The organism is Pantoea sp. IMH (assembly GCF_000599885.1).
In the GTDB taxonomy this organism is placed as follows: domain Bacteria; phylum Pseudomonadota; class Gammaproteobacteria; order Enterobacterales; family Enterobacteriaceae; genus Erwinia.
Window position 1 is genome coordinate 286,718 of sequence record NZ_JFGT01000006.1, and the last position, 230,686, is coordinate 517,403.

Annotated in this window: 213 protein-coding genes, 3 tRNA genes, 1 other RNA gene, 8 pseudogenes and 1 other annotated feature (2 of these 226 cut by a window edge); of the genes and pseudogenes, 132 read left to right on the forward strand and 93 right to left on the reverse strand. The window is 54.7% G+C overall.

Translation table 11 applies throughout. The features are described from left to right. From pabC to EA20_RS0115815, 18 genes are all read left to right on the forward strand, one after another. A protein-coding gene (pabC, locus tag EA20_RS0115730; RefSeq protein WP_024967737.1) for an aminodeoxychorismate lyase crosses the window boundary here: on the forward strand, window positions 1-557 show its 3' portion. The gene continues 253 nt to the left of window position 1, outside the view; the window shows 557 of its 810 coding nt (coding positions 254-810); the start codon falls outside the window, past its left edge; the stop codon is at window positions 555-557. A gap of 3 nt (window positions 558-560) precedes the next feature. Continuing rightward, the gene (gene mltG / locus EA20_RS0115735) at window positions 561-1,580 is read left to right on the forward strand and encodes an endolytic transglycosylase MltG (RefSeq protein ID WP_024967738.1); all 1,020 of its coding nucleotides are present in this window, start codon (window positions 561-563) and stop codon (window positions 1,578-1,580) included. Then, complete coding sequence (tmk, locus tag EA20_RS0115740) at window positions 1,570-2,202, forward strand: dTMP kinase (protein WP_024967739.1); 633 nt, start codon at window positions 1,570-1,572, stop codon at window positions 2,200-2,202. Before mltG ends, tmk begins: the two co-directional genes overlap by 11 nt. Next, a complete protein-coding gene (gene holB, locus EA20_RS0115745) occupies window positions 2,199-3,188 on the forward strand; it encodes a DNA polymerase III subunit delta' (protein ID WP_024967740.1) in 990 nt (329 codons plus the stop codon). The genes tmk and holB overlap by 4 nt, the downstream gene beginning before the upstream one ends. A gap of 14 nt (window positions 3,189-3,202) precedes the next feature. Further along, the gene (locus EA20_RS0115750) at window positions 3,203-3,997 is read left to right on the forward strand and encodes a metal-dependent hydrolase (RefSeq protein WP_024967741.1); all 795 of its coding nucleotides are present in this window, start codon (window positions 3,203-3,205) and stop codon (window positions 3,995-3,997) included. 288 nt (window positions 3,998-4,285) lie between these two features. Further along, window positions 4,286-5,719 (forward strand): PTS glucose transporter subunit IIBC, encoded by a 1,434-nt coding sequence (ptsG, locus tag EA20_RS0115755; protein ID WP_024967742.1) that lies wholly within the window; start codon window positions 4,286-4,288, stop codon window positions 5,717-5,719. A gap of 171 nt (window positions 5,720-5,890) precedes the next feature. Continuing rightward, complete coding sequence (hinT, locus tag EA20_RS0115760; RefSeq protein WP_024967743.1) at window positions 5,891-6,241, forward strand: purine nucleoside phosphoramidase; 351 nt, start codon at window positions 5,891-5,893, stop codon at window positions 6,239-6,241. Between the two features lie 31 nt (window positions 6,242-6,272). Further along, window positions 6,273-6,641 carry a YcfL family protein gene (locus EA20_RS0115765; RefSeq protein WP_024967744.1) on the forward strand — a complete coding sequence of 123 codons (369 nt, stop codon included), beginning with the start codon at window positions 6,273-6,275 and terminating at the stop codon, window positions 6,639-6,641. Between the two features lie 11 nt (window positions 6,642-6,652). Beyond that, window positions 6,653-7,249 carry a penicillin-binding protein activator LpoB gene (gene lpoB, locus EA20_RS0115770; protein WP_024967745.1) on the forward strand — a complete coding sequence of 199 codons (597 nt, stop codon included), beginning with the start codon at window positions 6,653-6,655 and terminating at the stop codon, window positions 7,247-7,249. After that, the gene (thiK, locus tag EA20_RS0115775; RefSeq protein ID WP_051516384.1) at window positions 7,209-8,078 is read left to right on the forward strand and encodes a thiamine kinase; all 870 of its coding nucleotides are present in this window, start codon (window positions 7,209-7,211) and stop codon (window positions 8,076-8,078) included. Before lpoB ends, thiK begins: the two co-directional genes overlap by 41 nt. 10 nt (window positions 8,079-8,088) lie before the next feature. After that, window positions 8,089-9,111, forward strand: a complete 1,023-nt coding sequence (gene nagZ, locus EA20_RS0115780) for a beta-N-acetylhexosaminidase (RefSeq protein ID WP_024967747.1) — start codon at window positions 8,089-8,091, stop codon at window positions 9,109-9,111. A gap of 28 nt (window positions 9,112-9,139) precedes the next feature. Then, window positions 9,140-9,682: an alpha/beta hydrolase YcfP gene (ycfP, locus tag EA20_RS0115785; protein ID WP_024967748.1), complete on the forward strand. Its 543-nt coding sequence runs from the start codon at window positions 9,140-9,142 to the stop codon at window positions 9,680-9,682. Window positions 9,683-9,903: 221 nt separating this feature from the next. After that, window positions 9,904-11,208: an NAD(P)/FAD-dependent oxidoreductase gene (locus EA20_RS0115790; protein ID WP_024967749.1), complete on the forward strand. Its 1,305-nt coding sequence runs from the start codon at window positions 9,904-9,906 to the stop codon at window positions 11,206-11,208. Between the two features lie 301 nt (window positions 11,209-11,509). Further along, a complete protein-coding gene (locus tag EA20_RS0115795) occupies window positions 11,510-12,049 on the forward strand; it encodes a glycine zipper 2TM domain-containing protein (protein ID WP_024967750.1) in 540 nt (179 codons plus the stop codon). A 769-nt stretch (window positions 12,050-12,818) separates the two neighbouring features. Continuing rightward, on the forward strand, window positions 12,819-14,501 hold the full coding sequence (locus tag EA20_RS0115800) for a ShlB/FhaC/HecB family hemolysin secretion/activation protein (RefSeq protein WP_235192672.1): 1,683 nt from the start codon (window positions 12,819-12,821) through the stop codon (window positions 14,499-14,501). 45 nt (window positions 14,502-14,546) lie between these two features. Continuing rightward, window positions 14,547-24,065, forward strand: coding sequence for a hemagglutinin repeat-containing protein (locus tag EA20_RS20825; RefSeq protein WP_024967752.1), 9,519 nt, complete (start codon window positions 14,547-14,549; stop codon window positions 24,063-24,065). 1 nt (window position 24,066) lies between these two features. Further along, a complete protein-coding gene (locus tag EA20_RS0115810; RefSeq protein WP_024967753.1) occupies window positions 24,067-24,450 on the forward strand; it encodes a hypothetical protein in 384 nt (127 codons plus the stop codon). An 8-nt stretch (window positions 24,451-24,458) separates the two neighbouring features. Next, window positions 24,459-24,785, forward strand: a complete 327-nt coding sequence (locus tag EA20_RS0115815) for a VENN motif pre-toxin domain-containing protein (protein ID WP_081772589.1) — start codon at window positions 24,459-24,461, stop codon at window positions 24,783-24,785. 127 nt (window positions 24,786-24,912) lie between these two features. Here EA20_RS0115815 and EA20_RS20835 read toward each other — a convergent pair whose 3' ends face one another. Then, a complete protein-coding gene (locus tag EA20_RS20835) occupies window positions 24,913-25,179 on the reverse strand; it encodes a hypothetical protein (RefSeq protein ID WP_152540244.1) in 267 nt (88 codons plus the stop codon). Between the two features lie 806 nt (window positions 25,180-25,985). Between EA20_RS20835 and EA20_RS0115830 the strand changes: the two genes are divergently transcribed. The 4 genes from EA20_RS0115830 (at window position 25,986) to EA20_RS20840 (ending at window position 29,038) form a co-directional block, all read left to right on the forward strand. Next, window positions 25,986-27,716: a VENN motif pre-toxin domain-containing protein gene (locus tag EA20_RS0115830; RefSeq protein ID WP_235192656.1), complete on the forward strand. Its 1,731-nt coding sequence runs from the start codon at window positions 25,986-25,988 to the stop codon at window positions 27,714-27,716. Continuing rightward, window positions 27,700-27,963 (forward strand): hypothetical protein, encoded by a 264-nt coding sequence (locus tag EA20_RS0115835; protein WP_024967757.1) that lies wholly within the window; start codon window positions 27,700-27,702, stop codon window positions 27,961-27,963. The genes EA20_RS0115830 and EA20_RS0115835 overlap by 17 nt, the downstream gene beginning before the upstream one ends. Before the next feature lie 63 nt (window positions 27,964-28,026). Next, window positions 28,027-28,725, forward strand: coding sequence for a VENN motif pre-toxin domain-containing protein (locus EA20_RS20645; protein ID WP_152540245.1), 699 nt, complete (start codon window positions 28,027-28,029; stop codon window positions 28,723-28,725). Between the two features lie 61 nt (window positions 28,726-28,786). Continuing rightward, entirely contained in the window at window positions 28,787-29,038 is a 252-nt protein-coding gene (locus EA20_RS20840) for a hypothetical protein (protein WP_152540246.1), read from the forward strand. A 52-nt stretch (window positions 29,039-29,090) separates the two neighbouring features. Here EA20_RS20840 and EA20_RS21135 read toward each other — a convergent pair whose 3' ends face one another. Beyond that, complete coding sequence (locus EA20_RS21135; RefSeq protein ID WP_071995450.1) at window positions 29,091-29,207, reverse strand: SymE family type I addiction module toxin; 117 nt, start codon at window positions 29,205-29,207, stop codon at window positions 29,091-29,093. A 167-nt stretch (window positions 29,208-29,374) separates the two neighbouring features. Between EA20_RS21135 and EA20_RS21140 the strand changes: the two genes are divergently transcribed. The 4 genes from EA20_RS21140 (at window position 29,375) to EA20_RS0115860 (ending at window position 31,396) form a co-directional block, all read left to right on the forward strand. Next, complete coding sequence (locus EA20_RS21140; RefSeq protein ID WP_071995437.1) at window positions 29,375-29,482, forward strand: VENN motif pre-toxin domain-containing protein; 108 nt, start codon at window positions 29,375-29,377, stop codon at window positions 29,480-29,482. 33 nt (window positions 29,483-29,515) lie between these two features. Next, the gene (locus EA20_RS19990; protein ID WP_235192657.1) at window positions 29,516-30,244 is read left to right on the forward strand and encodes an HNH/endonuclease VII fold putative polymorphic toxin; all 729 of its coding nucleotides are present in this window, start codon (window positions 29,516-29,518) and stop codon (window positions 30,242-30,244) included. Further along, a complete protein-coding gene (locus tag EA20_RS0115855; RefSeq protein WP_024967760.1) occupies window positions 30,234-30,854 on the forward strand; it encodes a hypothetical protein in 621 nt (206 codons plus the stop codon). Before EA20_RS19990 ends, EA20_RS0115855 begins: the two co-directional genes overlap by 11 nt. Before the next feature lie 143 nt (window positions 30,855-30,997). After that, the gene (locus EA20_RS0115860) at window positions 30,998-31,396 is read left to right on the forward strand and encodes a hypothetical protein (RefSeq protein WP_235192658.1); all 399 of its coding nucleotides are present in this window, start codon (window positions 30,998-31,000) and stop codon (window positions 31,394-31,396) included. Between the two features lie 291 nt (window positions 31,397-31,687). Here the strand turns inward: EA20_RS0115860 and EA20_RS20855 are convergent. Further along, a pseudogene (locus EA20_RS20855) lies at window positions 31,688-31,777 on the reverse strand (type I toxin-antitoxin system SymE family toxin); the annotation flags it as partial. Window positions 31,778-32,420: 643 nt separating this feature from the next. On the opposite strand from EA20_RS20855, the gene EA20_RS0115870 reads away from it, so the two are divergent. Further along, window positions 32,421-32,984 carry an Ail/Lom family outer membrane beta-barrel protein gene (locus EA20_RS0115870; protein WP_038381702.1) on the forward strand — a complete coding sequence of 188 codons (564 nt, stop codon included), beginning with the start codon at window positions 32,421-32,423 and terminating at the stop codon, window positions 32,982-32,984. A gap of 366 nt (window positions 32,985-33,350) precedes the next feature. Here the strand turns inward: EA20_RS0115870 and mfd are convergent, their stop codons facing one another. Then, on the reverse strand, window positions 33,351-36,794 hold the full coding sequence (gene mfd / locus EA20_RS0115875; RefSeq protein WP_024967763.1) for a transcription-repair coupling factor: 3,444 nt from the start codon (window positions 36,792-36,794) through the stop codon (window positions 33,351-33,353). 77 nt (window positions 36,795-36,871) lie between these two features. Then, window positions 36,872-37,081: a hypothetical protein gene (locus EA20_RS0115880; protein ID WP_024967764.1), complete on the reverse strand. Its 210-nt coding sequence runs from the start codon at window positions 37,079-37,081 to the stop codon at window positions 36,872-36,874. Between the two features lie 270 nt (window positions 37,082-37,351). Here EA20_RS0115880 and lolC point away from each other — a divergent pair, with 270 nt between their 5' ends. The 5 genes from lolC to cobB are packed head-to-tail and all read left to right on the forward strand — an operon-like array spanning window position 37,352 to window position 42,247. Then, complete coding sequence (lolC, locus tag EA20_RS0115885; protein ID WP_024967765.1) at window positions 37,352-38,551, forward strand: lipoprotein-releasing ABC transporter permease subunit LolC; 1,200 nt, start codon at window positions 37,352-37,354, stop codon at window positions 38,549-38,551. Beyond that, complete coding sequence (gene lolD / locus EA20_RS0115890) at window positions 38,544-39,248, forward strand: lipoprotein-releasing ABC transporter ATP-binding protein LolD (RefSeq protein WP_024967766.1); 705 nt, start codon at window positions 38,544-38,546, stop codon at window positions 39,246-39,248. The genes lolC and lolD overlap by 8 nt, the downstream gene beginning before the upstream one ends. Beyond that, a complete protein-coding gene (lolE, locus tag EA20_RS0115895; RefSeq protein WP_024967767.1) occupies window positions 39,248-40,489 on the forward strand; it encodes a lipoprotein-releasing ABC transporter permease subunit LolE in 1,242 nt (413 codons plus the stop codon). The genes lolD and lolE overlap by 1 nt, the downstream gene beginning before the upstream one ends. Before the next feature lie 3 nt (window positions 40,490-40,492). Next, the gene (gene nagK, locus EA20_RS0115900) at window positions 40,493-41,407 is read left to right on the forward strand and encodes an N-acetylglucosamine kinase (protein WP_024967768.1); all 915 of its coding nucleotides are present in this window, start codon (window positions 40,493-40,495) and stop codon (window positions 41,405-41,407) included. A gap of 3 nt (window positions 41,408-41,410) precedes the next feature. Further along, the gene (cobB, locus tag EA20_RS0115905) at window positions 41,411-42,247 is read left to right on the forward strand and encodes a Sir2 family NAD+-dependent deacetylase (RefSeq protein WP_038381730.1); all 837 of its coding nucleotides are present in this window, start codon (window positions 41,411-41,413) and stop codon (window positions 42,245-42,247) included. A 229-nt stretch (window positions 42,248-42,476) separates the two neighbouring features. Here the strand turns inward: cobB and EA20_RS0115910 are convergent, their stop codons facing one another. Then, complete coding sequence (locus tag EA20_RS0115910; RefSeq protein ID WP_024967770.1) at window positions 42,477-43,670, reverse strand: benzoate/H(+) symporter BenE family transporter; 1,194 nt, start codon at window positions 43,668-43,670, stop codon at window positions 42,477-42,479. A gap of 90 nt (window positions 43,671-43,760) precedes the next feature. Here EA20_RS0115910 and EA20_RS0115915 point away from each other — a divergent pair, with 90 nt between their 5' ends. After that, window positions 43,761-44,342 (forward strand): helix-turn-helix domain-containing protein, encoded by a 582-nt coding sequence (locus tag EA20_RS0115915; RefSeq protein ID WP_024967771.1) that lies wholly within the window; start codon window positions 43,761-43,763, stop codon window positions 44,340-44,342. A gap of 174 nt (window positions 44,343-44,516) precedes the next feature. Further along, window positions 44,517-45,749, forward strand: coding sequence for a peptidase T (gene pepT / locus EA20_RS0115920; RefSeq protein WP_024967772.1), 1,233 nt, complete (start codon window positions 44,517-44,519; stop codon window positions 45,747-45,749). A 116-nt stretch (window positions 45,750-45,865) separates the two neighbouring features. Here the strand turns inward: pepT and EA20_RS0115925 are convergent, their stop codons facing one another. From EA20_RS0115925 to rluE, 10 genes are all read right to left on the reverse strand, one after another. Further along, window positions 45,866-46,993, reverse strand: a complete 1,128-nt coding sequence (locus tag EA20_RS0115925) for a cupin domain-containing protein (protein WP_024967773.1) — start codon at window positions 46,991-46,993, stop codon at window positions 45,866-45,868. A gap of 87 nt (window positions 46,994-47,080) precedes the next feature. Then, window positions 47,081-47,611 (reverse strand): DUF421 domain-containing protein, encoded by a 531-nt coding sequence (locus tag EA20_RS0115930; RefSeq protein ID WP_024967774.1) that lies wholly within the window; start codon window positions 47,609-47,611, stop codon window positions 47,081-47,083. Between the two features lie 120 nt (window positions 47,612-47,731). Continuing rightward, complete coding sequence (locus EA20_RS0115935) at window positions 47,732-48,970, reverse strand: sodium:proton antiporter (RefSeq protein WP_024967775.1); 1,239 nt, start codon at window positions 48,968-48,970, stop codon at window positions 47,732-47,734. A 295-nt stretch (window positions 48,971-49,265) separates the two neighbouring features. Continuing rightward, window positions 49,266-50,726: a two-component system sensor histidine kinase PhoQ gene (phoQ, locus tag EA20_RS0115940; RefSeq protein ID WP_024967776.1), complete on the reverse strand. Its 1,461-nt coding sequence runs from the start codon at window positions 50,724-50,726 to the stop codon at window positions 49,266-49,268. Window positions 50,727-50,729: 3 nt separating this feature from the next. Further along, entirely contained in the window at window positions 50,730-51,398 is a 669-nt protein-coding gene (gene phoP, locus EA20_RS0115945) for a two-component system response regulator PhoP (protein ID WP_024967777.1), read from the reverse strand. A 125-nt stretch (window positions 51,399-51,523) separates the two neighbouring features. Further along, window positions 51,524-52,894, reverse strand: coding sequence for an adenylosuccinate lyase (gene purB, locus EA20_RS0115950; RefSeq protein WP_024967778.1), 1,371 nt, complete (start codon window positions 52,892-52,894; stop codon window positions 51,524-51,526). A gap of 28 nt (window positions 52,895-52,922) precedes the next feature. Further along, window positions 52,923-53,567, reverse strand: coding sequence for a high frequency lysogenization protein HflD (gene hflD, locus EA20_RS0115955; RefSeq protein ID WP_024967779.1), 645 nt, complete (start codon window positions 53,565-53,567; stop codon window positions 52,923-52,925). A gap of 68 nt (window positions 53,568-53,635) precedes the next feature. Beyond that, the gene (gene mnmA, locus EA20_RS0115960) at window positions 53,636-54,739 is read right to left on the reverse strand and encodes a tRNA 2-thiouridine(34) synthase MnmA (protein ID WP_024967780.1); all 1,104 of its coding nucleotides are present in this window, start codon (window positions 54,737-54,739) and stop codon (window positions 53,636-53,638) included. A 57-nt stretch (window positions 54,740-54,796) separates the two neighbouring features. Next, window positions 54,797-55,273 carry an NUDIX domain-containing protein gene (locus EA20_RS0115965; RefSeq protein ID WP_024967781.1) on the reverse strand — a complete coding sequence of 159 codons (477 nt, stop codon included), beginning with the start codon at window positions 55,271-55,273 and terminating at the stop codon, window positions 54,797-54,799. A 26-nt stretch (window positions 55,274-55,299) separates the two neighbouring features. Then, entirely contained in the window at window positions 55,300-55,962 is a 663-nt protein-coding gene (gene rluE / locus EA20_RS0115970; protein ID WP_024967782.1) for a 23S rRNA pseudouridine(2457) synthase RluE, read from the reverse strand. A 102-nt stretch (window positions 55,963-56,064) separates the two neighbouring features. Between rluE and icd the strand changes: the two genes are divergently transcribed. After that, window positions 56,065-57,315, forward strand: a complete 1,251-nt coding sequence (gene icd / locus EA20_RS0115975) for an NADP-dependent isocitrate dehydrogenase (RefSeq protein WP_024967783.1) — start codon at window positions 56,065-56,067, stop codon at window positions 57,313-57,315. 122 nt (window positions 57,316-57,437) lie between these two features. Here icd and EA20_RS20410 read toward each other — a convergent pair. Beyond that, window positions 57,438-58,009: pseudogene (locus tag EA20_RS20410) on the reverse strand (tyrosine-type recombinase/integrase); the annotation flags it as partial. Between EA20_RS20410 and EA20_RS20860 the strand changes: the two are divergent. The 7 genes and pseudogenes from EA20_RS20860 to EA20_RS21145 all read left to right on the forward strand — a co-directional run bounded on the left by EA20_RS20860 (window position 57,941) and on the right by EA20_RS21145 (window position 60,773). Next, window positions 57,941-58,261, forward strand: a complete 321-nt coding sequence (locus EA20_RS20860) for a hypothetical protein (RefSeq protein WP_235192660.1) — start codon at window positions 57,941-57,943, stop codon at window positions 58,259-58,261. The pseudogene EA20_RS20410 and the gene EA20_RS20860 sit on opposite strands and share 69 nt — an antisense overlap. 329 nt (window positions 58,262-58,590) lie before the next feature. Continuing rightward, entirely contained in the window at window positions 58,591-59,049 is a 459-nt protein-coding gene (locus EA20_RS0115990) for an STM2901 family protein (protein ID WP_024967786.1), read from the forward strand. Next, complete coding sequence (locus EA20_RS0115995; protein WP_024967787.1) at window positions 59,043-59,372, forward strand: DUF1493 family protein; 330 nt, start codon at window positions 59,043-59,045, stop codon at window positions 59,370-59,372. Before EA20_RS0115990 ends, EA20_RS0115995 begins: the two co-directional genes overlap by 7 nt. Before the next feature lie 22 nt (window positions 59,373-59,394). Beyond that, a pseudogene (locus EA20_RS20420) lies at window positions 59,395-59,619 on the forward strand (type VI secretion system tube protein Hcp); the annotation flags it as partial. A 201-nt stretch (window positions 59,620-59,820) separates the two neighbouring features. Beyond that, window positions 59,821-60,162 carry a DUF1971 domain-containing protein gene (locus tag EA20_RS0116000; protein WP_024967788.1) on the forward strand — a complete coding sequence of 114 codons (342 nt, stop codon included), beginning with the start codon at window positions 59,821-59,823 and terminating at the stop codon, window positions 60,160-60,162. A 52-nt stretch (window positions 60,163-60,214) separates the two neighbouring features. Next, window positions 60,215-60,394 (forward strand): hypothetical protein, encoded by a 180-nt coding sequence (locus EA20_RS0116005; RefSeq protein WP_024967789.1) that lies wholly within the window; start codon window positions 60,215-60,217, stop codon window positions 60,392-60,394. Between the two features lie 241 nt (window positions 60,395-60,635). Then, window positions 60,636-60,773 (forward strand): hypothetical protein, encoded by a 138-nt coding sequence (locus EA20_RS21145; RefSeq protein WP_235192661.1) that lies wholly within the window; start codon window positions 60,636-60,638, stop codon window positions 60,771-60,773. 621 nt (window positions 60,774-61,394) lie between these two features. On the opposite strand, the gene EA20_RS0116020 is transcribed toward EA20_RS21145, so the two are convergent. Further along, window positions 61,395-61,943 (reverse strand): serine acetyltransferase, encoded by a 549-nt coding sequence (locus EA20_RS0116020; RefSeq protein ID WP_024967790.1) that lies wholly within the window; start codon window positions 61,941-61,943, stop codon window positions 61,395-61,397. 365 nt (window positions 61,944-62,308) lie between these two features. Between EA20_RS0116020 and EA20_RS21150 the strand changes: the two genes are divergently transcribed. From EA20_RS21150 to EA20_RS0116060, 5 genes are all read left to right on the forward strand, one after another. Beyond that, entirely contained in the window at window positions 62,309-62,440 is a 132-nt protein-coding gene (locus tag EA20_RS21150) for a hypothetical protein (RefSeq protein WP_235192662.1), read from the forward strand. Between the two features lie 367 nt (window positions 62,441-62,807). Continuing rightward, entirely contained in the window at window positions 62,808-63,155 is a 348-nt protein-coding gene (locus EA20_RS0116040) for a TonB family protein (RefSeq protein WP_024967791.1), read from the forward strand. Between the two features lie 254 nt (window positions 63,156-63,409). After that, the gene (locus EA20_RS0116045) at window positions 63,410-63,793 is read left to right on the forward strand and encodes a putative holin (protein WP_024967792.1); all 384 of its coding nucleotides are present in this window, start codon (window positions 63,410-63,412) and stop codon (window positions 63,791-63,793) included. Next, window positions 63,780-64,061, forward strand: a complete 282-nt coding sequence (locus tag EA20_RS0116050; protein ID WP_024967793.1) for a phage holin family protein — start codon at window positions 63,780-63,782, stop codon at window positions 64,059-64,061. Before EA20_RS0116045 ends, EA20_RS0116050 begins: the two co-directional genes overlap by 14 nt. A 573-nt stretch (window positions 64,062-64,634) precedes the next feature. Beyond that, window positions 64,635-64,835: a hypothetical protein gene (locus EA20_RS0116060; RefSeq protein ID WP_024967795.1), complete on the forward strand. Its 201-nt coding sequence runs from the start codon at window positions 64,635-64,637 to the stop codon at window positions 64,833-64,835. Here the strand turns inward: EA20_RS0116060 and EA20_RS0116065 are convergent. Continuing rightward, window positions 64,832-65,080 carry a hypothetical protein gene (locus tag EA20_RS0116065; protein WP_024967796.1) on the reverse strand — a complete coding sequence of 83 codons (249 nt, stop codon included), beginning with the start codon at window positions 65,078-65,080 and terminating at the stop codon, window positions 64,832-64,834. The genes EA20_RS0116060 and EA20_RS0116065 overlap by 4 nt on opposite strands. Window positions 65,081-65,197: 117 nt before the next feature. Then, entirely contained in the window at window positions 65,198-65,443 is a 246-nt protein-coding gene (locus EA20_RS0116070) for a DinI-like family protein (protein WP_024967797.1), read from the reverse strand. 237 nt (window positions 65,444-65,680) lie between these two features. On the opposite strand from EA20_RS0116070, the gene EA20_RS0116075 reads away from it, so the two are divergent. The 3 genes from EA20_RS0116075 (at window position 65,681) to EA20_RS0116085 (ending at window position 66,837) form a co-directional block, all read left to right on the forward strand. After that, the gene (locus EA20_RS0116075) at window positions 65,681-65,899 is read left to right on the forward strand and encodes a YgdI/YgdR family lipoprotein (RefSeq protein WP_024967798.1); all 219 of its coding nucleotides are present in this window, start codon (window positions 65,681-65,683) and stop codon (window positions 65,897-65,899) included. A gap of 111 nt (window positions 65,900-66,010) precedes the next feature. After that, window positions 66,011-66,409, forward strand: a complete 399-nt coding sequence (locus tag EA20_RS0116080; RefSeq protein WP_024967799.1) for a hypothetical protein — start codon at window positions 66,011-66,013, stop codon at window positions 66,407-66,409. 14 nt (window positions 66,410-66,423) lie between these two features. Beyond that, window positions 66,424-66,837 (forward strand): N-acetyltransferase, encoded by a 414-nt coding sequence (locus tag EA20_RS0116085; RefSeq protein ID WP_024967800.1) that lies wholly within the window; start codon window positions 66,424-66,426, stop codon window positions 66,835-66,837. Here EA20_RS0116085 and EA20_RS0116090 read toward each other — a convergent pair whose 3' ends face one another. Then, window positions 66,838-67,497 (reverse strand): MBL fold metallo-hydrolase, encoded by a 660-nt coding sequence (locus EA20_RS0116090; RefSeq protein WP_024967801.1) that lies wholly within the window; start codon window positions 67,495-67,497, stop codon window positions 66,838-66,840. Between the two features lie 15 nt (window positions 67,498-67,512). Next, on the reverse strand, window positions 67,513-68,433 hold the full coding sequence (ldcA, locus tag EA20_RS0116095) for a muramoyltetrapeptide carboxypeptidase (RefSeq protein WP_024967802.1): 921 nt from the start codon (window positions 68,431-68,433) through the stop codon (window positions 67,513-67,515). 294 nt (window positions 68,434-68,727) lie between these two features. Between ldcA and emtA the strand changes: the two genes are divergently transcribed. Continuing rightward, window positions 68,728-69,330, forward strand: a complete 603-nt coding sequence (gene emtA, locus EA20_RS0116105) for a membrane-bound lytic murein transglycosylase EmtA (RefSeq protein ID WP_081772593.1) — start codon at window positions 68,728-68,730, stop codon at window positions 69,328-69,330. A 36-nt stretch (window positions 69,331-69,366) separates the two neighbouring features. Here the strand turns inward: emtA and EA20_RS0116110 are convergent, their stop codons facing one another. Together EA20_RS0116110 and EA20_RS0116115 are read right to left on the reverse strand one after the other, a co-directional pair. Next, window positions 69,367-70,530 (reverse strand): mechanosensitive ion channel family protein, encoded by a 1,164-nt coding sequence (locus EA20_RS0116110; protein WP_024967804.1) that lies wholly within the window; start codon window positions 70,528-70,530, stop codon window positions 69,367-69,369. Between the two features lie 168 nt (window positions 70,531-70,698). Next, complete coding sequence (locus EA20_RS0116115) at window positions 70,699-71,436, reverse strand: flagellar brake protein (protein WP_024967805.1); 738 nt, start codon at window positions 71,434-71,436, stop codon at window positions 70,699-70,701. 188 nt (window positions 71,437-71,624) lie between these two features. On the opposite strand from EA20_RS0116115, the gene EA20_RS0116120 reads away from it, so the two are divergent. Next, the gene (locus tag EA20_RS0116120) at window positions 71,625-71,873 is read left to right on the forward strand and encodes a GlsB/YeaQ/YmgE family stress response membrane protein (RefSeq protein WP_024967806.1); all 249 of its coding nucleotides are present in this window, start codon (window positions 71,625-71,627) and stop codon (window positions 71,871-71,873) included. 61 nt (window positions 71,874-71,934) lie between these two features. Here EA20_RS0116120 and EA20_RS0116125 read toward each other — a convergent pair whose 3' ends face one another. Beyond that, entirely contained in the window at window positions 71,935-74,052 is a 2,118-nt protein-coding gene (locus EA20_RS0116125; RefSeq protein ID WP_024967807.1) for a TonB-dependent siderophore receptor, read from the reverse strand. A 225-nt stretch (window positions 74,053-74,277) separates the two neighbouring features. Beyond that, complete coding sequence (gene treA, locus EA20_RS0116130) at window positions 74,278-75,948, reverse strand: alpha,alpha-trehalase TreA (protein WP_024967808.1); 1,671 nt, start codon at window positions 75,946-75,948, stop codon at window positions 74,278-74,280. 452 nt (window positions 75,949-76,400) lie between these two features. Here treA and EA20_RS19815 point away from each other — a divergent pair, with 452 nt between their 5' ends. Then, the gene (locus EA20_RS19815; protein WP_235192663.1) at window positions 76,401-76,646 is read left to right on the forward strand and encodes a DUF2534 family protein; all 246 of its coding nucleotides are present in this window, start codon (window positions 76,401-76,403) and stop codon (window positions 76,644-76,646) included. Window positions 76,647-76,833: 187 nt separating this feature from the next. On the opposite strand, the gene EA20_RS0116140 is transcribed toward EA20_RS19815, so the two are convergent. The 5 genes from EA20_RS0116140 to EA20_RS0116160 all read right to left on the reverse strand — a co-directional run bounded on the left by EA20_RS0116140 (window position 76,834) and on the right by EA20_RS0116160 (window position 81,743). Next, window positions 76,834-78,213, reverse strand: a complete 1,380-nt coding sequence (locus EA20_RS0116140) for a carbohydrate porin (protein WP_024967809.1) — start codon at window positions 78,211-78,213, stop codon at window positions 76,834-76,836. 159 nt (window positions 78,214-78,372) lie between these two features. Further along, entirely contained in the window at window positions 78,373-78,675 is a 303-nt protein-coding gene (locus EA20_RS0116145) for a PTS lactose/cellobiose transporter subunit IIA (RefSeq protein WP_024967810.1), read from the reverse strand. Continuing rightward, on the reverse strand, window positions 78,668-80,068 hold the full coding sequence (locus tag EA20_RS0116150) for a glycoside hydrolase family 1 protein (RefSeq protein ID WP_024967811.1): 1,401 nt from the start codon (window positions 80,066-80,068) through the stop codon (window positions 78,668-78,670). Before EA20_RS0116150 ends, EA20_RS0116145 begins: the two co-directional genes overlap by 8 nt. Window positions 80,069-80,088: 20 nt before the next feature. After that, window positions 80,089-81,417: a PTS sugar transporter subunit IIC gene (locus tag EA20_RS0116155; RefSeq protein WP_024967812.1), complete on the reverse strand. Its 1,329-nt coding sequence runs from the start codon at window positions 81,415-81,417 to the stop codon at window positions 80,089-80,091. Between the two features lie 11 nt (window positions 81,418-81,428). Next, window positions 81,429-81,743 (reverse strand): PTS sugar transporter subunit IIB, encoded by a 315-nt coding sequence (locus EA20_RS0116160; protein ID WP_024967813.1) that lies wholly within the window; start codon window positions 81,741-81,743, stop codon window positions 81,429-81,431. A 287-nt stretch (window positions 81,744-82,030) separates the two neighbouring features. Between EA20_RS0116160 and EA20_RS0116165 the strand changes: the two genes are divergently transcribed. Then, window positions 82,031-82,984 carry a LacI family DNA-binding transcriptional regulator gene (locus EA20_RS0116165; protein ID WP_024967814.1) on the forward strand — a complete coding sequence of 318 codons (954 nt, stop codon included), beginning with the start codon at window positions 82,031-82,033 and terminating at the stop codon, window positions 82,982-82,984. A gap of 155 nt (window positions 82,985-83,139) precedes the next feature. Here EA20_RS0116165 and EA20_RS0116170 read toward each other — a convergent pair whose 3' ends face one another. From EA20_RS0116170 to EA20_RS0116190, 6 genes and pseudogenes are all read right to left on the reverse strand, one after another. Next, the gene (locus EA20_RS0116170; protein WP_024967815.1) at window positions 83,140-83,604 is read right to left on the reverse strand and encodes a hypothetical protein; all 465 of its coding nucleotides are present in this window, start codon (window positions 83,602-83,604) and stop codon (window positions 83,140-83,142) included. A 30-nt stretch (window positions 83,605-83,634) separates the two neighbouring features. Then, complete coding sequence (locus tag EA20_RS0116175; RefSeq protein WP_024967816.1) at window positions 83,635-84,582, reverse strand: HpcH/HpaI aldolase/citrate lyase family protein; 948 nt, start codon at window positions 84,580-84,582, stop codon at window positions 83,635-83,637. A gap of 1 nt (window position 84,583) precedes the next feature. Further along, window positions 84,584-85,618 (reverse strand): cysteine protease StiP family protein, encoded by a 1,035-nt coding sequence (locus EA20_RS20875; protein ID WP_235192673.1) that lies wholly within the window; start codon window positions 85,616-85,618, stop codon window positions 84,584-84,586. A gap of 57 nt (window positions 85,619-85,675) precedes the next feature. After that, window positions 85,676-86,437, reverse strand: a pseudogene (locus tag EA20_RS21155) (hypothetical protein); the annotation flags it as partial. Next, window positions 86,430-87,563, reverse strand: coding sequence for a phosphoribosyltransferase domain-containing protein (locus tag EA20_RS0116185; RefSeq protein ID WP_024967818.1), 1,134 nt, complete (start codon window positions 87,561-87,563; stop codon window positions 86,430-86,432). The gene EA20_RS0116185 and the pseudogene EA20_RS21155, both read right to left, overlap by 8 nt. A 1-nt stretch (window position 87,564) precedes the next feature. Next, complete coding sequence (locus EA20_RS0116190; protein ID WP_024967819.1) at window positions 87,565-88,671, reverse strand: ATP-grasp domain-containing protein; 1,107 nt, start codon at window positions 88,669-88,671, stop codon at window positions 87,565-87,567. Between the two features lie 308 nt (window positions 88,672-88,979). On the opposite strand from EA20_RS0116190, the gene EA20_RS0116195 reads away from it, so the two are divergent. The 6 genes from EA20_RS0116195 (at window position 88,980) to EA20_RS0116220 (ending at window position 93,535) form a co-directional block, all read left to right on the forward strand. Beyond that, window positions 88,980-89,570 (forward strand): TerD family protein, encoded by a 591-nt coding sequence (locus tag EA20_RS0116195; protein WP_024967820.1) that lies wholly within the window; start codon window positions 88,980-88,982, stop codon window positions 89,568-89,570. After that, window positions 89,567-90,709, forward strand: a complete 1,143-nt coding sequence (locus EA20_RS0116200) for a TerD family protein (RefSeq protein WP_024967821.1) — start codon at window positions 89,567-89,569, stop codon at window positions 90,707-90,709. Before EA20_RS0116195 ends, EA20_RS0116200 begins: the two co-directional genes overlap by 4 nt. 14 nt (window positions 90,710-90,723) lie before the next feature. Continuing rightward, a complete protein-coding gene (locus EA20_RS0116205; RefSeq protein ID WP_024967822.1) occupies window positions 90,724-91,179 on the forward strand; it encodes a tellurite resistance TerB family protein in 456 nt (151 codons plus the stop codon). A gap of 41 nt (window positions 91,180-91,220) precedes the next feature. Then, on the forward strand, window positions 91,221-92,249 hold the full coding sequence (locus EA20_RS0116210) for a TerC/Alx family metal homeostasis membrane protein (RefSeq protein ID WP_024967823.1): 1,029 nt from the start codon (window positions 91,221-91,223) through the stop codon (window positions 92,247-92,249). 55 nt (window positions 92,250-92,304) lie between these two features. Further along, window positions 92,305-92,883, forward strand: a complete 579-nt coding sequence (locus EA20_RS0116215) for a TerD family protein (protein WP_024967824.1) — start codon at window positions 92,305-92,307, stop codon at window positions 92,881-92,883. Between the two features lie 76 nt (window positions 92,884-92,959). After that, window positions 92,960-93,535 carry a TerD family protein gene (locus tag EA20_RS0116220; protein WP_024967825.1) on the forward strand — a complete coding sequence of 192 codons (576 nt, stop codon included), beginning with the start codon at window positions 92,960-92,962 and terminating at the stop codon, window positions 93,533-93,535. A 134-nt stretch (window positions 93,536-93,669) separates the two neighbouring features. Here the strand turns inward: EA20_RS0116220 and EA20_RS0116225 are convergent, their stop codons facing one another. Then, window positions 93,670-94,695, reverse strand: a complete 1,026-nt coding sequence (locus tag EA20_RS0116225) for a DUF3472 domain-containing protein (protein WP_024967826.1) — start codon at window positions 94,693-94,695, stop codon at window positions 93,670-93,672. Window positions 94,696-95,160: 465 nt separating this feature from the next. Between EA20_RS0116225 and EA20_RS0116230 the strand changes: the two genes are divergently transcribed. Beyond that, window positions 95,161-95,907 (forward strand): SDR family NAD(P)-dependent oxidoreductase, encoded by a 747-nt coding sequence (locus EA20_RS0116230; protein ID WP_024967827.1) that lies wholly within the window; start codon window positions 95,161-95,163, stop codon window positions 95,905-95,907. 113 nt (window positions 95,908-96,020) lie between these two features. Here EA20_RS0116230 and EA20_RS0116235 read toward each other — a convergent pair whose 3' ends face one another. From EA20_RS0116235 to EA20_RS0116250, 4 genes are all read right to left on the reverse strand, one after another. Continuing rightward, on the reverse strand, window positions 96,021-96,266 hold the full coding sequence (locus EA20_RS0116235; RefSeq protein WP_024967828.1) for a hypothetical protein: 246 nt from the start codon (window positions 96,264-96,266) through the stop codon (window positions 96,021-96,023). A 577-nt stretch (window positions 96,267-96,843) separates the two neighbouring features. Next, window positions 96,844-98,133: a 4-aminobutyrate transaminase gene (gene puuE / locus EA20_RS0116240; protein WP_024967829.1), complete on the reverse strand. Its 1,290-nt coding sequence runs from the start codon at window positions 98,131-98,133 to the stop codon at window positions 96,844-96,846. A gap of 430 nt (window positions 98,134-98,563) precedes the next feature. After that, entirely contained in the window at window positions 98,564-99,961 is a 1,398-nt protein-coding gene (locus tag EA20_RS0116245; protein ID WP_024967830.1) for a cytosine permease, read from the reverse strand. Window positions 99,962-100,430: 469 nt separating this feature from the next. Further along, the gene (locus tag EA20_RS0116250) at window positions 100,431-100,925 is read right to left on the reverse strand and encodes a cold-shock protein (RefSeq protein WP_200868328.1); all 495 of its coding nucleotides are present in this window, start codon (window positions 100,923-100,925) and stop codon (window positions 100,431-100,433) included. Between the two features lie 211 nt (window positions 100,926-101,136). On the opposite strand from EA20_RS0116250, the gene EA20_RS0116255 reads away from it, so the two are divergent. Next, window positions 101,137-101,835, forward strand: coding sequence for an RluA family pseudouridine synthase (locus tag EA20_RS0116255; RefSeq protein ID WP_024967832.1), 699 nt, complete (start codon window positions 101,137-101,139; stop codon window positions 101,833-101,835). Between the two features lie 104 nt (window positions 101,836-101,939). On the opposite strand, the gene EA20_RS0116260 is transcribed toward EA20_RS0116255, so the two are convergent. From EA20_RS0116260 to EA20_RS0116270, 3 genes are all read right to left on the reverse strand, one after another. After that, the gene (locus tag EA20_RS0116260; protein ID WP_024967833.1) at window positions 101,940-102,476 is read right to left on the reverse strand and encodes a DUF2058 domain-containing protein; all 537 of its coding nucleotides are present in this window, start codon (window positions 102,474-102,476) and stop codon (window positions 101,940-101,942) included. Between the two features lie 216 nt (window positions 102,477-102,692). Beyond that, window positions 102,693-103,013, reverse strand: coding sequence for an AzlD domain-containing protein (locus EA20_RS0116265; protein WP_024967834.1), 321 nt, complete (start codon window positions 103,011-103,013; stop codon window positions 102,693-102,695). Beyond that, window positions 103,010-103,744 carry an AzlC family ABC transporter permease gene (locus tag EA20_RS0116270; RefSeq protein WP_024967835.1) on the reverse strand — a complete coding sequence of 245 codons (735 nt, stop codon included), beginning with the start codon at window positions 103,742-103,744 and terminating at the stop codon, window positions 103,010-103,012. Before EA20_RS0116270 ends, EA20_RS0116265 begins: the two co-directional genes overlap by 4 nt. A gap of 456 nt (window positions 103,745-104,200) precedes the next feature. On the opposite strand from EA20_RS0116270, the gene proX reads away from it, so the two are divergent. Together proX and EA20_RS19825 are read left to right on the forward strand one after the other, a co-directional pair. Further along, entirely contained in the window at window positions 104,201-105,202 is a 1,002-nt protein-coding gene (gene proX, locus EA20_RS0116275; RefSeq protein ID WP_024967836.1) for a glycine betaine/L-proline ABC transporter substrate-binding protein ProX, read from the forward strand. Between the two features lie 210 nt (window positions 105,203-105,412). After that, window positions 105,413-106,347: pseudogene (locus EA20_RS19825) on the forward strand (type VI secretion system baseplate subunit TssF); the annotation flags it as partial. Here EA20_RS19825 and EA20_RS20880 read toward each other — a convergent pair. The 9 genes and pseudogenes from EA20_RS20880 to ychF form a co-directional block, all read right to left on the reverse strand. Continuing rightward, window positions 106,290-106,412 (reverse strand): annotated as a pseudogene (locus EA20_RS20880) (IS3 family transposase); the annotation flags it as partial. The pseudogenes EA20_RS19825 and EA20_RS20880 sit on opposite strands and share 58 nt — an antisense overlap. Window positions 106,413-106,479: 67 nt before the next feature. Beyond that, window positions 106,480-108,639 carry a peptidase domain-containing ABC transporter gene (locus EA20_RS0116285; protein ID WP_024967837.1) on the reverse strand — a complete coding sequence of 720 codons (2,160 nt, stop codon included), beginning with the start codon at window positions 108,637-108,639 and terminating at the stop codon, window positions 106,480-106,482. Then, complete coding sequence (locus EA20_RS0116290; protein ID WP_024967838.1) at window positions 108,639-109,892, reverse strand: HlyD family secretion protein; 1,254 nt, start codon at window positions 109,890-109,892, stop codon at window positions 108,639-108,641. Before EA20_RS0116290 ends, EA20_RS0116285 begins: the two co-directional genes overlap by 1 nt. Window position 109,893: 1 nt before the next feature. Continuing rightward, the gene (locus EA20_RS21320; protein WP_024967839.1) at window positions 109,894-110,481 is read right to left on the reverse strand and encodes a type II CAAX endopeptidase family protein; all 588 of its coding nucleotides are present in this window, start codon (window positions 110,479-110,481) and stop codon (window positions 109,894-109,896) included. 472 nt (window positions 110,482-110,953) lie between these two features. Continuing rightward, entirely contained in the window at window positions 110,954-111,301 is a 348-nt protein-coding gene (locus tag EA20_RS20430) for a hypothetical protein (RefSeq protein ID WP_071995440.1), read from the reverse strand. A 416-nt stretch (window positions 111,302-111,717) separates the two neighbouring features. After that, window positions 111,718-112,119: pseudogene (locus tag EA20_RS21160) on the reverse strand (transposase); the annotation flags it as partial. A gap of 41 nt (window positions 112,120-112,160) precedes the next feature. Beyond that, window positions 112,161-112,726: pseudogene (locus EA20_RS21165) on the reverse strand (IS3 family transposase); the annotation flags it as partial. Window positions 112,727-112,866: 140 nt separating this feature from the next. Beyond that, window positions 112,867-113,331, reverse strand: coding sequence for a hypothetical protein (locus tag EA20_RS0116315; RefSeq protein WP_024967841.1), 465 nt, complete (start codon window positions 113,329-113,331; stop codon window positions 112,867-112,869). 322 nt (window positions 113,332-113,653) lie between these two features. Continuing rightward, window positions 113,654-114,745, reverse strand: coding sequence for a redox-regulated ATPase YchF (gene ychF, locus EA20_RS0116320; protein WP_024967842.1), 1,092 nt, complete (start codon window positions 114,743-114,745; stop codon window positions 113,654-113,656). A 354-nt stretch (window positions 114,746-115,099) separates the two neighbouring features. On the opposite strand from ychF, the gene EA20_RS0116325 reads away from it, so the two are divergent. Further along, window positions 115,100-116,581: a SulP family inorganic anion transporter gene (locus tag EA20_RS0116325; protein ID WP_024967843.1), complete on the forward strand. Its 1,482-nt coding sequence runs from the start codon at window positions 115,100-115,102 to the stop codon at window positions 116,579-116,581. A 139-nt stretch (window positions 116,582-116,720) separates the two neighbouring features. Then, a complete protein-coding gene (locus EA20_RS0116330; RefSeq protein ID WP_024967844.1) occupies window positions 116,721-117,362 on the forward strand; it encodes an EAL domain-containing protein in 642 nt (213 codons plus the stop codon). A 146-nt stretch (window positions 117,363-117,508) separates the two neighbouring features. Here EA20_RS0116330 and pth read toward each other — a convergent pair whose 3' ends face one another. Further along, entirely contained in the window at window positions 117,509-118,096 is a 588-nt protein-coding gene (gene pth, locus EA20_RS0116335; protein ID WP_024967845.1) for an aminoacyl-tRNA hydrolase, read from the reverse strand. 272 nt (window positions 118,097-118,368) lie between these two features. Here pth and ychH point away from each other — a divergent pair, with 272 nt between their 5' ends. Then, window positions 118,369-118,650, forward strand: a complete 282-nt coding sequence (ychH, locus tag EA20_RS0116340; protein ID WP_024967846.1) for a stress-induced protein YchH — start codon at window positions 118,369-118,371, stop codon at window positions 118,648-118,650. 521 nt (window positions 118,651-119,171) lie between these two features. Here ychH and prs read toward each other — a convergent pair. From prs to lolB, 3 genes are all read right to left on the reverse strand, one after another. Beyond that, entirely contained in the window at window positions 119,172-120,119 is a 948-nt protein-coding gene (prs, locus tag EA20_RS0116345) for a ribose-phosphate diphosphokinase (protein WP_124232585.1), read from the reverse strand. A 128-nt stretch (window positions 120,120-120,247) separates the two neighbouring features. Beyond that, the gene (ispE, locus tag EA20_RS0116350; protein WP_024967848.1) at window positions 120,248-121,150 is read right to left on the reverse strand and encodes a 4-(cytidine 5'-diphospho)-2-C-methyl-D-erythritol kinase; all 903 of its coding nucleotides are present in this window, start codon (window positions 121,148-121,150) and stop codon (window positions 120,248-120,250) included. Next, on the reverse strand, window positions 121,147-121,770 hold the full coding sequence (gene lolB / locus EA20_RS0116355) for a lipoprotein insertase outer membrane protein LolB (protein WP_024967849.1): 624 nt from the start codon (window positions 121,768-121,770) through the stop codon (window positions 121,147-121,149). The genes ispE and lolB overlap by 4 nt, the downstream gene beginning before the upstream one ends. Before the next feature lie 227 nt (window positions 121,771-121,997). Here lolB and hemA point away from each other — a divergent pair, with 227 nt between their 5' ends. The 7 genes from hemA (at window position 121,998) to EA20_RS0116390 (ending at window position 127,830) form a co-directional block, all read left to right on the forward strand. Next, window positions 121,998-123,251 (forward strand): glutamyl-tRNA reductase, encoded by a 1,254-nt coding sequence (gene hemA / locus EA20_RS0116360; RefSeq protein ID WP_024967850.1) that lies wholly within the window; start codon window positions 121,998-122,000, stop codon window positions 123,249-123,251. Between the two features lie 39 nt (window positions 123,252-123,290). Then, window positions 123,291-124,373, forward strand: a complete 1,083-nt coding sequence (prfA, locus tag EA20_RS0116365) for a peptide chain release factor 1 (RefSeq protein WP_024967851.1) — start codon at window positions 123,291-123,293, stop codon at window positions 124,371-124,373. Continuing rightward, window positions 124,373-125,206 (forward strand): peptide chain release factor N(5)-glutamine methyltransferase, encoded by an 834-nt coding sequence (gene prmC / locus EA20_RS0116370; RefSeq protein ID WP_024967852.1) that lies wholly within the window; start codon window positions 124,373-124,375, stop codon window positions 125,204-125,206. The genes prfA and prmC overlap by 1 nt, the downstream gene beginning before the upstream one ends. An 11-nt stretch (window positions 125,207-125,217) precedes the next feature. Further along, the gene (locus tag EA20_RS0116375) at window positions 125,218-125,616 is read left to right on the forward strand and encodes a SirB2 family protein (RefSeq protein WP_024967853.1); all 399 of its coding nucleotides are present in this window, start codon (window positions 125,218-125,220) and stop codon (window positions 125,614-125,616) included. Continuing rightward, on the forward strand, window positions 125,613-126,422 hold the full coding sequence (gene sirB1, locus EA20_RS0116380; RefSeq protein ID WP_024967854.1) for an invasion regulator SirB1: 810 nt from the start codon (window positions 125,613-125,615) through the stop codon (window positions 126,420-126,422). The genes EA20_RS0116375 and sirB1 overlap by 4 nt, the downstream gene beginning before the upstream one ends. A gap of 29 nt (window positions 126,423-126,451) precedes the next feature. Next, window positions 126,452-127,306: a 3-deoxy-8-phosphooctulonate synthase gene (gene kdsA, locus EA20_RS0116385; RefSeq protein WP_024967855.1), complete on the forward strand. Its 855-nt coding sequence runs from the start codon at window positions 126,452-126,454 to the stop codon at window positions 127,304-127,306. 107 nt (window positions 127,307-127,413) lie between these two features. Next, complete coding sequence (locus EA20_RS0116390) at window positions 127,414-127,830, forward strand: META domain-containing protein (RefSeq protein WP_024967856.1); 417 nt, start codon at window positions 127,414-127,416, stop codon at window positions 127,828-127,830. A 142-nt stretch (window positions 127,831-127,972) separates the two neighbouring features. Here the strand turns inward: EA20_RS0116390 and chaA are convergent, their stop codons facing one another. Continuing rightward, window positions 127,973-129,064 carry a sodium-potassium/proton antiporter ChaA gene (chaA, locus tag EA20_RS0116395; RefSeq protein WP_024967857.1) on the reverse strand — a complete coding sequence of 364 codons (1,092 nt, stop codon included), beginning with the start codon at window positions 129,062-129,064 and terminating at the stop codon, window positions 127,973-127,975. A gap of 394 nt (window positions 129,065-129,458) precedes the next feature. Here chaA and chaB point away from each other — a divergent pair, with 394 nt between their 5' ends. Together chaB and EA20_RS0116405 are read left to right on the forward strand one after the other, a co-directional pair. Beyond that, complete coding sequence (chaB, locus tag EA20_RS0116400) at window positions 129,459-129,689, forward strand: putative cation transport regulator ChaB (RefSeq protein ID WP_024967858.1); 231 nt, start codon at window positions 129,459-129,461, stop codon at window positions 129,687-129,689. Between the two features lie 271 nt (window positions 129,690-129,960). Further along, on the forward strand, window positions 129,961-130,638 hold the full coding sequence (locus EA20_RS0116405; RefSeq protein WP_024967859.1) for a gamma-glutamylcyclotransferase: 678 nt from the start codon (window positions 129,961-129,963) through the stop codon (window positions 130,636-130,638). Window positions 130,639-130,647: 9 nt separating this feature from the next. Here EA20_RS0116405 and EA20_RS0116410 read toward each other — a convergent pair whose 3' ends face one another. From EA20_RS0116410 to EA20_RS0116445, 8 genes are all read right to left on the reverse strand, one after another. Beyond that, complete coding sequence (locus tag EA20_RS0116410; protein WP_024967860.1) at window positions 130,648-132,117, reverse strand: serine/threonine-protein kinase; 1,470 nt, start codon at window positions 132,115-132,117, stop codon at window positions 130,648-130,650. A 40-nt stretch (window positions 132,118-132,157) separates the two neighbouring features. Continuing rightward, entirely contained in the window at window positions 132,158-133,108 is a 951-nt protein-coding gene (locus EA20_RS0116415) for a hypothetical protein (protein WP_024967861.1), read from the reverse strand. Window positions 133,109-133,122: 14 nt separating this feature from the next. Beyond that, a complete protein-coding gene (locus EA20_RS0116420) occupies window positions 133,123-133,899 on the reverse strand; it encodes a PP2C family serine/threonine-protein phosphatase (protein ID WP_024967862.1) in 777 nt (258 codons plus the stop codon). Further along, window positions 133,896-135,062: a type VI secretion system-associated FHA domain protein TagH gene (gene tagH / locus EA20_RS0116425; RefSeq protein WP_024967863.1), complete on the reverse strand. Its 1,167-nt coding sequence runs from the start codon at window positions 135,060-135,062 to the stop codon at window positions 133,896-133,898. The genes EA20_RS0116420 and tagH overlap by 4 nt, the downstream gene beginning before the upstream one ends. 39 nt (window positions 135,063-135,101) lie before the next feature. Beyond that, window positions 135,102-135,800, reverse strand: coding sequence for a type VI secretion system-associated protein TagF (tagF, locus tag EA20_RS0116430; RefSeq protein ID WP_024967864.1), 699 nt, complete (start codon window positions 135,798-135,800; stop codon window positions 135,102-135,104). A gap of 16 nt (window positions 135,801-135,816) precedes the next feature. Continuing rightward, window positions 135,817-137,928, reverse strand: a complete 2,112-nt coding sequence (tssM, locus tag EA20_RS0116435; protein WP_024967865.1) for a type VI secretion system membrane subunit TssM — start codon at window positions 137,926-137,928, stop codon at window positions 135,817-135,819. Beyond that, on the reverse strand, window positions 137,928-139,157 hold the full coding sequence (icmH, locus tag EA20_RS0116440) for a type IVB secretion system protein IcmH/DotU (protein ID WP_024967866.1): 1,230 nt from the start codon (window positions 139,155-139,157) through the stop codon (window positions 137,928-137,930). The genes tssM and icmH overlap by 1 nt, the downstream gene beginning before the upstream one ends. Window positions 139,158-139,353: 196 nt before the next feature. After that, window positions 139,354-139,866 carry an SH3 domain-containing protein gene (locus EA20_RS0116445; RefSeq protein ID WP_038381706.1) on the reverse strand — a complete coding sequence of 171 codons (513 nt, stop codon included), beginning with the start codon at window positions 139,864-139,866 and terminating at the stop codon, window positions 139,354-139,356. 448 nt (window positions 139,867-140,314) lie between these two features. Here EA20_RS0116445 and EA20_RS0116455 point away from each other — a divergent pair, with 448 nt between their 5' ends. The 10 genes from EA20_RS0116455 (at window position 140,315) to EA20_RS0116510 (ending at window position 153,939) form a co-directional block, all read left to right on the forward strand. After that, window positions 140,315-141,601 (forward strand): nitrate regulatory protein, encoded by a 1,287-nt coding sequence (locus EA20_RS0116455; RefSeq protein WP_024967868.1) that lies wholly within the window; start codon window positions 140,315-140,317, stop codon window positions 141,599-141,601. Window positions 141,602-141,933: 332 nt separating this feature from the next. Then, entirely contained in the window at window positions 141,934-143,196 is a 1,263-nt protein-coding gene (locus EA20_RS0116465) for a CmpA/NrtA family ABC transporter substrate-binding protein (RefSeq protein WP_024967869.1), read from the forward strand. Further along, the gene (gene ntrB, locus EA20_RS0116470) at window positions 143,193-144,092 is read left to right on the forward strand and encodes a nitrate ABC transporter permease (RefSeq protein ID WP_024967870.1); all 900 of its coding nucleotides are present in this window, start codon (window positions 143,193-143,195) and stop codon (window positions 144,090-144,092) included. Before EA20_RS0116465 ends, ntrB begins: the two co-directional genes overlap by 4 nt. After that, the gene (locus EA20_RS0116475; RefSeq protein ID WP_024967871.1) at window positions 144,092-144,877 is read left to right on the forward strand and encodes an ABC transporter ATP-binding protein; all 786 of its coding nucleotides are present in this window, start codon (window positions 144,092-144,094) and stop codon (window positions 144,875-144,877) included. Before ntrB ends, EA20_RS0116475 begins: the two co-directional genes overlap by 1 nt. A gap of 10 nt (window positions 144,878-144,887) precedes the next feature. Then, window positions 144,888-148,964, forward strand: coding sequence for a nitrite reductase large subunit NirB (gene nirB / locus EA20_RS0116480; protein WP_081772594.1), 4,077 nt, complete (start codon window positions 144,888-144,890; stop codon window positions 148,962-148,964). Next, a complete protein-coding gene (locus tag EA20_RS0116485) occupies window positions 148,961-151,582 on the forward strand; it encodes a nitrate reductase (protein WP_024967873.1) in 2,622 nt (873 codons plus the stop codon). The genes nirB and EA20_RS0116485 overlap by 4 nt, the downstream gene beginning before the upstream one ends. A gap of 12 nt (window positions 151,583-151,594) precedes the next feature. Beyond that, complete coding sequence (gene cobA, locus EA20_RS0116490; protein ID WP_024967874.1) at window positions 151,595-152,434, forward strand: uroporphyrinogen-III C-methyltransferase; 840 nt, start codon at window positions 151,595-151,597, stop codon at window positions 152,432-152,434. 209 nt (window positions 152,435-152,643) lie between these two features. Beyond that, window positions 152,644-153,162: a type VI secretion system tube protein TssD gene (gene tssD / locus EA20_RS0116500; protein WP_024967875.1), complete on the forward strand. Its 519-nt coding sequence runs from the start codon at window positions 152,644-152,646 to the stop codon at window positions 153,160-153,162. After that, entirely contained in the window at window positions 153,146-153,502 is a 357-nt protein-coding gene (locus EA20_RS0116505) for a tlde1 domain-containing protein (protein WP_024967876.1), read from the forward strand. Before tssD ends, EA20_RS0116505 begins: the two co-directional genes overlap by 17 nt. Beyond that, the gene (locus EA20_RS0116510) at window positions 153,499-153,939 is read left to right on the forward strand and encodes a hypothetical protein (RefSeq protein WP_024967877.1); all 441 of its coding nucleotides are present in this window, start codon (window positions 153,499-153,501) and stop codon (window positions 153,937-153,939) included. The genes EA20_RS0116505 and EA20_RS0116510 overlap by 4 nt, the downstream gene beginning before the upstream one ends. A 216-nt stretch (window positions 153,940-154,155) precedes the next feature. Here EA20_RS0116510 and EA20_RS0116515 read toward each other — a convergent pair whose 3' ends face one another. After that, window positions 154,156-154,947 carry a DeoR/GlpR family DNA-binding transcription regulator gene (locus EA20_RS0116515; RefSeq protein ID WP_024967878.1) on the reverse strand — a complete coding sequence of 264 codons (792 nt, stop codon included), beginning with the start codon at window positions 154,945-154,947 and terminating at the stop codon, window positions 154,156-154,158. Between the two features lie 371 nt (window positions 154,948-155,318). On the opposite strand from EA20_RS0116515, the gene EA20_RS0116520 reads away from it, so the two are divergent. The 9 genes from EA20_RS0116520 to EA20_RS0116560 all read left to right on the forward strand — a co-directional run bounded on the left by EA20_RS0116520 (window position 155,319) and on the right by EA20_RS0116560 (window position 164,509). Further along, window positions 155,319-156,125: a transketolase gene (locus tag EA20_RS0116520; protein WP_024967879.1), complete on the forward strand. Its 807-nt coding sequence runs from the start codon at window positions 155,319-155,321 to the stop codon at window positions 156,123-156,125. Next, a complete protein-coding gene (locus EA20_RS0116525; RefSeq protein ID WP_024967880.1) occupies window positions 156,125-157,039 on the forward strand; it encodes a transketolase family protein in 915 nt (304 codons plus the stop codon). The genes EA20_RS0116520 and EA20_RS0116525 overlap by 1 nt, the downstream gene beginning before the upstream one ends. 10 nt (window positions 157,040-157,049) lie before the next feature. After that, window positions 157,050-157,847, forward strand: a complete 798-nt coding sequence (locus tag EA20_RS0116530; protein WP_024967881.1) for a GolD/DthD family dehydrogenase — start codon at window positions 157,050-157,052, stop codon at window positions 157,845-157,847. Window positions 157,848-157,918: 71 nt separating this feature from the next. After that, window positions 157,919-158,854 carry a D-ribose ABC transporter substrate-binding protein gene (locus tag EA20_RS0116535; protein ID WP_024967882.1) on the forward strand — a complete coding sequence of 312 codons (936 nt, stop codon included), beginning with the start codon at window positions 157,919-157,921 and terminating at the stop codon, window positions 158,852-158,854. Between the two features lie 55 nt (window positions 158,855-158,909). Then, window positions 158,910-159,545 (forward strand): DUF2291 family protein, encoded by a 636-nt coding sequence (locus EA20_RS0116540; protein WP_024967883.1) that lies wholly within the window; start codon window positions 158,910-158,912, stop codon window positions 159,543-159,545. Further along, entirely contained in the window at window positions 159,532-161,082 is a 1,551-nt protein-coding gene (locus EA20_RS0116545; RefSeq protein WP_024967884.1) for a sugar ABC transporter ATP-binding protein, read from the forward strand. The genes EA20_RS0116540 and EA20_RS0116545 overlap by 14 nt, the downstream gene beginning before the upstream one ends. A gap of 44 nt (window positions 161,083-161,126) precedes the next feature. Then, on the forward strand, window positions 161,127-162,194 hold the full coding sequence (locus tag EA20_RS0116550) for an ABC transporter permease (protein WP_024967885.1): 1,068 nt from the start codon (window positions 161,127-161,129) through the stop codon (window positions 162,192-162,194). Continuing rightward, on the forward strand, window positions 162,187-163,722 hold the full coding sequence (locus EA20_RS0116555) for an FGGY family carbohydrate kinase (protein WP_024967886.1): 1,536 nt from the start codon (window positions 162,187-162,189) through the stop codon (window positions 163,720-163,722). The genes EA20_RS0116550 and EA20_RS0116555 overlap by 8 nt, the downstream gene beginning before the upstream one ends. Further along, window positions 163,712-164,509 (forward strand): glucose 1-dehydrogenase, encoded by a 798-nt coding sequence (locus tag EA20_RS0116560; protein ID WP_024967887.1) that lies wholly within the window; start codon window positions 163,712-163,714, stop codon window positions 164,507-164,509. The genes EA20_RS0116555 and EA20_RS0116560 overlap by 11 nt, the downstream gene beginning before the upstream one ends. A 3-nt stretch (window positions 164,510-164,512) precedes the next feature. On the opposite strand, the gene EA20_RS0116565 is transcribed toward EA20_RS0116560, so the two are convergent. Next, the gene (locus tag EA20_RS0116565; protein ID WP_024967888.1) at window positions 164,513-165,067 is read right to left on the reverse strand and encodes a YbhB/YbcL family Raf kinase inhibitor-like protein; all 555 of its coding nucleotides are present in this window, start codon (window positions 165,065-165,067) and stop codon (window positions 164,513-164,515) included. A gap of 395 nt (window positions 165,068-165,462) precedes the next feature. On the opposite strand from EA20_RS0116565, the gene EA20_RS0116570 reads away from it, so the two are divergent. From EA20_RS0116570 to spy, 8 genes are all read left to right on the forward strand, one after another. After that, window positions 165,463-166,923 (forward strand): YchO/YchP family invasin, encoded by a 1,461-nt coding sequence (locus tag EA20_RS0116570; RefSeq protein ID WP_024967889.1) that lies wholly within the window; start codon window positions 165,463-165,465, stop codon window positions 166,921-166,923. Between the two features lie 117 nt (window positions 166,924-167,040). Further along, a complete protein-coding gene (locus EA20_RS0116575; RefSeq protein WP_024967890.1) occupies window positions 167,041-167,946 on the forward strand; it encodes a bestrophin family protein in 906 nt (301 codons plus the stop codon). Between the two features lie 594 nt (window positions 167,947-168,540). After that, window positions 168,541-169,761 (forward strand): aspartate aminotransferase family protein, encoded by a 1,221-nt coding sequence (locus tag EA20_RS0116580; RefSeq protein WP_024967891.1) that lies wholly within the window; start codon window positions 168,541-168,543, stop codon window positions 169,759-169,761. Then, window positions 169,758-170,792 carry an arginine N-succinyltransferase gene (gene astA / locus EA20_RS0116585; RefSeq protein ID WP_024967892.1) on the forward strand — a complete coding sequence of 345 codons (1,035 nt, stop codon included), beginning with the start codon at window positions 169,758-169,760 and terminating at the stop codon, window positions 170,790-170,792. The genes EA20_RS0116580 and astA overlap by 4 nt, the downstream gene beginning before the upstream one ends. Then, complete coding sequence (gene astD, locus EA20_RS0116590) at window positions 170,789-172,258, forward strand: succinylglutamate-semialdehyde dehydrogenase (RefSeq protein WP_024967893.1); 1,470 nt, start codon at window positions 170,789-170,791, stop codon at window positions 172,256-172,258. Before astA ends, astD begins: the two co-directional genes overlap by 4 nt. Further along, window positions 172,255-173,583 (forward strand): N-succinylarginine dihydrolase, encoded by a 1,329-nt coding sequence (gene astB / locus EA20_RS0116595; RefSeq protein WP_024967894.1) that lies wholly within the window; start codon window positions 172,255-172,257, stop codon window positions 173,581-173,583. Before astD ends, astB begins: the two co-directional genes overlap by 4 nt. Window positions 173,584-173,664: 81 nt before the next feature. Further along, window positions 173,665-174,657, forward strand: a complete 993-nt coding sequence (gene astE / locus EA20_RS0116600; protein WP_024967895.1) for a succinylglutamate desuccinylase — start codon at window positions 173,665-173,667, stop codon at window positions 174,655-174,657. Window positions 174,658-174,963: 306 nt separating this feature from the next. Further along, window positions 174,964-175,452, forward strand: a complete 489-nt coding sequence (spy, locus tag EA20_RS0116605) for an ATP-independent periplasmic protein-refolding chaperone Spy (RefSeq protein WP_024967896.1) — start codon at window positions 174,964-174,966, stop codon at window positions 175,450-175,452. 75 nt (window positions 175,453-175,527) lie between these two features. On the opposite strand, the gene cho is transcribed toward spy, so the two are convergent. The 4 genes from cho to EA20_RS0116625 form a co-directional block, all read right to left on the reverse strand. After that, window positions 175,528-176,391 (reverse strand): excinuclease Cho, encoded by an 864-nt coding sequence (cho, locus tag EA20_RS0116610; protein WP_024967897.1) that lies wholly within the window; start codon window positions 176,389-176,391, stop codon window positions 175,528-175,530. Window positions 176,392-176,513: 122 nt separating this feature from the next. Continuing rightward, on the reverse strand, window positions 176,514-177,341 hold the full coding sequence (gene nadE, locus EA20_RS0116615; protein WP_024967898.1) for an ammonia-dependent NAD(+) synthetase: 828 nt from the start codon (window positions 177,339-177,341) through the stop codon (window positions 176,514-176,516). A 122-nt stretch (window positions 177,342-177,463) separates the two neighbouring features. Continuing rightward, a complete protein-coding gene (locus EA20_RS0116620; protein WP_024967899.1) occupies window positions 177,464-178,657 on the reverse strand; it encodes a multidrug effflux MFS transporter in 1,194 nt (397 codons plus the stop codon). Further along, window positions 178,654-179,232, reverse strand: coding sequence for a TetR/AcrR family transcriptional regulator (locus EA20_RS0116625; RefSeq protein ID WP_024967900.1), 579 nt, complete (start codon window positions 179,230-179,232; stop codon window positions 178,654-178,656). The genes EA20_RS0116620 and EA20_RS0116625 overlap by 4 nt, the downstream gene beginning before the upstream one ends. A gap of 288 nt (window positions 179,233-179,520) precedes the next feature. Between EA20_RS0116625 and osmE the strand changes: the two genes are divergently transcribed. Further along, on the forward strand, window positions 179,521-179,856 hold the full coding sequence (gene osmE / locus EA20_RS0116630; RefSeq protein WP_024967901.1) for an osmotically-inducible lipoprotein OsmE: 336 nt from the start codon (window positions 179,521-179,523) through the stop codon (window positions 179,854-179,856). Between the two features lie 271 nt (window positions 179,857-180,127). On the opposite strand, the gene katE is transcribed toward osmE, so the two are convergent. The 4 genes from katE to hxpB form a co-directional block, all read right to left on the reverse strand. Then, entirely contained in the window at window positions 180,128-182,392 is a 2,265-nt protein-coding gene (gene katE, locus EA20_RS0116635) for a catalase HPII (protein ID WP_024967902.1), read from the reverse strand. A gap of 167 nt (window positions 182,393-182,559) precedes the next feature. Beyond that, window positions 182,560-183,957, reverse strand: coding sequence for an L-cystine transporter (locus EA20_RS0116640; protein WP_024967903.1), 1,398 nt, complete (start codon window positions 183,955-183,957; stop codon window positions 182,560-182,562). A gap of 164 nt (window positions 183,958-184,121) precedes the next feature. Then, window positions 184,122-184,712 carry a metal-dependent hydrolase gene (locus EA20_RS0116645; RefSeq protein ID WP_024967904.1) on the reverse strand — a complete coding sequence of 197 codons (591 nt, stop codon included), beginning with the start codon at window positions 184,710-184,712 and terminating at the stop codon, window positions 184,122-184,124. Between the two features lie 260 nt (window positions 184,713-184,972). Beyond that, on the reverse strand, window positions 184,973-185,641 hold the full coding sequence (gene hxpB, locus EA20_RS0116650) for a hexitol phosphatase HxpB (RefSeq protein WP_024967905.1): 669 nt from the start codon (window positions 185,639-185,641) through the stop codon (window positions 184,973-184,975). A gap of 207 nt (window positions 185,642-185,848) precedes the next feature. Here hxpB and EA20_RS0116655 point away from each other — a divergent pair, with 207 nt between their 5' ends. Beyond that, window positions 185,849-186,388: a YniB family protein gene (locus EA20_RS0116655; RefSeq protein WP_024967906.1), complete on the forward strand. Its 540-nt coding sequence runs from the start codon at window positions 185,849-185,851 to the stop codon at window positions 186,386-186,388. Window positions 186,389-186,406: 18 nt separating this feature from the next. On the opposite strand, the gene EA20_RS0116660 is transcribed toward EA20_RS0116655, so the two are convergent. Then, window positions 186,407-187,300, reverse strand: coding sequence for a fructosamine kinase family protein (locus EA20_RS0116660; RefSeq protein ID WP_024967907.1), 894 nt, complete (start codon window positions 187,298-187,300; stop codon window positions 186,407-186,409). Between the two features lie 106 nt (window positions 187,301-187,406). Then, window positions 187,407-187,700, reverse strand: coding sequence for a type V toxin-antitoxin system endoribonuclease antitoxin GhoS (gene ghoS / locus EA20_RS0116665; RefSeq protein ID WP_024967908.1), 294 nt, complete (start codon window positions 187,698-187,700; stop codon window positions 187,407-187,409). A 241-nt stretch (window positions 187,701-187,941) separates the two neighbouring features. On the opposite strand from ghoS, the gene EA20_RS0116670 reads away from it, so the two are divergent. The 15 genes from EA20_RS0116670 to EA20_RS0116740 all read left to right on the forward strand — a co-directional run bounded on the left by EA20_RS0116670 (window position 187,942) and on the right by EA20_RS0116740 (window position 203,530). Then, window positions 187,942-189,072 (forward strand): ABC transporter substrate-binding protein, encoded by a 1,131-nt coding sequence (locus EA20_RS0116670; RefSeq protein WP_369699800.1) that lies wholly within the window; start codon window positions 187,942-187,944, stop codon window positions 189,070-189,072. Window positions 189,073-189,436: 364 nt separating this feature from the next. After that, window positions 189,437-190,192, forward strand: coding sequence for a YdiY family protein (locus EA20_RS0116675; RefSeq protein WP_024967910.1), 756 nt, complete (start codon window positions 189,437-189,439; stop codon window positions 190,190-190,192). Window positions 190,193-190,577: 385 nt separating this feature from the next. Beyond that, the gene (gene thrS / locus EA20_RS0116680) at window positions 190,578-192,506 is read left to right on the forward strand and encodes a threonine--tRNA ligase (protein WP_024967911.1); all 1,929 of its coding nucleotides are present in this window, start codon (window positions 190,578-190,580) and stop codon (window positions 192,504-192,506) included. Window positions 192,507-192,509: 3 nt separating this feature from the next. Beyond that, a complete protein-coding gene (gene infC / locus EA20_RS0116685) occupies window positions 192,510-193,061 on the forward strand; it encodes a translation initiation factor IF-3 (protein WP_071995442.1) in 552 nt (183 codons plus the stop codon). A 96-nt stretch (window positions 193,062-193,157) separates the two neighbouring features. Continuing rightward, window positions 193,158-193,355 (forward strand): 50S ribosomal protein L35, encoded by a 198-nt coding sequence (gene rpmI / locus EA20_RS0116690; RefSeq protein WP_004157374.1) that lies wholly within the window; start codon window positions 193,158-193,160, stop codon window positions 193,353-193,355. Between the two features lie 96 nt (window positions 193,356-193,451). Next, the gene (gene rplT / locus EA20_RS0116695) at window positions 193,452-193,808 is read left to right on the forward strand and encodes a 50S ribosomal protein L20 (RefSeq protein ID WP_024967913.1); all 357 of its coding nucleotides are present in this window, start codon (window positions 193,452-193,454) and stop codon (window positions 193,806-193,808) included. Window positions 193,809-193,932: 124 nt separating this feature from the next. Then, window positions 193,933-194,057 (forward strand) — a sequence feature (Phe leader region). Between the two features lie 80 nt (window positions 194,058-194,137). Further along, window positions 194,138-195,121 carry a phenylalanine--tRNA ligase subunit alpha gene (pheS, locus tag EA20_RS0116700; protein WP_024967914.1) on the forward strand — a complete coding sequence of 328 codons (984 nt, stop codon included), beginning with the start codon at window positions 194,138-194,140 and terminating at the stop codon, window positions 195,119-195,121. Between the two features lie 14 nt (window positions 195,122-195,135). Then, window positions 195,136-197,523 (forward strand): phenylalanine--tRNA ligase subunit beta, encoded by a 2,388-nt coding sequence (gene pheT, locus EA20_RS0116705; RefSeq protein WP_024967915.1) that lies wholly within the window; start codon window positions 195,136-195,138, stop codon window positions 197,521-197,523. Between the two features lie 4 nt (window positions 197,524-197,527). Beyond that, the gene (ihfA, locus tag EA20_RS0116710) at window positions 197,528-197,827 is read left to right on the forward strand and encodes an integration host factor subunit alpha (RefSeq protein WP_017802142.1); all 300 of its coding nucleotides are present in this window, start codon (window positions 197,528-197,530) and stop codon (window positions 197,825-197,827) included. Window positions 197,828-197,937: 110 nt separating this feature from the next. Further along, the gene (gene btuC / locus EA20_RS0116715; protein WP_038381710.1) at window positions 197,938-198,921 is read left to right on the forward strand and encodes a vitamin B12 ABC transporter permease BtuC; all 984 of its coding nucleotides are present in this window, start codon (window positions 197,938-197,940) and stop codon (window positions 198,919-198,921) included. A gap of 36 nt (window positions 198,922-198,957) precedes the next feature. Then, window positions 198,958-199,503, forward strand: coding sequence for a glutathione peroxidase (locus tag EA20_RS0116720; RefSeq protein WP_369699796.1), 546 nt, complete (start codon window positions 198,958-198,960; stop codon window positions 199,501-199,503). Beyond that, window positions 199,504-200,244: a vitamin B12 ABC transporter ATP-binding protein BtuD gene (btuD, locus tag EA20_RS0116725; RefSeq protein ID WP_024967918.1), complete on the forward strand. Its 741-nt coding sequence runs from the start codon at window positions 199,504-199,506 to the stop codon at window positions 200,242-200,244. Window positions 200,245-200,312: 68 nt separating this feature from the next. Further along, on the forward strand, window positions 200,313-200,783 hold the full coding sequence (locus EA20_RS0116730; protein WP_024967919.1) for an NlpC/P60 family protein: 471 nt from the start codon (window positions 200,313-200,315) through the stop codon (window positions 200,781-200,783). A gap of 459 nt (window positions 200,784-201,242) precedes the next feature. Further along, complete coding sequence (locus EA20_RS0116735; RefSeq protein ID WP_024967920.1) at window positions 201,243-201,983, forward strand: EAL domain-containing protein; 741 nt, start codon at window positions 201,243-201,245, stop codon at window positions 201,981-201,983. Window positions 201,984-202,090: 107 nt separating this feature from the next. After that, window positions 202,091-203,530, forward strand: coding sequence for a protein adenylyltransferase SelO (locus tag EA20_RS0116740; protein WP_024967921.1), 1,440 nt, complete (start codon window positions 202,091-202,093; stop codon window positions 203,528-203,530). Between the two features lie 52 nt (window positions 203,531-203,582). On the opposite strand, the gene EA20_RS0116745 is transcribed toward EA20_RS0116740, so the two are convergent. Beyond that, window positions 203,583-204,629, reverse strand: a complete 1,047-nt coding sequence (locus EA20_RS0116745; RefSeq protein ID WP_024967922.1) for a 3-deoxy-7-phosphoheptulonate synthase — start codon at window positions 204,627-204,629, stop codon at window positions 203,583-203,585. A 154-nt stretch (window positions 204,630-204,783) separates the two neighbouring features. Beyond that, complete coding sequence (locus EA20_RS0116750; protein WP_038381711.1) at window positions 204,784-205,617, reverse strand: pyruvate, water dikinase regulatory protein; 834 nt, start codon at window positions 205,615-205,617, stop codon at window positions 204,784-204,786. A gap of 468 nt (window positions 205,618-206,085) precedes the next feature. On the opposite strand from EA20_RS0116750, the gene ppsA reads away from it, so the two are divergent. After that, window positions 206,086-208,467 (forward strand): phosphoenolpyruvate synthase, encoded by a 2,382-nt coding sequence (ppsA, locus tag EA20_RS0116755; protein WP_024967924.1) that lies wholly within the window; start codon window positions 206,086-206,088, stop codon window positions 208,465-208,467. Between the two features lie 61 nt (window positions 208,468-208,528). On the opposite strand, the gene rprA is transcribed toward ppsA, so the two are convergent. Further along, window positions 208,529-208,639: antisense sRNA RprA (rprA, locus tag EA20_RS20445), an RNA gene on the reverse strand. 258 nt (window positions 208,640-208,897) lie between these two features. Further along, window positions 208,898-210,016: an AI-2E family transporter YdiK gene (gene ydiK / locus EA20_RS0116760; protein WP_024967925.1), complete on the reverse strand. Its 1,119-nt coding sequence runs from the start codon at window positions 210,014-210,016 to the stop codon at window positions 208,898-208,900. Between the two features lie 224 nt (window positions 210,017-210,240). Between ydiK and EA20_RS0116765 the strand changes: the two genes are divergently transcribed. Together EA20_RS0116765 and EA20_RS0116770 are read left to right on the forward strand one after the other, a co-directional pair. Further along, the gene (locus EA20_RS0116765) at window positions 210,241-213,294 is read left to right on the forward strand and encodes an FAD-binding and (Fe-S)-binding domain-containing protein (RefSeq protein WP_024967926.1); all 3,054 of its coding nucleotides are present in this window, start codon (window positions 210,241-210,243) and stop codon (window positions 213,292-213,294) included. Continuing rightward, window positions 213,294-213,728, forward strand: coding sequence for a hotdog fold thioesterase (locus EA20_RS0116770; RefSeq protein ID WP_024967927.1), 435 nt, complete (start codon window positions 213,294-213,296; stop codon window positions 213,726-213,728). Before EA20_RS0116765 ends, EA20_RS0116770 begins: the two co-directional genes overlap by 1 nt. Before the next feature lie 25 nt (window positions 213,729-213,753). Here EA20_RS0116770 and EA20_RS0116775 read toward each other — a convergent pair whose 3' ends face one another. After that, window positions 213,754-214,158 (reverse strand): hypothetical protein, encoded by a 405-nt coding sequence (locus EA20_RS0116775; protein ID WP_024967928.1) that lies wholly within the window; start codon window positions 214,156-214,158, stop codon window positions 213,754-213,756. Window positions 214,159-214,549: 391 nt separating this feature from the next. Here EA20_RS0116775 and sufA point away from each other — a divergent pair, with 391 nt between their 5' ends. The 7 genes from sufA (at window position 214,550) to EA20_RS0116810 (ending at window position 221,235) form a co-directional block, all read left to right on the forward strand. Further along, a complete protein-coding gene (gene sufA / locus EA20_RS0116780; RefSeq protein WP_024967929.1) occupies window positions 214,550-214,924 on the forward strand; it encodes a Fe-S cluster assembly scaffold SufA in 375 nt (124 codons plus the stop codon). A 5-nt stretch (window positions 214,925-214,929) separates the two neighbouring features. Then, window positions 214,930-216,423 (forward strand): Fe-S cluster assembly protein SufB, encoded by a 1,494-nt coding sequence (gene sufB, locus EA20_RS0116785; RefSeq protein WP_024967930.1) that lies wholly within the window; start codon window positions 214,930-214,932, stop codon window positions 216,421-216,423. 57 nt (window positions 216,424-216,480) lie between these two features. Continuing rightward, window positions 216,481-217,227: a Fe-S cluster assembly ATPase SufC gene (gene sufC / locus EA20_RS0116790; RefSeq protein WP_024967931.1), complete on the forward strand. Its 747-nt coding sequence runs from the start codon at window positions 216,481-216,483 to the stop codon at window positions 217,225-217,227. Beyond that, on the forward strand, window positions 217,202-218,485 hold the full coding sequence (sufD, locus tag EA20_RS0116795; protein WP_024967932.1) for a Fe-S cluster assembly protein SufD: 1,284 nt from the start codon (window positions 217,202-217,204) through the stop codon (window positions 218,483-218,485). The genes sufC and sufD overlap by 26 nt, the downstream gene beginning before the upstream one ends. After that, entirely contained in the window at window positions 218,482-219,705 is a 1,224-nt protein-coding gene (sufS, locus tag EA20_RS0116800) for a cysteine desulfurase SufS (RefSeq protein WP_024967933.1), read from the forward strand. Before sufD ends, sufS begins: the two co-directional genes overlap by 4 nt. 27 nt (window positions 219,706-219,732) lie before the next feature. Then, complete coding sequence (gene sufE / locus EA20_RS0116805; RefSeq protein WP_024967934.1) at window positions 219,733-220,155, forward strand: cysteine desulfuration protein SufE; 423 nt, start codon at window positions 219,733-219,735, stop codon at window positions 220,153-220,155. Between the two features lie 75 nt (window positions 220,156-220,230). Further along, complete coding sequence (locus EA20_RS0116810) at window positions 220,231-221,235, forward strand: L,D-transpeptidase family protein (protein ID WP_024967935.1); 1,005 nt, start codon at window positions 220,231-220,233, stop codon at window positions 221,233-221,235. Window positions 221,236-221,412: 177 nt separating this feature from the next. Here the strand turns inward: EA20_RS0116810 and EA20_RS0116820 are convergent, their stop codons facing one another. The 6 genes from EA20_RS0116820 to EA20_RS0116845 form a co-directional block, all read right to left on the reverse strand. Further along, on the reverse strand, window positions 221,413-221,649 hold the full coding sequence (locus EA20_RS0116820; protein WP_013201929.1) for a major outer membrane lipoprotein: 237 nt from the start codon (window positions 221,647-221,649) through the stop codon (window positions 221,413-221,415). Between the two features lie 306 nt (window positions 221,650-221,955). Further along, complete coding sequence (gene pykF / locus EA20_RS0116825) at window positions 221,956-223,368, reverse strand: pyruvate kinase PykF (RefSeq protein WP_024967936.1); 1,413 nt, start codon at window positions 223,366-223,368, stop codon at window positions 221,956-221,958. Between the two features lie 619 nt (window positions 223,369-223,987). After that, window positions 223,988-224,064 (reverse strand) — tRNA-Val (locus EA20_RS0116830). 7 nt (window positions 224,065-224,071) lie between these two features. Continuing rightward, a tRNA-Val gene (locus EA20_RS0116835) sits at window positions 224,072-224,148 on the reverse strand. Window positions 224,149-224,152: 4 nt separating this feature from the next. Continuing rightward, window positions 224,153-224,229, reverse strand: a tRNA-Val gene (locus EA20_RS0116840). Between the two features lie 149 nt (window positions 224,230-224,378). Further along, window positions 224,379-225,752, reverse strand: coding sequence for an MATE family efflux transporter (locus EA20_RS0116845; protein ID WP_024967937.1), 1,374 nt, complete (start codon window positions 225,750-225,752; stop codon window positions 224,379-224,381). A 227-nt stretch (window positions 225,753-225,979) separates the two neighbouring features. Here EA20_RS0116845 and EA20_RS0116850 point away from each other — a divergent pair, with 227 nt between their 5' ends. After that, window positions 225,980-226,615, forward strand: a complete 636-nt coding sequence (locus tag EA20_RS0116850) for a riboflavin synthase (RefSeq protein WP_024967938.1) — start codon at window positions 225,980-225,982, stop codon at window positions 226,613-226,615. 52 nt (window positions 226,616-226,667) lie between these two features. Here EA20_RS0116850 and cfa read toward each other — a convergent pair whose 3' ends face one another. After that, window positions 226,668-227,816 (reverse strand): cyclopropane fatty acyl phospholipid synthase, encoded by a 1,149-nt coding sequence (gene cfa, locus EA20_RS0116855; RefSeq protein WP_024967939.1) that lies wholly within the window; start codon window positions 227,814-227,816, stop codon window positions 226,668-226,670. A gap of 289 nt (window positions 227,817-228,105) precedes the next feature. Beyond that, window positions 228,106-229,290 carry a purine nucleoside transporter PunC gene (gene punC, locus EA20_RS0116860; RefSeq protein WP_024967940.1) on the reverse strand — a complete coding sequence of 395 codons (1,185 nt, stop codon included), beginning with the start codon at window positions 229,288-229,290 and terminating at the stop codon, window positions 228,106-228,108. A 114-nt stretch (window positions 229,291-229,404) separates the two neighbouring features. Between punC and punR the strand changes: the two genes are divergently transcribed. Next, a complete protein-coding gene (gene punR / locus EA20_RS0116865; protein ID WP_024967941.1) occupies window positions 229,405-230,316 on the forward strand; it encodes a DNA-binding transcriptional activator PunR in 912 nt (303 codons plus the stop codon). Window positions 230,317-230,371: 55 nt separating this feature from the next. Here punR and purR read toward each other — a convergent pair whose 3' ends face one another. Next, on the reverse strand, window positions 230,372-230,686 hold the 3' portion of the coding sequence (gene purR / locus EA20_RS0116870; RefSeq protein WP_024967942.1) for an HTH-type transcriptional repressor PurR. 711 nt of this gene lie beyond the right edge of the window; 315 of the gene's 1,026 nt are visible here — the last part of the coding sequence; the start codon falls outside the window, past its right edge; it ends in the stop codon at window positions 230,372-230,374.

The following is a 230,686-nucleotide window of genomic DNA, read 5'->3' on the forward strand; positions in this document are numbered from 1 at the left end:
GAGGGACCGGAGGGCGAGGATACAGCGCGAAGGGCTGCGAGCAGCCGACCCGTATATTGTCCGTTTCTCCCTATCCGGCGCATTACCATCAGCTTCGTCAGCGGGGCGCCCGTCTGGCGCTCAGTACGGTGCGCCTGAGCCGTAATCCTCTGCTGGCGGGGATTAAGCACCTTAACCGGCTTGAGCAGGTGCTTATTCGCACAGAGCTTGAGCAGACCGGCGCAGATGAAGCACTGGTGCTTGACACTGAAGGTCTGCTGGTGGAATGCTGTGCGGCCAATTTATTCTGGCGCCGGGGGGAGAAGGTCTTCACGCCCGATCTGAGTCATGCCGGGGTGAAGGGTATCCAGCGTCAGCACGTCATAAGAGTGCTTTGCGAGCGGGGCATCACCGTAGAAGAAGTTCGGACGCTGCCTGAAATCCTGGCCAGCGTGGACGAAGTGGTGATAACGAACGCCCTGATGCCGGTTCTGCCGGTATACCAGATTGAAAACTGGCGCTGGAACTCCCGCCAGCTGTTTGAGCTGATAAGCCACCACGATAATCAACATGGATAATTCATGACAGCAAAGCGAAAACTTTTTACCGGGGTTATTATTCTTCTTGTTGCGGCTGTCGCCTTCAGCTACTGGCAAATCCGCCAGTTTGCCGCTTCAGCGCTGACGATCAATCAGGAAACTATTTTTACGCTGCCAGCAGGCTCCGGACGAATCGCGCTGGAAGCGCGTCTGAATCAGCAGCATATTGTGCCAGAAAGTCCCTGGTTCGGCTGGCTGTTAAAGCTGGAACCTGAGCTGGCTAACTTCAAAGCGGGCACTTATCGCCTGACCAGCGGCATGAGCGTGCGTGAGATGCTGGCGCTGCTTTCTGCAGGGACTGAAGCCCAGTTCCCGGTCCGCTTTGTTGAAGGTACGCGCTTGCAGGAGTGGCTCGCAGCATTACGTGCAGCACCCTATATCAGGCATACGATCCCGGATGATAAACTCGCGACCGTCGCCGCCGCGCTGAAGCTTAACGAGCAGGAGCTGGAAGGCTGGTTTTATCCCAATACTTATCTCTATACCGCCAACACGACGGACGTGGAACTGCTTAAGCGAGCCCATGAGAAGATGACCAGCTTGGTTGATACGATCTGGGAAGGGCGAATGGCAGATCTTCCTTATAAAAATAAGAACGATCTGGTGACCATGGCGTCCATCATTGAGAAAGAAACGGCTGTCAGCGGTGAACGCAGCAAAGTCGCGTCAGTTTTCATTAACCGTCTCCGGCTGGGGATGCGTTTGCAAACCGATCCGACGGTCATTTATGGCATGGGTGACGGCTATAAAGGGAACCTGACAAGAAAGGATCTCGAAACGCCAACCCCATGGAATACCTATGTGATAAGCGGGATGCCGCCAGGCCCCATCGCTATGCCGGGCAAAGCCTCGCTTGAAGCCGCCGCACATCCGCTGAAGACGAATTTCCTCTACTTTGTCGCGGATGGTAAGGGGGGCCACACCTTTACCACTAATCTGGCAAGCCATAACCGGGCAGTTCAGGAGTGGCGCAGGATCGTTAAGGAACAGAATGAACGGTAAATTTATCGTGATTGAAGGGCTGGAAGGTGCAGGCAAAACCACCGCCCGGGATCGGGTTGTGGCGGAGCTTCAGCGTCAGGGCATTCAGGAGATCGTCTTTACCCGTGAGCCAGGCGGTACGCCGCTGGCGGAGAAGCTTCGCGAGTTAATCAAACAGGGTGTGGAAGGCGAGCAGGTGACTGATAAAGCCGAGCTGCTGATGCTGTACGCGGCCAGAGTGCAGCTTGTTGAAAACGTTATTAAACCGGCGCTGGCTCGCGGCGCCTGGGTGGTAGGAGATCGCCACGATCTCTCTTCGCAGGCTTATCAGGGCGGCGGACGCGGTATGGATACCGGGCTGATGGCGCAGCTGAAAAACAGCGTGCTGGGTGAATTTGCACCTGACCTGACGCTCTATCTCGATGTAACACCGGAAATCGGGCTTCAGCGCGCTCGCGCACGCGGTGAACTTGACCGTATCGAGCAGGAATCGCTGAATTTCTTTAGCCGCACCCGCGAGCGTTATCTGACGCTGGCCGCCAGCGATGCCCGAATTAAAACCATTGACGCCACTCAGCCTCTCGCTGACGTTTCTGAGGCCATTCGTGCAGTAGTGGCCGACTGGCTACAGGCACAGCCATGATCTGGTATCCGTGGCTGAATCAGCCCTATCGCCAGCTTATCGGCCAGCACCAGGCAGGGCGTGGGCACCATGCATTGCTGATTCAGGCGCTGCCGGGCATGGGCGACGATGCGCTGGTCTGGGGGATCAGCCGCTGGCTGATGTGTCAGCGGCGGGAAGGACTGAAAAGCTGCGGAAACTGTCATGCCTGTCAGCTTATGCAGGCGAATACCCATCCTGACTGGTATAAGCTGGAGCCGGAAAAAGGCAAAAACTCGCTGGGCATTGATGCTGTCCGCAGCGTAACGGAAAAACTCTATCATCACGCCCAGCAGGGGGGGGCAAAGGTCGTCTGGCTGCCAGATGCCGCACTGCTGACCGAAGCGGCAGCCAATGCCCTGCTGAAAACGCTGGAAGAGCCGCCAGCGAATACCTGGTTCCTGTTAAGCAGTCAGGCGCCGGCAAAGCTGCTCGCGACCCTGCGCAGCCGCTGCTTTAATTTCCATCTTGCCCCACCTGACGAAAGACAAAGCCTGAGCTGGCTGCAAAAGCAAAGCTCTGCTTCAGAAAATGAGATCCTCACCGCGCTGCGTCTGAGCGGTGGCGCGCCCGCTGCGGCGCTCTCGCTGCTGGAAGAAAAAAGCTGGGCCGCCCGTCAGACATTATGCCGTTCTCTGCCGGGCGCGGTAGAGGGCGATATGCTCACTCTGTTGCCCGCATTAAATCACGAAGATGCCGCCCGTCGTCTGGGCTGGCTCTGTGCGTTGCTGGTTGACGCGCTGAAATGGCAGCAGGGAGGCGGGGCGTTTATTGCGAATGTCGATCAGCAGCCGCTGATCGCCTCACTGGCAATGCAGTTACCGGGCAGCGCTCTGGACCAAAGCGTGCGCGACTGGATGCATTGCCGCGATCGTTTACTGAATGTGGTAGCGGTTAATCGTGAACTGCTGCTAACCGACCGTCTGCTGGGCTGGGAGCAGATGCTCCATGCCAGGCAGGCTAACTGAATCAGAGAGTATTTATGTTTTTAGTGGATTCACACTGCCATCTTGATGGCCTGGATTACGAGAACCTTCATCAGGATATCACCGACGTGCTGGCCAAAGCCGCCGCGCGCGACGTTAAGTTTATGCTGGCTGTGGCGACCACGCTGCCGGGCTACAAAGCCATGACCCAGCTTATTGGCGATCGTCCCGAAGTGGCCTACAGCTGCGGCGTACATCCGCTTAATCAGGATGAGCCGTATGATTTTGCCGAACTTCGCCAGCTTGCCGCCGATCCGCGTGTTGTGGCGATGGGCGAGACGGGCCTGGACTATTATTATCAGCAGGAAACCAAAGCGCAGCAGCAGGCCTCTTTCCGCGAACATATCCGCGTTGGCCGTGATTTGAACAAGCCTGTAATTGTCCATACACGCGACGCACGTGAAGATACGCTTGCGATTCTGAAAGAAGAAAGCGTCGAAGAGTGCGGTGGCGTACTACACTGTTTCACAGAAGATCGCGAAACCGCAGAGAAGCTGCTTGATATGGGTTTTTATATCTCCTTCTCCGGCATCGTGACTTTCCGCAACGCGGAAACGATCCGTGAGGCAGCACGTTATGTCCCACTGGACAGAATGCTGGTGGAAACGGACTCTCCTTATCTGGCGCCCGTGCCGCATCGGGGTAAAGAGAACCAGCCTGCCTACACCCGCGACGTCGCGGAGTATATGGCAGTGCTGAAAGGGGTGAGCGTTGAAGAGATGGCCGCCGCGACAACGCAAAACTTTTCACGGCTATTCCATGTGCCGCTTTCCCGCCTCGGCGGCAGTTGAGCATAATTTTATAGCTCGTAATTAATTGCCTGCGATCGTAGAGTGCATCGCCTGGAACGGGCGATGCGCTTTTTTTAGTCGCAAAAATGGGGTTTAATCCTAAAAAAAAGCCGCCACTTTACGGGTTGTTGAGTGAAACGTGATAGCCATCAAATTAATTTTTACTGATTTATTTTAGAGTTCTAAATAAATACCGGGCGCGCCAAGACGCCCTCCCGACGACGGATCCTCCCCCTGTCGTCACGCGCAGTGCGCGTAAAAAGCATCCATACTCAGGAGTTCCACAATATGTTTAAGAATGCATTTGCAAACCTGCAAAAGGTCGGTAAATCGCTGATGCTACCGGTCTCGGTTCTGCCGATTGCCGGTATTCTGCTGGGCGTCGGCTCGGCTAACTTCAGCTGGTTGCCAGCGGTAGTTTCTCACGTCATGGCTGAAGCGGGCGGGTCCGTCTTTGCCAACATGCCGCTGATCTTTGCGATCGGTGTGGCGCTGGGCTTCACCAATAACGATGGTGTTTCCGCGCTGGCAGCCGTGGTTGCTTACGGCATCATGGTGAAAACCATGGCCGTTGTGGCACCCCTGGTTCTGCATATGCCAGCGGGCGAAATAGAAGCGAAGCATCTGGCGGATACCGGCGTGTTGGGCGGGATTATCGCGGGTTCCATCGCCGCTTATATGTTTAACCGCTTCTACCGCATCAAGCTGCCAGAATATCTGGGCTTCTTTGCCGGTAAACGCTTTGTGCCGATTATCTCTGGCCTTGCGGCAATCTTCCTGGGCATCGTGCTCTCCTTTATCTGGCCTCCGATCGGGACGGCGATCCAGACCTTCTCGCAGTGGGCAGCCTATCAGAACCCAGTGGTAGCCTTCGGCATTTACGGTCTGGTGGAACGTTCTCTGGTGCCTTTCGGTCTGCACCACATCTGGAACGTCCCATTCCAGATGCAGATTGGTGAATTCACCAACGCAGCGGGCCAGGTTTTCCATGGCGATATTCCTCGTTACATGGCGGGCGACCCGACGGCAGGTAAACTCTCTGGCGGCTTCCTGTTTAAAATGTATGGCCTGCCAGCAGCAGCCATTGCCATCTGGCATTCTGCGAAACCGGAAAACCGTGCCAAAGTGGGCGGCATCATGATCTCCGCCGCACTGACTTCATTCCTGACAGGTATCACTGAACCGATCGAATTCTCGTTCATGTTCGTTGCGCCAGTGCTGTATGCGATCCATGCCATCCTGGCGGGCCTGGCGTTCCCAATCTGTATCCTGTTGGGCATGCGTGACGGTACCAGCTTCTCACACGGCCTGATCGACTTTGTGGTTCTGAGCGGCAACAGCAGCAATATCTGGCTGTTCCCTATCGTCGGGGTCATCTACGGTCTGATCTACTACACCGTGTTCCGCGTGATGATTGCTAAATTCAATCTGAAAACGCCGGGCCGCGAAGAGACAACCAGCGAACAGAGTACCGGTACGGCCAATGAAATGGCGGGTAACCTGGTTGCGGCGTTCGGCGGTAAAGAGAACATTACCAACCTTGACGCTTGTATCACTCGTCTGCGTGTAAGCGTGGCGGATGTATCCAAAGTGGATCAGTCCGGTCTGAAGCGTTTAGGTGCAGCGGGCGTGGTGGTTGCAGGCTCTGGTGTCCAGGCCATCTTTGGCACCAAGTCTGATAACCTGAAAACTGAGATGGACGATTATATCCGTAACAGTTAATGATCTGACGACAGAAAAGGGGCGCTTTAGCGCCCCTTTTTTTATGCCTGAAAGCCGCGACTGGGTTGATTACAACCAACCGCAGAAAGAAAAGTGACGGGAAGGTTGAAAGAAAACAAATTTCTCGCTCATACTGCCATAACTTAACTACGCCGCTTAAGGATATGCACTATGGCTGAAGAAACTCTGTTCAGTAAAATCATCCGCCGTGAAATTCCGGCTGACATCGTTTATCAGGATGAACTCGTTACCGCCTTTCGGGATATCTCACCCAAAGCGCCCACCCATATTCTAGTGGTGCCGAATATCATTATTCCTACCGCTAATGATGCCGTTGCCGGCCATGAAGCTGCGCTGGGCCGCATGATCACCGTGGCGGCGAAAATTGCCAAAGATGAAGGCATTGCCGAAGACGGCTACCGGCTGATCATCAACTGCAACCGTCACGGCGGACAGGAGGTCTACCATATTCATCTGCACCTTGTAGGCGGGCGTCCGCTGGGGCCGATGCTGGCGCAGTAAGGCGACATTGATGACGGATAAACACTCTATGATGCGGACTGTCGCAACCTGTGTGACCCTGCTCGCCTTACTGACCGGGTGTAGCAGCGAGCAAAGCACGATAAATACTTCACAGTCACTGATCATGGAATCGTCGGTGCTCTCCGCTGGGATCACCACTAACCAGCCGGTAATCGCCGAACGCGACGGACAGCAGCGGGCTTCATCCGTGCTTTATAACCAGCAGGAAAAAGCGGTAACGCTGCATTATCGCTTCTACTGGTACGACGATAAAGGACTGGAAATCCTGCCCTTTGAGCGTCCGGGAACGGCGGTGGTCGCCCCGCATGAGGAAGTTGAAATATCTTCGCAAACCGGTAATCTGACGGCCAGTAAAGTCCGGCTCTACCTGTATCTGTAAGAGGTTAACGCGTGAAAAAAAATATAAAACTGTCTGGCGTGCTCTGTCTGGCATTCATTCTCAGCGGCTGTATCAGTGAACAGCGTACGCAACCCCCGGCGCCCGTTGAGCCGGTCCAGCCCCAGCCCACGCAACCTGTCCCGCCACCCGCGCAGCCTGCGCCGGGCGAGACCGTGCCTCAGCCGCCAAAGATGCAGACCATTAACTGGGATGCCACCGTCACACCACTGGTGGCACAGATGTTAAAAGCGGACGGTATCACCGCAGGTAACATTCTGCTGGTGGACAGCGTTAAAAACAGCACCAACGGCAGGCTGCAGACGGCAAAAGCGACCGCTGCGCTGCAGAGCGCGCTGGAGAATAATACGCAGTTTACGCTGGTTGCGCCGGAACAGCTGGCGCAGGCCAAACAGACGCTTGGCCTTTCGGCGGAAGACAGCCTGGGCTCACGCAGTAAAGCCGTTGGGCTGGCGCGATATGTCGGGGCGCAATATGTGCTTTACAGCAACGCGCAGGGGGATGTGAAAGCGCCAAAAATTCAGATGCAGCTGATGCTGGTGCAGACAGGTGAAATTATCTGGTCAGGCAACGGTGACGCACAGTATTGATCCCTCGCTCAGCAAATTACTCGCACAAAAGTTTCCGGCGGCGCAATCCGCCGGTTCTTTTTTTCCGCTGGCAGGGCTGACCGGACAGACGGGAAAGGTCGAGCTGGACGGACGTACGCTGCTGGCGCGCAGGCAGCAGAGCGAGTATCCCATCCCCGGTGTTAACCGTCGTCGTGAATACCATATTCTGCGCCATCTGGGGGGAAGCGGTCTGGCGCCGGCGGTGCTGGGCATCAACCGTGAATGGCTGCTACTGTCATGGCTGCCCGGAGAAACCCTTGCTAGCGGCAGCCTTTCAGACTGTATCGCGCCGCTCACCGGGCTGGTCATCAGGCTCCACCGGCAGCCGCTCAGCGGTTACCGGCTTGATATGCTCAGACTGCTTGAAAGCTACTGGCTGCAAAGCCGCCCGTCACGCCGGCATTCTGGCTGGCTGAAGGCGCTGAAAGTGTGCCAGAGGCGCGGCGAACCCAGGCCGCTGCGGCTGGCCTTGCTGCATATGGATATTCACGCCGGCAATATCATTGTTGATCGGGATGGATTGCATCTGATCGACTGGGAATACGCCAGCGATGGTGATGTGGCGCTGGAGCTGGCGGCCACGATCGCTGGCAACGGGCTGGATAAGCAGAGCCAGTCGGACCTTACAGAGCGCTATGCTGAGCAGCAACGGCTCGATGTCAGGCAGCTGAACCATCAGATCCGCCTGTGGCAACCCTGGCTGAGATTGCTGATGGCCAGCTGGTATGAGCTGCGCTGGCAGCAGAGCGGCGACGCAATTTTTGACACGCTGGCGGCAGAGGCCTGGCAGCGTGTGGTAAACGATTAAGAGGTGAAGTGTGGGACCGGTAATGTTAGACGTGCTCGGCTACGAGCTGGATGCGGAAGAGCGTGAAATTTTACAACACCCGCTGGTGGGTGGACTTATCCTCTTTACCCGTAATTATCACGATCCCGCACAGTTAAGGGAACTGGTGAGGCAGATCCGGGCAGCGTCACGTCATCGTCTGGTGGTGGCCGTGGATCAGGAAGGCGGACGCGTACAGCGATTCCGTGAAGGCTTTACCCAGCTTCCTGCGATGCAGGCGTTTGCCGCACTGAATGAACAGAGCGAGGCGGCAACGCTCGCGGAGCAGGCAGGCTGGCTGATGGCCTGCGAAATGATCGCGATGGATATTGATATCAGCTTTGCGCCGGTGCTGGATATTGGTCATGTCAGCGCCGCTATCGGCGAGCGTAGTTTTCATGAAGATCCCGCCATTGCACTGAAAATGGCCCGACACTTTATCGACGGCATGCACAGCGCAGGCATGAAAACCACGGGTAAACACTTTCCGGGCCACGGCGCGGTCAGCGCCGATTCGCACAAAGAGACGCCCCGCGACAGCCGGAGCGAGGCGGAAATCCGCCGTCATGATATGCAAATCTTCCGGGAACTGATCGCCGGACAGAAGCTGGATGCCGTCATGCCGGCCCACGTTATCTATACTGAGGTGGATCCTCTCCCGGCCAGCGGCTCACCGCACTGGCTCAAAACGATTCTTCGCGGTGAACTGGGCTTTGAGGGCGTGATTTTCTCCGACGATTTGTCGATGGAAGGCGCAGCGATTATGGGCAGCTATGCCGAGCGTGGACAGGCCTCGCTGGACGCGGGCTGCGATATGATCCTGGTCTGTAATAACCGCAGCGGCGCGGTCAGCATTCTTGATAATCTGTCACCGATCAAGGCTGAACGCGTCACAACGCTTTATCATCAGGGCACATTTACCCGCCAGCAGCTGCTCAGTTCTTCTCGCTGGAAAGCGGCGAACCAGGCACTGAGCGCCCTGCATGCGCGCTGGCAGGCGCATAAAGAGAGCTGAATGGCTTAAGCAAAGAGGATGACGAGCAATGATCATTTATCTGCACGGCTATGACTCCACCAGCCCGGGCAACCATGAAAAAGTGCTTCAGCTGCAGTTTATCGATCCTGACGTGCGGCTGCTGAGCTACAGCACCCAGCATCCGAAGCATGACATGCGTTTTTTGCTGAACGAAACGGACAAACTTTTGCAGAGCAGTGAAGACGAACGTCCTTTGATTTGCGGCGTGGGGCTGGGCGGCTTCTGGGCGGAGCGGATCGGCTTCCTGAGCGATATCCGCCAGGTGATCTTCAATCCAAACCTGTGGCCGGCAGAAAATATGACTGGCAAAATCAACCGGCCAGAAGAATATGTGGATATTGCGACCAAGTGCGTCAGCAACTTCCGTGAAAAAAACCGCGATCGCTGCCTCGCTATTCTTTCCCGTCAGGATGAGGCGCTGGACGTGCAGCGCTCGGCTGACGCGCTGCACGCCTGTTATGAAATCATCTGGGATGAGGTTCAGACCCATAAATTTAGCAATATCGCCCCACATCTTCAACGCATCAAGGCTTTCAAAAGCCTCGGCTGAGCCGCCCGCGATAAGAGCCCGCAGCGTTGCGGCTGCGGGCCATCACCGCTTTCTTTACGTCCCTTTCCTAAAATTTGATATGAATCAATTTTACCAGGACGGGTGATTTTCCCCGTGCTATTCTGCCTTCAGATAGCGAATTAACATCGCCAACCCCATGTTAATTAAGGATATTATTTTAACTTTTAATTAACTATTGGTTCACATTTTGAGGGGGTCGTTTGACTACACCAATGAAGAAGATTGTTATTGTCGGCGGGGGAGCCGGAGGCCTTGAACTTGCCACCCAGCTGGGCCACAAGCTGGGCCGGAAAAAGAAGGCAGAAATCACCCTGGTCGATCGTAATCACAGCCATTTATGGAAGCCGCTGCTGCATGAAGTGGCCACCGGCTCGCTGGACGAAGGTATCGACGCGCTGAGCTACCTGGCGCATGCGCGCAACCATCACTTTCATTTTCAGCTGGGGACGCTCACCGGGCTGGACCGGGAAAATAAGCGTCTTCATCTCTCGGAAATCCGTAATGAACAGGGTGAGTTGCTGGTGCCTGAACGCGAACTGGCTTACGACACGCTGGTGATGGCGCTGGGCAGCACCTCAAACGACTTCGGTACGCCTGGCGTGAAAGATAACTGCATTTTCCTGGATAACCCGCATCAGGCGCGACGTTTCCATAATGAGATGCTTAACCTGTTCCTTAAGTTCTCCTCAGCCGCAGGCGATCAGGGCAAGGTGAATATCGCCATCGTTGGCGGTGGAGCGACCGGCGTTGAGCTTTCAGCCGAGCTGCATAATGCGGTCAAACAGCTGCACAGCTACGGCTACAAAGGGCTGGATAACCAGGCACTGAACGTCACGCTGGTCGAAGCAGGCGAACGCATCCTGCCTGCGCTGCCGCCGCGTATCTCTGCCGCCGCGCACCAGGAGCTGACTAAGCTGGGCGTTCGCGTACTGACGCAGACCATGGTAACCAGCGCGGACGCCAAAGGGCTTAACACCAAATCAGGCGAGTTTATCGAAGCGGATCTGATGGTCTGGGCTGCCGGCATCAAAGCGCCAGACTTTATGAAGGAGATCGGCGGGCTGGAGACCAACCGTATCAATCAACTGGTCGTGGAACCTACGTTGCAGACTACGCTTGATGCCGATATCTACGCCATTGGCGACTGCGCCTCCTGTGCGCTGCCTTCCGGCGGTTTCGTGCCGCCGCGAGCGCAGTCTGCACACCAGATGGCTTCCCGTGTGCTAAGTAATATTCTGGCGCAGATGAAAGGGCAGCCCCAGAAACCTTATGTTTATAAAGATCACGGTTCGCTGGTGTCGCTGTCGCGCTTCAGTACGGTCGGCAGCCTGATGGGCAATCTGATGCGCGGATCGATGATGGTGGAAGGGCGTATTGCGCGTTTCGTCTATATCTCGCTTTACCGCATGCATCAGGTCGCGCTGCATGGCTATTTCAAAACCGGGCTGATGATGCTGGTGGGCAGCATCAACCGGGTAATCCGCCCAAGGCTGAAACTGCACTAAATCGATTCACCACCAATAGTACCGCGTAAATTTGAGTTAAAAGGCTGACCGGTATCACATTTATGGTCAGCCTTATGCCTTCCTGGCCCCGCACAGTCGTGGCTCGGAAGACTCTTAAAAGCATCCCTGCAAGACCCATCACCCCAATTTTCTCCTGTTATCTTATTGTCACATTTGGTCCTGATGCGCAAAATTCAACACATAAGATACGGCGCATCGCGCACGCCGGATGCACGTTTCTGCTGCAGGAACGCGGCAGTCAATGCAGTAATGCGCGGTAACACTTTCAGGAGGATGTCCTGTGAATAAATCAATGTTGGCAGGTATTGGAATTGGCGTAGCGGCTGCGCTGGGCGTTGCAGCGGTTGCAGGCATGAACGTTTTTGATCGTGGGCCGCAGTATGCGCAGGTGCTTTCGGCCACGCCGATCAAAGAGACCACCCGAAATCCGCGGCAGGAGTGCCGTAACGTAACGCTGACGCATCGCCGCGCCGTGCAGGATGAACACCGTATAGCGGGTTCCGTACTGGGCGCTGTTGCGGGTGGCGTACTGGGTCATCAGTTTGGTGGCGGGCGGGGCAAAGATGTGGCGACCGTCGCCGGTGCGCTTGCAGGCGGTTATGGCGGTAATCAGGTTCAGGGCGCGATGCAGGATCGTGACACTTACACCACTACCGAGCAGCGCTGCAAAACGGTTTACGATAAGCAGGAAAAAACGATGGGTTACGACGTGACCTATAAAATCGGTGACCGGCAGGGCAAAATCCGTATGGATAACGAGCCTGGTACCCGTATCCCGCTGAACAGCGATGGACAGCTAATCCTTAACGACCGGGCGTAAATGCAAAGCCTGCCGCAGGCAGCGGATGGACCGCGTCGCCAGAGTTGATGAACTGAATATGAAATAATCAGCCTCACTTCCCCGTGAGGCTTTTTTTTGCCTGAGACTTGAGTAATAGACTGTTCGCTATCCTCAGCTATCCCAGTCATCCTCCTCTCCTGATTAACAAGACCAACATATTTTACAGTTCGCCCTGTTTTTTCAGCACAACAGCATAAATAACGAAGAATCCGCAGTAAAGAAGGTGAATAATTATTCATTTATTTGCTTTATTTTGCATGGGTAAAGTTTTATTTTCATGGTATCTGTTGACCCGGTGAGATTTAACAGTTGGTAAAATTAATGACCAATAATTTACCTTTAGTTTAGTTATTGTGTTCTTTCATCCAGGGCCATACCGTTAAGATATTCTAATAATCTTTATAAAGGCTTCGTGCAGTTGCGCCCATAAAAGTAAGCATCGACCTCTTTATAAACAAATCCTAAACAAAAGATTAAATAAAGTGATTTTTAATTTTTTGCTTTTCCTCGCTCCTTAAATCCCCTTACAGCCTTACTGAGCAGGTTACGTAAACATGTTACGTATAAAATTAATTTCACAGTCACAGGCAGAATAAATCACATGCTTTGTAAGCACTCTGTAAATTTTTATTAGTTTTTTATTTGAACTTTCTGTTTCCAGGTGCATAATATGCGCATAAAAACAAACTTAAACATTTTGTTACATTGCGCCGCCGGATGAGATATGCAGGGAAAACAAAAGTTATGGATGGTACCGCGTTCCGTTGCGGCGTTCGTTGCGCTCTTTGCCGCAACCGCGCAGGCTGCACCGGGTGATGAACAGCTTAAGCATCAGCAGGAGCAGCAAAATGCCCGTCAGGAACAGCTGATGCCGCCGGTTCCCGATGTCCGCTTATCAGAGGCCGTTCCGGCGCCGTCACCTCTTATCTTCCCTGAAGAGACGCCCTGTTTTGTCATTCATCACGTTACGCTCTCCGGCACGGAGGCGTTACCGCACTGGGTGCCGTTACAGCGGCTTGCCCGCCAGGCAGTGGGCCATTGCCTGGGCGTGAAAGGGATCAATCAGGTGATGAGTACGCTGCAAAACCGGCTGATAAACCATGGCTGGGTGACAACACGGGTGCTGGCACCACCGCAGGACCTGCGTGAAGGCGAGCTGAAGCTGTTGCTCATCCCGGGTAAAATACGCAATGTGGCATTCACCCCTTCCTCTTCGCACTATGCCAGCCTCTATCCAACCCTGCCGGCCCACGGCGGTGAGCTGCTGGATCTGCGTGACATTGAGCAGGGACTGGAAAATATGCAGCGCCTGCCGGGTGTGGAAGCGCATATGGCCTTACGGCCCGGCGACAAACCGGGCGAAAGCGACATCATCATTGAGCGCACTCAGCGGCGCTTCTGGCGGATCGGCGCGTGGCTGGACGATTCCGGCACCGAAAGTACCGGGCGCTACCAGAGCGGCGTCATGCTGGCGCTGGATAATCCAACTTCGTTAAGCGACCTGTTCTATATAACCGCCAGTCGCGATCTCAGGTTCGCCGGCAGGAAAAGCAGCAAAAGCCTGGCCGGACACTATTCAGTGCCGATCGGATACTGGCAGTTTGGCGTCACCGCGAGCGATTACGATTACCATCAGACGGTAGCCGGGTATAGCCAGGATTTTCTCTATGCCGGCAAAAGCCGCTCGCTGGATCTGCAAATCAGCCGGGTTCTGCACCGTAACGCTGCCTCAAAAACCACCGCAACCTACGATGTGCTGGTGAAGGCGTCACGAAATTACATTAATGATACGGAGATCGTCAGCCAGCAGCGACGCACGAGCGCATGGCGGCTGGGGCTGTCGCACCGGCACTTTATCGGCCCGGCCACGCTGGATGCGGGTGTCAGCTATCAACGCGGCACTCGCTGGTTTGGCGCGCTTCCTGCCTGGGAGGAATCCTACGAGGATGAAACCTATGCCACCGCGCTCTCGAAAATTCTGACCTGGCAGGCGGCACTGACGCTACCCTTTGCGCTGGGCAGCCAGCATTTCAGTTACAACACGCAGTTCCGTCGTCAGATGAGCAACACCCCGCTGACCCCGCAGGATGAGTTTGCTATCGGCAACCGCTGGACGGTACGAGGGTTCGACGGCGAGCGAACCCTGAGCGCCAGCGAGGGCTGGACGCTGCAAAATACGCTGGCCTGGCAGACACCGATCCCGGCACAGGAGTTTTACCTGGGTGCCGACTACGGTGAAGTACGCGGCAACAGAGCGACGCAGGGAGGATTACCGGGCAGTCACCTGGCGGGCGGCGTGGCTGGCCTGCGCGGCGCGATCGCTCCCGCTGATATCAGCTATGACTTTTTTGCCGGGACTCCCTTCTCTAAACCAGCAGGCTTTAAAACCGATCCGGTGACGTTCGGCTTCAGCCTGAACTGGAATTACTGACCCTTTTTCACCAGTTATGCTGACTGACAATGGACTGTGCGCATTATGAACAAACTTTGCTATCGCGTTATCTTTAATAAAGTTCGTGGCATGTTGATGGTGGTGCCCGATATCGCCCGTAGCAGCTGTGGCTGCATCTCCCGCCGCCGTCAGCGCAGCGCTTCTGCGGAGGTGCAGGTACGCGTCAGGCCACTCTGCTACGCCTTGTGGCTGGCAGCAGGGATAGTAAGCCTGCCCTCGCAGGCAAATATCGTCGCAGATAAGCAGGCACCCGGCGGTCAGCAGCCCACAGTGATGGCAACGGCCAACGGTCTGCCGCAGGTTAACATTCAGACACCCAACAGCCATGGCGTTTCGCGCAATCAGTACAGCCAATTTGACGTTGACCGGCGCGGGGCGATCCTTAATAACAGCCATAAAAACATCCGGACCGGGCTGGGCGGTATGGTCGCGGCCAACCCCTGGCTGTCAAAGCAGGAAGCGAGCGTCATTCTCAACGAGGTGAAAAGCCGCAATCCCAGCCAGCTGAACGGCTTTATTGAAGTAGCCGGTAAACGCGCGGCGGTGGTCATTGCCAACCCCGCCGGGATCACCTGTAACGGCTGCGGATTTATCAATGCCAGCCGTAATACCCTCACCACCGGCCAGCCGGTGATGGAAAATGGTCAGCTGAAGGGCTTCAGGGTGAATGGGGGCCGCGTCAATATTGAAGGGGAAGGCTTAAATGATACCGGCGCTGACTACACCCAGATTATCGCGCAGTCGGTAACGGTAAATGCCAGGTTGCATGCCGGTGAGCTGAAAGTGGTGACCGGGCGAAATCAGGTCTCGGCGGAAGGGGATGTAACCAAAGCCAACGCAACGGAGAGGGCCAGCAAGCCTGCTTATGCGCTCGACGTGGCGGCACTTGGCGGCATGTATGCCAATAAAATCACCCTGACCGGTACCGAAAAGGGAGTGGGCGTGCGCAACGCCGGTGAGCTGGGGGCTGGCGTGGGCGAACTTCGTCTGAGCCTGGACGGCAGGCTGGAAAACAGCGGCACGCTGCAAAGCCACGGGGCGCTGCGCATCGCCAGCCAGGGGGACCAGAAGAATAGCGGGAAAATTGTCTCGCAGCAGGACGTCGCGCTCACCTCGGAAGGTGCGCTGCACAATAGCGGGACGATCGTCGCTGGCGGAAATAACACGCTGACGGCACGTCATATTGAAAGTACAGGCAAAGGGACGATCGCGGCAGGTGTGGACAACCACAGCGCGCTGACGCAGGCCGGAACGCTGGTAATGACCAGTCAGGGCGAGCTGAAAGCGCAGGGGCAAAACCTGGCCCGCGATGGTATCCAGGCCAGCGGCACCCGGATTGATCTGACCGGGAGTCAGACAGCGGCGGATGCTGTTGCGCTGACCGCCACGCAGGGGGATATCACCACCTCGGACGCCACGGTGGCGGGAAAAACCATCCGTGCGCAGGCCGCCAGCCAGTTGATTAATAAAAAAGGTCAGATCGCCTCCGGCAGCCTGATCCTTAATGCCAAAGCGATTGATAATGAAGGCGGCCTGCTGCGCCAGCAAAACCGCGAGGCGCTGACCCTGAATACCGGATCGCTTCTCAACAACCAGGGAACAATAGTCAACGAAGGGGATACGCACCTTAAGGCCCAGGAGATTGAAAACCGCAATGGACTGATTGCCGGCAATGGTCATGCCCTCACGCTTGACGCAGGGCGGCTGGCTAACCAGCAGGGCGCCGTGCAGCTGGCGGGTGAGGGCACTCTGACGCTGAATGCCGCACAGCTGGATGGTCATCAGGGGACGTTGCTGTCTGCCGGGGCGATGACGCTGAAAGGTGACCGGCTCGATCTCTCCCAGGCGCAGACGCAGGCTCAGACACTGACGCTGGAGGCAGATACGCTGAATCACCAACAGGGATTGCTTAGCCAGCGCGGATCGGGCGACATGAATCTCTCGCTTTCCGGCGCGCTGGATAATCAGAAGGGGCAGATCGTCAGCGGGGGAAACCTCAGCATCGCTTCTGGTCGCCTGGAGAATACCGCAGGGCGGATCCAGTCGGTTCAGGATCTGGCGATCGATACCCACGGGCAGACGCTGACCAATACAGAGAGCGGCAAGGCAGGTATTCTGAGCGGCGGTACACTTTCCCTGACCAGTGGCGTTATCAATAACCGTAGCGGTACTCTCGCCGCAGCGGCAGAGGCACACCTCATCAGCACTGCGCTTACCAATACCGATGGCACGCTGATCTCCGATGGGCCACTGACGCTTGCCAGCGATACCATCGATAACCAGCGGGGCCTGCTACAGTCGGGCGATACCCTCACCCTTGATACCCGTGGTGGCAGGCTGGTGAACACCGACAGCGGCAGCGACGGCGGCATCCTTGCCGGGGGCGATCTTCAATTGCTGACTGGCGAACTCAACAGCGGTAACGGGGCGATCTTTGGACGCAATATCACGGTCAATACGCATCAGCAGGCTTTTGACAACCAGCAGGGACGCCTGGGTGCCCAGGGCACATTGCAGATAGAGAGCGGTACGCTGAATAACCGTGCCGGACAGATTGAATCCGCTCAGGATCTTCAGCTGAATACCCACGACGATTTGCTGGTTAACCGGGATGGTCAGTTGATCGGCGGTGAAACGCTGAGGCTGTACACCGGGGATATTGATAATCAACATGGTCTGCTTACCGGGATGAACGCTGCAGGTATAACTGCCGGGGACGTTAATAATCAGGCGGGAACGCTGAGCGGCGGTAAAGGCGTCCTGACGCTGAAGACGGACGAGTTGCAAAACCGGGGCGGACTGGTGCAGGCGGGAAGCGATCTGACGCTGGATACGCAGGGCCATGCGCTGATCAACAGCGACAGCGGCGACCGGAACGGTATTGTCGCCATGCACAACCTGGATCTGCGCAGCGGCGGGATAACTAACCAGACCGGCTTTATCGCTGCCGGCAATCAGGCCACGCTGATTGCTGGTGAACTCAATAATGTGCAGGGGCAGGTGGCGGGGAACGGCGGCCTGACCTTTACGGGCCGGTCAGTGGATAATAGCGAGGGAAAACTTCAGTCGGCGGGCGATATCGCCATTGACACCGCAGGCCAGACGCTGATTAACCGGCAAGGGGTGATTGCAGGAACGGGGAGTAGCCGCATCGACAGCGGCGCGCTGGACAATCAGCAGGGACAGATTCAGGGAGGAGAAGATCTGACGCTGAATTCTGGACAGAACGCGCTACAGAACCAGAAAGGCAGTCTGCTTTCAGCGGGGACGCTGACGCTGACGGCGGGTCAGCTTGATAACCAGTCCGGAGAGGTGCAGAACGTCGGAACCGGACGGCTGATTCTTGCCCGTGAGCTTGATAACACCGGCGGATTTATCCATGGCGGAGAAGGGCTGGATATTACCGCACCGCGCCTGGTAAACCGCGATACCGGCCTGAGCGGTAAGGGGATTGAGGCCGCCGCGCTGTCGCTACAGTCGGATACGCTGGATAACGGGCAGGGAGCGCTGCGGGCAGCCGACAGTCTGGAAATGACCGTGCGTCAGACCCTGGAAAACCTCAGCGGACTCGTCTCCTCCGCCGGTGCGCTGACCGTCCGGGATGCGGCGCAAGGCCAGGCGCTGGCAATTAATAACCGCCAGGGAACGCTGATTGCTGACAAAGAGGGGCAAATTGGTGCAGCTTCCCTGAGCGGTGACGGGCAGGTGCTTTCCCAGGGTAACCTGGCCATTACCCTCAGCGGCGATTTCCATAATGAGGCAGACGTCAAAGCCAGGGGAACGCTGCGGCTTACGGCGAAAGGTGACGTGACCAACGACGGGACCATCGCCACCCAGCAAGCGCTTTTCCTTACTGCGCAGAACGTCGATAACCGCGAGGCGGGTGAACTCAGCGCGCAGGAGACGCACGTCACCGCTGCGGATACGCTGAATAACAGCGGGCTGATCGATGGCGGGCTGACGCGCCTGGTGGCCGATGTGCTGACTAACACCGGCACGGGACGTATATTTGGCGATCGTATCGCCCTTGCGGCAGCGGTGATCAACAACCTCAGCGACGGAAGTAAAGCGGCAGTGATTGCCGCGCGGGAGCGGCTTGATGCGGCGGCTAATACAATCAATAACCGCGATCACGGCCTGATTTATAGCACAGGCGATCTGTATATCGCCGGTCAGCTGGATGCGAATAGCCAGGCCACAGGGGAGGGCGGCCAGCTTAACAACGATGGCGCCACCATTGAGGCTGGCAAGAATGCCACTATCGCGATGGCGGAAGTCAACAATACCAACCGCCATCTGACGACGCAGACGGTAATCACAGAAAACAAGCAGCATCATGAGGCGGTGCTGAAAGGCCACACTGACCGGTTCGACTGGAAAGACGTGGTGGTTGGTCATAAAAATAAATACAAAGTAAAACGTGCCGACATGCCGGATGGCACCAGCGGCAGAGAATTCTATGAATACAGCTATCAGCGGGTGGTGAAGGAAACGCAGATCAAGGAGAGCGATCCCGGGAAAATCCTGTCGGGGGGAGATCTGATCTTTACGACCAACCGCCTGGCTAACCACGACAGTCAGATTGTGGCGGGAGCTGCGCTGGGCGGTCAGATTGGCGAGCTGGATAACCAGGCCACCAGAGGTACCCGCGTCACCACGGACAGCGGTACCGTAAAACGCTGGTATGCCAAAAAAAAGAAAAGGAAAGGACGCGGAACGAAAACCTCACAGGGCAAGGACACCAGCGACTATCGGCCAGCGCCAGTCACCCAGACGATCGATCTTAAAACGCTCTCATGGCAGGCGAACAGCGATCCCCGGGGGCAGGGCTATCAGACTGGTAACCGGCAGCAGCGGGCTGTAACCTATCAGGCTGATAAAACTGCCGAGATGAAGGGGCAGCTGTTGCAAACCGCTGTTGCGCTGAACACGGCTGGGGGCGGCGACAGCGAAGCGCCGGGAAGTGCTCAGGACCGCCCGCTGGTATTACCGGCCGGACAGCAATTTTCCCTGACGCTGCCCGCCACGGTGGCGGATGGACAAACCATCACGCCGGTGATTCGCGCGGTCTCTCCGGAGACGCGCCTGCCGGATAACAGCCTGTTCACGTTACAGCCCGCCAGCGACAGTCACTATCTGGTGGAAACCGATCCGCGCTTCGTGAACCAGAAGCAGTGGCTGGGCAGCGACTATATGCAGAACGCGCTCTCCTCGGACGGCAGCCAGACCCTGAAACGATTAGGCGATGGCTATTATGAGCAGCGCCTGGTGCGGGATCAGATCACCCAGATGACCGGGAGTCGCTATCTCAGTGGCTATCACAGCGATGAGGATCAGTTCCGGGGGCTGATGAATAACGGCGTGGCCTTCGGTGAAACATATCAGCTTGAGCTGGGCGTGGCGCTGACGCCAGCCCAGATGGCGCTGCTGACCAGCGACATTGTCTGGCTGGTTAATCAGCAGGTAACGCTGCCGGATGGCACCCAGCAGACCGTACTGGTGCCGCAGGTGTATGCGAAGGTCAAAGCAGAGGATTTAACCGGCGACGGCGCGTTGCTCGGTGGCGGTAGCGTGGCAATTACCGCGCAGAAAGATATTACCAACAGCGGCACCATCCACGGGCGTGAAGCGACGCAGCTGACGGCGCAGACGCTGACCAACAGCGGCTACATTGACGGTAATCAGGTCAGCCTCACGGCCCGTCAGGATATCACTAACGCCGGTGGCACCCTGCGTGGCGGCAACAGCGTCTCGCTGCTGGCCGGACGCGATATTACCAGCCAGTCGACGCTGCGCGGCGATGGTCGCGACCGCTGGGTCGACCGTCCTGCGGGGATCTACGTGCAGGGCAGCGACGGCGCGATGACGCTGAGCGCACTGAACAATATCACGCTCAGGGGCAGTGACACCGGTAACGCCGGGGATAACAGCCTCACCCGGATTCAGGCGGGCAGGGATCTGACGCTGGACACCCTCACCACGCAGCACAGTGAGAACGACAGCTGGGGCAGCAACAATTACCGCCGCCTTTCACAGCAGACGGATGTGGGGACGCGGATCACCACCGGCGGCGATCTGCAACTGAGCGCCGGACAGGACATCAAAACCCGCGCGGCCGACGTCACGGCAGGCGGCGCGCTCACCGCCAGCGCCGGGCGCGATATCGCCTTAAGCACCGGCAACAGCCGCACCGACCTGACCGAACACAGCAAACAGACCAGCCGGGGCTTCCTCTCCGCCAGCAGCCTGGAAACCCACGATGAGCTGCATGACCGCCAGGGGATCAGCAGTACCCTTAGCGGCGACAGCGTTATGCTTGAGGCGGGCCGCGATATCGCCGTCACGGGCAGCAACGTGGCGGCCACGCAGGATGTCACCCTGCTGGCCGGACGTGATCTGACCGTGACCACTGCCAGTGAATCCCGGGTGGAAAACCATCAGCGCGAGGAGAAAAAATCGGGCCTGATGGGCACAGGCGGCATCGGCTTCACCGTAGGGAAAATGTCACAGAAAAGCACCACGGACGCCACCGGTGCGCTGAACAGAGGCAGCACAGTGGGCAGCAGCGATGGCAGCGTCACGCTCAGCGCGGACAGGACGCTCAATGTGCACGGCAGTGACGTCATTGCCGGAAAAGACCTCACGCTGGGCGGCAGCGATGTGACCATCAGTGCGGCTGAGAACAGCCACACCTCGCTGACCAAAACCGAACAGAAGCAGAGCGGACTGACGCTGGCGCTCTCCGGTACCGTGGGCGCTGCGCTGAACACGGCAGTCAGCGTGGCGCAGACGGCGCAGGATACCGGCGACGGCCGCCTGAAAGCGTTGCAGAACACCAAAGCGGCGCTGAGCGTCGCCCAGGCGGAGCAGGCGTATGAACTGGATGGCGCGCAGACCGCTGCGGCAACCGCACATAATGATGCGCTGGGCCTGAAGCCGGGCGATGAGGGCTATCAGGAAGGCGCGACCAACACCGTAGGCGTTAACCTCTCTTACGGCAGCCAGTCGTCGAAAAGCGAAACTCGCACGGAGAGCCATCAGGCGCAGGGCAGCTCGCTGGGCGCGGGCGGCAACGTGCAGGTAACCGCCACCGGCGCGCAGCCGGGCAGCCGGGGCGATATCACCGTGCAGGGCAGCCAGCTGCAGGCGGGCGGCGACCTCGGGCTGACGGCGAAAAACGACATCAGCCTGCTTTCAGCGCAGAACATCGAGCGCACCGACAGTAAAAACAGCAGCCAGGGCGGCAGCGTCGGCGTGGGGATCACGGCAGGCTCCGGCGGGTATGGCATCAGCGTGTCGGCAAGCGTGAACGCCGCGAAAGGCCGCGAGAACGGCAACGGCCTGACCCACACCGACACCATGCTGGAAGCGGGCCACGCGCTGAGCCTGAACGCGGGACGCGACACCACGCTGACGGGCGCGCAGGTGCGTGGCGACAGCGTGAAGCTGGCCACCGGCCGCAACCTGACGCTGACCAGCGAGCAGGACAGCGACCGCTACGACAGTAAGCAGCAGAGCGCCAGCGCGGGGGGCAGCTTTGTCTTCGGCAGCGGCGGGTCAGCGAACGTGAGCCTGAGCCAGGATAAGATGCGCAGCAACTGGCAGAGCGTGACAGAGCAGACGGGGCTGTTTGCCGGAAAAGGCGGCTTTGATATCCGCACCGGTGAGCACACGCAGCTGGACGGCGCGGTTATCGCCTCCACCGCGGACAGCAGCCTGAACAGACTGGATACGGGAACCCTGGGCTTCAGTGATATCCATAACCGTGCGGACTATAAGGCGGAGCATCAGGGTGCGGGCTTCAGCACCGGCGGCAGCATCGCGGGCCAGTTTAAGGGCAACGCGGCAAACGCGCTGCTGGCGGGGATGAACAACAGCGGCAGCGCGGACTCCACGACGAAGGCGGCGGTCAGCGACGGCACGATAGTCATCCGTGACCAGACAGGGCAGCAGCAGGATGTGGCCGGGCTGAGCCGGGACGTGGAGAATGCAAATCCGGGCCTGGATAAAATTTTTAACAGAGAGAAGGAGCAGCGCCGCCAGCAGCAGGCACAGCTGATAGCGGAGATAGGGAGCCAGGCGGCAGATATTGCGAGGACGCAGGGCGAGCTGACTGCGATGAAAAAAGCCACGGAGAGCATGAAGGCGGTCACGCCGGCGCAGCGTGCGGCAGCGGAAAAGGAATGGAAAGAGGCCAACCCGGGCCTTGAGCCGGCGAAGATGGATATCACGCAGCAGATGTACCAGACGCTGTATGACCAGGCGCTTAAAGATACAGGACTGGGCACCGGCGGTGCGTGGCAGCAGGGTATCAGCGCGGCGACGGCGGCGGTGCAGGGTCTGGCGGGCGGCAACGTGAAGGCGGCACTGGCAGGCGGTTCAGCGCCATATCTGGCGGAAGTTATACACCATCAGACCATGACCAGGGATGCGAAGGGTAAGGATGTGGTGAACGTTCAGGCCAACCTGATAGCGCATGCGGTACTGGGTGCGGTGGTGGCGCAGGCGTCAGGGAATAACGCGCTGTCGGGTGCGTCCGGCGCGGTGGCGGGCGAATATATCGCGCAGCAGCTCTATCCGGGTGTTGACCGTGCAGACCTGAGCGAGGAGGAGCGTCAGACCATCAGCGCGCTGGGGACGCTGGCGGCGGGGCTGGCGGGCGGCGTGGCCGGAGACAGCACGGGCGGTGCGGTGGCGGGCGCGCAGGCGGGTAAAAATGCGGTTGAGAATAATGCGCTGAGTGCGTTGGTTCAGGGCGGAAAGCTTGCCGCACAAGGCTGTTCTAAGATTGCAGCCTGCCGGAATGCGCTGGTTGAGAAAGGACTGGGGGCGTTGCTGGGCATAGGTGCAGCGAATACCGTGCTGGACAATCTCTCTGTTTCAGAGCAGGAATATGTCTTTAACGTTGCCATGACGGGCAAGGCTGATCTGATAGAGAAGTTAGCGCCAGAGCAGCGTGAAGCTTACGATTATATGGTAGGCCAGGATCAGAAAGGTCTAATCACTATCTTTCCGCAGCCGGACAGGGATCTTACGGGCGGTAAGCTGGTTAATCCGGTACAGGATCAGAATAAAGGAACGACGCTCATCAGCCCGGAGCAATCCGGTCAGCAGGGCGCGACAAATACCGGAAACACAGAAGGAAACACCGTTACAAGTGGGAATACTACGGTATCACCGATCTCTGACGGGCCGAATAAAGATGATTTGGCTTATTTATCAGATAACCATAACAATACCGACAAAACTTTCAGTAAGAATGTTGATCCAAAGACGTTAATTAGCAGACAAGATAAGAATGAAATGTCAGGCTCACAAGTAAAACGTCTTGTGAAAGATATGAAAGAAAACGGATTTGACGCGAATAATCCTGTTGATGCTGCTTTTGTAAACGGAAAAATGATTATCATTGACGGACATCATCGAGCTCAAGCAGCTGCAAAAGCTGGGCTCAAAGACATACCAGTTAGAATACATGAAGTGACTAAAGAGCAAGGTGAGCAGCTTTTGCGAGAAGCGGCTGAAGCAAGGGTGAGGTACTAATATGATTAATCAAATAGAAGTCATTCATTTCATAGAGTTACAGATAACTTTGATGAAGTCATTTTTCATTCATTATCCTTTAGTAAAGGATTTTAAATGGTTACTAGATTTTCCTAGTAAGGGGGTTATTTTGGTTGGCAATGAATCATGGGATTTTAAAAAACATGGGAAAGGGATTAGGTTTTTTAAAAATAACTCAAGCGCAGCAGTAGTGGTTGATATAATAGATAATGTTAACAATGCGAAAATAATTGACGTATGGCGATTGTCACAATATTTTTCGAATCATACTGATGATGAAATAAAAAGCACTTTAGATGAAATGGCTTCATCTGGGTTTTTACAAAAAATATCAGAACGGCAATACGAGTTTATTACGAGTTAAAATAAAGAATTTTAACAAACACCCCGGGCGGTGCGGTGGCGGGCGCGCAGGCCGGGAAGAATGCGGTTGAGAATAACTTCCTCAGCTCGAAAGAAGCCCGCCAGCTTGATAAAGAAATGCAGGACTGCAAAGCATCAGGCGGTGACTGCAATAAGGTCGTGGAAAAGTACATCGATATCAGTAATAAAAACAGTAAGGAGCTTCAGGAAGCCTGTTCCGGCGGTGGGGTGGCCTGTGTGACCTGGCAGGATTATGCAGGGTACTTACAGGGCGGCATTAGGGGCTTGGGCAGGAGGGATGTTCGGAAAGTTAGCACCTTTCCCTGGAGAAGTTAATGACCTATTTGGTGGCTTCGGAGGAGAAATAATAAGTAATAAACTCAAGGATAAAGTTAATGAAAAATAAAAATAAAAAGAAACAGAAGGGGGCAACTTTTACCATTTTCCTGTTGAGTACGATTTATTATGGGTGTTGTTTTTTTGCGTTTATTTTCTTGGTTAATAACGTAATCCTTGAGTTAATTACATCAGGAGAAATTGATTTATCCAAAAGATCTTTAAGCCACCTATCTGTTGTTAGTTTGATTATTGGAATAGCCTCAGGCTCCAGAATATGGATCTTCGCCAAAATAGACGAACGTAAAGCCCGAAAATCTCCCCCATCAGATCCACAATAAACAGGGATCCCGGCCCAATCAGGCTGGGATATTTTTACCTGCCGATCACTCATCAGCCAGCCGGATAATCAGCTGTCCGCATTCCACCACAACCTGAACCGGTTGCCCGGTCCCAACCCCGGCTTCTCTGAAAATCAGCAGAAAACATGAGATTACTGGGGGAGCGCCTCTGCGGCTGTGACTGGTGCATTAGCCCCTGGCCGTGGTGTCTGGCAGAATGTGGGAATAGCGGCAAGTGGCGCAGTGTTTACGGATGGAGCTGATGCCGGTGCTGTTGGTGGGGCGGCATTAGGGGCTTGGGCAGGAGGGATGTTCGGGGAGTATGCACCGGGGATAGTAAATTCATTAACTGGTAAAGAAGTACCTGGATTTATATTTAACGCGACAGGTTCCTTTGGTAGTGAAATTTTAGGTGGATAAGTAAAAGATGCAGTAAATAGCCCACAACCATCTTTAGAAAGAAACAAGGAAGGGGGAGAATGATTGCTTATATTAAGTTGCTTATATATTCATGTGTTTTTTGCATTGTGCTGGGTTTCCTCCTTATAGGTGGGGGGGCATTGTTTATCTATCTAACAAAACGATACTTTTTTTTTCCTGTCTATCATGTGGAAAGGATTTTTGTGTTTGGGTGTATAGCTGGTTTTGCGATTACACTGGCCACAATAGTATTTAATCTAATAGATAAATTTAACGTCCGTAAAAAGCCACCTTCGGCCCCTGACTGAGATTAACAACAATTCCAGCCTTTGCGGCTGGGAGTGTTGTTGAGAATAACTCTCTGGGTGATATTGCGCAGGCGCAGTCTGAAGGCAAGACTCTGGAGCAGAAGGCCGGTGAGCAGGTTGAAGCTGAGATTTTGATATCACTGTGGATAACCACACGCAGCTCAACGGCGCGGTCATCGGTTCCACCGCCACCGCTGGTAACAAACCGGCTGGATACGGGCACGCTGGGCTTCAGCAGTATTGAAAACCGCGCGGACTATAAGGTCGAACACCAGAGCGTGGGCATGAGCAGCGGCGGCCCTATTGGCAGCCAGATGCTCGGCAACCTGGCCAGCACGATGCTGGCGGGCATCAACGGCGGCGGCAGCGCAAGTTCAACAACAAAGTCGGCGGTGAGCGAGGGCATCATTACCGTTCGCAACGGTGAGAAGCAGCAGCAGAGCGTGAACGACCTGAGCCGCGACGTGGCGAACGCCAACCCGGGTCTGGATAAAATCTTCGACAGGGAGAAAGAGCAGCGGCGGGTGGAGACGGTGCAGGCGGTGGTGGACATCGGCCTGCAGGCCAGCGATATCGTGAGGACGCAGGGCCAGATAGCGGCGACGAAGAAGGCCACGGACGCGCTGAATAAGGCCGGTCCGGAAGAGCTCAAAGCAGCACAGAAAGCGTGGCAGAAGGCGAACCCGAACAAAACGCCGACGCAGGGCGATATCGTTCAGCAGCTGTACCAGACATCCTATAACAAAGCGATGCTGGACAGCGGTAAAGGAACGGGCGGGGCGCTCCAGCAGGGCATCAGCGCGGCGACGGCGGCGGCCTCGGCGCTGGCGGGCGGCAACGTGGCGGGAGCCGTTGCGGGCGGTGCGGCGCCGTACCTGGCGGAGCTGATACATAAAGCGACCACCGCCACGGATGCAAACGGCAAAGAGGTGGTGAACGTCGAGGCAAACCTGATAGCGCACGCGGTGCTGGGCGCGGCGGTGGCGCAGGCGTCGGGCGGTTCGGCGCTGGCGGGATCGTCAGGCGGCGCGGCGGGCGAGTATATCGCGCAGCAGCTCTATCCGGGCGTTGACCGTGCAGACCTGAGCGAGGAGCAGCGTCAGACCATCAGCGCGCTGGGGACGCTGGCGGCGGGTCTGGCGGGCGGGCTTGCCGGGGACAGTGCGGGTGCTGCGGTGACGGGCGCGCAGGCCGGGAAGAATGCGGTTGAGAATAATGAATTGTTTAATTTGCCATCAGGATTCAACAGCTACGGTAATGCAGCAGTAACCTTGGGAGAATCAATGATGAATTCAGGAGCTTCAGCAGAAAAGGTCAGTGCAGCACTGAGTAAAAATGCAAAAGGTGACTTGCCAGAAAGTGCGAATATTACAAAAGTTATCGTGAATGGTTATAAGGATGGTGTGCTGATTGCAGGAGCGGCTTACTTAGGCCCTGCTGCAAGTGTCGGAAAAGTCGTGACCGGTGCAACGATAGCTGAAATAGCTAATGGTACTTATCAATGGTTTGATATCAATAGCAAGAAGAATCAGAGCCTGCCTGAATATCAGCGAAAAACATGGGATTACTGGGGAAGTGCTTCTGCAGCTGTTACCGGGGCGCTGGCTCCAGGGCGTGGAATAGGAGCCAACTTAGGGATCTCACTGGGAGGAACTGTGTTTACTGATGGACCTGATGAGGGTGCCTTAACTGGCACAAGCGCTGGATGGGCGTTTGGTACAGCAGTTGGCCTGATTGCACCACCGTTATTTAACCCTGTTTTAGGCTCAGGTTCTGCCCCTGTCGGTGATATTATAGGTGCAGTAGGAGGAGAATTTATTAGTAATGCTACAAAGGATGGGATCAATGAAAAGAAAAAATAAGCCAACTATAATTTTACTATTTTTAAGCATCGTATACATGATTTTCTGCTGTTTAATTTTCTTTTCTTTGGCTATGATAATTATACAACTACTCATTGACCATAAATTGAGTATTGATCAATCAGATATTGAACATGTTTTGGCTGCAAGTATCATTGCGGGAACAGCTGCGGCTCTGAGAGCGTGGATTTTCGCGAAGATAGACGAGAAAAAGGGCCGAAAATCTCCTCCATCTGATCCTCAGTAATTAGCGATCCCGACCACCAAGTTGGGATCTTTTTTACCGCTCTACTTTTTCTGAGCAGCAACGCTGGGCACGCCGGTCGGAGGGTTGGCGGAAGAAGGCGCGGACAGCGCGGTGACGGGGGCGCAGGCCGGGCAGAATGCGGTTGAGAATAATGCGCTATCCGGCCTGGACGGCTTTGGCACCGGCTTCCAAAATAATATTCAGGCTCAGGGATCGCTGGTAAATAATACCAACCTCACAGACGAGGCGGGCAACGTACTTAATCCGGCAACACCAGAAGAAATCAAATATGCCTCTAATAAGCTGGTGACGGGTGATATGCCAGCCGGACAAAATGCGGCAACAGGCTTATTAACGGCGTGGGGAACAGGCATGACTACAGTTTTGGCACCTGTTCTTTTGCCAGCTACAGCAACAGCGGGAAGTGTCATCGGTGCAGGCGCTATCGGTGGTGCGGCTAATGTGTTTAATCAGCTAAATAGTGGGGAACCGTTCAGTACAACTGATGCACTTATCGCTACAGGTATCAGCGGAGTAACTGAGGGTAAAGGATTCAGGTTTACGGAAGTAGCGAGTATTACCGGAGCGTATGTGGGAGCTAGCTTGCAGGGGAAAGATGCCGCAGCGCCGATGATCGGAGCAGGCTTAGGAACCCTTGGGGGCGCAACTATAGGTAAAGGTATAGATAAACTGCAAACCATAATTCCTCAATTTACTATACCTAAAATAACAGGAGCAGTAGCTGAATCTGCTGGTTCTTAATATCTTGGAAGTTCCGCACAGAACCTGGCTGAAAAATTTCAGCAGAAACTGGAGAAAAAGAGTGATGCAAAATAAGAAAATTAAACTCTTAATATTATTGATTTCTTCATGGGTAGTGGGCCTTTTCATTATTCTTGTAGGTGGTCGAATGCTTATATCTCTAGCATCCTATTTTTTATTAGGTGATTTTGATTTTCATCGAAATGACTTAATTAGAGGAGCTGAAATATCAATCGGATGTGGGGTTATTATTGGCATAGGACAATGTCTCATGTCGAAAGAGAAACCGGCCTCACCTCCAGATCCTAAGTGATATACGCAAATCCCGGCTTTATTGCCGGGGTTTTACATTATTGGTTAACCAGTTACCCTTCAGTCGCCAGCCGGGTGAGCAACTGTCCTGGTCCGGTGATCACCTCGATCTTCTGTCCAGTGGTAAAGCCCAGCGCTTCCAGCCAGTGTCCCCTCCAGCCAGGCGGCAGATATTGCGAGGACGCAGGGCGAGCTGACTGCGATGAAGAAAGCCACGGAGAGCATAAGGCGGTCACGCCGGCGCAGCGTGCGGCAGCGGAAAAGGAATGGAAAGAGGCCAACCCGGGCCTTGAGCCGGCGAAGATGGATATCACGCAGCAGGTGTACCAGAGGCTGTATGACCAGGCGCTTAAAGGTCGCGCTGGGTACGGTTGCGGCGGGCCTTGCGGGCGGCCTGACCGGAAACGGCACGGCGGACGCAGTAGCCGGAGCGCAGGCGGGCTAGAACGAAGTCAGTAATAATATGGTCAGTATGGGCATGTTGCAGCAAATGCTGGCGCACGAAACGCTGAATTCGGCGGCGATGGCTGAAGCAGGCAAAGGCGGAGCTAATGAGCAGGCGGCCCTGGCACTGACAAAAGCAGTTAAGGAAGGCCTTGATTCGACCTGCCGGGCAAATCCCAACTGCGTGCTGATGGCAATCGCTTCGGCGCAGAGCAAGCAGCATACAAATGGGGCAGGCAGCAAAACGGAAACCGTGCCGGTTGATGATGACCTGACGGGGGGTAAGCTGGTAAATCCGGCGCAGGATGAAAAGAAAGGAGCGATACTGACCACGCCGGATTGGTCTGGTGAGCAGGGATCCAGCAATACAGGGAATACGGAAGGTCTGCCCGATACGGCTGGTAATACCACGGTCACGCCGATTCCTGCTCAGAATAAGGATGATTTAGCTTATCTGGCTGAAGGGGATAAACCTGCAAATCTTTCTCCTGAAGGGGCTGGTCGCTCAGGTGCTTTTAATGAAGCGAAGAGACAGCCTGGTATACCAGTGAGTCAAAGCCCCAATAAGGTATCCCCTAATATAGACAAGCGTGGTAATCCTCAACCGGGTTATATATATGAATTTATAGTTCAAAAACCGGGAGGAGGTACGCAAAAAGTTTATATAAGAGATGATGCTGGAGGCCATTTCTTTGGAGTCGATGATCCTCAAAATCGAGGCTCACATTTTAACGATCCTGCAGGTAACCACTATGACTACTGATGTTGTTATTAGATATGCTGAAGATATAAATGAAAAAAATGAGATTACAGATTTTAACTTATTTTCAATAAGCGGCAAGGGTATCTCTGCAGTGAGCTGGGAATTACCCAATGCGCCACTAAAAAATTTCGGTGAGGATTTATTGAAAAAAATGGTAAAGAATTATTCTGCAGGTGTTAGCGATGAAGATATATACACATTTGTCGTTTTATCAGCGGAGCAACCTGATAGCGCAATTGTTAACCACAGAAAAACCTGGGGGTTACTTAATGTTAGAGGTGTTAAAGTTAATGGGGTTGGGGAAAAAAAAGATTTGATAGTTAAAGGAAGTGAAGGGTTGATTCTTTCCGGCTTAGGTTCTGTTAAATCAAATAGCTTGGGAGTAATCGAAAGCTTAATTAATAGCGGCGAGAGGGTGTTTTTTTCAACCATCCCATCAACTAATGTAAATATGACTTCTTCCATACCGAGGCAGATAACAGAATGGATGAGTAATATCTGGATAAATAATGGTGTCGTTTTTTTTGCATTGGGGCGTTATGACGAACCTGATTGTGAAATTGTTGCTTTAGGCCAAAAAAGAAACCTGCAAAAACTTAAGTACACCTGACGTTAAGGCGGTAGACATCGCCAGGACACAGGGGCAGATTGCGGCGACGAAAACAGCCACTGATAAGCTGAAGATGATAACGCCAGAGCAGAAGAAGGATGCAGAGGTGTAGTGGCAGCACGCTGGGCCTTACTGTGAAAGGAATGGCAACGAATGCGGCAATCGGTGTTGGAGTTAATGCTGGCGTTCAGCTTGCAGGAAAAGATCCGTTAAGCTATGTGGATGCGATTATGGCGGGAGTTACAGCGGCAGCGACGACAGGAAAAGGCATTATAGCTTCGACTCCGATTAATATGGGGGGAGCGTCGATTGGAAGCAGTATTAAAGGGGAAGTTCCAGCTAACTCTGCTATTGCAGCCGGAGCCGGTTCAATATTTGGCGGCGCTGTTGGTAAAGTTGCTACAGAGCAGTTAAAGCCCGCTATTAAAGAAGGTAGTGCTGAATTAATAGGAGTGATAACAGGCGGTACCGTAAGCGAGGTAACTGGTAAAAATGTACAAGATGCTCTGAATAATGCGGGTGAAAAAAATGGGGATAATTAACGTATGGGGTTTATTAATATTAATTTTTTATTGCATCTGCATTATTTGTTGCGCTGTAGTAATAGGCTATCTGTTGGCTTCTGTTATCGTTTATTTTAAAATAGGAATATTTAATTTTGATTGGGAAATGGTTCTTCTTGATTCCTTAAAAAGAGGCACAGCCGGAGGGATAATTCTAGGCTTAGGCATCTGGATTAAAGGAAAACTGAAAGAGTGTAAAGTTAATAAGAAGCCTACTAAATAAACTCACCAATCCCGCCCTTTCAGCGGGATTTTACTTAAATCCGTCAGCTACTTCTCCCCCGCCAGCCGGATGATTAGCTGCCCCGGCCCGGCGATCACTTCGATCTTCTGTCCCGTCTCAAACCCCAGCACCGCCAGCAGCAGGCACAGCTGATAGCGCAAATCTCCAGCCAGGTGGCAGATATTGCGAGGACGCAGGGTTCCCCGAAAAGATATGACGCACAGGAAGGTGGCAATGCGCTAAGGGCAAAATGGGTCACATACCTGTCGCCACCCAAATCCATAAGTTATCACGACTAATGTAAAGTGCGCGCATGAGCAAGCGCTGAAAAGTCAGCGAAGTACATGCGGGCATTCATGATAAAAAGTGTGCTTGCCTTAACCCTAGGAATTTGTTTACTATTATCACCGCAAAAAGAACGATACGGTAATCTGCAGTGAGATTGAGTGCTCTAACTCTGCCCCTTGTCGCTCAACAAGGTTCTTCCGTTCTACCCCGAAGGTAAAGATAAGCTAAATTATTTTCTGGCCTGACACTCAGCCAGACGCAAGGAATCCTTCCCAGGAGTGGATTTGAAATGGCATAGAAAGTTATATGCCGGTTCAAACAGGCCCCTCATTCCGGTAATTAGCTGGGACAGGACGCCTGTCAAAAAACCTGTTCAGTATACGCTGAGAAACCATTCATTGTGTTGAACTGGGGTTTACTGATAAATCAGGGAGCATAACCCTGCAACAGGACGTAGGGATTTAATTAACTACGGAAAAAAGGGAATAAATAATGAAATTCAACATCACAGCAGCGGCCTTATTTTGTGGTGGATTAATGATAGCTACCGGCGCACTGGCTGACAACCACACGCTATCGCTTGGCTATGCACAGAGCAAGGTGCAGGACTTTAAAAATATCCGTGGCGTGAATGCTCAATATCGCTACGAATGGGATTCACCTGTCAGCATTATTGGCTCTTTCACCTATATGAAAGGCGATGACAGCTATTCCGAGCGGGTTGAAGCTTTCGGTGATATCGGCGGTTATGACGGAAAAACGGATGTGAAATACTATTCACTGATGGCAGGCCCGGCGTATCGCATTAATGAGTACTTCAGCCTTTATGCGCTTGCGGGTATGGCGCACACAAAAGTCAATGATAAAACAACTTACCTTACGACTTACTCAGAAGAGTATAACGAAAGCAAAACCTCGTTCGCTTATGGCGCAGGTGTGGTTGTCAATCCGACAGAAAATCTCTCCGTTAATATTGGGTACGAAGGCACCCGCGTTAAATATAATGATAACGTAACGGTAAATGGTTTTAACGTAGGCCTCGGCTACCGTTTCTGATGCTGATGCCCCCGGCCAGGCGGTCGGGGGTTAACGTGTTTAAGGATCCGGATTAACAGGCTCTCTATCCGGCCCGACTCATTACTATTGCGTAAGGCTTACAGCGATCACGATGAACAGGCAACAACCTGATCTGCCTGAAACACCCTCCCAGGAACCGTAAATAACGCTCACTCCTGGTAAAAAAACCGTTGTTCCTCTTTTTCTCTTAATGCGACAGCCTGCCCCAGCCAGCCAGCTAATCAGCCAGCCTCAGTAGAGTCATTCTGCCCTTTAGCGCGCAAGTTCTCCCGCCTGCGACCTGTAACGTTATGCGTGCAGCGCACGCTTTCATCTACAGGTGGAAGGCAGAGAAAGGAGATGGCGTCAGGCGGCATTCGCCAGAATCTGATCCATAAACTCCCGCACCCACTTGATCCGCAGCTTACGCTCGCCGAGATCGCGAATAAATTTCAGCTTAGCCGGACCGTCAAGCCGCCAGTGCTGCGGTTCTTTCTGCATCAGTCCAATCAGCCAGCCAGGATCGGCCTTGTTCTTCTCGGCAAATTCGATAAAACCGCCTTTATCGCTCGCTTCAACGCGACGGATACCGATCTGTTTCGCCACCAGACGGAGCGCGGCCACATCCAGCAGATTACGCGCGGCGTCGGGAAGCTTGCCGAATCTGTCTATCAGCTCCACTTTCAGATCTTCCAGCTCACCATCTTCCTGGGCGCTGGCGATACGCTTATAGAAGGAAAGGCGCGTATTCACGTCGGGGATATAATCGTCCGGCAGCAGCGAAGGAATGCGCAGCTCAATGTCTGTCTGGTTGCTGGTCAGATCTTCCAGCGACGGTTCACGCCCTTCCTTCAGGGCATCCACGGCATTTTCCAGCAGCTCCATATAGAGCGAGAAGCCGATGGTTTCCATCTGTCCGCTCTGATCCTCGCCAAGCAGTTCACCGGCACCGCGAATTTCCAGATCGTGCGTCGCCAGCGCAAAGCCCGCACCCAGATCTTCCAGCGAGGCGATAGCTTCCAGCCGTTTCCTGGCATCGGTGGTCATCGCTTTCGGATGCGGCGTCAGCAGCCAGGCATAGGCCTGATGGTGTGAACGACCGACGCGGCCACGCAGCTGATGAAGCTGGGCCAGACCAAAGTGATCGGCACGTTCAATGACGATGGTATTGGCCGTGGGAATATCGATACCGGTTTCGATGATGGTGGTACAGACCAGCACGTTGAACCGCTGATGATGGAAATCGTTCATCACCCGTTCCAGATCGCGCTCGCGCATCTGGCCGTGACCAATCGCCACGCGCGCTTCGGGCACCAGCTCTGAGAGACGGTTCGCCGCTTTCTCGATATTTTCAACATCGTTATAGAGGTAGTAAACCTGGCCGCCACGCAGGATCTCACGCAGGATCGCTTCACGGACCACCAGATCGTCATATTGCCGCACGAAGGTTTTGACCGCCAGGCGACGCGCGGGCGGGGTGGCGATAATCGACAGATCGCGCATACCGCTCATCGCCATATTCAGGGTACGGGGGATCGGGGTGGCGGTCAGCGTCAGGATATCGACGTCGGCACGCATCGCCTTGATCCGCTCCTTGTGGCGGACGCCAAACCGGTGCTCTTCATCCACGATCAGCAGTCCCAGATCGCGCCACTTCAGATCGTTTGCCAGCAGTTTGTGCGTGCCGATCAGGATATCTATTTTTCCTTCCTGCGCTTCCGTCAGGATCTGCGCCTGCTCTTTGGCGCTGCGGAAGCGGGAAAGCATCTCGATGCGGACAGGCCAGTTGGCGAAGCGATCGCGGAAGTTATCGTAATGCTGCTGAGCCAGCAGGGTGGTCGGCACCAGCACTGCGACCTGCTTGTGGTTTTCCACCGCGAGGAAGGCGGCGCGCATCGCCACTTCGGTCTTACCGAAGCCCACATCGCCACAAACCAGTCGGTCCATCGCCAGCGGCTGGCACATATCGCTCAGAACCGCGTTAATAGCCTGTGCCTGATCGGGTGTGGTTTCAAACGGAAAGCTCTCACAGAAAAGCTGATACTGTTCGCGATCGTGCTTGAAGGCGAATCCCGCCTTGGCGGCGCGCAGCGCATAGATATCGAGCAGTTCAGCCGCCACATCGCGCACTTTCTCCGCCGCTTTTTGCCGGGCGCGGGGCCAGGCATCGCTGCCGAGTTTGTGCAGCGGCGCATTCTCATCAGCGCCGCCTGCATAGCGGCTAATCAGATGCAGCGAGGAAACCGGCACATAGAGTTTGGCGTCGCCCGCATAGGTCAGCATCAGATATTCGGCAGTGATCCCGCCCGTTTCCAGCGTGGTCAGCCCCATATAACGTCCGACACCGTGCTCCAGATGTACTACCGGCTGGCCGGGATGCAGTTCGGCCAGATTGCGAATCAGCACATCCGGGTTAATGGTACGGCGGCTGTCCTGACGGCGACGGCTGACGCGTTCACCCAGCAGATCGCTTTCACAAATCAGCGCGCGCTGGCGCAGGCTGTCGATAAAACCATGCTCGCTGGCCCCGATAATCAGGTAATAACCGGGTTCAGCGGCTTCGTTAAGCTCGCTAATGGCTTTCGGAGTAACTTTGATGCGCGCCAGCAATTCCTGTAATGCTTCACGGCGTCCTTCGCTCTCAACTGAAAAGATAACCGGCCCGTCAAAGGATTCGATAAAACGGCGCAGGGCGTCCAGCGGCGCTTTAGCCTGAGCCTGCACGGCGAGATCGGGCAGCCCCTGGTAGCCCAGGTTGGTGTTAGCTGCTTTTTCAGGCAGATGATCGCCGGAAAGCTGGATGCGTGGCCACTTTTTCAATTCGCTGAACAGCTGGTCGGTGCGCAGCCAGAGCGACTCTGGCGGCAGCAGCGGACGCATCGGATCAACACGGCGGTTTTCATAGCGGGAGGTCACATCCAGCCAGAAGCGATCGGCGCTGCTTTCCAGATTGCCTGTATTCACCAGCAGCGTGTTAGCGGGCAGATAGCTGAACAGCGGTGGCAGAGATTGTTCAAAAAAGAGCGGTTGCCAGTACTCGATCCCGGCGGGCAGGGTACCTTTACTGACCTGCTGGTAAACGTGCTCAGCCTCGCGACGCACGTCAAAATGCTCGCGCCACTGGCTGCGGAACAGCTCAATAGCCGCTTTGTCCGTCGGGAATTCATGGGCTGGCAACAGATTGATCGCCGCAACCTCTTCCAGCGTACGCTGGCTGTCAGCGTCAAACAGCCGCAGGCTGTCAATCTCATCATCAAAGAAGTCAATGCGATAGGGACGGTCGCTGCCCATCGGGTAGAGATCCAGCAGCGCGCCACGAGTAGCATACTCGCCATGCTCCATCACCTGATCGACGTGGCGGTAGCCAGCCTGCTCAAGCTGCTCCCGCAATTTATCACGGGAGAGCCGCTGCCCCTTCTGCATAACCAGCGCATGACCGTGCAGGAATTCGTGTGGGCAGACCCGCTGCATCAGCGTATTCACCGGCAGGATCAGCACGCCTCTTGCCATCATTGGCAGGCCGTAGAGCGTGGAGAGACGCGAAGAGATGATATCCTGATGGGGAGAAAAACTGTCGAAAGGCAGCGTTTCCCAGTCGGCCAGGCTGAAGACCGGTTCGTGCGTAAACTGTTTGATTTCGTCATACAGGCGCAGCGCATTTTGCATATCCGGCGCGATCAGCATCACCGGTCCGCTATGGCGCTCAATAATTTCCGCGCATTCAACCGCACAGGCAGCCCCGGTCAGTTGACCCAGTTGCCGCTGATCGCCAGCCTTCGCTGGCAGAGTGTATCGGGTAGTTTCAGGCATAATCAGTCAGAAAGTCTCTTCGCAAAAGGGAGAGCGGGACGCCGCAGCGCGCCCGATTCAGCTAACCGAGTATACCTCTATTTCGGCGATTGTTGGGTGTAGTGCATTCTGGGTCGGTCAATGTTTGCCCAAACCAGCTCATTTTCGCCGTGATAGCTATGGTTACCATCATCCCATTTCACGTAATAACCCGCCGGGGCAGCGCCCTGTTCGAAGACATTGACGATCATTCCCTTAATCTCACCCGTTTTGTGTCTGACGATACTGCCTTTAGGATATTTAGACATCTTTACCACTCCCGCACTTACGTTACCGCGTTGTCCCCTTTAAAGTATGTCCACCTTCTCTGAGAGGTTAATAGAGTTTAGATCGAACGAGCGGGATCAAATGCGCAATAAACCGGCAAATCTTACTTATCGATACAAAGTTCTGCGTATTTCACAGCAAAGAAACAAACTAACCCGAAGAGTCAGCGGCTTAGAGGTTCCATAACGGCGGGCTAACCTTTATTATCTTCGATCACTTTTTGCCAACGCTATCGCCAGAAGACGGAATACATGTATCAACCTGTCGCGTTATTTATCGGTCTGCGCTATATGCGTGGACGAGCTTCCGACCGTTTCGGCCGGTTTGTGTCCTGGCTCTCCGCCATCGGCATTACCCTTGGCGTTATGGCGCTGGTCACCGTGCTGTCGGTGATGAACGGCTTTGAGCGCGAGCTTGAGCAAAACACCCTCAGCCTGATGCCCCAGGCGTTAGTGACCAGTGAAAAAGGGTCAGTCAATCCGAAAGAAACGCCAGCCTCTTCACTCCAGTTACAGGGAGTCAGCCAGATTACGCCGCTGACGACAGGCGATGTGGTGCTGCAAAGCGCCCGCAGCGTGGGCGTCGGCGTTATGCTGGGCGTAAATCCGGATGAGCCGGACCCGCTGACGCCGTTCCTGGTCAACGTGAAGCAAAGCGATCTTCAGCCCGGTCGTTATAACGTGATCATTGGTGAGCAGCTGGCGGGCCAGCTCGGCGTGCAGCGCGGTGAGCAGATCCGCCTGATGGTGCCTTCTGCAAGCCAGTTTACCCCGATGGGCCGTCTGCCCAGCCAGCGCCTGTTTACCGTCATCGGTACCTTCGCCGCCAACAGCGAAGTGGATGGCTATCAGATCCTGACTAACCAGCAGGATGCTTCTCGTCTGATGCGCTATCCGTCAGGCAACATTACCGGCTGGCGACTCTGGCTGGATAAACCGCTGGCGGTTGATGCGCTCAGCCAGCAAGCGCTGCCGGCCGGCCTGGTCTGGAAAGACTGGCGGGAGCGTAAGGGCGAGCTGTTCCAGGCCGTCAGAATGGAAAAAAATATGATGGGGCTGCTGCTCAGCCTGATCGTTGCCGTGGCCGCCTTCAATATCGTTACGTCGCTGGGGCTGCTGATTATGGAGAAACAGGGCGAGGTCGCTATCCTGCAAACCCAGGGGCTGACCCGCCGGCAAATTATGCTGCTCTTTATGGTGCAGGGTGCCACGGCAGGCATCGTCGGAGCAGTGCTGGGAGCCTTGCTCGGCGTTTTACTTGCCAGCCAGCTTAACAACCTGATGCCGTTGATTGGCGCGTTCCTGGATGGCGCCGCGCTACCGGTGGTGATCTCCGTGCCGCAGGTGGTGACCATTGTTATTATCGCCATGATCGTGGCGCTGGTTTCCACGCTCTATCCTTCCTGGCGCGCCGCCGCCGTTCAACCCGCTGAGGCTTTACGTTATGAGTAACCCGATTTTGTTGCAGTGCGACAACCTGTGCAAACGCTATCAGGAAGGCAGCGTCGAAACTGATGTCCTGCGCAACGTCTCTTTCAGCGTGGCGCCGGGTGAAATGATGGCGATTGTCGGCAGTTCCGGCTCCGGTAAAAGTACGCTGATGCATCTGCTGGGGGGGCTGGATACGCCGACTTCCGGCGATGTGATTTTTAACGGCCGTTCGCTGAACGGTATGTCCTCCTCAGCGAAAGCAGGGTTGCGTAACCGCGAGCTGGGGTTTATCTATCAGTTTCACCATCTCCTGCCCGATTTCAGCGCCCTGGAAAATGTGGCGATGCCGCTGCTGATTGGCAAAACGGCCAAAGGCGAAGCGGAAGCGAAAGCGCGCGAGTTGCTGGCTGCCGTCGGCCTTGAGAAGCGGGCGGCGCATCGCCCGTCGGAACTCTCCGGCGGCGAACGGCAGCGCGTGGCGATAGCGCGCGCGCTGGTTAATAACCCGCGCCTGGTGCTGGCCGATGAGCCAACCGGTAACCTGGATGCCCGCAATGCGGATGCCATCTTCGATCTGCTGGGCGAGCTTAACGTCCGCCAGGGAACTGCGTTTCTGGTCGTGACACACGATCTGCATCTGGCGAAGCGGCTTAACCGCCAGATGGAAATGCGCGATGGGCAGCTGACCGGCGACGTCACCCTGGCGGGTACGCTGTAATGGGCTCGCTCTCTCTTCTGCTCGGCTTGCGCTTCAGCCGCGGCCGCCGCCGCAGCGGTATGGTTTCACTGATTTCTGTGATCTCCACACTTGGCATCGCGCTGGGCGTGGCGGTGCTGATTGTGGGCTTAAGCGCGATGAACGGCTTCGAACGTGAGCTGAATAACCGTATCCTTGCGGTGGTTCCTCATGGTGAGATCGAGCCGGTCAGTCAGCCTTTTACCGGCTGGCAGGCGCTGTTACCAAAAGTCGCCGCGGTGAAAGGTATTGCCGCCGCTGCGCCCTACATCAACTTTACCGGGCTGATTGAAAGTGGCGCAAAGCTGCAGGCTGTACAGGTTAAAGGCGTCGATCCGCAGCGGGAAACCCAGCTCAGCGCACTGCCTGCCTATGTTCAGGATAATGCCTGGCAGCGCTTCCAGGCGGGTGAGCAGCAGATTATCCTCGGGCAGGGCGTGGCAAACAGCCTGAAGGTGAAGCAGGGCGACTGGCTGACTATCCTCATTCCTAACAGCGATCCGCAGCATAAACTGCTGCAGCCGAAGCGTGTACGTCTTAAAGTGAGTGGTATTCTGGCGCTCAGCGGGATGCTCGATCACAGCCTCGCGCTGGTGCCGCTGGCGGATGCGCAGCAATATCTTGGAATGGGCGATAACGTAACCGGCATTGCGATGAAGATGTCCGATCCTTTTGCGGCCCAAAAGCTGGTGCGCGACGCGGGGGAAGTGACGCACTCTTATGTCTACATTCGCAGTTGGATCGGTACCTATGGCTATATGTACCGGGATATTCAGATGATCCGCGCCATCATGTATCTGGCAATGGTGCTGGTTATCGGCGTCGCCTGCTTTAATATCGTTTCCACGCTGGTGATGGCGGTGAAAGATAAAAGTGGTGACATTGCGGTACTGCGCACGCTTGGCGCAGGCGATGGCCTGATCCGTGCGATCTTTGTCTGGTATGGACTGATGGCCGGGCTGGTGGGCAGCGTCAGCGGCGTGGTTGTGGGCGTGCTGGCTGCCTTTAATCTCACGCCGATCATTCGCGGCATTGAAACAGTGACCGGCTACCATTTCCTTTCCGGAGATATCTATTTTATCGATTTCCTGCCATCGGAGCTGCACTGGATGGACGTGGCGATCGTGCTGGTCACTTCGCTGATCCTGAGTCTGATCGCCAGCTGGTATCCGGCCCGCCGGGCCAGCCGTATCGATCCGGCGCGCGTGCTGAGCGGTCAGTAAGCCATGGCCAGCTATTACGGCTTTGACGTCGGCGGCAGCAAAATCGCCCTTGGCGTTTATAACCACCGGCGTGAGCAGGTATGGAGTAAGCGAGTGCCGACGCCGCAGGATTATGAGGAACTGCTGACGGTACTCTGTACGCTCACCGCTGAAGCGGATGCGCTGTGTGACGAGCGGGGCAGCGTGGGCATCGGCGTGCCGGGCCTGCCGGTGCCTGACGACGGCACGCTGTTTACGGCCAATATTCCTGCCGCGCGAGGCAGAACGCTGCGGGCCGATCTCAGCCAGCGTCTGGGCCGGGAAGTGCGTATCGACAATGATGCCAATTGCTTTACGCTCTCTGAAGCCTGGGATGAAGCGTTCCGGGAATATCCGGTGGTGATGGGGCTGATCCTCGGTACCGGCGTTGGCGGCGGGCTTATTGTGGATGGCCGTCCGGTGACGGGGCGCAATTATGTCACCGGTGAATTCGGCCATATGCGCCTGCCGATAGATGCGCTGGCGGTGCTGGGACGCGACGTGCAGCAGCCGCTCTGTGGCTGCGGTAAGCGGGGATGCATTGAAAGCTGGCTATCCGGGCCGGGCTTTTCCCGTCTCTGGCAGCAACATTATCATCACGCGCTCAGTGCGCCAGAAATCATCACCCGCTATTATCAGGGGGACGCTCAGGCCATCGCCCACACGCGGCGTTATCAGGAACTGCTGGCGGTCTGCCTGGGAAACCTCCTGACGCTGGTGGATCCGCACCTTGTGGTGCTGGGCGGGGGGCTGTCAAATTTCGACGCGCTCTACGAGGGGCTGGCCGAACGCGTAAAGCCGCACCTGCTGCCGGTTGCCAGGCTGCCCCGTTTTGAAAAAGCGCGTCACGGAGACGCAGGCGGAATGCGCGGTGCCGCATTCCTGCACGTTAAGGATTAAATGATGATTCGAACACCCCGTCGCCGGTTACGGCTGGCACGCTACAAAAAGACGCGCCGCCAGGTGCACCAGCGCTTCCGCCAGCGAATTTTTGAGCGGGATCGCACGATTGAACTGGCCAGGCATCCTCTGCCCCGGGTTGTGGTACTGACCGGTGCGGGGATTTCGGCCGAGTCTGGTATCCGTACCTTCCGGGCTGCGGATGGATTATGGGAAGATCATAAAGTCGAGGATGTGGCGACGCCGGAAGGCTTTGCGCGCGATCCGGAGAAAGTGCAGGCGTTTTACAACGCCCGCCGTCGTCAGCTGCTGCAACCCGGGATCAAACCGAATGCGGCGCACATGGCGCTGGCTGAGCTGGAGGCGACGCTGGGCGACCACTTTTTGCTGGTCACGCAGAATATCGACAACCTGCATGAGCGAGCGGGCAACAGTAATGTGATCCATATGCATGGTGAGCTGCTGAAAGTGCGCTGCGCCACCAGCGGTCAGATCCTGCACTGGACGGAAGATGTGAAGCCGGACGATCGCTGCCACTGTTGCCAGTTTCCCTCCAGGCTCCGCCCGCATGTGGTCTGGTTCGGCGAAATGCCGCTGCAGATGGATGAAATCTACGATGCGCTGAGCGGTGCGGACTATTTCGTGGCAATTGGTACATCGGGTCACGTTTATCCGGCGGCGGGCTTCGTGCATGAAGCCAAACTGCAGGGCGCGCACACTGTTGAGCTTAATCTTGAGCCAAGCCAGGTGGGCAGCGAGTTTGAAGAGAAAGTATACGGCCCGGCAACTGAGGTTGTACCCGCTTTCGTCGCCGGACTGCTGGAAAAAATTGCCAGATAGACTTTCAGGGGCAGAAAGGCTTCTGCCCCTGATTTTTCTATTTATGCTGCCCGGGACGAGCCTGTTGGATGCCGAAGAGACGGCAACCGGTTTGCATTCTATGCCCGGTATATGCGGCGCTCCGCCTGTATCATTCCGGTCTGATGTTCCGCAAATGTTGGCACGCTTTCAGCGCGAGTGTACACCACGCGCGGCGCTCTGCCCGCGACAGCCCCCTCCTTTAGAGCAGTCAGCTACCGGCCTGCTTTTCGCCTTTTGCCAGTGAGCAAATCAGCTGCGCTATGACGCCACCCACCAGCCCCCAGAATGCGGCGCCAATACCTGCCAGGCTCAGCCCGGAGGCGGTAATAAGAAAGGCGATCACGGCGGCTTCGCGCTGCGTCTCATCCGCCAGCGCGCGTTGCAGACTGCCTGCGATGGTCCCCAGTAGTGCCAGCCCGGCAATGGTATGGATCAGCGCAGGCGGCAGCGCGCTGAAAAGCTGGCCAATTGCCCCGCCAAACAGCCCCGCGAGCAGATAAAACAGACCGGCACAGGCGGCGCCCCAGTAGCGACGCTGCGGATTGGGATGTACGTCCTGACCCATACAAATGGCGGCGGTAATGGCGGCAATACAAACCGAAAAGCCGCCAAACGGCGCAAGCAACAGCGACGTCAGTCCGGTCCAGGCCATCAGTGAAGAAACTGGCGTCCGGTAGCCAGCAGCCTGCAGAGTAGCGATCCCCGGTGCGTTCTGCGACGCCATGGTCACGACAAAAAAAGGAATACCGATGCCAATCAGTGATGAAAGCGTAAAGTGCGGTGCGGTAAAGGCAGGCATGGCGAAAGCCACTGGCTGGCCGGAAAAATGAATATCGCCGCCGGTACCGGCAACACCCAGGCCCGCCATCAGCGTCAACAGGATGGCATAACGGGGAATAAAGCGCCGTGCCAGCAGATAGGTCAGACACATCGTGAAAGTCAGGGCAAAGTTAAGCTGAAGCGAGGCGAAAGCGTCGAGGCCAAACCGCAGCAGGATGCCGGCCAGCATCGCGGCGCAAATCGCCTGGGGAATATGTTTCATCAGCCGGGCAAACAGTCCTGTCACGCCGCAAAGTAGTATCAGGCCAGAGGCGAAGATGAAAATACCGATGGCATCGGGCAGCGGCGTACCGGGCAAGCTGGTGACCAGCAGTGCCGCTCCTGGCGTTGACCAGGCGGTCAGCACCGGCGTGCGATACCAGAGCGAAAGCCCGAGTGAAGTGACGCCCATTGCCACTCCGAGCATGGTTAACCAGCCGCCGGTGGTGGCTTCTGATGCGCCTGCCGCCCCTGCGGCCTGGAAAATAATGGCGGCGGAGCTGGTATACCCCACCAGTACGGCAACAAAACCCGCGATGATCGCAGGCAGTGAAAGATGGCGAAATGAGAATGGTGGGCGCATGGGTCGCTCCGGCTGTGCGTTATAGCGCACAATATAGCACCGTGCGTTATAGCGCACAAGGCGCTATACTGCCGCCTTAGCGGAGGAACTATGAGCGAAAACTTTCCCAATCCGGGACACATTCTGAAGACGCTGCGCCTGTCGCGCGGCTGGAGTCTGACCCAGGCGGCTGGGCAGACCGGCGTCAGTAAAGCGATGCTGGGACAGATAGAACGGGGGGAATCCAGCCCGACGGTGGCGACATTATGGAAAATCGCGACCGGCTTTCATGTTCCTTTCTCCGCTTTTATCACCAGCGGCCCGCAACATGACAACCCGGGCGCTCTTCGCAGTGAACAAACTTCCCAGTGGCAGCAGCACACCGCAACGATGCGCGTCGCGCCTCTGTTTCCGTTCGATCACCAGCTTGGTTTCGACATGCTTTGTGTTGAGCTGGCTGCCGGGGCGATCAGCAACTCCTCTCCGCATGATGCTGGCGTGATTGAACATATCTTTGTTCTGCAGGGAGAGCTGACTTTGGTTGTTAACGAAACGGAGTACAGGCTGGCGGTAGGCGAGGGGCTGCGGTTTCAGGCCGACGGTCCGCATAGTTACCGTAACGAAAAGCCCGGCATTGTGCGCTTTCAGAGCCTGATCCACTATCCCCAGACGCCAGTCCAGGCGCCTGACTGACGGTAAACACTCTACTGACCAGTTGCCATTACGCCTTACTGCATAATAAAAACGGCTAAAATCAGGTTTGACGGCCACAAAGGTGGTGGTCAACACGCTATTGAAGTGACCTGACGCAATATTCTGCGCATTCAGGTTCCCGATAATAGAGAAAGGCAATCAAAGGGATGGCAAATGGACAGATTACTCGATCGCTTCTTAAACTATGTTTCATACGACACGCAGTCGAAAAATCACGTGCGTCAGGTCCCCAGCACGGAGGGGCAGTGGGTACTGGCAAAGCTTCTTCAGGAAGAGCTTGCTGAGTTAGGCCTGGCTGAGGTCACGCTGAGCGATCGGGGAATAGTGATGGCGACACTGCCTTCAAACGTCACCTGGCCGGTACCGACCATTGGGTTTATCGCCCATATGGATACCTCCCCAGACTTCACGGCAAAAAACGTTAATCCCCAAATCGTTGAGAACTATCGCGGTGGCGACATCGCGCTGGGAATTGGCGATGAGATACTCTCACCGGTGATGTTTCCGGTGCTCCATACGCTGACCGGCCATACGCTGATCACGACCGACGGTAAAACGTTGCTCGGCGCCGATGACAAAGCGGGTGTGGCGGAAATTATGACCGCGCTGGCGCGCCTTATTCATACTGATCTGCCTCACGGCGATATCCGTATCGCCTTCACGCCGGATGAAGAAATTGGTAAAGGCACCCGCGCTTTTGACGTGGCGGCCTTTGCGGCAGACTGGGCCTATACCGTGGATGGCGGCGGGATGGGCGAGTTTGAGTATGAGAATTTTAACGCCGCCTCCGTTACGCTGAAAATTAGCGGCAACAATGTCCATCCCGGCACAGCAAAAGGCGCAATGGTAAATGCTCTCGATCTGGCGATGCGCTTTCATGCCGCCATACCGGCGCGGGAAGTCCCGGAGCAGACCGCAGGCCATGAAGGTTTTTATCATCTCCACGGCATCAAAGGGGGAGTGGATAAGGCGGAAGTGCACTACATCATCCGCGACTTTGACCGCGAAGGCTTTGAGGCGCGCAAGAACAGGATAAAGTCTATCGCTGCTGCGCTGTCGCAAGACCTGCAGGCTGGCTGTGGCATTGAGGTGCAGATTGAAGACAGTTACTACAATATGCGGGAAAAAATTGAGGCGCATCCCCATATTATCGAAACGGCGCTTCAGGCGATGCGTGACTGCGATATCGAGCCGGTAGTGAAACCGATCCGGGGAGGAACGGATGGCGCAGCGCTCTCTTTTATGGGACTGCCTTGCCCAAATCTCTTTACCGGCGGTTACAACTATCACGGTAAACATGAGTTCGCGTCGCTGGATATTATGGAAAAAGCGGTAGCGGTAATTATGCGTATCGCTGCATTAACGGCGGAGAAAGCGAAAAGTTAAGGCAGCCTCCCGGCGTTACATTTGCCACGTAATACGTGACAACGTAACGTGGCTGAAGCCTGAAACATAGGCCTTGCGATCCCCCTCCCGCCGCAGGGCGGCGGGAGGGGGATTGATTACGCTTCTTCGCCGAAATACCAGTAACCGCTGTTCACCAGCGCGGCAAGCTGGGCCAGGAAGGAGGGATCGTCCAGCGCAGCACCCAGCGCTTCTGCATCCACACTGTGCCGGTTAGCCAGCGTTTTTAGCGCATCGCGATGTGAGGATTCAATCTGCTCTCCGTTAACGAAAACGGCATCGCCAACGGAGATAACGCGCAGTCCACCCAGACGGCTCAGCGTATCGCCCTGTTGCAGAGCATCGTAAATTTCGTCTGGCTGGTAAGGCGGCTCAGGCGGTGCAATATCCAGCTCATGGCGTGACTGTGAGATAAATTCACCAAACCACTGCTTAAATTGCTCTGGCTGCCCGAGAAGTTCGAGCATCATGGCACGGATCCCATCAATCTCCTGTGGCAACACCTCAGCAGGATTGTCCCGGGCAGAAATGTCTGGATCGCTGTAGCGGTGGCTGCCCAGCTCTCGGGAAAGTACGTAATCGGCAAAGCCGCTAATCAGTTCCCTGCCGCTGGGCGCCCGGTAGCCGACGGAATAGTTCAGCGAGTTCTCAAGTGAGTAGCCCTCATGAGGAAAGCCCGGCGGAATATAAAGAATATCTCCCGGTTCCAGCTCTTCATCAATGATCGCCTCAAAAGGGTCGACCTGAAGCAGATCCGGGTGAGGGCAATGCTGTTTCATCGCCACTTTTTCGCCAACGCGCCAGCGGCGACGACCCGTGCCCTGAATGATGAAAACATCATACTGATCGAGGTGTGGCCCCACGCCGCCGCCAGGAACCGAGAAGGAGATCATCAGATCGTCGGTGCGCCAGTCCGGCAGAAAGCGGAACGGTCGCATCAGCGCCGCTGAAGGTTCATGCCAGTGATCGACAGCCTGCACCAGCAGCGACCAGTTGTTCTCACCCAGGTGATCGTAGCTTTCAAAAGGGCCGTGACTCACCTGCCATTTGCCCTCATCGTGACTGACCAGGCGGCTGTCAACTTCGTTCTCCATTGCCAGTCCGGCCAGTTCGTCTGGGGAGAGAGGATCGACAAACTGTTTAAAGCCGCGCTTGAGCACGACCGGGCGTTTTTGCCAGTAGCGCTGGATAAAATCGGGCCAGTTGAGATCGAGCTGATAGTCCATAATGCGGGTTCCTGAAGGGCAGAGTTTCGGCAATTATAACAGGGCCGGAGGTCAGCAAGGTAACGCATTTGCTGCATTTGACCGGGCTTACTCAACCGGCTTTGGCGCCCTGACGTCAGCGAGGGCTGAATATCCTTTATCCGGCGATGATTTGACTACGCTGAAGCTGCCGTCTGACTCAAGTATGACCGCATCAATCTCTTCCAGCGCGGCGTGTCCGCCTGCGCGGATGGCAGCGTAGATCTCATCTTCATTGACCCGCGCCGCCCGCAGAGCCTGGGAAAGAAACTGACCCTGGAAGAACAGAAGCCGGGGTTCACCCGTTACCAGTTTGCTGAACCCACGAGATCTGACGCTCGTCCAGGAGACAACGTACTGCAATGCTATCAGCAGGGCGAACGCCAGCGTGCCCTGGGCGAGAGAAACGTCGCGGTTAAGTAATATCGTGGCAAAGGTGGAACCGAGCGCCACGGTAACCACCAGATCGAACGCATTCATTTTAGAAAGCGTACGCAGGCCAGACAGCCGTAGCAGGACGATCAGGTTAATATAGGCGAACACGCCGATGACAAGCGTGCGCACCAGAAAAGCAGTGTTGCTGAAAAATATCCCTTCCATATTTTCTCCGTTATCAGAGGATAAACATAATGCATAACTGCGGGAAAACCAGCTTAGTGGCGCCGTATCAGTAAGGGTAGCGCACTCTACCTTGATCGGGAGAAAGCAGCATCCGACACCTTATTTATCAGGCCGCATCACCCGGCTCGTCAGCTTTCCAACAGAGGTTCCCTGCACAAGAATAGAGAAGACCACGACCAGATAAGTCAGCGAAACGAGGGTATCCCGTGTCTCTCCAGGCGGCAGGGAAAGCGCCAGCGCCACGGAAATGCCGCCGCGCAGCCCGCCCCAGGTCAGTACCGCCCAGGCGCCTTTCGGTAAACGAAACCGGGAATCAAGCAGGGCAACCGGCAGGCCAACGGTCAGTAGCCGTGCAGCGAGCGTCAGAAGAATGACCAGGCCTGCCACGCCCAGCAGCGTATGGGTGAAATGAAGCAGGATCACCTCAAGCCCGATCAATACAAACAGCACAGCGTTGAGAATTTCATCGAGCAGTTCCCAGAACATATCAAGATTTCGCTCTGTTTCTTCAGACATCGCGCTGGAACGCCCCTGATTGCCGATAATCAGCCCCATCACTACCATTGCCAGGGGACCGGAGACTTCCAGCGCGATTGCCAGCGCGTAGCCGCCTAAAACGGCTGCCAGCGTCAGCAGTACCTCTTCCTGATAACTGTCGATACTTTTAAGCATCAGGTAGATGATATATCCCATCAGGGCGCCCAGTAATGCGCCACCGCCTGCTTCTCTCAGGAGTAGCGTAGCCGTACCCGACACCGTGGGAACCTCCGCGCCGGCGAGCATGCCAAGCAGCAGGGAAAACAACACCACGCTCACACCATCGTTAAAAAGTGATTCTCCAGACATCACCAGTTCCACATTCTTTGGCGCGCCAACTGCGCTGAGAATGCCGAGCACCGCTATTGGATCGGTGGGTGAAATCAAGGCGCCAAAAATGAGACAGTAAATGAAGGGGAGCTGTAGCCCGGTGAGCAGTGAGATCCCCCACAGAGCGACACCGATAATCACGGTTGAAAGCGCAGTCCCGATGACCGCCAGTGAGGCTACCTGCCACCGGTAAGCACGTAGCTGTTTAAGGTTGACATGTATGGCGCCGGCAAACAGCAACAGCGACAGCATGCCCTGCATCAGGAGTTCAGAAAAATCGACGGATTCTACCAGTGATTGCTCAAGCAGGCTCAGCGTATGGAAACCCAGCTTATCGGCCAGCATATTCAGCAGCGAGAGCACCAGTGCAATGGCCATCACCCCAATGGCGGGCGGCAGGCCGACATAACGTCGGTTGAAATAGGCCAGCAGGGCGGTTATTGATAAAAATATGGCTACAACATTCAGCATTTGACTTCCTCTCCGTCATGCTGCCTTCCGCGGATCTGAACCGCGTTTTCTGGCTTAGGAACGCTTAATGATTGTGATTTCAGGCGTTTCGCGGGGAGTACCCTGTGCCTGGTTTGCAGCAGTAAGAATAGCAGCGCAGATGAGATGGCCTGCCGGAAAATTAAGCAAAGGGCAGTAAACCGTTAAATATCAGGCCACTGAATGAGCTAATGACGTGGATAAGCATTGCAGGACAGAGCAGGCTGAATCCAGGCAGAGAGCCACCGGGAGAGAAGCAAGGGGCATGGGAAGCGGATTAGTCTTCCCCGTGGTTCTGAACACCGCCCTGGCGCCGGAAGATCACTTCCATACGCGCGCCGCCCAGTTCGCTGGAGGAAGCGATGATATCGCCTTCGTACTGCTCCAGAATGTCCCGTGCAACCGCCAGACCCAGCCCCTGACCGGGACGCAGCGTGTCGGCGCGCTGGCCGCGGATAAAGACCAGATCGCGCTTGCTGGCCGGGATGCCCGGACCATCATCTTCCACAATCAGATGCAGCTGGTCGTCAGACTGCCGGGCGCTGATTTCCACAAACTCCAGACAATATTTGCAGGCGTTATCCAGCACGTTGCCCATTACTTCCATAAAATCGTTTTGGTCGCCAATAAATGTCAGTTCCGGCGTAATATCCAGCGTCAGCGAGACGCCTTTACGCTGGTAAACTTTATTCAGCGCTGAGCAGAGGCTGTCAAGCAGGCCGGGAACCGAGTGCAGATCGCGCTTCAGCACGTTGTGATCCGCCTGCATGCTTGCGCGGTGAAGGTAGTAACCAATCTGCTGGGAAATACGGCTGATCTGCTCCAGCATAATAGGTTCAGCCTGCTCAATCGTCAGGTTGCCACGGAGCGACCGCAGCGTGGTTTGCAGCACGGCCAGCGGCGTTTTCAGGCTGTGGGTGAGATCGCTTAAGGTAGTACGGTAACGGGTATAGCGCTTCTGCTCGTTATCAAGCAGCAAATTCAGGTTGCGCACCAGGCTTTTCAGCTCCTGTGGCGGTTGCGGATCGAGCGTGTCGCGGCTGCCGGTTTCCAGCTCGCGAACCTGGCTTGCCAGCTTGCCAATCGGCTGCAAACTCCAGTGGGCGGCGAGCCATAGCAGAGGGATGACCAGCAGCAAATTGACCAGCAGCACGTAGCTGAACCATGACCAGACGACGTCAGAGTGCTGCAGTTCCTGCGGCATTGAGTCGACAACCACAATCGTCAGCGCGGGCAGGTTTGGCGTGGCCTGATAGTGATTGACGGCCACCGAGTGGGTAAAGGTGTCGTTGTTGTCGTAATCGTAGGCGGTTAGCTGATTCTGGGCTTCCTGATTATTACCGAGCGCCTGACGGCTGGTGCTGTTGTCGGTATCAATTTCATAAAAATCCGCCCGTTTCAGCCACTCAGGTTTGATTTTTTCACGAATTTCCGGCACATCACGCACCTGCCACAGCAGCTTGCCCTGATCGTCATAGATGAAAATGAGCGTGGGAAAGTTCAGCGAAACGCGTTCAGGCTGGGCGATGGTGAGCTTGCCGTCACGCCACTGGGCAAGCATAAAATAGAGATTACTTTCACCACGCATTATCCGGTAGGTGTTCTTATCGAAACTCACGACGTAACCAAACACCGCCACCATCCCGTAAGAAAGTGACAGAATAAGCACCACGGCCGCCGTCGCCAGCAGAAATCGCGCGCGGAGTGAGAAAGGCTTTTTAGTCGTTGAGCCTGACATAGATCAGAGATCGAACCTGTAACCCTGACCGCGCACGGTAGTGATAACATCGACCGGATGTTCCGCCTGTATCTTTTTACGCAGCCTGCCCATCAGCACATCAATGGTGTGGCTTTCGCGCAGTTCCGCGTCGGGATAAAGTTGCAGCATCAGGGAATCTTTGCTGACCACTTTGCCCGCGTTGCGGATTAGCGTTTCAATAATGGTGTACTCAAACGCGGTCAGCTTAATTTGACTTTCGTTTATCGTCAGCTCGCGGCGGGAAAGATCGATCTGGAAAGGCGCCAGCGAGATAATCTGCGAAGCCAGCCCGCTGTTGCGACGCATCAGCGCCTGGAGACGTGCGGCAACTTCTTCAATATGAAAAGGCTTGGTGACATAGTCATCCGCACCGGCCTCAAGCGCTTCCACCTTCGCCTGCCAGCCTTCACGCGCGGTCAGTACCAGAATGGGCTGCTTGATATCTTCGCCACGCCAGCGGCGGATCAGTGACATGCCATCCTCATCAGGCAGACCCAGGTCAACAAGGGCGATATCAGGCGTATGTTCGCTGAGAAAATAGTCTGCCTCTTTGGCATCTTCCGCAGCATCCACCTGATGGCCCATATCGCGCAGCTGAACGGCCAGGTGATGACGAAGCAGCGGATTATCTTCCACAACCAGTACGCGCATAAGGTTATCCTTCCAGAGAGAATAAAAGGGCACATGGCCTGATAGTATAACGGAGCAAGTATAGGTGAAAGCGGATAAACGGCAGATTAACGCGGGTCAGTTTTCACTAACCCGCAGGAGGGGATTTACTTCAGATCGTCAACCATCTGCACCGCACGGCCCAGGTAATTGGCCGGGGTCATCTGCTTCAGGCGGGTTTTCTCTTCTTCCGGCAGCGGCAGCCCGTCAATGAACGCCTGCATACCCGCAGCATCAACGCGCTTGCCGCGGGTCAGCTCCTTCAGTTTTTCGTAGGGCTTTTCAATGCCGTAACGGCGCATCACGGTCTGCACAGGTTCCGCCAGCACTTCCCAGTTATGATCGAGCTCATCCAGCAAGCGGTCACGGTTAACCTCGAGTTTCGCGATCCCTTTCAGCGTCGCCTGATAAGCGATCAGCGCATAGCCGACGCCGACGCCAAGATTGCGCAGGACGGTGGAGTCAGTCAGGTCGCGCTGCCAGCGGGAGAGCGGCAGTTTGCTCGCCAGGTGCTGCATTACCGCGTTGGCCAGGCCCAGGTTGCCTTCCGAGTTTTCAAAGTCGATAGGATTGACTTTATGCGGCATGGTGGAGGATCCAATCTCACCCGCGATGGTTTTCTGCTTGAAGTGATTCAGCGCAATGTAGCCCCAGATATCACGGTCAAAATCGATCAGAATGGTGTTGAAGCGCGCCATACAGTCAAACAGCTCAGCGATGTAATCATGCGGCTCGATCTGGGTGGTATAGGGGTTCCAGGTGATGCCCAGTGAAGTGACGAAGCTTTCGCTCAGCGCATGCCAGTCTACCTCAGGGTAAGCGGCGATGTGGGCGTTATAGTTGCCTACTGCACCATTAATTTTCCCAAGAATCTCAATACGTTCAAGCTGGCGAAGCTGGCGTTCGAAACGATAGGCCACATTGGCCATCTCTTTACCCAGCGTGGAAGGCGTCGCGGGTTGTCCGTGCGTGCGGGAAAGCAGCGGAATATCGCGGTACTGTACGGCAAGGTCTTTTACCGCAGCGATGATTTTTGTCCAGTAGGGCAGAATGATTTCCTGGCGCGCCGTCTCCAGCATTAATGCATGGGAGAGGTTATTGATATCTTCTGAGGTACAGGCAAAGTGAATAAACTCGGACACTGCATGCAGTGCGGGAACCGATGCCACTTTCTCTTTCAGAAAGTACTCCACCGCTTTGACATCGTGATTGGTGGTGCGCTCAATGGTTTTAATGCGGGCGGCGTCTTCTTCACTAAAATTAGCAACTATCGCATCAAGGTAAGCGTTTGCGTCAGCGTCAAATGCAGGAACTTCCCTGATCTCTGCGCAGGCGGCCAGTTTCTGTAACCAGCGAACTTCAACCTCGACGCGAAACTTCAGCAAACCGAATTCGCTGAAAATGCCGCGCAGCGGGCTGACTTTGTCGCCATAACGACCATCAACGGGTGAGACGGCAGTCAGAGAGGATAATTCCATCAGTGCAACTCCTGGGAAGGTTATCAAATTAAAGTGAAGTGTCGGTCATTCGGGACAGCATTTTCTTTGCCTCACCGGCAAGACGATTACGGGAGAACATCAGCTGGAGGCGTCCACCGCCAACCTGGTGCCAGAGCACCGCAGCACGAATGCCCGCCAACAGCGCGGCACGCACCTTACTCTGGATCTGCGCATTTTGCAGCACCGCAGGCGAACCGGTCACCTGGATGCGGGGTCCCAGAGGGCTGATAACGTCCACATAAATCGCCGCCATTGCGCTCAGCAACGTATCTGAATCTAAATCATAGTGCGCCAGCTGACGGTCCAGCTGGGCAATGCGTTCGGCCAGTTCATTCATGGCGTTTTTATTTGCGCTCAGCTTACGCTCAAGCACCATCAGGCTGAGCGTGTAGCGCGTCAGCTCGGCGCCTGCACCGTGGCGGCTGCTGCTATTAAGCACCGCCAGCAGCGTTTCCAGCCCGAAGCGCAGGTTCGTTTCATCATTACCAAACACCGCCAGCGTGGAGGAGGGGCTCAGATCCACAACGCTCTGCAGTGAAGTTTTCAGCGCATCTGCAGGACAATGGCCCTGATGCGCCAGCTGCTGGACCAGATGCGCTGACTGACAGATGCCTGCCAGAGCCAGCGTGATATCGTAATAATTTTTCGCCACGGTAACTCCTGTTTACGCCAGCGCGGGCTGTTCACATGCCTGCAACGGCAGGCGTCCGACGGGAAAAATCAAAGCAGCGGCATACGCGCTTCGATAATGCCTCCGCCCAGACAGATCTCATCAAGATAAAATACGGCAGACTGGCCTGGGGTGACGGCGGCGACCGGCTCATCGAAGCGTACCTCAATGCGATCGTCGCCCAGCGGCGTAACTGTGCAGGGGATATCCTCCTGACGATAGCGGGTTTTAACCACGCAGCGTAGCGGAGCGGCCAGCGGCTGGCGATCCACCCAGTGCAGCTGTTGCGCCGTCAGGCCTACCGACATCAGGCGGGGATGCTCATGCCCCTGCGCCACGACCAGCAGATTGTTCGCCACATCTTTATCCACCACGTACCATGGTTCATCACCAGCCTGCTTAAGGCCGCCAATACCCAGCCCTTTACGCTGGCCGAGCGTATGATACATCAGCCCCTGGTGTTCACCGACGGTTTCACCTTCCGTATTGACGATAGCCCCTGGCTGAGCCGGGAGATAGCGCCCCAGGAAATCGCGAAACTTACGTTCGCCGATAAAGCAGATACCGGTAGAGTCTTTCTTCTTCGCCGTCACCAGCTCAAGTTCTTCTGCCAGACGGCGGACTTCAGGTTTGGCAAGCTCGCCCACCGGAAAGAGGCTTTGTGCGATCTGCTCGTGACTCAGGGTGTAGAGAAAATAGCTCTGGTCTTTATTACCGTCCAGACCGCGAAGCAGGCGACTTTTTCCCTCAACATCCTGGCGGCGGACATAGTGACCCGTCGCGATAAAATCGGCGCCGAGATCTTCCGCTGCGAATTCGAGGAACGCTTTGAATTTGATCTCTTTATTACAGAGAATATCGGGGTTTGGCGTGCGGCCAGCCTTATACTCTTCAAGGAAATGCTCAAAGACATTATCCCAGTATTCGGCAGCAAAATTCACCTTGTGCAGCGTGATGCCCAGTTTGTCGCATACCGCCTGCGCATCAGCGAGATCTTCCGCTGCGGTACAGTATTCCTCACCGTCATCTTCCTCCCAGTTTTTCATAAACAGGCCTTCAACATGATAGCCCTGCTGTTGCAGCAACCATGCGGAAACGGAGGAATCAACGCCGCCGGACATGCCGACAATTACTTTTTTCTGGCTCAGAGACATGAGAAATACCTGACTTTAGTGGCCGTTAAAGGCGGCCCTGTAAAATTGCGCCGTAGTTTACCATGCGTCAGCGGCGGGCGCATCCTCGCTAAACGGCCACTGAAATGCGCTGAGCAGCGACAGCGGATAGCGCTGCGCCTGCTGATAGATCAGCACACTTTCCGCAACCAGCGGAGAACGCAGCTTTTTTGCCGTCAGGATCTGTTCCGGCAGAAGCCACCAGCAGCGGTCAATATCCCGATCCTGCGGGTAAGTTGGCAGCATTTTCGGTAAATCCAGCGCGAATAAGAACCGCAAAAAGGGCGTATTATCCGGCGCAATCCACTGGTGCAGGCGGAGAAATGCTTCCGGCACCGCCTCAATGCCGGTTTCCTCATAAAGCTCGCGCGTGGCGGCCTGGAGCAGTGTTTCATTGGCCTCAAGATGTCCGGCTGGCTGGTTCCAGGTCGCGCGCCCGCGGACCATCTCCTCCACAACTAAAAAATGCCCTTCGGCCTGGACGACGGTTGCCACGGTAACGTGCGGTTTAAACATGCCTGACTCCTTGCGGTAAATAAAATCTAAAGAGAGAAGTGATGGGTGACGTCGCGCCATTCTCCAGGCGCAAGTTTCTCCAGTTCGAGCTTGCCCATGGCGAAACGGATCAGGCGCAGAGTGGGAAAACCGATATGGGCTGTCATCCGGCGTACCTGGCGGTTACGGCCTTCCAGCAGGGTAATTTTAAGCCAGCTGGTGGGGACAGCCTTGCGTTCACGAATGGGCGGATTTCGCGGCCAGAGCCACTCAGGTTCCGCCACACTTTCCACGCCGGCTGGCAGGGTAGGGCCATCTTTCAGATTAACCCCATCCCGTAAAGCCTGAATCGCGGCCTCATCCGGCTCGCCTTCGACCTGCACAAAGTAAATTTTACCGGTGCGTTTACCCGGTTGCGTCAGCGTAGCCTGAAGCGCGCCATCATTGGTCAGCACCATCAGCCCTTCGCTGTCGCGGTCCAGACGGCCCGCCGCATAGACGCCGCTGACCGGAATATAATCCTTTAACGTCTGGCGTCCTGCTTCGTCGGTAAACTGGGGCAGCACATCAAAGGGTTTGTTAAAAACGATCACCCGACGCGGGCCACGATCGGCGCCTTTCGCGGCTGGCGGTTTGCTGAATCGGTTAACTTGGTGATTTTTAACGGAAGATTTACGCATGGTCTTTGCACCCGGTGAGAATGAGCGCATTATACCGCAAACCCGTGATGATTGGCGCGGCGGGAATATTCAAGTAGTATTGACCCGCATCTTACAAATCATTAACAAAAAAAGCGTTCGAAGGAGAGGTTAATGGAAAGCAAAGTAGTTGTTCCGGCGGAAGGTCAGAAAATCACTCTGGATCAGGGGAAACTGAACGTTCCTCACAACCCAATCATTCCCTTTATCGAAGGTGACGGCATTGGCGTTGACGTTTCTCCAGTGATGATCAAAGTTGTCGATGCCGCTGTGCAAAAAGCCTATAACGGTGAGCGTAAAATTTCCTGGATGGAAATCTACACCGGCGAGAAATCGGTTGCCCTGTATGGCCAGGATGTCTGGCTGCCGGAAGAGACCCTCGACCTGATTAAAGAGTACCGCGTGGCGATCAAAGGCCCACTGACCACCCCGGTCGGCGGCGGTATTCGTTCCCTGAACGTGGCCCTGCGCCAGCAGCTCGATCTCTATATCTGCCTGCGTCCCGTGCGCTATTACACCGGCACGCCAAGCCCGGTCAAACGTCCTGAAGAGACCGATATGGTCATCTTCCGTGAGAACTCCGAAGATATCTATGCGGGTATCGAGTGGAAAGCCGGTTCGGCTGAAGCGGATAAAGTGATCAAGTTCCTGCGCGACGAAATGGGCGTGAAGAAAATTCGCTTCCCTGAGCAGTGTGGTATCGGCGTGAAGCCGTGTTCTGAAGCGGGCACTAAGCGTCTGGTCCGTGCTGCCATCGACTACGCGATCACGAACGATCGTGATTCGGTCACGCTGGTGCACAAAGGCAACATCATGAAGTTCACCGAAGGCGCTTTCAAAGACTGGGGATACCAGCTGGCGAAAGAAGAATTTGGCGGCGAGTTGATTGATGGCGGTCCCTGGATGAAGATCAAAAATCCAAACACCGGCAAAGAGATCGTCATTAAAGATGTGATTGCTGACGCCTTCTTACAGCAGATCCTGCTGCGTCCGGCTGAGTATGACGTTATTGCCTGTATGAACCTGAACGGCGATTATATCTCCGACGCCCTGGCGGCGCAGGTTGGCGGCATCGGTATTGCACCGGGCGCCAATATTGGTGATGAATGCGCGCTGTTTGAAGCGACCCACGGCACGGCACCTAAATATGCAGGCCAGGATAAAGTGAACCCAGGTTCGGTTATCCTTTCTGCGGAAATGATGCTGCGTCATATGGAATGGTTCGAAGCCGCAGACCTGATTGTTAAAGGTATGGAAGGCGCAATCGCTGCCAAAACCGTGACCTATGACTTCGAACGTCTGATGGATGGCGCTAAACTGCTGAAATGTTCAGAGTTTGGTGATGCGCTGATCGAGAATATGTAACGGTAATTTTGTAACATACGGCCAACATAAATGGTGAGTTTATGTTGGCTTTTATCTTCTCGCTTCCTTTCCCCAAAACTTCCCCAAAACTCTCCCCCAAAATTGTCTATAAATTAGGCTCTTTAAAAGGCTATGACCGTCCAGTCTTTTCCCCTGTCATCATGATATTTTGCCGTCTGATGGGGTGATTTGTGACCGAGTAATTTTTGCGTATCGATCCCCTGAGCCTTATACAGTCTTTCTGACAGTGAACGTTGTTCGTGAAATGTTGGTGCCTTACCGTCAGGCCACGAAAGCCCGGAGCGGTTTCTAGCTTTTTTGAACGTGGTAGTTATCGAACTGGTTGAAACTTTGCCACCCCTCGTTGCTTGTGATGTGCTGTGCCGGAAATGCACCAGGTATTTACTGACCACAGCATCACGGCATTTAGCCACAACCTCACGCAGGGAAATATCCCCGATGCGCTGTCCAGTGACAACGGCCAGCAGCATTGCACACTGAAGGTAGGGAAGATGATTTTCAGCCTCGGCGTAAATCGCTTTCCACTCTTGAAGGGAAAGGCGTTCGCGTTTTACCCGGTTACGCGGCTGGCGGGTTGCCTGCGCCGGATTGTAGCCGGGGGAACATGCCCGGCGTGCTGGGCTTCCTTGAACACGTCGATGAGCGTTGTCCGGACAACCTGCGCCATGCGGTTGGGGTAGTTGAGATCGTCTATCGTGGCGAGAACCTTTACCGCTACGTACCGGGCGGTTGGGTAATTTTTCAACGTGATAAAGGAGTCGGTGGTGGGTATTGGGTCAGCAGGACGTGGGATGGCTTTTACGAGTTCGGACAGGAAAAACCCGTGTCCCTACATGACGGGTTACAGTTCATTGCTGCGTGGGCAAGGACACAAAAATTGGCAGCTGAAACAAATTATTTTGATGATGGATTTACTCTTGGATAAGATTTTTTTTGCTGATGAGAATAACGCCTTCAGGGGCAAAAAAAGGGCATTTTAAAGGGGGGTGGCGGTGGTTAGCGTAGTTTGTTTGTCTTATTAATTTCATGAAATATAGATAAATTATTTACTAATCAATGCCTGACGAGAATTAAGGCTGTACCTTGATAATAACTGAAAAACCAAATTTAGAATGTCTGTAAGAACCGAAAATTATCAAAAATCTCCAAATACGTCCCTGACTTAATTTCTCCATAACATTGACTATTGCTAAACAAAATGCATTGGCATCTATGATGCTATTGCTGGTTAATGTACTACGCAACGGAGTTTGCATGGATACGGTTGAGGAACTAAACGGAACATACTTTCATGCTGGGCGTTCTAATCTTACCGCTACGGAACTATTTTTCATGATATTCGTGATGAATACTGCGGATCACTTCGGAATTAAAGATATTGCCGCCGTTGTTGCTCTGTATAGCGGCGTTAATAACCAGACTACACGAGCCAAACCTATCAACGCCATACCCGGTACATCACGAATCTCTAAGGGTGTCAGAGGATTACTAAAAAATACAATGTTCCCTTTCGGCATCAAAATGCCAACCTGGATCGGGGGTTATACACCCTGGACCGTAAAGCTCAAGATGGTCAGAAAGGTAAGCACGTTTATTGGTCGAACTATCCCGCTCATTGGTGAAGTTATCCTTGCTGCTGATGTATCACAAATCACCTACTGCTCTATACGCGACTATAACGCCATAGCACGAGGTAACGATAAGATATGGTAGATGACATTGGACAGCGTGTGATTACTCTCGTGACTCGTCATAGTGGTGTGTACATGTTCAGGAAAAAGAAATACGACACATACACTGCGTCCTCAAGCATCCATTTTGACGTGAAGTTAGATCAGGATGATGCCGAAGAGCTGATCGAAGACTATTCGAGAGAGTTCAATGTGGATATGTCAAATTTCCGTCTTGAAACTTACTACCCTGAAGTTAACTTCTCCTGGAACCTATTAAAGAAGCCCGAACCAGTCGATGTTCCAGATTTTACTATCGGTATGCTGATCGAATCAGCAAAAGCCGGTAAATGGTTGTACGACTAATCACAAGCAAGGAGCTATAAAAATGGCTGTACCTGTACACTTATTTTTGACTGATGATGGCGGAGCAACGATCCGTGGTTCTTCTGATGTTGCAGACCGTGAAGGAAGTATTGAATTACGAGGCTTACATCATAATTTGACGATCCCAACAGACCCAATGACGGGGAAAGTTACGGGTACACGCCAGCATTCGCCTTTCCAGTTTACAAAAGAGCTTGATAGCGCTTCACCTTATCTCTTCAATGCTCCTTGAGGCGATGCCCGGTGTTATATGGTGTGCTGTTGCAGGGGCTAGCCGGCATCTAATCACCGGAACCGCTCCCATAATTATCTAAAAAAACTCATCTTTTACGTTTTTCTCAAATGATAATGATTTTTATTACCAAAATGCTTTACGGTTAAAATTTAAAGGTGTATTCTAAATGCATGTTTAGAGCAGGGGGTATTTATGAGCCATCAGAGAATTCCAAAGAACTGGACAATAAAACGTTCAACACCTTTTTTTACTAAGGAAAATGTTCCGGCAGCACTTCTCAGTCATCACAACACCGCAGCCGGAATATTTGGCCAGCTTTGTGTAATGGAAGGGACTGTTACCTATTATGGCTTTGCCAGTGAAGAGGCGACAGAACCGGAAGTGAAGGTTGTGATTAATGCCGGTTGCTTCGCCACCAGCCCGCCGCAGTACTGGCATCGTATTGAGATGACCGATGATGCTCAGTTTAATATCAACTTCTGGGCTGATCCTTCCTTTTCCGGTGAAGAAGTTTACAGCGCTAAAAAAGCCTAAGCACATCGCTCCCCGATTCACTATCGGGGAGCCTTATCAGAGGGTGTGAAGCATGATGACGAACTTCTTCTTTCAGTTTACGAAGCAGGTCGATTATGGTGAGCGTGAACTTTGCGCAGATCAACCGCTGCTGCATGTGAGTGAATACCTGGCTTATCTTTCCAGTGATACACCGTTTTTTCCGAACATGAACCCGGACCTGCTATCAGATACTTCATCGGCAAATAATTGATTGAGATTTTGCCATGAAGAGTGTCGCGATTGAGGCGAACATAGCTGCAGGTGAAACCACCTTACTGGAATCACTGGCGACGTTGTTATCAGAAAAAACAGGCGTTAAATGAGATGTAATCAGGTAACCTGTTGATCAAGAAACCGTATTCCTTGAACTGCTTAAGACGTTCGTAGCGAATCCGAACGCTGCAGATGCCAGGGGTGCTTATCAGCTCTATACTATTCGTTATCAACAGAACTTGTTAAAGACTATCCCTGACGGTAATTATATCGTCGAGCGTTCCCTGTTCAGCTTCCTGAACAAACAGGATGTCGGCTCGCTGGTGGCCGTCAGAGGCAACGTTGCGCGCCTGATTGATCATCAGCGGCACTCATGACCAAAGACGAAATTTTTGACGCCGCGCTCGGAAAAGAGGGTGGTTACGTTAATCACCCTGACGATAACCACGGCATTGTGGCGGGCAAGATGGGATGAGGCTGACGAAGCAAAAAACGACCTCGGGCTGAATATCAGGCTAATGCACTTCTCTGCACTTAGTCAGACGACATGACAGTCTCACGCGATGCGACATGCAGGCATCTACACGGTGTGAGAGGTCAGGGCGTGGTACGCCACCGGTGCGAATGCGATCAACTGCAAGTGCTCATAAGTCGAGGTGCTGGTCGATGCCAAAGGCACTCCGGTTAACTCGAAAGTTGTCGAGATGGCGCAGAAGGGATTCAGGCACTGGAAATCACTTGCCGCAAACCAATCACATCCCTGCTGCGGACATAAGCACGCGGCTTAATCGAGAGACAACCATGCCTATGCAATTCAATGTCACCACAAAGATGAACAGCCAGGCTGTTCGCCGGGAAACACATAATAGTGATGACACCAAAGCAGTTCAGGCAGCAATAGATTATCTGTCATCTTTACCATCATCGCGCGAAGGGGTTATGAAGGATCTACATTTTCTGGCATGAAAATTACCCTTGTGCCACAAAAATCCCGCTATCTATTCACGGGCGGGTAGCGTCTTTTCAATAATTGTGTTTTTCTTCTCTGTATAAACTGTACAGTTGTCGGGTACATCTTTATTAAGAAATGACATCGCGCCGAGAGAAACGTTATTGCCGATGTGCAAACTGTCTGCGATGACACAGCTATTTGAACCCATAAAGAAGTTATCACCAATAATGATTTTTCCTGCCTCATCTTTACCCACGCTACCGATAACGCAATTTTGGGTTAACTTAAGGTTTTTTCCAATAACGGCTCTTTTAGTAATCACCACGCCCACGTGATGGGCAATGGTTAATCCGGCACCAATCCGGGTGCCAAGCATAATATCGCAGGAGAAATCTTTTTTTAAACGGGCATGGATTTTATAGGCCAGACGTTTATGACCATTACAATAGAGATGATTAGCGAGCCTCCACCAGAAGACAAATTTCAGACCGGGTTTATTGCGCATTCTGGCGTAAAGACGGAAGAAAGAAAATTTTTTATCTTTGCCTATTACTTCTTCATGCCAAAATGATACTAATTCCCTGGTGTTTTTCACTTTTCCCTTGTCCTCGCACTTATAGTTTTTAACGCGGCTATCCGCACTGCCACCCGGTGATTACAGGTATAGCTGGTATGAAGATGATGAACTCTATCAGCGGGGGAAGGCGCTGGCAATAAGCGGAATCACTCGCTCATTATGCTGTAAAAAGCCTGTTTCGCGCCGGGCAAGCAGATGCAGGAAAGTGATTGCTGCTGTCAGGGAAAAAGTCAGACGGCAGGCAGTGTAGAGCATGCGCCGGTCAGCTTAGCCCTGGCGCTAAATTTTTGTGAAACGGGCTGCAAACTCAATTAAACAGCCTTCATGCGCAGCGCAGGCCGTCTACACTTCAGTTTACCCATAACGGGTAACCGGAGGTACCTATGTCTGAACGACCTGATGTTGTCGATCCGCTCCCAGATGATGAGCAATTCCCTGACATGCCAGAAGATGGATCGGGTGAGGAGCTTCCAGTACCGGGAGATGAAGATATTGCCGACGAAGAAGACGTCTGATCCTCAATGAATAAAGCCGCCTGCTATTGGGCGGTTTTTTTAACGGTGTCGCTTTACCAGAACCAGGATGACATGGTGATGCAGTAAGCCAGTGTAATGGAGAGCAGAGCAAGTTCAACAGGTTTTAAGAGCTGCATAGTGTAAGTCGTACTATTTGGATAAGTGCTGGTATACATCGGTCTCATTTCCGGAAACTTTAGCCCTGTCAGGCTGCTCTCTGAGCAACCTCTTCTGATTCATTCACTATGACCCTTCTGTTATCGCTTCCACTTCTCTGGGCAGCCACACTGCGCCTTCGCCTTGTTTCCGGTGAGGAAATCAGAAATAATGGTGTTGTTGAGAATTGAAATCATTTACAGGGAGTTCCATGTCTAAATTCTTCCTCATCCTTTTCACTTTATCCCTGACGGCCTGCGCCACAACGTCAGCTGACAAGGCACGGCAGCCAGCGCCAAAGGCGATTTCTAAAGCCTTTCCAGCTTATCCTCTCTATGCCTATAGCAATGGTCTGAGCGGGCATATCACCTTTGAATATGATATTGGGACTGACGGCAAAGTGAGCGAAATCCGTATTCTGGAGAGTCAGCCTCGCTATCTCTTCGATGATGCGATAGTCAAAGCGGTTTCAACATGGCGCTTTGAAGCCGGGCATCCTTATAAAAATATTCAACAGAAAGTGCACTTCAGGCTGCGCAAGCCAGATGCCATTCTGTGATATTCCTGAGGTGCGGTTATTCGTATCATTGAAGGGGCTGTTATAGCCAAAAACCGATATCTCACGATGTTCAAATCCCGCCAAAATCAGCACCAGAAATAATTTCAGAGAATCCTCACGCGTACGCGTTTCCCCCTCTACTCTTTTACTATCGACAGCACCAGCATAGTCAGACCGGGTTGTTTAAGCCCTGGCTTCGGCCAGGGCTTTTTTATTTCTCATTTTTGAGAACATACCGTAAGTAAGGGGGCTTTATGTTTGAGCAATTATTAGTGATGAGTGCAAATGCGGTAACGTTCTCGGAGGCAGGGGCGGTGGCCCAAAAACTGGAAGAGGTAGATTACAGCGTATTTTTCGGTGCCTTCGCAGGATCGGTTTTCTATGTGGCGACTGCTTGCAAACTCAGGATAGTGGTGAAAATCGCGTATTTTATTGTTTCGATGGTGGTTGGCATATTTGGTTCCGGATTAGCGGGGGCAAAGCTATCGCAGCTTTTAGGCTACAGTGACCGTCCGCTGGACGGACTTGGCGCAATTTTACTTTCCGCGCTGGCAATTAAAACCTTAACTTTCTTCAGCGAGCAAGATCCCGCTCTCTGGCTCTCACGCATTAAGGGAGGCTTCCATGGTCACAAGTGATCCTTTGGTCATAACAAACGTCGTAACATGTACCGCTATTGTGTTGCGCTTGATGCTCTTTCGCACGAAGGGGGGAATACATCACAAGTGGGCCTCATGGGTGGCCTATATCATCGTACTCGCCTACGCTGCCGTACCTATCAGGTATTTTTTTGATGACTATCATCAGGTCACGCTGGGGACGGTAGTGTTTAATTTTGTATTTTGCGCCGCAGTCTATAAGGCTAAAGGTAATGTGGCTGTGCTTTTCAAAGTGCTGAGGCCTTAATCTTGTCCTTCATCTTTTACTGAAGGTCCTGTTTCGGGATCCTCTGCGACAGGGCCGTTTCGTTGCCTGTTATTCTCTCAAAACCTCATTTAAGCCGGATCTGAACTGAGCGTGATCGCCAGAGTGAATATTTTACTCAGGCACTCATGGCTGCAAATTTTTTTGCGAAAGAAGGGCTGCCGATCAGAGGTTCATCCGACATAGTGAAATGGCCTGAAAGGGCGTCAGTGCTGCTTTTGAAGCAGGGAAGCAAACAGCGTTGCGCTTTGGCGGAAAATTCATTTTTTTCCGGTTTTAGCCATCCCGGATATGCCATTCTCTTCTGACATCTAATTGTCAGTTTTAAGCGCTAACCTACTGATGAGGCATCCTCAATACCCAAATGATGGACTGAAACAGCAGGGAAATGATGACTTAAACAGGTCGTTAACGTTCTGAAACAGAAACAAAGTCTGGTTTTTACATTGATATGCGCAATAAATGAGTAAATTGGGGACGTGCGGGAAATCAGGGGTTGAGGTCGCGTCGATAAGGTACGTAAAATAGGGCCAAATCACAAATCAGGAGAATCTTGTGTCAGAGGCGGCATCCCCAGAGCAGTATCCCGACCGGCTGGAAGAGGCGAAAAATATCGCCCTTGGCTGGCGTATCGTAGGTCAGATTGAGCCGCAAACGCTCGACGATGCTATTCAGATGCTGCGTGACAGCTCGGCTTATGCGGCCAGCGTTTATGACATGCTTTCTGCAGAGATCGCGGAGCGCGCTAAAGATTAGCCCTGACGGAGAGAGAAGGCCGTTTCCGCCGTGCGCAGGCGGCACCACATCTCCCAACACATCAGCGGATCGATATCCGCATCGCCACCGCAAGGCTCCATATACCGGGCGATAGGGTCCGGTATCGTTACCCTGAAAGCGCTGTCGCGAATCGCTTCCACTTCCTCACGTGTCAGTAAGCTGCCCTTATGCCGTTCTGCCTGTAACAGAATCGTTGTCAGTGACGGCAGATAGATAACGGCCATTTTCCCTTCCCCTGAAATAGGTTATTGCTGATATTTTCGGCGTGATGCGTCAAAACTTTAGCGTCAGGGGAAAGGGACAGCGAGCAAGCAGCGACGTTGCTGCCTCAGAAGGAAGGCTTAAACGTTTTCAGAAACCAGCCACTGATCGGCCTCATCAAACATCTCTTCAATAATCCGCAGCATAACGGATTTGTCGCTTTTGCTGGCGTCGGTTTTTACGCCGTTTGCCTGCATCGGTTTGACCCGGACTTCCGCCTCAGGGAAAACGCGCTGAATACGTTTTTCCAGCTCGCTTAAAATCATCTGCTGCGCGCCAGGGAGGCCGGCGACGTTTCGCTTATCATAAATCAGTTCAACAAACATTCGGGTATCCTGGTTATTAACGCTGGATAAAAATACAGTTATTTTTCGGTTGCAGCAATCAAAATCTGCTGCACCAGACGGCACTTTGTTGCCGTGACGGGGTGATTTTGTACCCGGCGCTGCGAAGCGAAATTTTCTTAATTTTTTCATCAGGCTGCACGAAGGGCTGCTTTCATCAGTTCAGACCGATCCCTTAGGCTACACTCCTTACAATCAAATCTGTTGAGGAGAGAAAAAATGAAAACAATGCTGATGTTTGTATCACTGCTGGCGGCGGGGCTTGTCATGACCGGTTGTGCTGATAATCATCTCCTGCATATGAAAGACGGCACGACAAAAGTCGTGGAAGGTAAACCCGAACTTGATAAAGCCACCGGCATGATTATTTATACTGATGAGTCGGGTAAGCAGCAGGCGGTACAGCAATCCGATATCGCAGGGATGGATTCGCTTTGAAAACGGCGTAACCCTTTAACTGGTGCCGGGCCGGGGTTTTACTGACTTGCGCGCCGTTCTGTGCCAGAATTTTGTCCACATGTTTCAGATTAAGACCCGGAGCTTCCGCCCATGACCCGCACGATTGCCGCTGGCTGCCTGCTTGCTATCACTTCATTCGCCGCCTGGAGCGATGCCGGTTCGCCTAACCGCCAGTTTCAAATTACCTGCGACGGACGGCCTACCATGACCGTCACCAAAGCCCGCTACGGACTGACGACCTTAAAATGGCCGGGCGATCATTTTCAGGTGGCTGCTGGCCATAAACGTTCGCAGCTTGAGGGTGGCGCAAAAGTCTCGATTATCCTGTTTCGTAACGGCGATCAGATGATCGTGAACAAGTCGAATGATGAAACCTTCTTTTCCTTTGATGGCGTCGGAACGCTGGTGCCATGCAGCAGAAGCGCTGAACGTGAGAACCAGGCCGTTCAGCTGCCGCGTACCGATGCCGCAGGAAAAGTTGATTCCTGATTAGAGAGATAACTATGGATATCACTATTACTGAAGCTCCTGCCCCCGAGGCACTTGCGGAGGTACGGGCTGGACTGAACGCTTACAATGCGCAACATATCGATATTGCTGAAAACAGAGCCATCGCGGCCTTTATCACCGGGCCTGACGGTAAAAAGCTCGGCGGACTTACCGGTTCCACCTGCGGTAACTGGCTGCGCATCGACATGCTTTGGGTCAGTGACCTCCTGCGCGGACAGGGGGCTGGGAGCAAGCTTATCCAGGCGGCTGAAGAAGAGGCCCGCCGCCGTGGCTGCATTTATGCCCAGGTCGACACGGCCAGCTTTCAGGCAAGGCCGTTTTACGAAAAGATGGGCTACAGCGTGCGCTTTATCCTGGATGAATATCCGCGTATTCATCAGCGCATCTATCTGACCAAAACCCTCTGATTACGCGTGCCGCTGGCGGAGATCCAGCGGCGCGTTCTCCGCCTCATCCAGCAGTGACAGCCACCGGCGCGTATCCACTTCCTGCCAGGCTTTATGGCCTGAAGTTGTGGTCATCAGCACCACATCGGGCCTGAGCGCACGATAAAATTCCAGCGATTTGCGTAAGTCAGCTTCATTGCTGTCAGACACCAGCAGGGTCACCCAGCTTTCGCCATAAAGAGAAAGCGTATCACCAACAAACAGATAGGTTTTGCCGAAAGGCGAGGCATACAGATAGGTTGTACTGTCCGGCGTATGACCAGGCGTTGGCACGATATGAAAACTCCCGCAGTGCAGTTCCGCCTGGGTAAAGGTATCGTCAGGCTCGACATAGGGGCTGATGGGGCCCAGCGCGCGGTTATGACAGTAGAGCGCCGAGTTAAAGCGCTGCTGAAGCAGGCGCGTTCCCGGGCCCGCTTCGTGCCAGTGCGTCAGATAGTGGCGAATAATGCCGCCTGAATCGGCGATGGTCTGATGATCCTCAGGCTGCTCTGTGCGGGAAATCAGCAGATTGCCGCGGCTGTGCTGAAGGAGATAACCATGCATCATCAGTGCCGGATTCTGCTCATTCTCCGGAAACTCCGGTGTGGAAACCCAGAGGTCTTCATACAACTGTTTCATGGGGGCTCCCGGAAGTTAACGCAGCGTGGGGTGACCGGATAACGTCAGCGAACTCCGCGTTCCATCAACCTGTAAATGCCCCTGTGCACCCAGTGGCAGCGTTATGGTGTTCCAGCCGTGACCAAATTCCAGTCCGGTCACGACAGGGAGTTGCGTCAGCTCCCGAATCAATGTCCACACGCTATCAAAGTCATAACCATTGTCATAATCGGTCAGGCGGGCATGGGTGAAGCTGCCCGTCACAATGGCTTTCTGCCGGGCCAGCACACCGCTCTGGGCCAGCTGTAGCAGCATGCGTTCGACTTTATAAGGATGCTCGTTGACATCCTCGATCACCAGAATGCCGTCATCAATCACCGGCAGCCAGGGCGTCCCGGCCAGTGAGGTAATCATCGCCAGATTGCCTCCCCATACCGTACCGCAGAGATCCACCTGCTGTGCGGGCGTTTGCCATTCAAGCTTAAATTTAGGCGATGTCAGCGCACGCCAGAAGTGATCCACGGTGAAATCAGATAAAGTCTTAGCGCCAAAATTACCGGCAAGCATGGGGCCGCTGAAGCTGATAAGTCCCCGGGTCAGCAGCGCAAGCTGAAGAGCAGTAAAATCACTGTGGCCACATAAGGCGACAGGCTGATGGCGAAAGCGGGCGGCCAGGGCATCAATGTTCAGTCCGTCCAGCAGGCGGCTGGCTCCGTAACCGCCGCGGACAGCCAGCACGATGTCGGGCAGGGTTGCCATCTCCGCCAGTCCGTTCAGCTCTGCCAGACGTTCCGCATCGCTACCTGCAAATCGCCGGTCACGACGGGCAATGGCAGCAAGATTGTTAACGCTGTGCTCCTGAGCAATCAGACGCGATACCGCCAGCTGTGCCGCTTCCTGATTTGCACAATAGCCAGAAGGGGCAATCAGATGAAATGTGCGTGGCGTAACGGATATCATCTTCACTTAACTCCTCACAAGGCCACAGGCCGCTTCCCGGTGAATGTTCATTCCGACTGGATTGAAATTATCTTTTAAGGCAAATTAATGGCTTCTTAAGCGAAGCGTGAGAAGGTGCTCACGCCGCTGCTCTGATGATGACGAAAAGCGTGACCGAAGTCATCAAAGATTCGATAAGTTTAAGAATTCAGGTAATTTTCTCCCGCCCGGCGGACGGTAAGATAGGGCGCGAGGCAAAGGCTCAGAGGAAGATGAAACGTGAGAAAGGGTAGCGCAGCTGTCATTATCGGAATGCTGCTGCTGGCAGGATGTGCCAGTCAGCCTCAACGGGAAATTACTGGCGGTCAGCCGCAAACGCCATTGACCAAAGCGCCGCCGAAGAAAGTGTCGCAGGCCTGGTCGGCGCTGTCAGAAAGCGCGGCTAATAATTATGGCGTCGAACGTAAGCTGGTGGACGCCATTATTGCCGTAGAATCGGGCGGAAATCCCACCGCTGTAAGCAAATCCAATGCTATTGGCCTGATGCAGATTAAAGCCTCGACCGCCGGTCGGGAAGTCTATCGTGTTCAGGGGCGTCGCGGGCAGCCAAGCAGCGCCCAGCTGCGCGATCCGGCGACCAATATCGATATCGGCACCGCCTACATTAAGATCCTTCAGGAGCGCTCGCTGGCGGGGATCCGTAATCCGGACACCCTTCGTTACGCCACTATCGTTTCCTACGCCAACGGCGCCGGCGCGCTGCTGAGGACCTTTTCGTCCGACCGCAACCGGGCGATAGCGATGATTAACGCGATGTCACCCGACGAGTTCTACCAGCATATCCAGGATAAACATCCCGCCGCTCAGGCGCCTCGCTATCTGTGGAAAGTGACCACCGCGTTACGGACCATCTAGATTTGTACCCCGCCTTGAGAAGAGGCGGGGCGTTCTTCACTGTTTATTGTCGGCGTAGCGGGAAGACATTTCGGCTGGCGCCTCGCTTTCGTCGTCCGTTTCATTTGAGGCCAGACCTGCCACTTTCACCTGAGGTAACTTACCGCCGGTAAATTCGATCCTGCGGGTCGGGAAGGCGAAGTTAATTTCCAGAGCCTCGAGGCGTTCCATCAGCTGTAGATTGATCTCTTCCTGCACGTCCATATATTGATTGTAATCGGCCACCGTGACGTAATAGACCACTTCAAAGGTCAGCTTGCTTTCATCAAAAGCGAAAAAGTGAGCGCGATCGAAGCGGGTATTTCCCACCTGTTCAATCACCTCGCGCAGCAGTTTGCTGACCTTCCGCATTTTTTCCGCCGGGGTTTCGTAACTGATGCCAAACCGGAACAGGATGCGCCTCTCATTCATCCGTTTGTAGTTATGGATGGTTTGCTGGAGGAGGATGGTATTCGAGCAGACTATCTGCTCGCCGCTCAGGCTACGCAGACGGGTGGTTTTCAGTCCAATATGCTCAATCGAACCGGCGATATCGCCAAACACAATAAAATCGCCATGTTCAAACGGTTTATCAAAGCCGATCGCCAGTGAAGCAAACACATCGCTCAGCACCGTCTGAATCGCCAGCGCTATAGCGATACCGCCCACGCCAAGACTGGCGACCAGCGCGGTAATGTTAACGCCCATATTAGAGAGAATGGCGAGCATCAGCATTGCCCAGACGATCACCCGTAACATGATGCCTATGATGACCGTGGTGACGGGGTTGCGTACATGTGTTGGGTCGCGGCGCATGCCTGATAACCACAGGCGTATACCGCAATCCAGCCATAACGCAATTTGCAGCAGAAGGGCAATAAACCAGCCGTGCGCTACTACCGTCGTCCATCTGGGCGGAAGCGCAATAAATTTAAGGGCCAGCAGGAGAGAAAAGATCAGCAGCAGCATATTGCTGGTACTGCGTAATATCTCCACGGCGATATGGTAGAGAAACTGTCCGCGCTGGTGCGGCGATTTAGAGGTTCTGTTGGTGAGAAAGCGGATCAGACCACGCAGCACACTGTAGATGACCAGCGTGCCGACCACTAATATGGCAGTGTTAATCCAGAATGTCTGGTTGAAAAGCAGGGATAAATTCAGAGAAGTTAGCCAGTTTTCCATAAGGTTAAGGATCCTTTCTGGTGAGCCGCTAATCAGGCGGGATAAATAAGTCAGGGCTAAGCCTGGTGCAGAATGGGGAGTTTCGCCAGTAAGGGAGAAGAGGAAGCGCCCTGGCGTCAGGGAGTAGAGAAGCGCTCTGACCTGCCCGTGAACGCGGACAGGAGAGGTTTACATAAAGCGGTTGGCCTTTTCACGCGCCAGGCGTTCAAGCGAAAAGATAACCTGCTGGAGGTCCCGCTCCTGGCTGATATTCAGCGTGACATAACGGAAGCTGAGACGCGGAGTGACTACGGTTTCGTTTTTATAGCCTACGATGCTGCGTTCGCCGATATTGATTAACTGAGCATCCACTTCAAACTGGCCGAAGTCGCCCATCTCAAGCCGTAGCTTCCTGAAGAGTTCACCGCCCTTGATCCCTTCTGGCACCTCGCTTTCAGCCAGCACGCCGACGCCGCCAAGGGAGAGATCCTGAAGGCGCATACGGCTCTCTCCACTGCCATCCGGCCATTTCACATAGCAGTAAAAAACAGGATCAAGTGGGGTGTTTACGCGGAAATATTCCCGGCGCTGGATCATGCACAGCTCGTCTGGCAGGTCGGCGCCAAAGGCGGGTAAGCCATCATGGCTGGCGGAATTCAGCACTGGTAGGGTGAACTCGACTTTTGCGCCCCGGGTTTCTGCGGTGAGATGCAGATTCTTCGCGCTTAATGCCAGCTGGTTATCATGATCGTTACTGCCCCAGTCAATAAGCAGGCTTTCCCGATCGGCTTCTAAAAGTTTGGTTATAAACTGGCCCCGGTCATGCGTAACCATAACTGGCGTCTGATTTTTCATCAGATCTTTTAGCACATTCAACACAGCCAGCGGCCCGCGCTTAATGTACTGCTCTTTATCTTCCTCTTTCACATTCACTCCGGTGGCAGTTCAGTTCACACTTTTTAAGCTGATACGTCCTTTTATCGGCATCGTTAGTCAACCCTTTAGTTTTGAAGAAGATAAATGGGTAACTAACGAAAAAGGGGGTAGTGATCACAGACTTATTTTTTTAGACTATACTTGCGATGTTTAATGTTCAACAAGGGATGGAGTAATAAATGGGTATTTTGTCTTGGATTATCTTTGGTCTCATCGCAGGGATTATCGCTAAATGGATTATGCCAGGTAAAGATGGCGGCGGTTTTATCATCACAGTGGTGCTCGGGATTATCGGTGCCGTTGTCGGTGGTTGGATCAGTACGCTGTTTGGCTTCGGTAAAGTCGATGGGTTCAACTTTGGCAGCTTTGTAGTGGCGGTCATCGGTGCCATCGTCGTGCTGTGGATTTACCGTAAAGTTAAAAGCTGATCGCGATACATTCAAAAAACAAGGGAGACGCCTGGCGTCTCCCTTTTTTTATGGCTGCGGATCAGAAATCGTAACCGACGGTGGCAACGATGGTGCGTTCTGCTCCCCAGTAGCAATAGCCGGTGCCGTAGCAAGCGGAAACATAGTCACGATCGGTCAGGTTGTTAGCATTCACCTGCACGAATGCGCCTTTCAGGCTGCTGTTCCAGGCGCCCAAATCCGCCCGGACGGAGGCATCAAACAGCGTGGTGGAGGGCAGGCGGGTGGTATTTTCATTGTCTGCCCATTGCTTGCCAATATAGCGCACGCCAGCGCCAATGCTCAGACCATAGTCGAACTGATATTTCGCCCAGGCGGAAGCCATTGAGTTTGGCGTGACGTAAGGCGTATGCCCGTCATTGCTATTGACCGAATCCTTAAAGCGGACGTGGTTCAGGGTATAGTTGGCGATAGTGCTCAACCGCGGTGTAATCTGGTTATGCGCTTCCAGCTCAAGCCCCTGGGAATGTACCTTACCGGCTGGTTCATAGTAGGAGCCGACCACCACACGGTTGCCGACATCTTTCTGCGTCAAATCGTAGACGGCGATGGAGTAAAGATCCGAGGTGCCAACGGGCTGGTACTTCACGCCGGCTTCATACTGCTCGGAGGTGGTAGGCTTAAGGAGATTGCCATCCTGGCCCGAGAGAGACTGTGGCGTAATGGCCTGGCTGTAGCTGGCATAAGGTGACACACCATTATCAAAGGCGTAGAGCAGCGCAGCACGGCCGCTCACATGGTCATCCTGGCGGCGAAACTTTGTCGCATTGCCGTAATTTTCATTCTGGGAAACGATACGATCGTAGCGCCCAGACAGATCCAGATGCCACTTATTCCAGATCATCTCATCCTGAAGATAAACGCCCGTCTGATAGTAGCGGCGCTGCGAATCTGTAAACAGATAATCTAACGCTGGCCCCACAGGCTCGCCGGTAACCGCGTTCAGCTGGTTGGCAGCTCCGCTGGCATCACTCAGGTCATTCTTGTAACGGTGATATTCCGCGCCCAACACGACTTTATGATCGACTTCACCGGTCGCGAAATCGGCCTCAAGTTGATTATCAATGGCAAACGCATCCAGAGAAGAACGGGAGCCAGTGTAAAAGCGGTTCAGCACATCAGGGTTAGTGCTGTCCCAGCCTCCCTGATAAACCTGATCGAGATCGACATTCGAGTGAGCGTAGCTGGCATTGGAACGGAAAGCCCAGGTGTCATTAAAGCGGTGCGCGAATTCATAGCTGTAGATCTGCTCATTACGCTTGAACTGATCGAGCGCGCTGTCGCCATCGTAAAAACCGTTACTCAGCTTGCGTCCGTTATGTTCCGTAATGCTGCCATCGGCAGGTACTGCACTATGATAACCGCCGGAAGGATCTTTTTGCAGGTAGGCGCGGAGCAGTAAGGACGTATCTTCATCAGGTTGCCAGAGCAGGGAAGGGGAAATCGCATATTTCTCTTCGCGCGTATGGTCGTACTGCGTATCGCTGTTGCGCGTTATGCCGGTCAGCCGAAATGCCCACTCATTGTTGATAGCATTGGTGTAATCGAAGGCCGCGCTGTTGGTACTGTTAGTGCCGGTTGAGAGGCGAAAATGCCCTTCTGGCGTAAACTGCGGACGTTTTGACGTTTCCATTACCAGCCCGCCCGGCACGGTCTGACCATACAAGGCGGAGGAAGGCCCTTTGATCACATCGATGCGCTCCAGGAACCAGGGATCCACCTGTAACACATTATAGCTTCCCGGATCGCTCATCAGACGCAGGCCATCCAGGAAGATATTATCCACGTCGCCGCCATGGAAGCCACGCAGCGACACGGTATCGTATCGGGTGGCCGCTCCGGCAAAATTGGTGAACGCACCAGCCGTGTAATTCAGCGCCTGGTTGACGTTCATCGCTCCCTGATCTTCCATCTGCTGATGGGTTACCACCGAAACCGACTGGGCGGTGGTAATTAATGGACGATCGGTTTTGGTCGCGCCTTTGCTGGTTTTGGCGGTATAGCCTTCAGTGGGCGTGATGGCCGTTTCAGCTGGCTGCGCCGTCACCACAAGAGTCTCGGCGGCTAAGGTTGTCATGGGGGCAGAAAGAGCGATGGCGCAAAAAAGAACAGAACGCTTCAGGGTAAAAGGCATTCTCATTGTGGGTTCCCTTACAAATTAATCTAATTATGATCCGTTACGCAGAGGTAAAAAGCGAAACGCGCGCAACGTCGGCAGTCTGAGGAGAATGATAATCTCAATGAGAATTGTTATCTTTCAGGAAAAAATTAGCAAGCAGTGCGTTAATTTTTAGGGATTATCCATGCGTCAGGAGGCGAAGCGGGGGAGAGAAACCCGGCGAACGGCGTCGCCGGGATGTGGCATTTACTGTTCTTTAGTGATATCGCTGACGTTATTACAGGTCACATTTTTTGGACAGTAGAGATCCATCAGTTTAACCGTGACGCCATTGGTCCAGCCGAAGCCATCCTGGAGTGGATATTCACCGCCGCCGCCGCCGCCTAAATCCTTGCCTTGCACGACGTACTTCTCAACCAGTTTGCGCTCCTTATCATAGGTACCCTGGACATTCTGCAGGAAACGTATACCGATCTCTTTTGCCAGCGCCTGCTGACCGTAGTTGTTCAGGCCCTGAACGGCGGCCCACTGTAGCGGCGCCCAGCCGTTCGGCGCATCCCACTGTTGCCCGGTATTCTCAGTAGTCGTGGCCAGCCCGCCCTCTTTCAGCAGATTAGCCCGCACGGCGGCAGCGGTTTTGTCCGCTTTATCGTCAGTCGCGGCCTGAAGATAAAGCGGAAACAGCGCGGCAGCGGTCAGCTGAGGATGCACTTTGGCCGCTTTCCAGTCGTAATCGGCGTACCAGCCATCCTTCTCATTCCAGAGATAACGGTTGATCGCCTCCTGATGCTTGTTAGCCACGTGCTCAAAGCGCTGACTCGCTTCTTTATTGCCCGCCACGTCATTGGCACGCGCCAGCGTTTTTTCCAGATGGAAAATCAGCGCGTTAAGATCAACAGGCACAATATCGGTGGTGCGGATAGAGGAGAGATCGCCTGGTTTAGCGAACCAGCGGGAGCTGAAATCCCATCCTGAGGCGGCACCGGCACGGAGATCGCGATAGAGCTGAGCTTTCTTATCATCGCGGGTGTTTTCTGCCGTTTTGATATCGTCCATATAGGATTCGGTTCTGGGCACGTCGCGCGCGTCCCAGTAGCGGTTCAGTAGTGTGCCATCTTTCAGCTTCACGATCCGTTTACTGGCTTCACCTGGCTGGACACTTTGCGCATCGGCCATCCAGTAATCATATTCTTTTTGCAGCTGAGGCAGATATTTGGTGTAGGTTTCATCACCTTTATGCGTCGCCAGCAGATCAACCATCAGGCTGAAGAAGGGTGGCTGGGAGCGGCTGAGATAGTAGCTGCGGTTGCCGTTAGGAATATGGCCATATTTATCGAGGATATAGGCGAAGTTATCGACCATATTCTCCACCAGCTCCCAGTGACCGCTTTCGGCCAGCCCCAGCATGGTGAAATAGGTGTCCCAGTAGTAAACCTCGCGGAACCGGCCTCCCGGCACTACATAGGCTTCCGGCAGCGACAGCAGTGAATCCCAGCGTCCCGCTTTATTCGTGGTACGCGTCAGCACAGGCCAGAGGCCGTCAATATGCTCACGTAAACTCTGGCCGGCTGGCGGAATATAGGTTTCCTTTGCGGCAGGTAACGTAAAATTAGCATTCACAAAACGACGCAGATCGAAATTGCTTTGCTTTCTTTGCATCTGCCAGTCCGCAAGAATTGAGGTAGGATCGCTTTTTGGCACCGCATCCGCGAACGTTTTCTGGTCGGGGAAAAGTTTTGCCGACTGAACGGCGTGAAACAGCGGACCCAGCAGGAGATCGGGCGGCTGCACCGCCTCGCTGAGCGTATGCTGCTGTGTGGGCGTTTCTTTCGCATAGCTTGTCTGTGTCAGCGCGGCTGAAACCAGCAGCGGCAATACCAGCAAGGCTTTCCAGTGACGTTTCTCAATTCGTTGCATTGGCAGTTCTCCATGTCCAGACCGGACGCGATCTGTAAGCTATTGACCCTCAAACAAACTTTAGTCGAATATTCGCATCTCGCGCGCAGCCGAAGCCTGAAATGTGAAGCGAGCGGAATTTTTAGCTCCAGGCGCAGCGGCAGCGTGCATAGTGCCAGGCAAGGTTTGAGTGTAGTGCTGGGAGTTATAACCAGGCTTGGAGGGGCAGTGTGCAGATCCTGGCGAGGTTGAACGTTACTGCCGGGGCGTTATTTTTGCTTATCCTGCCGAGGCCTGCTGCGGCTGATGCCGACAATCGATCAAGACAGGCATTGCTCTGCGGGCGAGGGCCTGGAATAATACGCAACCATCTGTCAGGATAGCGACAGACTGCCGTGAAGAAGTGGCCGCGTGTTGCCGCAACTGTCTTGTGAGCGAACGGCCTTATCCCAGGGATGAACCAGGAACCTGTTATGAAGCGAAAAGAAATGAAGCGGTATATAGCCGCTATCGTCATTGTGCTGTTGGTTGCGCTGACCGTTATGTCTAAAGTGATGATTGGCGGCGCTATTGATGAATACCATATTCCGGTGAGTGACTGGTCGGGCAGAATGCTGGTGACCCAGTTGTTTATGATTATCGTCTACTCCATGGTCTTTACCGGCCTCCTCGCCATTCCGCTGTGGTACTGGTTTTCAGGCGAAGAGCGTAAAGACTAAGGGCAATCCGGGACAACGATTGCTGCCTGCTTTCCAGCAATGCAGCCTGGCGTAGGCATAAAACAGATGCCCCTGGCTGCTCGTCCAGGGGCATTGTTCAGCCAGAAATAGTTACCGGTGCCACACGTAGTGCCTTACACATCACCTTGCGCGTGCCGGCAGGCTGACTATCTCTCCGCCGTGCAGATCAGAACCAGGCTTCAAACATTCCTCCTACGTTAAAGGAATCCAGCTGCGTATCGGTGTCGGTGCCGTTAACCCGTGCAGTGCGGCGATTATCCACGTCACCGCCGGTCACGTAGAAGCGCAGCATAGGCCGGAATTCTGGTCCCATCGCAATCGTCATATTCTGCGACAGCGTCAGCTTCCAGCCGTGGTTATCACCACCCATATCATAATCAACCCGCTGATAGCCCGCTTCCAGCCAGGTGGAGTGAACATCGTTCCACCAGTACATTGGACGGACGATCGCGCCGTAGTTTTTACGGTTGTCGGTGCTATCTGCGCTGTTGTCATAATCATGGAAGGCCAGCAGATATTCCACCTGCGTCTGCGGCGTGAATTTATAAGCGCCTTCGAAGCTGGCGTAAACGGTCTTCAGCTCGTCGGTTTTGCTATACACGCTGTTGTCGGAGTTGTCGGAGTAGCGGGCAATTACTTTATTGACGCTTTTCTCGCCCGTATGGCTTAACACCACCGCGCCCTGCCAGGCCTTGGTACGTTCGTCACTCTCTATGGCTTTAGAGTCGAATCCGTAGTTAGCGTAAATCTCAAAATCCAGCGGACCTACCTTCATGCCGTGAATTTTTGAGGTCAGCGCGTAATTGCCTTTATCACCGGTGCCAGAGCCACCGGTACAGGTGATACGCGATGGGTTAGCCTCATCCTCCATCACTTCCGGGCTACAGGATTCCACCGCAGCCACGGTGGCGAGGTCGAATTTCACGCCGCCGAGGTCAAAGTCTTTGATTCCGGCGCCCTGGCCGTCATGGTTCATCCAGAAGTAATCGTTAATGCCCTGTTGAGGACGCTGGTGGAAGTCGCGTCCGGCCCAGATATAGGCCCCCGGGTTAGAAGCCAGTACGTTGGTCACGCCCGCGTAGGCTTTTTTAAGGTTTACCTCATCTCCCCAGTGGTCGATCATCACGTTGACGTCCCAGACCGCGCCATTGTCGCCCCTGAACGCTTTGGAGAGCTGAAATTCTCCGCCGTTACCCTCGTTGCCCAGACGACCAATTGCGGAAGCACCGTTATAGGAGCCATCCACGCCAACAAATTTCTGGTCGCCGCCCTGAAATTGCGCGCCGTAGCGGGCGTAGCCGGTAAACTTCACGCCGAAGGGGATCGCCATATCAGGCGACTGCGCCGCGCTTTCCGGTTCGTTAATAATGTCCGCTTTCTGATTAAGTGCCGCATCCAGTTTGGCCTGCCGCTCACTGAGCGCCTTATCGACCGCTCTGGCGACAATGGCGTCAATTTGTTCCTGAGTAAATTCTTGCGCCGCTACGGTTCCCGAGCAGAGCGAAGCCATAACCAGCAGCGAGGTTGATACTTTATTTGTCTTCATTGTTGTCTCAACAGGGTTAATTATTATCAGACAATGCCTTCCCGCCCGGCGCAGGCGAAGGGATGCCCTGCGCCCGGACAAGTTATTTTTATTCACAGAGGTAACGTATATTTGCTATCAGATCTTATTTATTACCTTCAGGTAACTCATGGGTGAAAATTATCTCTGATAAAGATGAATAATCTCTTCGGATAATTCCCTCGCCAGCATAGAGGTCATTAAATGATCCTGAGCATGAACCATAATTAACGTCATGGGTTGCCGCGCTTCACCGGCGTCCTGCTCAATCAGTTTGGTCTGCATTTTATGCGCCTCGCGGGCAAAGCCATCGGCTTCCACCAGCAGGCTTTTTGCCTGTTCTATGCTACCGTCGCGCGCCGCCTGCAACGCTTCGAAGCAGAGGCTTCTTGACTGCCCGGCATTGACGATAATTTCCATTACCGCTTCTTCTAGATTAATCATTTTCATTCACCTCATTAAATCCATTATTCACCGATGCGGTGGCAAACCACTCGCCGCTTTTTTTCACGATGCGTTTCTGGCTGGCTAAATCAAGCTGGATAAAACCATAGCGATTTTTATAGCCATTACACCACGACCAGTTATCAATAAAGGTCCACATATGATAACCGAGGCAGTTACACCCCTCGCTTATTCCTTTATGGAGCCATTTAAGATGCTCTGAAATAAATTCGATACGGTAATCGTCCTCTATTTTACCGTTCTGAATAAATCGCTGTTCGTTTTCCACACCCATACCATTCTCGGAAATAAAACAGCGTGGGTTGCCATAATTCTCGCGCAAATTGGTGAGGATATCGTAAATGCCCGGCTCGTAGATTTCCCAGCCACGCCACGGATTCATTTTGCGGCCAGGCATCTCATAACTGTCAAAAAACCATTCCGGCATAAAGGGTGCCTCGGGATTGATGGCGCTGTCGCGGCATTTTACCCGGCGCGGCTGGTAATAGTTCACGCCCAGCAGGTCGATTTTTCCGTCAGCGATCAGCGCCGCGTCGCCGGGCTGGCATTCGGGCAGCTGCCCGTGCTCCTTCAGCAAGACCACCAGATCTTCCGGATATTCGCCGCGTAATACCGGGTCCAGGAAACTGCGGTTAAACAGCAGATCAGCCCGGTGAGCCGCGGTAAGATCCGCCGGATTCTGCGAGCGTGGGTAAGAGGGCGTCAGGTTGAGAACGATGCCTATTTCGCCGTTATACTGCCCGGTGCGGTAGGCCTGTACGGCGGATGCGTGAGCCAGCACCGTGTGGTAAGCCACCGTGGCCGCCCGTTTGAAGTCCACAATATTCGGATAGTGGAAATCATAAAGGTAACCGCCTTCTACCGGCACAATCGGCTCATTGAAGGTAAACCAGTGCGATACCCGGTCACCAAACAGCTCAAAACAGATCCCGGCATAGCGGCGGAACGCGGTGATAACCTCCCGGTTTTCCCAGCCGCCTTGCTCCTGCATCGCCATTGGCATATCAAAGTGAAACAGGGTGATAAAAGGCGTAATGCCCTGCGTCAGCAGTTCATCAATCACGTTGTTGTAAAAGGTCACTGCCTCAGGATTCACTTCACCGCTGCCGTCCGGGATAAGCCGGGACCAGCTCAGCGAGGTGCGAAAACTGTTGTGATTAAGCCTTTTCAGCAGAGCGATATCTTCGTGCCAGTGCTGATAAAACCCGGAAGTCTCCGCCGGACCAATCTGCTGATGGAAACGCCAGGGCTGTTGCGCATACCAGGTATCCCAGATGGTGGCGCTTTTGCCGCCGCCCAGGCTTTCCCCCTCGGTCTGCAGAGCGGAGCTGGCGCTGCCCCACCAGAAATTGTCAGGAAAACTGTATTTCATTTTTATCGTCTCCGGAGTCATCAGTTGCTGCCGACGGTTTCGGCTTGCGGCACGCTGCTTTGCGCTTTCTGCTCTTCGGTTTTCAGCAGTGAACGCTCATAGGCGCGCAGGAAAGGCAGATACATCAGCGCCGACATCAGCATACAAAGCAGGCACATGACCAGTGGACTTATCGCCCAGTTAGCCGCCCAGGATGCCCCTAACGGCGCTGGCGTGGTCCACGGCGTGAGTGAAACAACCTGTGCCAGCCAGCCCATTTTGGTGGCGGTCCAGGCAAGTACAGCGTTAATCATCGGCACGCAGACAAAGGGGATAAACAGCATCGGATTCATAATGATCGGCGCGCCAAACAGGATAGGCTCATTGATATTAAAGAAGCTGGGCACGATGCCTAACTTGCCGATAGTGCGCAGATGCGTGACGCGACTGCGCAGTAGCAGGAAGGCCAGCGGCAGGGTACAGCCCACGCCACCGATCAGCAGATAGTGATCCCAGAAGCCTTGCAGATAGATATGTGGCAGTACGTTTCCGGCTGCCAGAGCCGCCTGGTTAGCTGACAGGTTAGCCATCCAGAATGGATTCATGATCCCGGTGACGATCAGCGCGCCGTGAATGCCGGCAAACCAGAAAATCTGACACAGCAGCACCGAGAGCAAAATCGCGGGCAGGGAGTCGGAGGCTGATACCAGCGGCTCCAGCAGGTGCATTATGGCCTGCGGAATAATCATGCCGGTCTGCGCTTCAATAAATAAGTTAAGGGGATGCAGCGTGGCCATGATGACCAGTACGGGGATCAGAATCTCAAAGGAGCGGGCCACACCGGTCGGCACCTCCTTGGGCAGGCGAATAGTGATGTTGTTTTGCTTCAGCCAGGCATAGACGCGCGTTGAGTAGATAGCGGTGATCAGCGCCGTAAAAATCCCCTGTCCGGAGAGATACTGGGTTGAGATGGTGTTGTCGGCATAGGGCGCGGCGACCAGCAAAAAGGCCATAAATGCCAGCAGGCCGGACATCACCGGATCGAGCGAAAACTGTCGTCCCAGGCTGGCGCCGACGCCGACAGAGATAAAGAAGGTCATCACGCCCATGCTCAGGTTAAACGGCAACATCAGCTGTTCGCGATAGGTTATTGAAAAGTCGAGCCAGGCACGCGCAAAGCTGTTGGTGGTGTTTTCGGCAAAGGGCGGAAAGATAAACACCAGCATAAAGGAGCCGATAATCATAAAGGGCAGGGCGGCGGTAAAACCATCCCTGATGGCGATAACGTATTTCTGTTGCCCGAGACGTCCGGCCAGCGGCGTAATCGATTGCTCAATCACCGCAACCATAGACTGATATAACGTACTCATAAGCGCACCTTTTAGTTAGCCGCGTTGATTAGCGACAGAGCGAAGTCGAGAACCTTGTCACCGCGTTGCATTCCGTAATCCATCATATCGATGGGCTGAACGGGGATGCCCTGCGGCGCCGCCTTTTCTGACAGGGTTTTCAGCATGTATTTCACCTGAGGGCCGAGCAGCACCACCTGATAACGGGGAAACTGCTCGTCAAATTCAGCGATGCCATAAGCTTCAATTTCGACAGCCTGACCGCGCTCCTGCGCTGCTTCCTTCATTTTGCGGACCAGCATGCTGGTAGACATCCCCGCCGAACAACACAACATGATTTTAAACATCGACTGCCATCCTCAATAGGTAACCGCTTGGTGAGGGGTGATTGGATATCATATGGAAACCGGTTTCCATAAAGAGTGTAAAGAAGTGTGATAGCAATCAATATCTGACGCTGCCAGGCTATTATTATTCGATTCGCATCACACAATCTGGGGGGATATGGACAGTTTGAGCGTCAAAATGGAAAATCTGTTTCCAAGTTTGAGGTGAATGGCTATAATCCGGACAGAAACAGCCATGCTTAATGGGATGCTTTTTCGGAATTTACTCAGGGGTTAGGGAGAAAAAAATGGCGACAATCAACGACGTATCGCGTCTGGCTGGCGTGTCGAAAGCCACGGTGTCGCGGGTGTTGAGCGGATCGCGCGGCGTAAAAGAAGCCAGCCGTCTTGCCGTATTAAAAGCTGCAGAAGAGCTGAAATACCGGCCAAACGTGATTGCGCAATCGCTCTACAGCCAGTCCACCAACTGTATCGGCGTCATCTGCGCCCAGGAAAACGTCAACCAGACCACCGCCTACCTCTATGCGCTGGAAAAGCATCTGAGCCAGCATCAGAAACATCTGCTGTTACGCTTCGCCTATAGCAAAACGGAAATCATGAGCGCGCTTGATGAGCTGAACTGCGGGTTATGTGACGACGTGCTGATTATCGGCGCCCGCTACCCGCTGAATATTGAGGAGGACAACGTCATCCTGATTGACTGTACGGAGAGCGATACGCCAAACAGTATTCAGTACGATCACGCGTTTGCTGCCGAAACTGCCTGTAATTTCCTCATCAACAACGGCAAACGCCAGATTGCCCTGATCCATCCGGACACCGCCGGTGCCGCCGATCGTGTGCTGCTGGGCTATAAGCTGGCGCTGGAAAATAATTTCCTGCCCTTTAACCGCAATCTGGTGTTTATGGATTCGCTCTCGACCTCCGTGGCGCTACAGGTACTGCTCAATAATGCCAGTACCGTAAATTTCAATGCGCTGCTGGTCGCGAACGAACAGGAAGCCCAGAACGCCATCTCGCAGCTGCAGGCTTTCAATAAGTCGGTGCCCGGTGACATTATGGTGTTCAGTCTGGCAGGTTCGGTAAATCTGCCCGGCATTCCCACCATTCCGGCGATTGAATACTCCATGGATGTGATGGCGTCGCGGATCGTCAACTGGCTGACGGAAAAAACGCAGAATATGCTCGGTGCCTGCGTGCTGCGTGGGGATTTGATTATTCCGGAGATGCGTAAGCGCTAATCTGCGCGGGCGGTAAGCGTTAGCCTGCCATTGGGCAGTCACGCGACGCCTGAAGGCGGAAAGGGAAACCGGGAAGGAAGATGTTCAGCCGGTCCGGACAAGCGTTTCCGGAGATGGGGCCTACCGGCAGGGCAGACGCCCTGGCGAGCACGACGCTAACTGCATTCGTTTTTGAGATAATCGGCGATGCAGGCATCAACGAGCCGTTCAACGGCTTCGCTACGGTTAAGATCAAGCCGCCAGGCCATACGATCGATTTTGCGGATAACCGACATCCTGAGCGACAGAGAGACCGCCTTTTTCTTTTCTTTATCCAGAAAAACCGTGCTGCCTTGCGAGGCGGCCTGCTCACCATGCATTTGCTGCGCGGCCAGAGAGTCGCGCATTCTTCGCAGCTCTTTCGGCGTAAGCGTTCCTTTATTGACCATGGTGAAGCTGTGATTCGCTTTGGTGTAGCGAATTTCGACCGAATACGTTTCACGCAGCTCCTTCAGATCGCGCGTCAGCGTCGGGTCTGAACAGTGCAGCTCCGTAATAATCTTCTCTTTGCCCACGGGCTTTCCCGGGCTTAACATCACGGCCAGGATGAACTGCCGGGTTTGCTTAGTATTCAGTAACATATACTCACACCATCAGAAGAACGGATGCCGCTATTGGCGCGCCACAATGAGAACGTTATCCATGTCGTTTGGCGTTTTTATTCCCATATGCTGCGCACGTTCAAGAATCGCAGTGGCCCACATGCTGTGCGTTGCGGGTTCACACATTGCACCCTGAGACTTAAATACAGCCTTAACGGATGTGAGAATATGCACGGCATCTTCATAATCGTCCGGTTCCACCATAAAGGCGTGATAAATCGCCTCTAGCTGGCCGGGATGAATGGCCGTTTTGCCCACCAGCCCGTGCGCCACATCCAGCTCAAGTTCTTTTTGCAAAATGGCAGGATTGTCTATCAGCTCGCAAACCGGTGCGGTGAGATAAAAGCCTCTGGGAGCGAAGACGGAGACGAGCATTTTAATGACGTAACCCAGCGGACCCTCATAAAGCGTCATGCTGCGTGGGCGACGCATACCGATAACGCTCATTAAATCGTTGCCACCGATCCGTAGCGCCAGTATCCGGCTGTGGCAGGGATGGCACATCAGCGCTTCTGCCAGCGCAGTCATCTGCCCGACATCATAGACCTCACGCGTTTCCAGCGTCGGCATCAGCAACAGCTTCGTCGGCGCCAGAACGTCCCACCAGGCGGCAAGACTCGCCTGCGTGAACTTGGCCAGCACGAAGCCGTTGACGGCGGAGAGATCGCAGGAAGAGACCAGCTCGCGCGCCATCTCAACGCTGCGCGGACGGATAAATACCAGCGGCCATCCTTTCCCGTTGCCGTTTCGCTTCTCTTCGGCAATGTAAGTCAGCAACGTCCCCAGCTTCTGCAGCGCCAGCGGCACATCACGATCGGTGACCGCATCTTCCAGGCAGATTACCAGAGAGCGTAAGCCGGGAATTTTGTTATGCACGATCGCCTCTGCGATATCCTCGCGAAGAGCCGGCATATAAAGCGTTCCACCCAGCATAAAGGGTGAAATTGACTGATTCATATCAGACCACCTTTCTGATAATTGTCACTGCGCTGTACTGACCAATCGCTGCACCCACTTCCTGCACTTCAATGCCTTTCTGCGCAGCCAGGGCGATTAACAGCGAAACGTTAGGGTCGGTTTTATCCCTGACCAGGACATGATCGGGTACGCGGCGGAGCACGGCCCGCGTCGCTTCTGCAATGCCAGGCTTGATACGGTTAACGCTACTGACCTGATAGTGCGCACAAAGATCGCTGACAACTTTCAGGCTGGCGTCACGCTGGCCATGCTGCTGAGTGGTCAGCGCAACCGCCGCAGCAACTGCCGCGCTGTCAAGGCGGCGGCGGTGAACGTCCACGGTGTCAGCCAGTTTCTGGCTGCACTCAAACGCGTCAAGGTGATCGCAGCGCACGCAGCCGTGGAATCCAGTTTCCGACCAGATCGAACGGGAGACCATGCCTGAGACAGGCGCACCCATAATGCCAAAGGGGATCAGCCAGTCATCTTTTGAGGCGGCGAGCCAGGCACAGCCCGCCGGATCGGCAAGGACAACCAGACGCGGCGTCTCACCGTACCCCGGACGGTGACGGAGGCTGGCAACCAGCTCACCCGTAATCGTGCCTTTTCCGGTCCAGCCATCGACAAACACCACGCTTTGCGGATCGTGCCGCTGTTCGATCCAGGCAAGCGCTGCCTCGTCGATGCCGCGGTCACGGATGATACTGATGCCGTAATGACAGGACGTTTTTCCCATCTCGCTGAGCGCACGCTGCAGCATAACGCCCAGCGGGACGCCTGCCCGGACCAGACTCACCAGCACAATGGGCTTATCGCCATATTCAGCGGTCAGCCCTTTCGCCAGCATCATCACTTCTCTGGCCATACGCGGTGCGCCAGCCTCCAGCGACCGGTAGAAGATATCCAGGTGCTGGGCGGAAGGTGCCGGTTCCTGGCTGAGCATATCTGAGTAGTGGCGCGCGCCTGACTGGATAAGCTTTTCCTTCTCTTCGACAGGCGTCATTTCGAGCGTCACTGGCTGAAGCAAAAACTGCACGTCGGTTGAGCGGTAGGAGCCGTGAAAAGGGGCGGCTTCCGCTACGGCAGGTGCCTGAAACAGTTTTTCGTTGATCGCGCTGGCAAACTGGCTGCGTAACGGCATGCCGAACCAGTTGCAGTGCTTCATAAAGCTGTAATCGCTCAGGCTGTCGCCCAGGCCGAGCACCGGAAAAGCGCCGCGCTCAGCGCGTAATTTATCGAGCAGCCACAGCACGGCATGGCCTTTCTGCACGCAGTTCGGCAGCCAGGCGACATTATTGCCGTTGCGGTGAATGTAAAAACCGTCCGTGGAGTGGCTTTTCATCATGCGTTCGTTAAAGGCGTAAAGCGCCTCGATCTGCGTGCTGTCACGGTGCTTCATCACGAAATAGATCGGCTCGCCCTGATATTCGATGTTCATCCGGCACCAGGCATCAAGCCCTTCGCGCTCAAGCTGCTCACTAAAATGCTGGCACAGGTAAAGCAGACGATCTTTTATATTCGCCAGCTGCGTCAGCATGCTGTCCTGCCATTCCGGGTCCAGCGTGCCGTCCGGACGGGCGATCACCGCGCCATGGGTCATCACTTTCCATGACGAGAAGGGAATGGCGACGCGGGATGTTTCTTCCGTACCCCGGGCGGTCACCGGAATAAAATCCGTGGTATTCAGTAGCCACTCCACCATCGCCGCCTGCTCTTTATTCATAAAGCTGCGGGGCGCATGACTGCGGTCTAACGCACCTACCTGAACCGGGACTTCACCCAGTTCATCGATCATTTTCCGGCGCGTCTGGAAAAGCGTGTCATCCAGATCGCACAGCACCGTTGGCTTATTCATAACTGATAACCTCGACCCGAGGGGCCACAGAATGCGTTAACGCGTCAATCAGGGTAGGGCAAACCGATGCCTGCGCCGTTTCCACACAAATGAGTATGCGGTCAAACTGCTGGTGAGCAACGTTATAGACGAAATTAGGAATGCCCAGCCCGTAGTTGTCGCTGAAGGCGAGGGTGGACTGAATCGCAAGGCCCGGCGCAATGGGCGAGCGCGTCAGGGAACTGAATTTCACGTCGGCACCAGCAAGCTCCAGCTGTTCCGCCAGTAAAAAGGGCGGCCAGACAAATTCGCCTGAGCCCAGCACCAGAATCTTCTCGGCTGGAAATGCTACGCGCGGCGGCGTGATAGCGCAGCATGTTTCATCCATGCCCAGCCGCCCCCAGTCCTGCCGGGCCGATACCGGCCAGCTGCCGCGCGCCGTGACATTGACCGAAGGCATCACCGGCACCGGCGCACCGGGCCGCGGCGTCCACGCCCAGCTCCCTTTCACCAGCGAAACGACCTCTACCGGCAGCGGGCAGTTTTCCCGCAGCGCGTCACCGCTCCAGTCGGTCAGGGTGACCGTCACCACGCGCTCAATGCTGGTCAGCCCTGCCTCACGCAGAGCAGCAAGCAGATTAATAAAGGTGTTACCCGTGGTGGCCTCGTCGTCGATTAAAACCAGCGTCCGGGCAGTAAGCGCCCGCTGGCGTAACTGTGGCGCCTGGGGGAGATAGATCAGGTGATCGGTGGCATGGCTGTGATTCTCTTTAAATTCACAGAACAGTTCACCGTCCACGGGATGGCGTGTGCTGGTGATAAAAACCGGCTCGGCAATTTGCCTGCGCGCTTCGCGAAAGATCCCTGCCGCCATGCCGACAGCCGTCTCCGCCATGCCGATAAAGAGTACCGGGCCCGGCAGGGTGGCGGGAAGTTGTCCGGCCAGCTGGCGATAGGTCGCCTGCATCGTTGACGGACTTACCGGAATATGACGGCCCAGCACTTTGCTGACAAACAGAAAGGCCCGCCTGGGATTTCTGCGCTCTGCAATATCAAAGAGCGTGTCCAGCGGGATCGCAGAGGCGGTATTAACGCTCAGCGTGCCGCCGGATAATTCCCGCTGATAGCGTTGATGAAGCTGTGACATATTAATCAACCTGAGACAAAGTAGGGACACTATAACTGTGCAGCGTTGCCAGCGTTTGCGGCACGGGCTGTACGGCGTGTGTGGGTTTGACGGTGCGTTCACGAAAAGCCTCTGCCGCGAGAATGGATGATTCGTTCACCAGTCCAAGCTGCCTCAGCGCAAATATGCCTGGCAGGTTAACGCCGCTGTGCAGCGTATAGCCAACGCCGCCGGATGGCCGCAGGTTCGTTTCCAGCAGGTAGGGTTTACCATCGGTAAAGTGACGAGTCTGGACGTTTATTAATCCATCCGCTTTCATCACCTGTGCGCAGGCAATCGCCAGCTCATACGCCTCGCCATGCTGTTCAAGCCTCTGTCCGTCGCTGGTTTTGCAGCGTGAAACCGCCGCCAGCACCTCACCCTTTTCCACCACCATATCCACCGATCGTTCAGGACCAGGTAGCCAGGGCATAAACAGCATGGGCGGGGAGATCGCACCCGCGCTTTCCGCCTGTTTCAGCGCGAGAAGATAGGTATCCGGATGAACCTGGCGTCGATCTGACTGCTGAAAACAGGCCATCAGCGACGCGTCTTTATCCAGCGTCCAGAAACCCATCCCGTAAATGCCCTCTACCGGCTTGATACAGGGCAGGACGTCCACCGTTCCCGGCTGAGCGTAATGTGCCTCCAGCAGGTGCGAAAGCTCATCCGCAGTGGTAAAGCGTTGCGCATCAACCACGGGCAGCCCGTGTCGTTTCATCAGCTGGCTAAAGGCATATTTATCATCGGCAAGGTTGAACGTCTCCCGGTTAAGCGCGCCCGTCGTCAGGAGAATGCCCATCTTTTCAATAGCCTGACGGTGCTCTTCAAACCAGACGCCGTTTTTGCCGGTATGAATGGCGCAGACAGCGTGGGTCGCCGCCACATGTCGGATAAAGGCCAGACGAGCTTCATCTGCTGCCGGTTCAAGGTAGGAAAAATCAGCCTCAGCCAGGATCTCTAAACGAGGCTGGCGGTGGGAAGCGATAATCTGAAAATCAGCCCCTGTCGTCACACGTGCCTTTCTGACCGCGGACAGAATGTCCCGCTGGCACGACAGGCCTTCCATAAACCAGATTGCTGATCCCATTCTTTCCTCATTGGCTGTGGCCGGTTTTAGCATAGCGAATCAGTGTAAGGGCTGGCTGAAGAATATGTCAATCATATTATGATAACAGGATCGCTATTGGAACTTATGTAAAGTTAAGCAATTAAATCTATAGTTATTCTTTCCGTTAAATATAAAAAATATCTTTATAATCAAAAAATTGAATGTATTTACAAATCATATGATGATTGAAGAGTTGTGGAAATAAGTAAGCATGTTATGATTTAGATGTTTCGGGCTTGATGCTCATTTTACGCAGCGAATGTACAACTCAACATTAAGGACTTACGATGGTCTCTTTGAGCAAGAATCAGACGATTTCTCTGGCTAAGCAAAGCAGCGCCCTCTCACAGATTCAGTTCGGTCTGGGCTGGGATCCGGTGAAGAAAAAAGGCGGATTTCTCGGTGGGTTATTCGGCGGCGGTAGTGACAGCATCGATCTCGACGCAAGCTGCGTGTTGCTTGATGCCCAGGGCAAGGTAATAGATACCGTCTCGTTTCGCCAGCTGTCGTCCAAAGATGGTGCCATCGTGCATACCGGCGACAACCTGACCGGGGAAGGCGATGGCGATGATGAAGTTATCAAAGCCGATCTCAGTCGTCTTTCGCCCAACGTCGAATTCCTGGCGCTGACCGTTAACAGCTTCCGTGGGCAAACCTTTAATGAAGTGGACAACGCTTTCTGCCGCGTCCTGGATCAGAGCTCGAAAGAGCTTGGACGCTTCAGGCTGACAGAGCAGGGCTCACACACGGGCGTACTGATCGCTTCCCTGCGCCGTAGCGGAGGAGAGTGGAACTTTACCGCTCATGGCCTCGCCTGCACCGGGCGTACCGTTGAAGAGATGATGAGCCAGATCGTGGCGGCAGTGGTGAACGGATGAAACTGACGCCAGGGGGGAACGCCCCAATCCAGAATCAGTCAGTGACGGTACGCGTTGTCTCCAGCGCGCCAGTGGATGTCTCCTCTTTCCGCCTTTATGAGAGCGGCAAAGTGCGCGGCGACGCGGATATGATTTTTTACGGCCAGCCGGAAAACGATGACAAAACGGTCCGTTATTCGACGGCCGGCAACGACGCCCTTTTTACGGTGAATCTGCCTGCGTTAGGCGCAGACGTACAGAAAATCGCCTTCAGCGCCACCTGTGACGGCAGCCAGCTAATCTCGCATCTGAATAAGTTAGCCATTCAGATTGAGGTTAACGGCGCGGTGCAGCTGGTGGGCGAAGTGGAAACCGGCGGGCGTCAGGAAGCCGCACTTATCCTCGGCGAACTTTATCGTCGTAATGGTGAGTGGAAATTCCGTTTTGTATCTCAGGGATTTAATGGTGGTCTCCAGCCGCTTGCCGAGCATTTTGGCGTGGAGATTGCCGATACGCCGGCCCCGGCACCCGCTGCGCCACCGGCACCGAAGGTGAACCTGAGTAAAGTTTCCCTGACCAAGGAGAAACCCTCCATCAGCCTGGAAAAATGCGCGGACTTCGGCGAAATCCGGGTCAACCTGAACTGGAACCAGAGCAAGGAAAAGGCTGGCTTCCTGAAAAGCGCCTTTGGCGGCAACAAAGGCATCGATCTCGATCTTGGCGCCTTTGTGATGCTTCAGGATGGTGACCGCACTGTTGTGCAGGCGCTGGGCGATATGTTCGGCGATCTTTCCCGTAAACCCTATGTTCAGTTGCAGGGGGATGACCGGACGGGATCGGTATCAACCGGCGAATGGCTGCATATTAACGGCAAGCAGTGGAAAGAGATCAAGGAAGTGCTGATTTACGCCTATATCTATGAAGGCGCGGCGAGTTGGGAAAAAACCGACGGCATGGTCACCATCCATGTGCCGGGTCAGCCGCCGATTGAGAGCTTTATGAATGAAGGCGACAACAGGCGCAACATGTGTGCGATTGCCCGCCTGATGAATGAAGGTGGCGCGATTAAAGTGGAGCGTGTGAATCGCTTCTTCTCGGGCCATTCGGATATGGACAATGCATTTGGCTGGGGTTTCCGCTGGAAAGCGGGTTCAAAATAGGCAGGAGTGAAAAAATGAGTTTCTTTAACAAAGTTATGGGCGCAGTGAAATCGGGCCGCGAAGAACTGAGCAAGCAGGTGGGCCGCTTTAAAAACCGCGCTTTCCTTGAAGGCACCATTGCCGTCTGCGCCCGCATCGCGATCGCCAGCAACGGGGTCAGCGCGGAAGAGAAGCAGAAAATGATCGGTTTCCTGCGCAACTCACCTGAGCTGAGCGTCTTCAACAATGAAGAAGTGATCGCCGTTTTTGAAAAAATGGTGAAAAGCTACGATTTCGATTATGAGATCGGCAAAGGCGAAACCATGAAATACATCATGGCGCTGAAGAGTAAGCCAGAACAGGCACAGCTTGCGGTGCGCGTCGGTATTGCTATTGCGAAAAGCGACGGTGATTTCGATGAAAATGAAAAGAGCTCGGTGCGCGACATCATTACCGCGCTGGGTTTACAGGCACAAGATTTCGATCTGTAACCAGAACACAATAATAAACATCAATATCGAAGGGTAAATTAATGGAGTCCACACACATCGGCTTCCCGATTGAGACAGTCGCCGTTTTCGTTCTGCTCTCAGTCGGCGCGATTCTCATTGACCTGTTTATGCACCGGGGAGATAAGCCTATCTCCCTGAAAAGCGCCTCATTGTGGTCCATCTTCTGGATCGCGATGGCGATGGCATTTGCTGGCTTTTTATATGTTCACCATGGCGCAGAAGTGGCCAGCCTCTTTATTACCGGCTATGCGCTTGAGAAAGTGCTTTCCGTCGATAACCTGTTCGTCATGATGGCGATCTTCTCCTGGTTCGCCATTCCGGATCGCTTCCGCCATCGCGTGCTCTACTGGGGCATCATCGGGGCTATCGTGTTCCGTGGCATCTTTGTGGCGATCGGTACGGGTCTGCTGGCGCTGGGGCCGTGGGTCGAAGTGGTATTTGCGATCATTGTCGCCTGGACCGCCGTCATGATGCTGAAAAGCGGCGATGATGACGATGAAATCGAGGATTACTCGCAGCACATCGCCTACCGCATGGTAAAACGCTTTTACCCAATCTGGCCAAAGCTGCGCGGGAATGCGTTTGTGCTGAGCCAGAAGGAAGTGGATGAAGAACTGGCTAAGCCGGAGAACGCCGACGTCAAAATCGGCCGCGTTGGCAAGGCTGCACGCTACGCCACGCCAATGCTGCTCTGTCTGGCAGTGGTGGAACTGTCGGACGTGATGTTTGCTTTTGACTCCGTGCCTGCGGTCATCGCCGTCAGCCGCGAACCGCTGATTGTTTACAGTGCAATGATGTTTGCTATTCTGGGCTTACGTACGCTCTATTTCGTACTTGAAGCGCTGAAGCAGTATCTGGTGCATCTGGAAAAAGCCGTTATCGTCTTGCTGTTCTTTATTGCGGCGAAGCTGGGGCTTAACGCGACCGATCACTTCTTCCATCACGGGATTTCTATTGATGCGATGACCAGCCTGTTTGTGGTTATCGGTGTGCTGGTGCTGGGAATTGTCGCCAGCCTGATTTTCCCGGACAAAGAGGCCCGCTCGTAACCGGCGCGCCGGACCGCAAGACTTTAGTTAACTATTTAATTTGAGGATATCTGATATGGCAGTAACACTCTCGAAAGGCGGTAATGTTTCCCTGGCGAAAGCCGATCCGACCATGAAAAATGTGTTAATCGGTCTCGGTTGGGATAACCGTTCAACAGACGGTCAGGATTTCGACCTTGATGCCTCTGCATTCCTGTTAAAGTCTGATGGCAAAGTGCGCAGCGACGCTGACTTTATCTTCTACAACAACCTGAAAAGCGCGGACGGCTCCGTCGCGCATACCGGTGACAACCGGACGGGCGAGGGCGACGGCGACGACGAATCACTGATTGTGAAACTCGACAGCATCGCCAGCGACGTCGATAAAATCGTCTTTGTCGTCACCATCCATGATGCGCAGGCGCGTCGTCAGAGTTTTGGCCAGATTGCCAATGCGTTTATTCGTCTGGTAAACAACGACAGCAAAACAGAAGTGGCGCGTTATGACCTCTCTGAAGATGCCAGCACCGAAACCGCGATGCTATTCGGTGAACTCTATCGCCACAACGGCGAATGGAAGTTCCGCGCGGTCGGTCAGGGTTATGCCGGCGGCCTGGCCTCGGTCTGCGCTCAGTACGGCGTGAATGCTTCCTGATCGGAGATTAAGGCGTTTCTCTTAGCCCGCCGCCGCAGGTGACGGGCTTACCACACTAAAAGTAAGGACAGAAATCATGGCTGTATCTCTTGTTAAAGGCGGTAACGTTTCACTGACCAAAGAAGCACCAGGTATGACCAAAATCGTTGTGGGTCTGGGCTGGGATGCGCGCGTGACCGACGGCGCAGCATTTGACCTGGATGCCTCAGTTTTTATGGTCGGTGACGACGGTAAAGTGCTGAACGATAAATCCTTTATCTTCTTCAACAATCCGTCCAGCGCGGATGGCTCCGTGGTTCACCAGGGCGATAACCGTACGGGGGAAGGCGATGGCGATGATGAGCAGGTTAAAATCACCCTCTCTGGCGTGCCTGCCGATGTTAAAAAGCTGGTGTTTGCCGTGACCATTTATGATGCGGAAGCCCGTAAGCAGAACTTCGGCATGGTCAGCAACAGCTACATGCGTGTGGTAAATGAAGACAACAACAGCGAAATCGCCCGCTTTGATCTGTCGGAAGATGCCAGCACCGAAACCGCCATGATCTTCGGTGAGCTCTATCGTCACAATGAAGAGTGGAAGTTCAAGGCTATCGGTCAGGGCTTTGCCGGCGGCCTCTCTGCGCTCGCTTCGCAGCACGGCGTGTCCGTCTGATCATCTCAGTCTGAGACCCGAACCTGAAAACCCTGTCCCCGGACAGGGTTTTTTTCAACCTCACTGGCACCTCCGTAAAGGAAAACCAGCCAGATTTAAGGGAAGGAAATGGAATTAACCTCAGGGCAGGATGCTTAATTAGCGTTAATTTTTTTCCAGCTACTGCCATCAGACATATACATAATCTGCTCTCCTTTACTGACCCTTGATAAATCCCCATTGACACGAATTAATGAACTGTAACTGGCACGATGATCCACAAAAAGGGATTTCCACTTAAGCGTGTCGGGCTGGGGGAAATAGATATTGGGCGCCCAGCGACCATCACTGGCGCGAATAACCACCAAATCGGTACCTCTTAACATATTCGCGAGGGTTTCAGCAGACAGATCCTTTCCGTTAACAATTGACACTTCAGGGGCCGAAGGGGAGGCGACAGCGCCAAGGTTATTTACCGTATTGATACAGGCGTCATTATTACAGGCTGCCTGGACCACATAAGGGTCGTTACAATTGCCGTAGGTATAGGTACTCTGCGATGCCCTGGTTTTATCATCACCCATCGGGTTAAGGAAGACGGAACTTTGGTTTCCCATAACGTAACAGGAACTTAGCTGCCCCTCACCCTGAGAAAACTCTTCCACAAAACCGGAGGAAGCATAGAGCTTGCCAAAGGTTTCCGGAACCTCGATCACGCCTACCGTCGTTGATGTCCCATCCATCATATCTGTGACGACGCCCGTCACCAGATTACCCTCTTTGCTCACCTCCAGTTTATACTGGTGCCCTGTTTTCCAGGGAATAACCAACTGGCACTGCACGCCTGATCCCTCATGGTCAAACTGACTACAGTTTTCGCTTTTCCAGCTTTTTGCTTTCCAGACAGAAAAGTTATAAGCATGAACATCGTTGCCCCTGTTTTGCAAACCAATATAACCGCCATCGCCTTGTTTGAAGTAGAACTGGTTAGCCCAGTAATAGTGAGCATCCCTGCCGCCATCATTTATAATTTGTTGAAAAAAGGTGAGTTTTTTAAAGGCTGAATCCGCAGGCCACCTGTGCCCGATTGAAACGATCCCGCCTGCCACAACAGCGTGACTTAGTGGAGTTGCCAGGAGTAAAAGAGGCGCAAAATACTTACTTTTAATGCTAAAGCCCATAATTAATATCCTTTTAATTAACCTGAGTTACCATGCGAAAGTTCTTTTCATCGGTGTGAAATCACCAGCTTATTTAATCATAACAAGACGACGCTCTCAATTAAGTAAGCAGGTGTGTTTGCTTTAAGTTTAAGGAGGTTATTAGCGTTATTTACATTAAGCCCAGAGGCGTCAGTAACAGAGTGCTATTTCCTGAAAATATTTAGATTTTGAAACGGACTCTGTGCTGCTGAGGTTTTTGCCAGCCACAAATTGCGGCGGGTTAACAGACATTAATCCGCAATCTCCGCCAGCAACAATAGGTTTTTTATTGAAGGTCAAAGCAGAGGACGTTGCGCTATTCCATACTGAAAACGTCGCCAGCGAACCGATAACCGATCTCGCCGCTGCTAACGTCGGCACCGGGTGGCGAGATCCGGCATGCCCGGTAAGCTTTAAGCAAAAAACCACAACAGGAATCCAGTAATGCCGCATTTTTACAACCGTTACAGCAGTCTCGCCAGCAAAAAAATCCTTATCACCGGCGGCGCCACCGGCATTGGCCGGGAACTGGTGATCGCCTTCAGGCAGCAGGGCAGCGAGGTCAACTTTCTCGATATTGACGAAGAGAATGGCAGTGCGCTGGCACGGGAGACCGGGGCGCATTTTCATGTTTGCGACCTGCGGGATGTAGCGGCGCTCAGAGCGACGATCTCAGGCATCTCTCAGGCGGGTGTGGATGTGCTGATCAACAATGCCGCCCGCGATGACCGGCACGCTCTGGAAGACGTTTCGCCGGAATACTGGCGCGAACGTCTGGCCGTTAATCTCGACCATCAGTTCTTTGCCAGTCAGACAGTAGCGGGAGTGATGAAAAAGCAGCGACATGGCGTTATTCTCCTGACCAGTTCCACCTCTTTCAGAAACGGACGCCCCGGGATGGTCGGCTATACGACCTCAAAAGCGGCGATTATCGGACTCAACAATACCCTGGCGCGTGAGCTGGGTGAGTATGGGATCAGAGTCAACTGTCTGCTGCCCGGTGCCATTTCCACACCGCGCCAGGAAGCGCTCTGGCGCGGGAGTCAGGCGGAGGCGGAAATTCTGGCGAAACAGGCCATACCCATCCTGCTTCAGGCGCGGGACGTGGCGGCGATGGCGCTGTTTCTGGCATCCGACGACGCCCGCGGCTGCACGGCGGCAGAATTTGTGATTGATGCAGGCATCCGCTGATCGGGCTGTCTGCCGTCAGGTGTAGCCATTCGCTGAGAGGAATGGCTTATCTGGTGAGAGCGGGGGGCAACGTTATCTGCTGAATCCGCTCTCTGGTGGCTGGCTACTGGTTCTCAGAGATGATGCCGGCGCAGATAATCTGCCAGTTTCGCTTTTGCCGCCGCCAGATCTTCCCGTGCAATATCCCTGGCCACGCAGGCTTTCGCCGCGCTGATGACGAAGCTGTCAATATAGCGCGGCGTGCAAAGCACCAGATAATCCATCCACTCCTGATATCGTGCAAACATCGCATTGAAAGCCTGTTCGGCCTCGTCACTCAGTTGCCTGCCCTGTGTTTCAAAATCAATCTGTTCGCTCATTTACTCTGTCTCAGTTGGCTGACATAGGGAACTAAGCGCGCAGCGCTTGCCTGTATGATTTTACTTAAGGCACTCCAGTGCTGGCTGGCTTTCCGCAAATGACCGGAAATTGTCATGCGGGAGAATAAAGCGGTTATGTAATAAAACTATTGGTGCAGCAGGGCACAAACAGTTGACTTGAGTTTCCACCGACGCGACGAATACGCATCGATCGCACCCTTGATCAGCTCTTCTCTTTCAAACGGAATCAGAATTTTTCAGTAATGCATAAATCAGGTGCGCATTTAACTGCGTTTACCTCAACACACCATTGATCGCAATCAATCATGTGGCATCTATTAAACCCGTGCGTCGCCGCATCAGGTAAAAAAAGCCTTCCGGCAGGAGTACCGGTGGGGCGGAAATAAACCTGTTGACGACGGAAGCGATTTGGCGATGGCAGGAGCAGTGGGGATAAATAATCGAGGAAAACACCGGCGGTAATAGCCACCGGTGTTTTAATTGCCGGGTGATGACGAAAGAAATAGCCATATTTCTGGCGTCCGGGCGCAGCTACTGGCTGATAAGCAGCGCAGAATTATTCAGATTCATGATGAATCTCCAGGCCGGTGAGGGCATTTTTCAGGATGCCGAGCGCCTCCGCAAACTGCTGTTCCGGGATGGTGAGTGGGTATAAAAAGCGGATCACATTGCCATGCTGACCACACGTCAACAGCAGCAGGCCGTTTTCCAGCGCTTTTTTCTGGACTTTTTGCGCAATAGCGGCGGAAGGTTCGCCGGTGCCGGTGTCATAAAACTCAGCCGCGACCATTGAACCCGGCCCCCGCACTTCTGCAATAGACGGACACCAGGCTTTGGCTTCAGCCAGTAGCGCTTTCAGGCGCTGACCCAGAATTTCAGCCCGTTCACACAGGTTCTCTTCATCGATGATTTCCAGCACCGCATGGGCAGCGGCAAGAGAAAGCGGATTACCGGCGTAGGTTCCACCCAGCCCGCCGGGTGCCGGACTGTCCATAATATCCGCTCTGCCGGCAACGCCTGAAAGCGGCATGCCGCCTGCCAGGCTTTTCGCCATGGTGATCAGATCCGGTTTGTGCTGATAGTGATCCATGGCAAAGAGTTTACCGGTACGGGCAAAACCACTTTGGACTTCGTCGGCGATCATCACGATGCCATGCCGATCGCACAGCTGACGAATCGCCGCAATAAATCCGGGCGGTGCCACGTTAAAGCCACCTTCACCCTGCACGGGTTCAAAAATTATCGCGGCAACCTGGCTGGCTTCAATGTCACTTTTAAATAAGCGCCCGATGGCGGCGATAGCCTCTTTAGTGGTGACGTTATAGAGCGCCGAAGGGAAGGGCGCATGATAGATGGAGCCAGGGAAGGGGCCAAAGCCAACTTTATAAGGTGATACCTTGCCGGTCAGCGCCATGGTCATATAGGTGCGACCATGGAAGCCGCCGCCGAAGGCAATCACCCCCGGACGGCCCGTATGGGCGCGGGCGATTTTCACCGCATTTTCGACGGCTTCCGCGCCGGTGGTGAAAAACGCGGTTTTAGCCGGCCCGTCAATGGGGACAAGCGCATTAAGCTTTTCAGCCAGCGAAAGATAACTTTCATAAGGGACGATCTGATAGGCGGTATGGGTAAAACAGTGCAGCTGCTTTTCCAGCGCCTTGATCATTTTGGGATGACGGTGTCCCGTATTGAGGACGGCAATCCCCGCCGCGAAATCGATATACTGATTCCCTTCCACATCGGTAATAAGTGAATTTTCTGCCGTCTGGGCAAAGAAGCTACACATGACACCAATGCCACGAGGGGTTGCAGCAAGGCGGCGCTGTTGTAAATCGTTATTGCTCATAGATGCCTCCCTGTTCAGAAATCACTTTAGTCTAGTGGAGAAACAGGGGTTATCCAGAAACAGGTGCGCGCGGGTCTGTGAGCCGCTACCGGCGGTGTTACATATCATCCGGCGACATACGCCCGGCAACTGGCGCGCTGACAAACATGTCAGGTCAGCGGGGAGAGAATAGTCGCGCAGGTAAAAATCAGGCAAAGCGTGAAGGATAAACATTTACCGTTCAGATGCGCTGCGGATAAGCCATCCCGCTGACTTTGATAACAGAATGTCGCAGGCTGCGTTTGAATGCCGAATGGCATCGCAAAAAGGGCGCAGCCATTCAGGCATCAGCTTCGGCAGGCAGACGTCACTTTATCCATCCTTTAAAAATGCGAACAGTGAGCCGACAGGGCCGATAACGGTCTGACGGCTCACTCACTCGCTTACTTACTTATGCCTTACCGTTGCTGACCCGTGTGAACCCAGGCTGGTTTTTACGGTGAAACAACGAATAAGCGATGCTGGTCACAATCAGGCTGATAATCCAGGAAAAGTCGACGCCCGGGATTACCCTGGCATAGGGGCCGGTATAGAAGGCGTTTCCCATAAAGGGCACCTGAACAATCACACCGGTGAAGTAAATCAAAAGCGCCTGAGGATTAATCAGCCCGTAGCGCCCGCCATCCGCGCGGAAAATAGCCTCAGTGTCATAGTGCTGCTTATTTACATAATAAAAATCCAGCAGATTAATCACAATCCACGGAATCAACACCGCGATAAGCGCCAGGATTAAGTTAATAAAGAACGACACAAAGTTATCTGAAGCGGCTAAAGCCACAATGACGCCAAAGACCAGCACCAGCGTAGAGACGGTGAAACGGACGGCTGCGCCAGGCATCCATTGAGGCCGGAACGTCTGCACCGCCGTGATTAAGGATAATACTGTGCCATAAAGATTCATGGAGTTATGGCAGATAATATTAATCAGAAACAGCACCATTAAAACCGGGCCTAACCATCCGGTGGCATGACGCACTGACATCATGGCGTCGTTGGCCGGCGCAATATTCACCGCCATCATACCGAAGACAAACGCCAGAATGGTGCCGCTACAGGCGCCAGCATAAGTGGCGAAAAAGGGGCGGGCGATCCCGGTGCTGGTGGGCAGGTAACGGGAGTAGTCAGAAGTGTAGGGCGAAAAACTGATCTGCCAGACGGCGCCAATACAAAAGGTGCCAAACCAGCCCGCTGCGTTCATGCTGCCCCGCTGCCAGAAATCCGCAGGAAGGGGCTGGGAAAGCATCAGCGCCAGGCCCATCAGCAGTGCGCTACCCATGATCCAGGCACCAAATTTATTGATCCGGTGGATAAAATGGTAGCCAATAATCCCGATTGCGGTGGCCAGAACGGCGCCCGTTACCGTTGCGTAACTTACCGGTATCGACGGGATGACGTTATTGATCACCTTACCCGACAGCGAAATATTCGAGATAAAGAAACCCAGATAAATAATGGTGGTGAAGCTGATAACCAGTAATGAACCGTAACGGCCAAACTGCGCACGGCTTTGCACCATCTGCGGGATGCCAACTTTGGGCCCCTGGGCGGAAGTCAGTCCAAAAAAGAGCCCGCCAAACAGATGGCCGGCGATAATGGCGGTTAAGGCTGAAATCACGTTTAAATGAAACTTTTCGGTGGCGATGGCGCCGCTGACAACCGCCAGTGGCGCGATATTGGTACAGAACCACAGGGTAAATAAACTCTGAGGCTTACCGTGGCGTTCTGATTCCGGCACAAAACCCACCGACTTATCTTCTATCACTCTACTCTGACGTGGCGTTGTATTCACCGTACTCTCCAGTTCTTGAAACGAGATTTTTTAATGGGACCAGGACTTATCTCGTATAAAAAACAAACAGCCAATCCGGCGGAAACCTGTTCGTGCTCATAAAAGAAGTGTCGGTAAAACACCTGATGTTGGCGCTTCTTGGCGGGTTATGTTTCACCCGCTGACTAGTTACTCAGCGCATAATTAAATGGTTGAGGGGGGCATCGCTGTTACGCAGCTGCATGCTTACGATGGTTGCCTGTAAGCATTGAATACCCCGATTGCGACTATCCTGACGACGAATAATCAGCAGCGTGGGCACGTGGCAACAGCCATGTTTACCCTTGTTGACGGCCTGTAGAGGCGGCCAGTTTTAAGGTTAGTGGAAAAGCGTGGCGGATCGCTCACCGGTAAACAGAGCGGCAAACGATAAGCGAGCGGAGGTCGGTGACGACCTCCATTAATGACAGAGTTGATAAGCGGCCTCTTTTCAGACCTTAAGCAGCTTCACCGTGGCATCAATATCAATTTCATCTTCCGAGAAGATCAACGTCGTTCCCTGAAAGGTGGTGATCGCCAGTTTTTTTAGCGAGCGCATTTCGCCAGGCTTAACGTCGGTTTTTGGCCTGATACTGCCCATCAGTACGCCCACGGAAAGTACCGGATTTTCTTTATCAATACGGGTTTCGGCCGGGACTTCTTCGCTGTAAACCAGGTACGATTTGATTGAGGTAAGCTTGATGCGCTCGCCTGCAATATAGATATATTTGCTCTCCGGTGCGACTTTCACCGCATAAGCCGACAGCCCTTTATTATTGGTCGTGGGCTCGAAAGTCACCGCTGCATTCTTCTTAATCAGTTCAGGGTTAGCGACCTTAATCACATGAAAATAGCGGTTATCGCCATTTTCATCTTTGATAAATCCAAAACCCTTATCCTGAAACCAGGTTGTGATCGTTCCGTTCATCGCTGATACCGCCTGCATAATCTGATCAATTTTTTTCAGCGCGCAGTGTAAAACACAATGCCTGCACAGACCATGGTTTTGGTCTGGCGCCCCAGGATAAATTTTTGCCCGCCTTGTAATCAAAGGGGGAGATTGCCGTTCTGTTACGCAACTATCTGTGACCGGCCAGCGTCGCCAGCAGGCGGAAAATCCGTTACTATCCGCTTCCTTTCTTCCGCCTGGCTGCCTGATGTCGCAGATTATCGATACCTTTATTGCCCCGCCGTGTCATGAACAGATTGAAATACTTTATCAGGACGATCACCTGGTACTGATCAATAAGCCCGCCGGCCTGCTCAGCCTCTCCGGAAAAAATCCGCGAAATCTGGACTCGGTTCATCACCGGCTGGTAGAGCAGTTTCCCGGCTGCACCCTGGTTCACCGACTTGACTTCGGTACCTCGGGGCTGATGGTGATCGCCCGCAACAAGGCGGTGAATGCCGCACTTTGCCAGCAGTTCAGCCAGCGCACCGTGACCAAAGTATACAGCGCGCTGTTATGCGGGCACCTTCAGGAGAACGAAGGCGTGATAGATGCGGCGATTGCCCGCGATCCGGCGCTGTTTCCGCTGATGTCGATTTGTGCCGTTAATGGCAAACCCGCCCGCTCGCGCTATCGGGTTATTGAGCGCATCTGTTATGAGGGAGAGGAGGGCACAGGGCTGCCGCTGACCCGGGTCATCTTAACGCCGGAAACCGGGCGCACCCACCAGCTCCGTATTCATTGTCAGCTGCTGGGTCATCCTATTCTGGGGTGCGATCTCTACGGTGGTCGCCTACAGCCCGGCACCGCCCGGACGCCACGGCTGATGCTCCATGCCAGCGAGCTGCATTTCGATCATCCCATCCGCGGCGAGCGGATCACCGCCCGGCACACCTGCCCATTCTGAGTAGTCACGCTTTAGGCTGTCTGAATACGAGGCGCCCGGCCCGTTTACCGACGGCGGGCGTTATCAGAAACCTGATGTGAAATCTCACCAGCGGTAACCGACGTTTACCACATCAGATCGTCAGGCACTTTAAAGTCAGCATAAGGATCGTCTTCATCCTGCTCTTCCTGACTAAGCGCGCTGTTTAACACGATACTGTTCGCATCCCGCTGCGCAATCTTGTCGGCGACGCTTGCCGGAATAATGGCATACTGATGCTCTTTATTCTCATCAGCCAGGCGCGCAATGGCGAGGCGGCCGCTTATCAGCTGAGACTGTGTCGCTTTATCTACCGCAATTTTTTTGATGACATTATTATCGGTGAAATTGAAATCGATCGTGCCTCTGGCAATATCGATTTTATTCATCTCAATAAGCTGCTTCACCTGCGCTCTGTATTCTTTGGATAACGCCGCCTGTTTTTGCTGTTCGCTGAGCTGCCTGTCGCGCTCAAGCTGGGCTTTCTTATTCTCTTCCACGGCGGCCCTGGCTTCGCGCGCCTGAACGCGTGATTTTTTTGCCGTTCGCTGAACCTTATCCAGCTTTTTACTTGAGACTAAGCCCGCTTTAAGCAACTGCTCTTGTAGGGAAAGTTTTGTCATCTTGGTTTCTAACCTGTTGTAAATTTGCAGGCATTATACCCGTAATGACGGTCGCTTTAACAGGGTACAAAAGCGGATCCCGCGCCGCTAAAACGGCAGGATCAGTGAAGCCTCAGCCTCTCCGCCAGAGCCGGTTGCGCCTGGGGCGACAGCATTACCTCAGACCGGTGGCCGAAGAGCCGCGAGCGCGGCTGTCGCGTGGTGTGAAAGTATGGGTTAAGGCCAGCCGATAAAAAACCAGCCAAGGTAACAGCCGACCCCGACCAGTACCGTTGCAAACAGGCTGCGGGTGAGCATCGCCACCAGCGCGGCCAGTATCGCCGAGACCACCGGCGCAGCGGCACCGCCTTCACCTCTTGAGCTTCCCGCCAGTTCCAGTACCACAATCGCCATCATGATCCCGGAAGGGACAAAGCTCAGCATCGTCAGCACAAAGCGGGGCAGGGTGGCACCGGCCAGAAACACAATCGGCAGTGCACGTACCGCGACCGTCACCGCCGCGCAAATCGCCACCGTAATCGCAATGGAAGTGCTCATGCCGCGCTCCTTCTGGAGGTCAGTTTGACGATGGTGGCGCACAGCAGGGCAGCGACCGCCGTGGCTATCAGAATGGAGATATTCACATTCAGCACATCCAGCGTCGCCAGCACGACGAGCGCGGAAACGACCATCGCGACGATCTCCAGCTTCTTCGCTTTACTGCCAAAATAGTTCAGCGCCAACAGGCCGATAAACATCGCGGTCAGGCTGAAGCCAAGCCGCTGCGAAATTTCCGCCGGAATATAACTGGCAAACAGCGCACCAGTGATATTAGCGATAATCCAGTTCACATAGGCGGTCACGTTCAGCCCGGAGATCCAGCGAAAGGGAATTTGCCCATATTTACCGGCATACTGCGCCGCCACCGCAAATGTCTCATCGGTGAGCAGCATTCCGCTGATAAATTTCTTTGTACCAGGCAGGGCGGAAAAGAAGCGCGCCAGAAAGGAGCTCATCAGCAGGTAGCGAACATTGACCAGCAGTACCGCCAGCACGATGGCGAGCGTTCCGGCACCGCCAGCCCAGAGCGAATAGAAAAGAAACTGCGCCGAGCCGGCATAGAGCAACGCGGAGAGCAAAGTGATATCGGTCAATGAAAATCCGGAGAGCGCGCCTATCGCACCGGAGGCAAAGCCGATGCTCCAGTATCCCAGAATGGTCGGCCCGCAGGCGATGGCACCGGCAGTGAAGGTTCCGGACTGCCTGATGATGTTTGCTTGTTTATCCATAAGTGGTTATCTGTTCCCGGCTACGATTTTAGCTAAGCTGAACCTGACATGTTGGCGCATCCTGCTTATGCATTCACTTCACAGGCAGGCCTGCGTTAATTCGTCGTGGTATCAAAGCATATTCGGTTATGGTGCGACAGTGAACTGTAAAATAGCGCAGTCGGGGGCGGTGTATCAAAGGTTGCAGGATAATTCTGATGTGGTACGGTAGATGAACGTTGAATTAACCAGGAGTGAATGTTGCGGGTCCCGGAATAATTAACAGGCCTGCTGCCAGACAGAATCATGAACAGGAATAATTCCGCTAGTCAACTTAACGTTTATAACGAGCATCTGCGCTACTCTCGCCACCATTTCATGCAATAACTCACTAAAACTAAAACTGTCTTCGTGATTGCGCGGAGAGGATTTCGTTCGCCTGTCTTTCCCCTCAGAAAAATAATAAGGGTTTTTGTTATGAACAAGAAAAATTCACTGACTTTATTTCTCACCACATTCCTTATTTCAACCGCTGCTTCAGCTGCCGTCCTGCCCGGCGAAGGGATCAGGGTTCAGCCCGTGCAGAGTACGCTGCCGGAAGAATCCTTCCAGACCGAACTGGTCAACCGGGCGCTGGAGAAACTGGGCTACCAGGTCAACGCCACCGAAGAAGTCGAGTACAACGTTGCTTATACCGCCATCGCGGCAGGTGATGCCACCTACATGGCCGTAAACTGGGAGCCGTTGCAGAAAAATATGTATCAGGCTGCCGGCGGAGACGATAAATTTTTCCGCAAAGGCACTTATATCAGCGGCGCCGCACAGGGATATCTGATCGATAAAAAAACGGCAGATGAATACCATATTACGGATATTTCACAGCTTAAGGATCCCAAACTCGCCAGGCTGTTCGATGCCAATAATGACGGTCAAGCCGATCTTGCGGGTTGTAATCCGGGATGGGTATGTGGGCAGGTTATTAATGCTCAAATTGAGGCTTATGGTCTGAGTGATAGTGTACGGCAAAATCAGGGCAATTATTCCGCAATTATCGCCGATACGCTGACGCGCTATAAAACGGGGAAACCTGTGCTTTATTTTACCTGGACACCTTACTGGGTCAGCGATGAATTAAAACCGGGTAAAGATGTCGTCTGGCTAACCGTACCCTTCTCCGTGACGCCGGGAACGCAGAAAAACGAAGATACCGCACTAGCCAACGGCAAAAATTACGGTTTCAAACCCAATAATGAGCATATCGTTGCCAATAAAGCCTGGGCGCAACAGAACCCTGCCGCCGCAAAACTCTTTTCCATCGTCAAACTGCCGCTGGCGGACGTTAATGCGCAAAATCAGCGCATGCACGCGGGTGAATCTTCCGCCGCAGATGTGCAGCGTCATGTCGATGGCTGGATACAGGCGCATCAACAGATTTTTGATGGCTGGGTCAGGGAAGCCGCTGCGGCTGCGCGCTCCTGAGAAGAGTTGCGTATAGCGTGCTAGGCACGCCAGCCGCAGCGTTGGCGGGCTCATCATCATTAAGCTAAGCGCGCCGGATCGGTTAAGGATCCGGCGTTTTCCATTTATGGCTTGGATATCTGCACACTATCCACAGCAGCCAGGCTCATTTCGTCCTCAGGCCATTTGCTCATTTACGTCCGGACCCGTCTTCCGTTAGTGTTGACAGCGACCGTAGTCTTTCCGGCTGAGCTCGCATGGTTCGAAATTGACGTGGTACTGGCGGAACGCTGGGAGCATGACTTCAGCTTTACCGACAAGCATCTGCGCCTGAACTGTGTGCCGGTGGTTAACCTGTTCCCGCTGGAATCCGATCCGCTGACGCTGAACTCTCTGCAAACCGAATACATGCTGCGCCCGATACGCGTGCAGGACGGCCATACCGAGATTTACGCTGTGGACTCGGTGGTGTCATCGAGCCAGCACGCCTACGTGCCGTTCTCCAGCTTTCGCCATAAAGGCGGGATGATGCGCCATGAAGCCCAGAATATTACTACCATACCCGCGTGCGTCGCGGCCCCTCCGGGCTGCATAACACCTGGCTGATACTCGGCGGTGAAGCATTTGACAACCACAGTGTCCCGGAAGATGAAAGCCTGTCGCTGACGCTTACCGGCACCAATGGTCAGCTACCCCGGCGCGCGCTGCAAAGCACCGTACTCGATACCGTAATGAAAACTACCTCGGCCAGCATCGCCGTGCTTAACCTGTGTGCGCCGACGCTGCCCTGTTATCCGCCGGCGCAGGATCGTTTTCACTGGCGCGTGCTGAGCCACCTCGGCAGCGGATTCCTGTCGATGATGGATAATGCCGACGTGATGCGCGGTACCCTGGCGCTGTATGAATGGACCGACAGCGAGATGAACCGGCGTCGCCTGGAAGCGATTCTCGATGTGAAGCACAGCGAAACAGGGCGCTTTGAACAGGGTTACCTGGTCCGTGGCGTACAGATAGAGGTGACGCTCGACAGCCACGGTTTTGCCGGGCGTGGCGACATCTGCCTGTTTGGTGAAATGCTGAGCCGCTTCTTCGCGCTTTACACCGATAATTTCGTCATCGTAGGAAGACCAACATCCATAGCCTTAGAAGCGTCAGAGACGGTGTAATTTTAGTCGACAACCTGCTGAACGGATTCACGTTTGCATTCAGGACTGAAATTTCTTCTTTTCACTGGAGAACCTGTGTTGTTCTGAGGTGAGCATATCACCTCTGTTCAGGTGGCCAAATTCAGTAAACCACTACACTCCGTGAAATCCCGGCATGTATTGAAGAATCGTACCCTCGTCCATGAACATAATTCGATCGGCTGAAGCCAGGGTTTCCTGACGGTGAGCGATCAGGAGAATGGGAATGCCCAAAGTCCGAAGTGCCTGGCTTATGATAATTTCACTTTTTACATCCAAATGGCTAGTCGCTTCATCAAGAAGCAAAAATCCCGGCTTTTTGTACAATGCACGTGCCAGCAAAATCCTTTGTTTCTGACCGCCAGAAAGAGTGCCCCCGGTTTCGCCGATTAATGTCTGGAATCCCATCGGCATTGACATAATCTCATCGTAAATAAGAGCCATTCTCGCGCACCAGGCCATTCGTTGCTGATCACGTACTTCGTTAAAGAAAATGATGTTTTCGGCGATTGAACCCCTGAAGAGTTGATCTTCTTGGAGAACAGTTCCTATACGCTGACGAACATGAAAATAGTGGGGGTGCGTGTGAGGTACCCCAAAAGTGCGGATCAAGCCACTTTCAGGAGTGTGGATCCCCAAAATCAGTTTAACCAACGTGGATTTACCGCAACCTGATTTACCCGTGATGGCCACGACTTCACGGGGGTTCACCGTCAGCGATATATCTCTGATGACTTTCTCACCTGAACCTTTATGGAAAAATGAAATATTCTCCAGCGTCAGTGGTGGCTCCGCCTCTGCCGGAGAGAATTCTCGGATAGCAGGAGAATAGTCAAGAAGGCTCTCACCTGCTGGAAGGGGGCGATGAAGTTGTTCTTCGGTCTGACTCAGCACAATATCGGCCAGACGAGTATTATAAATATCGAGCATACGCCAGGAAAAAATTGTGTCTGTTAGATTGCTGATACTGCCAGAGAAGCGTTCCTGATAGGCTAAATAAGCGACCAGCATCCCTACGGTGAAGGTACCGTCAAGTACCTCACCTGCGCCTTTCCACAGAATAATGGCTGTAACAACACTGCCCGTCAGGGTGTTTGCAACGTTATACCATATCATCAGGCGACTCTGACGTAAGTGGGTATTTCTACGCACGACATTGAGATTAAGCCAGGCGGCTTCCCTATGTGGCATTACACCGTTGATCCTGAGGCTCTGAATACCGCCCAGGGTTTCAAGGAAATGTCCGGATTCGCGTGCTTCGGCATCCCATGTATCCTCCGTGGACTGCTTCAGTGAAGGGTACCAAAATGCTCTCATGAGTCCGTAAATCACTGCGGCCAAAACCGCAATCAATGTCATATCAGGACTATACAGCATCATCATCGTAAGCGAAGTAATCACCAACAACACATCCATGACCCCTTCAAGTACTTGGGTGGTCAGCGCTTGTTGGATATTGTCGACTGCACTGAAACAAGCGCTAATACTTCCCAAACTGCGCGCATCAAACCAAGCCAAAGGAAGCCGTACCAGATGGTGAAAGACTCTGGCGGTCCATTGCATGTTAAAGTTGACCGACAGGGTGATGGTTGCCCACTGCCTGGCCAGTGAGAGCAGCATATGCGTCAGGGTTAACAATAGTAATGCGGCGATAACAAGTGTCAGGAGATTTCTGTCGGCGGTTACCAGTACTTCATCGATCACCAGTTGATTAAGGAGAGGCGAGCCTAACGCCAGAATTTCCAGCGCCAGCGCGAAAATAAAAATGCGTAACATTGCTGGGACCAGGCCAGAGGTTTCACCAGTCAGCTGGCGCAAATGTATTTTTTTTCGGTCATCCTTCGGCATGAAGTCAGCGGCAGGAGTTAACTCCAGTGCCACACCAGTAAAATGTTTCCCTGCCTCCTGCAGGGATAAAGTTACTTTTCCTCTTTCAGGATCGTGCAGGGTAAGCTGGTTTCCCCGGACTTTATGGAGCACCACAAAATGGTTCATATTCCAGTGGAGAATGCACGGCAGAGTGAGCAACTTAAGGTCCGCCAGCTCCAGTCTGACAGCCCGGGACGACAGACGGAGATCTGAAGCGCACTCCATCAGACTCTTAAGAGTCATTCCCTGCGGGCTGACCATAAAACGTTCCCGCAAGCTCGGTAAATCTATGTTATGCCCGTACCAGCTAGCCATCATTGCCAGGCAGGCTAATCCACATTTTGCAGACTCAGCCTGTCGTATTACGGGTAAACGTTTCCTGCCGCTCCAGTTCAATGATTCCATCACAATTTTCCTTTTACACTCCAGAGCGGTTCAGTCAGCCATTCCCATAGATAACGGGTATCAAGGCTAACGTCCCCTTCCAGAGTCATGCCCGGACGTAGGGGCTCCTGCCTGCCATAGGCTCGAATGAAGGTCTGCTCCGGTCTAACAATAACGCGGTAGCGCCCCTCATTTTCTTTCCAGGTCACCGGAGAGACTGAGAGTAGGTCTGTAGGTGTCAGCGTGGTATGACTGATTTCCTGGATAATACCGTACTGAACGCCAAACTTCTGGTAAGGGAACGCGCTGAAGCGAAGCGCCACGCGTTGCCCGGGCTGAATAAACCCCGCGTTCTGGCTGGTTGCATAAAGTTCGACCTGCAGATGGGCATCATCTGGAACAAGGGTCATGACCGGTTCAGCTACACGAACTGGTTGCCCTTCTTTTACCAGGACGGCAGCGACTGTCCCAGAGACTGGAGCCGTTAGCATAAAATTCTCCTGACTGGTCAGTTCTACCTGTTGTTGCTTGATCCCCTGGAGCTGCCGATCGAGTTCTTGCTTCCGGCTTTCTCCAAGCGTAATCAGGTGCTGGAGTTCATCTTCTGCCGCCTCTTCAGCCGTACGGAGTTGCAGCAGAACCATGCGTTGTTCTTCAACATTTTCATTCGCGGCAGAAACGGCCATTTGCCGCTGCTGATATTCGATATCTGAGACGTAGTGGCGGGGGATGAGGTCTCGATAACGTTTCATCACCGTGACAGAAAGTTTTGCCTGATGTTCAGCCTCTTTCAGGCGTTGCTGTGCACTCTGAATCTGTGGTTGAAGAGAGGAAAGCCGTTGCTGAAGCCCCTGCTGCTGCTGGCTATTGTCGCGCGTCTCTAGTCGTTGCTGAGATTCAAGCATCTGATATTGTGTAATCAGGGAGAGACGCAACGCAGCCAGTGTACCGCCTCCCTGCGCATTATATTGTTCGCCGCTGATATAATAGAGTGGACTGCCAATGTTTACATGCTGTCCCTCAGAGATCGTCATCTCTGTGACATACCCTGAATATTGAGGGGTAATCTTTATCAGCCCCGATGAAGGCATGACAATACCAGACAGGTGGGCTTTTCGTGTATAAAGGCCATTACTCAGGAAAATAAAAATGAGAATCAATAAACAGAACGTTAACAGCGCGCTTAATGAAGTTCTGCACGATGAGGGGATAATTATTTCACCCAGAGCCGTATCGTTCTGGTGTTCTAAAGCTTCCTTTCTGAATAATGTCATTTTATTTAGAAATAAGGATATTAAGAGCTATTACAAAAGCATTCATTAATGAATGCAGTATCATCGAAGGCAATAAGCTTCCAGACTTAAATCGGGCAAAGGAAAAGATTAGAGAAATAGTGAATAACACAGTGAAACCCAGAAGGCTTGAATACTGCGTATGCATAGCACTGAAGATAACAGAAGTTAACACTACCGGGATGATAAGATTTGTTTTAAAGATAGAGTAAAGAAAGTCAACCAGACAACCTCTGTAAATACATTCCTCGTAAAAAGGAACAACAAATACAGCAAAAAACAACGGTAATACTTGACTAATAGATATTTGAACAGATTGGATGCTGCCATCTCTTGTTATGCTAATAATTAACTGCATAAGAAAGAGTATCAACAAACATTTGATAAATATCCCCTTATCACCAAGTTTCCAGGGATTCTTATAAAGAAATATGACAATCAAAACTGAAAGAGTAAATTCGAGAAAATACATTAGGTACAATGATTTCTCCAATCCCACCGGCTCTATTGTGAGGAGAGGCAGTGCTGTAATACCTATAGACAATAGTACTGATGAAAAATATACAATCATTCTCTTCCTGAAGATCACTTTTTACATCCTTATATTTAAATTTAATTACTTACTCGAATTTAATCATTTTAGAAAAAAACCATAAATCTTAACACTATCGTGAATGATAATAGACATTTAATAATTATAGTTGATAAGGCTTATATCCCGTCAACCTAATATATACCCACATACCCCACTTGGTTACGGCTATAAGTACGATTATCATAACCATGAATTTTGATATCATTTCGCGTCTTGATATGTTGTCCATATCAAGGATATTAGCATATTTTAGCAGCGTAAACCCAACAAGGAATAAACCCAAATAAGTTAAAAGGTAGAATATTTTTTTCATAAAGGTCATTTTATCTATAATTCCTGCCATGACTTGCAAGGTATAATCCCACCAGAACAGCATCACCTCATAAATTAATAATAGCACATAAAATAGAGAGGTAATCCTGGTGGGACGGTAAAAATTAATCACGTATTACCAGCGACACTGGCCACCATAATTATTCGACTGATTTTTATTATTGCTATTACCATTGCCGCCTTTACTGCTAAAACTATCTTTGGTGCACTGACCAGCTATCATACCTCCAGCCACCCCTACAGCCATTCCCACCGGTCCACCAACAGAGCCACCAACTAAGCCACCTAATATCCCAGCACCACAAGAATCCACGCCACCATAAATATTTTTTCCGGATGAATGGCCAGAGCCAGACGAGTGACTTCTCCCTTCCCGGTAACTGCCACCTTCATAGTTACTGTTTGCGTTCCCACCGCTTACCATGGCAGTCTCGTCAACGCTCAATTCTTTGATATTAATCATAAAATCCCTCTTTATTTGTAATTTGCCCTTTGCACAATGTGCTGTTTGTTTATTACACAAGCAAAGCATTAGGGAAAATGAATTATTGTAAATATTTGTAAGTTAAGCAACTTGTGGAAACTAACTAAGTAGAATTATTCTTAAACATAGTAGTAATAATCCATAGTATAGAGATTAATTATTCACTCGATGTTTATGGTTATGTAACAGTAAAAAATATAGCTTGAAAATGATATAATTCCAAAATTATGTCCATTGAATAAATTCAGCGTATTATGTAAAAACGATGACATTTCATAGGGATTAAAAAAAGAACAATTATTTGAATAAATATTCGCTTGTTAGGGACGTTATAGTTGATTATTACTAGTTATATAAATGTAAGCGTACGCCAAGGACTGTATTGACGACAAGGGTTATTCCTGAAGCAGTGTGATACGCCACAGTAGCAGTTCGCTGATCTGGTTTACTGGCCAGCCTGCAGTGAAAATAGCGCTCCGGTTTCACGCCATCCAGTTTGCACGTCCCGATTAGGCTGTACAGCATGGTTTCACGTTCACCTCCGCGATCCGAACCGAGGAACAGGTAGTTTTTTCGACCGATACTGACCATCTGCAGCACATTTTTAGCGATAATGTTATCCGCTTCTGCCAGCCATCTTACGTGTAGTACGTCAGCGCCGCCCACTAGTTCAGGACATAGGTGAACGCCTTTGCCAACCCTGAGTATCGGGATAGGGTTTTCATCTTTTTAGGTTGCCAACTTTCCAGTGATTTCGGGCACGTTTTCGCTTTAAACTGACGTCCGGCAAGGCGTTGTCCGCTTACTCCTCCGGTGTCAGGTTGCCCAGCGATTTTTACGGGCGTTCATAGTTAGACTCCTATAACTAATTTCCTTAATTTCCTGTACTTAATTCAGTGTATTAGACAGATAAAAATCGAATATTTAAGTTCAGTATGTCCGGTTAAAGCGTTCAATAAATGCAATATGAGGCGGTTTGCCCGGTTTGGTTAATTCCAGTTTCATAGCATGTATTTCTGACCATCCGGCCAGAGTCAGTGAAATAAATTCCGGCCTATCGTTCATGCAAAGCATCACGGGATATCCCCGGTTTGCCTTGCTCCTTCCGAATCAACGAATCACTCGCTGGAATGGCAAATCCAGGTCTGTTTCGTTCACCAGTGCTTGACGATGAAAGCCATCAACGACATTGAACGTTAGAAAACGACGGCCGCAAAACAATGCGACGTGCATAAAATAAACAGACCAGCTCTGTTTCATCACTTCTGGCGTAGCCAGCGGTGATGGATTACGTACCGGCGGACGCTATTTAAATTTGCGACAAAAATTCAGCTTCAGCAGGCAGTAAATACGGTCTACTTGTTTGTGATTCTGGGAATATCCCTGCCGTCGCAGAGCCGAAAACCATGCCGTGGATGCTGTCCGTCAGTGGTTACCGCTATCTGTATCCTGAAATGCAGCATCAGCCTGCGGGTTTGGCAGCGTCAGCGCAAAAAGCCATTTTTATTCAATTACTGATAATTCAGATAGCTACGACGGCATGCTTACTCAAGATTGCACGTTGCAGCTAAGCTCTCATTAATAGTCTGGGCAGATTTTTTTAACGATGATGAGAATGCTATGGTCATGGCACGGTAGGGAGGCAAAACCTGATTAACCGGGGCTGTCATAGTGACTAAATAGCACCCCCTGAAAACTTCTTTTGTTCCATCATAATTTTCCGCCTCAATGGCAACGGGCAGATCCCAGCCCCACGTTCCCGCTGCGTTATCACTTTCAGCCTTGCCTGCAATCACCCTGATGCTGCGCGTATTCTTATATCCCTGGACCCAGGAAAGAAAGTCAGGGCGACGCTCTTCAGAAAGATAGCTATAGGCGCGGGAAAATTCTGCCCGGTTGAGGGCATTATAATATGATGCAATCAGCGCTTCCGGAGAGCTGCGGTCGTCCTGGTAGTCCGGGACATCACTATTCATTCTGCGCTCAACTATCTGTTCAACGATCGTCATTGCTTCATCCTTCGGCTGATGCGAAGAGGATATGGCGTAAACGCCAGGGAGAGCACAACAACTTATCAGTACTATAAGCGGTAAAACGTGGACAGGGTGCCAGTTACCCGACATAAGTAACACTCCTTCAGTTTAGTCAATTGCAAATAGTGGTGTTTAAGCTCACCCGCCAGGTTGATTTTAACCCTGTTTTCAGGACGCGTTAAGCGGACCGCCCGTGTTTAAATGGCTGAAAAGAAAAATCCACGCGATTGCGTGGATTTTATCGGATATATCGCGCTTTATCAGGTTCGGTAAAACCTCATAAGACAACAGAGGCGATTTAGACGTTAAACAGGAAGTTCATCACGTCGCCATCTTTCACGATGTAATCTTTCCCTTCTGAACGCATTTTTCCGGCTTCCTTCGCGCCCTGTTCACCTTTATAAGTGATGAAATCTTCATAGGCGATGGTCTGTGCGCGGATAAAGCCTTTCTCGAAGTCGGTATGAATTTTACCGGCTGCCTGCGGTGCCGTGGCGCCAACAGGAATGGTCCAGGCGCGGACTTCCTTCACGCCAGCGGTGAAGTAGGTCTGGAGATTCAGCAGTGAATAGCCTGCGCGAATAACGCGGTTCAGGCCCGGCTCTTCAATGCCCAGTTCGGCCATAAACTCTTCGCGGTCAGCATCTTCCAGCTCGGCGATGTCCGATTCCACTGCGGCGCAGACGGCGACAACCACAGACCCTTCTGCGGCGGCGATTTCACGCACTTTGTCCAGATAAGGGTTATTTTCAAAGCCGTCTTCGTTAACGTTGGCGATATACATGGTCGGCTTCATGGTCAGGAAGCTCAGGTAACGGATGGCCGCTTTATCTTCATCGCTCAGATCCAGCGAGCGGAGCATACCGGCGTTTGACAGATGCGGCAGACATTTCTCCAGCGCGGCCTGCTCAGCCTTAGCATCTTTATCGCCACCTTTGGCTTTTTTCTGCACGCGCTGCAGGGCACGTTCGCAGGTATCGAGGTCTGAGAGCGCCAGCTCGGTGTTGATCACCTCAATATCATCAGCCGGATCGACCCGGTTATTCACGTGAATGATATTGTCATTCTCGAAGCAGCGCACCACGTGGCCGATGGCCTCGGTTTCACGGATATTGGTCAGGAACTGGTTGCCCAGACCTTCGCCTTTCGACGCGCCTTTTACCAGTCCGGCGATATCCACAAATTCCATGGTGGTCGGCAGGATACGCTGCGGCTTGACGATTTCCGCCAGCTTGTCCAGACGGGAGTCAGGCATTGGCACCACGCCGGTATTCGGCTCAATGGTACAGAACGGGAAGTTAGCTGCTTCGATGCCCGCTTTGGTTAACGCATTGAACAGGGTGGATTTCCCGACGTTTGGCAGGCCCACAATACCGCATTTGAATCCCATGTTTGAATCACCTTAATTGCTTGATAATCAGGCTATTATTCATGGCCCGATGTCTGAGTAGGTTGTGTCACTAAAAAGTTTCCGCACATTATACACGTAATTATCGCCTTGATGGCGGGGATTTGCGGCCTGGCGGCGCAGAATGAGGTTGAGATCTTACTCACATTTCCCGATACTGGGCCGACTTAACCGCTAACGGAGACGATTGCAGATGCCTGGCTTCCTGCTTACGCCACCCTGAGTGTTCCCTTTCTTCGCGGCTGTCGCTGCGTCTCTCATCCTCCGGATGAACCTTACTGTGCCTGTAACTCGGGGACAGATATCACCTGTACATAAAAATATCTGGAAATAAGCATGTTTAAATTCAGCAACCTCAGGGCTGCCGACGTGAAAAACGACGTCCTGGCCGGCGCCGTTGTCTCTGTGGCCCTGATCCCGGAAGCCACCGCTTTTTCGCTGCTGGCGGGGCTGTCACCGACCATCGGGCTGCACACCGCTTTTATTCTCGGGCTGGTCACCGCCCTGTTTGGCGGCAAGCCGGGTATGATTTCTGGCGCCGCAGGATCGATTGTGGTGGTGCTGGTGAGCCTTATCCAGACGCATGGCTATGAATATGTTCTGCTGGCCACTATTCTGGCCGGACTCATTCAGCTCGCCATTGGCGTGTTCAGGTTAGGAAAATTCATTCGTCTGGTGCCACAGCCTGCCATTTATGGCTTCGTTAACGGTCTGGCAATTGTGATTGCGCTGGCGCAGATCCCGATGATTAAGGATCAGGGGCCGGTGATGTATGCGCTGGTGGCGCTGGCTATGCTTATCGTCTGGCTGTTTCCTAAGTTCACCCGCGTAATCCCAGGCTCGCTGGCCGCACTGATCGCCATCAGCGCCATCGCCATCGGCTTCGGTCTGGATACCCGCCGCGTGGGCGATCTGGCCGATATCTCCGGCACGCTGCCGTTCTTCCATCTTCCGGACGCGCCGCTGAGCTGGGAAACGCTGAAAATCGTTTTGCCTTATGCCGTAATCATTGCGCTGGTGGGCCTGATTGAGTCACTGCTGACCCTGGCGGTGCTTGATGAAATGGGCAGTAAAAAGGGCAGCGGTAATCAGGAGTGCGTGGCGCAGGGCATCGGCAATACAATCTGCGGCTTTTTTGGCAGCTTCGCGGGTTGCGCAATGATTGGGCAGTCAATCATTAACTTTACCTCGGGTGGCCGTGGCCGCATCTCCAATCTGGTGGGCGCAATCCTGCTGATCCTGTTTGTGATTAGCCTCTCTGATTATATCGCCCTGCTGCCGGTCGCGGCGCTGGCGGGCATTATGTTTGTGGTCTGCATCAATACTTTTGAGTGGAGCTCGCTGCGCCGGCTGAAGCGTATGCCGAAGCCCGATGCGGTGATTATGATTACGGTTACCGTCGTGACCATCTATACCGATCTGGCGATGGCGGTGATTTTTGGCGTTATCGTCTCGGCGCTGGTCTTCGCGTGGCAACATGCACGCATCACTATCCTTGACCAGCGCGAGGAAGAGGGGATGAAGACCTATAAGCTGGAAGGGCCGTTGTTCTTTGGTTCCTCCGCGAGCTTTAATGAGCTATTTCATCCTGAGCAGGATCCCCAGACCGTGGTAATCGATTTTGCCCGTACGCGAGTTATGGACTCAAGCGGCGTAGAGGCGATCGATAAACTGACCAGCCGCTATATTGAGGCAGGAAAAAATGTGCGCCTGCGCCATCTCAGTCCGGACTGCATCAGCCTGCTCAAACAGGCAGGCCCCTTCTGTAGCCATGAGCTGGACGATCCAGATTACAAAGTCGCGTCAGATAACAGCTGACGTTTAAAGCTGCGGGCGGTCCTGCCGATAACGATAAAAATCGTCGTATTGATTACCAGTTTTACAGAATGAACGTCTAGAGTTTATCTGTACGACGATTTTTAGCACTGGCAGGACGCCCGCACACTGGCTTGATGGCATGAAAAATAATTATCTTTGCGTCCCCATACATACGCTCAGCGGAGAGATCGTGGCGCTCGATCTCAGGCAGGCTGACCGTTCCGGTTCACCAGCGCCACCCGACGAAGATCCTGAAGCTGTGCTGCTTAACCAGCTACTGACGCTGGAGCAGTACGCGGATTATTTCAGCCAGCGTGGGCTGTTATGCAGCGTCAGTATCAATTTTCAGCTGGCAAAGGCGGTGGTGCAATCCCCCTTTCTTCAGCAGATTTTGAGTCATTTACCCTTTGTGCGGCTGAAGGTGTCGGAGGATTTCCCGAATCTGCACGATGGCCCTGATAATCCCATTTTACGGGAGCTGGTCGGCCAGCTTAATATTCTCTGGCTGGATGATTTAGGGGCAGGGGATGCCAATCTTAATGCGCTGCAGTCGAGTATGTTTGAGGCAGTAAAACTCGATCGCCAGTTCTATCTGGATAATATCGACAAGCCGTTTTTCACCATTCTGATTGCGCATATCCGGCAATATACCAACCGGGTGATTGTCGAAGGGAGCGAAGGCGGACTCCAGCTGGAGAAACTGGCCGCCAGTAAAATCTGGGCGGTGCAGGGGTATTTTGCGCCCGCGATGCCGCTTGAAACGCTGGAAGCAACCGACTAAGGGCGCGCGCGGAGCCTGTTGTCCCGCTACAGGCTCCCTGCTCTGTTCATTTCATCGCCTTGCATGCTCCGTTCCGCTGCGGCTGAAAGCTTATCAGACCTAAAAACGGCGCTTATCCATGTTCAGGCCGCCGCTCTTCTGTTTTATTATGACGCCTTATAACTGTGCAGGCGATTCATCGCCTTAAGACGATCTTCCTTCAGCCAGACTTCGGTACAGCGTGCGGCTTCATCAATGGCGTTATCGATCAGCGTCTGTTCAGCCGCCTGAGGCTTACCCAGCACAAATCCCACCACTTTGTTGCGATCGCCCGGATGGCCGATGCCGATGCGCAGACGGTGGAAATCCACGCTGTTGCCGAGTTTACTGATGATATCTTTCAGCCCGTTATGACCGCCGTGACCGCCACCCTGTTTGAATTTTGCCACGCCGGGCGGCAGGTCAAGTTCATCATGTGCCACCAGAATCTCTTCCGGTGCAATGCGGTAAAACGTCGCCATCGCCGCCACCGCTTTGCCGCTCAGGTTCATAAAAGTGGTCGGCACCAGCAGCCGGACATCTTCGCCACCAATATTAAGACGGGCGGTATAGCCGTAAAATTTACTCTCTTCTTTAAGTGACTGGTTGTGACGTCCGGCCAGCAAGTCGACGTACCAGGCGCCGGCATTGTGGCGAGTTGCGGCATATTCGGCGCCTGGATTGGCCAGGCCGACAATCAGTTTAATGCTGCTCACGTATCTGTTTTCCTGAGAATTGCGATAGGGAAGGGACGTAGTGTACGTTGAGCGGCGAAAGAACTCAAAACAGCGAAAAGGTGTGATTTAAATCGCAATAGTTGCCAACGGTGATAATACGTTTTCTATATTAAATCAGGCGGTTAGCCGTAAAGTTTTGTCAAAATATAAGCAATAAATGTGATCGCTAGCTCATCGTCACCCAGAACCATTGCTTACACTTATCTTACTCAGCACAGGATTGTGCTTACGAACCACGCAGGAGGTTAAAGATGAGACGTAAATATACCAATCTTACCGGCAACGCGTTGATGATTCTGGGTCTGGTAGTGATGGTGGGCGGCGTTGGATATGCCGTATTAAATCAGCTGCCTCAGCTTCATCTGCCGCAATATATGGTTCACGGGGCTATCTTCAGCATCTTTGTTGGTGCGCTTCTCTGGCTGGCGGGTGCCTGTATCAGTGGCCGTGAGAAAGTGTGTGATAAATATTACTGGCACCGCCATTATGGTGACAAACGCTGTCGCCGGACGTCCAGTCACACGCATCATTAACCCCTCGCTCTGCGTCGCAGGCCGCGGCGCAGAGCCACGCTCTGGTGGTGTACCGCCATACTCACACGTCAATTATCTTACCGTTAATCTGGTGCAGCGCTTATGTGCAGTCATCAAACCGCCCTTTATCATTTTCCCTGACGCCTTCAGGTGAGCAGCAAAGTTTATTTTTATCCCGCTGAGTAAGGCTATTTATTCTCTTTATCGCGTATTTGGTATCGCCTTATGCTAAACGCAGCATGTTTGGGCGGGGCGCTCGCGGCCTAAGCGTGTGAATATCTGAACCGGAAATTTTCGCTGATTTCACTGCACATCCGGCTATCCGTTACCGAATTATTATCCTGGAACAGAGTGGAAAAGGCTCTCTACAGACCGCTGAAAAGGTACGCTTAAATTAGCGGGAATAGTAGATAAGGGAGCGCTGGCTGGACAAAACGGATGGGGAGCAGGCTTTTAAAGGCGGGCTGGACGGCAGGATTAAGGCAAAAGAAGCGGGACGGGCGAACCCGTCCCTCAGGTTATCAATGCTCAAACATGGCAGAAATAGACTCTTCGTTGCTGATGCGACGAATCGCTTCAGCCAGCATGCCAGACAGCGTCAGCGTACGCACATTTGGCAGCGCCTTGATCTCTTCCGGCAGCGGAATGGTGTCGCAAACCACCACTTCATCAATCACGGAATGACGCAGATTTTCCACGGCATTACCGGAGAAGATCGGGTGTGTGGCGTAGGCAAAGACGCGTTTAGCACCGCGTTCTTTCAGCGCTTCCGCCGCTTTGCACAGCGTTCCACCGGTATCGATCATATCGTCCACCAGCACACAGTCACGGCCGGCAACGTCACCGATGATATGCATCACCTGCGAAACGTTGGCACGTGGACGGCGCTTGTCGATAATTGCCATATCCGTGTCATTGAGCAGCTTGGCGATGGCACGGGCGCGGACGACGCCGCCGATGTCCGGGGAAACCACGATAGGATTTTCCAGACCGATTTGCAGCATATCTTCCAGCAGGATAGGGCTGCCGAAGACGTTATCAACCGGGACGTCGAAGAAGCCCTGAATCTGCTCAGCATGCAGATCCACGGTCAGGACGCGGTCAACGCCTACGCTTGAAAGGAAGTCAGCAACAACTTTAGCCGTGATAGGGACGCGTGCGGAACGAACGCGACGATCCTGACGGGCATAGCCAAAGTAAGGGATAACGGCGGTAATACGACCAGCTGAGGCGCGACGCAGGGCATCGACCATCACAACCAGTTCCATCAGGTTATCGTTGGTCGGCGCGCAGGTGGACTGGATGATGAAAATATCACCACCGCGTACATTTTCATTAATTTGTACGCTCACTTCACCATCACTGAAACGACCGACGGCGGCGTCGCCCAGGCTAGTGTAAAGGCGGTTGGCAATACGTTGTGCTAGTTCCGGTGTGGCGTTACCAGCAAAAAGCTTCATATCAGGCACGAGAAGAACCTCAGGCTTTGCGTCCAGAGAATGAACAACGTCGTTACGGCACTGGGCGTGATACTGCAACGACGGTTTCATACGGGTGTAATAGAGCTTCGTGCGGCATCAGGAACAGGGGGATGCCGTCACGCAGACTCCGGTTGCTCGAAAAGGCAGCGGTGCAGCGGCGAAACGTTAACGCCTCGCGCAACAAAGCCCTGCCACTCTTTCGGAGCCAGCTCAAACACCTGGCGGGCCGCGCACTCGGTGTCAAATTCGGCAAACACACAAGCGCCGGTTCCGGTCAGGCGCGACGGCGCGTATTCTAGCAGCCAGGAAACGAGCTGTTCAACCTCGCGAAAACGTTTTCTTACTACTGGCTCACAATCATTGCTGAAATGCGTCTGTAATAACTCACTGATTTGCCTTACCGGCGTGTCTCGTTTCAGCAGCGGATCGCTGAACACGACCGGCGTGGCGATGCTGACGCCCGGATGGATCACCAGATACCATTTTTCGCTGGGCGACGCGGGGGTGAGCTGTTCTCCCACACCCTGCGCAACGGCGGCAAAGCCCCGGACAAAAACCGGCACGTCGGCACCCAGCGTCAGACCGAGCGCTGCCAGCTTCTCAAAACTGAAGCCGGTTCGCCACAAATGATTGAGGGCAACCAGCACGGTTGCGGCATCGGATGAACCGCCGCCCAGCCCGCCGCCCATCGGCAGACGCTTTTCGATGGCGATGGAAACGCCAACGCTGGCGGTAATGTTGCCGCTGCGTAGCGCTTCTTCCTTCAGTAACGTCGCCGCACGAACGACCAGATTCTCCCGATCCGGCACGCCTTCAACCGGCGTCAGCAGCCTGATTTCACCGCTCTCGTCCGGCTGGAAGCGAAGTTCATCGCCGTAATCAAGAAACTGAAACAGCGTCTGCAGATTGTGATAGCCGTCGGGGCGACGCCCGGTCACGTAAAGAAAGAGATTCAGTTTCGCCGGAGCAGGCCAGATGAGAGGGCCAGCCTCCGGCGTGAGGGTTTTTCCTGCGATCATTTCACCGTCCAGCTGTCCATTTTCAGCTTGATACGCTGGTTACCTTCTTTCAGCTCAAGCCTGGCAGGCAGGGCGGGTTGCTGTTTCTCGTCATAATCCTGCCAGGTGACGGTCCAATCCTGACCATTGCGGCTGTAATGCAGCTCGCGCAGCCGATATTTATCATCCAGCGAGTAATCAGTCGCGTCGCCTGGCAGACCCACCATCCACTTACGCAGATTATTGAGCGGGATGTCCATACCGGTTAGCTGGGAGATCATCTTCTCTGCATCGTTGCTGACATAGCGTTTGCCTTTGTTATCGACCAGCTGTACCACGCTGCCCTGGGCATCGAGCTGTAATTCTGTGCTGCCGAGCGGATTGGTCAGCAGCAGCCGGTAGCGATCCGATGCCGTTTGCTGCCAGTTGAAGCGCGCATAGACTTTCTGGCTATCGGAGAGATAGGCAAAAGCGCCGCGGGTCTGGTACTGGGTGATTTTTTCCACTGCCTGCTGCTGTTGCTGCCACTGCGGCGAGGTAACGCTCGGTCCAGGCCCCTGGGGTTTATTGACGCTACAGGCGGCCAGCAGCACGCTGGCAAGCGGTAAAAGCCGCATCAGGCGGCGATTCTTGATAAACATAGAGAGGTCAGCTCCTCAGACTCCGTACGGGCGTTCTTGCCCAGTTTAACCGCCCACGCTATCGGCCCGCTAAGACGGCGTCAATGTTCAAATTATCTTATTTGCGCCGCTAACGCGCTATCTTGTTACCCTGAAGAGCAAAGGATGGCTTTTCTTGATCTCGCTCATCTTGTAGAATGCGCATCACAAAACCCTATCAACAGTGGGATAACCCAGACCAAATCACCATGACGTTGCTGGCGCTCGGAATAAATCATAAAACGGCACCTGTTGCTCTGCGCGAACGCGTTACGTTCTCGCCGGAGACGCTGGATCAGGCCCTGAATAGCCTGCTGGCTCAGCCGCTGGTGCAGGGGGGCGTTGTGCTGTCCACCTGTAACCGGACCGAGTTATACCTCAGTGTGGAACAGCAGGAAAATCTTCAGGAACAGCTGGTCAACTGGCTCTGTGGCTATCACGGCCTGAGTCCGGATGAAGTGCGCCAAAGCCTCTACTGGCATGAGGATAACGAGGCGGTCAGCCACCTGATGCGCGTGGCCAGCGGCCTCGACTCGCTGGTGCTGGGCGAACCTCAGATTCTGGGTCAGGTGAAAAAAGCCTTTGCTGACTCGCACCGCGGCCATACCCACGCCAGCGAACTTGAGCGGATGTTCCAGAAATCCTTCTCGGTGGCGAAGCGGGTGCGTACAGAGACCGAGATTGGCGCCAGCGCGGTGTCGGTGGCCTTTGCCGCCTGCACGCTGGCGCGTCAGATTTTCGAATCGCTCTCGACGGTTAACGTGCTGCTAGTTGGCGCGGGAGAAACCATCGAGCTGGCGGCCCGTCATCTGCGTCAGCACAACGTCAAGAAACTGATTATCGCCAACCGTACGCGTGAGCGTGCGCAGGTGCTGGCTGATGAAGTTGGCGCAGAGGTGATAGGCCTGGCTGACATTGATGCCCGTCTGCCCGAAGCTGATATTATCATCAGCTCCACGGCGAGCCCGCTGCCGATTATCGGTAAAGGCATGGTGGAACGTGCGCTGAAGCAGCGCCGTAATCAGCCGATGCTGCTGGTGGATATCGCCGTGCCCCGCGACGTAGAGCCGGAAGTAGGTAAGCTCGCTAACGCCTATCTCTACAGCGTGGACGATCTGCAGGCCATTATCGAAAACAACCTGGCGCAGCGCAAAGCGGCGGCGGTGCAGGCTGAAACTATCGTGATGCAGGAAAGCAGCGAATTTATGTCCTGGCTGCGCGCGCAAAGCGCCGTCGAGACCATTCGCGACTACCGCTCTCAGGCGGAACAGGTGCGGGCGGAGCTGGAAGCCCGGGCGCTCGCTTCGCTCCAGCAGGGTGCTAACGCAGAAGAAGTGATGCGCGAGCTGGCCCGCAAACTGACCAACCGACTGATCCACGCTCCGACCAAATCTCTTCAGCAGGCTGCCCGCGACGGGGATGACGAACGCCTGCAGATTTTACGCGACAGCCTCGGGCTGTAGCGCTTTCGCCCTATTCTTAATACAGGTAAACCAACACCCATGAAGCCTTCTATTGTTGCCAAACTGGAAGCCTTGCAGGAGCGCCACGAAGAAGTGGAGGCGATGCTGGGCGACGCAGGCGTTATCGCCGATCAGGAGCGCTTTCGTGCGCTCTCGCGCGAATATGCGCAGCTGACCGACGTCAGCCAGTGCTTCCGCAAATGGCAGCAGACTCAGGACGATATCGCCACCGCCGAAGAGATGCTTGGCGACGCGGAAATGCGCGATATGGCGCAGGAAGAGCTGAAAGCCGCTCAGGCAGCCAGCGAGCAGCTGGAGCAGGAACTGCAGGTATTGCTGTTACCGAAAGATCCTGATGACGAGCGCAACTGTTACCTGGAAGTGCGCGCCGGGACCGGCGGCGATGAAGCCGCAATTTTTGCCGGCGATCTCTTCCGCATGTACAGCCGCTATGCGGAAGCCCGGCGCTGGAAGATTGAAGTGATGAGCGTCAACGAAGGCGAGCATGGCGGCTATAAAGAGATTATCGCCAAAGTAATCGGTGAGGGGGCCTTTGGTCGCCTGAAATTCGAATCGGGCGGCCATCGCGTACAGCGTGTACCGGAGACCGAATCTCAGGGACGTATTCACACCTCAGCCTGCACCGTGGCCGTGATGCCGGAACTGCCGGAAGCGGAGCTGCCGGATATTAATCCTGCCGATCTCAAAATCGATACTTTCCGCTCCTCAGGCGCGGGCGGACAGCACGTTAACACCACGGACTCCGCTATCCGCATTACCCACCTGCCGACCGGCATCGTGGTGGAGTGTCAGGATGAGCGTTCTCAGCATAAAAACAAGGCCAAAGCGCTGGCCGTGCTGGGTGCGCGCATCCGGGCGGCTGAAATGGCCCGCCGTCAGCAGGATGAAGCCTCGACGCGCCGTAATCTGCTGGGCAGCGGCGACCGTTCCGATCGCAACCGGACCTACAACTTTCCCCAGGGCCGCGTGACCGATCACCGTATCAACCTGACCCTCTATCGTCTGGATGAAACCATGGAAGGCAAGCTGGATTTTCTGATTGAGCCGATTGTGCAGGAATACCAGGCGGACCAGCTGGCTGCCCTGTCAGGACAAGAGTAATGGAGATTCGCCAGTGGCGGCGTGCCGCTCTCGCCCAGCTCTCAGCGGGCGAAAGCCCGAAGCGCGATGTGGAGGTTCTGCTGGCGCACGTCACCGGCAAATCCCGCAGCTGGCTAATCGCCTTTGATGAGACGGTGCTGACGCCGGAACAGCTTGAACAGCTCAGCGCGCTGGTAGCACGCCGCGCCAGCGGTGAGCCCGTCGCCTGGCTGACCGGCGAGCGCGAATTCTGGTCTCTGCCGCTTCTGGTTTCCCGTGATACCCTGATCCCGCGTCCCGATACCGAACTTCTGGTGGAGGTGGCGCTTGCCCATCTGCCGCAAAACGGCCCGACGGTGCTCGATTTGGGTACCGGAACGGGCGCTGTTGCGCTGGCGATTGCCAGCGAGCGGCCAGATGCTCAGGTAACCGGTGTCGATTGTATCGCGGGTGCGGTCGGGCTGGCGCAGAATAACGCACAGCGCCTGGCGCTGGCCAATGTACGTTTCTTCCAGAGTGACTGGTTCAGTGCGATCGGAGAGGCGCGGTATACGCTCATTGTCAGTAATCCGCCCTATATTGACGAAGCGGACGAGCATCTCTGCCAGGGCGATGTGCGTTTTGAGCCCATTAGTGCGCTGGTGGCAGGCGATCATGGCCTGGCAGACATCAAAAAAATCAGTGCCAGAGCGGCTGACTATCTGTTGCCGGGAGGTTGGCTGATGTTTGAACATGGCTGGCAGCAGGCAGAACAGGTAAGGGCGATACTGCGCAGCCATCATTTTGTGCAGGTTGAGACTTGCCAGGATTATGGCGGAAACGATCGCGTCACTTTTGCTCAGCTTTCAGAATAAAGGACGGAATAATGGCCACATGGTATGGCGTCATTAAGAATCTTCATATCCTCACCGTGGTGATCACCATCACGATGTTTATCCTGCGTTTTTACTGGTTACAGCGTGGATCGGCCTGGCTGACGCGCCGCTGGGTACGTATTGTGCCGCATATCAACGATACGCTGCTGTTACTTTCCGGTATCCTGTTGGTGGTGATAACGCATTTCTATCCCTTCACGCCGCAAGGCGCCTGGCTGACTGAGAAGCTGTTTGGCGTTATTATCTATATCGCACTCGGTTTTGTCGCCCTGAGCCGCAGGCCGCGGGGAGAGAAGGTGCGCTGGATTGCATTTATTGTGGCGTTGGTCGCTCTGGTGCTGATTTATAAACTGGCCACGACGAAAATGCCACTGTTGGGGATTGTATGACGTCAAAAGCAACTACAGATACCACAGCGCTGCCGCTGTGTGAGGCGGTAATCGCAGCCACGCAGGCGATCCGCCCCGACTTTCCTGCTGAAGACGTAAAAAAACAGCTGGCGCAGCTGGTGGGCGAGGCGCGTAGCGCCATCCCGGCCCAGCTTGAGCAGGATTGCCAGATGGAAAAACTGATCGAACTGTTCTGGCATACCTGGGGATTCGGCGGTGCCAGCGGCATCTATCGTCTCTCCGATACGCTCTGGCTGGATAACGTACTGAAAACGCGTCAGGGCACGGCAGTGTCGCTGGGCGTCATTTTTCTGCATATCGCGGGTGAGCTTTCGCTGCCGGTGATGCCGGTTATTTTTCCCACGCAGCTGATACTGCGCGCGGACTGGATTGATGAAGAGATGTGGTTCATCAATCCGTTTAATGGCGAAACGCTGAGTGAACATACGCTGGAAGTCTGGCTGAAGGGCAATATCGGGCCGGTAGCCGAGCTTTATGATGATGATCTTGAAGAGGCGGAACCGCGCCAGGTGCTCTGCAAGATGCTGGACACGCTGAAGTCAGCGCTGATGGAAGAAAAACAGATGGAGCTGGCGCTTCAGGTCAGTCAGGTACTGGTGCAGATGGACCCCGAAGATCCCTATGAGATCCGCGATCGCGGCCTGATCTTCGCCCAGCTGGACTGTGAGCATGTCGCGTTATCCGATCTGACCTATTTTGTGGAGCATTGTCCGGAAGATCCCGTCAGTGAAATGATAAAGTTACAAATTCATTCGATTGAACAAAAACAGATCACGCTGCACTAATCTGTAAACTCTGCATATAAGGCGAAGGCATGAAACAAAAAGTGGTTAGCATTGGAGATATCAAGGTAGCAAACGACCTGCCGTTTGTGCTGTTTGGTGGCATGAACGTGCTGGAGTCGCGCGACCTCGCGATGCGCATCTGTGAACATTACGTGACCGTGACCCAGAAGCTGGGTATCCCTTACGTGTTCAAGGCCTCTTTTGATAAAGCCAACCGCTCTTCCATCCGCTCCTATCGTGGGCCGGGTCTGGAAGAGGGGATGAAAATTTTCCAGGAGCTGAAGCAAACGTTCGGGGTGAAAGTCATCACCGATGTGCATGAGGCGAGTCAGGCGCAGCCGGTTGCCGATGTGGTTGATGTGATCCAGCTGCCAGCCTTCCTGGCGCGCCAGACCGACCTGGTCGAAGCGATGGCGAAAACGGGCGCGGTTATTAACGTCAAAAAACCGCAGTTTGTCAGCCCGGGTCAGATGGGCAATATCGTGGAGAAATTTGCCGAAGGCGGCAACGAGAAGATCATTCTTTGCGATCGCGGCGCCAACTTTGGCTATGACAATCTGGTAGTGGATATGCTGGGCTTCAACGTCATGAAGCAGGTCTCAAACGGCAGCCCGGTGATTTTTGACGTCACGCACGCGCTGCAGTGTCGCGATCCCTTCGGCGCGGCCTCCAGCGGCCGTCGCGGTCAGGTGACGGAACTTGCCCGTGCGGGCATGGCCGTGGGCCTGGCGGGCCTCTTTATTGAAGCGCACCCGGATCCGGCGAACGCCAAATGCGATGGCCCTTCAGCCCTGCCGCTGGACAAGCTGGAGCCCTTCCTGGCCCAGATCAAAGCGATCGACGATCTGGTGAAAAACTTCCCGGCGCTCGATACCAGCAGCTGATGCACTACACGGCGGGCATCCGGATGGACCCGCCGTTTTTTTAGCTGAAGCACCTTAAGACGCCGGAATTTTTCCGGCGTTCTGACTTTCAGTAACGGAGTTTACTTATGAAAAAAGAAGCCGCACTGCTGATCGCAGCGATAACCCTCATCGGCTGTAGCGCCCAGTCCGCTCAGCGTGACGAGACGGCAGCGCTTGCTGACCGCCATTTTGTGCTGACCAGCGTGGATGGTGAAGCGATCGGGCCGCGTGAAGGCGTTAAGCCGGTTATCCGCTTCAGCAGCGATATGCACGTCAGCGGCGTGATGTGTAACCGTTTCTTCGGTCAGGGAAAACTGGCAAAAGGCGTGCTGACTCTGCCACAGATGGCCACTACGCGGATGATGTGCAGCGATCAGAAACTGAACCAGTGGGAAAATATGCTGGGCACTGTGCTGTCTCAGGGTGCCAAAGTAACGCTTGAGCAGCAAACCCTCACGCTGAACGGCGCCGGGCATAAGCTGGTTTACCGCGCAGAGCAGTGAACCGAAGACGGCTGCCACTCTTCCGATCGGCCGGTTAACTCGTACGACATGATCTTCACTTTATACCGTCGGGATTGCCCCGGTATAAGCTGAAAAGGCCAGCCTTAATGGGCTGGCCTTTTTACTGAGCGCGGTTTCAGCCTTAGAGCATAATCGTCATCAGATAGCCGATAAACAGCGCCAGGTGGGCCGTGCCGTTTAGCACATTGGTACGACCGGTTGAGAACGAAATCTGGCAGAGCAGCAGGGCGGAAATCATCATCACCATCTGCGGTGGCTCCAGGCCAAAGATCAGCTGCTGCCCGGTCAGCGTGGCGATGATGGAGACCGTGGGTACGGTCAGCGAGATGGTTGCCAGCACCGAGCCAAAGAAGAGATTCATCGCACGCTGAACCTGATTAGCCAGCACCGCCTTGATGGCGCCCAGCCCTTCAGGCGAGAGGATCAACAATGCGATCAGAAAGCCGGTGAACTGCGCTGGCGCGTTCAGCTCAGTGAGCAGCGACTCCAGGGTGTTGGCATTCATTTTGGTGACCGCGATAACGGCAATCAGATGAATGATTAGCCAGAGGGTATGCCACAGGCTGGAGTGCGCCGATGGTTTGCCATGGTGAGGGTCGTCCCCTTCATCTTCATGCTCATAAACAAACAGACTCTGGTGCGTTTTGGTCTGGATCAGCAGGAATACGCCATACATCGCCGCGGAGATGGCGGAGATCATCAACGCCTGAGTCACGGTGAAATTGCCGCCCGGCAGGGCATTGGGAAACACCATCACCAGAATGCCAAGCGGGAAAATAGCGATCAGATACTGCTTAACGCCGGCCAGATTAACGTACTGCGTGGCAAACTTCCGTCCCCCTAACAGCAGCGATGCGCCAACCAGACCACAGGTCACGATCATAATGATGGAGTAAAGGGTATCGCGCATCAGGGCCGGAGCCGCATCTCCCGTCGCCATCAGGGCAGAGATCAGGCTGACTTCCAGAATAACGACCGAGAGGCTGAGGATCAGCGAACCATAGGGCTCGCCCAGGCGGTGGGCGAGCACATCGGCATGGCGCACCACGCTAAAGGCGCTGCTGAGGATAGCGACCAGCGCCACCAGGTTGATGCCGATAATTACCGGCAGGGACCCTGAAGCCCCCCAGAACCATAAAATGGCCAGCGCGGCGAGGGGGAAGATCAGAGAATACTCGGTGTGGCGAGTTTTGCCGCTTTCATGCGCACTCATAGGCGTCGTTTTCCTTTTGCTGTCCGGTTAGCCTGACGTCAGATAATGATCGAAGAAATTTCTTTTGCTGTCAGCGTCAAGTATATGACAAGCCGCGTAGTGTAGCGGATAAAGGCGCTGGTGGCCTGTTATTTTACGTAATTTTACTACTTTCGAAGTTTTTTTGAGTGAGGTCTTTGTTTGCTTAAGGTAAATTTTTAATTAAATGAATTCTAAGAAAAAATTATCTTACAATAAACAATTGTCTGCGCTTAAAGTTGGATTTTATAGCCATGTCACCCCAGTGAATCCGTTATAACTGGCTTTATCTGGCACAATCCGCGAGAAATGGGCGGGTGGAAAAAAAGAGGCCTTTGCACCAGGCTTACTGTTTCATACCAAAAGGAGAGAAGCTATGCCTTATGACTCACGTTCAGCGCTGCCGGATAATGTCAAAAAAGTGCTGCCAGCGCACGCACAGGATATCTATCAGGAAGCATTTAACAGCGCCTGGGAACAGTATAAGGAGAAGAAGGACCGTAACGGTGATGAATCCCGCGAGGAAGTTTCCCATAAAGTGGCCTGGTCTGCGGTGAAGTCAAAATACCAGAAGGGCGACGATGACAAGTGGCATCCCAAAAAATAGTCTCGCAGGGCGACGCCGTTCGCCCTGTCAACTCTCCGCTGGCTTCACCACCTCAATGAAATTTTTCTGCTTCCCTCTCTGAAGTTTTGCCTGCCGCCGCCGATGAAGTCATTAAGTGAAATTTAGCCTGTTGTGCCGCCTCCCGGCTTGATTGCGCCTGCTGAATGGCTTAGGGTCAGGGTGAATAGCGAAACGGTGAGTTGAACGATAAAGCAATGAACGTTGCTGGTCTGGCTCGGGCAGAAGTAAATTGCAGCGGCGGGAGAGAGTAATGCTGACACGAGATTTCTTATTAAAAGCAGACTGCAAAACGGCTTTTGGCGACATTGAAGAATCGCTGTTCTGGAGCTGTGAACAGCGTGCCGCCTCGCTGGCTGCCACGCTTGCCTGCCGTCCTGATGACAGTCCTGTGTGGGTATTCGGTTACGGCTCCCTGATGTGGAATCCCGTTTTTGAAGCGGAAGAAGTGGCGGAAGGGACGCTGAACGGCTGGCATCGCGCCTTCTGCCTGCGCCTGACCGCCGGCCGCGGTACCGCCAGTCAACCAGGCCGTATGCTGGCGCTGAAAGAGGGCGGTAAAACCACCGGACTGGCGTTTCGTCTGCCGGAAGATAAGCTGCATGAAGAGCTGGCGCTGCTGTGGAAACGTGAAATGGTGACGGGCTGCTATCTCCCCACCTGGTGCGGGCTGACGCTCAATGATGGCCGGGTGGTGACCGTTCTGGCGTTTGTTATGGATCCCCGGCATCCCCTTTACGAAGCGGACTCCTGTCCTGGCACCATCGCGCCGCTGATTGCGCAGGCCAGCGGGCCGCTGGGGAGCAACGCGCAATACCTTTTTCTGCTTGAGCAGGAACTCGAAAAGCGCGGCCTTTATGATGAGTGCCTGACCGACCTTGTTCAGCGCGTACGCGATCTCCAGGAGTGCCATAACGGACTGGTGGGGTGATCCCCACCATTACTGTCCCGGGTTGATAAGCCAGGTGCCCGCCCGGTTAATCTCCAGCTGTTGACTGTAGACGGCGGTGTCAGTATGCAGATCGATTTTATAGCTACCCGCCGCCAGGTTAAGTGAGGCGTAACCGTTCCTGTTCGGTTTCACCTCGGTGGGCGCGCCGTTCAGCAGCAGGCTGTCGCCACTGCCCAGTTTGACATAGACCGTCGCCAGCATGGGAACCGCGTTATTGGCCGCGCGGCTAGCCGTTGCCGCGCCCTCATCTGCGGCCTTTTTCGCCGCGATTGCAGGATGTTCAGACCGTTCTCCGCTTCCGCTACGGTTAAGCCAGGCGATCAGCACCACTAACACCATCAGGGTCAGACCACTCCATATTATCAGCGGCTTTGACAGCTTTCTGGCATTGCGCGGCGCGACCGGCTCCGCCGCTCCGGCAGCGGGATTAACCGCCATAATTACCGGCTCCGGCTCCGGCTCCGGCTCCGGTTCAGATTCCACAGGCGGTTCAACCACCTTCTGCATATCCTCAACGTCGCTGACTTGAGTGGTGTTACTGACCAGCTCTTCAACGCTTGCCACGGGTAAATCAATCAGCGCCGCCAGTTCATCAATCGTCTGGGGGCGATCCTGTGGCTTCATACTCAGCGCCTGATCAATGGCGTTAAGCAGCGAAAGCGAGAAGCCTTCAGGCCGAAGCTGAGCAAGCGGCTGGTAACGATCCTCAATACAACGCACCACGCTTACCGGCGGCGGCGTACCGGTGACCAGCGTATGCAGCACCGCACCCAGCGCGTAGATATCCGTCCATGGCCCCTGTTCGCTGTCACTCTCCTCGCTGTACTGCTCGATAGGCGCATAGCCCGGCTTCAGCATGATTTCCGTTTCATCCGACAGATTACCGATCTCCTTGCGGGCTGAGCCGAAGTCCAGCAGTACCGGCATCTGGTTATCCTGGATCTGAATATTGTCGAGGGAGATGTCACGATGCAGGTAGCCTGCCAGATGAATGGTATTAATCGCCCCAAACAGCGGCGGCAGGAGCTGGCGGATCCAGGCATCGTCAATCGACTCCGGCCGGCCCAGTTGGCACTCTTTCAGCGTCATTCCGCTGTAATAAAGTGTGCCCATATAGGCGGTGCCGTTCTCTTCCCAGAAGCGCAGCACGTGCAGCAAACCGGGATGATTAAAGCGCGCCAGCAGGCGGGCCTCCTGGATAAAGCTGTTCAGGCCAGCCGTAAACAGCTTTTGATAGCGCTCTCCCCGCAGGACGATCGTTAAATCCTCCTCACGGGAGGCCAGCGAAACAGGCAGGTACTCCTTGATGGCGATGGTCCGCTCAAGGAGATGATCCCAGGCGCGATAAACGATGCCGAATCCACCACCGCCGATCACTTCCTTGATCTCAAATTCGTTAAACCGGTGCCCTGCCGGAAGGGCGTTAGGGACGTTCTTGACGTTATTGTTCGCCGACATAGTTACCACTCTCTCAGTGCAAAGCCCTGGCAGACCCGGGCTAGTTAACGGTGCGCCAGGCGCCAATAGCCGGATCGGCCAGGTCTGCATGCAGGTCATCCACCAGCAGCACGTTTATTCTGATTTCAGGTGCCACGATCCCGCTCCAGGCTTTGCGAAGGGCGTCGACGCGCGTTTTTAACGCGCTGGCATCTGCCGCCTGGCTGCGGTCCATTTTCACCAGCAGCGTGCCTTCAAAAGACCAGACGTGCAGCGTCGGGTTAAAGGGCAGCACCAGCCAGCTATCCGGCGCGCCCTGCATGGCGGCCACCAGGCGCTGATTATTGGCCGCGACGACGTCAAGCGTGCCGGAGGCAGGATGAACGTTACGCAACGGGAATCCCTGATAAAACTGCACCGGAATAAGCTGCTCTTTGCCTTCACGCGAAAGCGTCAGCTCACTTTTGCCCTCAAGCCAGCCTTCCGTTGAGCAGGTCAGGGTTTTGGCTTCAGGAATGAACAGCGACTGACCGTTTTCGTCCCACCAGGTGCGGAAGTGGCAGCCTTCCGGCAGATCGAAATGGTGAAGCGGCTGGCTGTTGGCGGGCTGGGAGATATCGAGCGGGGCGGCGTTACTCGCCGTGGCGGTCGCGGTGGCATCGGCCAGCACAATAGGCCGCCAGTCCTGCTCTTTGGAGGCCGTACCCGTGGCAAGCACCATCCCCTGGTCGTTAGTCATCTGCCACGGCAGCTCTGTCAGCTTACCGCACTGGTTTTGCAGCAAATTACCGACGCGGGGCAGAAAGGTATTCAGCACGCTGGATTCTTTGCTCTTGCCGGAAAGAATGCGCAGATGGATCGCCTCCTGACACCAGTCGCGGGGCGCTTTACTGGCCACGTTATCAATAAAAACTTCCAGCGCCAGGCTGGGAGAGTAAACCACGCGATAATCTTCCGCCCGGACGGCGGAAGCAAACAGAAGAATGACGGTGGCGGGCAACCAAAATTTCATAGCGTTCCTTGGTGTTAATCACGCGGCGGTAAAAAGCGGGCGGAGTCCGCCATGGACTGAAAGAGCGTGGCGTCCTGAGGCGAGCCAACCCAGACAGCCACCGCACTCAGGTTATCTTTTTTCTCGCTGCGGTTAATGGCTTTTTGCATCAGCGCCAGCCACTCCTGCGGCGAGTTAACCATGCGCAGCGCCTGCTCCATCTCCTCAGGCGTCAGGCTGCACCAGAAACCGTCGGTGCAGACCAGAAAAGCATCGCCATCTTCCAGCGGTACCAGCTCACTGGTACTGACCGGCTGAGTGCCTTCCGCGCCAAGGGCATTATAGAGTAAATTACTGTTAATTCCGGTATTTTCGTAACCCGCGTCGCGCATTTGCTGCGCCAGACTGTGATCGCGGGTCACGGCATGAATAAACCCACGACGGAAGTGATAAATGCGGCTGTCTCCCGCATGCGCCCACCAGGCAAGCTGACTGACCCGATCGATAAACAGGGCGGCGAGCGTGGTGCTCATACGTTTAAAATTTGGCTGACTTTTCTGCGCATTAAGGATGGCCTCTTCGGCGAGATGAACCCAGCGTCCGGTTTCATCAGGGGTGACGCGCCGATCCTCACTGAATTCCGCCAGCAGCGTATCCCGCGCCAGCTGCGCGGCGGTTTCGCCACCCTCGGTGCCTGCCACGCCGTCACAAACCACAAAACAGGCACTGTGCGTTCCCAGCAGCGCGCCGGTTTCATCCTGATTACTCTCACGAGCGCCTATCTGCGATGTCGAAGCATAGTTAATGTTCATTGTTCTTCCTGTCGGGTTTGTGAGTCTTTGTACTGATTCACTTCCATATCGTAGGCCTGCAGGAAAGCATCGCCGAACAGGGTATGAAAATCATCTTCGATTTCACCAGACGTATTCTGGTAATGCCGGACAAAATAGTCCCATAACGCGGCTTTCTTTGAGGCGCTTAACGCAAATTTTGGCACATTACCGTCGCGGCGGGCGTGTTCTTCCATCCGCTGCGGATTAAAAGATTGCAGCATCGCGGCGATAATTGCGCGAATACCGGCAATCATACCGAGTTGGTGCGCCTGAAGATCGACCAGCGCATCGCGAACGGCCTGTTCAGGCGGCATAAAACCGGGCATCTGACTCTGGTAAATCTGCATCAGTACGGTCTTGCCTGAAGGCAGGATCTTAAACGGATTATTCGCCTCGTTAAGGATCATGGTCATCTCTGCCTTAACGCCGCGCTTCAGGATAGAACGCGATGAGAGCAGGGCAACCGTCCCCTGAGAAAAGAGGCTGAGCATCCGGCCAGTGGTGCGCATCTGCTCCTCGGTCAGCTGTGGCTTATCCGGATGGCTGTCCAGCCCCATTCCTTCCAGCAGCGCCGTCAGTAAACGCTGTTCATGAGGCTGCGACGCGTTGCGCTCGCCGCTGTGCGCCGGCATGTGACTGACCGGGTCGATATCCAGCCGTGGATCGTTAGGGCGTACCTGGCGCGTCGCCGCGACGGCAGTCGGGCACGCGTCGGGATGAACAAAAAGCGGTTCCACCTCATGCAGAATGCCGAGCGGATCCTCAACTGCCGGTGAGCCATCACCGAACAGCATAAGAGGATCGATATCATCAGCAGGCGACGCCGCCACATGCGAAGGGTCGCTGACCAGAATCTGATAATCACCAATGCCCAGGATGTCGCCATGCTGCAGCCTGACCTGGCTGCCGCGGTCGAGCGGCGTTTGATTGTGCACGACGGCGATAACGCTGCCCTGATTCGTCAGGCGACACTCGCCGCTGGGGGCAACGTGTACGACCGCCTGAAGCCGCGAGATGGCGCGTCCGGTGTCCGGTAGAACCAGATCGTTATCCAGGCTGCGCCCGATAGTACCGCCAGGCGGCGTAAAATCGCACTGGGTAACGGGGGCGTCGGTGCTGCTGTCAACAAGGGTAAATCGCATGCGCTTTTCCTGAAGCCATGGCCCACAGGCCAGCTAACTCTATTCAAACATTGGCGGATAGAGTCCATGTCGTCCCGGCAACGCCACTGCGGCCGGGTCGAATAAAAGTGAAAACAGCTGCGCGGTCAGATTGCCGCTGTGCTTATGGCTGACCAGCGGATAACCGTCGCTCTGGTTGGTCCACCAGTAGCTGGTGTACTGCATCGGATCGAAACGGTCGGCCACTTCACGCCAGCCCAGAGAGCAGGGCAGATCCTGATAGCCAATCACATCCATAATAGCTGACTGTCCGCTATCGGGTAGCGACAGCGGCAACAGCGCACGCAGCGACTGGGCCAGCTCATCTGGCGTCGCTGGCGTACTGACCGCCTGATGCAGCGTTTCGCCCAGCCGCAGAAACCAGTCGCCGGAAACGAAAAGCTGCGCCGGGTGCCAGTGGCTGACCGGTACGCTTTGCAGCGCGATAAGGGGCCAGGCTCTGCCCACGCGATCGCGGGAGGGCAACATGCAGCCAATTTGCACACGCTGCACGCCAAGCGTCGCGGGCAGAGCAAAATTCCATACCGGAGCGCGACGGAACGTTTCGCTGCCGCTGTCGCTATGGTGATGCAAATGGTTCAGCCCCTGTTGAAACCAGGTTGTCCAGCTGGCGATGATAGCTTCGGGCAGCCTCGCCTGGAAAAAATCACCGGTGCCGGGCAGTTTGCCATACCATCCGAGGTCATACTTTTCTGCCATCGTCATGACCTTCTAATCAGTGAACAAGCACGGCGCCTGATGCGGGAATAAAGGCGGATGCCGTATCGTTATGCTGGCCCGCATTGTCGAGATGAATGGCCAGCTTTCTCATCATCAGCGCATTATCCCGCGCAAACGGCGAGATCTGAACCTGGCGGTCAAGCAGCTGGCTGAGATGCCAGTCGAGCTGCTGAAGCTGGCGTGTCGTCACGCTGGGGGGCAGAGTGCGCTGCAGATTCTGCATCACCCAGGCGCGCAGAAATTCGCCATCATAAGAGCGCGGCTGATAGAGCATCTGATAGGCGCGTAGCGCATTACGGCTGAACTCGCTGTCCTCGCCTTTATCGCTCCGTAGCGTGGCGGTAATCTGTTTCGCCACGTTGGGCAGCAGCAAGGTTTTTAACGCATTCTGATAAATGCCCATGGCCGCGTCGCTGATCTGATCGCCCCGATAGAGGCCGCCGCGCAGGCTGAGAGGCGGGTCGTCAAGCGAGAATGCCTCGCTTTGCGGCAGCGCCACCAGGCTGTTCAGAAACGGCAGCAGATCGAGAATGGCGACGCTGTTACTGGCGGTAAGCCGTTGTGCCTGCTGTTCTATCGCCGGTAAACGTGCCGCTACCTGATCGAGATACTGCTGATTTTTATAATAGCTGGTACTCCACAAAAGCGTGGTAATTAGCAGCGTCAGGCCGAGCACGCCATAACCGATCCAGTGCAGCAGGCGATTACGGTTCTCCCAGGAACGATCGCTGCCGGCAAGGTGACTTTCGCGGAAAATCATATCGCTCAGCAACGCGTGGATAAAGTAGCTCTGCTCCCGGTTAGCCGGTATCGGCGCGTTGCGGTTAACAGTATCCCAGCTCGCAATAGAATGGCTGACGGGCTGCGGCAGCTGAAGCTTACGGGTTAACTCGCCCATAATACGATCGAACGGCAGCCCTTCCTGCGTGCCGCTGGTAAAGAAAATGCCGCGCGGTGTCCAGGGCATCTCGCCATTCTCCGGCGAGAAGACGATATCAAGATATTCGGCGAGCAGCGGGCGCAGCGAGGCGAACTCCTGGGGAAACAGAAAACACTCCGCACGCTGGCTCAGATCGCTCTCTTTTGCCATCCTGCCGGCCAGATCGTCCAGCAGCCGGGTACAGAGCGTGCGGAACTTCTCTTCAAACAGCGTGCTGACCGCCGCCACGCCCTGCCTGTTCGCCAGCCACGGGAAGGTAAAGCCCCAGACCCGATCGCGCTGGCTTTTATCCAGCGAAGCGAAATAGCTCATAAAGCCTTTCAGCAGATCGGTCTTGGTCACCATCACATAAACCGGAAAGTGAATGCCGGTTTGCAGATGGAGTTCTGACAGACGCTGGCGCAGCGAGGTGGCCTGAGCGAAACGCGCTTCTGCCGAGTCGCTCAGCAGATCGGCCACGCTGAGCGTCATGATCACCCCGTTAATCGGCTGGCGCGCCCGGAAACGCTTCAGCAGGGAGATAAACGTCTGCCACTCGCTGGCGTCACGGGCGCGCTGGCTCTCCTGGAGCGTGTAGCGCCCGGCGGTATCAAGCAGCACCGCCTCGTCGGTAAACCACCAGTCACAGTGGCGCGTGCCGCCAACGCCGCGCAGCGCAGTTTTGCCAAGGGTATCGCTGAGCGGAAATTCCAGTCCTGAATTCACCAGCGCCGTCGTTTTGCCCGCGCCGGGCGCGCCGATAATCATGTACCAGGGCAGTTCATAGAGATATTGTGCGTGAAACCGTTTGAGCCAGCCTTGCTTTTTGCGGTTCTCCCGTGCGGGAAAATGCGTTTTTTTCAGCATGGCGATCGCTTCGCTGAAGCGGGAGGCCAGCATCTCTTCGGTGACGGCCTGCTCTTCCCGATCCACTTCGGGATGCTGAAGCGTGGTCAGCAGCTTACTGTTAAACCAGGCGCGATAAAGCCCCGGGATCAGCTGGAAGAAAATCCATAAAAAATAGCCGATCCCGATGGCGATCTGGCGGTTAAGCGTACTTTCCAGCCAGTGGACACCCACCAGAGAAAAATGCGGGCCGCCGATCCAGACCAGCGCGGCCAGGGCGGTAATACCGATGAAGCCGAGAAAAAGGCGGCTAAAAAGAAAAGAGAATAAAGAGGCTGCCATCAGGGAGTTCCCGCGTTGCTGTTGCTGCCTGGCTGGATGTCAGGGGAAGGTAATAAGGTGATTTCCACCCGCCGGTTCTGGGCACGGTTCTCGTTGCTGTCATTCGGCAACAGGGGATTGCTGTCGCCGCGACCTTCTCCCCGCACCTGATGCCCCGGCTGCACCATCTGCTGCCTGAACAGCGAGGCGATCTCTTCAGCCTGAGCCAGAGAATACTCATAATTAGACGGAAAATGGTGGGAGCGAACGCGCTGATTATCCGTATAGACGCTGATCGTAATAGTGCCTTTAATCGTATCCATCGCAGCGGCGATGCGGGTAATAATCGCCTGGCCCTGCGTGGTAAGTTCGGTGCGGGCAGGTGCGAACAGCCGATCGGTCGCCACGATGACTTTACTGCCGTTGGTGCCATCAGCAACGTCAAGCTGGCGGGCGACAATCATATCATCCAGCCGCGTACGCAGATCCAGCAGCGCCTGACTGGCACTGCTGCGGTTATCGTTCCCGCCCTGAGGGAGTGGCGTTTCCCAGATAGCGCGCAGAACCGGCTCCGCCGCGTTGCCCAGCCGCCAGTTCAGGCCGGAATAGATCAGGCAGGCGATAAAGGCGGTGATGCTGATACAGACCCACAGCGGCACCGGTGGCCGCCAGAGCGTATTTTGTCCGGACGGGAGGAGAGGTTCCGGCATCGCTGGCTGCGTCTGCGCACCGCGCGTATCGCTGATCAGCTGAGCCAGACGGCTACGCACCGCATCGCGCTGGAGGCGGCCCTGTTCGACGCCGCGATAGCGGCCTTCGTAGCCCAGCAGCAGGCAGTAATGGATCACTTCCAGCAGCCAGAGGTGCTGCGCAGGCGTATGGGAGATGCGTGACAGCAGCTGGAAAACTTTTTCGCCGCCCCAGATTTCATTATGAAAGGTGACCAGCAGCCCGTTGCCTGACCAGATACCGCGTGAACCCCAGGGGGTCTGAGCGGCGGCTTCATCCAGCACGCTGCAAAGACAGTAGCGCGCGCCAATAATCATATCGAATGGAAGGCCCGCCTGTTTGCTGCGCATTTCAAACTGACGTATCTCATCGACCAGTTGCTGACGCAGACCGGCGGGATCGTCATGAGTCGCCGCCAGGCGGATCTGCACAATTGCATTCAGCAACGGCGCTGCGGCGGCAAGTAATGGATTGTCTTGGCTGACCGGGAGCGGTAAGTCAGCGGCATATTCCTGAGTCATCTGGGTTTTACGGTCTCTGCTGGATGGCACCGGTCAGGCATTGAGGCTGACCGTCCTGTCGGATGCCAGGAGATCGCCATCCCTGGCGTATCTTTAGTCCGGATTGCAGTAGGTTACTGTTCCTCAGCGCCACAAGCTGGGCCGCCGGTAAGTAACACTGTCCCGTCTGCAACCCTCTGATTGAGGGTAGAGGCGATTATTCCAGAATCCAGGTTGCGTTATCGTTATTGCGACAGGCTTTGCTTTTCCCGCCGACATCCACGCAAACCTTGGTGGCGCTCTTACGCGGTTTTGGCCGGTCGCTCTTCAGCGTGGCGTCATACAGATCGCTTTTCACGCCCGCCTTAAAAGGCACATAACCGATTAACTGGAGCTGCTCCTCATCGGCGATCGCCAGCCAGTGTCCTTCGACCTGGCCCAGCACGTTGAAAGGCTTACCGCTTTCCAGATATCGCACCACTTTGCCGCTAAAATCGGGGCGGGTCATCACTGAAGCCCCGTAAAGCGCCCGGTAGGTCTCGTTTACCGGCGTGAAAGAACCTGGTGGCTGTACCGCATAGCGGTGGGTCAGCGTCACGCCATCGACTTCACTGGTGACAACCGTATCATCGGTCACAGGAGGAGGAGGCGCTTTACAACCGGCCAGGGTCAGGGCTGCCAGCAGGGTTAACGCGATGCTTATTTTCACAGGGGTCCTCGTGCATTTCATCAGTGAGCCTAATAGTCCACAAGCGAAACACCACCTAATCGTTCCCAAAAACGGCCGACGGCGGACGATGAAGGGATAAAAATTATGCGGGTTTACAGAAAGATAAAATCGTTAACAGTCTACCTTACACATTTGAGATTGGGAACCATTGCATAAGGGGAGATGACATGATATCAGTCGGCTCGCGCCTGTTACAGAGTCCCATAAAGGTGCCAGCGGAAAAAAATCAGAAAGAACAACAGGCTGCCTCAATGACGCTGTCACGCTTTTAAGATTTTTTCGGTGACAGGAAGGCGTTTTACAGGAAATTATAATCACAAGCCAGATTAACGAATCCCGTAACGTGAGAAAATTTTCCCCGCTCTCCACTTCTCACCCTGATTTCCCCCACCATTCAGGCATGGCTTTTGCTTAATACCAGCATCGACAAACGTCTGGAGATGCGGTTATGCCCACCAATGTTCCTCCGGCAGATGCCTGGCTGATGGCGTCACGCCAGGCTGAAATCGCCAGCCTGCAAAAATTGCTGCAAACCGGGAAGCTGACAGGGGAGATCAGCCAGCTTGTACATGAGCTACAGCGCGAACGCGGCGTCAGTAATATCTGGATTTGTTCACAGGGGAAAATGTTTGGTGAAGAACTGCCTGTCCGGGAACGTCAGGTTGGCGTGGCGCTGGCGAATACACTGGCGAACCTGCCACCGCTGGCTGGCAATCAGGCAGCGCAGCCCGGCAGCGCCAGGGTGTACAGCCGGATCGCTGCGGCGCTGCACGCGCTCGGCGAACTCACGGCGCTGCGCCGCGATGTGCGCGACTGCAGGCTCAGCCACAGCGACGCGATGCGGCAGTTTACCCACATCATCCGCCAGTTGCTTAATCTCGCGTTTGAAATGATTGATACCGCGAGTGACCCTCAAGTTTCACGCGCGCTGATAGCGATGTTCAGCTTTATGCAGGGCAAAGAGTTGGCAGGCCAGGAGAGAGCGATCGGATCGGCGGGTTATGCTGTTGGAGCCTTTTCCGCCAGCCAGCGCGAACGGCTGCTGGAACTGATCGAGGCACAGGATCGCTGTTTTACCCACTTCACGCAGTTTGCCGATGCGAAAAGCCTGCAGCGCTGGCGCAGTCAGTCGCAGGAGGAGAGTGATGTGGAACGGCTCCGGCGTATCGCCTGTACGCGCAGCACACCGGAAGAAGGGGGGGCGGAAATGGCGCTGCGCTGGTATCAGCGGATGACGCGGCGTATCGACGGGCTTAAACAGGTGGAGGATGGACTGGCGCAGCATCTGATGCAGTGCTGTCGGGAAAGTATACGTCAGGCTCAGCTTCAGCAGGCGGTGCAGGAGGAGGGGGGCGATGCGTTGAGGGATCAGCCTGACACCGGACCGGCATTCAGCATCTACGTGGCGGGCCAGAACTGGCTGAAGCAGGAAGGGCAAACGCTGGACACCGGCGGCCTGACGCCCGCTCTGGGAAAATCGGTGCTGGGGCTGGTGGAAGCGCAGTCGCGTCAGCTGGAGGCGCTGGACAGTGAACTGACCGCCATCCGGGCATCGCTCGGGGAGCGTAAGCAGATTGACCGGGCGAAAGCGCTGCTGATCCGCCACCACGACTACAGCGAAGAAGAAGCCTGGCAGGCGCTGCGTAAAATGGCGATGGATCAGAACCGCCGCATCCCGGATATCGCTGAGGCCCTGCTTGCGGTGGCGGGTGCCTTTACGGCTACTCCTAAGTGAGTAGTTGCACAACGTGCGGGCGTTTATGCTTCACCGCAGGGCAAAAACAACCTCCGATAGCCGGGTTCATGGGGCATCACGCCAGCGCCAAAGCAGGTAAACCGGAACAGAACCGGCCTGACAATCGTGAATTACCTGCTCCGCTTTAACGCTCAGACATTATCTCTGTTCATACAGATTTTTCTGGCACACCCCTTGCAACACTTCCTGTCACATAGCTGCATTTGTTTCGCCAACGGCGGTGAAATGAGTGCTTTGGATAAAGGCGTCCAACCGCATGCGCTGCGCATGCTGGTCGGACGCCTTTTTTTATTCTTTCAGGAAGCCAGAAGATGACTAAACCAGGTTTTCCGCTCTCCAGACGACGATTTCTTACGGGTAGCGCCTTGCTGGGCGGCAGCTACCTGGTGCCCGGTTTGCTGAACAGCGTCTGGGCGGCAGGTTCAGATGCGCCGGAGAAAACGACGGTTCGCGTCGGCTTTATTCCCCTGACCGACTGTGCGCCGGTGGTGATGGCGGCGGTAAAAGGCTTTGATAAAAAATATGGTTTCACCCTGGTGCCGAGTAAGGAAGCCAGTTGGGCGGCGGTGCGCGATAAGCTGACCTCTGGCGAGCTGGATGCGGCACACGTCCTTTACGGGATGCTCTACGGCCTCCAGCTTGGCGTGGCCGGGCCGCAGCATGATATGGCGAATCTGATGACCTTAAACCAGAACGGCCAGGCCATTACGCTCTCAAATCAGCTGAAAGAAGCAGGCGTCACCGATGCCGCAGCCCTGCAAAAAAAGGTGAGCACCAGCCCGGCAGGGACCTATACCTTTGCGCATACCTTTCCCACCAGCACCCACGCTATGTGGCTCTACTACTGGCTGGCGAACGCCGGTATCGATCCATTTAAAGATGTACGCACTGTCGTGGTGCCGCCGCCGCAGATGGTGATGAATATGAAAATCGGCAATATGAGCGGTTACTGCGTCGGAGAGCCCTGGAACCAGCGGGCTATTGCCGAACGGGTAGGATTCACGGCGGAAACCTCACAGGGCATCTGGCCCGATCATCCGGAAAAAATCCTTGGCACGCGTGCTGCCTGGGTGAAAGCGCATCCCAATACTGCCAGGGCGCTGACCGCTGCCGTACTGGAGGCGGCCCGCTGGATTGATGCCTCAGACGAGAACCGGAAGGAAACGGCACATGTGATTGCCGGACGCGCTTATCTCAATACCAAACCCGGGATCATTGAGGGCCGCATGCTTGGTCAGTATGACAACGGTCTTGGTAAACGCTGGCAGGACCCGCACGGCATGCGTTTTTACAACGAGGGGGCGGTGAATTTCCCCTGGCTTTCAGACGGCATGTGGTTTCTGACCCAGCAGAAACGCTGGGGGCTGCTGAAAGAGGAGCCGGACTATCTCGCGGTCGCCCGGCAGATCAACCGTATTGACGTTTACAAAGCGGCCGCTGCCGCTGTGGGGAATGTGCCGCTGCCGGCAGGCGAGATGCGCAGCAGTACGCTGATTGACGGCAAAGTCTGGGACGGCAGTCAGCCCGCGCAGTATGCCGCCAGTTTTGCCATTCACGCAGGAGGTCAGAAATGAAAAATGAAGCACGCATCGTTCCGCTGGTGGCAGAACCTGCCCCGATTCAGGCAGAAATCATCCCGCTTAAAACGCGGCCCGAACCCAGGCCTGCCGTGCGCCGCCCCGTGTTGCGTCCGCTGCTGCAGCGCACGATCCCTGGCGTGTGCGGCATCATGCTGCTGCTGGTGGTCTGGCAGATCGCCGCGCTCAACAGTGATGGCTTCCCGGGGCCGGTCTCAACCTGGCAGGCGGCGATCACGCTCTTTGCCGACCCTTTCTACAACGGTGGGCCTAACGATCAGGGCATTGGCTGGAACGTGCTGGCCTCTCTTCAGCGGGTAGCGGTCGGCTTTGGTCTGGCGGCGCTGGTCGGCATTCCTGCCGGTTTCCTGCTCGGTCGTTACCTGTTTCTGGGCCGCATGTTCAGCCCGATTATTTCGCTGCTGCGCCCGGTCAGCCCGCTGGCCTGGCTGCCTATCGGTCTGCTGCTGTTTCAGCGCGCCGAACCCGCGTCGAGCTGGACCATTTTTATCTGCTCAATCTGGCCGATGGTGATCAACACCGCCGAGGGCGTACAGCGTATTCCGCAGGATTATCTCAACGTCGCGAAGGTCCTCCGGCTGTCGGAATTCACCACCATGCGCAGGATCCTCTTCCCTGCGGTGCTGCCAGCGGTACTGACCGGCGTGCGCCTTTCTGTCGGCATCGCCTGGCTGGTCATCGTCGCCGCCGAAATGCTGACCGGCGGTCAGGGGATCGGTTTCTGGATCTGGAACGAGTGGAACAACCTCAACGTGGAAAACATCCTGATTGCCATCGCCATTATCGGCGTGGTTGGGCTGCTGCTGGAGCAGGCGCTGATGCTGCTGGCGCGCCGGTTTTCCTGGCAGGATGGACAGAAGGGGAGTAGATAATGCAGAACATCATTGAGGTACAAAACGTCAGCCAGCGCTTTAACAGCACCCAGGGAACGTTTCTCGCGCTGGATAACGTCAGCTTCACCCTTCGTCAGGGAGAAACCCTGAGCCTGACCGGCCATTCAGGCTGTGGCAAATCCACCTTGCTCAATCTGATCGCCGGGCTGACCAGCCCGAGTGAAGGCGTCCTGCTGTGTGATAACCGTGAAATTGCAGGCCCCGGCCCGGAGCGGGCGGTGGTGTTCCAGAACCACTCATTGCTGCCCTGGCTGACCACCTACGACAACGTTGCGCTGGCGGTCAGTCAGGTATTCAGAAACCAGATGAGCAAGGCGGAACAGCACGACTGGATCCTGCACAACCTTGAGCTGGTGCAGATGCAGCATGCGCGGGATAAACGCCCCGGCGAACTCTCCGGCGGGATGAAGCAGCGCGTCGGCATCGCCCGGGCGCTGGCGATGAAACCCCGCGTGCTGCTGATGGATGAACCCTTCGGCGCGCTGGATGCCTTAACCCGGGCGCATTTACAGGATGCGGTGATGGCCATTCAGGCGAAACTCAATACCACGATTGTGCTGATCACCCATGATGTGGATGAGGCCGTACTGCTCTCCGATCGGGTAATGATGATGACCAACGGCCCGGCGGCCACGGTGGGCGAAATTATGACGGTCGATCTGCCGCGTCCCCGTGACCGGGTGGCGCTTGCCAGCGAGCCGCGCTACCACCAGCTGCGCCAGCAGGTGCTGCATTTCCTCTACGAAAAGCAGTCGGTGGCGTAAGGAGAAGGCGATGGCGGAACATCTGGTGGTGATTGGCAACGGAATGGCCGGGATGCGGATGGTGGAAACGCTGTGGCAGCTTGCGCCCGGCCGCTACCGCATCACCGTGGTGGGGCGAGAGCCGCTGGGCAACTACAACCGTATCCAGCTTTCATCCGTATTGAGCGGAGAAAAAACGTTTGCGGAGACGGTATCGCATGGCCCCGAATGGTATCAGCAGCGCAACATCCGGTTTCTGCCGGGTGAGGAAGTGTTATCGCTTGATATAGCAGCAAAAACTATTACTACCGCGCTGAGAACGCTGCACTGGGATCGCCTGGTATTTGCCACAGGTTCCCGTCCGGCCATCCCCGCGATTCCCGGCTGCGATCTGCCGCACGTCAGCGGATTCCGTACCCTGGCGGATGTTAACGGCATGCTGGCGGGACGCGGGCCGGTCGTGGTACTCGGCGGCGGGCTGCTTGGCATAGAGGCGGCGGCAGCGCTGCGGCAGCGCGGTCGTGACGTCACGCTTATCCACCGTCACGGCTGGCTGATGGATCGTCAGCTTGATCCGCAGGCCGGCGCGTTACTGGCGGAAACACTGCATCAGCGGGGAATCACCTGTCGCCTGGCCTGCGAAATCACCCGTATTGAAACCGACCGCGTCACGCTGACGGGAGGCGCAGTCATTCCGGCCGGTCAGGTCGTTATTGCGACCGGCGTGATGCCTGAAATCTCACTGGCGGTGGCGGCGGGTATTCCTTGTGGACGCGGTATTCTGGTGGATCGGCAGTGCTGCACCGCCATCAATGCCATCAGCGCGCTCGGCGAATGTTGCGAGATCGCAGGCGAAACCTTTGGCCTTGTCGCCCCCTGTTTTGCCCAGGCCAGGGTGCTTGCTCATCGCCTCGCCGGAGAGCCGGTGGCGGATTTTGTTGACGAAGAGGCGGGCACCCGCCTGAAGGTCACCGGCATACAGGTGTTCAGCGCAGGTCAGATTTCAGCTGCACCGGATCTCATCTCCGCTGAAGCCTTCGATCCGCTGGAACGCCATTATCGCCGCCTTTTTTTCCGCCGCCGTCAGCTGGTGGGAATGCTGCTTTATGGCGATGTAAGTGACAGTGTCACACTGATGGAAAAAATGCAAAGCGGCGTCAACGGCGATCCCCGGCTGCTCCTTGACCCCGATTACTCAGCGCAGCCCAGGGCTGCAGGAGAAAAACAGATGCGCAAACCGACACTGGTTGTTATCGGCCATGGTATGACCGGTCACTATTTTCTTGAGCAGATGGTGGCTAAATCGCTGCATCTTCACTATCACATCGTGGTTTATGGCGAAGAGCGTCACGTCGCTTACGATCGGGTTCATCTCTCCGACTATTTTGCTGGCAAAGGGGCAAAGGCGCTCTCGCTGGTCAGCGACCACTTCTTTGCCGATAGCGGCATTGAGCTGCGGACGCATCGCCCGGTGGTGGCGATCGATCGCGAACGGCGCTGCGTGCGTGAGGCCGGTGGCCATGAGATGAGCTGGGATAAGCTGGTGCTGGCGACCGGCTCTTACGCCTTCGTCCCGCCGGTGCCGGGCAGTGACGATGCGGGCTGTTTTGTCTACCGCACGCTGGACGATCTGGATGCGCTGGCCGCCAAAGCGAAGCAGGCCCGGCGCGGCGTGGTGATCGGCGGGGGGTTACTGGGTCTTGAGGCGGCCAATGCGCTGACCCGGCTGGGTCTGGAAACCACGGTGGTGGAATTTGCGCCGCGCCTGATGGCCGTTCAGCTCGATGAAGGCGGTGCGGCGATGCTGAGCCGTAAGATTACTGCGCTGGGCGTTCAGGTACTGACCGGCAAATCGACCCAGCAAATTGCCCGTCAGCCGGATGGTTCGTTGCAGCTGAATTTCGCCGACGGCGGCATACTGGAGACCGATTTAGTGCTGTTCTCCGCCGGGATCCGTCCCCGCGACCAGCTCGCCGCCGACGCCGGACTTCGTCTTGGGCCACGCGGCGGCATTGAAATTGACAGCGGCTGCACCACCTCCGATGCGGATATATATGCCATTGGCGAATGCGCCCTGTGGAACGGGCAGATCTTCGGGCTGGTGGCGCCGGGCTATCAGATGGCGAGAGTGCTGGCCTCAACGCTGGCGGGGGAACAGGCCGCGTTTACCGGCGCGGACATGAGTACCAAACTCAAACTGCTCGGGGTAGAGGTGGCCTCCTTTGGCGACGCGCACGGACGTACCGCAGGCAGTCAGAGCTATTACTGGAACAATGAGCCGCAGGAGATTTACAAGAAAATCGTCGTCTCCGCCGACCGCAGACGCCTGCTGGGCGGCGTGCTGATCGGCGACAGCGGGGATTACAGCACGCTGCTGCAAATGATGCTGAATGAGATGGCGCTGCCCGCTTCTCCGGAAGCGCTCATCCTGCCTCAGCCGCAGGGGTCACCAGCGAAAGCGCTGGGCGTGGCCGCTCTGCCCGACAGCGCGCAAATCTGCTCCTGTCATAACGTCAGCAAAGGCGACGTGTGCGCGGCGGTATCCGGCGGCTGTGGCGATATGGCCTCGCTGAAGCGCTGTACCAAAGCGGCGACTGGGTGTGGCGGCTGTGCAGCGCTGGTTAAGCAGGTGATGGAATATCAGCAGGCTTGCCTGGGCGTGGAGGTGAAAAAAGATATCTGTGAACATTTCGCCTACTCGCGCCAGGAGCTGCACCATCTTATTCGCGTCGGCAATATCAAAACCTTTGATGCGTTGATTGCCCAACACGGCAAGGGGCTGGGTTGCGAAATCTGTAAACCGCTGGCCGGATCGCTGCTCGCCTCGACCTGGAATGAGTATCTGCTTAAGCCGCAGCATCTGCCGTTGCAGGACACCAACGATCGCTATTTTGCCAATATTCAGAAAGACGGCACTTACTCCGTGGTACCCAGAATCGCCGGTGGTGAAATCACGCCGCAGGGGCTGATTGCCATAGGGAAAGTTGCGGAGCGCTACAACCTCTACAGTAAAATTACCGGCGGTCAGCGCATCGATCTCTTTGGCGCGAGACTCGATCAGCTACCGGCTATCTGGGAGGAACTGCTGGCGGCAGGCTTTGAGACCGGCCACGCCTACGGCAAATCGCTGCGCACGGTGAAATCCTGCGTCGGCTCTGACTGGTGTCGCTACGGTCTGAAGGACTCTACCGGCTTCGCCATTGCGCTGGAGAACCGCTACAAAGGGCTGCGTGCGCCACACAAAATCAAGATGGCGGTCTCGGGCTGCACCCGCGAATGTGCCGAGGCGCAGAGTAAAGATATCGGCGTGATCGCCACGGAAAACGGCTGGAATCTCTACGTCTGCGGCAACGGCGGTATGAAGCCCAGACATGCGGATCTGTTTGCCAGCGATCTGGATGACGCCACGCTAATCCGCTACGTGGATCGCCTGCTGATGTTTTATGTGCGCACCGCCGATCGCCTGCAGCGAACCAGCGTCTGGATGGACAATCTGGAAGGCGGGCTGGCCTATCTGCGTCAGGTGGTTATGGAAGATTCACTGGGCATTGCGGATGAACTGGAGCAGGAGATGGCACATGTGGTGGCAAGCTACCAGTGTGAATGGCAAACCACGCTGGAAAACCCGGAGCGGCTGGCGCTCTTCAGACCAACGCTTAACAGTGACCAGCCGGATGAAACCGTCCGCTGGGAACAGGTTCGCGGTCAGATCCGGCCAGCGACTGCGCCGCTGCCGGTCAATCATACTCCTTCGCCAGTAGGCTGGACCGAGGTTTGTGCGCTCGACGCGATCCCGCCCCAGGCGGGGATCGGGGCGCGTATTGGCGCACAGCGTATTGCGCTGTTCCGTCTGCATGAGCAGGTCTATGCGCTTGATGATATTGAACCGGGAACCCGTGCCAGCGTCCTTTCCCGCGGCATTCTGGGCGACAGCGCTGGCGAACCCATTGTTATCTCACCGCTCTATAAACAGCGCTTTCGGCTTTGTGATGGCCGGGCACCCGATAACAGCGACCTGGCGGTACGCTGCTGGGCGGTAAAAGTGGAGGCGGGCCGCGTCTGGGTCGCCAGCGAGGCACTGGCGCTGGCGCAGGCGGTGGCCTCATGAAAAGTACCTGTCCCTACTGCGGCGTAGGCTGCGGCGTGGCGATCGCGGTCGATTCTCAGGGCGGCTGTAAAGTCACCGGCGATGCCACGCATCCAGCCAGTTACGGCAGGCTTTGCGTTAAAGGTGCGGCGCTTGGCGAAACCCTCACTCATCAGGGTCGGCTTCTCTCCCCCGAGGTCGATGGCGGAAAGGTGAGCTGGACGCAGGCGCTGGATGCGGTTGCGCAGCGTCTTGCTGCGGTGATCCGTGAACATGGGCCGCAGGCGGTGGCGTTCTACGCTTCGGGTCAGCTGCTGACGGAAGATTATTACGTTGCCAATAAGCTGATGAAGGGATTTCTCGGCGTGGCAAATATTGATACCAACTCCCGTCTCTGTATGGCCTCGGCGGTGGTGGGCTATAAGCGCGCATTCGGCGCGGATGCGGTTCCCTGTTGCTATGAGGATTTTACGCAGACCGATCTGGTGGTGCTGGCTGGATCGAACAGTGCCTGGACACATCCGGTCGCCTTTCAGCGGCTGGTGCAGGCGAAGCAGGCGAAACCCGGCATGCGGTGCGTAGTCATTGATCCGCGCCGTACGGCGACCTGCGACATTGCCGATCTGCATCTGCCGCTGAGGCCGGGCAGCGACGCGGCGTTGTTTAACGGACTGCTGCACTGGCTGGCGACGCATCAGGCACTGGATGCCGCCATGCTGCCTCACCTTAACGGCGTGGAGCAAGCGCTGCAGGCGGCAGCTGAGTGGCCGCTGGCGAGAGTGGCCGACTTTTGCCGGCTGCCGCCTGAAGACGTGACGCGGTTTTATACCCTCTTTCAGCAGTCACCAGCAGCGCTGACGCTCTATTGCATGGGGATAAACCAGTCCGCCAGCGGCAGTGATAAATGCAGTGCCATTATCAATGCCCATCTGGTCAGCGGCAAGATAGGACGTCCGGGCAGTGGTCCCTTTTCCCTGACCGGACAGCCCAATGCGATGGGCGGACGTGAGGTGGGCGGGCTGGCGAATCAGCTGGCGGCGCAGATGGACTTTACCCCACAGAACGTAGCGCGGCTTCAGCGTTTCTGGCAGAGCCAGAAAGTGGCGGACCGGCCCGGCCTTAAGGCGGTGGAACTGTTTCAGGCTGTGGGGCGGGGCGAAATCAAAGCGATCTGGATTATGGGAACGAATCCGGCGGTCTCGTTGCCCGACGGGCTTGCCGTAGCGGATGCTCTGCGGCGCTGCCCGCTGACCATCGTCTCCGACGTGACGGCGCATACCGATACCGCAAGGCTGGCGCATATCCTGCTGCCCGCCCAGGGCTGGGGGGAGAAAAATGGCACGGTAACCAATTCTGAACGTTGTATCTCGCGCCAGCGCGGTTTTGTCGCCCCGGCGGGCGAAGCGCGGCCTGACTGGTGGATCCTCGCCCAGGTCGCCCGGCGTCTGGGTTTTCAGCACGCATTTAACTGGACGCATCCTGCCGCCATCTTCCGCGAGCATGCGGCGCTCTCCGGGTATGAAAACGCAGGAAGCCGGGCATTTGATATCAGCGGGCTGGCATCGCTGAGCGATCGCGCCTGGGAGCAACTCGATCCTGTTCAGTGGCCGGTGAATGCCCGCTTTCCCGTCGGCTGCGTCCGGCTGTTCGGTGACCGGCAGTTTTATCATCCGGATGGCCGGGCGAGGCTGATCCCGGTAACGCCCAGTCTGCCCGCCTCTCAGCCCTCACGATCCTATCCGCTTACGCTCAATACCGGCAGAATTCGCGATCAATGGCATACCATGACCCGCACCGGCAGCGTGCCGCGTCTGATGCAGCATTACAGTGAACCTTTCGGTGAGCTGCATCCCCTTGATGCCGGACGCTACGGTATCGCCGACGGCGATCTGATGCGCGTCCAGTCGGTCAGCGGCTGGATGATCTGCCGCGCTCACTTCAGCGAAGCCCAGCAGCCGGGCAGCCTGTTTGTGCCCATCCACTGGAACAGCGAGTTTGCCAGCCATGGCAAGGTGGATGCGCTGGTGGCTGCGGCAGTCTGCCCACTCTCCGGGCAGCCGGAAAGCAAGCAGACGGCGGTGCGTATCAGCCGCTGGCAGTCTGACTGGCAGGGCACGCTCTACATGCGCAAAAGCACCCTGAGTGGCGAGCGTAAGCCGTTATGGTGGGTGCGAATTCCGGAAGGAGACGTAACGCGCTACCTGCTGGCCGATCGGGGCGAGCCAGCGACATGGCTGGCTCAACAGGGGCTGACGGAAGGCGTGACGTTACAATCTGCCCGTGCCAGTGGGCATTTTCTGCACCTCCTCGGATGGCGAAACGGCCAGCTGGAACTGGCCTTCTTTAGCGGCGATCCTTCGCTGGCGGTGCGGGAAGCCGTACTGGCCGCATTTGTTGAACCGCCCGCCACGGCACAGCAGCGCTTTGCCCTGCTCAGCGAACGGGCCTCATCAGGCTGTGCCGCCGGGCGCACCGTCTGCAGCTGCTTTGGCACCGGAGAAAATCAGATAACTGCGGCCATCGCCGCCGGTTGTGACACGAAAGAAGCGCTGGGTGCGCGGCTGAAATGCGGCACCAACTGTGGCTCCTGCCTTCCAGAATTAACCCGGCTGATTGCGCTTGCGCGCACGGCTGCCTGAGTGAGGTATGCGATGACGACACTACTTCCGTCGCTGGAGAAACTGTTAACCAGCGTTAAGAGCTGTAAAGCGGGTGCGGTGTGGCTGGTGGGCGCCGGACCGGGTGATGTGGATCTTCTGACAGTAAAAGCGCTGAGGCTGATTGAACACGCTGAGGTCGTGGTCTTTGACCGGCTGGTCAGCCCTGAAATTCTGGCGCTCATCCCCGCCACGGCGCTGAGCATTGATGTGGGTAAAACGCCCGGTTTCCATGGTCTGAAGCAGACACAGATTAATCAGCTGCTGGTGGAACTGGCGGCTGCCGGACAGCAGGTGATCAGGCTGAAAGGCGGCGATCCTTTTATTTTTGGCCGGGGCGGAGAGGAGATGAGCTGCATCCGCGAGGCGGGCATTGCCTGCCATATAGTGCCAGGTATCACGGCGGCGACGGGCTGTGCGGCGGCCACGGGGATCCCGCTGACGCACCGGGATATGGCGCAGTCGGTCCGCTTTATCACCGGACATGGAAAAGAAGGCCGCCCTGACCTGGCGTGGCACAGCCTGCGGGACGCCAGACAAACGCTGGTGTTTTATATGGGGCTGACGTGGTGTGAGGCACTGAGCGAAGCGCTGATCGCCCACGGACGCCGGGCAGATACCCCGGTCGCTATTATCGAAAAAGGCACCAGACCCGATCAGCGGGTGATGGTGACCACGCTTGGCGAACTGGCGGAAACGGTAAAACGCCAGTCGCCGCAGTCGCCCTCGCTTCTGATCCTGGGCGATGTGGTCAGCCTTTACCGCGCCACCAGCACCTCCACGCCCAGCGCTTCAAAGGCGGTGGCGGAAACGAACCATCACGCATTGCGATAATATTTTAAAGAAGCATTAAGAGAATCTGATCAAGCAGTACGTACAAAAAGTATTGATACATAGCCAGATTGGCCAGCTTCAAAAAAGCCAAAATGTTCACCGCTCGCGTGAAAATTGACCGCTGCTTTATTGACCGCTACTGTGGTCTGGTTACGTAAGTAACGAACGCAATTTTTATAATGGAATTCTCTTACATGGAGTTAATGAAAATGGCAATCCCAGCCTATTTGTGGCTTAAAGACGACGGCGGCACGCCTGTCAAGGGCTCTGTCGATATGCCTGGCCGTGAGGGTAGCATTGAGATAATCGGGCTCAATCATGGTGTTACATTTCTAACTGATGACGCCACGGGCAAACTAACAGCAAGGCGGGAGCACTCCCCGTTTACGTTTGATAAGAAGATCGACGCCTCCACGCCTTATCTCTATAAAGCCGCGACGACCGGCCAGAAATTCACATCGGCTGAAGTAAAATATTACCGCATCAATGATGCCGGTCAGGAGGTGGAATACTTCAGTACGCTGATGGAAGGGGTACACGTGATTTGCGTCGGGCCTGTCATGTATAACGTGAAATCCCCATACGGTGAACAGCGTAACCATCTCGATATTGTTGATCTGGTGTACGAGAAAATCACCTGGCGATATTTGGATGGAAATATCATGCATTCAGACCGCTGGAATGATCGCATTATCCCACAGGGAGGCGGTCATGAAATGGAAATATGAGCAAAGCACCGGCAGGCTCTATTATGGCAGTGAGCTGGTGGAGACGGGTTACTCCGGTAGTCTGACCAACAAAAATAACCCAGATCGCCAGCATGTAAAAGGAATGGGGCCGATTCCGCGAGGAACGTATCGGATCGCCGGGCACTCAACGTCAAAAGGTCCGATGACGATAATTCTGGAGCAGACCTCCGGCGACACGTTTGGCCGGTCGGCGTTCCGCATTCACGGCGAGAGAGTTGATAAGCCTGCGGGCTTCGCATCTGAGGGCTGTATTATTATGTCGCGGGCTACACGGCGGCGCATTCTGCGCGAAGGCGGGATGCTGGAGGTTGTCCGATGAGACGACTCATGCTTTCAGGGCTGTTTCCCTGCCTGGTATGGGCGGGGGGAATCGCCACTGACTGGTCAGGCTTATTGAAGGGCGTCGAGTCGGGCGATCAAGTCTGGCTTGAGAAGGTTCCGGAATTTGCGGCCAAAGCCGACGTAAAACAGGCCGCTGCCCTTGAGGATGCACTTTCCATAGCGTTATCTAAGAATACCTCAGGTGTTCTGGAGACACTCAACATCATCGACGCCAAAACCTGGCCCCATATGATTGGAACAGACATCGTCTGTGGTGTTCCGGCTGAGTTATTCACTACCGACGCTATGGTTGAGGATTTTTATCAACGGACGCGTCTGGCTCTGCTTGAGACGGACAGGGGAGCAACCTGTCTGTGGATCCTTGAGGCAACATATGAGGAATGGAAGGCGGATCAAGCCCGTCAGATTAAGTAACAATGTTCCCGGCCAGCAAGTGGCCGGGTTCTTAATTCTCTCCTTCCCTGGTTTCCAGACCAGCTCAGCCGAAGCGCTGAATTTTCTCAGACGCACCGCTATGACATTATTCGCCATCATGCTGTGCTTTCCCGCTTTGAAAATAAAGGAAACCGAACTTTTACGCCAGTCACCACCGTCGCCCTCACTGCTGATCCTGGGTGATGTGGTCAGCCTTTACCGCGCCACCAGCACCTCCACGCCCAGCGCTTCAAAGGCCGAAATTGCGCTGTCTGAAATGCCGCTGTCGGTGATCAGGTAGTGAATATTGCTCCAGTCACAGGGCAGGGCGAACATCGACACTTTATCGATTTTGCTGGAGTCGGCCACCACGTAAACCGTGCTGGCCGATTTGATCATCGCGCTCTTCACTTTGATATCGGTCTCGCTGGGGAAGCTCAGGCCCAGCCGGGGTGAAATACAGGCCGTGGCGAGAAACAGCTTCTCTGCCAGCACGTTCTCAAAAAAGCTGGCGGCTTTTTCGCCGGAGGTGGAAAGGGTGGGGAATTTAAAGGTGCCGCCGGTCAGCAGAATATTGATCCCCGGCTCGCCTCCCAGCATCAGCGCAATATTTACCGCCGTGGTCACCACCGACAGTTTACGGATATGGCTAATTTGCTGCGCGATGGCGGTGGTCGTGGTACCGGAATCGAAAATTACCGTATCCCCATTGTCGATATGCTGGGCAGCCAGCCGGCCTATCGCCTCTTTTTCGTCGAGATGCGTCTGGCGTTCCAGCATCAGCGCGCCGGTGTTCTGCTTGCCCGTTACCAGCGTTGCCCCGCCGTGAAACCGCTGAACATAGCCCTCTTTTTGCAGCATACGCAGGTCGGTACGGATGGTCGCTTCCGTCAGGCCAAATGCGTCGGTCAGAATTTTGACGGTGACGGTGCCATCTTCCCGGATCATCTCCAGAATCTTTTCGCGTCGCTGTTGCATATCCGCTAACTGTTCATTCTTGCTTTTCAACCGAAACTCTCCCTTCACCTGATTTTCGCGCATCAGCCCGCGTCAGCCCTGCCGTCAGCCGAAATATTACCCGCCGTCCCCGCCGATTGCGAGCGTAGCGGGGAGAGAATTTGATTTTCGAACGAAAATAATACTGTGATGAAAATGGCAATTATGCACCATTTATAACTAAAAATATCCATACAGATCACACTGTAAGCAGTACAGGTACGGTATATCAATAAGTTAGTGAAAATCACTGCTTTTGTTCGAAATTTGATCTGCCCCACAATTTGCCATCAAACGATAGCGTATATTTTTATTCGAAAACGAAAGGTCGCAGAAAGCTACTCAGCGCTCCGGCCTGCGGCACCACAGATGACGAGGTGAGGATGGACATTCAGGCAATTAAACAGACAGCGCGGCAGGCCCGACGCTATGTCCTGCAGATGAATCATCGGGCCGGCAAAGGACATACCGGCGCCGATCTTTCAGAGGTAGATATCATCTGCACGCTCTACATGGCGGTGATGAACAGAGAGGCGGAAAGGCCCGATCAGGATCGCTTCATTCTTTCTAAAGGGCATGGCGCGGGCGGCCTTTACTGTAGCGCTGCCGCCATGGGGCTGATCGACCCGGCCGTACTGGATCAGTTTATGGGCGACGATACGCTGCTGGCGGGTCATCCGGTACGCCAGAAGCTGCCGGACCTGGTGGAGATCAACTCCGGCGGTCTCGGCCATGGTTTACCTATCGGTGTGGGGCTGGCGCTGGGTAATCAGCTCGCCGGTCGGGGCCACCGCCGCGCATTCGTCCTGCTGGGAGATGGTGAACTGGCTGAGGGGTCGAACTGGGAGGCGGCCATGTCCGCCAGTAAATTCAAACTGGATAATCTGATCGCCATTGTCGATCGCAACCGCCTGCAGCTGGCGGGCAAAACGGAAGATATCATGCCCCTGGAGCCGCTGGCGGATAAGTGGCTCGCCTTTGGTTTCGAGGTGGTGGAGTGCGACGGCCACGATCCCGAGGCGCTGATTGACGCTATCAACCGGCCATCAGCGGGCAAACCACGGGTGATCCTCGCCAATACGGAAAAAGGCCATGGCATCTCGTTTATGGCAAACGTCCCCGCCTGGCACCATGCGGTCCCGAACGATGAGCAGCTGGCACTTGGGCTGGCAGAGCTGGAGGAAAACTGATGCAAGATCTACGTGACGCCGTCATCGCCACCCTGGTGGAAGAACAGAATAATGGGGCCAACCTCAGCGTGATGGTGGCTGATTCAACCTCAACATCGAAAATCGCGCCCTTTGAAAAGGCTTTTCCTGACCGGGTCATCAACGTCGGTATCGCCGAGCAGAACATGGTCGGCATGGCGGCGGGCGTGGCCCTCAGCGGTCGTACCGTCTTCACCGCCAATGCCGCGCCTTTCCTGTTTGCCCGCTCAAATGAGCAGGTTAAAAATGATATCTGCTACACCGAAACCAACGTGAAAATGCTGGGCCTGAATGCCGGTTTCGCCTACGGCCCGCTGGGTGCCACCCACCACTGCACCAACGATATCGCCATTGCCCGCACGTTCGGCAACCTGCAAATTTTCGCGCCGGCGGATGCGGTGCAGGCAAGCGCCATCGCCCGCTACGCCATTGCGCACAACGGCCCGGTTTATATCCGTATGGACAGCGACAAAGTGCCGGTGCTGCACGACGACGATTATCGTTTCGAGCCGGGCAAGCCTGAGATTTTGCAGCAGGGCGAAGGGACGGTCGTTTTCTGCCTGGGCACGCTGGCGCACGAGGCGCTGGCGGCGAAGGACTCGCGCATCACTATCGTCTCACTGCCTTCTTTATGGCCGCTTGATGAAGCGGCGGTGGTAGCGCTGATTGCCCGTCACCAGCAGGTGATCACCATGGAGGAGCATGTTCTGAGCGGCGGTCTGAGCAGCATTATTGGTGAAATCCTGCTGCGTCACGGGCTGCGCCAGCGCTTTACGCCGCTCGGCATCCCGGCGTATGAGTTCACCCACAGCAGCAGCCGCGCCGCGCTGCGCCGGCAGTTCCGTATTGATGCCGAAGGGCTGAAAAGTACGCTGAACCAGGCCGCCGCCGCCTGAGGAGAGAACGATGAGCAATGAATATGACGTAAATCTGCGCTACGGCGTCGATACCAACATGGATCTGAGTGGCAAGGTGGCGATCGTGACCGGCGGCCTCGGTGGTATCGCGATGGCCAGCAACCAGATGCTGCTGGAAAAGGGCGCCCGGCTGGCGCTGCTTTACCCCGCTTTCGAACAGGCTAAGGTCAGCGACGTGGCCGGTCAGTTTGACAGCGAGCGCGTGCAGTTTGTGGTCTGCGACGTCACCGATCCTGACTCAGTAGAACAGGCCGTCTCCCAGGTGGAAGCGCACTATGGACAGATCGATATCCTGGTGAACTGCGCGGGCTACGTGATGTTGCAACCGGTGCTGGAAACGGACTTCAGCGAATGGCAGAAGCAGATCGCAGTCAATCTGACCGGGCCGTTTCTCTGTTCACAGGCGGTGGCAAAGCGGATGGTGAAGGCGGGGCGCGGCGGCAAAATTATCAATATCGCCTCGCAGGCCGCCTCCATCGCCATCGACAATCACGTTGCCTACACGTCGGCGAAGGCAGGCCTGCTGGGAATGACCAAAGTGATGGCGAAGGAGTTCGCGCCGCACAAAATCAACGTTAACACCCTGTCGCCGACGGTTGTGCTGACGCCAATGGGGGAAAAAGCCTGGCGCGGTGAAAAAGGCGACGCCATGAAGCAGTTAATCCCCTTAGGCCGCTTCGCCTATACCGATGAAATTGCCGCCGCCGTGCTCTTTTTCGCCAGCAACGGCAGCGACATGATCACCGGCGCCGACCTGATGATCGATGGCGGCTTCACTATCTGGTAAAGCCGAAAAATAGTGTTCCAGCTCGTGTCGTACCCTACAAAACCGATAACAACAGAGAGAGAGAACATCTTATGAAAATCCGTTTAACGTTGTTAGCCCTTGCCACAGCCTGCGTTTTCTCACCTGCGGTGCTGGCCGCAGAGAAAGGCACCATTATGATCCTGGTGAACTCGCTGGATAACCCTTATTACGCTTCCGAAGCCAAAGGGGCCAATACCCAGGCTCAGGCGCTGGGCTATAAAACCACGGTGCTTTCCCACGGGGAAGATGTGAAAAAACAGAGCGAACTGATCGATGCCGCGATCGGTAAAAAGGTACAGGGAATTATTCTCGATAACGCTGACTCCACCGCCAGCGTGGCGGCGATAAAAAAGGCGAAAGACGCAGGTATTCCCGTGGTGCTGATTAACCGCGAAATCCCGGTCGATGACGTGGCGCTGGCGCAGATCACCCATAACAACTTCCAGGCCGGTTCCGACGTGGCGAACGTCTTCGTTGAGAAAATGGGCGAGCAGGGCAAATACGCCGAGCTGACCTGCAATCTGGCGGACAATAACTGCGTGACCCGCTCCAAATCTTTCCATCAGGTGCTCGATCAGTACCCCGATATGCAGAGCGTGGCGAAACAGGATGCCAAAGGCACCCTGATCGATGGCAAACGCATTATGGACAGCATTTTACAGGCGCACCCTGACGTGAAAGGTGTTATTTGCGGCAACGGTCCGGTGGCGCTGGGCGCTATCGCCGCGCTGAAAGCGGCGGGACGCGATGATGTGATCGTGGTCGGCATTGACGGCAGCAACGAGGAGCGTGACGCGGTTAAGGCGGGAACGCTTAAGGCGACCGTCATGCTCCAGGCCCAGGCGATTGCCGCTCAGGGCGTCACCGATCTCGACAACTACATTCAGAAAGGCACCAGCCCGGCCAAACAGCGCGTGATGTTCCGCGGCATTCTGATCGATCAACAGAACGCCAGCAAGGTGCAGGATTTCAATTTCAAATCCTGACGGATAACCCTCACGACACTGGCGCCTCCAGGCGGAGGCGCGAAGGAGAAGCGTTATGACCAGGCGAATCTGGCTGGCAACGACACTGTTACTGCTCGGCGGCTGCCGCATCGTCTCCCAGCAGGAGCTGGCCGATCTGAAAAATCCCCCTAATCCTCATCTGGCGGATGTCAGCAGCGTTTACGCCAGCAAAATCGTCCCGCAGGTAGTTAGCGAGGCCAGACCGCTTAATGAACTGATGCAGGCGCTGGCGGCGGCAAAAGATGTCGACAGCGCCTGTCAGCAGCTGGGCTACCGCAGCCAGGCTGAGAACCCCTGCGTCTTCAGCGTAAAGGTGGCGGGAACCGTGACAGAGGTCAATACCACTTCCCGCAGTGGAAAAATGACGCTGAAACAGGTCGACGGCCAGACGGTGAAAGTACAGATCGGTCCAATCATTCGCGGCACCGCGCTGCGTGATGCCTATCGGGGCGCGAGCTATCAGGATTTCAACGATCAGGTGTTGTTTGGCGATTATGGCAAAGCTATCAATGCGCTGGCCGCTGACGAAATCGAAAAACTGCAGCCGAAAGTGGGTGACCGGGTAGAGGTGAACGGCGTGTTCAGCAGTTGGGATCTGCCGCAGCGCGCGCCAGATATCACGCCGGTGCGCGTGGTGCGAGAGGGAGGTGGTGACAATGGTGCACAGTGAAGCCGACAACCTGACGCCGGTCAGCGACCAGCCGGAAGTCATTATCGAAACCCGCAACGTATCGCGGCTCTATCCGGGCGTCACCGCGCTCGATCAGGTGAATTACCGGGTTTACCGCAACAAGGTTAACGTCCTGATTGGCGAAAACGGCGCGGGCAAGTCCACCATGATGAAGCTGCTGGCCGGCGTGGAGGTGCCTTCCTCGGGCCAGATCCTGCTGGATGGCGAGCCGGTCACGCTGGGGTCGACGCAGCAGGCGGAGAAACACGGTATCAGCATTATTTTCCAGGAGCTGAACCTCTTTCCCAATATGAATGTGATGGACAACATTTTTATCGGCAACGAGTTTTTTCAGCGCGGGAGAATTAATGAGAAATATCAGTACCAGCTGGCCAGAGCGCTGCTTGAACGGCTGGAGCTGGATGTGGACCCCTATGCGGCGCTGAATGAGCTGGGGATCGGCCACCAGCAGCTGGTGGAGATTGCCCGCGCGCTCTCCAAGGACACCCGCGTGCTGATCATGGATGAGCCTACCTCCGCGCTCAGCCAGTCAGAAGTTAAGATCCTCTTTAACGTGATTGAAGCGCTGAAGCGGCGGGGTGTCACCATCATCTATATCTCGCACCGCCTTGAGGAGCTGATGGAGATAGGTGACCACATCACGATTTTCCGCGATGGCCGTTTTATCTGTGAGCGCGATGTGCGCGACGCCAGCGTGCCCTGGATCATTGAGCAGATGGTAGGCGACAAGAAAAAGCACTTTGATTATCAGGCGGCTGAACAGCATGAAACGGTACTTGAGGTCAGCGGCCTGACCGCGCTGGCACAGAACGGCGGCTATAAGCTCAATGACATCTCGTTCAGCCTGCGCAAGGGCGAGGTGATTGGTATATACGGCTTGCTGGGCGCGGGACGTACCGAACTTTTCAAAGGGATGATCGGCCTGATGGCCTGTCAGAGCGGCAGCGTCAGCCTTAACGGGGAGCCGCTGGCGGGGCGCAACTTCCAGTACCGGCTGAAAAAAGGGCTGGCGCTGGTCCCGGAGGATCGTAAAGGCGAAGGGGTGATCGAACTGATGTCCATCCGGACCAATATGACCCTCAGTGATTTAAGCCTGAAAGGATTTCGCCGGGCGCTTGCTCCGCTGCGTCCGCAGCAGGAGGAAGAGAGCGTTAATCAGATGATCCAGCGGCTGGCGATAAAAGTCAGTGACGCGGAGCTGCCGATCACCTCGCTGAGCGGCGGCAACCAGCAAAAAGTGGTGCTGGGTAAAGCGCTGATGACCCGGCCAGAAGTGGTCCTGCTTGACGAACCCACCCGCGGCATTGATGTCGGTGCCAAAACGGATGTTTATCACCTGATCGGTTCCATGGCCCGCGAAGGGCTGGCCGTAATGTTCTCCTCCTCGGAACTGGATGAGGTGATGGCGCTGGCCGACCGCGTTCTGGTGATGGCGGATGGAAAAATTACCGCCGATTTAACCCGGAAAGACGCGACGCGGGAAAAACTGATCGTCGCCTCCACGCCGCACGATTAATCAGGCATTTGCTCCCTCCCGCAAGGGACGTTGAGGAACACACCATGAATCAGAAATACCTGCTCTATATGTACCTGCTTAAGGCGCGCACTTTTATTGCGCTGCTTATCGTGATCGGCTTCTTCAGCGTGATGGTGCCGAACTTTCTGACCCCGTCCAACCTGCTGATTATGACTCAGCATGTGGCGATCACCGGCCTTCTGGCGATCGGTATGACGCTGGTGATCCTGACCGGCGGCATCGATCTTTCCGTCGGCGCGGTCGCCGGGATCTGCGGCATGGTCGCCGGTGCGCTCCTGACCAGCGGCATCCCCATCTGGGGTGGCAATATTCTGTTTCTGAACGTGCCTGAGGTGATCCTGGTTGTGGCGTTGTTCGGCATTGTTGTCGGTTTAATCAACGGAACGGTGATTACACGGCTGGGCGTAGCCCCCTTTATCTGTACGCTGGGGATGATGTATATAGCACGCGGCGCGGCGCTGCTTTTCAATAATGGCGGCACCTACGCTAACCTGGTGGGCGAGCCTGCGCTGAACAATACCGGCTTCGCCTTCCTCGGTTCCGGCACGCTGCTGGGCATCTATATTCCGATCTGGCTGATGGTCGCTTTCCTGCTGCTGGGGCTTTACATCACCCGGAAAACGCCGCTGGGACGCTATATCTACGCCAGCGGCGGTAATGAGTCGGCAGCGCGTCTGGCGGGTGTGCCCATCGTGAAGGTAAAGATCTTCGTCTACGCCTTCTCTGGCCTCTGTGCAGGGCTGGTCGGCCTGGTAGTCGCCTCACAGCTGCAAACGGCACACCCGATGACCGGCAATATGTTCGAAATGGATGCTATCGGCGCGACGGTGCTGGGCGGAACGGCGCTGGCTGGTGGTCGCGGACGCGTGTCTGGATCAATTATCGGCGCGTTTGTGATTGTTTTCCTCGCGGACGGCATGGTGATGATGGGCGTCAGTGATTTCTGGCAAATGGTGATCAAAGGGCTGGTGATCGTGACTGCCGTGGTCATTGACCAGTTCCAGCAGCGTTTGCAGAGCAAGGTGGTGTTAATGCGTCGGCATGAAAAAAAGCAGGCGGCCGCGCCGCTCTCTGAGGTTACCCATGGCTAGAGAAGTGATCGTGGCGCTGGACGAGGGTACCAGCAACGTCAAGGCAGTGGCGATTGACGCACGTGGTCAGGTGGTGGCGAAAGCATCGCGGCCACTGACGGTCAGCACGCCGCAGCCGGGCTGGGTGGAGCAGGATGGTATGACCCTGCTGACCATGTCGCTTACCGTGCTCCGGGAAGTGATCCAGACGGTCGGTGAGAACCGGGTGGCGGCGCTGGCGATCAGTAACCAGCGCGAAACGGTGATGGGATGGAGCCGGTCAGACGGCAAGCCGCTGGCACCGGCGCTCACCTGGCAATGTTCGCGAACGGCCGCATTTTGCGACAGGCTGCGCCGCGACGGGCAGGAAGCGCGGATCCGCACCCTTACCGGACTGCCCATCGCGCCGCTCTTTTCCGCCAGCAAAATGCGCTGGCTACTGGATAACGTCGCCCAGGGAACGACAAGAGCGGCAAACGGCGACATCTGTCTGGGCACCATTGATGCCTGGCTGCTCTGGCACTTTACCGGCGGCAGGCAGTTCCGCTGTGACACCTCGAATGCGGCGCGGACCCAGCTGCTGAACCTGCAGACCGGCGACTGGGATCCGGAAATGCTGGCACTATTTGGCCTGCCCAGAGCCGCGTTGCCCGATATTCATCCCTCCTGTGGTCTGTTTGGCACAACGTCGGGTCTGGAAGGGGTGCCTGATGGCCTGCCGGTGATGGCGATGATTGGGGATTCTCACGCGGCGCTCTACGGTCATGGTCTGGGCGCACCCGGTGGCGTTAAAGCGACCTACGGCACCGGATCGTCGGTGATGGCGCCGCTGGTGACACCCGATACCAGCATTACCGAGCTGGCCACCACTGTCGCCTGGCATGATGGCAGCCAGCTGATTTACGGCCTGGAAGGCAACATTCCTCATACCGGCGACGGCGTAGCCTGGATGGCGCAGGCGACCGGCCTGACTGACGGTAAGGGACAGGTGCTGGCGCGAGCGCTGCACGAACTGCCCGCCAGCGTTGAGTCTACGTTAGGCGTTTACTTCGTTCCGGCACTGACCGGGACCGGCGCGCCCTGGTGGGACGATCAGGCGCGGGGCGTGATAAGCGGGCTGAGCCGGGGCGTCACGCCCGCCCATCTGATCCGCGCTGCGCTGGAGGCGATCGCCTACCAGATAGCCGATGTCATTCATGCGATGCGCCAGCATCCCGACTTCCATCTGCAAAGGCTGATGGTTGACGGCGGCCCGACGCAGAATCCCTGGCTGATGCAGTTCCAGGCCGATCTGCTGGGCTGTCCGGTTGCCCGCAGCAGCACGCCGGAACTTTCCGCGCTTGGCGCAGGACTGCTGGCCCGTAAAGCCGCAGAACAGCTCAGCGAGGATCGCCTGCGAACGCTGCTGCCTGAACATGAGATCTGGCTGCCGGACGAGGCCCGGCACCAGCAACTACAGCAATCCTGGCATGGCTGGCGTGAGGCGGTAGCCCGCACGCTCTGGCAGCCCGCCACCCCGTTGAACCAAGGAGAAAACTATGAACCGTAATTTTCAGGGAAAAACCGTGGTCATTACCGGCGCCTGTCGTGGCATTGGCGCAGGTATTGCGGCCCGCTTTGCCCGTGACGGCGCAAATCTGGTGATGGTCTCGAACGATCGGCGCGTGTTTGAAACCGCAGAGCGGCTACAGGCGGAAGAGGGCGGTGATATTCTGCCTGTTCAGGCTGATGTGACCGATGAAGCGGAGGTTGCCGATCTCTATGCCCGCGCCGCGGCAAAGTTCGGCACCATTGATGTCTCCATACAGAATGCGGGTGTTATCACCATTGCGCCCTTCGATAAAATGCCGAAAGCAGACTTTGAAAAAGTGCTGGCCGTGAATACCACTGGCGTCTGGCTCTGCTGCCGGGAGGCGGCAAAGTATATGGTCAAACAGCAGTCAGGCAGTCTGATCAATACCTCTTCGGGCCAGGGGCGACAGGGATTTATCTATACGCCACACTATGCCGCCAGCAAAATGGGAGTCATTGGCATCACACAGAGCCTGGCTCATGAGCTTGCGCCCTGGAATATTACCGTCAACGCTTTCTGTCCCGGCATTATCGAAAGCGAAATGTGGGACTACAACGACAGGATGTGGGGCGAAATTCTCAGCAGCGAGCGGAAGCAGTATGGTAAAGGTGAACTGATGGCGGAGTGGGTGGAGGGCATACCGCTGAAGCGGGCGGGCCAGCCGCAGGACGTGGCCGGGCTGGTCGCCTTCCTGGCGTCCGATGATGCGCGTTACATCACCGGACAGACCATTAATGTGGATGGTGGTCTGATTATGTCCTGAACATCAGTCGTTGCCGAACCGTCCGATCAGGCCAGTTGCCCCCAGCACGTGTCCCTTCAGGCGGTTCAGTAGCGCCTCGCGGTTCAGGCCATGCTCCAGCACGTTTGCCGGGAGATCGGTGGCAATCAGGGTAAAGTTATAGTGATGAACGCCGCTGCCTTTGGGCGGGCAGGGACCGTAGTAATGCAGGGTGCCGGGACTATTTTTTCCGCCGGTATAACCTGTTCCCCTGGTCAAATCGCCCTGCGCAAACTGGCTGCGTTCTGCCGGTATGTTATAGGCAACCATATGGTTTACCCCCAGCCCTTTAGCGCCTACCAGGTCGTCCATGGTCAGCACATAGCTTTGCGTTCCCGCCGGGGGATTGGCCCAGCTCAGCGCCGGCGAGATATTCTCGCCCGTACAGGCGGGTTTACCGGCGGCGTTGCCGGCAAATTTCTTGTCCAGCAGGGCGTTATCGTTGAAATCAGACGAGCTGAGCGTAAATGCGGAGGGCGCGGCCTGCGCCGCGGTGATGCCGCAGAGCAGCAGTGAAACAGAGAGCAGCATTTTCTTCATCGGGTATCCCTTAACTAAATGGCCTGCAAACAGCCTGGACGATAACCTGTTGCTTTGCCAACTGCCAACTGCCAACTGCCAACTGCCAACTGCCAACTGCCAACTGCCAACTGCCAACTGCCAACTGCCAACTGCCGGCTAACACCTGAACATCTCAGTTTCTTAACGCACCAGTACGCCAGCATTTCATTATCTCCCCCCTCACTGCCTCAACATCTCACTATTCTGATGCCAACATCCTGCATCCTGCCGCCGGATAGCATGTTCCAGCGGCTTCCCCGTTACGGGTTGCCCGTCGGGGGCTGAATTATGCTAAGGTAACCTTTCGCTAATTTTGTGAGATCGCTTACGTTTTCAGCTAAAAAACAGGTTGCCTGACGGCACGTTATAAGGTTATGAGCAGACTAAACGCCCTCTCTCCCGCATATTGCGCCCTGCTGGCGGCCCTGATCACGGTGCTGCCCGGCCTGCGCTCCGCCTCGGCGCTGACGACGCAAACCGTCGTTGCCGACGCCCCGTTCGACGATCCCGCCCGCTTCACTAAGCTTCAGAGCCAGCTTCCGGCGTTAGGCGGCGACAGCGATGCGGCGGCGCAGGCGCTGGAAAAGCGTATCGCGGAGGCGGTGAAAAGCATTGGTGAAGCCAGCATGAACAGCGACGATGATATTTCGCTGGGGGAGCAGGCCAGCCAGTGGGCGTTTACCCAGTTCCGCGATGAGGCGACCCGCCGTGCGGAAGATGAGGCGCAGCAGCTATTGTCACCCTATGGTCGTGCGGATCTCTCGCTGATGGTGGACGCGGAAGGGAACTTTAACGGCACCACGGCACAGCTGATCACGCCCTGGCAGGATAACTACGACTATCTGACCTTCAGTCAGTTGGGGCTTGAGCAGACCGACTACGGCCTGGTGGGCAACGCCGGACTGGGCCAGCGCTGGCAGGTGGGCGGCTGGCGGCTCGGCTATAACGGCTTTATCGACAGCCTGTTTGAGTCAGAACAGCAGCGTGGCTCGCTGGGCGCGGAGGCCTGGGGCGATTACCTGCGCTTTTCCGCCAACTACTATCAGCCGCTCTCAGGCTGGCGTAATCGCAACGCCACGTCGCAGATGCGCATGGCGCGGGGTTATGACATTACCACGCAGGGCTACTTGCCGTTTTACCGCCAGCTGGGCGTCTCGCTGAGCTATGAGCAATACCTTGGCAAAAACGTCGATCTCTTTAGCAGCGGTTCGTCGGCGACCAATCCCTCCGCCGTAAAACTGGGGGTCAGCTATACTCCCGTCCCGCTGTTCACCCTGACCGCTTCCCATAAAACGGCGGATACCGGCGAGACGCAGGATCAGTTTGGCCTGAAAATGAACTACCGGATTGGCGTGGCGCTGAGCAAGCAGCTCTCAGCGCAGAACGTTGCGGCTGCACACTCGCTGAGCGGCTCCCGCTACGACGCGGTGGCCCGCAGCAATACGCCGGTGATGGAGTTCCGTCAGCGTAAAACGCTCTCGGTATTCCTGGCCACGCCACCGTGGCAGGTGCAACCGGGAGAAACGCTGCCGCTGAAACTTCAAATCTACAATGCCAACCCGATCAAGGCGATCAGCTGGCAGGGCGATACCCGGGCGCTGAGCCTGACGCCACCCCCCACCAATACCAGCACGCATGGCTGGAGCATTATTATCCCCGCCTGGGACAGCTCACCGGAGGCCAGCAATGAATACCGGCTGTCGGTCACGCTGGAGGATGAGCGCGATCAGCGCGTCACCTCAAACTGGATAACGCTGAAGCTGGCACCGCCGGTGAGCCTGCCCGCCGGAAGCAGCACGGAGTATAACCTGATGGCACCGCTCGCCACCCCGTAAACCAGAAAACTGTCAAGCGGCCGTGGAAAAATAAATGTGATAAAACTCACAAAATAGTAGTGGGAAGCAGACGCGGAATTTGCCAGAATCGGCAAAAAACTGACTCACCTGCACATCATGATCGTCCGACCGCATCGCCACTGGTTTATCCGTCTGTTTGCCTGGCACGGCTCTGTGCTGCCCGGCATTCTGTTTCGTCTCGGCCTTAACTTGCTGATCTCCATCGTCGCTATCTTATTACTGGGATGGTACGAAACCCTCGGCGTCAGGCTTACTCTGGCTCCTTTCAGCCTGCTGGGCGTCTCCATCGCCATCTTCCTTGGATTTCGAAACAGCGTCTGCTATGCGCGCTTTACTGAAGCACGGCAGCTCTGGGGCGGGTTGCTGATTGCCTGTCGCACCATCCAGCGGCAGGTTGAGGCCATATCGCCTGCCAGCGGACCGCGTATCGCCGCGCTGCTGATGGCGTTTTGCTACAGCCTCAAGCATCAGCTGCGTCACACCGACGCACGGGCGGATCTGCACCGTTATCTGGGTGATGAGGCGGAGGAGATCCTGCCGCTGCGGGCGCGAACCAACGCGATTGAAATGAAAATCTCCCGGTGGCTCAGTGAACAGCGGCGGAGCGGGGCAGTTTCGGATGTTGTTTATACGCAGCTTGATAACAGTATTCATCAACTCTCTGTGGTGCTGGGTGGATGCGAACGCCTGGCCAGTATGCCGCTTCCCTTTGCTTACGGCCTGCTGCTGCACCGCACCGTCTATCTCTTTTGTACGCTGCTGCCTTTCGCGCTGGTGCCCGATCTCCATTACATGACGCCGCTGGTCTCGGTATTTATCTCCTACAGCTTCCTCTCGCTGGATACGCTGGCAGAAGAACTGGAAATGCCTTTTGGCTATGCGAACAACCATCTGCCGATGGATGCCATGTGTACCAACATTGAGATCAATCTGCTGGAAATGATGAACCAGCACAACCTGCCTGCGACGCCCGTTCCTGATGCCTTCTATCGCCTGACGTAAGCGGCAGGTACGCCTTCACTCAGGCGCACCGCCTGCATCCCGGATGGCAAGAGCGCCTGCTCCGACACCAGCGATGTGACGCACTTAGCGGCGGCTAATAGCCATATCTAGCCCTCATCAGAAGCAAGACAAGAGCGCCACATTTCTTGCTCTGCTTCGCAGTGCCGCTGGCTAAAGTAAGAGCTTCCTGCCTGAAAGCCTGTCATTTATCCGTAAAACCGCCATTGATGACGCCAGGATGACGGCTGACCGATTTTGGGGAGGCTGCGCCGAAAGGGGGCGCTTTTTGCCTCTTTTTGATACCTAATCCCGGCTTTGATCACAAAAGCGATATTTTATTTTACCTTTGCATAATTCTTCTCTTTTTTATGCCGGAACAGCCGCGGCGTGTCATGATTATTCACTTTTTATGCATTAAATATGCATAGCGTTATGCTTTAACTTATTGATATCAGGTGGCCTGACCGGGTTTATGCAATTTTTTCGCTGGCTGGCATGAACGCTGCAACATAGAGTGAGGATGAAATTAATCATTTTATTAACATAAATTAAACCTGAAATTTACCTGCCAGCGCGCAGTCCGAAGAGGCCGTTATGCAATCTGAAGTCACCCGTGAAGATTTTGACCGTTGGATCGTTCCGACCTATGCGCCCGCCAGTTTTATTCCCGTCAGGGCTGAAGGGTCCACGCTCTGGGACGATCAGGGCAGAAGCTACATCGATTTTGCCGGTGGCATTGCCGTTAATGCGCTGGGCCACGCGCATCCCGCACTGCAGCAGGCGCTGGTGGAGCAGGCGGGTCTGCTCTGGCATACCGGTAATGGCTACACCAATAAGCCGATCTTGAAACTGGCTAAACAGCTGATCGACGCCACCTTCGCCGACCGGGCATTTTTCTGCAATTCCGGGGCGGAAGCCAACGAGGCGGCGCTGAAGCTGGCCCGTAAAGTGGCCCATGATGGCGCAGGCGCAGCGAAAAGCGGCATCGTGGCCTTTAAGAATGCCTTTCATGGGCGCACGCTTTTTACCGTCTCGGCAGGCGGCCAGCCAGCCTACTCCGCTGATTTTGCGCCGCTTCCGGGGGATATTCACCATGCGGTTTATAACGACCTCGCCTCAGCCGCGGCGCTGATCAATGACAGCACCTGTGCGGTTATTGTGGAGCCGATCCAGGGTGAAGGCGGCGTGGTTCCCGCTGAGCCGGACTTTCTGCGCGGCCTGCGCGACCTGTGCGACAAACATCAGGCTTTGCTGATTTTTGATGAAGTGCAGAGCGGTGTCGGTCGAACCGGTTCGCTTTATGCCTATATGCATTACGGCGTGACGCCTGACGTGCTGACCACCGCCAAAGCGCTGGGCGGCGGATTCCCGATGGGCGCTATGCTCACCACCGAAAACTATGCCCGCTCGCTTGGCGTGGGTACCCATGGCACCACCTACGGCGGTAATCCGCTGGCGGGGGCGGTAGGCGGCAAAGTGATGGAACTGATAAACCGTCCCGAGGTACTGCAGGGTGTTGATGAGCGTCATCGCTGGTTTGTTGAAGCGCTGAACGAGATCAATCAGCGGCTGCATATTTTTAGCGAAATTCGCGGACTGGGCCTGCTGATTGGCTGCGTGTTGAATCAGGATTACAGCGGCCAGTCTAAAGCCTTCAGCCTGGCGGCGGCAAAAGAGGGGCTGATGGTCCTGATTGCTGGTGCCAGCGTGATCCGTTTTGCCCCTTCGCTGATTATCAGTGAAGCGGAAATCCGCGAGGGACTGGCGCGCTTCGAGCGGGCTTGCCGGACGGTAACGGAAGGAGCGAAAGTATGATGGTAATCCGTCCCGTTGAGCGTGACGATCTTGCGCAGCTGCTGGCACTGGCTGAAAAAACCGGCGGCGGCTTAACATCGTTGCCTGTCGACAGCGCCACCCTGGCAGCCCGCATCGACCGCTCCATTCAGACCTGGCAGGGAAAACTGCCGCGGGCGGAGCAAGGGTATGTGTTCGTGCTTGAGGAGTGTGACAGTGGCAAAGCCGTAGGCATCTGCGCCATTGAAGTGGCGGTCGGATTGCAGGACCCCTGGTACAATTTTCGCGTTGGCACCCAGGTTCACGCTTCGCGGGAGCTTAATGTCTATAACATCCTGCCGACGCTATCCCTCAGTAATGACCATACTGGCAGCAGCGAACTCTGTACGCTCTTTCTCGACCCTGACTACCGCAACGGTAAAAACGGCTATCTGCTCTCTAAATCCCGCTTTCTGTTTATCGCGGCCTTTCGCGACCGCTTCACGCAGAAACTGGTGGCTGAAATGCGTGGCGTCAGCGATGAGAAAGGACACTCTCCCTTTTGGGAAAGCGTCGGCAGCCGCTTTTTTTCCATGTCTTTCAGCGAGGCGGACTACCTCTGCGGCACCGGACAGAAAGCCTTTATCGCCGAGCTGATGCCGAAACATCCTCTCTATATTAATTACCTTTCAGCAGAAGCACAGGCCGTGATTGGCGAAACGCATTGCCAGACTTCACCCGCACGCGCCGTGCTGGAAGCGGAAGGGTTTCGCTATATGAATTACGTCGACATTTTTGACGGTGGGCCTACGCTCGAGTGCGATATCGACCAGGTGCGGGCCGTGCGGCAGAGCAGGCTGATGCGGGCGGAGCTGGGTGAGCAGCAGGACAGGACGCTGCCGCTCTGCCTGGTGGCCAACGAGCGCTATGAGACGTTTCGCTCGGCGGTGATCCAGGGCGATCCGCAAGCCGATACGCTGATTATCACTCAGGCAGAGGCGACGATGTTAGGTTGTATACCGGGCGATACCCTGCGTGTGGTAACCCTGAACTGTGAGGAGAATAAAGCATGACGCACTATATCAATGGACAATGGGTCACCGGCGCAGGTGACAACGTCACAAAAAGCGATCCGGTCAGCGGCGAACTTCTCTGGCAGGGCAACGCGGCCAGTAGCGGCCAGGTCGCCTCGGCGTGTGAAGCGGCACGTGCGGCATTTCCGGCCTGGGCGCGTCTCTCCTTCAGTGAACGTCAACAGATAGCGGAAAAGTTTGCCACGCTGCTGGAGCAGAACCGCGAAGATTTGACGGTCATTATCGCCCGCGAAACCGGCAAGCCGCGCTGGGAGGCGCAAACGGAAGTGCAGGCGATGATCAATAAAGTGGCGATCTCGGTAAAGGCCTATCATACGCGCACCGGTGAAACCAGTGACGGAGAAAGCTCCCTGCGTCACCGTCCACATGGAGTGATGGCGGTTTTCGGGCCCTATAATTTTCCGGGGCATCTGCCAAACGGCCATATCGTGCCGGCATTGCTGGCAGGGAATACCCTGGTATTTAAGCCAAGCGAACTGACGCCCGGCACCGCAGAGAAGACTGTCCAGCTATGGCAGAGCGCCGGTTTACCTCAGGGCGTGCTTAACCTGCTGCAGGGCGCGCGCGCCACCGGACAATGGCTGGCGCAGCATTCTGAGATTGACGGCTTACTGTTTACCGGCAGCGCGGCAACGGGCTATCAGCTGCACCGCCAATTTGCCGGCCAGCCGGAGAAGATGCTGGCGCTGGAGATGGGGGGTAATAACGCCTTAATCGTTGAAGACTTCGAAGAGATCGACGCGGCGGTAAATATCGCCGTGCAGTCCGCTTTTATTACGGCCGGCCAGCGCTGTACCTGCGCGCGGCGGTTGCTGGTTAAACGCGGTGCCGCCGGGGATGCTTTCCTGGCGAGGCTGGTGGAAGTGGCGGGTAAAATTCGTACCGGACGCTGGGACGATGAACCGCAGCCCTTTATGGGCAGCGTTATCTCCGTTCAGGCAGCCGAGCGCATCTACAGCGAATGGCTCGCAAGAGTGGATGCTGGCGGTAAAGTACTGCTGCCGATGCGCTGGCCTGAGCGGAACAGCGCGCTGCTGACGCCGGGTATTATTGATGTAACCCGTCTGCGCAACGTGCCGGATGAAGAGGTGTTTGGGCCGCTGCTCACGGTGATCCGCTATGACGATTTTGATGAGGCGCTGCGGCTGGCCAATGCGACCCGCTACGGCCTTTCCTGCGGGCTAATCTCCCTTCAGTCCGATCTTTTTGATCGCCTGTTGATCGAGGCCCGGGCGGGCATTGTAAACTGGAATAAACCGCTTACCGGCGCGGCGAGCAGCGCACCTTTTGGCGGCATCGGCGCCTCGGGTAATCATCGCGCCAGCGCCTTCTACGCCGCCGACTACTGTGCATGGCCGATGGCCTCGCTGGCCTCGGCCAGCCTTGCCCTGCCTGCCACACTTTCCCCCGGGCTGGACTTTAGCGAGACAGGAGAGGAGCGGTGAATACCTTTGAAGCGAATTTCGACGGGCTGCCTGGCCTGACTCACCACTATGCCGGTCTCTCCTTTGGTAATGAAGCCTCTACCCGCCATCAGCATCAGCTTTCCAACCCAAAGCTGGCGGCGCAGCAGGGGCTGATGAAAATGAAGGCGCTGGCCGATCTCGGTTATCTGCAGGGGGTGATACCGCCTCATGAGCGACCCAACGTGGCGGCGCTGCGTCAGATTGGCTTCAGCGGAACGGATGCACAGGTCGTTGAGAAAGCAGCCCGCCAGGCACCGCAGCTGCTTTCAGCCGCCAGCTCCGCCTCGGCCATGTGGGTGGCGAATGCCGCCACTGTCTCTCCTTCTGCTGACAGCGCTGACGGACGCGTTCACCTGACGGTCGCCAACCTGAATAACAAATTTCACCGCGCCTCGGAAGCGCCGACCACAACCGCGCTGCTGCGGGCGGTTTTTCGCGATCCGCACTATTTTGCCGTTCACGATGCGCTGCCTCAGGTCGCGCTGTTTGGGGACGAAGGCGCGGCTAACCATAATCGCTTTTGTGGCCAGCACGGTGAACCCGGCGTGGAACTGTTTGTTTATGGGCGCGACGACCGCCACAGCGGACTGGTCCCGGCCCGTTACCCGGCGCGTCAGACGCTGGAGGCCAGCGAGGCTGTTGCAAGGCTGCACCAGCTCGATCCGGAGAGAACGCTGTTTGCCCAGCAAAACCCGGCGGTGATCGATCAGGGCGTATTTCATAATGACGTTATCGCCGTCAGCAACGAGCAGGTGCTTTTTTGCCATGAACTGGCTTTCCTTAATCAGGCAGAGTTGGTTAAAACACTCTCTGCCAAAGTGCCGGGCTTCACGCTGATTGAGGTGCCGGACAGCGAGGTTAGCGTGGCAGACGCGGTATCGACCTATCTTTTTAACAGCCAGCTTCTCAGCAAACCCGACGGGAAAATGCGGCTGGTTCTGCCTGAGGAAGCGCGTAAGCACAGTGGCGTATGGCGCTATCTCAGCAATCTGGTCGAAAGCGGTGGTGCGATTGATGAGCTGAAGGTGTTTGATCTGCGTGAAAGCATGTGTAATGGCGGCGGGCCTGCCTGCCTGCGGCTGCGCGTGGTGCTGAATGAGGCTGAGCGCGCGGCGGTCAATCCTGCGGTGATGATGAACGACCGGCTGTTCGCCACCCTGAATGAGTGGGTTGAGCGACATTATCGCGATCGTCTGTCGCAGCATGACCTTGCCGACCCGCTGTTGCTGCAGGAGGGAAGGGAAGCGCTGGATGAGCTGACTAAGCTGCTAAACTTAGGGAATGTTTATCCTTTTCAGCAGTAGAAACGGATAAAAAGCGCCTGACGGCCCCTGTGGCTGGTTTGTCTGCCGGCCAGGGAAACGCATCCGCAACAAGGAGAAAGCATGCAGGATTTACTTAAGCTCACCCTCAGCGGCGGACAGCCCGACTCGCTCTCCGGCAGTAACGATCATCTGCAATGGCAGTGGCTCGATGAGGGGATTCTGGAGATGACGCCTCATACCTGCAGCGCGCAGGCGGTGGTGATTTCCGCCGGGATCCATGGCAACGAAACGGCGCCGGTGGAGATACTCAACGCGCTGGTCAGCCAGCTACTGGCGGGGGGGCAGCCGTTGATCCCCCGTCTTCTGGTTATCTATGGCAACCCTGCCGCACTCCGTGAGAATAAACGGTACCGCAGCATCGACGTGAACCGGCTGTTCGGTGGTCGCTGGCAGCAGCATGAAGATTGCTCTGAGGCCCGCCGCGCCTGGCGGCTGGAGCAGGCGCTGGAAACGTTCTGGGCGTCGGGCGATGGCGATGAGGTGCGCTGGCATCTCGATCTGCATACCGCCATCCGCGGTTCTTACCATTGCCGGTTTGGCGTGCTGCCACAGCGAGAGACGCCCTGGCCGGAGCCGTTCATGCAGTGGCTCGCCTGTGCCGGGCTGGAAGCGCTGGTGTTTCACCGGGCGCCTGGCGGCACCTTTACCCATTACAGCTCGCAGCATTTTCAGGCGGCAAGCTGCACCCTGGAGCTGGGCAAGGCGCAGCCTTTTGGCGCCAACGATCTCAGCCTGTTTTCAGCGGCTCGTGATGCGCTGGCCGCGCTGCTGGATGGCAGTACGCTGCCTGCGCCAGCAGAGGCGCCGCAACGCTATCGGGTTTCACAGCAGATCACCCGCGGGTCGGAAGCGTTCCGGCTGCATATGAGTAATGAAACACTCAATTTCACCGCCTTCCCGCAGGGAACGCTGCTGGCTGAGGATGGCAGCAAACGCTATTTTGTGCAGCAGGCCAGGGAGTACGTCCTGTTTCCCAATCCTGCTGTGGCGACAGGGCAGCGCGCCGGACTGATGCTGGTAGAGGATAACCAGCATAATGAGGCGCTGAGCTGAGCATCCTTTATCAGACGTTGCCGTAGGGATGCGGCATTCTGGCCCACATGGTCCTGACAATTCCCTTTCCCAATCCTGCCGGCTGCATTACACTCCTCCACAATTCCTGCATTAATCCTCTTAAATTCATATTTATTAGCATTTCCTCACGCAATTCTTCGCATTCTCTCCATGATTGGCTGCATTTCATCTTTTATGCTTTCAGGGCTTTACTCACCCTCTGGGTACTTGACGTTCAGCACAATAAACTTGTTTCCGACATCGCGACATAAGGTCGCTACCGAAAAAAACAGGAAGGAGATGATTATGCGTAAATTGACCTCAATCGTTATGGCTATGACTCTGGCTATGGGCGCGGCGAACATTGTTCATGCGGCAGCAGATAACATCACGCCGGCACCGGCAGGCGCAGAGAAAGCTGAGATGCATAAGCCGCCCCGCCACGGCGGTATGCATGGCATGTTTAAAGGGCTTAATCTGACCGATGCACAGAAAACGCAGATGCGCACTATCATGCAGGAAGCGCACAAGGACATGAAACGTCCTTCGCTGGAATCGCGCCGTGCGATGCACAGCATTATCGCCTCTGACAGCTTCGATCAGGCAAAAGCGGAGGCTGAGGCGACCCGGATGAGCGCGGATGGTAAAGAACGTGCGCTCAAAATGATGGAGACGCAGAATAAGCTCTATAACGTGCTGACCGCGGAGCAGAAAAAGCAGTTTAACGCGAACTTTGACAAGCGTCTGACGGAAAAGCCGCATCATCCTGGCAAAATGATGGAAAGTGAAGAATAAGGTTTAACGCCACCGGCAGAGACCGCCGGCGCTGCTCAGGGAAGCCCGGGCAGCGCCGGCGGTTTTTTGTGTGATTCAGTAAAGCGGAATGATGGGGTATTTGCCACTCAGAACAGGTTTGCAGAGGATTTTGTAGCCGTCGCTGTCAAAGCCCTTAGGGGTGGAGGTAAGATGGCGTGCCTCCGCCAGTTCGCTCACCGAGCCAAGATAAAACCAGTTATTGATGACATGAATCTGCGTCTGGCTGCTGCCTTCTTCCACCACGCCCACCGCACCTTCCCACGGCCAGCACATCACTCTGACGCGCTCAAGCGCATCCATCAGACGCTGATGGTGATCTTCAACCGGCTCTCTGCCGCAGCAGGCCCCGGCGCAGCGCCCAAGACTCGCCCGGAAGCAGGGGCGGTTTTTACCCAGGCTCTCCAGCCCCAGTAATCCCAGGCAGAGACGCTCCTCATCGGCGATGGTCTGGAGCTTTTCCAGCGCCGCACGGCGGCTGGCATAGAGACCAAACAGATTAGGTGTGTGGGAAAAATCGACCTCTTTGGCGTAAACCACGCTGGGCTTGTGTTGGCTGATATGCAGCGAACAGAGCTGGCGATTTTTACGCAGTCGTTTATTAAACAGCGGCTGCTGCACTTTGATCATCTGTGCTTCCAGCAGCAGCGCGCCGAGATCGCCAGCGGTGGTGATCCAGGTGACGTGCCTGGCCTGGCGCAGCATTTTTGCTTCATCCGCGGTACGGAAGTGCGACATGACCCGGCTGCGCAGATTGACGCTTTTACCAATATAGAGCGGCATCGTTTCGCTTTCGCCATGGAAAATATAGACGCCAGGCAGAGCAGGAAGCCCTTCAAGCGAAGGCCGAAGATGTTCGGGATACTGATAGATTGCCGCCGGTTCAAACTCCAGGCGGTGAGAGACGACGCGTCTGACCACTTTGTACTCCGGTTACTGTTTACTTATACAGTGTAACAGGCGTGCGCTGCATAAAAAAGCGTCGCTGCGACGAGCGCGGCTAAAAAAAGGGCGGCCAGCGCCGCCCAGTAGTTAGAAGGGGGTTATCTTTTCCAGAAATCGTCAAACACGGTGACCGGCGGACGACGTTTATGTTCCGTTTTCAGATACCAGCCCTCGATGGTTTTTGCCGCAGATTCATCCACAGTTTTTCCTTCCAGATACTGGTCAATCATCTCGTAGGTGACGCCAAGCGCGACTTCATCCTGCAGGCCAGGGCGGTCATCCTCAAGATCTGCTGTAGGATGCTTGAGATAGAGATGTTCAGGGCAGCCCAGCGCTTTCAGAAGCTGTTTGCCCTGACCTTTGTTCAGACGAAAGAGAGGGTTAATATCCGTTCCGCCATCGCCATACTTAGTAAAGAAACCGGTAAGAGCTTCAGCGGCGTGATCGGTACCGACCACCAGACCAGCGGTCATACCGGCGATGCTGTACTGCGCCTTCATGCGCTCGCGGGCTTTCTCGTTACCGCGCACAAAATCAGAGAGTTCCACACCCGCTTCCCGCAGCGCTTTTTCACTGGCAAGTACCGCTTCTTTAATATTCACGGTCAGGACGCGATCGGCTTTAATGAAATTCAGCGCATCCTGACAATCCTGCTCATCGGACTGAATGCCATAGGGCAGGCGGACGGCGATAAACTGATAATCGGCTTTGCCGGTCTCCTCACGCAGTTCGGTGATGGCCATCTGGCTCAGTTTGCCCGCCAGAGTCGAATCCTGGCCGCCGCTGATACCCAATACCAGCGAACGGACAAAGGGATGGGCAGTCAGATAGGACTTTAGAAAATCCACGCTGGTGCGGATCTCTTGCTTAACATCAATCGTGGGCTTCACGCCCAGCGCGTCGATAATTTCCTGTTGCAGTGCCATTTACCTCTCCTCAGATTCAGTGCCTGTTTCAGGCTGCAGGGGCGAAAACCTCTGCTTTAAAACTAACGTGCCGGACGCAAAACGACAAGGTTCAATCGCGATGTTGAGATGCTATCAGCCGGTTATTCAGGCAGTTCCGGCTTTTTTGCCAGCAGGGCGAACATGGCTATCGCCAGCATATAGCAGCCGAAAATCGTCAGGGTCATCGTCAGTACTGATGTGCCGCCCAGGCCGGTAATGGGGACGGCGATACCGCCCAGCGTAAACATGGTGACGCCCATCACGGCAGAAGCGCTCCCCGCCCGGTGCCCCTGGCTCTGCATCGCCAGCGACGCGGCGGCGACCCCGACGGCACCATTGCTGGCAACGCTGAAGAATAGCGTCACCAGCACGATGGGCAGCGGCGCGGCGCTCAGCCCTGCAATCAGCAGGCTGCCTGAGGAGAGAAAGGCGAGCGTCAACGCGCCCTTAACGACCCGATATTCCCCCCAGAGAGGGCTGAGCCGGGCGCTGGTCTGCGAGGCGAGGATCAGCCCGATGCCGTTTGCGGCGAAGCAGAAACTGAACGCCTGCGGCGACAGACCGTAGATTTCCTGCAAAACAAACGGCGACGCGCCGATATAGGCGAACATGCCTGACATCATAAAGCCCTGAGTCAGGCAGAAGCCCATAAAGGGACGATGCATAACAATCTGACCGAGCGCTGCCCAGGCTGAAAGGATCGAGCCCTTACTGCGCCGCTCCGGCGGCAGCGTTTCATGGAGCTTAAGCCGCGCCAGAATAAACAGCAGCACGGCGATGATCGCGATCACCATAAATAATCCCCGCCAGTCCAGCACGGCCATCAGCGCGCCGCCCATTACTGGCGCAGCAATAGGTGCCAGGCCGTTAACCAGCATCAGCAGGGCAAAGAACCGGGTAAGATCGTGTCCGCTGTACATATCACGCGCTATCGCCCGGGATAACACAGCGCCGCCTGCGCCTGAAAGCCCCTGAAAAAGCCTGGCCAGCAGCAGTTGATTAATGTCCTGGGCCATTGCGCAGCCCACCGAGGCGATCAGCAGTAAGAACAGCGACAGCAGCAGCGGATTAATACGGCCAAATTTATCGCTCATCGGTCCAAAAATGAGCTGGCCCAGACCCAGGCCGAGCAGCCCGGCGGTCAGACTAAGCTGTGCGGTAGCGGTAGGCGTGTTCAGATCCTGCGCCAGACCGGGCAAGGCTGGCAGATAAAGATCGATGCATAGTGGTCCGAGCGCGGCAAGGAGTCCGAGCGTAATGGCGTAGCCAAACCGGACAGGTTGTACAGGTGTCATGAATCCTCTGTCTTAAAAAGTTGTTCGTTAAGCTGTTGATAAAGGGCGTGAAGTCGCTCTGCTGACGCTTTCTGTGGCGTCAGGCGACGAAAGGAAGTGCCTTCGATCAGCACCGCAAGCAACTCCACGCTGGCCCGGATGCGTTCATCACTGAGCGCGGGATGAGCTTTTTTGACGCTCAGGCATGCCTGACTGAACATACGTTCATCCGCGTCGACCAGCATACGGGCGACGACGGGATTACGGGTGGCTTCTGCGGCCACTTCCAGCATCAGGGCATCATCTTCTTCGGCATGCAGCGCACGCGAAGCCAGCAGCTGGGGCAGATTAGCCACTGAGGCGGTTTCTTCCATATGCGCCAGCCTGGCGTCGATAATCCGCCTGACAATCTCCTCGATGATCGCTTCTTTATTGGTGAAGTAGCGATAGATTTGTCCCACGCTAAGATTCGCCTCTTCCGCGAGGCGCGCCATACTGGCCGCGTGAAAACCTTGCCGGCGAAAGCAGCGTCTTGCCGCCAGAATAATTTCATCCTGCCGCTGGCGATGGCGGGCATCACGGGCTTCGTTAGCCATTTTTATCCTTATCTGTATCAGAAATGCTGGACGCAGAGCGCTGAATGCGAGAGTGAACGTTCATTCTCACTAGTCAGCAGTATAGAAAGGAGGGTGCCAGGGAAAAAGCGTTATTTGTGCGGCTTTGGGACTTATTCACCCGCATTGACGAACTTCTGTTGAGCCTTTGAAGGCGTAAAAAGTCTTAAAGTTGATGCAGGTAGAGAGTTTTTTTGCCTGAAAAGTTGAAGGATCGATACTTCTGTTCCAGGATTAACCGCACATGGACAATAAATGAGGAATAAAAACATGAATAAAGTAACAGGATTTCTTGGTGCTGCAGTGGCTCTGGCTGTTCTCTCTGGCTGTACTGCCTATGACCGTGCGGAAAGCTACGTCACTAAGCCCGTTGTTCAGGACGTGAAAAAAGGCATGACCCGTGAGCAGGTTCGTGAAATCGCCGGTCCAGCTTCTACTGAAGTGACCATGGTACATGCCCGCGGTACCTGCCAGACCTACGTTCTGGGTGAGCGCGATGGCAAGGCACAGACCTACTTTGTCAGCTACAGCGATACCGGCCGCGTGATGAATTATGGCTTCCAGAGCTGTAAAGATTACGATACCGACCCACAAGCAGGTAAGTAATCTGGCGCCCTTAGCGGCGTAAAAAGCCCGTTATAAACAGCCGGTCAGTAAATTTACTGACCGGCTGTTTTACGTTGTAGCGTCATTTTGTGGGTTGCCTTCAGTGTAAGCCACGGGTCACCGTTTGATCGTCAAAAAAGCGTTGAATGTAGGCTGACGCGGAAAGGGGATGGGCTAACGGTGAGAAAGTTGCCAGCAGGACTTTATATTACGGTCCTGCTGGCGGGATAGGGCAGTTTCGCCTGCCCTACCATTAAAACGACAAATTACCTTATGCCGGAACGCTCAGCGCTTTCTGGCTGCGTGACCAGATCCGGTGCGCGCCGAGAGCAGAAAGGAACTCGCTCATCAGTACGCCTTCCGCCTTGCTGTCCTCCACAATCCCTTCTTCACGATCGCTGTCACCCAGGCCAAACTGCGCTTTGAAACGGCGTGCATCGCCGCTCAGGCCGATCACTTTAAGGTGCTTGTAAGCTTCCAGCAGGAAGTAGCAGGCGTCGCCATTCAGCAGCAGGGCATCTATATTGCCATCTGGCACAATTACCGCATCGAAGGTCAGCGAAGGCAGACCGCTGAAGGTGGCATCCACCGGCAGCTCCGAACCATCATCGGCGCGGACCTGGCCCATATGCTTCGCCAGCAGCTTGGCATGAACACCCTGAGCCTTAAGTTCCTGCAGGATTGCGAGCACATCTGCCGCAACCACACCATCACTTAACAGCAGCGCGACCTGACGTCCTTTAATGGAACCGCTTGGGATGGCATACAGGCTCAGGCTGGCATCCTTTTTCAGACCGTTGACATCTTTTGGTGGCGCGGTATGCATTTTTTCATCCGACAGCGCGATGCCCAGATTCTCGGCCACGCCGTTCGCCAGCGAGACGTCGATATGCACAAGGTGGTCGACAACGCGCTCGCGGATATAGGCGCGGGCGACCTTACTGAGTTCAAATGAGAAGGCATCGATAATATGCTGTTGCTCAACCGGCGTCTGGCTGTTCCAGAACAGGCGCGGCTGGGAATAGTACTCCCCAAAAGAGGGGCTGCGCTCGCGTACCTTATGCCCTTCAATGCGTTCCTGGTGGCTCTCAAACCCGCCGCGATGCGGAGAAGGTGGCGTTTCACGTGGCCAGTTATCATTGATGGAATTAGGCTCATAGTTCGCCGGATTAGTGTCGATATCCATCCGGTGCATGCCCTGACGCTGGAAGTTGTGATAAGGACAGACCGGGCGGTTAATCGGGATTTCGTGGAAGTTAGGCCCGCCCAGGCGGCTAATCTGCGTATCGGTATAGGAGAAGAGGCGGCCCTGCAGCAGCGGATCGTTAGTGAAATCCATTCCCGGCACGATATGACCAGGGTGGAATGCCACCTGCTCAGTTTCGGCAAAGAAGTTGTCCGGGTTGCGGTTGAGCACCATCTTACCAATCAGCTCGACCGGCACCAGCTCTTCGGGAATGAGTTTGGTGGCATCCAGCAGGTCAAAATCGAATTTAAATTCGTCTTCTTCAGGGATGAGCTGCACGCCCAGTTCATATTCCGGATAGTCACCGGCCTCGATGGCTTCCCACAGGTCGCGGCGATGAAAATCGGGATCGCGGCCTGTCAGTTTCTGGGATTCATCCCAGAGCAGAGAGGCTTTACCGGCGACGGGTTTCCAGTGGAAGCGTACAAAGGTCGCTTTGCCTTCAGCATTAATGAAACGGAAAGTATGGATGCCGAAGCCTTCCATGGTGCGGTAGCTGCGGGGGATACCGCGATCGGACATAGCCCAAATCACGTTATGCAACGTTTCCGGCTGAAGAGAAACATAGTCCCAGAACGTGTCATGGGCACTCTGGCCCTGAGGGATTTCGTTGTGTGGCTCTGGCTTTACGGCGTGCACAAAATCCGGGAACTTGTGCGCATCCTGGATAAAGAACACCGGCGTGTTGTTGCCAACGAGATCGAATACCCCTTCTTCGGTGTAGAACTTGGTGGCAAAGCCGCGAATGTCACGAACCGTATCCGCCGAGCCTGCGCCGCCCTGCACGGTAGAGAAACGCACAAATACCGGCGTCTGCTGGTCAGGGTTGCGCAGAAAATCGGCTTTAGTCAGATGGCTCATATCCCGGTAGGGCTGGAAATAGCCGTGGGCCGCCGATCCACGGGCGTGCACAATGCGCTCCGGAATACGTTCATGGTCAAAGTGGGTGATTTTCTCACGCAGGATAAAATCTTCCAGCAGCGTGGGGCCACGGGTTCCTGCCTTCAGCGAATTCTGGTCGTCAGCAATTCGGGTGCCCTGATTGGTCGTCAGGGGAAAGTTTTCGCCACCCTTACGGAAGGTTTCAAGCGCATCGAGTTTAGCATTGTGCGTCTGCGGGGATTTCAGGCTGCCCGGCGCGGTAGGCTCTTTTCCTGGCGGTGTGGGGGCTGCGGAAGGTTTGTGTGATCCATCTGCCGGCGCGAGAGAATCGAGTCCGGGTTTAGCTGATTCGGGCCCGGTGGACGGGGCGTTGTGGCTCAGTTCCTTGTTGTCAGTTTCTTTAGACATCTTCACTTGCTCCTGATTGTCTTTCTAAGATTCTAATAACTATAGAACAGTCAGGGCAGTACGCCTGAAAAGAGCAGGGTTAAGTGATGAGGGAAAGGAAAATTAAGAGGATTCACGACGGGAGGGGTAGAAAAGAGGCCGGCTGTCGCCGGCCTCGTCAGGCAATTTTAGCGGTGCGCAAGCTCAACGTCGTTTTCGACATCAGCATTAAGCAACGTTTTATCGGTCTGCTTCAGCCACTGACTGGTCAGCGTACCGGCGGTCATTGAGCCGTTAACGTTGAGGGCGGTACGACCCATATCGATCAGCGGCTCGATGGAGATAAGCAGTGCCACCAGCGTGACCGGCAGACCCATTGTAGGCAGCACAATCAGCGCGGCGAAAGTTGCACCGCCGCCCACACCAGCCACGCCAGCCGAACTCAGGGTAACGATTCCCACCAGGGTCGCAATCCAGATGGGATCAAAAGGATTGATACCCACGGTCGGCGCAACCATCACGGCCAGCATCGCCGGGTAGAGCCCCGCACAGCCGTTCTGGCCGATAGTGGCCCCAAAGGAGGCTGAGAAGCTGGCAATTGATTCCGGTACGCCCAGACGGCGCGTCTGCGCTTCCACGTTCAGCGGAATGGAGGCAGCGCTTGAGCGGCTGGTAAACGCGAAGGTGATAACCGGCCAGACTTTACGGAAGAAGCGTTTCGGGTTGACGCCGTTGACCGACAGCAGCAGCGCATGGACGGCAAACATGATGGCCAGACCGAGATAGGAAGCAACCACGAACCCGCCCAGCTTAACGATGTCGGCCACGTTGGAGCTGGCAACAACTTTCGTCATCAGTGCCATCACGCCGAAAGGCGTCAGCTTCATGATCAGGCGGACCAGCTTCATCACCCAGGCCTGAAGAATGTCGATCGCCGCCAGCACGCGTTCGCCTTTTGGCTTGTCGTCACGCAGCAGATGCAGCGCCGCAACACCCAGGAAGGCAGCGAAAATCACCACGCTGATGATAGAGGTTGGGCTGGCACCAGCCAGTTCCGCAAACGGATTTTTAGGAATAAATGAGAGCAGCAGCTGCGGCGTGGAAAGGTCGGCGACCTTACCGGCATAGTTGGTCTGCAGTGCCGCCAGTCGTGCCGTTTCCTGTGCACCCTGTACCAGGCCATTAGCGTTAAGGCCAAACAACCAGGTGACAAAGACGCCGACCAGCGCGGAAATCGCTGTGGTGAACAACAGGACGCCAATCGTCATGATGCTGATTTTGCCCAGCGAGGAAGCGTTATGCAAACGGCCTACAGCGCTCAGTATTGAGACAAATACCAGCGGCATAACAATCATTTGTAACAGCTGGACATAGCCATTACCCACAATATTAAACCAGCTGATCGACTCTTTCAGTACCGCACTGTCGGAACCATAAATCGTGTGCAGCGCAAGGCCAAACAGCACGCCGATAACCAGGCCCACCAGCACTTTTCTGGACAGACTCCAGCTCGCGCTGCCGCTTTTCGCCAGAATGACTAACAGCGCCACAAAGGCGGCGAGATTAGCAATTAGTGGAAGATTCATCCCCATTTCTCCAGTCAGAACAGCGAATATCTCTTCGCCGTGTCGCTTCATATCGTTTTTATCGCGCAGCACAGGCGCTCAGTGACTGCATGGTAGCAGCACATTTCTTTACATCTATATATTCAAATGGAATGGGTTATAACCAAATGCCGTTTTAAGGCGGTTTATTGAGCGGATTGCGCAGGAATAAGACGATCGAGGCCGTGCTGTACCCAGCTCACCGCATCGGCTGGCCAGCCGGATACGCCGACGGGCAGCATACCGGGCTGAAACCACAGGGCGCCGCCGATGAGCAGCAGACAGAGCGTGCGCTCAAGCTGATTTCCCTTCTGGCTTCTGAGTAAAGGGAATCTGAAACGCCAGCGGCAGGGCCAGAGCAGCGGGACGCCAGCCGGTGTGAGCATATCGGCCACAATATGACTGAGATAGCCCAGCACCATGCCATGTAAAGCATCGGCAGGAATAAAAGCACCCTGCGGAACTTTAAGCTGAAACAGCGCCATTCCGCCCAGGACCGCCAGCAGGCTGTGAGTGAATCCACGATGGCCAAAAGCCCGGGCAATGGGCTGCGAAAGCCAGCGGAAACGCTGTCCCAGAAAGGATTTAGGGTGATCGATATCAGGCAACAGGCAGGTCAGCAGCGTAGCCGGAACAACATGCCACCAGTCGCCATTAGCGAGTTCCGGGGTCAGTTCCGCCCGTTTGGCAAAAATAGCGCTGGCGATGGCGAAAAGAAGATGGCCTTCGGCCGTCATGGGAGATACCTGGCTGCATTGCTGTCAATCCATCCAGTATAGGGGATATATACAGTAGAATAAATATGTGACGCTGTAACCAAAGATAAATATTTTAACAAAGCGTCCAGAAATACAGGTTACCCCTGAATATTTCCCTTTAATCAGCAGAGGGGCTTTTACGCTATCCTGACGGAGTGACGGAGTGAATTGTCCGCTCAGACCAAACAGGCGAAGCTGCCTGAACTCAGGCAGCTAATCACCCCGGCATAATGACTGCGCTAACCGTGCAGATGTGCCGCGCTCAGCGCTTCAAGAGAAGAGAGCTTCACATCGGCCAGCGCCCAGCGTGGATCGCTGGCAAATTCGGTGGCGGGGATCGCTATCGAGCGCATGCGGGCTGCCTTAGTCGCTATCATACCGTTAACGGAGTCTTCCAGCGTGACGCAGTTAAGAGGATCGACACCCAACTGAGCAGCGGCGTTCAGATAAACCTGCGGGTGTGGTTTGCTGTAGGGCAGTGCTTCGGCAGAGACGACAGCATCAAAATTGTCACGCAGATTAAACATCGCCAGTACACGCTCAAGCATATGCAGGGGAGAAGCGGATGCCAGCCCCATCTTTAAGCCTTCCGCCTTACAGAGTTTCAGCGCAGATTCCACGCCGGGCAGCAGCGGGCGTGTTTCTTCCACAAGATTTAACGCGCGGGTGATAATGCGTTCTGTCACTTCCTGCTGACTCGGCCCCTTCCATGGCAGCGTTTCATACCACATCCGCACGACCTGATCGATGCGCAGCCCCAGCGTATCGGGCAGCTCGCTGCGGCGGGAAAGATCAACATCCAGGGTAGAGAAAATGTCCATCTCCGCGCGGTCCCATAGCGGTTCGGAGTCAATCAGCAGGCCATCCATATCAAAAATCGCAGCAAGCACAGGGCGGGAATAGGGCATTTTTACGGCTCCGTTAATCAGTATGCCGCCACCTTATCATGAAGTTATTACCGGCAACATCAGCACATCTTTTTGCAGGGCCAGCCTTTCTCAGGCGCAAAAGCACTCATCTGATTAAGGGGAGTTACGACAACTTCACTTTTTACAGGCACATTTTCCCACCTGAAGGTAAACTTAGAGCCTCACATCAAAAGGACAGGAGAAAGCATGACTTATCAACAGGCTGGCAGGGTGGCAATAGTGAAGCGCATCGCAGGCTGGATTATTTTTATTCCGGCACTGATCTCCACGCTTATTTCACTGATGCTTTTCCTGGAAAAGAGCCGGGAACAGCGGGAAGGGATCAACGCTGTGATGCAGGATTTCTCCCACATCATGATCGATATGATCCGCTTTAACACTCCTTTTCTTAATGGTTTCTGGAGCCGTTCGCCGGTGCCGGATTTCAGTCATGGCACAAATTTCAGCTTCTGGCTTATCTATATTTTGATTTTCGTGGGTCTGGCGCTTCAGGCCTCTGGTGCCAGAATGTGGCGTCAGTACCAGCATCTGAAAGAGGGTATTGAGGATCAGCTTATTCTGGAGAATAGCCGGGGAGCGGAAGGGCGCAGCCGACAGCAGCTTGAAGAAAAACTTATCGTGCCGCGCCACACCATTTTCCTGCAAATATTCCCGCTCTATATTCTGCCGCTCCTGATCGCTACCGGCGGCTATTTTATCCTCAAGCTGCTCGGCTTTATCGCCTGATTGTCGCCATCTCCCGCTTCAGGCCGGGCGGGCATGCTGCTTTTCCAGTTCGTCTTCATCAAGCAGCGCGCCTACCGCCTGTTGCGCTTCGCCCAGCCAGTGCCCACCGAAAACGTTAGCCCGGTTCAGCAGATAGTAGAGCTGATAAACGGCCTGACGCCGTGGATAGTCTTCAGGAAGTGGCCAGACGGACTGGTAGCCTTCCAGAATTTGTCGGGGTAGCGTGGGTGACCGCGAAAGCATCGCCAGATCGCACTCCCGATCGCCCCAGTAGCAGGCAGGATCGAATACCCAGGGGCCGTTATCGCTGCCACCACAGTTAGCTGGCCAGAGATCGCCATGTAGCAAAGAAGGTTGTGGATGGTGGGAGCTCAGAACACGCTGGGCGCACTCAACGATCAGCTCAATATTGCCATACTGAATCCCTTTTTCGGCGGCAAGCTGGAGCTGCCAGCCGATGCGCTGTTCGGCAAAAAAGAGTGACCAGCGTCGCAGCCAGCTATTAGGTTGGGGAGAAGTGGTAATGTTGTTGTCGTAATCGAGACCAAACTGCGCCTGCTCACTCCACTGATGCAGCCGGGCAAGCTGCTGCCCGAGTTGCCAGGCGCTCTGCATATCCAGAGGGCGCAGGGGAATATATTCCAGCAGAAGAAAACTGACCTCCCGATCGCTGCCAACGCCATAAACCTCCGGCACTCTTACCGTTTTCGTCCGCGCCAGCATTTGTAGCTGGTCCGCCTCCCAGGCGAAAAGATCCAGCATCTCGCGGCTGTTACACTTCACAAAAACGTCCCGTTCGCCGTAGCGGATACGCCAGGCGGGGTGGACATCACCCCCCGGAAGTTCCGTACGCTCGCTGATTTCTGCGCTACCTGAGTGCTCGTTTAACAGACGACTAATGGCTGACCACATCGGGTTTTCCTCATTTCGCTGTAAATTGCAGACTGAGTGATAGTAACGCTTAAATAATAATCAAAACCAGCGGTTGCGCACGGCAGAGTCAATCTTTTACAAATTATTAATTTTTCGTTTCCTGCTGGTACGCTTCCCAGGTCTCCACCTCAACCTCAGGTTTCTGACCCAGCACCATCTCCGCCAGTCCTTCAGCCTGTTGACGGATCTCTTCTTTATCCAGTGCGCTGACGGTGCCAAAACTATTGGTGCCGAGTTCTCTTGGATGTCCCTCTTTATCACTGAGGGAGGTAGTGAAACCGCCATTAATCATCGCGCTGTTCAGTTCGAGAATGTCCGTCAGCCCTTCTTCCTGATAGCGGAAGGTCACCACATATTGCATAACTTCTGAAGAACTCATATTTCACCTCACTGAATTGGATAAATGTCGGTCTTCGTGAGCAGTGAAACCACGTCGCCCACTCAGATAAGTGATGCCGCATTGCTGGTGCGCGGCTACCCTGGCAAATCCCATGTTTAACCGTGGGTTATAAGCATAGCTAATAAGCGGCAAGGGGGAAGAGAGGCGGAAAGGAAATGTTGATAATGAGATTAATTATCATTACTATCTGTTAACTTTTGTTTGTCTGGAGACTGACGTGCTGCCCGTTCTGAAATACGCAACCTTAACCACACTATTGGCTATCTCCACAACCACGCTTGCTACAACCTATCCCGTCACGCTGACTGACATGGATGGAGAGCAAGTTATCCTCAAAAAAGAACCGCGACGCGTTGTTCTTCAGGATGGCCGGGACATTCTTACGCTGGCTTTGCTGGATCGGGATAATCCGTTCCAGCGTCTGGTTGCCTGGAATAATTTGCTGAAAAAAAGCGACAGTGCTACCTGGTCGCTGATGAATAAAAAATGGCCTGAATCCGGTAAAATCATCGATATGGGGTTCAGTGATAAGGGGGAAGTTAATCTGGAAAGTGTGGTCGCACAGCATCCCGACCTGATGATCGCCCAGCTTCGCTCAAGGCCTTCACTGATCCAGACCGGCGTTCTGGAGAAAATGAAGCAGCTTGGCGTGCCGGTACTTTTTATCGATACGTTTGAAAATCCGGTCACCGATACGCCAGCCAGTATCACCGCACTGGGCGTGGCGCTCAACCGGGAAGCGGAAGCAAAAGCTTATACCGATTTCTATCAGCAGCACTATCAGGCCATTATTGCGAAGACCCGCAGTGTTAACCCCCAGCCACAGGTTTTTATTGAGGCGAAGGCGGGGCTGGGAGGGCTGGAGTCTTGCTGCTTCACCCATGCGCACGTTGGCTGGGGCGCCATGGTGGAAGCGGTAGGTGCGAAAAATATCGGCTCTTCACTATTGCCCGGCGCCACGGGAGATGTTTCCCTGGAAAAGGTCATCGCCATGAAGCCGGATGTCTATATTATTTCCGGCTCGCAGTGGGCCACCAAAACCAATGCTGCCGTCCCCTTTGGTTATAACGTCACGCCGTCACAGGTGGATGCCGCTTTCAACAAGATGAAGCAACGACCGGGATTTGCCCAGGTTTCAGCGGTCAGAGAGGGGCGTTTCTACGGCGTCTACCACCATTTCTACAACCATCCTTACAACATTGTCGGGCTGGAGTATCTGGCGAAGTTCATTTACCCACAGCAATTCAGTGCGCTGGACCCTAATCAAACCTGGCAAGAGATTGTCACCCGGTTTACTCACGTACCTCTGGGTAAAGGCGTCCTGGGCGCACAGGCACCAGGGCAGCAATAGGGTATCGTTAACATTAAAAACAAATGATCAAGCGCCGTCCTCAGGGGCGGCGTGTTGTTAATAAAGTGGTGTCCGGGAAGCCCTGTTAAGATTGATGACATTACGAATTAAATTGCAATCATTGTTTCAAAGTGAAAACCCGCCGAAAAAAATCTTATTTTCCCGCTACTGTAAAACGATCGAATACCTTCTATAATGCGCGCCGTTAATGGGAATTCTCCCATTTAAGGGGCGGTTTGCTGCGCCCGAACGGAAAAAAGCGTGATTTAATACAATGTTACGATTTCCAGCGTAAATTGCATTGATCGCGCTAAAAAACGCTTCAGACTCCCTTTTTCCAACATTGTCGTATGGGTCACATTTAATGAAAGCGCTTAACAAGCTCTCTGTAGTTCTTTTGCTCTCCGCTGGCGCGCTGTGCCAGCAGGCACTGGCTGACAACAACGTATTTACGGTCATGGATGACCCTGCCACGGCAAAGAAAGATTTTGAAGGGAATGCGGCGGCGGGCTATCTGGCGCAAACCGGGAACACCACCAGTTCCTCGCTGACGGCGAACACCAATATGACCTGGTATCAGACCCGGATGGCCTGGAGCCTGTGGGGTAATGCGACCAACACCTCTTCCAATGATGAGCGTTCAGCAGAAACTTATCAGGTTGGTGGCCGCTCACGCTTTAATATCAATAACTATGACTATCTCTTCGGCCAGGCGAGCTGGCTGAGCGATCGCTTTAACGGTTACGATGGACGCTCTATCCTTGTTGCCGGTTACGGTCGCCAGGTGCTGAATGGCCCGGTGCACTCGCTACGTCTGGAAGCGGGTCCCGGCGTCCGTTATGACGACTATCACGATGGTGGCGATGATACCCAGGTACTGGCCTACGGTGCGCTGAGCTATCAGTGGCAGCTGACCGATACGACGCGGTTTGTACAGGGCGTCTCGGTACTGGGTAGCGATGACACCACCGTCAACTCCGAAACGGGTTTGCAGGTCGCCATTAACGATCATTTCTCTCTGAAACTGGCTTATAACGTCACCTGGAACCAGAATCCGCCTGAATCTGCGCCAGATAAAACGGATACTAAAACCACTGTTATGCTGTCATACGCGCTGTAGAAGCATCCGGGCTGGCTTAACGCCGGCCCCTCCTGCTCAGAGCAAAGTGCCTTGTACAGGTGCTTTTCTCGGGTGCAATGACGCCATTTACTGGCCTGTCTGCTGTTGCAATCTCCCGTTCTCGCTTCTTAAGTCCATGAACTCTGTTGAATTACTGCTTCCGCCACAAAGAACACCTCGCCGTGCAATTTGTCTCCATGGCGTGTAAGATGTTCGCTTCTCAAGAGTTTTTGCCAGTGGCAGACTTTTGTTCAGGTATACCAGGCTGGGTACCAAACTGACAAATGTGAGTTGGTTTCAAGTGCTAACGGCTTGTTGTATAAAGTAAAAATGACTTTTGTATGTAGCCTTGCGTATGGGTTACCACTGCAATTAAGGATGTTAAATGCCCGTAATTACTCTTCCTGATGGAAGCCAGCGTACTTTCGACCACGCCGTCAGTGTGATGGAGATAGCCCAGGATATCGGTCCTGGCCTGGCGAAAGCCTGCATTGCCGGTCGCGTTAATGGTGAGTTGGTGGACGCCACCGACCCGATTACCGCTGACGCCAGTGTCGCTATCATCACCGCGAAAGATGAAGCAGGTCTGGAAATTATCCGCCACTCATGTGCGCACCTGCTTGGTCATGCCATCAAGCAACTGTGGCCTGATACCAAAATGGCGATTGGTCCGGTTATCGACAACGGCTTCTATTACGATGTCGATATTGACCGTACGCTGACCCAGGAAGACATTGAGCTGCTGGAGAAGCGGATGCACCAGCTGGCTGAAACCAACTATGACGTCATCAAGAAAAAGGTGAGCTGGCAGGAAGCGCGTGACGCGTTTGCCGCCCGTGGCGAAACCTATAAAATGCTGATCCTTGATGAAAACATCAGCCATGACGATCAGCCTGGTCTTTATCATCATGAAGAATATGTCGACATGTGCCGTGGGCCGCATGTGCCGAACATGCGTTTTTGTCACCATTTCAAACTGCAGAAGATTTCCGGCGCTTACTGGCGCGGCGACAGCAATAACAAAATGCTACAGCGTATCTACGGTACGGCCTGGGCAGATAAAAAACAGCTGGCGGCTTATCTGCAGCGTCTCGAAGAGGCGGGCAAGCGTGACCACCGCAAAATCGGCAAGCAGCTCGACCTGTATCATATGCAGGAAGAAGCGCCAGGCATGGTCTTCTGGCACAACGACGGCTGGACGATTTTCCGCGAACTGGAAGTTTTCGTGCGCAGCAAGCTGACCGAGTATGACTACCAGGAAGTGAAAGGGCCATTGATGATGGACCGCGTTCTCTGGGAAAAAACCGGCCACTGGGAAAACTATAAAGAAGCGATGTTCACCACCTCTTCCGAGAACCGTGAATATTGCATTAAGCCAATGAATTGCCCTGGCCACGTGCAGATTTTCAATCAGGGTCTAAAATCATACCGCGACCTGCCGTTGCGCATGGCTGAATTTGGTAGCTGCCACCGCAATGAGCCTTCTGGCGCGCTGCATGGTTTAATGCGCGTTCGCGGCTTCACGCAGGATGATGCGCACATCTTCTGTACTGAGGAGCAGGTACGTGCCGAAGTGAACAGCTGCATTCGTATGGTTTACGATATGTACAGCACCTTCGGCTTTGAAAAAATTGCGGTAAAACTCTCTACCCGTCCGGCCAAACGTATTGGTTCTGATGAGCAGTGGGACCGTGCCGAGGCCGATCTGGCCGCCGCGCTGGAAGAGAACGACATTCCGTTCGACTATCAGCCGGGTGAAGGCGCCTTTTACGGCCCCAAAATTGAGTTTACCCTGCACGACTGCCTCGACCGGGCCTGGCAGTGCGGCACCGTACAGCTGGACTTCTCGCTGCCGGGTCGCCTCAGCGCCTCTTACGTAGGTGAAAATAACGAACGTCAGGTGCCGGTGATGATTCACCGTGCCATTCTGGGTTCTGTGGAGCGTTTTATCGGTATTCTTACCGAGGAATATGCCGGTTTCTTCCCAACCTGGCTCGCTCCGGTACAAGTAGTGGTGATGAATATCACCGATGGCCAGTCCGAATATGTTGCAGAATTGACCCAAAAACTTCAGAATGCGGGCATTCGGGTAAAAGCGGACTTGAGAAACGAGAAGATTGGCTTTAAAATCCGCGAGCACACTTTACGTCGTGTCCCGTATATGTTGGTCTGTGGTGATAAAGAGGTGGAAGCAGGCAAAGTTGCCGTTCGCACCCGCCGTGGTAAAGACCTGGGAAGCATGGATGTAAATGACGTGATCGCGAAGCTGCAGCAAGAGATACGCAGTCGCAATCTTCATCAACTGGAGGAATAAAGTATTAAAGGCGGAAAACGAGTTCAACCGGCGCGTCCTAATCGCATTAACAGAGAAATCCGCGCCACAGAGGTACGTCTGACTGGCGTCGATGGCGAGCAGATTGGTATTGTCAGTCTGAATGAGGCTTTGGAAAAAGCTGAAGAGGCGGGCGTTGATTTAGTCGAAATCAGCCCTAACGCCGAGCCGCCCGTTTGTCGTATCATGGATTACGGCAAATTCCTTTACGAAAAAAGCAAATCTTCTAAAGAACAGAAGAAGAAGCAAAAAGTTATCCAGGTTAAGGAAATTAAATTCCGTCCTGGAACCGATGATGGCGACTATCAGGTAAAACTACGCAACCTGATTCGCTTTCTCGAAGAGGGCGATAAAGCCAAAATCACGCTGCGTTTTCGCGGTCGTGAAATGGCGCACCAGCAGATCGGTATGGAAGTGCTTAACCGCGTCCGTAAAGATCTGTGTGAAGATATGGATCTGGCGATTGTCGAATCCTTCCCTTCGAAGATCGAGGGTCGTCAGATGATCATGGTGCTCGCTCCGAAGAAGAAACAGTAGGCTTAAAAGTAATCAATGCCGCCGCAGCCTTGCGCTGCGCGGTATTTATTCGCCTGTCTGGTTCATTTTATTAACAATGCGAAGTGGATGTTTGAAATGCCAAAGATTAAAACTGTACGTGGCGCGGCTAAGCGCTTTAAGAAGACCGCCTCTGGCGGCTTCAAGCGTAAGCACGCTAACCTGCGTCATATTCTGACCAAAAAGTCTACCAAGCGTAAACGTCACCTGCGCCCTAAAGGCATGGTATCGAAAGGCGATCTGGGTCTGGTTATTGCCTGCCTGCCGTACGCTTAAGTAAACCCTTTTTAGTGCCGGATCGCTTCCGGATTGCCGACAGAATGCGGCAGACGGTAGCGGGAAGGTAAAACAGAATATGAACAGGAGAGCTAAATGGCTCGTGTAAAACGTGGTGTAGTTGCTCGCGCACGTCACAAAAAAATCTTAAAACAAGCTAAAGGCTATTACGGTGCACGTTCACGTGTTTACCGCGTTGCCTTCCAGGCTGTTATCAAAGCTGGTCAGTATGCTTACCGCGACCGTCGTCAGCGTAAGCGTCAGTTCCGTCAGCTGTGGATCGCGCGTATCAACGCAGCGGCCCGCACTAACGGTATGTCTTACAGCCGTTTCATCAATGGCCTGAAAAAGGCGTCTATTGAGATCGACCGTAAGATCCTGGCTGACATCGCCGTATTCGACAAAGTGGCATTCTCTGCACTGGTCGAAAAAGCGAAATCAGCACTGGCGTAAGTCAGGTGAAAGAGGGAGCTTGTCTCCCTCTTTTATTTTATCTAACCTTCGCAAAAGGTTGACATTTCTGCCGCTGCGTTTTTCAATAGTGCGTATGTCGCAGAGTCAGGCAGGATAACAAGGTACAGACCCATGCACGCCAGTTTTCGTTTCTTTTTTTACTTTAGCACCTGATCGCCGGGAGCTTTTGCGCAGAGAAAAGAAACGAAAATTCGCGCCGAAAGCCTCCCTCGTGGAGGCTTTTTTGTTTCTGGCGTCGCTGATATTGGACGACCCGTCGTCCCCATAAAAAAACAGACCGGCCACGGCGGCTGGAAGAAGAGGAAAGCATGTCACATCTAGCAGAACTGGTGGCAAACGCGCAAGCGGCCATTGCGGATGCCCACGATGTTGCCGCGTTAGACACGGTACGCGTTGAATATCTGGGGAAAAAAGGGCATCTGACGCTGCAAATGACCACGCTGCGCGAACTGCCAGCGGAAGAGCGGCCGGCCGCGGGTGCTGTCATTAACGAAGCGAAGCAGCAGGTTCAGGACGCGCTGAACGCGCGTAAGAACACGCTGGAGTCCGCCGCGATGAACGCACGTCTTGCTGAAGAGACCATCGACGTTTCGCTGCCGGGGCGCCGCATCGAGAATGGCGGTCTGCATCCTGTGACCCGTACCATCGATCGCATCGAGACCTTCTTTGGCGAGCTGGGTTTTACCGTGGTCACCGGTCCGGAAATTGAAGATGATTATCACAACTTCGATGCGCTGAATATCCCTGGCCACCACCCGGCGCGCGCCGATCACGATACCTTCTGGTTCGACGCCACGCGCCTGCTGCGGACCCAGACGTCCGGCGTGCAGATCCGCACCATGAAAAACCAGCAGCCGCCGATCCGCATCATCGCTCCAGGCCGCGTATACCGTAATGATTACGATCAGACCCACACCCCAATGTTCCACCAGATGGAAGGGCTGATTGTGGATAAAAATATCAGCTTCACCAATCTGAAAGGAACATTGCACGATTTCCTGCGCAACTTCTTTGAGGAAGATTTACAGGTGCGCTTCCGTCCCTCTTACTTCCCGTTTACCGAACCTTCTGCAGAAGTGGACGTCATGGGTAAAAACGGTAAATGGCTGGAAGTGCTGGGATGCGGCATGGTGCATCCGAACGTATTGCGCAACGTCGGCATCGATCCTGAAGTCTATTCAGGCTTTGCCTTTGGCATGGGGATGGAACGTCTGACCATGCTGCGCTATGGCGTGACGGATTTGCGCGCCTTCTTCGAAAATGACTTACGTTTCCTCAAACAGTTTAAATAAAGGCGGGCACTCCTATGAAATTCAGCGAACTCTGGTTGCGTGAGTGGGTTAACCCGGCCATCGACAGCGCAGCACTCTCAGAACAGATTACCATGGCCGGTCTGGAAGTTGACGGCGTTGAAACCGTCGCCGGTACTTTTCATGGCGTGGTGGTGGGGGAAGTGGTTGAATGCGGCCAGCACCCGAACGCGGATAAACTTCGCGTCACCAAAATCAACGTAGGCGGCGATCGCCTGCTGGATATTGTCTGCGGCGCACCTAATTGTCGCCAGGGGCTTAAGGTCGCCGTCGCCACCATCGGCGCGGTACTGCCGGGCAACTTTAAAATCAAAGCGGCCAAACTGCGCGGCGAGCCGTCTGAAGGGATGCTCTGCTCATTTTCAGAACTGGGTATTTCAGACGACCACAATGGCATCATTGAACTGCCGCTGGAGGCGCCGGTCGGCACTGATATCCGGGAATATCTGCAGCTTAATGATAACGCCATTGAAATCAGCGTAACGCCCAACCGCGCTGACTGCCTGAGTATCCTTGGTGTGGCGCGTGATGTGGCAGTACTGAATAAACTTCCGCTGATTGAGCCCGAGATTACGCCTGTTGCGGCCTCTGTTCAGGACACTTTCCCCATTCGCGTCGATGCGCCGGACGCCTGTCCGCGTTATCTGGGGCGCGTGATCAGAAATATTAACGTCAAAGCGACCACGCCTTTGTGGATGCGTGAGAAGCTGCGCCGTTGCGGCATCCGCTCCATCGATCCGGTTGTCGATATCACCAACTTTGTCCTGCTAGAGCTGGGACAACCGATGCATGCCTTCGACCTCGATCGTATCGAGGGCGGTATTGTGGTGCGCATGGCGGAAGAGGGTGAAAACCTGACGCTGCTGGATGGCACCGAAGCTAAGCTCAGTGCGGATACGTTAGTGATTGCCGATCACCATAAAGCGCTGGCGATGGGCGGCATTTTTGGCGGCGAGCAGTCTGGCGTCAATGAAGAGACAACCAGCATTCTTTTCGAATGTGCTTTCTTCAGCCCGCTGTCGATCACTGGCCGTGCGCGCCGTCTGGGTCTGCACACCGATGCCTCCCACCGTTATGAGCGTGGTGTCGATCCGGCGCTACAGTACAAAGCGATGGAACGCGCGACTCGCCTGTTGCTGGATATCTGCGGCGGTGAAGCGGGCCCGGTTATCGACGTAACCAGTGAAGCCTCACTGCCACCTCGCGCCACCATTACGCTGCGTCGTGAAAAACTGGACCGTCTGATTGGTCATGTTATCGCCGATGGGGATGTCACCGATATTCTGAGCCGCCTGGGTTGCGAAGTCACTGCTACCAACGGTGAGTGGAAAGCTGTCGCGCCGAGCTGGCGCTTCGATATCGCTATCGAAGAAGATCTGGTGGAAGAAGTCGCGCGTATTTACGGCTATAACAATATTCCCGATGTGCCTGTGCAAGCCGGTCTGGTGATGACCCGCCACCGCGAATCCAGCCTGTCGCTTAAGCGCGCTAAAGCAATGCTGGTGGACAAAGGCTATCAGGAGGCCATTACCTACAGCTTCGTTGATCCTAAAGTACAGGCGTTGCTGCATCCGGGTGAAGAAAATCTGCTGCTGCCAAGCCCGATTTCGATCGAAATGTCCGCCATGCGTCTTTCACTCTGGAGCGGCCTGCTCTCTGCGGTGGTTTACAATCAGAATCGCCAGCAAAACCGCGTACGTCTGTTTGAAAGCGGGTTGCGCTTTGTCCCTGATACGCAGGCAAACCTGGGGATCAGACAGGATGTTATGCTGGCAGGCGTTATCAGCGGTGCCCGTTATGAAGAGCACTGGGATCTGGCGCGTCAGGCAGTTGACTTCTATGATTTGAAAGGCGATTTAGAGTCCGTCCTGGATTTGACCGGGCGAATGGATGCGTTTTCATTCCGTGCCGAAACTCACCCTGCGCTGCATCCGGGCCAGAGTGCCGCCATTTATTTACGCGGTGAAGCTGTCGGTTTTATCGGTGTGGTGCATCCGGAACTTGAGCGGAAACTGGATCTTAACGGTCGTACGGTGGTGTTCGAACTGGAGTGGGAGAAGGTGGCAGACCGCGTCCTGCCTGACGCGAGCGAGATTTCGCGCTTCCCGGCAAACCGTCGTGATATCGCCGTTGTGGTGGCTGAAAACGTTCCGGCAGCAGATATCATCGCGGAGTGTAAGAAAGTTGGCGTAAATCAGGTAGTTGGCGTAAACTTGTTTGATGTGTACCGTGGTAAGGGCGTAAATGAAGGTTTTAAGAGCCTCGCTATCAGCCTGATTTTGCAAGATACCAGCCGGACACTCGAAGAAGAGGAGATTGCCGCTACCGTTGCAAAATGCGTAGAGGCACTAAAAGAGCGATTCCAAGCATCCTTGAGGGATTGAACCTATGGCGCTTACAAAAGCTGAAATGTCTGAATACCTGTTTGAGAAGCTGGGCCTGAGCAAACGGGATGCCAAAGAGCTGGTCGAGCTGTTTTTTGAAGAGGTACGCCGCGCTTTGGAAAATGGTGAACAGGTTAAACTGTCAGGCTTTGGCAATTTCGACCTTCGCGACAAAAACCAACGTCCGGGGCGTAACCCTAAGACTGGTGAAGACATTCCAATTACGGCGCGCCGGGTGGTAACCTTCCGCCCGGGGCAGAAGTTAAAAAGCCGGGTTGAGAACGCCTCACCAAAAGAAGACTGATTTCTGCCCGTTTAAAAGGCCGCATATGCGGCCTTTTTCATATTTACCGGTGGAGAACAGTGGTTACCGCGTTACCTTGTCGTAGAGTTGTACGCTGATAGTTGAGATAAATGACCCTGATTTTACCCCTGAAAGAACGTGCAAGACGTCATCAGCGGCGCTGGCTCGGCGCTCTGTTGCTGTTCACATTGCTGATGTTTCTGCTCAGCCTGTGTGCCGGGGAGCGCTGGCTGTCACCAGCAGACTGGTTCACGGCACAGGGCGAACTCTTTGTCGGCCAGCTCCGCCTGCCACGCACGCTTGCCGTGTTGCTGGTTGGTGCCTCGCTCGCCGTTGCTGGTGCGGTTATGCAGGCGCTGTTTGAAAATCCGCTGGCGGAGCCCGGGCTGCTTGGCGTCTCGAATGGTGCTGGTGTCGGGCTGGTCCTCGGCGTGTTTACCGCGACGGAGGCCCTCTGGCAGCTGAGCCTGTATGCCGTCGCGGGCGCGCTTACCATCACCTTTCTTTTGCTGCGTTTTTCACGCCGGGCGCTATCCAACAGCCGTCTGCTGCTGGCGGGCGTGGCGCTGGGTATTATTTGTAGCGCGGTGATGACCTGGGCGGTCTACTTCAGCAGCAACCTTGATCTTCGTCAGCTGATGTACTGGATGATGGGCGGCTTCAGCGGCGTGGACTGGCGCTCCGGCTGGCTGATGCTGGCGCTGCTGCCGCTTCTGGTATGGCTCTGCTCCCGCTGGCAGGTGCTTAACCTCATCGCGCTGGGGGAAACGTCAGCCCGTCAGCTGGGCGTGCCGTTGTTGCTCTGGCGCAATCTGCTGGTGGGAGCCATCGGCTGGCTTACCGGTGTGAGCGTGGCGCTGGCAGGCGCTATCGGCTTTGTCGGGCTGGTTGTACCGCATATACTCAGGCTCAACGGGCTACAGGATCACCGCTGCCTGCTGCCTGCCTGCGCGCTCACCGGCGGTAGCGTGTTGCTGGCCGCTGACATTATTGCGAGACTGGCAATCTCTTCGGCGGAGTTACCCATTGGGGTGGTGACCGCCACGCTGGGCGCGCCGGTATTTATCTGGCTATTATTGAAAACCCGCCCCTGAAAACGGGGTGCCATCCCATTAACACAGGATATGCCCATGACGATTTTCGATACAGAACTGGTAACGCTTGAGGGTGAACGCACCACGCTGGCACAGTGGCAGGGCCAGGTATTGCTGGTAGTCAACGTAGCCTCAAAGTGCGGCCTGACGCCGCAGTATGAGCAGCTGGAAAATATTCATAAGGCCTGGCAGCCGCAGGGCTTTTCCGTTCTCGGCTTCCCCTGCAACGCTTTTCTCGGGCAGGAGCCGGGCACGGAAGAAGAGATCAAAACTTTTTGCAGTACCACCTATGGGGTCACCTTCCCCATGTTTAGCAAGATTGAGGTTAACGGCCCGCATCGACACCCTCTTTACCAACAGCTGATCGCCGCGAGGCCGGAGGCCGTTGCGCCTGAGGAGAGCGGGTTCCTGGCGCGGATGGCGAGTAAAGGACGCGCGCCGAAAGAGCAGGGCGATATCCTGTGGAATTTCGAAAAGTTCCTGATCGGCCGTGATGGAACCGTGGTTCAGCGCTTCTCACCCGATATGACGCCGGAAGATCCAATTGTAATGGAGAGTATCAAGCTGGCGCTGGCAAAATAAATGCTGCTTGTCTGCCGGGACGTGGCGGTCAGCCAGCGCTTCTTACCCTTCAGCGCAGAGGTCCATCAGGGCGAGTTGGTACACCTGCTTGGTCCTAACGGCGCCGGAAAAAGTTCGCTGCTGGCCGCGCTGTCAGGATTACTGCCTGCCAGTGGCGCCATCATTTTCGCCGGTAAACGGCTGGATGCATGGCGTGCCGACAGTCTTGCGCAGCGCAGGGCTTATCTGCATCAGCAGCAGCTTCCGCCGGGAAATATGCCGGTCTGGCATTATCTGGAACTGCACAGAGGTTCAGTGCGTGCGTCGGATGATGAGCTGCGGCTGCCAGCGCTCGTTCAGGCTTTTCAACTGCAAGATAAACTGGATCGCCTGCTGACGCAGCTCTCTGGCGGTGAGTGGCAGCGCGTCAGGCTGGCGGCAATGTTTTGTCAGCTTGGTCAGCCAGCGGGCAAGCTTTTGCTGCTTGATGAACCGCTGACCGGGCTGGATCTGGCACAGCAGGCAGCCTTTGACCGTTATCTCGCTTCGCTGCTTACAGAAGGGCTGACGGCGATTGTTAGCGGTCATGATATCAACCACACCTTGCACCATGCTCAGCGCGTCTGGCTGATGAAAAATGGCAAGATGGTGAGACAGGGAAGCGTAAAGGACGTCCTGCAACCGGTCATCCTGAGTGCGGTTTATCAGGTTCCGTTCCGGCGTATCGCCGTTGACGGAGATGAAATGCTTTCCACCCACTGATGTAGTGATATTGTCAGCAACCCACCTCTGTGGGTAAAGTAGAATGATCTTCTGAGGGATTTTGAGTTATGCGCTACGGGCTACTGCTTTTTATTATTCTGCTTGCGGGCTGTAGCAGCCACGCGCCGCCACCGGATGGACGCCTGGCGGATTCCGTTATGGTGATTGCACAACTTGATGACCAGCTTAACGCCTGGCACGGCACGCCTTACCGTTATGGCGGAACGACTCACAGAGGCGTTGACTGCTCCGGTTTTGTCTGGCTGACGTTCCGCGATCGCTTCGGTATCCAGCTGCCAAGAACCACCGCTGCCCAGACAAAAATCGGCACCAGAATTGATAAAGATGATCTGCTGCCGGGCGATTTAGTCTTCTTTAAGACCGGCAGCGGCGAAAATGGCCTGCATGTTGGCGTCTATGATACAAACAACAGGTTTATTCATGCCTCAACCAGTCAGGGCGTTATTCGCTCTTCTTTAAATAATGTTTACTGGAAAAAGGTATATTGGCAGGCCAGACGGATCCAGGATAATGGATAAGAAGGCGGCTAATAATCTGCCGGGAAAGGATAATATTTGATCATTTGGTTTAATGAGGGATTATTAATCCCGGATCGATTCGTTGCGTTTATCAACGGGCATCAGGAAAACTGCGCGGGTAATTGTGAACGAAGTCATATTTTTATCAGATACCCGTAAATTGATGAGGATATGATACTGATGTCTCTCTGTTTTCTTTAAAGAGTTAAGTATCTTTTATAATAATTATGTGTCAGGTTAAGCTATGCAAACGGGCTGACGTCTGCCCGTCGGACTGCAGATGCGCAGCGGATAATCACTGCCGTCTCAGGTTACAGGTGCCGGCTCCGTCCACCTGCCGCCTTCAGCAACCTGAGTGACTGAAGGTATCGTCTGGTTGTCTTACGCCTTTCCTGATTGCCGTCCGGTAAAACGGGCAGAGTGAATGCGAAGATCGCCAATTAATCATGGCTGAATATAATGAAAATCCATCTGACAGCGGATTATAAGAGTTACCCGACGTTTTATCCTGTCTACAGTTTTCAGGGCAAGCTAATTGCCGTGGAACTGATGACACATTTCTCGCAAAGTGAGGCTAACGTGGCCATCCCTCAGGATATGGTGCTGCCTCAGTTAGATAACGACCAGCGTATTGCATTACTACAAAAGCAAATTAATTGTCTCGAAAGTCATCAGGATTTCTTTTGCAAACATCGCATCAGGGCGGCGCTGAATATTGATGCGCTGACGGCCCGGTTACTGCTTGATAATGAGATTCTTTCCCGTAAGCTGGCGCTGCTTAACGGACTGGAGCTGGAAATAAACGAAAGCTTTACCGACTTCAGAACTGGCAACGAGAATAACTGCCTGATGGCGCTTAAAGCGCGTTACGACCTTAGCCTGCAAAATTATGGCGCAGGCAAAGCCTCCTCAAAAGCCGTTTATGACAATCTGTTCACCACCATAAAACTGGATAAAGGTTTTATTAAACAGCACATCAATAAGCTCTCTTTCAGACCTTTTATCAACGCCGTACTGGAACATATTAAGCCTCATTGTCAGCGCGTCATTGTTCAGGGCATTGATGACGCCTCTGCGCTGGAACGCATCAGTGATTTTCCCTTCGATGGCATCCAGAGTACGCTTTTTGCGCCCGCCAGCGAAGATTCACTGGAGGCGCTGATTCGTCCTCCTGAAGTGTTCGCTGAGCGTCAATTCTGATATCCCTTCACTCTATCCGTGTTTACTCTCACTTGTGGGGGTTACACTTAAGACTATCATGACGCAAGCCTGATGCTGCTGCATCAGCAGATTTGGAGGGGAAAGTCATGCAATTCAATAATACCTGGCACCATGAGCTTGAGGGATTTTATACCGCTCTTCAGCCCACGCCGTTAAGCCATTCCCGTCTGCTTTGCCACAGTCCTTCGCTGGCGCAGGAGCTGGGGCTGGATGAAAGCTGGTTCAGCGAAGATAAAACCCCGCTCTGGAGCGGTGAAGCGCTTCTGCCCGGCATGCAGCCGCTGGCTCAGGTCTATAGCGGGCATCAGTTTGGCGTCTGGGCGGGTCAGCTGGGAGATGGCCGGGGTTTATTACTCGGTGAACAACAGTTGCCGGATGGCAGGAAAATGGACTGGCATCTGAAAGGGGCTGGATTGACGCCCTATTCACGGATGGGCGATGGCAGGGCGGTACTCCGCTCCTCCCTGCGGGAGTTTCTTGCTTCTGAGGCGATGCATCATCTCGGCGTGCCGACGACGCGCGCCTTAACGGTTGTGACCAGTGACGAACCTGTCTACCGGGAAACGTCAGAGCGCGGCGCCATGCTGCTTCGCGTCGCGGAAAGCCATCTGCGCTTCGGTCACTTCGAACATTTCTTTTATGCCGGCGAGCCGGAGAAGGTTCGTCAGCTTGCGGATTATGCGATCCGTCACCACTGGTCACAGTGGCAGGAAGAGTCCGATCGCTATCAGCTCTGGTTCAGCGATGTGGTTAAGCGTACAGCAAGGCTGATCGCCCACTGGCAGAGCATCGGGTTCGCTCATGGCGTAATGAATACGGATAATATGTCTCTCCTCGGCCTGACTTTGGACTACGGGCCTTACGGTTTTCTGGATGACTATAAGCCCGATTTTATCTGTAACCACTCAGACTACCAGGGCCGATACAGTTTTGAGAATCAGCCCATGATCGGTTTGTGGAACCTTAACCGGCTGGCCCATGCGCTGTCAGGTCTGCTGAGTACGGAGCAGCTGAAGCAGGCGCTCTCAGGCTATGAAGAGGAGCTGATGCGCTGCTGGGGCGCACAGATGCGGGCGAAACTGGGCTTCTTTACCGGGGCCAGTGATGATAACGAGATACTGACCAGCCTGCTGGCGATGATGAGCCGTGAAGGCAGCGACTATACCTTAACCTTCCGTCTGCTGAGCGAAACGGCGCAGCAGCAATCGGCGTCACCGCTGCGTGATGAATTTATCGATCGTGAAGCTTTTGACAGCTGGTATAACATCTACCGACAGCGTCTTATTCAGGAAGGCATCAGCGATGAGGAGCGGCAGCGGAAGATGAAGCAGGCCAATCCGGCGATCGTGCTGAGAAATTATCTGGCGCAGCAGGCGATTGAACGGGCTGAGCAGGATGATATCAGCGTCCTGACGCGACTGCTTCAGGCGCTGAGCCAGCCCTTTACCGATGCGCCGGAGTTCGCCGATCTGATGCGTCGTCCGCCCGACTGGGGTAAGAAACTGGCAGTGAGTTGCTCAAGCTGAGGTCTGGCAAGCGGGAGGGCGACACAGGCTGCTCCCGCTGTAAAGGGACTTATCAGAAGCGGGATGCCGCTGCATCAGCCAGCAGGGCCAGCACCGCCTCGCTCTGCTCCCATCCCAGGCAGGGATCGGTGATCGACTGACCATAAACCAGCGGCGTGCCGGGCTCGATTTTTTGCGTTCCTTCCTTCAGGAAGCTCTCAATCATTACGCCGGCAATGGCCCGGCTGCCCTCACGGATCTGCCGGGAAACCGATTCAGCGACCTCCATCTGGCGACGATATTGCTTGAGGCAGTTACCGTGGCTGAAGTCGACTACCAGCTGTTCAGGCAATTTGAACTCACGCAGGCTTGCTGCTGCCGCGGCGATATCTTCCGGATGATAGTTGGGCTGTTTCCCGCCACGCATGATTACATGGCCGGAAGGGTTCCCGCTCGTCTGATAAATGGTCATCTGTCCGTGTTTATCCGGCGAAAGGAACATATGGCTGGCACGTGCCGCGCGGATAGCGTCTACCGCAATCTGCGTATTACCGTCGGTGCCGTTTTTAAAGCCTACCGGACAGGAGAGTGCCGAAGCCATTTCACGGTGGATCTGACTTTCGGTAGTGCGGGCGCCAATGGCTCCCCAGCTGATCAGATCGGCGATAAACTGACCGATCACCATGTCCAGAAACTCAGTCGCGGTTGGCATGCCCAGCGCATTGATATCCAGCAGCAGCTTGCGGGCAATGTCCAGCCCGTGATTCACGCGAAAACTGCCGTCGAGATCCGGATCGGAGATTAACCCCTTCCAGCCAACCACCGTACGAGGTTTCTCAAAATAGGTGCGCATGACGATTTCGAGACGGTCGCGATATTTTTCACGCAGCGCTGTCAGTTTTTCCGCATAATCAACAGCAGCCCTGGGATCGTGTAGCGAACAGGGGCCAATAACAACCAGCAGGCGCGGATCTTCACCGGAAAGGATACGGGCAATACGCTGACGTGACGCTGTCACGTTGGCTGCAATGGCTGGCGTTACCGGATGCCGCTTAGCCAGTTCGTCAGGCGTAATCAGGCTCTCGATGCGCGCGGTCCGCAGTTCATCAGTTTTATTCATGATAATCTCTGAAAATTTGTTCTTCTCTGCGGCAGGTTTGCCGGGAAGTGATGCCGATCACAATAAACCAAAACGACATCATTTCAACCGGAAACGCCGCTAAAAAGAGGTTAACGCGATAATTATCACTTTTTTGCAACGCTAGCGCGTCCGTTCAATACATACGGCGGGTCAGACCCATAATATCCAGAATCTTAGTGGCAATCTCTTCGACGGAATAGTTAGTGCTGTTGAGGTAGCGTATCTGATGCGTGCGGAACAGCGCTTCCACTTCGCCCACTTCCAGACGGCACTGGCGCATTGAGGCGTAGCGGGTGTTTTCAGCCCGCTCCTGACGAATAGCGGCGAGCCGTTCAGGATCGATGGTCAGACCGAACAGCTTATGCTGAAAAGGTTTCAGGGCGGGTGGCAACTTAAGGTTATCCATATCGTCGGCAATAAATGGATAGTTGGCGGCGCGGATGCCAAACTGCATAGCGAGATAGAGGCTGGTGGGCGTTTTACCGCAGCGCGAGACGCCCAGAAGAATAACCTGCGCATCTTCCAGCCCACGCAGCGAGATCCCATCGTCATGCGCCAGCGTATAATCGATCGCGGCGATACGGGCATCATACTTGCCAAGGTTACTGGCCGTTAACCCATGCGTCCGGTTAGCCACCGGTGCCGGGGCAATCCCCAGCTCCTGTTGAATGGGCGCCACCAGCGACTGCACAATGTCCTGACAAAAGCCTTCACTTTGCAGAATGATATCGCGGATTTCGGGCGTCACGATCGAAATAAAGACCAGCGGGCGCATGCCGCTTTTCTCGTAAAGTGCATTGATTTGCGCCTTAACGGCCTGGGCGCGCTGCACGTTTTCAACAAAAGGAAGGGTGACGCTGTTAATGTTCACGGGGAACTGCGAGAGCACCGCGTGGCCGAGCACTTCGGCGGTGATGGCGGTACCGTCAGAAATATAAAAAACGCTGCGTTCGCTGTTCACGTCCATCTTGTCTCCCGTCGTTATTGTTTCAGCAGACTAGTTTACGCCGCTATAAGAATGCAAATTGTGTTGGACATAACAGCACGCATCAAACTGCGAAAGTATTTATTTGCCGGTCAGGCATTTTCGGACAAACGGTAAAAAAGGTCCGCAATCCAATTTATGAAATGACGTTTCTTTTTTCCATTCATAAAAAGCAGAGTAATTTCCATATTCATTCTTTACGGGCATTATTATCCGTTGCGCAACGATATTTAGTGTGAAATGCACCTCATAAAAAATAACTATATAAATCATATAGTTGAAAATATTTTATTTGCGCAATCATCTCACGCGAAGGCGGAGTTTTCTTAAAACGGTTTTTTTGACGCGCTTGATCGATTCAACAGTTTCATTCCAGAACAGGAATGTGCCAGGCTCAATTCGTCTTACTCTGTCCTCAAAACTTAATTAAATCTGAAAAGGATTGCTTCAATGTCCAATAAAGGCGAACTGCCGTTAGTGCTCTGGTACAACCAGCTTGGCATGAATGATGTTGATCGGGTGGGAGGCAAAAATGCTTCTCTGGGCGAAATGATCAGTAATTTGTCTTCACTGGGCGTATCCGTGCCCGATGGGTTTGCAACAACCTCTGAGGCATTCAATCTTTTCCTCGATCAAAGCGGCGTGAATCAGCGCATTTATGACCTGCTGGATAAGACCGATATTGATGACGTTGATGAACTGGCAAAAGCAGGCAAGCAGATACGCCAGTGGATTGTCGATACGCCTTTCCAGCCGGCGCTTGAAGCAGCCATCCGCGAAGCCTATGAGCAGCTCTCTTCTGATGATACCGAGGCCTCTTTTGCGGTCAGGTCTTCTGCCACAGCGGAAGATATGCCAGACGCCTCCTTTGCCGGTCAGCAGGAAACCTTTTTGAACGTGCAGGGCTTTGATGCCGTACTGATCGCCGTAAAACATGTCTTTGCTTCACTCTTCAATGACCGGGCCATCTCCTACCGTGTGCATCAGGGGTACGACCACCGTGGCGTGGCGCTCTCAGCGGGCGTACAGCGCATGGTGCGCTCAGACGTCGGCTCGGCGGGCGTGATGTTTACCATCGATACCGAATCGGGCTTTGATCAGGTGGTATTTATTACGGCTGCGCTGGGTTTGGGCGAAATGGTGGTTCAGGGCGCGGTCAATCCGGATGAATTTTACGTCCATAAACCGACGCTGGCGGCGGGGCGTCCTGCCATCGTGCGCAGAACCATGGGTTCGAAGAAAATTCGCATGGTTTATGCCGATTCACAGGAGCACGGCGAACAGGTCAGAATTGAAGATGTTCCTGAGCAGGAGCGCGATCGTTTCTGTCTGACCAGCGAAGAAGTGGAAGCGCTGGCCACGCAGGCCGTATTGATTGAGAAACACTATCAGCGACCCATGGATATTGAATGGGCAAAAGATGGACATACGGGCAAACTGTTTATTGTCCAGGCTCGTCCGGAAACGGTGCGCTCAAATGGCCAGGTCATGGAGCGTTACACCCTGCACGGCCAGGGTAAGATCGTGGTGGAAGGACGGGCTATCGGTCACCGTATTGGCGCGGGCGAAGTGAAGGTAATTCATGACATCAGCGAGATGAACCGGATTCAGAAAGGTGATGTGCTGGTGACAGATATGACGGACCCGGACTGGGAACCGATCATGAAAAAGGCTTCTGCCATCGTCACCAACCGCGGAGGACGTACCTGTCACGCTGCGATTATCGCGCGTGAACTCGGTATTCCTGCCGTGGTTGGCTGCGGTCATGCGACGGATGTGCTGAAGGATGGTCATAAAGTCACGGTATCCTGCGCGGAAGGGGACACCGGCTATGTCTATGATGACCTGCTCGACTTCGAAGTAAAAAGCTCTCAGGTAGATGAGATGCCGCCACTGCCGCTCAAGATTATGATGAATGTTGGTAATCCCGATCGGGCATTCGATTTCGCCTGCCTGCCGAACGAGGGCGTGGGGCTGGCGCGGCTGGAGTTTATCATCAACCGTATGATTGGCGTTCATCCTAAAGCGCTGCTGGAGTTTGATCAGCAAACGCCTGAATTGCAGAAGCAAATCCGTGAAATGATGAAGGGTTTCGACGACCCTGTTGAGTTTTATATTGCCCGTCTGACGGAAGGGATCGCCACGCTGGGCGCCGCATTCTCGCCAAAACGCGTGATTGTTCGCCTCTCCGATTTCAAAACTAATGAATACGCAAACCTGGTGGGCGGTGAACGCTACGAGCCGGAAGAAGAGAACCCGATGCTCGGTTTCCGTGGCGCAGGTCGTTACGTGGCTGACAGCTTCCGGGACTGTTTTGCCCTGGAGTGTGCCGCCGTGAAGCGCGTCCGTAATGAGATGGGGCTGACCAACGTGGAGATCATGGTGCCCTTCGTGCGTACCGTGGCGCAGGCAAAAGCGGTAGTGGAGGAGTTGGCACGTCAGGGGCTTAAGCGCGGTGAGAATGGCCTGAAACTGATTATGATGTGTGAAATCCCGTCCAATGCGCTGCTGGCGGATCAGTTCCTTGAATATTTCGACGGCTTCTCAATCGGTTCCAACGATATGACTCAGCTGGCGCTGGGCCTCGACAGGGATTCGGGTGTGGTTTCCGAACTCTTTGATGAACGCAACGACGCGGTGAAAGCGCTGCTGTCGATGGCGATACGCTCAGCGAAGAAAGCGGGCAAATATGTCGGGATTTGTGGTCAGGGGCCCTCTGACCATGAGGATTTTGCGGCCTGGCTGATGGAAGAAGGCATTGACAGCCTGTCGCTGAATCCTGATACCGTGGTGCAAACCTGGCTGAGCCTGGCGGAACTGCCTGAAAAGTAGCCCGGTTGAGGTAATTTCACACTAAAGGCCAGTCTGACTGGCCTTTTTTCATTTCTGCAGAATAAAAAAAAGCCCATCACATGGGATGGGCAAAGACTACACACAGCAATTCTTTACTTTGACTTGGGGAAAGCTTGTTTAAAAATCAGCATGTTGATCCTAAACATGCTGTTTATACTATTCAGGCAGGGTGGTTGAGTCATTAAGAATCCTCTTATTAGTTTAAAAGACATAATCTTTTATGACACATTTGCCGCGCCGGCGGCCAGTAAGCCATATATTTGCTAATCAATTGGCCCTAAGGACAACTGAAATCATTGAAAAACCGCTTTTAGAGGTTAAGTTTTCTGAATGGTTTATTGATTTCCTGAAGAAAATGTTTCCTGCTGCTTATGAAAATGACCAGCCTGGCTGGTCATCAGGGCCATATTCAGGCGTGATTATTCCGTTCTCTGTTTTCCTCCACCGTTTCCACCACCTCATGCGGGGATCTTTGTGGAGCCGGCACCTCATTAATCCAGGCGGAAAGGAGCCGGTAGGAGACGGCCAGCACCACAGGTCCGATAAAAAGCCCGATCATGCCAAACGCTACCAGACCGCCGATGACGCCAGACAGGATAAGGATCATCGGTAAGTCAGCGCCCATACGGATCAACGCAGGACGAAGGAAGTTATCCAGAGTTCCCACCACGCAACTCCAGATGAGCAGCACAGTGCCCCAGGTCGTATCCCCACTCCAGTAGAGCCAGATAATCGCCGGAATCAGGACAACCAGCGGGCCGAGCTGGACCAGACAGGCGAGGATCATCAGCACGGTCAGAATGGTGGCGTAAGGAATACCCGACAGCGCCAGGCCGACACCGCCCAAAACGCCCTGTACCAGCGCCGTCACTACCACACCCAGCGCCACGGCCCGTATTGCCTGTCCGGCCAGCAAAACTGACGCATCACCACGCTGAGATGCCAGCCGGAAAGCAAAGTGGCGGATGCCCTGGCCAACCTGTTCACCGCGCCAGTAAAGCAGGATGCTGAACAGCAGCATCAGGCCGAGATGAAGCATAAAGCGACCAAAATGGCCCGCCTGAGCGAACAGAAAGCCGCTGGTGCGGCCGATATAGGGCTGAACCTTGGTCATCATGGCGCTGCCGCCACCTTCAACAAGATTATGATACGCCGAGAATAGCTTAGGACCGGCCAGCGGCAGATTGTTCAGCCAGAGCAGCTCCGGCAGGCGAAAGTGACCCGAAGTGGCCCAGGCGATAACGGGCCGGCTGGTGTCAATCAGGCTGTTGACCAACAGCGCGACGGGAATAATAAACAGCAGGATCAGCAACAGCGCCATCACCAGTACGGCAAGCGAGCGGCGGCCCCAGAGCAGGTGCTGGATTTTTATCATCAGCGGCCAGGTTGCGATCACCACCATGCTCGCCCAGGCAAAACCCAGCACAAAAGGCTGAACAACCCAGAAGCTGGCGACGATCAGCAGGGTGATAAACATCAGCGAGAAGACGATTTGCGGCAAATCCCATCCTTTCTGCGCATTCTTCATGGTGCAACATTACCTTCAGTCAATAAAACAGGGTGTGGGCATCGCTTAGCATCTTCCGTTGCATCAGCGCCCACGCGAAACACAATGTATTAAACGCACTTTCGCCGGAAACGGCACGTGATTCTTTTCAGGTGACATTTTCAGACCGCGACAGTGTATAAAAAAATGTGATAAAACCATGAGATTAAGTGCAATCGTTTACCTTACATTCTGGTTACCCGATAATGATCCCACAACTCTCTCAGGCGCCAGGCCTGGTTCAACTGGTGCTGACTTTTTTGCAGGCGCTTAAGCAGCAGGGTTTCACCGGCGATACCGCCACCAGCTATGCCGATCGTCTCACCATGTCCACCGATAACAGCATCTATCAGCTCCTTCCGGATGCGGTGCTGTTTCCCCGGTCAACCGCTGATGTTGCCCTGATAGCCCGTCTGGCCGGTGGGTCACGTTTCGAAAGTCTGACGTTCACCCCCCGTGGCGGCGGGACCGGGACCAACGGCCAGTCGCTCAATCAGGGCATCGTCGTGGATATGTCACGCTATATGAACCGTATTCTGGAGATTAATCCGGAGCAGGGGTGGGTTAAGGTCGAAGCAGGTGTGATTAAAGATCAGCTGAATGCCTGGCTTAAACCCTACGGCTTCTTTTTTTCGCCGGAGCTGTCAACCAGCAACCGCGCCACGCTGGGTGGCATGATTAATACCGACGCCTCTGGGCAGGGGTCACTGGTTTACGGCAAAACCTCCGATCATGTGCTTGGCTTGCGGGCAGTCCTGCACGGCGGTGATATCCTGGATACCCGCGCCGTTCCCGTGGCGCTGGCAGAGAGGCTGGCGCAGGAAGAGAGCCGTGAAGGGGAAATTTACCGCACCGTGCTGGAAAGCTGCCGAGATAAACGACAGCTGGTAGTGGATAACTTCCCTGTGCTTAATCGTTTTCTGACCGGTTACGATTTACGCCACGCCGTCAGCGACGATCTCCAGCAGGTGGATTTAACCCGCATACTTTGTGGTGCCGAAGGAACGCTGGCCTTTATTACCGAAGCCCGCCTGGACATTACGCCGATCCCGAAAGTCCGTCGTCTGGTTAATATCAAATATGACTCCTTTGATTCCGCATTGCGCAGCGCGCCTTTTTTAGTGGAAGCAAAAGCGCTTTCTGTGGAAACGGTCGATTCAAAAGTGCTGAATCTGGCCCGCGAAGACATTGTCTGGCACTCGGTCAGCGAACTGATTACCGATATCCCCGATCGCGAGATGCTGGGGCTGAATATCGTGGAGTTTGCCGGGAATGACAGCGACGAAACGGACGGTCAGGTAGATGCGCTCTGTCAGCAGCTGGACACACTGATAGCGCAGGGCGCAGCGGGGATCATTGGCTATCAGCGTTGCCATAACCTGGACGGGATTGAACGCATTTACGCCATGCGTAAAAAGGCCGTGGGGCTGCTTGGCAATGCCAAAGGCCGCGCCAAACCCATCCCGTTCGTCGAAGATACCTGCGTTCCCCCCGAACATCTTGCTGACTACATTGTGGAATTCAGGGCATTGCTGGACAACCATGGCCTGAGCTACGGCATGTTTGGACACGTTGATGCTGGCGTCCTGCACGTCCGCCCGGCCCTGGATATGTGCGATCCGCAGCAGGAAATGCTGATGAAACAGATTTCTGATGAGGTAGTGGCGCTGACGGCACGCTACGGCGGCCTGCTCTGGGGCGAACACGGTAAAGGCTTCAGGGCAGAATACAGTCCGGCGTTTTTTGGTGAGGCGCTGTTCCATGAGCTGCGGCGTATCAAGGCCGCCTTTGATCCGCATAACCGCCTGAACCCCGGCAAGATCTGCACGCCGCTGGGCGTTGATGAACCCATGATGAAGGTGGACGCCGTTAAGCGAGGCACATGGGACCGCCAGATCCCCATCGCCACCCGCAGTGACTGGCGCGGGGCGATGGAGTGTAACGGCAATGGCTTATGTTTTAATTTTGATGCCAGAAGCCCGATGTGTCCTTCAATGAAAATCACCGGTAACCGCATCCATTCGCCGAAAGGCCGGGCGACGCTGACGCGTGAGTGGTTGCGCCTGCTGGCGGAGCAGGGCGTCGATCCGCTGGCGCTGGAAAAACGTCTGCCGGAAACGCGGGTCAGCCTGAGAGGCATGATTGAACGTACCCGCAACAGCTGGTATGCAAAACGCGGCGAATACGATTTTTCCCATGAAGTGAAAGAGGCGATGTCAGGATGCCTTGCCTGCAAGGCGTGTTCCACACAGTGTCCGATCAAAATTGATGTTCCCGGTTTCCGTGCGCGCTTTCTCCAGCTTTATCATACGCGGTATCAGCGCCCGCTCAGCGACCATCTTGTGGCCGGCGTGGAAAGCTATGCGCCGCTGATGGCAAAAGCGCCACAGCTCTTTAATTTCTTTCTTCGTCAGCCGCTGGTGCGCAACCTGAGCAAAACCCGCATCGGTATGGTTGACCTGCCGCTGCTTTCGTCGCCCAACCTGAAGAAACAGCTGGCGGGGCAGGCTGCCCTGACCACCACGCTGGAACAGCTTGAGGAGATGAGTCGCGAGCAGCGGGCAAACTACGTGCTTATTGTTCAGGATCCTTTCACCAGCTATTACGAAGCCCGTCTGGTGGCTGACTTTGTCCGGCTGGTGGAAAAGCTTGGCTACCAGCCGGTGGTGCTTCCTTTCTCGCCGAACGGCAAGGCGCAACATATTAAAGGGTTCCTGACGCGCTTCGCACGCACCGCGCAAAAAACGGCGGATTTTCTCAACCGTGTCGCCAGCCTGGATCTGCCAATGGTGGGTGTCGATCCCGCGCTGGTGCTCTGTTATCGCGATGAGTACCGGGAAATATTGCAAGAGAAACGGGGCAACTTCCACGTCCAGCTGGTGCATGAATGGCTGATACAGGCGTTGCCTCCGGCAGAACAGAAGCCCCAAAGCGGGGAAGCCTGGTATCTTTTTGGCCACTGTACGGAAGTGACCGCGTTGCCCGCCTCGTCAAAGCAATGGGAAGGGATCTTTGCCCGTTTTGGCGCCAGGCTGGAAAATGTCAGCGTGGGCTGTTGCGGCATGGCAGGCACCTACGGGCATGAGACGAAAAATCTGGCGAACTCGCTGGGAATTTATGAACTCTCATGGCACCAGGCAATGCAAAAACTGCCGCGCCAGCGCTGTCTTGCCACCGGTTACTCCTGCCGCAGCCAGGTAAAACGCGTGGAAGGGAACGGAATGCGTCATCCCCTTCAGGCATTGCTGGAGTTCATCTGATGCCGATCTGGAAACGTACCGCCACGCTGGCACAGATGAATCATCGCAGCCAGGGAACGCTGGTGGCCCATCTCGGCATCAGCTTTACCCTCCTCGGCGAGGATGTACTCGAAGCCACCATGCCGGTTGATGAGCGAACGCGCCAGCCCTTCGGCCTGCTGCACGGCGGAGCCTCGGTCACGCTGGCCGAGACGCTGGGATCGATGGCAGGCTATCTCTGTAGCGAAGAAGATGAAACCGTTGTCGGGCTGGAAATTAATGCTAACCATCTTCGCGCCGTCAGAGAGGGGGTAGTCCGGGGCATTTGTCGCGCCATGCATGTTGGACGCACACATCAAGTCTGGCAGATTGAGATTTTTGACGCACAACAGCGGCTGTGTTGCACCTCACGCCTTACTACGTCGGTTTTGTCAGCCAGGGCAAAAGAATGCTAATATAGTGCGCGCTGAAAAACGGCGATCATATGATCCAGGCGGCGTGTCTGACGAACTCGTTTTGCAGTTTGCTGGCCCGGTCCCAGTCTCCGTTCATTGCCAGCTGATGGCACAGACGCGTCAGGGAATGGCGCGCCAACTGCCAGGCCTGCATGCGGAACAGCCGTTCGCGTTGGCCATTTCCTAACTCCTGTAGCAGGCGATGGTGCAGTTTGCCCAGCGCGTGCAGATAGCTCTGATCGTCGCCGTTCAGCTGGCAAATTTCCGCCATATCGAGGCAGGTGTCGTTAAACTGGCGCAGTTGTTCAAGCGTGCACTCTGGCCGGTTTAATTTGGCCTCGGCCATATAGTAGTCAACGGTAATGTCGCGGATAGAAAATTTATAATCGTCAATTTTATGTTGCAGCCAGGCACTCATCGACAGCTTCATTCCGGAATCCATATTCGCTAATGATAATCATTATCATATTACAAGTTGCGCAATATTCAATGACCCTGGCGATATTTTTATCCATAAATGCGGCCTTTCAGAATAATTGGTCATAACTTAAGGCGGCGTGAATCCTGGCGTTAAAACCGGCATTATTAACAATCAGCGAAGCGCGACCGTAATTTAGTCGCTTATATTCAACGCGTTAGGCGCCCATTAAAAGGATGCCTGATGCAAATCGTATTCCTCTTAACAGGGTCTAAACTGTATAAAGAAGGCTGAAAAAGGCCTCTTTACCTAAATCCCTGCAAAACAAGAGGTTGAAGCGATATCCAATATCACTAACATAGGGGTATTAGCCCGCAGGGCTATCGACTCGCGAGGTAATCTTATGCCATCAGCAACTACTGCTTCTTTTTCTCCTGACGACTTCGTCTGGAAGGGCCTGACGCTGACCGACAGCGCCGCTCAGCAAATCATCGCGCTGGCCGCTAACGACCCCCACGTGAAGGGCCTGAAGCTGGGCGTGAAGTCCTCCGGCTGCGCAGGATTTGGCTACACCATGGATCTGGTCAAAGAGCCAGCCGATGACGATCTTGTTTTCACCCATCAGGGGGCGCATCTCTATGTTCCTCTGCAGGCCATGCCGTTAATCGACGGAACGGAAGTCGATTTTGTCCGTGAAGGCCTGAATCAGATTTTCAAATTTAATAATCCTAAAGCTCAACACGCCTGTGGCTGTGGTGAGAGCTTTGGCGTTGAGTAAACGATATGTCTCGAAACACTGAAACATCGGACGACGTGCAGGTCTGGGAAGGAAATCACCAGAAGTACAAAGAAGGCTTCTTTACCCAACTGCAAACCGAAGAGTTTGAACACGGTATCAGCGAAGATGTGGTGCGCGCGATTTCCGCCAAGCGTAACGAGCCGGAGTGGATGCTGGAGTTTCGCCTGAAGGCGTACGCGGCCTGGCTGGAAATGGAAGAGCCGCACTGGCTGAAAGCGAACTATAAATCCCTGAATTATCAGGATTATAGCTACTATTCAGCGCCTTCATGCGGCAACTGTGATGACAGCTGCTCCTCTGAGCCGGGTGCGACGCAGGCCTCCGGTTCGCAGCCAGCGAACTATCTGACGGAAGAAGTGGAAAACGCTTTTAAACAACTGGGCGTGCCGGTACGTGAAGGGCAGGAAGTCGCCGTTGATGCGATCTTCGATTCCGTCTCCGTTTCCACAACTTACCGCGGCAAGCTGGCGGAGCAGGGGATCATCTTCTGTTCATTCGGTGAGGCTATTCATGAACATCCCGAGCTGGTTAAACAGTATCTGGGTACGGTTGTGCCGGCGAATGACAACTTCTTCGCGGCGCTGAACTCCGCTGTGGCCTCCGACGGTACCTTTGTCTACATCCCGAAAGGGGTGCGTTGCCCGATGGAGCTTTCCACCTATTTCCGCATCAACGCGGCGAAAACCGGACAGTTCGAGCGCACCATTCTGATCGCAGATGAAGGCAGCTACGTCAGCTATATCGAAGGATGTTCCGCACCGGTGCGCGACAGCTACCAGCTTCACGCAGCGGTGGTTGAAGTGATCATCCATAAGGACGCCGAAGTTAAATATTCGACCGTACAGAACTGGTTCTCCGGCGGCGAGTCCGAGGGCGGCATTCTTAACTTCGTTACCAAGCGTGCGCTGTGTGAAGGTGAAAACAGCAAAATGTCCTGGACGCAGTCGGAAACCGGCTCGGCTATCACCTGGAAATATCCAAGCGTGATCCTGCGCGGCGACAACTCAATTGGTGAGTTCTTCTCCGTGGCGCTGACCAGCGGCCATCAGCAGGCGGATACCGGCACGAAGATGATCCATATTGGTAAGAACACCAAATCGACCATCATCTCCAAAGGCATTTCGGCGGGCAAAAGCCAGAATACCTATCGTGGGCTGGTAAAAATCATGCCGACGGCCACTAACGCACGTAACTTCACCCAGTGCGACTCGATGCTGATTGGCGCTGACTGCGGTGCACATACTTTCCCTTACGTGGAAGTGCGCAATAACACCGCCCAGCTTGAGCATGAGGCGACCACTTCCCGCATCGGTGAAGATCAGCTGTTCTACTGCCTGCAGCGTGGGATCAGCGAAGATGATGCGATCTCTATGATTGTGAACGGCTTCTGTAAGGATGTCTTCACCGAGCTGCCGCTGGAATTCGCGGTAGAAGCACAAAAATTGCTGGCGATCAGCCTTGAACACAGCGTGGGTTAACGCGCCACGCATACGGTCACTGAGTGCAGTGCCGGACGGCACTGTCAGGGAAACACTATGTTAAGTATTAAAGATTTACAGGTTAGCATTGAAGACAAAGAGATCCTGCGTGGGCTGGATCTTGAAGTAAAACCGGGTGAAGTACATGCCATCATGGGCCCGAACGGCTCAGGAAAAAGTACGCTCTCTGCCACCCTGGCTGGCCGTGAAGAATATGAAATTACCGGCGGTTCCGTCAGCTTCAAAGGCAAAGATTTGCTGGAACTTTCCCCGGAAGATCGCGCCGGTGAAGGTATCTTTATGGCGTTTCAGTATCCGGTAGAAATCCCCGGCGTCAGTAACCAGTTCTTCCTGCAAACGGCGGTAAACGCCGTGCGTAAATATCGCGAGCAGGAGTCGCTGGACCGCTTCGACTTCCAGGACTTCATTGAAGACAAAATTCAGCTGCTGAAAATGCCGGAAGATCTGCTGACCCGTTCGGTCAACGTTGGCTTTTCCGGCGGTGAGAAAAAGCGTAACGACATTCTGCAGATGGCAGCGCTGGAGCCTGAGCTCTGCATCCTCGATGAAACCGACTCCGGTCTGGACATCGATGCCCTGAAAACCGTGGCCAACGGCGTAAACACGCTGCGTGACGGCAAACGCGCTTTCATCATCGTCACGCACTATCAGCGTATCCTTGATTACATCAAGCCTGATTTTGTTCACGTGCTCTATCAGGGCAAGATCGTGAAGTCAGGCGATTTTACGCTGGTGAAACAACTGGAGGAGCAAGGCTATGGCTGGCTTACCGACCAGGAGTAGTGATAACGCGCTGCAGCAGTGGCATCACCTTTTTGAAAGCCACGGCGAAACCCGTTCTCTTCAGGCGCAGCAGCACTGGCAGCAGGTTCTGCGCCTGGGCCTGCCGACGCGCAAGCAGGAGAACTGGAAATATACGCCACTGGAAAGCCTGTTTGACCAGAATTTCGTTCTGCCACAGGCCGCAGAGCTGACCGCAACGGACGTTGCCGCACACGCGCTCGATATTGACGCTGTTAAACTGGTCTTTGTTGACGGGCGTTTCAGTGCTGCGCTCAGCGACAGCGAACATGACCTGTTTGAAATCCAGGTGAGCGGCGCGGCTAAACGTCGTGAACTTGCCGCCGCCCTTCAGCCGGAAGTCTTTCTGCATCTGACGGAAAGCCTGGCGGAAGAAGTGACTTCCATCCATCTGTCTCGCGGCAAATCGGCTACCCGTGCCCTTTATCTGTTGCATATCAGCAGCGGCAGCGCTCAGGCGGAAATGAACACGTCTCACTATCGTCATCACCTGCAGCTGGATGATGGCGCAGAAGCGACGGTGATTGAGCACTACGTCAGCCTGAATGAAGCAAGCCATTTTACCGGCGCCCGTTTTACGGCGACGGTAGGCGATAACGCACAGCTGACCCACTACAATCTTTCTTTTGAACACAGCAGCAGCTTCCATTTCTCGCATAACGACCTCACCATTGGCCGCAATGCGCGTGTGCAGAGCCACAGCTTCCTGCTGGGCGCGGGTTTATCACGGCATAACACCAGCGTTCAGCTGAACGGTGAAGGTAGCGAGCTGGGCATTAACAGCCTGATGCTGCCTGTTGATAAAGAAGTTTGTGACAGCCGCACCTATCTTGAGCATAACAAAGGGCATTGTCAGAGCCGTCAGCTGCATAAAACTATCGTTCGCGATAAGGGACGTGCAGTGTTTAACGGCATGATCAAAGTGGCTAAACATGCGTTGAAAACTGACGGGCAGATGACCAACAACAACCTGTTGCTGGGCCGCCTGGCAGAGGTGGATACCAAGCCGCAGCTGGAAATCTATGCTGATGATGTTAAATGCAGTCACGGTGCAACTATTGGCCGTATCGACGACGAGCAGATGTTCTACCTGCGCGCGCGCGGGATCAGTGAAGAGTCCGCACAGCGTATGATCATCTACGCGTTTGCAGCGGAATTAACCGAAGCCATTAAGGATGACGTGCTGAAAGAGGCGGTGATGCAGCGTATCGCCCGGCGTTTTCCCGGAGGCATTCAATGAGTTTTGACCTGGCACGCGTCAGGGCTGAGTTTCCGATTCTGGCGCGAGAAGTGAATGGCCAGCCGCTGGCTTATCTTGACAGTGCCGCCAGCGCGCAGAAACCGCATTCGGTTATCAATGCGGAAAGCCATTTCTATGAGCACGGTTATGCTGCGGTACACCGCGGCATTCATACCATGAGCGCCGAAGCGACCACCGACATGGAAAATGTGCGCAGCCAGGCTGCGCGTTTTCTTAATGCCGCTTCGCCAGAAGAGATCGTCTTCGTTAAAGGCACTACCGAGGGCATCAACCTCGTGGCCAGCAGTTGGGGCGGCAGCCAGCTTCAGGCCGGTGATAATATTCTGATCACCGAAATGGAGCACCACGCGAATATCGTTCCCTGGCAGATGGTTGCCCAGCGCACCGGTGCTGAGGTGCGTTTTATCCCTCTCGCGGAGAACGGTGAACTCGATCTCTCCACGCTACCGTCGCTGATCGACAGCCGTACCCGCCTGCTTGCCGTCACCCACGTCTCTAACGTGCTGGGGACGATCAACCCGGTTAAAGAACTGGTTGCTCAGGCCAAAGCTGCCGGCGTGGTAACGCTGATTGATGGCGCTCAGGCGGTTATGCATCAGAAAGTTGACGTTCAGGATCTGGACTGCGATTTCTATCTTTTCTCTGGCCATAAAATCTATGGCCCGGCGGGAATTGGCATTCTGTATGGCCGTAAGGCGCTGCTGGATGAGATGCCGCCGTGGGAAGGCGGTGGCGCGATGATCTCCACGGTCAGCCTGACCAGCCCGACCACCTATGCGGCTGCGCCGTGGCGTTTTGAGGCTGGTTCACCCAATACCGGCGGAATTATCGGGCTTGGCGCCGCACTGGCCTGGATTACCGCTCAGAACCTGGATCTCATTCAGGAACGCGAGCAGGCTCTGATGCGCTATGCGCTTGATAAGCTCTCCACCGTGCCGGACCTGACCATCTACGGCCCGCAGGAACGCGCCGGTGTGATCGCCTTTAACCTTGGGCAGCATCACGCTTATGACGTTGGCAGTTTCCTCGATCAGTATGGCATCGCCATCCGGACCGGACACCACTGCGCCATGCCACTGATGACACATTACGGCGTGCCAGCCATGTGCCGGGCCTCCTTCGTCCTGTACAATAGCGAAGAAGAGGTCGATCGTCTGACGGCTGGTCTGATACGTATACATCGTCTGCTGGGCGGCTGAAGCTGCAGGCAGGCAAGGGAGGCATGAATGGCAACGTTGCCAGATAAAGAGAAACTGGTTCGCAATTTTACGCGTTGCGCGAACTGGGAAGAGAAGTATCTCTACATTATTGAGCTTGGTGCGCTGCTGCCAGCATTACCTGAAGCTGAGCATAAGCCGGAAAACGTCATAGCCGGTTGCCAGAGTCAGGTCTGGATCCTGATGAAACAGGATGAGAACGCCCAGGTTATCCTGCATGGCGACAGCGATGCAGCCATCGTGAAAGGTCTGATTGCGGTGGTCTTCATTCTCTATCAAAAAATGACGCCGGCCGAAATCCTGGATTTTGACGTGCGCCCCTGGTTTGAACAGCTGGCGCTGGCTCAGCACCTTACCCCATCCCGCTCTCAGGGTCTGGAAGCGATGATCCGCGCGATTCGCCTTAAAGCACAGACGCTGACCGCCGGCTGAGTTGCTGCTAAACTGTCCCGACAGACCTCCCGCTTCGCCGGTGGGAGGTATTTTATTCGTTATCGGGAAATCCGCATGAAACCTGGCTTAGCCACCGCTGCCTTTCTGTTACTGCTCACCTTTTCCTGTAGCGCCAGCGCAACAGAATATCCTTTGCCGCCAGAAAATAGCCGTCTGATTGGCGAAAATATTACTTATACCGTTCCGGCCGATGGTCGATCGCTGGAAGCGATTGCCGCATCACATAAAACCGGCCTGCTGAGTATGCTTGAAGCGAACCCGGGTACGGACCCATGGCTACCCACCGCCGGTAAGGTACTGACCATACCTACACAGATGCTGCTGCCGGATACCAGGCGCGAAGGTATCGTGGTGAATGTCGCCGAGCTGCGGCTTTACTATTACCCGAAAGATGAAAATAAAGTGATTGTCTATCCTATCGGCATTGGCCAGCTTGGTGCGAACACGCCAGCGATGGTTACCCGCATCAGCCAGAAAATCCCTAACCCTACCTGGACGCCAACGCCAAATATCCGCAAACGCTACGCGGCAGAAGGCAAAACCCTGCCAGTGACGGTGCCTGCGGGGCCGGAAAACCCGATGGGCCTGTTTGCGATGCGACTGGCTTATGGGAAAGGGCACTATCTGATCCACGGAACCAATGCCGACTTTGGCATCGGTATGCGTGTCAGCAGCGGCTGCATTCGTTTGCGGCCAGATGATATTGAGGCGCTGTTTAACAGCGTGCCGGAAGGGACACGCGTGCAGATCATCAATCAGCCAGTGAAATATGCGCAGGAGCCTGATGGGAAACGTTATATAGAGGTTCATCAGCCACTTTCACGCAATGAAAAAGACGACCCGCAAACCATGCCAATCGTACTGGCCCCTGCTGCGAAGAAATTTATCGGCAGTGAGTTAAGCGATCGGGACATGATTAAAGAAGCGATGACGCGCCGCGCAGGTATGCCCGTACTGGTCAATCAAGGTGAAGTGGCCAATGAAACCCTGATGCATAGCCAGATCTCTGGTCAGGCAAGCCCTGAGGGCGTAAAGAGTGAGGCTGGTAGTCAGGGGTAGCTGATGTGACAGCGAGGCTTAACATGGATTCTGCGGCGTCTGGGGGCGCCTGTAAAACGGAGGGCGTACTGGCTCAGGCCTGATAAGAAAAAACAGCAATCTGGTAGTTGCTGCATATGGCGAAATAAGGCCAAAAAAAATGGCGCACACTGTGCGCCATTTTCATTACCAGAACTCTTACTTACGGTAAGAGTGAGCCTGGTTGTCCAGACGCTGGTTAGCGCGTGCTGCGTCATCTTTAGCAGCCTGAACGTCAGAACGCATTGCGTTCACGTCGTTGCTCAGCTGGTCAACTTTAGCGTTCAGAGTCTGAACGTCGGTAGACAGCTGATCGATTTTAGCGTTGCTTGAACAACCAGCCAGCAGAGTTGAACCCAGAATTACCGCGCCCAGTACCAGTTTAGTACGATTCATTATTTATACCCTCTAGATTAAGTTAATCTCCATGTAGCCTTACAAGTATTACACAAAGTTTTTTCTAATGAGAATAAATTTTTGATGAGAAAGTGCTTAATTTTGATCGTTCGCTCAAAGAAGCATCGTAATTTTAATTACTGACAAAAAATTTAGCGAAAACAGTGAATTTTAATCGGACGCGTCTTTTGTTAAACCACAATTACATCGTTATTTTCGATTGGCAGTTTTTTGAAAAGCTATTATGCAAAGCATAAAAAAAACGCCCCGAAGGGCGCTTTTTAAATAGCTTGACGTAACGTTTAATTACAGTACGTGAACGGAAGCCGTATTGGTCGTCCCGCTTGGTACCAGCGCACCAGATACCATTACCACCACGTCGCCTTTCTGACCGTAGCCACTCGCAACCGCCGCTTCTTTACCGATACGGTAAAAATCATCGGTAGAGGCGATCTCTTTCACCACAGAAGTGATGATCCCTTTGCTCAGGATAAGCTGACGGGCTGTCTGCTCATTCGTGGTCAGCGCCAGGATAATGGCATTAGGGAAGTATTTGCGTACTGATTTCGCAGATTTGCCACCTTCAGTCGCGACCACAATGATCGGCGCCTCAAGATTTTGCGCGGTCTCAACCGCACCACGGCAGACGGCCTCGGTGATGCGCATTTTGCGGTTATCGTGCTGGCTGTCGATACGGCTCTTCATCACGCGATCGGTACGCTCGCAGATCGTTGCCATGATCGAAACGGATTCCAGAGGATATTTCCCTTTTGCACTCTCGCCGGAAAGCATGACTGCATCCGTTCCGTCCAGAATAGCATTCGCCACGTCGCCGGCTTCTGCACGGGTAGGGCGGGGGTTTTTGATCATGGAATCGAGCATCTGCGTAGCAGTGATCACAACTTTGCGCGCACGGTTACACTTTTTGATCATCATCTTCTGCGCGAAGATAACTTCTTCTACCGGGATCTCAACGCCCAAGTCGCCACGTGCCACCATGATACCGTCGGAAGCGTCCAGAATTTCGTCAAAGTTATTCAGACCTTCCTGGTTCTCAATCTTGGAGATGATCTGAATGTGTTCGCCGCCGTGCTGCTTCAGATGCTCACGGATCTCCAGCACGTCTGAACGTTTACGGATAAACGAGGCCGCAACGAAGTCGACACCTTGTTCACAACCAAAAATAAGGTCGCGTTTGTCTTTTTCCGCCAGCGCGGGCAGCTGGATAGAAACACCGGGCAGGTTAACGCCTTTGTTCTCACCGAGGTCGCCGTTGTTCAGCACTTTACACACAACGGTATTTTCGGTGACTTCAGTCACTTCCATACCGATCAGGCCATCGTCTACCAGCACGGTGTTGCCAATTTTCAGGTCGGAGGTGAAACCCTCGTAGGTGACAGCAACGCGCTCGCTGTTACCGATGACGGACTGGTCAGTGCTGAACGTGAATGTCTGGCCCGCTTTCAGCGAAACATCGTTACCGCCTTCCAGCTTCATCGTGCGGATTTCCGGACCTTTGGTATCCAGCAGAATGGCCGCTTGATGGCCACTTTTATTCATAACCGCACGCAGATTCGCGATGCGTTTGCCATGCTCTTCATAATCACCGTGTGAAAAGTTCAGGCGCATCACGTTCATGCCTGCATCAAGCAGGTTGGTCAGCATTTCTTCAGATTCGGTTTTTGGGCCGATGGTACAAACAATTTTGGTCTTTTTCATAACAGATCATCTATTAAAGTTGTGATGGATAAGAAAAGGAAAATGATGGCAGTCCGGGTAAGACAGCCAGCAGAAATTTTTTCGTTAAGAGCATACAGCGGTACAGCTTAAGAATAGGAGATGGTAGAAAAGCGTGCAGAGGAAGTTGAATCGCGGCTTCAGCGCGCGTGCGCAAAAGTAGGGCGCAGCAAACTACTGTTTTTAATAAAGGGTCTACCATGCGCTGAAACCATTCAGGTGAAACAACGTTTTATATTATAGACGCTAAGTATACGAAAACCAATAAAAAAGCGTGAGTTGCGTAACGGAAGCTTGCGCCAGGTCAGGTTAATGCGCAAAAAAGCGGGTAGAACCTTTTCAGATTATACGCAGACAAACGGCGGTCGCCGATGGACGTCAGGATACTCAGCATAACAGGTGAGGGCAGCAGCCGGAGTGGTTCAGCGAAAGGGAAATATGCAACCAGACAATAAGTAACGTAAACGCTAACGACACAAACTGATAATGCGATGTACAACAACAATGATGTGCGTCAGGAGGCGTTCAGGCAGGCAAACAGAAGGTAACGACCGGAAGTCAAAAAAAGCGTAAAGGGGAAGCAAAGCGTGCAATCAGGCGATGGTGCGTTCTAGAGGACTCGAACCTCCGACCCCCACCATGTCAAGGTGGTGCTCTAACCAACTGAGCTAAGAACGCAAAAGAATGGTGCGTCCGAGTGGACTCGAACCACCGACCCCCACCATGTCAAGGTGGTGCTCTAACCAACTGAGCTACGGACGCACTGTGGTGCGTTCTAGAGGACTCGAACCTCCGACCCCCACCATGTCAAGGTGGTGCTCTAACCAACTGAGCTAAGAACGCGCCGATGCTGTCTTGGTGACAGCGGGGACGAATATTAACGACAGCGCCATCACCTGGCAAGCGGAAATCCGCTTTTTTCTGCGTGACTGCTGCTACCTTGTGCGAAGCGCAGCAATTTTAAACACGCAGAGGGCAAAAGCGCCGTAAAATTAATGCGCTGAGCGGGACAAAATGGCTTCAGCAGGCTGCCGCTGAAGACGGATAATCCGCCATACCATCATCACAGCGGCAGAGGTCAGACCGATAATAAAGCCGGTCCAGAACCCCGCAGGCCCCATCGGAGCCACGACCCAGTCGGTCAGCGCGAGGATATAACCGCTTGGCAGACCCAGCACCCAATAGGCAACGAAAGTAATAAAGAATATCGATCTGGTATCTTTATATCCGCGCAGGATGCCGCTGCCAATCACCTGAATCGCATCGGAAAACTGATAAATGGCTGCCAGTAGCATCAGCTGGGCGGCAAGCGTGACAACTTCCGGATTATCGTTATAGAGCAGGGCGATCTGCTCGCGGAAAATTACCGTCAGCAGCGCCGTCATCATCGCCATCGTCACACCGACCGCCTGCGCACTCCACGCTGCCACCTTAGCGGCTTCGGGCGACCCCTGGCCGAGGCGGAAACCTACCCGGATGGTGGTAGCGACGCCCAGCGACAGCGGCAGAACAAACATTAGCGAACTGAAGTTCAGCGCAATCTGGTGGCCGGCAACGTTAACGATCCCCATAGGCGAAACCAGCAGAGCCACCACCGCAAACAGCGTGACTTCGAAAAAGAGCGCCAGCGCAACCGGCAATCCCAGCGTGAATAGCCGCCAGAGCACTTTGCGATCCGGCGGGCTGAAGCGTACCGGCAGGCGGATATCACGCATTGAGCGCGCCCGGCTGACCCAGTAACGCATGGCGATAAACATCACCCAGTAGACGGTTGCGGTCGCCACACCACAGCCAACGCCGCCCAGCGCGGGCATACCGAAATGGCCGTAAATAAAGATATAGTTAACCGGAATATTGACCAGCAGGCCGATAAACCCCATCACCATACCCGGCTTGGTTTTTGATAATCCTTCACACTGATTGCGGGCAACCTGGAAAAAAAGGTAGCCCGGCGCTCCCCACAGCAGCGCGTGAAGGTAGCCTTCTGCCTTACTGGCCAGAACGGGATCGACGTTTTGCATGGAATTGATGACGTAGCCGGCGTTATACAAAACGATCATGATCAGCAGCGAAGAGAACGCCGCCAGCCAGTAGGCCTGACGGACCTGCCAGGCAACGCGATCCCGTCGTCCGGAGCCATTATATTGCGCAACGACTGGCGTCAGAGAGAGAAGCAGACCGTGGCCAAAGAGAATTGCCGGCAGCCAGATGGACGTGCCCACCGCCACGGCCGCCATATCGGTGGCGCTGACCGAGCCGGCCATAATTGTATCAACAAAGCCCATGGCCGTTTGCGCAACCTGCGCCAGGATCACCGGAATCGCCAACGCCAGCAGCTGGCGGGCTTCTGTAAGGTACTTCTGCACAGATACACCTGTTTATTGTAAATTTAGACAAGCCTGACGGCGGCGCATACGTAAATCTATGGTCAGGGCGCAGCACAGCAGGTGCTTTAGTGTAACGCCCGCAGGGTAAATAGCTACTTATAAGCGGAAAGATTAGCGCATTGTTGAGCTACCGTGCGGGGAGAGTTGGTTTTAAAGGGCAGCCAGGGCAAACTACTGTAAAGAATAAGCTATATGAGGCAACGACTATGTTTACCGGAATTGTTCAAGGTACGGCTGAGTTACTCGCCATTGAAGAAAAACCGAATTTCCGCACCCACGTTGTCAGGCTGCCGGAAGCGATGTTGCCGGGACTGGAACTGGGCGCATCCGTGTCACATAACGGCTGTTGTCTGACGGTCACAGAAGTGAATGGCGACAGAGTCAGTTTCGATCTGGTAAAGGAAACGCTGCGCATCACTAATCTGGGTGAGCTGAAGGTAGGTGATACCCTTAACGTGGAGCGCGCGGCGAAGTTCAGTGATGAAATTGGCGGGCATCTTATGTCGGGCCACATTATGACCACGGCTGAAATCGTTAAAATCATCGCTTCGGAAAATAACCGCGAAATCTGGTTCCGGCCAAAAGATACGCTGCAGATGAAATATATCCTGCATAAAGGCTATGTTGGCATCGATGGCATCAGTCTGACGGTAGGGGAAGTCACCAGAACGAAATTTTGCGTGCATCTTATCCCTGAAACCCTGGCGAGGACCACGCTGGGCGCTAAACGCCTTGGTGATAATGTGAATATTGAGATCGATCCTCACACCCAGGCGATTGTCGATACCGTCGAGCGCGTACTTGCTCAGCGCGAGGCTACCGTAGAGACGCTTCGTCCGTAAACGAAAAGGGCCGGAAATCCGGCCCTTTAATCGGCTACAAAACTGGCGCCACCTAGCGGGGGACGCGAAGCCCGCCCTCAACGCCATGAGAAAAGAGCACCTGCCAGAGTTGAATATCCCTGGCGCGGAATGCACCGGCGCAGGCATTCAGATAATAGGTGAACATCCTTTTAAAACGCTCACCATAGGCTTCCGCCAGCCCGGGCCAGGCAGCAAGAAAACGTTGATACCACGCCATCAGCGTTAAATCATAATCCTGACCAAAATTATGCCAGTCTTCCATCACAAAATAGGGTTCGTGTGCATCCGCAATATGACGAACGGAAGGCAGGCAGCCGTTGGGGAAAATGTATCTATTGATCCAGGCATCCACGCTTTCGTCCGTTTTATTCGCACCGATAGTGTGCAGAAGAAACAGGCCGTCAGGTTTCAGGTTGCGGTTAACAACCTCGAAGTAGGTCGCGTAATTTTTGGGACCGACGTGTTCAAACATGCCAACTGAAACGATGCGGTCAAATTGCCGATCTAAATCGCGGTAGTCCTGAAGTAAAATCGTGACGTCCAGGCCTTCGCAGCGCTGCTGAGCCATTTTCTGCTGCTCTGCAGAAATGGTGACGCCGCTGACTTTCGCACCGTAATGCCGCGCAGCATACTCAGCCAGACCACCCCAGCCGCAGCCGATATCCAGCAGCGTCATGCCCGGTGCCAGCTGTAACTTTTCGCAAATCAGTTTCAGCTTGGCATCCTGGGCCTGCTCCAGGGTTTTTGCTTCTTTCCAGTAGCCGCAGGAGTATTGCATATAAGGGTCAAGCATACGGGAGAAAAGATCGTTACCCAGATCGTAATGCTCCCGGCCAACAATCCAGGCACGTTTGCGCGACTGCAGATTAGTTAACCGCGCCGCAACGACACGCAGGGTGTCTTTGAAGTGGTGAGGAAGTTCATGATCGAGCCTGGCGGCGAGCACGCGGTGGAAGAAGATATCCAGCCGTTCGCATTCCCACCAACCGTCCATATAACTTTCACCCAGCCCCAGCGAGCCTTCCTGCAGAACGCGTTTAAAAAAATCGGGGTTGGCTACCTGGATATCCCAGGGACGGGAACCACCAACCGTGATGTCAGCTTTGCGCAACATTTCCTGGACAATCTGAAACCAGTGATTCTCTGCCAGGTTCACTTCTTCTATACACGAGGAACTCATAGTCTCTCCATCACCCTGTGTGATTGAAACCTGAGAAAAAGCATAGACAATTTCTGCAGGATTGTGAGAAGCCGCACGGAATTACCCTACGGCTGATATCCGACGTTACAGAGGTTGCTGTGAAGGCCTGCAGAGTTGCGTAACGAGCGTGACGCAAAGAACGATGTTGACTGCCCTGTCAGGTCTTAAAAATAAAAGATCGTCTCGTTATTATGCCTGGAGTATATGCTCACCCCAGGCATAATTCAAAAGCATATTGTTAGGGTGCTAACTATGCGTACGTTTTTCGTTAATGTGCATTTGAACAGGCAACGGCGGGGGCATTTACGCGTTGCAGGAAATAGCCCATTACCGCCAGCAAAACCGTCGCCAGCATCACCAGTGAGCTGGTCAACAGAGGCGTGGCGATATACGTTGAGATCAGCAGGCTCGCCAGACAGCAGAGGCCGAGCTGCAGCGTATTCTGAAGTGCTGCCGCTTTGCCGCTGGCCTGCGGAAAGGGCAGCAGGGCGTTTGAGACGACGATAGGGTAGATCGCGCCGTTTGCCAGCGCGATGCCGCAAAACGGCAGCAGCAGCCCCCAGATTGAGGGTAAGGTTTGCTGGGCCGAAACAAAAAATGCGGCGATGCTGAGGCTGTAGATCGCCAGCAGCCAGGGGAGCAGGGCTGAGCCTTCACGGCGTTTCAGTAAGGTACGGCAGCCGTAGCCGCCGATCAGGAAAGCCAGCGTCTGCGGAAAGTAGCTCAGGCCAATGCTTCCCGGCGACATTCCCAAAGAGCCAAGAATAAAAGGCGAACCGGTCAGCCAGGCGAAAAAGCTGGCAGAGCAGGCCGCGTAAATAAGCACATTGCCGCTATAGACCGGGGACTTTAACAGAGAGATAAAGCCCGTGCTTTTCCCATCTGCTACGCTGGCGGTGGCCCGGCGTCCCTGGGCAAGGAACAGCGTGCAAAACAGCAGGACGACTGAAATCATCAGCAGCGCGACAAAAATTGCCCGCCAGCTGAAGTGATTAAGCAGCCATGCGCCCAGTAGCGGAGCCAGCGCTGGCGAAAGCGCCACCAGCGGCATAATGGTGGCAAAAACTTTATTTGCCTGTGCGGCAGGATAGCGATCCACAACCAGCGCCTGCCAGGTGACCGCAGCGGCGCAAATGCCGATGGCCTGGATAAACCGGAGTACCAGCAACATGGTCGCATCGGTGATCCACCACATTGCGCCACAGCTAAGCGAAAACAGGCCGAGGCCCATCAACAGAACAGGTTTACGTCCAATCCGGTCAGACAAGGGTCCCCAGAACAGCTGCGCACAAGCGAAACCGGCCAGGAACAGGCTGAGGCTGGCACTGATAGCCCCGGCGCCGGTCTGTAAATCGTGCTGCATCGCGCCAAATGCAGGAAGATACATATCGGTGGCGAGAAAACCCACAATGCTCAGCATTGCAAGATAGAGGGTAAATCCTTTTGACGGCATGATTGTGCTCTTAAAAAGTGATGAATGAAACGCGGCAGAGTGTAATACCGTGCCAAAGGCGTTGTGAAACGCTAATATTTGCATCCTGACTTCAAAAAAATTGCAGGCAAATAAATGTGGTCCGAACATTCACTCGAGGTGATTGATGCCGTTGCCAGAACGGGTAGCTTTACCGCCGCGGCCAGCGAGCTTCACCGCGTACCTTCTGCGATCAGCTATACCGTCAGGCAAATGGAAACCTGGCTTGCGGTACCGCTGTTTGAACGGCGGCACCGCGAGGTGGTGCTGACCGATGCTGGCGCTGTTTTTATTCAGGAAGGCCGGACTGTTATCAAAAAAATGCTTTCCACCCGGCGACAGTGTCAGCAGGTCGCTAACGGCTGGCGCGGGCAATTGAATATTGCGGTTGACCGGATTGTGAAGCCCGGCAGAACACGCCAGCTGGTGGTCGATTTTTACCGCCATTTTCCTGACATGGAACTGCATCTCTCAGAAGAAGTGTTCAATGGCGTCTGGGATGCGCTGGCTGACGGACGTGTGGATGTGGCGATTGGCGCTACTCAGGCTATTCCGGTCGGCGGCCGCTTCGCTTTTCGTGATATGGGCGCGCTGAACTGGCGATGCGTGGTACAGGCGGGGCATCCGCTGGCGGGTCGGGCGGAAACCCTGAGCGAAGAAGCTATTCGTGAGTGGCCCTCGCTGGTTCTGGAAGACACCTCACGCGCATTGCCCAAAAGAACGACCTGGACGCTGGATAATCAGCGCAGGCTGGTGGTTCCTGACTGGGAAAGCGCCTTTGACTGTCTGCGGGCAGGATTGTGCGTGGGTATGGTACCGGGACATCTGGCGCGGCCGCTATTGAAAAGTGGCGTACTGAGTGAAATAACGCTGGCCGCGGCTTTCCCGGACAGCCCCTGCTGCGTCAGCTGGTCACAACAGCAGCCCACACCAGCGCTGAACTGGCTGCTGGATTACCTGGGAGATTCAGAAACGCTTAATGGTGAATGGCTGAGCGAGGGAGAATAAAGCGGCTGCACCCGACAGGCCGGAGAGCGCCGGGATGCGGGGTGCAGACGTGGGCTTATCGGCGATAGTCGACGAAAGGACCATCGGCGACGGAGCGGCGTTCAATCAGGCTCGGATGCACCTCAATGGTTTGCGGCTCTTCGCGCTTGCTGGTGATACGATCGAGCAGCATATCGAAAGCCGTCTCGCCAAGCCGTTCTTTAGGCTGATGGACGGTGGTCAGCGCCGGAGTAAAGTAACGCGCGTTGCGCACGTTATCGTAGCCGATGACCGAGATATCCTGGGGGACACGCAATCCCATCTCATCTGCGGCGCAGATTGCGCCCATCGCCATCACGTCACCGCCGCAGAACACCGCGGTCGGACGCTG

Coding starts and splice junctions, on each gene's coding strand:
- mltG (WP_024967738.1), top strand. CDS start 561: ATGACAGCAAAGCGAAAACTTTTTACCGGGGTTATTATTCTTCTTGTT.
- tmk (WP_024967739.1), top strand. CDS start 1,570: ATGAACGGTAAATTTATCGTGATTGAAGGGCTGGAAGGTGCAGGCAAA.
- holB (WP_024967740.1), top strand. CDS start 2,199: ATGATCTGGTATCCGTGGCTGAATCAGCCCTATCGCCAGCTTATCGGC.
- EA20_RS0115750 (WP_024967741.1), top strand. CDS start 3,203: ATGTTTTTAGTGGATTCACACTGCCATCTTGATGGCCTGGATTACGAG.
- ptsG (WP_024967742.1), top strand. CDS start 4,286: ATGTTTAAGAATGCATTTGCAAACCTGCAAAAGGTCGGTAAATCGCTG.
- hinT (WP_024967743.1), top strand. CDS start 5,891: ATGGCTGAAGAAACTCTGTTCAGTAAAATCATCCGCCGTGAAATTCCG.
- EA20_RS0115765 (WP_024967744.1), top strand. CDS start 6,273: ATGCGGACTGTCGCAACCTGTGTGACCCTGCTCGCCTTACTGACCGGG.
- ycfP (WP_024967748.1), top strand. CDS start 9,140: ATGATCATTTATCTGCACGGCTATGACTCCACCAGCCCGGGCAACCAT.
- EA20_RS0115800 (WP_235192672.1), top strand. CDS start 12,819: ATGGTACCGCGTTCCGTTGCGGCGTTCGTTGCGCTCTTTGCCGCAACC.
- EA20_RS20825 (WP_024967752.1), top strand. CDS start 14,547: ATGAACAAACTTTGCTATCGCGTTATCTTTAATAAAGTTCGTGGCATG.
- EA20_RS0115810 (WP_024967753.1), top strand. CDS start 24,067: ATGATTAATCAAATAGAAGTCATTCATTTCATAGAGTTACAGATAACT.
- EA20_RS20835 (WP_152540244.1), bottom strand. CDS start 25,179: ATGAGTGATCGGCAGGTAAAAATATCCCAGCCTGATTGGGCCGGGATC.
- EA20_RS0115835 (WP_024967757.1), top strand. CDS start 27,700: ATGAAAAGAAAAAATAAGCCAACTATAATTTTACTATTTTTAAGCATC.
- EA20_RS21140 (WP_071995437.1), top strand. CDS start 29,375: ATGACCAGGCGCTTAAAGGTCGCGCTGGGTACGGTTGCGGCGGGCCTT.
- EA20_RS19990 (WP_235192657.1), top strand. CDS start 29,516: ATGTTGCAGCAAATGCTGGCGCACGAAACGCTGAATTCGGCGGCGATG.
- EA20_RS0115855 (WP_024967760.1), top strand. CDS start 30,234: ATGACTACTGATGTTGTTATTAGATATGCTGAAGATATAAATGAAAAA.
- EA20_RS0115860 (WP_235192658.1), top strand. CDS start 30,998: ATGGCAACGAATGCGGCAATCGGTGTTGGAGTTAATGCTGGCGTTCAG.
- EA20_RS0115870 (WP_038381702.1), top strand. CDS start 32,421: ATGAAATTCAACATCACAGCAGCGGCCTTATTTTGTGGTGGATTAATG.
- mfd (WP_024967763.1), bottom strand. CDS start 36,794: ATGCCTGAAACTACCCGATACACTCTGCCAGCGAAGGCTGGCGATCAG.
- EA20_RS0115880 (WP_024967764.1), bottom strand. CDS start 37,081: ATGTCTAAATATCCTAAAGGCAGTATCGTCAGACACAAAACGGGTGAG.
- lolC (WP_024967765.1), top strand. CDS start 37,352: ATGTATCAACCTGTCGCGTTATTTATCGGTCTGCGCTATATGCGTGGA.
- lolD (WP_024967766.1), top strand. CDS start 38,544: ATGAGTAACCCGATTTTGTTGCAGTGCGACAACCTGTGCAAACGCTAT.
- lolE (WP_024967767.1), top strand. CDS start 39,248: ATGGGCTCGCTCTCTCTTCTGCTCGGCTTGCGCTTCAGCCGCGGCCGC.
- nagK (WP_024967768.1), top strand. CDS start 40,493: ATGGCCAGCTATTACGGCTTTGACGTCGGCGGCAGCAAAATCGCCCTT.
- cobB (WP_038381730.1), top strand. CDS start 41,411: ATGATTCGAACACCCCGTCGCCGGTTACGGCTGGCACGCTACAAAAAG.
- EA20_RS0115910 (WP_024967770.1), bottom strand. CDS start 43,670: ATGCGCCCACCATTCTCATTTCGCCATCTTTCACTGCCTGCGATCATC.
- EA20_RS0115915 (WP_024967771.1), top strand. CDS start 43,761: ATGAGCGAAAACTTTCCCAATCCGGGACACATTCTGAAGACGCTGCGC.
- pepT (WP_024967772.1), top strand. CDS start 44,517: ATGGACAGATTACTCGATCGCTTCTTAAACTATGTTTCATACGACACG.
- EA20_RS0115925 (WP_024967773.1), bottom strand. CDS start 46,993: ATGGACTATCAGCTCGATCTCAACTGGCCCGATTTTATCCAGCGCTAC.
- EA20_RS0115930 (WP_024967774.1), bottom strand. CDS start 47,611: ATGGAAGGGATATTTTTCAGCAACACTGCTTTTCTGGTGCGCACGCTT.
- EA20_RS0115935 (WP_024967775.1), bottom strand. CDS start 48,970: ATGCTGAATGTTGTAGCCATATTTTTATCAATAACCGCCCTGCTGGCC.
- phoQ (WP_024967776.1), bottom strand. CDS start 50,726: ATGTCAGGCTCAACGACTAAAAAGCCTTTCTCACTCCGCGCGCGATTT.
- phoP (WP_024967777.1), bottom strand. CDS start 51,398: ATGCGCGTACTGGTTGTGGAAGATAATCCGCTGCTTCGTCATCACCTG.
- purB (WP_024967778.1), bottom strand. CDS start 52,894: ATGGAATTATCCTCTCTGACTGCCGTCTCACCCGTTGATGGTCGTTAT.
- mnmA (WP_024967780.1), bottom strand. CDS start 54,739: ATGTCTCTGAGCCAGAAAAAAGTAATTGTCGGCATGTCCGGCGGCGTT.
- EA20_RS0115965 (WP_024967781.1), bottom strand. CDS start 55,273: ATGTTTAAACCGCACGTTACCGTGGCAACCGTCGTCCAGGCCGAAGGG.
- rluE (WP_024967782.1), bottom strand. CDS start 55,962: ATGCGCTCATTCTCACCGGGTGCAAAGACCATGCGTAAATCTTCCGTT.
- icd (WP_024967783.1), top strand. CDS start 56,065: ATGGAAAGCAAAGTAGTTGTTCCGGCGGAAGGTCAGAAAATCACTCTG.
- EA20_RS20860 (WP_235192660.1), top strand. CDS start 57,941: ATGCCCGGCGTGCTGGGCTTCCTTGAACACGTCGATGAGCGTTGTCCG.
- EA20_RS0115990 (WP_024967786.1), top strand. CDS start 58,591: ATGGATACGGTTGAGGAACTAAACGGAACATACTTTCATGCTGGGCGT.
- EA20_RS0115995 (WP_024967787.1), top strand. CDS start 59,043: ATGGTAGATGACATTGGACAGCGTGTGATTACTCTCGTGACTCGTCAT.
- EA20_RS0116000 (WP_024967788.1), top strand. CDS start 59,821: ATGAGCCATCAGAGAATTCCAAAGAACTGGACAATAAAACGTTCAACA.
- EA20_RS0116005 (WP_024967789.1), top strand. CDS start 60,215: ATGATGACGAACTTCTTCTTTCAGTTTACGAAGCAGGTCGATTATGGT.
- EA20_RS21150 (WP_235192662.1), top strand. CDS start 62,309: ATGTCTGAACGACCTGATGTTGTCGATCCGCTCCCAGATGATGAGCAA.
- EA20_RS0116040 (WP_024967791.1), top strand. CDS start 62,808: ATGTCTAAATTCTTCCTCATCCTTTTCACTTTATCCCTGACGGCCTGC.
- EA20_RS0116045 (WP_024967792.1), top strand. CDS start 63,410: ATGTTTGAGCAATTATTAGTGATGAGTGCAAATGCGGTAACGTTCTCG.
- EA20_RS0116050 (WP_024967793.1), top strand. CDS start 63,780: ATGGTCACAAGTGATCCTTTGGTCATAACAAACGTCGTAACATGTACC.
- EA20_RS0116065 (WP_024967796.1), bottom strand. CDS start 65,080: ATGGCCGTTATCTATCTGCCGTCACTGACAACGATTCTGTTACAGGCA.
- EA20_RS0116070 (WP_024967797.1), bottom strand. CDS start 65,443: ATGTTTGTTGAACTGATTTATGATAAGCGAAACGTCGCCGGCCTCCCT.
- EA20_RS0116075 (WP_024967798.1), top strand. CDS start 65,681: ATGAAAACAATGCTGATGTTTGTATCACTGCTGGCGGCGGGGCTTGTC.
- EA20_RS0116080 (WP_024967799.1), top strand. CDS start 66,011: ATGACCCGCACGATTGCCGCTGGCTGCCTGCTTGCTATCACTTCATTC.
- EA20_RS0116085 (WP_024967800.1), top strand. CDS start 66,424: ATGGATATCACTATTACTGAAGCTCCTGCCCCCGAGGCACTTGCGGAG.
- EA20_RS0116090 (WP_024967801.1), bottom strand. CDS start 67,497: ATGAAACAGTTGTATGAAGACCTCTGGGTTTCCACACCGGAGTTTCCG.
- emtA (WP_081772593.1), top strand. CDS start 68,728: ATGCTGCTGCTGGCAGGATGTGCCAGTCAGCCTCAACGGGAAATTACT.
- EA20_RS0116110 (WP_024967804.1), bottom strand. CDS start 70,530: ATGGAAAACTGGCTAACTTCTCTGAATTTATCCCTGCTTTTCAACCAG.
- EA20_RS0116120 (WP_024967806.1), top strand. CDS start 71,625: ATGGGTATTTTGTCTTGGATTATCTTTGGTCTCATCGCAGGGATTATC.
- EA20_RS0116125 (WP_024967807.1), bottom strand. CDS start 74,052: ATGAGAATGCCTTTTACCCTGAAGCGTTCTGTTCTTTTTTGCGCCATC.
- treA (WP_024967808.1), bottom strand. CDS start 75,948: ATGCAACGAATTGAGAAACGTCACTGGAAAGCCTTGCTGGTATTGCCG.
- EA20_RS19815 (WP_235192663.1), top strand. CDS start 76,401: ATGAAGCGAAAAGAAATGAAGCGGTATATAGCCGCTATCGTCATTGTG.
- EA20_RS0116140 (WP_024967809.1), bottom strand. CDS start 78,213: ATGAAGACAAATAAAGTATCAACCTCGCTGCTGGTTATGGCTTCGCTC.
- EA20_RS0116145 (WP_024967810.1), bottom strand. CDS start 78,675: ATGATTAATCTAGAAGAAGCGGTAATGGAAATTATCGTCAATGCCGGG.
- EA20_RS0116150 (WP_024967811.1), bottom strand. CDS start 80,068: ATGAAATACAGTTTTCCTGACAATTTCTGGTGGGGCAGCGCCAGCTCC.
- EA20_RS0116155 (WP_024967812.1), bottom strand. CDS start 81,417: ATGAGTACGTTATATCAGTCTATGGTTGCGGTGATTGAGCAATCGATT.
- EA20_RS0116160 (WP_024967813.1), bottom strand. CDS start 81,743: ATGTTTAAAATCATGTTGTGTTGTTCGGCGGGGATGTCTACCAGCATG.
- EA20_RS0116165 (WP_024967814.1), top strand. CDS start 82,031: ATGGCGACAATCAACGACGTATCGCGTCTGGCTGGCGTGTCGAAAGCC.
- EA20_RS0116170 (WP_024967815.1), bottom strand. CDS start 83,604: ATGTTACTGAATACTAAGCAAACCCGGCAGTTCATCCTGGCCGTGATG.
- EA20_RS0116175 (WP_024967816.1), bottom strand. CDS start 84,582: ATGAATCAGTCAATTTCACCCTTTATGCTGGGTGGAACGCTTTATATG.
- EA20_RS0116185 (WP_024967818.1), bottom strand. CDS start 87,563: ATGTCACAGCTTCATCAACGCTATCAGCGGGAATTATCCGGCGGCACG.
- EA20_RS0116190 (WP_024967819.1), bottom strand. CDS start 88,671: ATGGGATCAGCAATCTGGTTTATGGAAGGCCTGTCGTGCCAGCGGGAC.
- EA20_RS0116195 (WP_024967820.1), top strand. CDS start 88,980: ATGGTCTCTTTGAGCAAGAATCAGACGATTTCTCTGGCTAAGCAAAGC.
- EA20_RS0116200 (WP_024967821.1), top strand. CDS start 89,567: ATGAAACTGACGCCAGGGGGGAACGCCCCAATCCAGAATCAGTCAGTG.
- EA20_RS0116205 (WP_024967822.1), top strand. CDS start 90,724: ATGAGTTTCTTTAACAAAGTTATGGGCGCAGTGAAATCGGGCCGCGAA.
- EA20_RS0116210 (WP_024967823.1), top strand. CDS start 91,221: ATGGAGTCCACACACATCGGCTTCCCGATTGAGACAGTCGCCGTTTTC.
- EA20_RS0116215 (WP_024967824.1), top strand. CDS start 92,305: ATGGCAGTAACACTCTCGAAAGGCGGTAATGTTTCCCTGGCGAAAGCC.
- EA20_RS0116220 (WP_024967825.1), top strand. CDS start 92,960: ATGGCTGTATCTCTTGTTAAAGGCGGTAACGTTTCACTGACCAAAGAA.
- EA20_RS0116225 (WP_024967826.1), bottom strand. CDS start 94,695: ATGGGCTTTAGCATTAAAAGTAAGTATTTTGCGCCTCTTTTACTCCTG.
- EA20_RS0116230 (WP_024967827.1), top strand. CDS start 95,161: ATGCCGCATTTTTACAACCGTTACAGCAGTCTCGCCAGCAAAAAAATC.
- EA20_RS0116235 (WP_024967828.1), bottom strand. CDS start 96,266: ATGAGCGAACAGATTGATTTTGAAACACAGGGCAGGCAACTGAGTGAC.
- puuE (WP_024967829.1), bottom strand. CDS start 98,133: ATGAGCAATAACGATTTACAACAGCGCCGCCTTGCTGCAACCCCTCGT.
- EA20_RS0116250 (WP_200868328.1), bottom strand. CDS start 100,925: ATGCAGGCGGTATCAGCGATGAACGGAACGATCACAACCTGGTTTCAG.
- EA20_RS0116255 (WP_024967832.1), top strand. CDS start 101,137: ATGTCGCAGATTATCGATACCTTTATTGCCCCGCCGTGTCATGAACAG.
- EA20_RS0116260 (WP_024967833.1), bottom strand. CDS start 102,476: ATGACAAAACTTTCCCTACAAGAGCAGTTGCTTAAAGCGGGCTTAGTC.
- EA20_RS0116265 (WP_024967834.1), bottom strand. CDS start 103,013: ATGAGCACTTCCATTGCGATTACGGTGGCGATTTGCGCGGCGGTGACG.
- EA20_RS0116270 (WP_024967835.1), bottom strand. CDS start 103,744: ATGGATAAACAAGCAAACATCATCAGGCAGTCCGGAACCTTCACTGCC.
- proX (WP_024967836.1), top strand. CDS start 104,201: ATGAACAAGAAAAATTCACTGACTTTATTTCTCACCACATTCCTTATT.
- EA20_RS0116285 (WP_024967837.1), bottom strand. CDS start 108,639: ATGGAATCATTGAACTGGAGCGGCAGGAAACGTTTACCCGTAATACGA.
- EA20_RS0116290 (WP_024967838.1), bottom strand. CDS start 109,892: ATGACATTATTCAGAAAGGAAGCTTTAGAACACCAGAACGATACGGCT.
- EA20_RS21320 (WP_024967839.1), bottom strand. CDS start 110,481: ATGATTGTATATTTTTCATCAGTACTATTGTCTATAGGTATTACAGCA.
- EA20_RS20430 (WP_071995440.1), bottom strand. CDS start 111,301: ATGATTAATATCAAAGAATTGAGCGTTGACGAGACTGCCATGGTAAGC.
- EA20_RS0116315 (WP_024967841.1), bottom strand. CDS start 113,331: ATGACGATCGTTGAACAGATAGTTGAGCGCAGAATGAATAGTGATGTC.
- ychF (WP_024967842.1), bottom strand. CDS start 114,745: ATGGGATTCAAATGCGGTATTGTGGGCCTGCCAAACGTCGGGAAATCC.
- EA20_RS0116325 (WP_024967843.1), top strand. CDS start 115,100: ATGTTTAAATTCAGCAACCTCAGGGCTGCCGACGTGAAAAACGACGTC.
- EA20_RS0116330 (WP_024967844.1), top strand. CDS start 116,721: ATGAAAAATAATTATCTTTGCGTCCCCATACATACGCTCAGCGGAGAG.
- ychH (WP_024967846.1), top strand. CDS start 118,369: ATGAGACGTAAATATACCAATCTTACCGGCAACGCGTTGATGATTCTG.
- ispE (WP_024967848.1), bottom strand. CDS start 121,150: ATGATCGCAGGAAAAACCCTCACGCCGGAGGCTGGCCCTCTCATCTGG.
- lolB (WP_024967849.1), bottom strand. CDS start 121,770: ATGTTTATCAAGAATCGCCGCCTGATGCGGCTTTTACCGCTTGCCAGC.
- hemA (WP_024967850.1), top strand. CDS start 121,998: ATGACGTTGCTGGCGCTCGGAATAAATCATAAAACGGCACCTGTTGCT.
- prfA (WP_024967851.1), top strand. CDS start 123,291: ATGAAGCCTTCTATTGTTGCCAAACTGGAAGCCTTGCAGGAGCGCCAC.
- prmC (WP_024967852.1), top strand. CDS start 124,373: ATGGAGATTCGCCAGTGGCGGCGTGCCGCTCTCGCCCAGCTCTCAGCG.
- EA20_RS0116375 (WP_024967853.1), top strand. CDS start 125,218: ATGGCCACATGGTATGGCGTCATTAAGAATCTTCATATCCTCACCGTG.
- sirB1 (WP_024967854.1), top strand. CDS start 125,613: ATGACGTCAAAAGCAACTACAGATACCACAGCGCTGCCGCTGTGTGAG.
- kdsA (WP_024967855.1), top strand. CDS start 126,452: ATGAAACAAAAAGTGGTTAGCATTGGAGATATCAAGGTAGCAAACGAC.
- EA20_RS0116390 (WP_024967856.1), top strand. CDS start 127,414: ATGAAAAAAGAAGCCGCACTGCTGATCGCAGCGATAACCCTCATCGGC.
- chaA (WP_024967857.1), bottom strand. CDS start 129,064: ATGAGTGCGCATGAAAGCGGCAAAACTCGCCACACCGAGTATTCTCTG.
- chaB (WP_024967858.1), top strand. CDS start 129,459: ATGCCTTATGACTCACGTTCAGCGCTGCCGGATAATGTCAAAAAAGTG.
- EA20_RS0116405 (WP_024967859.1), top strand. CDS start 129,961: ATGCTGACACGAGATTTCTTATTAAAAGCAGACTGCAAAACGGCTTTT.
- EA20_RS0116410 (WP_024967860.1), bottom strand. CDS start 132,117: ATGTCGGCGAACAATAACGTCAAGAACGTCCCTAACGCCCTTCCGGCA.
- EA20_RS0116415 (WP_024967861.1), bottom strand. CDS start 133,108: ATGAAATTTTGGTTGCCCGCCACCGTCATTCTTCTGTTTGCTTCCGCC.
- EA20_RS0116420 (WP_024967862.1), bottom strand. CDS start 133,899: ATGAACATTAACTATGCTTCGACATCGCAGATAGGCGCTCGTGAGAGT.
- tagH (WP_024967863.1), bottom strand. CDS start 135,062: ATGCGATTTACCCTTGTTGACAGCAGCACCGACGCCCCCGTTACCCAG.
- tagF (WP_024967864.1), bottom strand. CDS start 135,800: ATGGCAGAAAAGTATGACCTCGGATGGTATGGCAAACTGCCCGGCACC.
- tssM (WP_024967865.1), bottom strand. CDS start 137,928: ATGGCAGCCTCTTTATTCTCTTTTCTTTTTAGCCGCCTTTTTCTCGGC.
- icmH (WP_024967866.1), bottom strand. CDS start 139,157: ATGACTCAGGAATATGCCGCTGACTTACCGCTCCCGGTCAGCCAAGAC.
- EA20_RS0116445 (WP_038381706.1), bottom strand. CDS start 139,866: ATGAAATGCACGAGGACCCCTGTGAAAATAAGCATCGCGTTAACCCTG.
- EA20_RS0116455 (WP_024967868.1), top strand. CDS start 140,315: ATGCCCACCAATGTTCCTCCGGCAGATGCCTGGCTGATGGCGTCACGC.
- EA20_RS0116465 (WP_024967869.1), top strand. CDS start 141,934: ATGACTAAACCAGGTTTTCCGCTCTCCAGACGACGATTTCTTACGGGT.
- ntrB (WP_024967870.1), top strand. CDS start 143,193: ATGAAAAATGAAGCACGCATCGTTCCGCTGGTGGCAGAACCTGCCCCG.
- EA20_RS0116475 (WP_024967871.1), top strand. CDS start 144,092: ATGCAGAACATCATTGAGGTACAAAACGTCAGCCAGCGCTTTAACAGC.
- nirB (WP_081772594.1), top strand. CDS start 144,888: ATGGCGGAACATCTGGTGGTGATTGGCAACGGAATGGCCGGGATGCGG.
- EA20_RS0116485 (WP_024967873.1), top strand. CDS start 148,961: ATGAAAAGTACCTGTCCCTACTGCGGCGTAGGCTGCGGCGTGGCGATC.
- cobA (WP_024967874.1), top strand. CDS start 151,595: ATGACGACACTACTTCCGTCGCTGGAGAAACTGTTAACCAGCGTTAAG.
- tssD (WP_024967875.1), top strand. CDS start 152,644: ATGGCAATCCCAGCCTATTTGTGGCTTAAAGACGACGGCGGCACGCCT.
- EA20_RS0116505 (WP_024967876.1), top strand. CDS start 153,146: ATGAAATGGAAATATGAGCAAAGCACCGGCAGGCTCTATTATGGCAGT.
- EA20_RS0116510 (WP_024967877.1), top strand. CDS start 153,499: ATGAGACGACTCATGCTTTCAGGGCTGTTTCCCTGCCTGGTATGGGCG.
- EA20_RS0116520 (WP_024967879.1), top strand. CDS start 155,319: ATGGACATTCAGGCAATTAAACAGACAGCGCGGCAGGCCCGACGCTAT.
- EA20_RS0116525 (WP_024967880.1), top strand. CDS start 156,125: ATGCAAGATCTACGTGACGCCGTCATCGCCACCCTGGTGGAAGAACAG.
- EA20_RS0116530 (WP_024967881.1), top strand. CDS start 157,050: ATGAGCAATGAATATGACGTAAATCTGCGCTACGGCGTCGATACCAAC.
- EA20_RS0116535 (WP_024967882.1), top strand. CDS start 157,919: ATGAAAATCCGTTTAACGTTGTTAGCCCTTGCCACAGCCTGCGTTTTC.
- EA20_RS0116540 (WP_024967883.1), top strand. CDS start 158,910: ATGACCAGGCGAATCTGGCTGGCAACGACACTGTTACTGCTCGGCGGC.
- EA20_RS0116545 (WP_024967884.1), top strand. CDS start 159,532: ATGGTGCACAGTGAAGCCGACAACCTGACGCCGGTCAGCGACCAGCCG.
- EA20_RS0116550 (WP_024967885.1), top strand. CDS start 161,127: ATGAATCAGAAATACCTGCTCTATATGTACCTGCTTAAGGCGCGCACT.
- EA20_RS0116555 (WP_024967886.1), top strand. CDS start 162,187: ATGGCTAGAGAAGTGATCGTGGCGCTGGACGAGGGTACCAGCAACGTC.
- EA20_RS0116560 (WP_024967887.1), top strand. CDS start 163,712: ATGAACCGTAATTTTCAGGGAAAAACCGTGGTCATTACCGGCGCCTGT.
- EA20_RS0116565 (WP_024967888.1), bottom strand. CDS start 165,067: ATGAAGAAAATGCTGCTCTCTGTTTCACTGCTGCTCTGCGGCATCACC.
- EA20_RS0116570 (WP_024967889.1), top strand. CDS start 165,463: ATGAGCAGACTAAACGCCCTCTCTCCCGCATATTGCGCCCTGCTGGCG.
- EA20_RS0116575 (WP_024967890.1), top strand. CDS start 167,041: ATGATCGTCCGACCGCATCGCCACTGGTTTATCCGTCTGTTTGCCTGG.
- EA20_RS0116580 (WP_024967891.1), top strand. CDS start 168,541: ATGCAATCTGAAGTCACCCGTGAAGATTTTGACCGTTGGATCGTTCCG.
- astA (WP_024967892.1), top strand. CDS start 169,758: ATGATGGTAATCCGTCCCGTTGAGCGTGACGATCTTGCGCAGCTGCTG.
- astD (WP_024967893.1), top strand. CDS start 170,789: ATGACGCACTATATCAATGGACAATGGGTCACCGGCGCAGGTGACAAC.
- astE (WP_024967895.1), top strand. CDS start 173,665: ATGCAGGATTTACTTAAGCTCACCCTCAGCGGCGGACAGCCCGACTCG.
- spy (WP_024967896.1), top strand. CDS start 174,964: ATGCGTAAATTGACCTCAATCGTTATGGCTATGACTCTGGCTATGGGC.
- nadE (WP_024967898.1), bottom strand. CDS start 177,341: ATGGCACTGCAACAGGAAATTATCGACGCGCTGGGCGTGAAGCCCACG.
- EA20_RS0116620 (WP_024967899.1), bottom strand. CDS start 178,657: ATGACACCTGTACAACCTGTCCGGTTTGGCTACGCCATTACGCTCGGA.
- EA20_RS0116625 (WP_024967900.1), bottom strand. CDS start 179,232: ATGGCTAACGAAGCCCGTGATGCCCGCCATCGCCAGCGGCAGGATGAA.
- osmE (WP_024967901.1), top strand. CDS start 179,521: ATGAATAAAGTAACAGGATTTCTTGGTGCTGCAGTGGCTCTGGCTGTT.
- katE (WP_024967902.1), bottom strand. CDS start 182,392: ATGTCTAAAGAAACTGACAACAAGGAACTGAGCCACAACGCCCCGTCC.
- EA20_RS0116640 (WP_024967903.1), bottom strand. CDS start 183,957: ATGAATCTTCCACTAATTGCTAATCTCGCCGCCTTTGTGGCGCTGTTA.
- EA20_RS0116645 (WP_024967904.1), bottom strand. CDS start 184,712: ATGACGGCCGAAGGCCATCTTCTTTTCGCCATCGCCAGCGCTATTTTT.
- hxpB (WP_024967905.1), bottom strand. CDS start 185,641: ATGCCCTATTCCCGCCCTGTGCTTGCTGCGATTTTTGATATGGATGGC.
- EA20_RS0116655 (WP_024967906.1), top strand. CDS start 185,849: ATGACTTATCAACAGGCTGGCAGGGTGGCAATAGTGAAGCGCATCGCA.
- EA20_RS0116660 (WP_024967907.1), bottom strand. CDS start 187,300: ATGTGGTCAGCCATTAGTCGTCTGTTAAACGAGCACTCAGGTAGCGCA.
- ghoS (WP_024967908.1), bottom strand. CDS start 187,700: ATGAGTTCTTCAGAAGTTATGCAATATGTGGTGACCTTCCGCTATCAG.
- EA20_RS0116675 (WP_024967910.1), top strand. CDS start 189,437: ATGAAAGCGCTTAACAAGCTCTCTGTAGTTCTTTTGCTCTCCGCTGGC.
- thrS (WP_024967911.1), top strand. CDS start 190,578: ATGCCCGTAATTACTCTTCCTGATGGAAGCCAGCGTACTTTCGACCAC.
- rpmI (WP_004157374.1), top strand. CDS start 193,158: ATGCCAAAGATTAAAACTGTACGTGGCGCGGCTAAGCGCTTTAAGAAG.
- rplT (WP_024967913.1), top strand. CDS start 193,452: ATGGCTCGTGTAAAACGTGGTGTAGTTGCTCGCGCACGTCACAAAAAA.
- pheS (WP_024967914.1), top strand. CDS start 194,138: ATGTCACATCTAGCAGAACTGGTGGCAAACGCGCAAGCGGCCATTGCG.
- pheT (WP_024967915.1), top strand. CDS start 195,136: ATGAAATTCAGCGAACTCTGGTTGCGTGAGTGGGTTAACCCGGCCATC.
- ihfA (WP_017802142.1), top strand. CDS start 197,528: ATGGCGCTTACAAAAGCTGAAATGTCTGAATACCTGTTTGAGAAGCTG.
- btuC (WP_038381710.1), top strand. CDS start 197,938: ATGACCCTGATTTTACCCCTGAAAGAACGTGCAAGACGTCATCAGCGG.
- EA20_RS0116720 (WP_369699796.1), top strand. CDS start 198,958: ATGACGATTTTCGATACAGAACTGGTAACGCTTGAGGGTGAACGCACC.
- btuD (WP_024967918.1), top strand. CDS start 199,504: ATGCTGCTTGTCTGCCGGGACGTGGCGGTCAGCCAGCGCTTCTTACCC.
- EA20_RS0116730 (WP_024967919.1), top strand. CDS start 200,313: ATGCGCTACGGGCTACTGCTTTTTATTATTCTGCTTGCGGGCTGTAGC.
- EA20_RS0116735 (WP_024967920.1), top strand. CDS start 201,243: ATGAAAATCCATCTGACAGCGGATTATAAGAGTTACCCGACGTTTTAT.
- EA20_RS0116740 (WP_024967921.1), top strand. CDS start 202,091: ATGCAATTCAATAATACCTGGCACCATGAGCTTGAGGGATTTTATACC.
- EA20_RS0116745 (WP_024967922.1), bottom strand. CDS start 204,629: ATGAATAAAACTGATGAACTGCGGACCGCGCGCATCGAGAGCCTGATT.
- EA20_RS0116750 (WP_038381711.1), bottom strand. CDS start 205,617: ATGGACGTGAACAGCGAACGCAGCGTTTTTTATATTTCTGACGGTACC.
- ppsA (WP_024967924.1), top strand. CDS start 206,086: ATGTCCAATAAAGGCGAACTGCCGTTAGTGCTCTGGTACAACCAGCTT.
- ydiK (WP_024967925.1), bottom strand. CDS start 210,016: ATGAAGAATGCGCAGAAAGGATGGGATTTGCCGCAAATCGTCTTCTCG.
- EA20_RS0116765 (WP_024967926.1), top strand. CDS start 210,241: ATGATCCCACAACTCTCTCAGGCGCCAGGCCTGGTTCAACTGGTGCTG.
- EA20_RS0116770 (WP_024967927.1), top strand. CDS start 213,294: ATGCCGATCTGGAAACGTACCGCCACGCTGGCACAGATGAATCATCGC.
- EA20_RS0116775 (WP_024967928.1), bottom strand. CDS start 214,158: ATGAAGCTGTCGATGAGTGCCTGGCTGCAACATAAAATTGACGATTAT.
- sufA (WP_024967929.1), top strand. CDS start 214,550: ATGCCATCAGCAACTACTGCTTCTTTTTCTCCTGACGACTTCGTCTGG.
- sufB (WP_024967930.1), top strand. CDS start 214,930: ATGTCTCGAAACACTGAAACATCGGACGACGTGCAGGTCTGGGAAGGA.
- sufC (WP_024967931.1), top strand. CDS start 216,481: ATGTTAAGTATTAAAGATTTACAGGTTAGCATTGAAGACAAAGAGATC.
- sufD (WP_024967932.1), top strand. CDS start 217,202: ATGGCTGGCTTACCGACCAGGAGTAGTGATAACGCGCTGCAGCAGTGG.
- sufS (WP_024967933.1), top strand. CDS start 218,482: ATGAGTTTTGACCTGGCACGCGTCAGGGCTGAGTTTCCGATTCTGGCG.
- sufE (WP_024967934.1), top strand. CDS start 219,733: ATGGCAACGTTGCCAGATAAAGAGAAACTGGTTCGCAATTTTACGCGT.
- EA20_RS0116810 (WP_024967935.1), top strand. CDS start 220,231: ATGAAACCTGGCTTAGCCACCGCTGCCTTTCTGTTACTGCTCACCTTT.
- EA20_RS0116820 (WP_013201929.1), bottom strand. CDS start 221,649: ATGAATCGTACTAAACTGGTACTGGGCGCGGTAATTCTGGGTTCAACT.
- pykF (WP_024967936.1), bottom strand. CDS start 223,368: ATGAAAAAGACCAAAATTGTTTGTACCATCGGCCCAAAAACCGAATCT.
- EA20_RS0116850 (WP_024967938.1), top strand. CDS start 225,980: ATGTTTACCGGAATTGTTCAAGGTACGGCTGAGTTACTCGCCATTGAA.
- cfa (WP_024967939.1), bottom strand. CDS start 227,816: ATGAGTTCCTCGTGTATAGAAGAAGTGAACCTGGCAGAGAATCACTGG.
- punC (WP_024967940.1), bottom strand. CDS start 229,290: ATGCCGTCAAAAGGATTTACCCTCTATCTTGCAATGCTGAGCATTGTG.
- punR (WP_024967941.1), top strand. CDS start 229,405: ATGTGGTCCGAACATTCACTCGAGGTGATTGATGCCGTTGCCAGAACG.